This window comes from Bartonella taylorii (genome assembly GCF_023920105.1).
Classification (GTDB): Bacteria; Pseudomonadota; Alphaproteobacteria; order Rhizobiales; family Rhizobiaceae; genus Bartonella; species Bartonella taylorii.
This window is the reverse complement of record NZ_CP083693.1, coordinates 553,357-784,042: the sequence shown is the minus strand read 5'-3', so window position 1 is coordinate 784,042 and position 230,686 is coordinate 553,357. Positions and strand designations below refer to the sequence as shown.

General features: G+C 37.9%; 226 protein-coding genes, 9 tRNA genes and 6 pseudogenes (2 of these 241 running past the window's edge). 126 read left to right on the top strand and 115 right to left on the bottom strand.

Going from position 1 to position 230,686, the window contains the following annotated elements; translation table 11 throughout:
* The 3 genes from LBE40_RS03525 to LBE40_RS03515 all read right to left on the bottom strand — a co-directional run.
* Nucleotides 1–207, bottom strand: the start of a protein-coding gene (locus tag LBE40_RS03525; protein WP_004859958.1) for a D-alanyl-D-alanine carboxypeptidase family protein. It extends 957 nt beyond the left edge of the window; the window shows 207 of its 1,164 coding nt (coding positions 1–207); the start codon lies at nucleotides 205–207; its stop codon lies off the left edge, out of view.
* Nucleotides 208–578: 371 nt separating this feature from the next.
* Nucleotides 579–1,457, bottom strand: coding sequence for a septal ring lytic transglycosylase RlpA family protein (locus LBE40_RS03520; protein WP_004859955.1), 879 nt, complete (start codon nucleotides 1,455–1,457; stop codon nucleotides 579–581).
* Between the two features lie 395 nt (nucleotides 1,458–1,852).
* Nucleotides 1,853–1,928, bottom strand: a tRNA-Lys gene (locus LBE40_RS03515).
* A 489-nt stretch (nucleotides 1,929–2,417) separates the two neighbouring features.
* On the opposite strand from LBE40_RS03515, the gene lexA reads away from it, so the two are divergent.
* Nucleotides 2,418–3,131: a transcriptional repressor LexA gene (lexA, locus tag LBE40_RS03510; RefSeq protein WP_004859953.1), complete on the top strand. Its 714-nt coding sequence runs from the start codon at nucleotides 2,418–2,420 to the stop codon at nucleotides 3,129–3,131.
* Between the two features lie 182 nt (nucleotides 3,132–3,313).
* A complete protein-coding gene (gene rimO, locus LBE40_RS03505) occupies nucleotides 3,314–4,627 on the top strand; it encodes a 30S ribosomal protein S12 methylthiotransferase RimO (protein WP_004859951.1) in 1,314 nt (437 codons plus the stop codon).
* Between the two features lie 44 nt (nucleotides 4,628–4,671).
* Here the strand turns inward: rimO and ttcA are convergent, their stop codons facing one another.
* The 4 genes from ttcA to LBE40_RS03485 form a co-directional block, all read right to left on the bottom strand.
* Nucleotides 4,672–5,568 (bottom strand): tRNA 2-thiocytidine(32) synthetase TtcA, encoded by an 897-nt coding sequence (gene ttcA, locus LBE40_RS03500; RefSeq protein ID WP_004859948.1) that lies wholly within the window; start codon nucleotides 5,566–5,568, stop codon nucleotides 4,672–4,674.
* Nucleotides 5,569–5,824: 256 nt separating this feature from the next.
* Nucleotides 5,825–6,442: a 30S ribosomal protein S4 gene (gene rpsD, locus LBE40_RS03495; RefSeq protein ID WP_004859946.1), complete on the bottom strand. Its 618-nt coding sequence runs from the start codon at nucleotides 6,440–6,442 to the stop codon at nucleotides 5,825–5,827.
* 183 nt (nucleotides 6,443–6,625) lie between these two features.
* Nucleotides 6,626–7,438 (bottom strand): glutamate racemase, encoded by an 813-nt coding sequence (gene murI, locus LBE40_RS03490; protein WP_004859944.1) that lies wholly within the window; start codon nucleotides 7,436–7,438, stop codon nucleotides 6,626–6,628.
* Nucleotides 7,431–8,267 carry an RNA methyltransferase gene (locus tag LBE40_RS03485; RefSeq protein WP_078691700.1) on the bottom strand — a complete coding sequence of 279 codons (837 nt, stop codon included), beginning with the start codon at nucleotides 8,265–8,267 and terminating at the stop codon, nucleotides 7,431–7,433. Before LBE40_RS03485 ends, murI begins: the two co-directional genes overlap by 8 nt.
* 319 nt (nucleotides 8,268–8,586) lie before the next feature.
* Here LBE40_RS03485 and sfsA point away from each other — a divergent pair, with 319 nt between their 5' ends.
* The 3 genes from sfsA to radC are packed head-to-tail and all read left to right on the top strand — an operon-like array spanning nucleotide 8,587 to nucleotide 10,937.
* A complete protein-coding gene (gene sfsA / locus LBE40_RS03480) occupies nucleotides 8,587–9,303 on the top strand; it encodes a DNA/RNA nuclease SfsA (protein ID WP_004859940.1) in 717 nt (238 codons plus the stop codon).
* The gene (gene map, locus LBE40_RS03475; protein ID WP_004859937.1) at nucleotides 9,296–10,126 is read left to right on the top strand and encodes a type I methionyl aminopeptidase; all 831 of its coding nucleotides are present in this window, start codon (nucleotides 9,296–9,298) and stop codon (nucleotides 10,124–10,126) included. The genes sfsA and map overlap by 8 nt, the downstream gene beginning before the upstream one ends.
* Nucleotides 10,127–10,142: 16 nt before the next feature.
* Nucleotides 10,143–10,937 carry a RadC family protein gene (gene radC / locus LBE40_RS03470; RefSeq protein ID WP_004859936.1) on the top strand — a complete coding sequence of 265 codons (795 nt, stop codon included), beginning with the start codon at nucleotides 10,143–10,145 and terminating at the stop codon, nucleotides 10,935–10,937.
* A gap of 44 nt (nucleotides 10,938–10,981) precedes the next feature.
* Here radC and LBE40_RS03465 read toward each other — a convergent pair whose 3' ends face one another.
* The 4 genes from LBE40_RS03465 to LBE40_RS03450 all read right to left on the bottom strand — a co-directional run bounded on the left by LBE40_RS03465 (nucleotide 10,982) and on the right by LBE40_RS03450 (nucleotide 13,663).
* A complete protein-coding gene (locus tag LBE40_RS03465) occupies nucleotides 10,982–11,194 on the bottom strand; it encodes a DUF3126 family protein (RefSeq protein ID WP_040297034.1) in 213 nt (70 codons plus the stop codon).
* A gap of 387 nt (nucleotides 11,195–11,581) precedes the next feature.
* Nucleotides 11,582–12,355, bottom strand: a complete 774-nt coding sequence (locus LBE40_RS03460) for an alpha/beta fold hydrolase (protein ID WP_004859932.1) — start codon at nucleotides 12,353–12,355, stop codon at nucleotides 11,582–11,584.
* Nucleotides 12,345–12,869 (bottom strand): DUF192 domain-containing protein, encoded by a 525-nt coding sequence (locus LBE40_RS03455; protein WP_004859930.1) that lies wholly within the window; start codon nucleotides 12,867–12,869, stop codon nucleotides 12,345–12,347. Before LBE40_RS03455 ends, LBE40_RS03460 begins: the two co-directional genes overlap by 11 nt.
* A gap of 218 nt (nucleotides 12,870–13,087) precedes the next feature.
* Entirely contained in the window at nucleotides 13,088–13,663 is a 576-nt protein-coding gene (locus tag LBE40_RS03450) for a cold-shock protein (protein ID WP_004859928.1), read from the bottom strand.
* A 350-nt stretch (nucleotides 13,664–14,013) separates the two neighbouring features.
* On the opposite strand from LBE40_RS03450, the gene LBE40_RS03445 reads away from it, so the two are divergent.
* The 5 genes from LBE40_RS03445 to LBE40_RS03425 all read left to right on the top strand — a co-directional run bounded on the left by LBE40_RS03445 (nucleotide 14,014) and on the right by LBE40_RS03425 (nucleotide 18,878).
* Nucleotides 14,014–15,147 (top strand): ABC transporter substrate-binding protein, encoded by a 1,134-nt coding sequence (locus LBE40_RS03445; protein ID WP_004859926.1) that lies wholly within the window; start codon nucleotides 14,014–14,016, stop codon nucleotides 15,145–15,147.
* A 120-nt stretch (nucleotides 15,148–15,267) separates the two neighbouring features.
* Nucleotides 15,268–16,344 (top strand): branched-chain amino acid ABC transporter permease, encoded by a 1,077-nt coding sequence (locus tag LBE40_RS03440; RefSeq protein ID WP_004859925.1) that lies wholly within the window; start codon nucleotides 15,268–15,270, stop codon nucleotides 16,342–16,344.
* The gene (locus tag LBE40_RS03435) at nucleotides 16,344–17,402 is read left to right on the top strand and encodes a branched-chain amino acid ABC transporter permease (RefSeq protein ID WP_004859923.1); all 1,059 of its coding nucleotides are present in this window, start codon (nucleotides 16,344–16,346) and stop codon (nucleotides 17,400–17,402) included. Before LBE40_RS03440 ends, LBE40_RS03435 begins: the two co-directional genes overlap by 1 nt.
* Nucleotides 17,399–18,181: an ABC transporter ATP-binding protein gene (locus LBE40_RS03430; RefSeq protein ID WP_004859922.1), complete on the top strand. Its 783-nt coding sequence runs from the start codon at nucleotides 17,399–17,401 to the stop codon at nucleotides 18,179–18,181. Before LBE40_RS03435 ends, LBE40_RS03430 begins: the two co-directional genes overlap by 4 nt.
* A complete protein-coding gene (locus LBE40_RS03425) occupies nucleotides 18,168–18,878 on the top strand; it encodes an ABC transporter ATP-binding protein (protein WP_004859920.1) in 711 nt (236 codons plus the stop codon). Before LBE40_RS03430 ends, LBE40_RS03425 begins: the two co-directional genes overlap by 14 nt.
* Nucleotides 18,879–18,969: 91 nt before the next feature.
* Here LBE40_RS03425 and gatA read toward each other — a convergent pair whose 3' ends face one another.
* Together gatA and gatC are read right to left on the bottom strand one after the other, a co-directional pair.
* Entirely contained in the window at nucleotides 18,970–20,454 is a 1,485-nt protein-coding gene (gatA, locus tag LBE40_RS03420) for an Asp-tRNA(Asn)/Glu-tRNA(Gln) amidotransferase subunit GatA (RefSeq protein ID WP_004859918.1), read from the bottom strand.
* A gap of 31 nt (nucleotides 20,455–20,485) precedes the next feature.
* Complete coding sequence (gatC, locus tag LBE40_RS03415) at nucleotides 20,486–20,773, bottom strand: Asp-tRNA(Asn)/Glu-tRNA(Gln) amidotransferase subunit GatC (RefSeq protein ID WP_004859916.1); 288 nt, start codon at nucleotides 20,771–20,773, stop codon at nucleotides 20,486–20,488.
* Nucleotides 20,774–20,913: 140 nt separating this feature from the next.
* On the opposite strand from gatC, the gene ruvX reads away from it, so the two are divergent.
* Entirely contained in the window at nucleotides 20,914–21,393 is a 480-nt protein-coding gene (gene ruvX / locus LBE40_RS03410) for a Holliday junction resolvase RuvX (RefSeq protein WP_004859915.1), read from the top strand.
* On the opposite strand, the gene LBE40_RS03405 is transcribed toward ruvX, so the two are convergent.
* The gene (locus tag LBE40_RS03405; RefSeq protein ID WP_004859912.1) at nucleotides 21,378–23,006 is read right to left on the bottom strand and encodes an acyl-CoA dehydrogenase family protein; all 1,629 of its coding nucleotides are present in this window, start codon (nucleotides 23,004–23,006) and stop codon (nucleotides 21,378–21,380) included. The genes ruvX and LBE40_RS03405 overlap by 16 nt on opposite strands.
* A gap of 127 nt (nucleotides 23,007–23,133) precedes the next feature.
* On the opposite strand from LBE40_RS03405, the gene LBE40_RS03400 reads away from it, so the two are divergent.
* The 4 genes from LBE40_RS03400 to dprA are packed head-to-tail and all read left to right on the top strand — an operon-like array spanning nucleotide 23,134 to nucleotide 27,233.
* On the top strand, nucleotides 23,134–24,099 hold the full coding sequence (locus tag LBE40_RS03400) for an aspartate carbamoyltransferase catalytic subunit (RefSeq protein WP_004859911.1): 966 nt from the start codon (nucleotides 23,134–23,136) through the stop codon (nucleotides 24,097–24,099).
* Nucleotides 24,096–25,391, top strand: a complete 1,296-nt coding sequence (locus tag LBE40_RS03395; protein WP_004859907.1) for a dihydroorotase — start codon at nucleotides 24,096–24,098, stop codon at nucleotides 25,389–25,391. Before LBE40_RS03400 ends, LBE40_RS03395 begins: the two co-directional genes overlap by 4 nt.
* A 17-nt stretch (nucleotides 25,392–25,408) precedes the next feature.
* Entirely contained in the window at nucleotides 25,409–26,041 is a 633-nt protein-coding gene (gene plsY, locus LBE40_RS03390; RefSeq protein ID WP_004859905.1) for a glycerol-3-phosphate 1-O-acyltransferase PlsY, read from the top strand.
* The gene (gene dprA / locus LBE40_RS03385) at nucleotides 26,016–27,233 is read left to right on the top strand and encodes a DNA-processing protein DprA (protein WP_004859904.1); all 1,218 of its coding nucleotides are present in this window, start codon (nucleotides 26,016–26,018) and stop codon (nucleotides 27,231–27,233) included. The genes plsY and dprA overlap by 26 nt, the downstream gene beginning before the upstream one ends.
* Here dprA and LBE40_RS03380 read toward each other — a convergent pair.
* A complete protein-coding gene (locus tag LBE40_RS03380) occupies nucleotides 27,163–27,369 on the bottom strand; it encodes a hypothetical protein (protein ID WP_004859901.1) in 207 nt (68 codons plus the stop codon). The two genes, dprA and LBE40_RS03380, sit on opposite strands and share 71 nt — an antisense overlap.
* 265 nt (nucleotides 27,370–27,634) lie before the next feature.
* Here LBE40_RS03380 and topA point away from each other — a divergent pair, with 265 nt between their 5' ends.
* The 6 genes from topA (at nucleotide 27,635) to LBE40_RS03350 (ending at nucleotide 35,925) form a co-directional block, all read left to right on the top strand.
* Nucleotides 27,635–30,223: a type I DNA topoisomerase gene (gene topA / locus LBE40_RS03375; protein ID WP_004859900.1), complete on the top strand. Its 2,589-nt coding sequence runs from the start codon at nucleotides 27,635–27,637 to the stop codon at nucleotides 30,221–30,223.
* A 3-nt stretch (nucleotides 30,224–30,226) separates the two neighbouring features.
* Nucleotides 30,227–32,512: a ribonuclease R gene (gene rnr / locus LBE40_RS03370; RefSeq protein ID WP_004859897.1), complete on the top strand. Its 2,286-nt coding sequence runs from the start codon at nucleotides 30,227–30,229 to the stop codon at nucleotides 32,510–32,512.
* Between the two features lie 1,145 nt (nucleotides 32,513–33,657).
* Nucleotides 33,658–33,825, top strand: coding sequence for a 50S ribosomal protein L33 (rpmG, locus tag LBE40_RS03365; RefSeq protein ID WP_004859894.1), 168 nt, complete (start codon nucleotides 33,658–33,660; stop codon nucleotides 33,823–33,825).
* Between the two features lie 379 nt (nucleotides 33,826–34,204).
* Nucleotides 34,205–34,756 carry a thermonuclease family protein gene (locus LBE40_RS03360; protein WP_004859891.1) on the top strand — a complete coding sequence of 184 codons (552 nt, stop codon included), beginning with the start codon at nucleotides 34,205–34,207 and terminating at the stop codon, nucleotides 34,754–34,756.
* Nucleotides 34,757–34,786: 30 nt separating this feature from the next.
* Nucleotides 34,787–35,422, top strand: a complete 636-nt coding sequence (locus LBE40_RS03355) for a uracil-DNA glycosylase family protein (protein ID WP_004859889.1) — start codon at nucleotides 34,787–34,789, stop codon at nucleotides 35,420–35,422.
* A gap of 20 nt (nucleotides 35,423–35,442) precedes the next feature.
* Nucleotides 35,443–35,925, top strand: a complete 483-nt coding sequence (locus LBE40_RS03350) for an Lrp/AsnC family transcriptional regulator (RefSeq protein WP_004859887.1) — start codon at nucleotides 35,443–35,445, stop codon at nucleotides 35,923–35,925.
* Between the two features lie 44 nt (nucleotides 35,926–35,969).
* Here LBE40_RS03350 and cobT read toward each other — a convergent pair whose 3' ends face one another.
* The 3 genes from cobT to glpD all read right to left on the bottom strand — a co-directional run bounded on the left by cobT (nucleotide 35,970) and on the right by glpD (nucleotide 40,320).
* Nucleotides 35,970–36,980, bottom strand: a complete 1,011-nt coding sequence (gene cobT, locus LBE40_RS03345) for a nicotinate-nucleotide--dimethylbenzimidazole phosphoribosyltransferase (protein WP_004859884.1) — start codon at nucleotides 36,978–36,980, stop codon at nucleotides 35,970–35,972.
* Nucleotides 36,981–37,372: 392 nt separating this feature from the next.
* Nucleotides 37,373–38,353 carry a tRNA dihydrouridine(20/20a) synthase DusA gene (gene dusA, locus LBE40_RS03340; RefSeq protein WP_004859882.1) on the bottom strand — a complete coding sequence of 327 codons (981 nt, stop codon included), beginning with the start codon at nucleotides 38,351–38,353 and terminating at the stop codon, nucleotides 37,373–37,375.
* 425 nt (nucleotides 38,354–38,778) lie between these two features.
* Nucleotides 38,779–40,320 (bottom strand): glycerol-3-phosphate dehydrogenase, encoded by a 1,542-nt coding sequence (gene glpD, locus LBE40_RS03335; protein ID WP_004859880.1) that lies wholly within the window; start codon nucleotides 40,318–40,320, stop codon nucleotides 38,779–38,781.
* A 254-nt stretch (nucleotides 40,321–40,574) separates the two neighbouring features.
* Between glpD and LBE40_RS03330 the strand changes: the two genes are divergently transcribed.
* The 4 genes from LBE40_RS03330 (at nucleotide 40,575) to LBE40_RS03315 (ending at nucleotide 44,073) form a co-directional block, all read left to right on the top strand.
* Nucleotides 40,575–41,444, top strand: coding sequence for a DsbA family protein (locus LBE40_RS03330; RefSeq protein ID WP_004859878.1), 870 nt, complete (start codon nucleotides 40,575–40,577; stop codon nucleotides 41,442–41,444).
* Nucleotides 41,445–41,698: 254 nt separating this feature from the next.
* Nucleotides 41,699–42,190, top strand: a complete 492-nt coding sequence (accB, locus tag LBE40_RS03325) for an acetyl-CoA carboxylase biotin carboxyl carrier protein (RefSeq protein ID WP_004859876.1) — start codon at nucleotides 41,699–41,701, stop codon at nucleotides 42,188–42,190.
* Nucleotides 42,191–42,204: 14 nt separating this feature from the next.
* Nucleotides 42,205–43,563 carry an acetyl-CoA carboxylase biotin carboxylase subunit gene (gene accC / locus LBE40_RS03320; protein WP_004859874.1) on the top strand — a complete coding sequence of 453 codons (1,359 nt, stop codon included), beginning with the start codon at nucleotides 42,205–42,207 and terminating at the stop codon, nucleotides 43,561–43,563.
* Between the two features lie 434 nt (nucleotides 43,564–43,997).
* Nucleotides 43,998–44,073, top strand: a tRNA-Thr gene (locus tag LBE40_RS03315).
* Nucleotides 44,074–44,298: 225 nt separating this feature from the next.
* Here the strand turns inward: LBE40_RS03315 and LBE40_RS03310 are convergent.
* From LBE40_RS03310 to LBE40_RS03285, 6 genes and pseudogenes are all read right to left on the bottom strand, one after another.
* Nucleotides 44,299–44,833 (bottom strand): annotated as a pseudogene (locus LBE40_RS03310) (YqaJ viral recombinase family protein); the annotation flags it as partial.
* Nucleotides 44,834–45,181: 348 nt separating this feature from the next.
* Complete coding sequence (locus LBE40_RS03305) at nucleotides 45,182–45,481, bottom strand: hypothetical protein (RefSeq protein WP_004859871.1); 300 nt, start codon at nucleotides 45,479–45,481, stop codon at nucleotides 45,182–45,184.
* 582 nt (nucleotides 45,482–46,063) lie between these two features.
* The gene (locus tag LBE40_RS03300) at nucleotides 46,064–46,618 is read right to left on the bottom strand and encodes a biotin transporter BioY (RefSeq protein WP_004859869.1); all 555 of its coding nucleotides are present in this window, start codon (nucleotides 46,616–46,618) and stop codon (nucleotides 46,064–46,066) included.
* Nucleotides 46,618–47,271, bottom strand: a complete 654-nt coding sequence (locus LBE40_RS03295) for an energy-coupling factor transporter transmembrane component T family protein (protein WP_040296990.1) — start codon at nucleotides 47,269–47,271, stop codon at nucleotides 46,618–46,620. The genes LBE40_RS03300 and LBE40_RS03295 overlap by 1 nt, the downstream gene beginning before the upstream one ends.
* On the bottom strand, nucleotides 47,268–47,948 hold the full coding sequence (locus LBE40_RS03290) for an energy-coupling factor ABC transporter ATP-binding protein (RefSeq protein WP_004859866.1): 681 nt from the start codon (nucleotides 47,946–47,948) through the stop codon (nucleotides 47,268–47,270). The genes LBE40_RS03295 and LBE40_RS03290 overlap by 4 nt, the downstream gene beginning before the upstream one ends.
* A 12-nt stretch (nucleotides 47,949–47,960) precedes the next feature.
* Nucleotides 47,961–49,415, bottom strand: coding sequence for an amino acid permease (locus LBE40_RS03285; RefSeq protein WP_004859864.1), 1,455 nt, complete (start codon nucleotides 49,413–49,415; stop codon nucleotides 47,961–47,963).
* A gap of 181 nt (nucleotides 49,416–49,596) precedes the next feature.
* Between LBE40_RS03285 and LBE40_RS03280 the strand changes: the two genes are divergently transcribed.
* Nucleotides 49,597–49,929, top strand: a complete 333-nt coding sequence (locus tag LBE40_RS03280) for a hypothetical protein (protein WP_004859862.1) — start codon at nucleotides 49,597–49,599, stop codon at nucleotides 49,927–49,929.
* 297 nt (nucleotides 49,930–50,226) lie between these two features.
* Here the strand turns inward: LBE40_RS03280 and LBE40_RS03275 are convergent, their stop codons facing one another.
* A complete protein-coding gene (locus LBE40_RS03275) occupies nucleotides 50,227–50,403 on the bottom strand; it encodes a SlyX family protein (protein WP_004859861.1) in 177 nt (58 codons plus the stop codon).
* Nucleotides 50,404–50,814: 411 nt separating this feature from the next.
* On the opposite strand from LBE40_RS03275, the gene LBE40_RS03270 reads away from it, so the two are divergent.
* Nucleotides 50,815–50,890 (top strand) — tRNA-Thr (locus LBE40_RS03270).
* Nucleotides 50,891–51,004: 114 nt separating this feature from the next.
* Here LBE40_RS03270 and LBE40_RS03265 read toward each other — a convergent pair.
* The 9 genes from LBE40_RS03265 to LBE40_RS03225 form a co-directional block, all read right to left on the bottom strand.
* Entirely contained in the window at nucleotides 51,005–51,193 is a 189-nt protein-coding gene (locus LBE40_RS03265; RefSeq protein WP_004859858.1) for a helix-turn-helix transcriptional regulator, read from the bottom strand.
* Nucleotides 51,194–51,265: 72 nt separating this feature from the next.
* On the bottom strand, nucleotides 51,266–51,889 hold the full coding sequence (locus LBE40_RS03260; protein WP_004859856.1) for a lambda exonuclease family protein: 624 nt from the start codon (nucleotides 51,887–51,889) through the stop codon (nucleotides 51,266–51,268).
* 1 nt (nucleotide 51,890) lies between these two features.
* Nucleotides 51,891–52,685, bottom strand: coding sequence for an ERF family protein (locus LBE40_RS03255; protein ID WP_004859855.1), 795 nt, complete (start codon nucleotides 52,683–52,685; stop codon nucleotides 51,891–51,893).
* A gap of 74 nt (nucleotides 52,686–52,759) precedes the next feature.
* Complete coding sequence (locus LBE40_RS03250) at nucleotides 52,760–53,290, bottom strand: hypothetical protein (RefSeq protein ID WP_004859852.1); 531 nt, start codon at nucleotides 53,288–53,290, stop codon at nucleotides 52,760–52,762.
* The gene (locus LBE40_RS03245) at nucleotides 53,287–53,706 is read right to left on the bottom strand and encodes a hypothetical protein (protein WP_004859849.1); all 420 of its coding nucleotides are present in this window, start codon (nucleotides 53,704–53,706) and stop codon (nucleotides 53,287–53,289) included. Before LBE40_RS03245 ends, LBE40_RS03250 begins: the two co-directional genes overlap by 4 nt.
* 15 nt (nucleotides 53,707–53,721) lie before the next feature.
* Entirely contained in the window at nucleotides 53,722–54,480 is a 759-nt protein-coding gene (locus LBE40_RS03240; protein WP_004859848.1) for a phage antirepressor Ant, read from the bottom strand.
* A gap of 9 nt (nucleotides 54,481–54,489) precedes the next feature.
* The gene (locus LBE40_RS03235) at nucleotides 54,490–54,879 is read right to left on the bottom strand and encodes a Rha family transcriptional regulator (protein WP_004859845.1); all 390 of its coding nucleotides are present in this window, start codon (nucleotides 54,877–54,879) and stop codon (nucleotides 54,490–54,492) included.
* Between the two features lie 71 nt (nucleotides 54,880–54,950).
* Entirely contained in the window at nucleotides 54,951–55,325 is a 375-nt protein-coding gene (locus LBE40_RS03230) for a hypothetical protein (protein ID WP_004859843.1), read from the bottom strand.
* A 273-nt stretch (nucleotides 55,326–55,598) separates the two neighbouring features.
* Complete coding sequence (locus tag LBE40_RS03225) at nucleotides 55,599–55,952, bottom strand: helix-turn-helix domain-containing protein (RefSeq protein WP_004859838.1); 354 nt, start codon at nucleotides 55,950–55,952, stop codon at nucleotides 55,599–55,601.
* Between the two features lie 87 nt (nucleotides 55,953–56,039).
* On the opposite strand from LBE40_RS03225, the gene LBE40_RS03220 reads away from it, so the two are divergent.
* Both LBE40_RS03220 and LBE40_RS03215 read left to right on the top strand, forming a co-directional pair.
* Nucleotides 56,040–56,327 carry a helix-turn-helix domain-containing protein gene (locus tag LBE40_RS03220; protein ID WP_004859837.1) on the top strand — a complete coding sequence of 96 codons (288 nt, stop codon included), beginning with the start codon at nucleotides 56,040–56,042 and terminating at the stop codon, nucleotides 56,325–56,327.
* A gap of 72 nt (nucleotides 56,328–56,399) precedes the next feature.
* Nucleotides 56,400–56,792 (top strand): hypothetical protein, encoded by a 393-nt coding sequence (locus tag LBE40_RS03215; RefSeq protein WP_004859835.1) that lies wholly within the window; start codon nucleotides 56,400–56,402, stop codon nucleotides 56,790–56,792.
* 8 nt (nucleotides 56,793–56,800) lie between these two features.
* Here LBE40_RS03215 and LBE40_RS03210 read toward each other — a convergent pair whose 3' ends face one another.
* A complete protein-coding gene (locus LBE40_RS03210) occupies nucleotides 56,801–57,580 on the bottom strand; it encodes a hypothetical protein (RefSeq protein ID WP_245256408.1) in 780 nt (259 codons plus the stop codon).
* Between the two features lie 128 nt (nucleotides 57,581–57,708).
* Here LBE40_RS03210 and LBE40_RS03205 point away from each other — a divergent pair, with 128 nt between their 5' ends.
* The 7 genes from LBE40_RS03205 (at nucleotide 57,709) to LBE40_RS03175 (ending at nucleotide 62,089) form a co-directional block, all read left to right on the top strand.
* Nucleotides 57,709–58,035 carry a dATP/dGTP diphosphohydrolase domain-containing protein gene (locus LBE40_RS03205; protein WP_004859831.1) on the top strand — a complete coding sequence of 109 codons (327 nt, stop codon included), beginning with the start codon at nucleotides 57,709–57,711 and terminating at the stop codon, nucleotides 58,033–58,035.
* Complete coding sequence (locus LBE40_RS03200; RefSeq protein WP_004859830.1) at nucleotides 58,032–58,511, top strand: crossover junction endodeoxyribonuclease RuvC; 480 nt, start codon at nucleotides 58,032–58,034, stop codon at nucleotides 58,509–58,511. Before LBE40_RS03205 ends, LBE40_RS03200 begins: the two co-directional genes overlap by 4 nt.
* A complete protein-coding gene (locus tag LBE40_RS03195) occupies nucleotides 58,501–59,595 on the top strand; it encodes a DUF1376 domain-containing protein (protein ID WP_004859829.1) in 1,095 nt (364 codons plus the stop codon). The genes LBE40_RS03200 and LBE40_RS03195 overlap by 11 nt, the downstream gene beginning before the upstream one ends.
* Nucleotides 59,537–60,055, top strand: coding sequence for a hypothetical protein (locus tag LBE40_RS03190; RefSeq protein ID WP_051016693.1), 519 nt, complete (start codon nucleotides 59,537–59,539; stop codon nucleotides 60,053–60,055). Before LBE40_RS03195 ends, LBE40_RS03190 begins: the two co-directional genes overlap by 59 nt.
* Before the next feature lie 157 nt (nucleotides 60,056–60,212).
* Nucleotides 60,213–60,539: a hypothetical protein gene (locus tag LBE40_RS03185; protein ID WP_004859825.1), complete on the top strand. Its 327-nt coding sequence runs from the start codon at nucleotides 60,213–60,215 to the stop codon at nucleotides 60,537–60,539.
* Between the two features lie 543 nt (nucleotides 60,540–61,082).
* Nucleotides 61,083–61,814 (top strand): phage antirepressor Ant, encoded by a 732-nt coding sequence (locus LBE40_RS03180; protein ID WP_004859824.1) that lies wholly within the window; start codon nucleotides 61,083–61,085, stop codon nucleotides 61,812–61,814.
* Complete coding sequence (locus LBE40_RS03175) at nucleotides 61,811–62,089, top strand: hypothetical protein (RefSeq protein WP_040296986.1); 279 nt, start codon at nucleotides 61,811–61,813, stop codon at nucleotides 62,087–62,089. The genes LBE40_RS03180 and LBE40_RS03175 overlap by 4 nt, the downstream gene beginning before the upstream one ends.
* A 48-nt stretch (nucleotides 62,090–62,137) precedes the next feature.
* On the opposite strand, the gene LBE40_RS03170 is transcribed toward LBE40_RS03175, so the two are convergent.
* Both LBE40_RS03170 and LBE40_RS03165 read right to left on the bottom strand, forming a co-directional pair.
* Complete coding sequence (locus LBE40_RS03170; RefSeq protein ID WP_004859820.1) at nucleotides 62,138–62,566, bottom strand: type II toxin-antitoxin system HicB family antitoxin; 429 nt, start codon at nucleotides 62,564–62,566, stop codon at nucleotides 62,138–62,140.
* 67 nt (nucleotides 62,567–62,633) lie between these two features.
* On the bottom strand, nucleotides 62,634–62,825 hold the full coding sequence (locus tag LBE40_RS03165) for a hypothetical protein (protein ID WP_004859817.1): 192 nt from the start codon (nucleotides 62,823–62,825) through the stop codon (nucleotides 62,634–62,636).
* A gap of 290 nt (nucleotides 62,826–63,115) precedes the next feature.
* On the opposite strand from LBE40_RS03165, the gene ssb (LBE40_RS03160) reads away from it, so the two are divergent.
* Both ssb (LBE40_RS03160) and LBE40_RS03155 read left to right on the top strand, forming a co-directional pair.
* Nucleotides 63,116–63,568 carry a single-stranded DNA-binding protein gene (gene ssb, locus LBE40_RS03160; protein ID WP_004859815.1) on the top strand — a complete coding sequence of 151 codons (453 nt, stop codon included), beginning with the start codon at nucleotides 63,116–63,118 and terminating at the stop codon, nucleotides 63,566–63,568.
* A 10-nt stretch (nucleotides 63,569–63,578) separates the two neighbouring features.
* Nucleotides 63,579–64,121, top strand: a complete 543-nt coding sequence (locus tag LBE40_RS03155) for a hypothetical protein (protein ID WP_252615229.1) — start codon at nucleotides 63,579–63,581, stop codon at nucleotides 64,119–64,121.
* Between the two features lie 3 nt (nucleotides 64,122–64,124).
* Here the strand turns inward: LBE40_RS03155 and LBE40_RS03150 are convergent, their stop codons facing one another.
* Both LBE40_RS03150 and LBE40_RS03145 read right to left on the bottom strand, forming a co-directional pair.
* Nucleotides 64,125–64,547 (bottom strand): type II toxin-antitoxin system HicB family antitoxin, encoded by a 423-nt coding sequence (locus tag LBE40_RS03150; protein ID WP_004859811.1) that lies wholly within the window; start codon nucleotides 64,545–64,547, stop codon nucleotides 64,125–64,127.
* Between the two features lie 20 nt (nucleotides 64,548–64,567).
* Nucleotides 64,568–64,750, bottom strand: a complete 183-nt coding sequence (locus tag LBE40_RS03145; RefSeq protein WP_004859810.1) for a type II toxin-antitoxin system HicA family toxin — start codon at nucleotides 64,748–64,750, stop codon at nucleotides 64,568–64,570.
* Between the two features lie 345 nt (nucleotides 64,751–65,095).
* On the opposite strand from LBE40_RS03145, the gene LBE40_RS03140 reads away from it, so the two are divergent.
* The 4 genes from LBE40_RS03140 (at nucleotide 65,096) to LBE40_RS03125 (ending at nucleotide 68,467) form a co-directional block, all read left to right on the top strand.
* Nucleotides 65,096–65,416, top strand: a complete 321-nt coding sequence (locus tag LBE40_RS03140; protein WP_004859808.1) for a hypothetical protein — start codon at nucleotides 65,096–65,098, stop codon at nucleotides 65,414–65,416.
* Nucleotides 65,417–65,419: 3 nt separating this feature from the next.
* Nucleotides 65,420–66,004 carry a hypothetical protein gene (locus LBE40_RS03135; RefSeq protein WP_196792895.1) on the top strand — a complete coding sequence of 195 codons (585 nt, stop codon included), beginning with the start codon at nucleotides 65,420–65,422 and terminating at the stop codon, nucleotides 66,002–66,004.
* 537 nt (nucleotides 66,005–66,541) lie between these two features.
* The gene (locus LBE40_RS03130; RefSeq protein ID WP_004859804.1) at nucleotides 66,542–67,072 is read left to right on the top strand and encodes a phage antirepressor Ant; all 531 of its coding nucleotides are present in this window, start codon (nucleotides 66,542–66,544) and stop codon (nucleotides 67,070–67,072) included.
* Nucleotides 67,073–67,909: 837 nt separating this feature from the next.
* A complete protein-coding gene (locus tag LBE40_RS03125) occupies nucleotides 67,910–68,467 on the top strand; it encodes a phage antirepressor Ant (protein WP_004859803.1) in 558 nt (185 codons plus the stop codon).
* Here LBE40_RS03125 and LBE40_RS03120 read toward each other — a convergent pair.
* On the bottom strand, nucleotides 68,414–68,638 hold the full coding sequence (locus LBE40_RS03120) for an Arc family DNA-binding protein (RefSeq protein WP_004859800.1): 225 nt from the start codon (nucleotides 68,636–68,638) through the stop codon (nucleotides 68,414–68,416). The genes LBE40_RS03125 and LBE40_RS03120 overlap by 54 nt on opposite strands.
* A 75-nt stretch (nucleotides 68,639–68,713) precedes the next feature.
* Here LBE40_RS03120 and LBE40_RS03115 point away from each other — a divergent pair, with 75 nt between their 5' ends.
* The 3 genes from LBE40_RS03115 to LBE40_RS03105 are packed head-to-tail and all read left to right on the top strand — an operon-like array spanning nucleotide 68,714 to nucleotide 69,946.
* Nucleotides 68,714–68,917, top strand: coding sequence for an Arc family DNA-binding protein (locus LBE40_RS03115; RefSeq protein ID WP_004859798.1), 204 nt, complete (start codon nucleotides 68,714–68,716; stop codon nucleotides 68,915–68,917).
* Nucleotides 68,910–69,671 (top strand): phage antirepressor Ant, encoded by a 762-nt coding sequence (locus tag LBE40_RS03110; RefSeq protein WP_004859797.1) that lies wholly within the window; start codon nucleotides 68,910–68,912, stop codon nucleotides 69,669–69,671. Before LBE40_RS03115 ends, LBE40_RS03110 begins: the two co-directional genes overlap by 8 nt.
* Nucleotides 69,668–69,946 (top strand): hypothetical protein, encoded by a 279-nt coding sequence (locus LBE40_RS03105; protein ID WP_004859795.1) that lies wholly within the window; start codon nucleotides 69,668–69,670, stop codon nucleotides 69,944–69,946. The genes LBE40_RS03110 and LBE40_RS03105 overlap by 4 nt, the downstream gene beginning before the upstream one ends.
* Before the next feature lie 51 nt (nucleotides 69,947–69,997).
* On the opposite strand, the gene LBE40_RS03100 is transcribed toward LBE40_RS03105, so the two are convergent.
* Complete coding sequence (locus tag LBE40_RS03100) at nucleotides 69,998–70,303, bottom strand: BrnA antitoxin family protein (protein WP_004859794.1); 306 nt, start codon at nucleotides 70,301–70,303, stop codon at nucleotides 69,998–70,000.
* Nucleotides 70,281–70,547, bottom strand: a complete 267-nt coding sequence (locus LBE40_RS03095; protein ID WP_004859792.1) for a BrnT family toxin — start codon at nucleotides 70,545–70,547, stop codon at nucleotides 70,281–70,283. The genes LBE40_RS03100 and LBE40_RS03095 overlap by 23 nt, the downstream gene beginning before the upstream one ends.
* A gap of 84 nt (nucleotides 70,548–70,631) precedes the next feature.
* Between LBE40_RS03095 and LBE40_RS03090 the strand changes: the two genes are divergently transcribed.
* The 9 genes and pseudogenes from LBE40_RS03090 (at nucleotide 70,632) to LBE40_RS03050 (ending at nucleotide 78,098) form a co-directional block, all read left to right on the top strand.
* A complete protein-coding gene (locus LBE40_RS03090; protein ID WP_004859790.1) occupies nucleotides 70,632–71,213 on the top strand; it encodes a hypothetical protein in 582 nt (193 codons plus the stop codon).
* Nucleotides 71,206–73,134, top strand: a complete 1,929-nt coding sequence (locus LBE40_RS03085) for a phage terminase large subunit family protein (protein ID WP_252615228.1) — start codon at nucleotides 71,206–71,208, stop codon at nucleotides 73,132–73,134. Before LBE40_RS03090 ends, LBE40_RS03085 begins: the two co-directional genes overlap by 8 nt.
* A gap of 3 nt (nucleotides 73,135–73,137) precedes the next feature.
* Nucleotides 73,138–73,386 carry a phage head-tail joining protein gene (locus tag LBE40_RS03080; protein ID WP_004858786.1) on the top strand — a complete coding sequence of 83 codons (249 nt, stop codon included), beginning with the start codon at nucleotides 73,138–73,140 and terminating at the stop codon, nucleotides 73,384–73,386.
* Entirely contained in the window at nucleotides 73,386–74,942 is a 1,557-nt protein-coding gene (locus tag LBE40_RS03075; RefSeq protein WP_252615227.1) for a phage portal protein, read from the top strand. The genes LBE40_RS03080 and LBE40_RS03075 overlap by 1 nt, the downstream gene beginning before the upstream one ends.
* Nucleotides 74,899–75,720: pseudogene (locus LBE40_RS03070) on the top strand (S49 family peptidase); the annotation flags it as partial. The gene LBE40_RS03075 and the pseudogene LBE40_RS03070, both read left to right, overlap by 44 nt.
* A 284-nt stretch (nucleotides 75,721–76,004) precedes the next feature.
* Complete coding sequence (locus LBE40_RS03065) at nucleotides 76,005–76,271, top strand: hypothetical protein (RefSeq protein ID WP_040296893.1); 267 nt, start codon at nucleotides 76,005–76,007, stop codon at nucleotides 76,269–76,271.
* Nucleotides 76,268–76,636: a head decoration protein gene (locus LBE40_RS03060; RefSeq protein ID WP_004858792.1), complete on the top strand. Its 369-nt coding sequence runs from the start codon at nucleotides 76,268–76,270 to the stop codon at nucleotides 76,634–76,636. Before LBE40_RS03065 ends, LBE40_RS03060 begins: the two co-directional genes overlap by 4 nt.
* 12 nt (nucleotides 76,637–76,648) lie before the next feature.
* On the top strand, nucleotides 76,649–77,725 hold the full coding sequence (locus LBE40_RS03055) for a major capsid protein (protein WP_004858794.1): 1,077 nt from the start codon (nucleotides 76,649–76,651) through the stop codon (nucleotides 77,723–77,725).
* Nucleotide 77,726: 1 nt separating this feature from the next.
* On the top strand, nucleotides 77,727–78,098 hold the full coding sequence (locus LBE40_RS03050; RefSeq protein ID WP_004858797.1) for a head-tail joining protein: 372 nt from the start codon (nucleotides 77,727–77,729) through the stop codon (nucleotides 78,096–78,098).
* A gap of 355 nt (nucleotides 78,099–78,453) precedes the next feature.
* Here the strand turns inward: LBE40_RS03050 and LBE40_RS03045 are convergent, their stop codons facing one another.
* Together LBE40_RS03045 and LBE40_RS03040 are read right to left on the bottom strand one after the other, a co-directional pair.
* Complete coding sequence (locus LBE40_RS03045) at nucleotides 78,454–78,990, bottom strand: ImmA/IrrE family metallo-endopeptidase (RefSeq protein WP_004858798.1); 537 nt, start codon at nucleotides 78,988–78,990, stop codon at nucleotides 78,454–78,456.
* Between the two features lie 3 nt (nucleotides 78,991–78,993).
* A complete protein-coding gene (locus LBE40_RS03040; RefSeq protein ID WP_004858800.1) occupies nucleotides 78,994–79,359 on the bottom strand; it encodes a helix-turn-helix domain-containing protein in 366 nt (121 codons plus the stop codon).
* A gap of 411 nt (nucleotides 79,360–79,770) precedes the next feature.
* Between LBE40_RS03040 and LBE40_RS03035 the strand changes: the two genes are divergently transcribed.
* Nucleotides 79,771–80,511, top strand: a complete 741-nt coding sequence (locus LBE40_RS03035; RefSeq protein ID WP_252615226.1) for an antA/AntB antirepressor family protein — start codon at nucleotides 79,771–79,773, stop codon at nucleotides 80,509–80,511.
* Nucleotides 80,508–80,786, top strand: coding sequence for a hypothetical protein (locus LBE40_RS03030; RefSeq protein ID WP_004859795.1), 279 nt, complete (start codon nucleotides 80,508–80,510; stop codon nucleotides 80,784–80,786). Before LBE40_RS03035 ends, LBE40_RS03030 begins: the two co-directional genes overlap by 4 nt.
* Before the next feature lie 75 nt (nucleotides 80,787–80,861).
* Here LBE40_RS03030 and LBE40_RS03025 read toward each other — a convergent pair whose 3' ends face one another.
* Both LBE40_RS03025 and LBE40_RS03020 read right to left on the bottom strand, forming a co-directional pair.
* Nucleotides 80,862–81,179 (bottom strand): type II toxin-antitoxin system HicB family antitoxin, encoded by a 318-nt coding sequence (locus LBE40_RS03025; protein ID WP_004856761.1) that lies wholly within the window; start codon nucleotides 81,177–81,179, stop codon nucleotides 80,862–80,864.
* Nucleotides 81,169–81,441: a toxin HicA gene (locus LBE40_RS03020; protein WP_004856763.1), complete on the bottom strand. Its 273-nt coding sequence runs from the start codon at nucleotides 81,439–81,441 to the stop codon at nucleotides 81,169–81,171. The genes LBE40_RS03025 and LBE40_RS03020 overlap by 11 nt, the downstream gene beginning before the upstream one ends.
* A gap of 48 nt (nucleotides 81,442–81,489) precedes the next feature.
* On the opposite strand from LBE40_RS03020, the gene LBE40_RS03015 reads away from it, so the two are divergent.
* The 10 genes from LBE40_RS03015 (at nucleotide 81,490) to LBE40_RS02970 (ending at nucleotide 90,548) form a co-directional block, all read left to right on the top strand.
* Nucleotides 81,490–82,038 carry a hypothetical protein gene (locus LBE40_RS03015; RefSeq protein WP_004858805.1) on the top strand — a complete coding sequence of 183 codons (549 nt, stop codon included), beginning with the start codon at nucleotides 81,490–81,492 and terminating at the stop codon, nucleotides 82,036–82,038.
* Nucleotides 82,019–82,708: a phage baseplate assembly protein V gene (locus LBE40_RS03010; protein ID WP_004858806.1), complete on the top strand. Its 690-nt coding sequence runs from the start codon at nucleotides 82,019–82,021 to the stop codon at nucleotides 82,706–82,708. The genes LBE40_RS03015 and LBE40_RS03010 overlap by 20 nt, the downstream gene beginning before the upstream one ends.
* On the top strand, nucleotides 82,705–83,046 hold the full coding sequence (locus LBE40_RS03005; RefSeq protein ID WP_004858808.1) for a GPW/gp25 family protein: 342 nt from the start codon (nucleotides 82,705–82,707) through the stop codon (nucleotides 83,044–83,046). The genes LBE40_RS03010 and LBE40_RS03005 overlap by 4 nt, the downstream gene beginning before the upstream one ends.
* The gene (locus LBE40_RS03000) at nucleotides 83,043–83,870 is read left to right on the top strand and encodes a baseplate J/gp47 family protein (protein ID WP_004858809.1); all 828 of its coding nucleotides are present in this window, start codon (nucleotides 83,043–83,045) and stop codon (nucleotides 83,868–83,870) included. Before LBE40_RS03005 ends, LBE40_RS03000 begins: the two co-directional genes overlap by 4 nt.
* Entirely contained in the window at nucleotides 83,870–84,976 is a 1,107-nt protein-coding gene (locus LBE40_RS02995; protein ID WP_004858811.1) for a phage tail protein, read from the top strand. The genes LBE40_RS03000 and LBE40_RS02995 overlap by 1 nt, the downstream gene beginning before the upstream one ends.
* 1 nt (nucleotide 84,977) lies before the next feature.
* Nucleotides 84,978–88,121 carry a DUF4815 domain-containing protein gene (locus LBE40_RS02990; RefSeq protein ID WP_004858813.1) on the top strand — a complete coding sequence of 1,048 codons (3,144 nt, stop codon included), beginning with the start codon at nucleotides 84,978–84,980 and terminating at the stop codon, nucleotides 88,119–88,121.
* A 13-nt stretch (nucleotides 88,122–88,134) separates the two neighbouring features.
* On the top strand, nucleotides 88,135–89,505 hold the full coding sequence (locus LBE40_RS02985) for a Bgr_08870 family protein (RefSeq protein WP_004858814.1): 1,371 nt from the start codon (nucleotides 88,135–88,137) through the stop codon (nucleotides 89,503–89,505).
* 155 nt (nucleotides 89,506–89,660) lie between these two features.
* On the top strand, nucleotides 89,661–89,849 hold the full coding sequence (locus LBE40_RS02980) for a hypothetical protein (protein WP_004858816.1): 189 nt from the start codon (nucleotides 89,661–89,663) through the stop codon (nucleotides 89,847–89,849).
* A 101-nt stretch (nucleotides 89,850–89,950) separates the two neighbouring features.
* Nucleotides 89,951–90,229 (top strand): type II toxin-antitoxin system RelE/ParE family toxin, encoded by a 279-nt coding sequence (locus LBE40_RS02975; RefSeq protein ID WP_004858818.1) that lies wholly within the window; start codon nucleotides 89,951–89,953, stop codon nucleotides 90,227–90,229.
* Between the two features lie 10 nt (nucleotides 90,230–90,239).
* Complete coding sequence (locus tag LBE40_RS02970; RefSeq protein WP_004856867.1) at nucleotides 90,240–90,548, top strand: HigA family addiction module antitoxin; 309 nt, start codon at nucleotides 90,240–90,242, stop codon at nucleotides 90,546–90,548.
* Nucleotides 90,549–90,614: 66 nt separating this feature from the next.
* On the opposite strand, the gene LBE40_RS02965 is transcribed toward LBE40_RS02970, so the two are convergent.
* Both LBE40_RS02965 and LBE40_RS02960 read right to left on the bottom strand, forming a co-directional pair.
* Complete coding sequence (locus tag LBE40_RS02965) at nucleotides 90,615–90,866, bottom strand: type II toxin-antitoxin system prevent-host-death family antitoxin (RefSeq protein ID WP_004858821.1); 252 nt, start codon at nucleotides 90,864–90,866, stop codon at nucleotides 90,615–90,617.
* Nucleotides 90,867–90,988: 122 nt separating this feature from the next.
* Nucleotides 90,989–91,438 carry a Rha family transcriptional regulator gene (locus LBE40_RS02960; protein ID WP_004858823.1) on the bottom strand — a complete coding sequence of 150 codons (450 nt, stop codon included), beginning with the start codon at nucleotides 91,436–91,438 and terminating at the stop codon, nucleotides 90,989–90,991.
* Between the two features lie 38 nt (nucleotides 91,439–91,476).
* Between LBE40_RS02960 and LBE40_RS02955 the strand changes: the two genes are divergently transcribed.
* The 8 genes from LBE40_RS02955 to LBE40_RS02920 are packed head-to-tail and all read left to right on the top strand — an operon-like array spanning nucleotide 91,477 to nucleotide 97,562.
* Nucleotides 91,477–92,868, top strand: coding sequence for a phage tail sheath subtilisin-like domain-containing protein (locus LBE40_RS02955; RefSeq protein ID WP_004858824.1), 1,392 nt, complete (start codon nucleotides 91,477–91,479; stop codon nucleotides 92,866–92,868).
* Nucleotides 92,868–93,374, top strand: coding sequence for a phage major tail tube protein (locus tag LBE40_RS02950; protein WP_004858827.1), 507 nt, complete (start codon nucleotides 92,868–92,870; stop codon nucleotides 93,372–93,374). The genes LBE40_RS02955 and LBE40_RS02950 overlap by 1 nt, the downstream gene beginning before the upstream one ends.
* Before the next feature lie 2 nt (nucleotides 93,375–93,376).
* A complete protein-coding gene (locus tag LBE40_RS02945) occupies nucleotides 93,377–93,664 on the top strand; it encodes a phage tail assembly protein (RefSeq protein ID WP_004858829.1) in 288 nt (95 codons plus the stop codon).
* 38 nt (nucleotides 93,665–93,702) lie between these two features.
* Entirely contained in the window at nucleotides 93,703–93,774 is a 72-nt protein-coding gene (locus tag LBE40_RS02940) for a GpE family phage tail protein (protein ID WP_081485993.1), read from the top strand.
* Nucleotides 93,771–95,648 (top strand): phage tail tape measure protein, encoded by a 1,878-nt coding sequence (locus tag LBE40_RS02935; RefSeq protein ID WP_004858831.1) that lies wholly within the window; start codon nucleotides 93,771–93,773, stop codon nucleotides 95,646–95,648. The genes LBE40_RS02940 and LBE40_RS02935 overlap by 4 nt, the downstream gene beginning before the upstream one ends.
* 5 nt (nucleotides 95,649–95,653) lie before the next feature.
* On the top strand, nucleotides 95,654–96,034 hold the full coding sequence (locus LBE40_RS02930; RefSeq protein WP_004858833.1) for a phage tail protein: 381 nt from the start codon (nucleotides 95,654–95,656) through the stop codon (nucleotides 96,032–96,034).
* Nucleotides 96,031–96,255, top strand: coding sequence for a tail protein X (locus LBE40_RS02925; RefSeq protein WP_004858835.1), 225 nt, complete (start codon nucleotides 96,031–96,033; stop codon nucleotides 96,253–96,255). Before LBE40_RS02930 ends, LBE40_RS02925 begins: the two co-directional genes overlap by 4 nt.
* The gene (locus LBE40_RS02920) at nucleotides 96,252–97,562 is read left to right on the top strand and encodes a contractile injection system protein, VgrG/Pvc8 family (RefSeq protein ID WP_252615225.1); all 1,311 of its coding nucleotides are present in this window, start codon (nucleotides 96,252–96,254) and stop codon (nucleotides 97,560–97,562) included. Before LBE40_RS02925 ends, LBE40_RS02920 begins: the two co-directional genes overlap by 4 nt.
* A gap of 87 nt (nucleotides 97,563–97,649) precedes the next feature.
* On the opposite strand, the gene LBE40_RS02915 is transcribed toward LBE40_RS02920, so the two are convergent.
* Nucleotides 97,650–97,970, bottom strand: a complete 321-nt coding sequence (locus LBE40_RS02915) for an addiction module antidote protein (protein WP_252615224.1) — start codon at nucleotides 97,968–97,970, stop codon at nucleotides 97,650–97,652.
* Nucleotides 97,957–98,259 carry a type II toxin-antitoxin system RelE/ParE family toxin gene (locus tag LBE40_RS02910; protein ID WP_252615223.1) on the bottom strand — a complete coding sequence of 101 codons (303 nt, stop codon included), beginning with the start codon at nucleotides 98,257–98,259 and terminating at the stop codon, nucleotides 97,957–97,959. The genes LBE40_RS02915 and LBE40_RS02910 overlap by 14 nt, the downstream gene beginning before the upstream one ends.
* A 165-nt stretch (nucleotides 98,260–98,424) precedes the next feature.
* On the opposite strand from LBE40_RS02910, the gene LBE40_RS02905 reads away from it, so the two are divergent.
* From LBE40_RS02905 to LBE40_RS02885, 5 genes are all read left to right on the top strand, one after another.
* Nucleotides 98,425–99,087 (top strand): lysozyme, encoded by a 663-nt coding sequence (locus LBE40_RS02905; protein WP_252615222.1) that lies wholly within the window; start codon nucleotides 98,425–98,427, stop codon nucleotides 99,085–99,087.
* A complete protein-coding gene (locus LBE40_RS02900) occupies nucleotides 99,084–99,311 on the top strand; it encodes a hypothetical protein (protein ID WP_208433294.1) in 228 nt (75 codons plus the stop codon). The genes LBE40_RS02905 and LBE40_RS02900 overlap by 4 nt, the downstream gene beginning before the upstream one ends.
* On the top strand, nucleotides 99,244–99,450 hold the full coding sequence (locus LBE40_RS02895) for a hypothetical protein (protein WP_081485990.1): 207 nt from the start codon (nucleotides 99,244–99,246) through the stop codon (nucleotides 99,448–99,450). Before LBE40_RS02900 ends, LBE40_RS02895 begins: the two co-directional genes overlap by 68 nt.
* Entirely contained in the window at nucleotides 99,443–99,655 is a 213-nt protein-coding gene (locus LBE40_RS02890) for a hypothetical protein (RefSeq protein WP_004858851.1), read from the top strand. The genes LBE40_RS02895 and LBE40_RS02890 overlap by 8 nt, the downstream gene beginning before the upstream one ends.
* A 207-nt stretch (nucleotides 99,656–99,862) precedes the next feature.
* Nucleotides 99,863–101,905, top strand: a complete 2,043-nt coding sequence (locus LBE40_RS02885; protein WP_252615221.1) for an ATP-binding protein — start codon at nucleotides 99,863–99,865, stop codon at nucleotides 101,903–101,905.
* Nucleotides 101,906–102,017: 112 nt separating this feature from the next.
* On the opposite strand, the gene LBE40_RS02880 is transcribed toward LBE40_RS02885, so the two are convergent.
* The 6 genes from LBE40_RS02880 to folE form a co-directional block, all read right to left on the bottom strand.
* Nucleotides 102,018–102,551 carry an antA/AntB antirepressor family protein gene (locus tag LBE40_RS02880; protein ID WP_252615220.1) on the bottom strand — a complete coding sequence of 178 codons (534 nt, stop codon included), beginning with the start codon at nucleotides 102,549–102,551 and terminating at the stop codon, nucleotides 102,018–102,020.
* Between the two features lie 275 nt (nucleotides 102,552–102,826).
* Entirely contained in the window at nucleotides 102,827–103,984 is a 1,158-nt protein-coding gene (locus tag LBE40_RS02875) for a tyrosine-type recombinase/integrase (RefSeq protein WP_252615219.1), read from the bottom strand.
* Between the two features lie 535 nt (nucleotides 103,985–104,519).
* Nucleotides 104,520–105,014, bottom strand: a complete 495-nt coding sequence (locus LBE40_RS02870) for a hypothetical protein (RefSeq protein ID WP_004858854.1) — start codon at nucleotides 105,012–105,014, stop codon at nucleotides 104,520–104,522.
* A 143-nt stretch (nucleotides 105,015–105,157) separates the two neighbouring features.
* Nucleotides 105,158–106,342: an alpha/beta hydrolase gene (locus LBE40_RS02865; protein WP_004858856.1), complete on the bottom strand. Its 1,185-nt coding sequence runs from the start codon at nucleotides 106,340–106,342 to the stop codon at nucleotides 105,158–105,160.
* Between the two features lie 202 nt (nucleotides 106,343–106,544).
* Nucleotides 106,545–106,629 (bottom strand) — tRNA-Leu (locus tag LBE40_RS02860).
* A 135-nt stretch (nucleotides 106,630–106,764) separates the two neighbouring features.
* Nucleotides 106,765–107,385, bottom strand: a complete 621-nt coding sequence (gene folE / locus LBE40_RS02855) for a GTP cyclohydrolase I FolE (RefSeq protein WP_004858858.1) — start codon at nucleotides 107,383–107,385, stop codon at nucleotides 106,765–106,767.
* Nucleotides 107,386–107,510: 125 nt separating this feature from the next.
* On the opposite strand from folE, the gene LBE40_RS02850 reads away from it, so the two are divergent.
* From LBE40_RS02850 to thrS, 3 genes are all read left to right on the top strand, one after another.
* Entirely contained in the window at nucleotides 107,511–107,939 is a 429-nt protein-coding gene (locus LBE40_RS02850) for an iron-sulfur cluster assembly scaffold protein (protein WP_004858860.1), read from the top strand.
* On the top strand, nucleotides 107,940–108,293 hold the full coding sequence (gene yidD / locus LBE40_RS02845) for a membrane protein insertion efficiency factor YidD (RefSeq protein WP_004858862.1): 354 nt from the start codon (nucleotides 107,940–107,942) through the stop codon (nucleotides 108,291–108,293).
* Between the two features lie 119 nt (nucleotides 108,294–108,412).
* Nucleotides 108,413–110,389 (top strand): threonine--tRNA ligase, encoded by a 1,977-nt coding sequence (thrS, locus tag LBE40_RS02840; RefSeq protein ID WP_004858864.1) that lies wholly within the window; start codon nucleotides 108,413–108,415, stop codon nucleotides 110,387–110,389.
* Nucleotides 110,390–110,420: 31 nt separating this feature from the next.
* Here the strand turns inward: thrS and LBE40_RS02835 are convergent, their stop codons facing one another.
* From LBE40_RS02835 to LBE40_RS02815, 5 genes are all read right to left on the bottom strand, one after another.
* Nucleotides 110,421–110,924 carry a MerR family transcriptional regulator gene (locus LBE40_RS02835; protein ID WP_004858866.1) on the bottom strand — a complete coding sequence of 168 codons (504 nt, stop codon included), beginning with the start codon at nucleotides 110,922–110,924 and terminating at the stop codon, nucleotides 110,421–110,423.
* Between the two features lie 199 nt (nucleotides 110,925–111,123).
* Nucleotides 111,124–111,447 carry an integration host factor subunit alpha gene (locus LBE40_RS02830; RefSeq protein ID WP_004858867.1) on the bottom strand — a complete coding sequence of 108 codons (324 nt, stop codon included), beginning with the start codon at nucleotides 111,445–111,447 and terminating at the stop codon, nucleotides 111,124–111,126.
* A 77-nt stretch (nucleotides 111,448–111,524) separates the two neighbouring features.
* Entirely contained in the window at nucleotides 111,525–112,499 is a 975-nt protein-coding gene (locus LBE40_RS02825) for a beta-ketoacyl-ACP synthase III (protein WP_004858869.1), read from the bottom strand.
* A 49-nt stretch (nucleotides 112,500–112,548) separates the two neighbouring features.
* Entirely contained in the window at nucleotides 112,549–113,616 is a 1,068-nt protein-coding gene (gene plsX / locus LBE40_RS02820) for a phosphate acyltransferase PlsX (RefSeq protein WP_004858871.1), read from the bottom strand.
* Between the two features lie 146 nt (nucleotides 113,617–113,762).
* The gene (locus tag LBE40_RS02815) at nucleotides 113,763–114,326 is read right to left on the bottom strand and encodes a YceD family protein (protein WP_004858874.1); all 564 of its coding nucleotides are present in this window, start codon (nucleotides 114,324–114,326) and stop codon (nucleotides 113,763–113,765) included.
* A 221-nt stretch (nucleotides 114,327–114,547) separates the two neighbouring features.
* Between LBE40_RS02815 and LBE40_RS02810 the strand changes: the two genes are divergently transcribed.
* Nucleotides 114,548–115,027 (top strand): outer membrane protein assembly factor BamE, encoded by a 480-nt coding sequence (locus LBE40_RS02810; RefSeq protein ID WP_040296947.1) that lies wholly within the window; start codon nucleotides 114,548–114,550, stop codon nucleotides 115,025–115,027.
* A 72-nt stretch (nucleotides 115,028–115,099) separates the two neighbouring features.
* On the opposite strand, the gene nusB is transcribed toward LBE40_RS02810, so the two are convergent.
* The 6 genes from nusB to glyA form a co-directional block, all read right to left on the bottom strand.
* A complete protein-coding gene (gene nusB, locus LBE40_RS02805; protein ID WP_004858877.1) occupies nucleotides 115,100–115,570 on the bottom strand; it encodes a transcription antitermination factor NusB in 471 nt (156 codons plus the stop codon).
* A 2-nt stretch (nucleotides 115,571–115,572) separates the two neighbouring features.
* Nucleotides 115,573–116,028: a 6,7-dimethyl-8-ribityllumazine synthase gene (locus tag LBE40_RS02800; RefSeq protein WP_004858879.1), complete on the bottom strand. Its 456-nt coding sequence runs from the start codon at nucleotides 116,026–116,028 to the stop codon at nucleotides 115,573–115,575.
* An 83-nt stretch (nucleotides 116,029–116,111) separates the two neighbouring features.
* Nucleotides 116,112–116,729 carry a riboflavin synthase gene (locus tag LBE40_RS02795; RefSeq protein ID WP_004858882.1) on the bottom strand — a complete coding sequence of 206 codons (618 nt, stop codon included), beginning with the start codon at nucleotides 116,727–116,729 and terminating at the stop codon, nucleotides 116,112–116,114.
* Nucleotides 116,711–117,838, bottom strand: coding sequence for a bifunctional diaminohydroxyphosphoribosylaminopyrimidine deaminase/5-amino-6-(5-phosphoribosylamino)uracil reductase RibD (ribD, locus tag LBE40_RS02790; RefSeq protein WP_004858885.1), 1,128 nt, complete (start codon nucleotides 117,836–117,838; stop codon nucleotides 116,711–116,713). Before ribD ends, LBE40_RS02795 begins: the two co-directional genes overlap by 19 nt.
* Nucleotides 117,831–118,313 (bottom strand): transcriptional regulator NrdR, encoded by a 483-nt coding sequence (gene nrdR, locus LBE40_RS02785; protein ID WP_004858888.1) that lies wholly within the window; start codon nucleotides 118,311–118,313, stop codon nucleotides 117,831–117,833. Before nrdR ends, ribD begins: the two co-directional genes overlap by 8 nt.
* 13 nt (nucleotides 118,314–118,326) lie before the next feature.
* On the bottom strand, nucleotides 118,327–119,640 hold the full coding sequence (gene glyA, locus LBE40_RS02780) for a serine hydroxymethyltransferase (RefSeq protein ID WP_004858892.1): 1,314 nt from the start codon (nucleotides 119,638–119,640) through the stop codon (nucleotides 118,327–118,329).
* Nucleotides 119,641–119,985: 345 nt separating this feature from the next.
* On the opposite strand from glyA, the gene argC reads away from it, so the two are divergent.
* Nucleotides 119,986–120,921, top strand: coding sequence for an N-acetyl-gamma-glutamyl-phosphate reductase (gene argC / locus LBE40_RS02775; RefSeq protein WP_004858896.1), 936 nt, complete (start codon nucleotides 119,986–119,988; stop codon nucleotides 120,919–120,921).
* A gap of 23 nt (nucleotides 120,922–120,944) precedes the next feature.
* On the opposite strand, the gene LBE40_RS02770 is transcribed toward argC, so the two are convergent.
* From LBE40_RS02770 to hfq, 4 genes are all read right to left on the bottom strand, one after another.
* A complete protein-coding gene (locus LBE40_RS02770; protein WP_004858897.1) occupies nucleotides 120,945–122,033 on the bottom strand; it encodes a COX15/CtaA family protein in 1,089 nt (362 codons plus the stop codon).
* Nucleotides 122,034–122,160: 127 nt separating this feature from the next.
* A complete protein-coding gene (locus LBE40_RS02765) occupies nucleotides 122,161–123,927 on the bottom strand; it encodes a membrane protein (RefSeq protein ID WP_040296897.1) in 1,767 nt (588 codons plus the stop codon).
* A gap of 142 nt (nucleotides 123,928–124,069) precedes the next feature.
* A complete protein-coding gene (gene hflX / locus LBE40_RS02760) occupies nucleotides 124,070–125,413 on the bottom strand; it encodes a GTPase HflX (RefSeq protein WP_004858903.1) in 1,344 nt (447 codons plus the stop codon).
* A gap of 55 nt (nucleotides 125,414–125,468) precedes the next feature.
* Nucleotides 125,469–125,708 carry an RNA chaperone Hfq gene (hfq, locus tag LBE40_RS02755; RefSeq protein WP_040296949.1) on the bottom strand — a complete coding sequence of 80 codons (240 nt, stop codon included), beginning with the start codon at nucleotides 125,706–125,708 and terminating at the stop codon, nucleotides 125,469–125,471.
* 721 nt (nucleotides 125,709–126,429) lie between these two features.
* On the opposite strand from hfq, the gene LBE40_RS02750 reads away from it, so the two are divergent.
* From LBE40_RS02750 to mazG, 8 genes are all read left to right on the top strand, one after another.
* Entirely contained in the window at nucleotides 126,430–130,992 is a 4,563-nt protein-coding gene (locus LBE40_RS02750; RefSeq protein WP_004858908.1) for an apolipoprotein A-IV repeat region-like domain-containing protein, read from the top strand.
* 662 nt (nucleotides 130,993–131,654) lie between these two features.
* Nucleotides 131,655–133,973: an NADP-dependent malic enzyme gene (locus LBE40_RS02745; protein ID WP_004858911.1), complete on the top strand. Its 2,319-nt coding sequence runs from the start codon at nucleotides 131,655–131,657 to the stop codon at nucleotides 133,971–133,973.
* Nucleotides 133,974–134,161: 188 nt separating this feature from the next.
* On the top strand, nucleotides 134,162–134,446 hold the full coding sequence (locus LBE40_RS02740; protein WP_004858914.1) for an acyl carrier protein: 285 nt from the start codon (nucleotides 134,162–134,164) through the stop codon (nucleotides 134,444–134,446).
* Nucleotides 134,447–134,457: 11 nt separating this feature from the next.
* A complete protein-coding gene (locus tag LBE40_RS02735; RefSeq protein ID WP_004858919.1) occupies nucleotides 134,458–135,633 on the top strand; it encodes a beta-ketoacyl-ACP synthase in 1,176 nt (391 codons plus the stop codon).
* Nucleotides 135,634–135,648: 15 nt separating this feature from the next.
* Nucleotides 135,649–136,920, top strand: a complete 1,272-nt coding sequence (locus LBE40_RS02730) for a beta-ketoacyl-ACP synthase (RefSeq protein ID WP_004858922.1) — start codon at nucleotides 135,649–135,651, stop codon at nucleotides 136,918–136,920.
* 68 nt (nucleotides 136,921–136,988) lie between these two features.
* Nucleotides 136,989–138,017, top strand: coding sequence for a zinc-binding dehydrogenase (locus tag LBE40_RS02725; RefSeq protein WP_004858926.1), 1,029 nt, complete (start codon nucleotides 136,989–136,991; stop codon nucleotides 138,015–138,017).
* Between the two features lie 6 nt (nucleotides 138,018–138,023).
* Nucleotides 138,024–138,953: a lipid A biosynthesis lauroyl acyltransferase gene (locus tag LBE40_RS02720; protein WP_040296951.1), complete on the top strand. Its 930-nt coding sequence runs from the start codon at nucleotides 138,024–138,026 to the stop codon at nucleotides 138,951–138,953.
* A gap of 30 nt (nucleotides 138,954–138,983) precedes the next feature.
* Nucleotides 138,984–139,814 carry a nucleoside triphosphate pyrophosphohydrolase gene (mazG, locus tag LBE40_RS02715; protein WP_004858932.1) on the top strand — a complete coding sequence of 277 codons (831 nt, stop codon included), beginning with the start codon at nucleotides 138,984–138,986 and terminating at the stop codon, nucleotides 139,812–139,814.
* A gap of 65 nt (nucleotides 139,815–139,879) precedes the next feature.
* On the opposite strand, the gene LBE40_RS02710 is transcribed toward mazG, so the two are convergent.
* The gene (locus tag LBE40_RS02710) at nucleotides 139,880–140,239 is read right to left on the bottom strand and encodes an iron-sulfur cluster assembly accessory protein (protein ID WP_004858935.1); all 360 of its coding nucleotides are present in this window, start codon (nucleotides 140,237–140,239) and stop codon (nucleotides 139,880–139,882) included.
* A 557-nt stretch (nucleotides 140,240–140,796) separates the two neighbouring features.
* Between LBE40_RS02710 and LBE40_RS02705 the strand changes: the two genes are divergently transcribed.
* Nucleotides 140,797–140,873 (top strand) — tRNA-Pro (locus LBE40_RS02705).
* Nucleotides 140,874–141,113: 240 nt separating this feature from the next.
* On the opposite strand, the gene LBE40_RS02700 is transcribed toward LBE40_RS02705, so the two are convergent.
* Nucleotides 141,114–141,611 (bottom strand): Hsp20 family protein, encoded by a 498-nt coding sequence (locus LBE40_RS02700; protein ID WP_004858938.1) that lies wholly within the window; start codon nucleotides 141,609–141,611, stop codon nucleotides 141,114–141,116.
* Between the two features lie 269 nt (nucleotides 141,612–141,880).
* Here LBE40_RS02700 and LBE40_RS02695 point away from each other — a divergent pair, with 269 nt between their 5' ends.
* From LBE40_RS02695 to LBE40_RS02685, 3 genes are all read left to right on the top strand, one after another.
* A complete protein-coding gene (locus LBE40_RS02695; protein WP_004858941.1) occupies nucleotides 141,881–142,801 on the top strand; it encodes a serine aminopeptidase domain-containing protein in 921 nt (306 codons plus the stop codon).
* 495 nt (nucleotides 142,802–143,296) lie between these two features.
* Nucleotides 143,297–143,659, top strand: a complete 363-nt coding sequence (cpdR, locus tag LBE40_RS02690; protein WP_004858948.1) for a cell cycle two-component system response regulator CpdR — start codon at nucleotides 143,297–143,299, stop codon at nucleotides 143,657–143,659.
* 98 nt (nucleotides 143,660–143,757) lie between these two features.
* Nucleotides 143,758–143,832: transfer RNA gene (locus LBE40_RS02685), tRNA-Val, on the top strand.
* A gap of 114 nt (nucleotides 143,833–143,946) precedes the next feature.
* Here LBE40_RS02685 and LBE40_RS02680 read toward each other — a convergent pair.
* From LBE40_RS02680 to LBE40_RS08460, 5 genes and pseudogenes are all read right to left on the bottom strand, one after another.
* Nucleotides 143,947–144,279, bottom strand: a pseudogene (locus LBE40_RS02680) (XRE family transcriptional regulator); the annotation flags it as partial.
* 125 nt (nucleotides 144,280–144,404) lie between these two features.
* A complete protein-coding gene (locus LBE40_RS02675) occupies nucleotides 144,405–144,530 on the bottom strand; it encodes a type II toxin-antitoxin system mRNA interferase toxin, RelE/StbE family (protein ID WP_245256406.1) in 126 nt (41 codons plus the stop codon).
* A 180-nt stretch (nucleotides 144,531–144,710) separates the two neighbouring features.
* Entirely contained in the window at nucleotides 144,711–144,860 is a 150-nt protein-coding gene (locus tag LBE40_RS02670) for a hypothetical protein (RefSeq protein ID WP_004858952.1), read from the bottom strand.
* Nucleotides 144,861–145,026: 166 nt separating this feature from the next.
* Nucleotides 145,027–145,254: pseudogene (locus LBE40_RS02665) on the bottom strand (hypothetical protein).
* Between the two features lie 115 nt (nucleotides 145,255–145,369).
* A pseudogene (locus tag LBE40_RS08460) lies at nucleotides 145,370–145,597 on the bottom strand (hypothetical protein).
* A 42-nt stretch (nucleotides 145,598–145,639) separates the two neighbouring features.
* Here LBE40_RS08460 and LBE40_RS02655 point away from each other — a divergent pair.
* Nucleotides 145,640–145,994 (top strand): annotated as a pseudogene (locus LBE40_RS02655) (tyrosine-type recombinase/integrase); the annotation flags it as partial.
* A gap of 309 nt (nucleotides 145,995–146,303) precedes the next feature.
* Here the strand turns inward: LBE40_RS02655 and LBE40_RS02650 are convergent.
* The 5 genes from LBE40_RS02650 to LBE40_RS02630 form a co-directional block, all read right to left on the bottom strand.
* Nucleotides 146,304–146,380, bottom strand: a tRNA-Arg gene (locus tag LBE40_RS02650).
* 38 nt (nucleotides 146,381–146,418) lie between these two features.
* Entirely contained in the window at nucleotides 146,419–146,724 is a 306-nt protein-coding gene (locus tag LBE40_RS02645) for an ETC complex I subunit (RefSeq protein WP_004858954.1), read from the bottom strand.
* Nucleotides 146,725–146,816: 92 nt separating this feature from the next.
* Nucleotides 146,817–146,893: transfer RNA gene (locus LBE40_RS02640), tRNA-Pro, on the bottom strand.
* A 735-nt stretch (nucleotides 146,894–147,628) separates the two neighbouring features.
* Nucleotides 147,629–148,318, bottom strand: coding sequence for a DnaA regulatory inactivator HdaA (gene hdaA, locus LBE40_RS02635; RefSeq protein WP_004858956.1), 690 nt, complete (start codon nucleotides 148,316–148,318; stop codon nucleotides 147,629–147,631).
* Nucleotides 148,315–149,523 (bottom strand): AI-2E family transporter, encoded by a 1,209-nt coding sequence (locus LBE40_RS02630; RefSeq protein WP_004858958.1) that lies wholly within the window; start codon nucleotides 149,521–149,523, stop codon nucleotides 148,315–148,317. The genes hdaA and LBE40_RS02630 overlap by 4 nt, the downstream gene beginning before the upstream one ends.
* A 181-nt stretch (nucleotides 149,524–149,704) precedes the next feature.
* On the opposite strand from LBE40_RS02630, the gene purM reads away from it, so the two are divergent.
* Together purM and purN are read left to right on the top strand one after the other, a co-directional pair.
* The gene (gene purM, locus LBE40_RS02625) at nucleotides 149,705–150,790 is read left to right on the top strand and encodes a phosphoribosylformylglycinamidine cyclo-ligase (RefSeq protein ID WP_004858961.1); all 1,086 of its coding nucleotides are present in this window, start codon (nucleotides 149,705–149,707) and stop codon (nucleotides 150,788–150,790) included.
* Nucleotides 150,787–151,398 (top strand): phosphoribosylglycinamide formyltransferase, encoded by a 612-nt coding sequence (gene purN, locus LBE40_RS02620; protein WP_004858964.1) that lies wholly within the window; start codon nucleotides 150,787–150,789, stop codon nucleotides 151,396–151,398. The genes purM and purN overlap by 4 nt, the downstream gene beginning before the upstream one ends.
* Before the next feature lie 197 nt (nucleotides 151,399–151,595).
* Here purN and LBE40_RS02615 read toward each other — a convergent pair whose 3' ends face one another.
* Nucleotides 151,596–154,127, bottom strand: coding sequence for a response regulator (locus LBE40_RS02615; protein ID WP_004858968.1), 2,532 nt, complete (start codon nucleotides 154,125–154,127; stop codon nucleotides 151,596–151,598).
* Between the two features lie 189 nt (nucleotides 154,128–154,316).
* On the opposite strand from LBE40_RS02615, the gene LBE40_RS02610 reads away from it, so the two are divergent.
* Entirely contained in the window at nucleotides 154,317–154,832 is a 516-nt protein-coding gene (locus LBE40_RS02610) for a flagellar biosynthetic protein FliO (protein WP_004858971.1), read from the top strand.
* A gap of 52 nt (nucleotides 154,833–154,884) precedes the next feature.
* Here LBE40_RS02610 and dksA read toward each other — a convergent pair whose 3' ends face one another.
* Both dksA and LBE40_RS02600 read right to left on the bottom strand, forming a co-directional pair.
* Nucleotides 154,885–155,301, bottom strand: coding sequence for an RNA polymerase-binding protein DksA (dksA, locus tag LBE40_RS02605; protein WP_004858975.1), 417 nt, complete (start codon nucleotides 155,299–155,301; stop codon nucleotides 154,885–154,887).
* A gap of 322 nt (nucleotides 155,302–155,623) precedes the next feature.
* Nucleotides 155,624–156,157 (bottom strand): flavin reductase, encoded by a 534-nt coding sequence (locus tag LBE40_RS02600; RefSeq protein ID WP_004858978.1) that lies wholly within the window; start codon nucleotides 156,155–156,157, stop codon nucleotides 155,624–155,626.
* 131 nt (nucleotides 156,158–156,288) lie between these two features.
* Between LBE40_RS02600 and rpe the strand changes: the two genes are divergently transcribed.
* The 10 genes from rpe (at nucleotide 156,289) to LBE40_RS02550 (ending at nucleotide 165,421) form a co-directional block, all read left to right on the top strand.
* Nucleotides 156,289–156,963, top strand: a complete 675-nt coding sequence (gene rpe / locus LBE40_RS02595) for a ribulose-phosphate 3-epimerase (RefSeq protein ID WP_004858980.1) — start codon at nucleotides 156,289–156,291, stop codon at nucleotides 156,961–156,963.
* Nucleotides 156,964–156,972: 9 nt separating this feature from the next.
* Nucleotides 156,973–158,277, top strand: a complete 1,305-nt coding sequence (gene purB / locus LBE40_RS02590) for an adenylosuccinate lyase (protein WP_004858983.1) — start codon at nucleotides 156,973–156,975, stop codon at nucleotides 158,275–158,277.
* Between the two features lie 77 nt (nucleotides 158,278–158,354).
* Complete coding sequence (locus LBE40_RS02585) at nucleotides 158,355–158,903, top strand: RBBP9/YdeN family alpha/beta hydrolase (RefSeq protein WP_004858986.1); 549 nt, start codon at nucleotides 158,355–158,357, stop codon at nucleotides 158,901–158,903.
* Nucleotides 158,904–159,076: 173 nt separating this feature from the next.
* Nucleotides 159,077–159,841 carry a phosphoribosylaminoimidazolesuccinocarboxamide synthase gene (gene purC, locus LBE40_RS02580; protein WP_004858990.1) on the top strand — a complete coding sequence of 255 codons (765 nt, stop codon included), beginning with the start codon at nucleotides 159,077–159,079 and terminating at the stop codon, nucleotides 159,839–159,841.
* A gap of 86 nt (nucleotides 159,842–159,927) precedes the next feature.
* Complete coding sequence (gene purS, locus LBE40_RS02575; protein WP_004858994.1) at nucleotides 159,928–160,167, top strand: phosphoribosylformylglycinamidine synthase subunit PurS; 240 nt, start codon at nucleotides 159,928–159,930, stop codon at nucleotides 160,165–160,167.
* 12 nt (nucleotides 160,168–160,179) lie between these two features.
* Nucleotides 160,180–160,851: a phosphoribosylformylglycinamidine synthase subunit PurQ gene (gene purQ / locus LBE40_RS02570; protein WP_004858997.1), complete on the top strand. Its 672-nt coding sequence runs from the start codon at nucleotides 160,180–160,182 to the stop codon at nucleotides 160,849–160,851.
* 302 nt (nucleotides 160,852–161,153) lie between these two features.
* The gene (purL, locus tag LBE40_RS02565; protein ID WP_004858998.1) at nucleotides 161,154–163,367 is read left to right on the top strand and encodes a phosphoribosylformylglycinamidine synthase subunit PurL; all 2,214 of its coding nucleotides are present in this window, start codon (nucleotides 161,154–161,156) and stop codon (nucleotides 163,365–163,367) included.
* A 70-nt stretch (nucleotides 163,368–163,437) separates the two neighbouring features.
* Nucleotides 163,438–163,671 (top strand): BolA/IbaG family iron-sulfur metabolism protein, encoded by a 234-nt coding sequence (locus LBE40_RS02560; protein WP_004859001.1) that lies wholly within the window; start codon nucleotides 163,438–163,440, stop codon nucleotides 163,669–163,671.
* 98 nt (nucleotides 163,672–163,769) lie between these two features.
* A complete protein-coding gene (gene grxD, locus LBE40_RS02555) occupies nucleotides 163,770–164,102 on the top strand; it encodes a Grx4 family monothiol glutaredoxin (protein ID WP_004859004.1) in 333 nt (110 codons plus the stop codon).
* A 68-nt stretch (nucleotides 164,103–164,170) separates the two neighbouring features.
* Nucleotides 164,171–165,421 carry a multidrug effflux MFS transporter gene (locus LBE40_RS02550; protein WP_004859006.1) on the top strand — a complete coding sequence of 417 codons (1,251 nt, stop codon included), beginning with the start codon at nucleotides 164,171–164,173 and terminating at the stop codon, nucleotides 165,419–165,421.
* A 59-nt stretch (nucleotides 165,422–165,480) separates the two neighbouring features.
* Here LBE40_RS02550 and parC read toward each other — a convergent pair whose 3' ends face one another.
* Nucleotides 165,481–167,730, bottom strand: coding sequence for a DNA topoisomerase IV subunit A (gene parC / locus LBE40_RS02545; protein WP_040296901.1), 2,250 nt, complete (start codon nucleotides 167,728–167,730; stop codon nucleotides 165,481–165,483).
* Between the two features lie 656 nt (nucleotides 167,731–168,386).
* Nucleotides 168,387–170,180: an aspartate--tRNA ligase gene (aspS, locus tag LBE40_RS02540; protein WP_004859011.1), complete on the bottom strand. Its 1,794-nt coding sequence runs from the start codon at nucleotides 170,178–170,180 to the stop codon at nucleotides 168,387–168,389.
* A gap of 136 nt (nucleotides 170,181–170,316) precedes the next feature.
* Here aspS and rnd point away from each other — a divergent pair, with 136 nt between their 5' ends.
* Nucleotides 170,317–171,471, top strand: a complete 1,155-nt coding sequence (gene rnd, locus LBE40_RS02535; RefSeq protein ID WP_004859014.1) for a ribonuclease D — start codon at nucleotides 170,317–170,319, stop codon at nucleotides 171,469–171,471.
* Between the two features lie 235 nt (nucleotides 171,472–171,706).
* Here the strand turns inward: rnd and ppx are convergent, their stop codons facing one another.
* Nucleotides 171,707–173,218 (bottom strand): exopolyphosphatase, encoded by a 1,512-nt coding sequence (gene ppx, locus LBE40_RS02530; RefSeq protein ID WP_004859016.1) that lies wholly within the window; start codon nucleotides 173,216–173,218, stop codon nucleotides 171,707–171,709.
* A 6-nt stretch (nucleotides 173,219–173,224) separates the two neighbouring features.
* Entirely contained in the window at nucleotides 173,225–175,408 is a 2,184-nt protein-coding gene (locus tag LBE40_RS02525; protein ID WP_004859019.1) for an RNA degradosome polyphosphate kinase, read from the bottom strand.
* Between the two features lie 331 nt (nucleotides 175,409–175,739).
* Between LBE40_RS02525 and LBE40_RS02520 the strand changes: the two genes are divergently transcribed.
* Together LBE40_RS02520 and LBE40_RS02515 are read left to right on the top strand one after the other, a co-directional pair.
* Nucleotides 175,740–175,988 carry a zinc-finger domain-containing protein gene (locus tag LBE40_RS02520; protein WP_004859021.1) on the top strand — a complete coding sequence of 83 codons (249 nt, stop codon included), beginning with the start codon at nucleotides 175,740–175,742 and terminating at the stop codon, nucleotides 175,986–175,988.
* Nucleotides 175,989–176,021: 33 nt separating this feature from the next.
* Nucleotides 176,022–177,275 carry an FAD-binding protein gene (locus tag LBE40_RS02515; RefSeq protein ID WP_004859024.1) on the top strand — a complete coding sequence of 418 codons (1,254 nt, stop codon included), beginning with the start codon at nucleotides 176,022–176,024 and terminating at the stop codon, nucleotides 177,273–177,275.
* 204 nt (nucleotides 177,276–177,479) lie between these two features.
* On the opposite strand, the gene dnaE is transcribed toward LBE40_RS02515, so the two are convergent.
* On the bottom strand, nucleotides 177,480–180,968 hold the full coding sequence (gene dnaE, locus LBE40_RS02510) for a DNA polymerase III subunit alpha (RefSeq protein ID WP_004859032.1): 3,489 nt from the start codon (nucleotides 180,966–180,968) through the stop codon (nucleotides 177,480–177,482).
* A 402-nt stretch (nucleotides 180,969–181,370) separates the two neighbouring features.
* Between dnaE and recG the strand changes: the two genes are divergently transcribed.
* Complete coding sequence (gene recG / locus LBE40_RS02505) at nucleotides 181,371–183,479, top strand: ATP-dependent DNA helicase RecG (protein WP_004859035.1); 2,109 nt, start codon at nucleotides 181,371–181,373, stop codon at nucleotides 183,477–183,479.
* Nucleotides 183,480–183,585: 106 nt separating this feature from the next.
* Here recG and glmS read toward each other — a convergent pair whose 3' ends face one another.
* The 5 genes from glmS to LBE40_RS02480 form a co-directional block, all read right to left on the bottom strand.
* Complete coding sequence (gene glmS, locus LBE40_RS02500; protein WP_004859039.1) at nucleotides 183,586–185,409, bottom strand: glutamine--fructose-6-phosphate transaminase (isomerizing); 1,824 nt, start codon at nucleotides 185,407–185,409, stop codon at nucleotides 183,586–183,588.
* Between the two features lie 174 nt (nucleotides 185,410–185,583).
* The gene (glmU, locus tag LBE40_RS02495; protein WP_004859041.1) at nucleotides 185,584–186,933 is read right to left on the bottom strand and encodes a bifunctional UDP-N-acetylglucosamine diphosphorylase/glucosamine-1-phosphate N-acetyltransferase GlmU; all 1,350 of its coding nucleotides are present in this window, start codon (nucleotides 186,931–186,933) and stop codon (nucleotides 185,584–185,586) included.
* Between the two features lie 14 nt (nucleotides 186,934–186,947).
* Nucleotides 186,948–187,736 (bottom strand): cytochrome c biogenesis CcdA family protein, encoded by a 789-nt coding sequence (locus LBE40_RS02490; protein WP_004859043.1) that lies wholly within the window; start codon nucleotides 187,734–187,736, stop codon nucleotides 186,948–186,950.
* Between the two features lie 44 nt (nucleotides 187,737–187,780).
* Nucleotides 187,781–188,797 (bottom strand): hypothetical protein, encoded by a 1,017-nt coding sequence (locus LBE40_RS02485; protein ID WP_004859044.1) that lies wholly within the window; start codon nucleotides 188,795–188,797, stop codon nucleotides 187,781–187,783.
* Nucleotides 188,798–188,809: 12 nt separating this feature from the next.
* On the bottom strand, nucleotides 188,810–189,133 hold the full coding sequence (locus tag LBE40_RS02480; protein ID WP_004859047.1) for a HesB/IscA family protein: 324 nt from the start codon (nucleotides 189,131–189,133) through the stop codon (nucleotides 188,810–188,812).
* A 106-nt stretch (nucleotides 189,134–189,239) separates the two neighbouring features.
* Here LBE40_RS02480 and LBE40_RS02475 point away from each other — a divergent pair, with 106 nt between their 5' ends.
* From LBE40_RS02475 to LBE40_RS02465, 3 genes are all read left to right on the top strand, one after another.
* Nucleotides 189,240–190,442, top strand: a complete 1,203-nt coding sequence (locus LBE40_RS02475; RefSeq protein WP_004859048.1) for a deoxyguanosinetriphosphate triphosphohydrolase — start codon at nucleotides 189,240–189,242, stop codon at nucleotides 190,440–190,442.
* A 31-nt stretch (nucleotides 190,443–190,473) separates the two neighbouring features.
* Entirely contained in the window at nucleotides 190,474–192,231 is a 1,758-nt protein-coding gene (argS, locus tag LBE40_RS02470; protein WP_004859049.1) for an arginine--tRNA ligase, read from the top strand.
* Nucleotides 192,232–192,388: 157 nt separating this feature from the next.
* Nucleotides 192,389–194,881, top strand: a complete 2,493-nt coding sequence (locus LBE40_RS02465; RefSeq protein ID WP_252615218.1) for an SPOR domain-containing protein — start codon at nucleotides 192,389–192,391, stop codon at nucleotides 194,879–194,881.
* Nucleotides 194,882–195,038: 157 nt separating this feature from the next.
* On the opposite strand, the gene LBE40_RS02460 is transcribed toward LBE40_RS02465, so the two are convergent.
* Nucleotides 195,039–195,347: a hypothetical protein gene (locus LBE40_RS02460; RefSeq protein ID WP_004859056.1), complete on the bottom strand. Its 309-nt coding sequence runs from the start codon at nucleotides 195,345–195,347 to the stop codon at nucleotides 195,039–195,041.
* A 300-nt stretch (nucleotides 195,348–195,647) separates the two neighbouring features.
* Here LBE40_RS02460 and LBE40_RS02455 point away from each other — a divergent pair, with 300 nt between their 5' ends.
* Nucleotides 195,648–196,754, top strand: coding sequence for a branched-chain amino acid aminotransferase (locus LBE40_RS02455; RefSeq protein WP_004859067.1), 1,107 nt, complete (start codon nucleotides 195,648–195,650; stop codon nucleotides 196,752–196,754).
* Nucleotides 196,755–196,874: 120 nt separating this feature from the next.
* On the opposite strand, the gene glpX is transcribed toward LBE40_RS02455, so the two are convergent.
* Nucleotides 196,875–197,861, bottom strand: a complete 987-nt coding sequence (gene glpX / locus LBE40_RS02450; RefSeq protein ID WP_004859070.1) for a class II fructose-bisphosphatase — start codon at nucleotides 197,859–197,861, stop codon at nucleotides 196,875–196,877.
* A 149-nt stretch (nucleotides 197,862–198,010) separates the two neighbouring features.
* Entirely contained in the window at nucleotides 198,011–199,321 is a 1,311-nt protein-coding gene (locus tag LBE40_RS02445) for a homoserine dehydrogenase (protein WP_004859074.1), read from the bottom strand.
* Between the two features lie 1,531 nt (nucleotides 199,322–200,852).
* Here LBE40_RS02445 and LBE40_RS02440 point away from each other — a divergent pair.
* The 3 genes from LBE40_RS02440 to LBE40_RS02430 all read left to right on the top strand — a co-directional run bounded on the left by LBE40_RS02440 (nucleotide 200,853) and on the right by LBE40_RS02430 (nucleotide 204,471).
* A tRNA-Glu gene (locus LBE40_RS02440) sits at nucleotides 200,853–200,927 on the top strand.
* A gap of 780 nt (nucleotides 200,928–201,707) precedes the next feature.
* Nucleotides 201,708–202,922: an NADP-dependent isocitrate dehydrogenase gene (locus LBE40_RS02435; RefSeq protein ID WP_004859077.1), complete on the top strand. Its 1,215-nt coding sequence runs from the start codon at nucleotides 201,708–201,710 to the stop codon at nucleotides 202,920–202,922.
* 121 nt (nucleotides 202,923–203,043) lie between these two features.
* Nucleotides 203,044–204,471, top strand: coding sequence for an MFS transporter (locus tag LBE40_RS02430; protein ID WP_004859081.1), 1,428 nt, complete (start codon nucleotides 203,044–203,046; stop codon nucleotides 204,469–204,471).
* Between the two features lie 24 nt (nucleotides 204,472–204,495).
* Here the strand turns inward: LBE40_RS02430 and LBE40_RS02425 are convergent, their stop codons facing one another.
* The 7 genes from LBE40_RS02425 to ssb (LBE40_RS02395) form a co-directional block, all read right to left on the bottom strand.
* Nucleotides 204,496–205,722, bottom strand: coding sequence for an MFS transporter (locus tag LBE40_RS02425; protein ID WP_040296955.1), 1,227 nt, complete (start codon nucleotides 205,720–205,722; stop codon nucleotides 204,496–204,498).
* A 656-nt stretch (nucleotides 205,723–206,378) separates the two neighbouring features.
* Complete coding sequence (gene tgt / locus LBE40_RS02420; RefSeq protein ID WP_004859085.1) at nucleotides 206,379–207,497, bottom strand: tRNA guanosine(34) transglycosylase Tgt; 1,119 nt, start codon at nucleotides 207,495–207,497, stop codon at nucleotides 206,379–206,381.
* Nucleotides 207,498–208,455: 958 nt separating this feature from the next.
* Nucleotides 208,456–208,968 (bottom strand): peptidylprolyl isomerase, encoded by a 513-nt coding sequence (locus LBE40_RS02415; protein WP_004859088.1) that lies wholly within the window; start codon nucleotides 208,966–208,968, stop codon nucleotides 208,456–208,458.
* A gap of 19 nt (nucleotides 208,969–208,987) precedes the next feature.
* Nucleotides 208,988–209,581 (bottom strand): peptidylprolyl isomerase, encoded by a 594-nt coding sequence (locus LBE40_RS02410; RefSeq protein WP_004859091.1) that lies wholly within the window; start codon nucleotides 209,579–209,581, stop codon nucleotides 208,988–208,990.
* The gene (coaD, locus tag LBE40_RS02405; protein ID WP_040296957.1) at nucleotides 209,571–210,089 is read right to left on the bottom strand and encodes a pantetheine-phosphate adenylyltransferase; all 519 of its coding nucleotides are present in this window, start codon (nucleotides 210,087–210,089) and stop codon (nucleotides 209,571–209,573) included. The genes LBE40_RS02410 and coaD overlap by 11 nt, the downstream gene beginning before the upstream one ends.
* Nucleotides 210,090–210,112: 23 nt before the next feature.
* Entirely contained in the window at nucleotides 210,113–212,893 is a 2,781-nt protein-coding gene (gene gyrA, locus LBE40_RS02400; RefSeq protein ID WP_004859097.1) for a DNA gyrase subunit A, read from the bottom strand.
* Between the two features lie 228 nt (nucleotides 212,894–213,121).
* On the bottom strand, nucleotides 213,122–213,640 hold the full coding sequence (gene ssb / locus LBE40_RS02395) for a single-stranded DNA-binding protein (RefSeq protein WP_004859098.1): 519 nt from the start codon (nucleotides 213,638–213,640) through the stop codon (nucleotides 213,122–213,124).
* Nucleotides 213,641–213,972: 332 nt separating this feature from the next.
* Here ssb (LBE40_RS02395) and uvrA point away from each other — a divergent pair, with 332 nt between their 5' ends.
* The 4 genes from uvrA to LBE40_RS02375 all read left to right on the top strand — a co-directional run bounded on the left by uvrA (nucleotide 213,973) and on the right by LBE40_RS02375 (nucleotide 219,667).
* Complete coding sequence (uvrA, locus tag LBE40_RS02390; RefSeq protein ID WP_004859101.1) at nucleotides 213,973–216,888, top strand: excinuclease ABC subunit UvrA; 2,916 nt, start codon at nucleotides 213,973–213,975, stop codon at nucleotides 216,886–216,888.
* A 269-nt stretch (nucleotides 216,889–217,157) separates the two neighbouring features.
* Complete coding sequence (locus LBE40_RS02385; protein ID WP_004859103.1) at nucleotides 217,158–217,496, top strand: P-II family nitrogen regulator; 339 nt, start codon at nucleotides 217,158–217,160, stop codon at nucleotides 217,494–217,496.
* A gap of 62 nt (nucleotides 217,497–217,558) precedes the next feature.
* Nucleotides 217,559–218,968 carry a type I glutamate--ammonia ligase gene (gene glnA, locus LBE40_RS02380; RefSeq protein ID WP_004859106.1) on the top strand — a complete coding sequence of 470 codons (1,410 nt, stop codon included), beginning with the start codon at nucleotides 217,559–217,561 and terminating at the stop codon, nucleotides 218,966–218,968.
* A gap of 156 nt (nucleotides 218,969–219,124) precedes the next feature.
* Nucleotides 219,125–219,667: a hypothetical protein gene (locus LBE40_RS02375; protein ID WP_004859108.1), complete on the top strand. Its 543-nt coding sequence runs from the start codon at nucleotides 219,125–219,127 to the stop codon at nucleotides 219,665–219,667.
* Nucleotides 219,668–219,706: 39 nt separating this feature from the next.
* On the opposite strand, the gene LBE40_RS02370 is transcribed toward LBE40_RS02375, so the two are convergent.
* The 8 genes from LBE40_RS02370 to LBE40_RS02330 form a co-directional block, all read right to left on the bottom strand.
* The gene (locus tag LBE40_RS02370; RefSeq protein ID WP_004859111.1) at nucleotides 219,707–220,489 is read right to left on the bottom strand and encodes an ATP12 family chaperone protein; all 783 of its coding nucleotides are present in this window, start codon (nucleotides 220,487–220,489) and stop codon (nucleotides 219,707–219,709) included.
* Between the two features lie 387 nt (nucleotides 220,490–220,876).
* Nucleotides 220,877–222,142, bottom strand: coding sequence for an ATP-grasp domain-containing protein (locus tag LBE40_RS02365; protein WP_004859113.1), 1,266 nt, complete (start codon nucleotides 222,140–222,142; stop codon nucleotides 220,877–220,879).
* A gap of 13 nt (nucleotides 222,143–222,155) precedes the next feature.
* Nucleotides 222,156–223,028 carry a DMT family transporter gene (locus LBE40_RS02360; protein ID WP_420868181.1) on the bottom strand — a complete coding sequence of 291 codons (873 nt, stop codon included), beginning with the start codon at nucleotides 223,026–223,028 and terminating at the stop codon, nucleotides 222,156–222,158.
* Between the two features lie 56 nt (nucleotides 223,029–223,084).
* A complete protein-coding gene (locus tag LBE40_RS02355) occupies nucleotides 223,085–223,255 on the bottom strand; it encodes a hypothetical protein (RefSeq protein WP_245256399.1) in 171 nt (56 codons plus the stop codon).
* 5 nt (nucleotides 223,256–223,260) lie between these two features.
* Nucleotides 223,261–223,650 (bottom strand): hypothetical protein, encoded by a 390-nt coding sequence (locus LBE40_RS02350; protein WP_245256400.1) that lies wholly within the window; start codon nucleotides 223,648–223,650, stop codon nucleotides 223,261–223,263.
* Entirely contained in the window at nucleotides 223,647–224,288 is a 642-nt protein-coding gene (locus LBE40_RS02345; protein WP_004859121.1) for a hypothetical protein, read from the bottom strand. Before LBE40_RS02345 ends, LBE40_RS02350 begins: the two co-directional genes overlap by 4 nt.
* Nucleotides 224,275–224,829: a prephenate dehydratase domain-containing protein gene (locus LBE40_RS02340; RefSeq protein WP_004859123.1), complete on the bottom strand. Its 555-nt coding sequence runs from the start codon at nucleotides 224,827–224,829 to the stop codon at nucleotides 224,275–224,277. Before LBE40_RS02340 ends, LBE40_RS02345 begins: the two co-directional genes overlap by 14 nt.
* Before the next feature lie 690 nt (nucleotides 224,830–225,519).
* A complete protein-coding gene (locus LBE40_RS02330; RefSeq protein ID WP_004859126.1) occupies nucleotides 225,520–226,503 on the bottom strand; it encodes an RluA family pseudouridine synthase in 984 nt (327 codons plus the stop codon).
* A gap of 208 nt (nucleotides 226,504–226,711) precedes the next feature.
* Between LBE40_RS02330 and LBE40_RS02325 the strand changes: the two genes are divergently transcribed.
* Nucleotides 226,712–228,496, top strand: a complete 1,785-nt coding sequence (locus LBE40_RS02325; RefSeq protein WP_004859129.1) for a glucan ABC transporter ATP-binding protein/ permease — start codon at nucleotides 226,712–226,714, stop codon at nucleotides 228,494–228,496.
* A 60-nt stretch (nucleotides 228,497–228,556) separates the two neighbouring features.
* On the opposite strand, the gene alaS is transcribed toward LBE40_RS02325, so the two are convergent.
* On the bottom strand, nucleotides 228,557–230,686 hold the 3' portion of the coding sequence (alaS, locus tag LBE40_RS02320; RefSeq protein WP_004859132.1) for an alanine--tRNA ligase. It continues 534 nt past the right edge of the window; the window shows 2,130 of its 2,664 coding nt (coding positions 535–2,664); the start codon falls outside the window, past its right edge; it ends in the stop codon at nucleotides 228,557–228,559.

Here is a 230,686-nt window from a genome sequence, read left to right as displayed (position 1 = left end):
GTGAAATATAACTTCAGCCGTCATCAATTTTGCTAATGAAGCAGAGAAAAAAGCAATATCACTCTGTTTTTCAAAAAGTATTGTATCTGTATCATCATCTAGTAACAGCAACTGCGATACAGAGTTTTGAAAATTTTGTGCTCTCCCCCACCCGATCAGTGTAAACATCATAAACAAGGTAAATAAAATGCTTAATAGAGCACGCATAACCGATTCTCCCATATTTAAAGAATCAGCATAAAGACTCCTCTTATACAAGAAAAAATTTATTTATTTTTGCAAACTGAGAACCATCATAAATTTAAAATAAGTTTCTATACTTTTTCTCAAAAATACAAAAATGAATCACTATATCACACACTCTTTTTCATTTCTCAAATAGGAAGTATTTTTAATATGTTAAATGCATACAAAGCGCAAGAAAACTTTCAAGGAAACACATTATTTCATAATAATATATAACCTAACCTCCTCTCATTTAAAACGAGAATCCTACTACAATCAATAACTTTTGATCATCTGTAATTTGAAAACTATATACAAAAAACAAACATTGCTTTTTCTTAAAATAGCCGTAATCAATTAACTCTTATTTTCCTACTTGGTCTATTTATGAAAGCCACTTGATCAAATGACGTCGGCTTATCAATCAAAACTGGACCATTTTCTGGCAATCTTACTGAAAGAGTTTTATTGAACCGTTTTCGTTCAATTACAGCTCCATTTAATCGTTTTTGTCTATCGGAACCAAATCTTTCTAGCACGATATTTTCTTTTTCTTTCATAATACCTGCTAATGCTAGTGAGGAAGAAGTGTCATTCCCTGTTATGTAAGAAGCCATTAAATAGGCAGAATCATAATAACCAACAGGTGCTTCAGAAATATATTCCACTTTAACATTTGCCACACCTGCATCTGCATAACCAAGTATTTCCGCAGCTTGCTTTGATAAATCAATGATTCTATTTTTCATAAAAGGACCGCGATCATTCACCCTAACAATGAGTGAAGATCCATTTTTCAGATTAGTAACACGAGCATAACTGGGTAAAGGCATTGTAGGATGAGCAGCAGTCAAGAGATTCATGTCATAGATCTCACCATTTGCGGTTAAACGCCCATGAAAATCTGAGCCATACCAAGATGCTTCTCCAACACGTTGATAGGTTGGATCATTTTGTGGATAATACCACTTTCCTTTTATTTGGTAAGGTTTACCAATAATGGCCCGCCCGTATCTCTTTTCTTTTGATTGGTTTTGCCCACTTGAACTTTTTTGAGAAAGAACAGCAGTTTTCACGTCAGTCTCTTTATTATTGTAAAAACTTTTTATTACAAAATGTGCTGTTTTGCTTGCGCAGCAAGACACCAATAACTGGGATACAAGCACTACAGAAAGAAATTGAAATGTTGAATTAAGAATGGAAGTAAACTTTTCTTTGCTATTTAAAAGCATTTGTCAGCCCGCTTATTTCTAATTGAGTATTTACTGCAAAAAATCACATCGCACCTTCTGTATGCGATAGGGAAATTCACATTTTCGGATGATTCCCCTCGCGCGCCTATAATAGCCTGAAAATTTACCATTTATCAATATATTAATAAATTATTAATACTTTTATGATTACCGCAAGAAGAAATGCAATTTCATAAACGTGATGAATGAATTAAAAAACTAAATAAATCAATATCTTCGTGAAAAAGATGATTTCATAATATATAAATTGTGAACACGTAGGATGATTCTCATAATGAGTGGTAAATTATTCTTATTAATGTAAAAACAAATATAGCCTAATAGGAAAATCTAATGATTATACATTGTTTTCTTAGAATTTTTAAATTACCTATTGGTGAGCGCGCAGGGATTCGAACCCTGGACCTACTGATTAAAAGTCAGTTGCTCTACCAGCTGAGCTACGCGCTCCCACACAAGCCATTTTGCTTGCAGAAAGTGAGAGGAACATACGGTTGACTTTTCATTTGGTCAACACCTTTCGAAAAAAAATATTATTATTCGGTTCAGTTATCAATACTTTTCCGTCTTTTCTCTTTTTTGCTCCACGGTATATATAATCTTTTCCCTTTTCTGAGCTTGAATAAAAGGAACCATTTAAAGATACAAATGCCTGATAGCTTCTAAAACGTGAAAGAGTAGATATTTCAAAATTTATAGGAATAATTAGAGAATATACGTAAAAATTGTAAGTTTTATTTTAGAAAATAACCAACAGTAGCTACCACTGTTAATGGTTAATGAATAAAGAAAGATAAAATACAATATTTTTTATTATATAATTTAATATTAATATAAAATAAATCATATTATTTTGCTTTTTATCTAAAAAAAATTATAGATTAATTATAAATACATATTTTATATTTATCTTTTTTATTTTTTTGACTGGAATACTAAATGCTGACATGTAAACAATATGAGCTACTCTTGTTTATTCACAATCATATGATAGAAACTGGTATTCCCCCCTCTTTTGACGAAATGAAAATTGCATTGGAGCGCTCTTCAAAATCTGGAATTCATAAGCTAATTGTAGGATTGGAACAACGAGGTTTTATACGCCGTTTGCCAAATCGCGCTCGCGCAGTAGAGGTTATCCGACTCCCCAATAAGATAACATTTAATCTATCTTTAGCTCGTAAAATTTCTCCCAGTGTGATAAAAAAAAGTAAAAGAAAAATATCAAAAAATCTTGGCAATCTTGGTAATTTTGATGCACAAGAGAAAAAAAATATTACTATTCCCATTATGGGCCGTATTGCTACGGGCGTACCCATCTCTGCTATATTACAACAAACAGACACTCTTTTTTTACCACAAGCGATGTGTAATTCAGGTGAGCTCTATGCTTTAGAAGTCAAAGATGATTCTATGATTGAAGCCGGTATTCTTGATAAAGATACTATAATTGTTCAACGTCAAAGTACAGCAACATCAGGTGACATTGTTGTCGCATTCGTTGATAAAAAAGAAGCAACTTTAAAACGTTATCGACGCAAAGGAATCTCTATTGTATTAGAAGCTGCAAATCCTCACTATGAAACACATATATACACTTCTGAGCGTGTACAGATAGAAGCTAAACTTATTGGACTTATTCGCAAATATTAAAAAATAGAAAACTTGCCTAATTCACTCAATACATTTAGTGAGAAATTATTTAGTATCTTTTTCATATTGTGTCACACACATTAATAAAATATATGCATCCATAAAATAGAGCATTTTTTATTTTTAACGAAGTAAAAACAGCATAAAATTTATTTAATTATCATAAAGTTGCAGGATTTATCATGGCAGCACCTCGCATTAGTTTTGTCTCCCTCGGATGTCCAAAAGCACTGGTAGATTCTGAGCGAATTATTACTAGACTACGATCTGAAGGTTATGAAATCTCATATAAGCATCAAAGTGCTGATCTTGTCATTGTGAATACCTGTGGTTTTATTGATTCTGCCCGAAATGAATCATTAGCTAATATTGGTGAAGCCCTCAAAGAAAATGGAAAAGTTATTGTAACTGGATGTCTTGGTGCTGATCCTGATGTTATTCGTCAAGCACATCCTAATGTATTAGCTATTACAGGGCCACAAGCCTATGAAAGTGTTATACAAGCTGTTCATACAGCAATTCCTCCAATTCATGATCCCTTTATTGATTTAGTTCCCCCGCAAGGTATTCGCTTAACACCTCGCCATTATGCTTATTTAAAAATTTCTGAAGGATGTTCTAATCGATGTAGTTTTTGCATTATTCCTACTCTACGTGGTAACCTTACTTCACGTCCTATCAATGATGTTCTTCGCGAAGCTGAAAAACTCGTACAAGCTGGCGTAAAAGAACTTTTGGTTATTTCACAAGATACAGGTGCTTATGGTATTGATATTAAATATCGCGAAAGTCCTTGGAAAGATCGCACAGTAAAAACCAAATTTTTCGATCTTTGTTGCGAACTAGGCAACATGGGTATTTGGATACGCATGCATTATGTCTATCCTTATCCTCATGTTGATGAAGTTATTGAACTTATGGCGGAAAGAAAAATTCTCCCTTATCTGGATATTCCTTTTCAACACGCATCACCAACGGTTTTACGTAACATGAAGCGTCCTGCTCATATGGAAAAAACAAACCGTAGAATTGAAAGGTGGAGAAAAATTTGTCCAGACCTCACTTTACGATCAACATTTATTGTCGGTTTTCCAGGAGAAACGAATGAAGATTTTAACACACTTCTTGAATGGTTAGAGGAAACAAAAATTGAACGTGCCGGCTGTTTTAAATATGAAGAAGTAAAAGGTGCTGCTGCAAATGATTTGGATCTAGAAAATATTGCCGAAGAAGTAAAAGAAAGCCGCTGGCATCGCTTTATGGCAAAACAACAACAAATTTCAGCTCTTCTTTTAAAGAAAAAAATTGGAAAAAGATTCCAAGTTCTGATTGATGAAAGTCAAGGAAAAACCGCTAAAGGGCGTAGTCAGTATGATGCTCCAGAAATAGATGGTGTTGTACATATATCATCACGACGACCGTTACGTGTAGGTGAATTTGTTACCGTAAAAATAGAAAAATCTGATGCTTATGATCTTTATGGTATCGCAGTTTGAAGGTAAATCTCAAACTTATAGCGCTTAATAACTAATCGTCATAATTATAATAAAGTTGTAAAATCAAAGAAATTTTTATCAAGCAAATGGCTTGGACGAACATTTGTCAAAGCACGAATCATGGTATCTTTACGTCCCGGCATCCTTCTTTCAATATCTCTTAGCATTTCTTTCATTGCATTGCGTTGTAAACCATCTTGGCTACCACAAAGATTGCAAGGAATGATAGGAAATTGCATCGCTTGAGAAAACTTCTCCATATCTTCTTCAGCAGCGTAAACAAGAGGACGTAAAACAAAAAGATCTCCTTCATCGTTGATAAGCTTTCCAGGCATGGCTGCTAATCGTCCACCATGAAACAAATTCATAAAAAATGTTTCTAAAACATCATCACGATGATGTCCGAGAACTAATGCAGAACATCCCTCTTCACGAGCGATACGGTATAAATTACCACGTCGCAACCGAGAACAAAGCGAACAATATGTTTGCGTATGTGTCAATTTATCTGTAACAATGGAATAAGTATCCTGATACTCAATGCGATATGGAATTTGATAAGAGTTTAAAAAATCTGGAAGAATATGCTTTGGGAAGCCTGGCTGTCCTTGATCAAGGTTACAAGCTAGAATTTCAACAGGTAAAAGACCGCGCCATTTTAAATCTAAAAGAAGCGCTAGTAAGCCGTAAGAATCTTTTCCGCCCGATAAAGCAATAAGCCATTTATCTCCTGAAGAAAGCATAGAAAAATCATCCAGTGCTTGCCGCATATGGCGTAAAAGCCGTTTACGTAATTTATTAAATTCCACAGTCGAAGGAGCAATCCGAAATATTGGATGACAATCATCAACTTCGCTCAATAAAGAAGCAGTTTTCTCTACATTCTCTTCCATTACCTGATATTCAACTGAAATATTACCCACAATACCATAACTCTGCATAATAAATAGCAGATTCTACAAGAGTAATAGAAACAACAACGAATGTAGTGCGACCTAAACTTATCTTTTTCACCCTATAAGATGAGATATACAAAAAAGAAATGGGCTATACAAATCCTATTGCTATAAAATATAACAAAACAAACTCAATATAGCACCATTTTATAAAAGACACTTCGTTAATGGCTATAAAGCAATATAATAAGTTTGAGCATATAAAAAAGTATACAGAGTAATGACCTCTCTCATAGAAAACTCAACGAGAATAAAATTCAACAACTAAATTAGGCTCCATTTGCACAGCGTAAGGAACATCTGCAAAAGCAGGAATACGCGTAAATGTTGCTTTCATTTGATTATGATCTGCTTCAATATATTCAGGTACATCACGTTCTGCCAATTGCATAGATTCCAAAACTAAAACAAGTTGTTTTGATTTTTCACGAATCTCAATAACATCACCTGGTTTGCAACGATACGATTGAATATTCGTGCGCCGACCATTTACATTAACATGACCATGATTGATAAATTGGCGAGAAGCAAAAATTGTAGGTACAAATTTTGCACGGTAAACGACCGCATCCAAACGTGATTCTAAAAGGCCGATAAGATTTTCACCAGTATCACCACGTCGACGAGCAGCTTCTTCATAAGTTTTACGAAATTGTTTTTCTGAAATATCACCATAAAATCCTTTTAGCTTCTGCTTAGCACGCAATTGCACACCATAATCAGAAAGTTTCCCTTTACGGCGTTGTCCATGCTGGCCTGGACCATAATCACGACGATTCACAGGAGATTTTGGGCGCCCCCAAATATTTTCTCCCATACGGCGGTCAATTTTATATTTCGTTGTTTCACGTTTACTCATCGCATTTCCTTTAAAAATAGAACAAAAAATCTCACAGTAAGACCTTAAGGAAACGCACCCTCCTCTGCCTTCAAATTGAAAGACTGACAGGATACCTTAACATATAATATGCACAGTCATCCACGGGACACGTCAATTAATGCCATTTTCTCGAAAGAAAAAGCTGAAATAGCTTTATTGACCTCAGACTCCAAAGTCAACTCCTTTCATGATATTTAAGCTAAATCTTTTTAACAAATGCCTTGTTGAAGAAGTTACATTTTGCGATGTAAACAACGCAAAATCTTTATGTTTTTTTATGGTTTTTAGATTTATTCTTTTCGGTAATAATGATCTTGTATGTTTGGCTATAGCCTTTGCCGGATCGATCCATTCAACTGGCCATAAAGCTTGTTCACGAAAGAAGTTAATCAAAAAAGGATAATGTGTACAAGCTAAAACAACAATATCAGTATATTTGCCATTTTTCTCAACAAAACACGGAAAGATTTCGTGACGTAATTCTTCCAAATCTATAAGTTTACCACGTAAATAATCTTCAGCAAATCCAGCAAGTTTTTCACTTCCAACAAGCTGAACATGACACTGAGCAGCAAAAGAATTGATTAATTCATGTGTATAAGCACGTTTAACTGTCCCAGGAGTAGCTAATACTGAAATAAAGCCAGATTTTGTTTGTTCTGCCGCTGATTTAATTGCAGGAACTGTTCCTACAAAAAGAATATGGGGAAATTTTTGTCGTAAATCTGCCATCATCAGTGTAGAAACAGTATTGCAAGCGATTACACATAAAGCAGGGTTATAAAGTGTTAAAAGAATTTTAAAAATCTTTAAAATGCGGGTTTTCAGAACATTTTCTTCCCAACTTCCATAAGGAAATCCCGTATCGTCAGCAACATAAATAAATTGTCTTTCAGGGATAAGAACGCGGACTTCCCTCAACACCGTTAAACCGCCAATACCACTATCAAAAAAAAGAACAGGCCGTTCATCCATCAGTATTCACACTTGTTTTTAATTTTTTGCGATCACGATCTACAGGCGCACCACTTCCCCGTGGAAATTTAGGCGAAAAATGATCCAATGAAGATATAACTCCCCGTAGCAAGCGAATCTCAGATTCACTAAAATGAGCACGCGTGAAAACAGAGCGCAGATTTGCAACCATCACTTCTTTGCGCTCTCGGGGTCTAAAATATCCACGGATATCCAAAGCACCTTCTAACTGAGATAAAAAACCATGAAAGGTTGCTTTATTCGCTGGCTTCATCTCTATTGCACGAAAAGCTGTATCTCTCACATCTTCCAAACCTGATTTCATCCATTCGTAAGATATAAGCAAAACTGCTTGTGCAATATTAAGTGATGCAAAAGCAGGATTGACTGGAAAAGTGATAATTTCATCAACAAGACTGATTTCATCATTTTCTAGTCCCCATCTCTCTCTTCCAAATAAAATACCTGTTTTATGTCCAATATTCTCATACTGACGTAACATACACGCTGCTTCAACAGCACTTTTTACAGTTTTAAAACCACATCTTTCACGTGCCGTTGTAGCAAAAACATACTGTAAATCCGCAATAGCATCACGCAACGTATTAAAAATCATTGTATCATTAATGACATGATCTGCTTTACTCGCTGCAGCTCTGGCTTTTTCATTTGGAAATGCTTCTCGAGGTTTAACTAACCGGAGCTTAGAGAGCCCAAAATTTGCCATAGCCCTTGCTACCATACCAATATTTTCAGGCAACTGCGGTTCAACTAAAATAATAGTTGGACCACTTGTTAAATTTGTACGATTCTTATCAGTTCCAGCCATAAGTCTTACCTAATTCCAAACATTCTGCCCCTATAACTGTTTTTGAATACAACCTTTTAATAGAATATGCCCCAAAACAACCTTTTAAATAACAAATTACGGTGCATATTATCTTTTCATTAAGAGTTTATGAAATAATAATTTTAAAAGGATTAACAATGAATTGTGAAAAAAAAGAACTTTCATTTTAAGTCTTAGAGCGGTTATACGAATTACCTTAATGTTTTTTTGCATCCACAGCGCGTTATTTAATATTCTATAACACTTACAAATAGCAATCTGAGTTGAACTAAAAAATTATACATTCTAAAAAAGGTATATGCTCTTTATTCCCAAACTTTTTCCTGCAAAACTCATCCGTCGTTATAAACGTTTTCTTGCTGATGTTAAATGGGACGATCAACAAATCTTCACGGTATCAGTTCCTAACACAGGATCGATGCTTGGATTGACGACTCCAAACTCCAATATTTGGCTTTCACGTAACAACAATTCCAAGCGAAAATACACATATCGATTAGAAATTGTCGAGGCAAATAATACTTTGGTTGGTATCAATACAACTTTACCCAATAAACTTGCATTGGAAGCAATTCAAAATAGATTATTACCGGAATTAAGCGGGTACAAAACAATTTTGAAAGAACAAAACTATGGTACACAATCACGGATTGACTTTCTTCTGCGTGATGGCGTTCAACCTGACTGTTACCTAGAAGTCAAAAATGTCCACTTTATTCGCCAAAAAGGATTAGCAGAATTTCCTGATACCGTAACAAAACGCGGCACACGCCACCTTGAAGAGCTCATAAAAATTGTGCAACAAGGAAAACGAGCCGCTATGCTTTATATAATTCAACGGGAAGATTGTTCATCTTTCACAATTTGCCATGATCTTGATCCAACTTATGGACGTAAGTTTGATTTAGCATTAAAATCAGGGGTAGAATTTTATGCTGTAAAATGTCACGTAAATATAGAAGGTATTTTTCCGATTCATCGAGTAAAAATAGAAAACAGAAAAAGCAATGATTGAATATATTGACTATAACAAAGTACCCTTAAAATTTAATGGGCAAATCCGCATTTTTGATGAGCACGCTTTTGTTAAAATGCGTGAAGTTGGTCGCATTGCTGCAGAATGTCTCGATGCACTCACGGATATTATTAAGCCTGGTGTTACTACGCAAGAAATTGATGATTTCGTGTTTATTTTTGGTGCTAAGCAGGGAGCACTTCCTGCTGACCTGAATTATCATGGATACGGACATTCATGCTGTACATCCATCAATCACGTTGTTTGCCATGGGATTCCCAATAAAAGGCCTTTACAAGAAGGTGACATCGTTAATGTTGATGTAACTTTTATTCTCGATGGTTGGCATGGAGATTCAAGCCGCATGTACCCTGTGGGAAAAATCAGACGTGCTGCCGAACGTTTGCTAAAAATAACACATGAAAGTCTTATGAGAGGAATTGCTGCAGTCAAACCTGGAGCAACCACAGGTGATATTGGCGCTGCCATTCAACAGTATGCAGAATCTGAACGCTGCTCAATTGTAAAAGATTTTTGTGGTCATGGAATTGGTCAGCTTTTTCATGATGCACCCAATATTCTCCATTATGGAACCCCAGGAGAAGGAATCGAACTAAAACAGGGTATGATGTTTACAATTGAGCCCATGATCAATCTTGGAAAGCCACAGGTTAAGATTTTATCTGATGGCTGGACTGCCGTTACACGCGATCGATCTCTTACCGCACAGTACGAACATACAATTGGTGTAACAAATGAAGGATGCGAAATTTTTACACAATCTCCTAAAGATATTTTTTATATTCCCAATTTACATGCCTAAATAATGTAGAAACAACATGGCTAAAAAAATAAATAAAAAAGGGGACATCGAAAGCAACCATTTTGCTTTAACATCATGCTCTCCACTTACTCCAATATCAAAAACCAAAAATGAAAACCTACAGAAAAGCTTACAAACACATAAGCATTACCAAGGACATCGTGAACGACTCCGTAAACGCTATTTAAAGTCAAAAGGAAATGCAATTGAAGATTATGAATACCTTGAATTACTGCTTTTTCGCACTATCCCCCGAGCAAATACAAAACCAATAGCCAAGAGCTTGATAGCACGTTTTGGCTCATTAGCTGATGTATTGGGTGCTGATATTCATCGACTTCAAGAAATTCAAGGATGTGGGCCAGCAACTGCAACTGATTTGAAAATTATTTCAGACGTTGCTGGACGCATTGTTCGTGCCGAGTTATTTAAACGTGATATCTTTGCATCATGGGATAAAGTACTCGCTTATTGTAAAGCTGTCATGGCTCATGAAACACGCGAACAATTTCGCGTTTTATTTCTTGATAAGAAAAATGGTTTACTTGCTGATGAAGTACAACAAACTGGAACCATTGATCATACTCCTGTCTATCCACGTGAAGTAATTTCTCGAGCTTTGGAATTATCCGCATCAGGACTTATCTTAGTACACAATCACCCCTCTGGTGATGCGACACCTTCTAAAGCAGATATAACAATGACATATAGATTAAAAGATGCAGCAAACGCGTTAGGCATTGTTATTCATGACCACCTTATTATTGCACGAAACACGCATACAAGTTTTAAAGCATTAAAAATCATATAAATTTTATTGATGAAGAAAGATTTCATTCAATTATTTATAACGAATCAATTTTCTAAATCAATATCTAATATGGCCATTGAGAAATTATATGATAGTTCATTTTCATCTTCATCTCGATAGATAATACCTAAAAACTCATCCCCAATATAAACCTCACAAGAATCATCCTTTTTAGGCCGTGTTTTCACTTGCAATGCTGAATTTCGGAATATGTTTTTAAAATAACTATCAAGTTTTTTTATTTCATCAGCATCCACCATGCTCTCCTGTCTTTTGAGATTTTTAAATTAATTCTTGGGCAGCAAATAAGGTACTCCTATGATTCTGTAAAGAAGTAAAAAATCTTAGTTTCAATATTCATTTATATGTATTACCTATACCCAAAACAGAACTATCTTGACACATTTACTGAAGAACCTTCCTAACAGGGTCTATCATTGTTAAATATATTCGTATAGATTCAAAAACAAAAAAACGGTTAGAAAACCGTAAATTTTTAATGATTTCCACCTTATTCTCAATTTTAGTACCCGCACATATAAGCATATTTTGACGAAGCATTGATCATCTGAATAAACTTTCTGCCTTACTCGATATAAAACATATTAAATTATTCACAAACTCTCAAACTTATGAATAATTCATCATATGATAGGATAACGAGAAAGAAAATCGATAACTCCTTTTTTATAGACTTTATCTCCCACAGCAAACATATGATCTCGATTAGGAATTAGTAATGCTTCGCCATAGGGCAACAAAGCCGCTAATGGTTCTGCTTCACCACCAATTTCATCTAATGAACCAACAGCAACAAGTGCAGGTTGTTTAATTTTATAAACCTCAGATGCTGTTAATTCCTGTTTTGATGTGATAATACAAGCAGCCAGAGCACGCCTATCGCTTTTAGTTTGATCTGCAAATTTACGGAACATCAAACCACGTGGATTGGTAATGGTAGAAATATCTTCTGCTAAAAGAGCCTCAGCAACAGGTTCCCAATCCCCTGCTCCTGTTACCATACCAATACCTAAGCCACCAAAAATAACACTGTGTACATATGTTGGATACAAAAGAGCCATAAATGCACTAATTCGAGCTCCCATAGAATATCCCATGACATGCACTTTAGATAATTCCAAATGTTGCAACAATCTCACCGCATCGCTAGCCATAGCTTGAGGCGTATAAAAAGAAGGGTCGTAACTTTTAACTGAATCTCCATGTCCGCGATTATCAAGAGCAATAACACGATATCCCGCTTCAGTAAGGGTGCGAAACCAACCCGTTGAATACCAATTTACACGTGCGGAAGAACCAAAACCATGAATTAACAAAATAGGCGTTCCTTGCCCTTCTTCTCGGTATGCAAAGCGCAAAGCGTCATATTCAAAAAAACGAATATCTTCAGCCGTCATTATTTACGCCTTCGCACTTTCCACAAATAGCAGGATGAATAACACGTTGTCCCTTCTCTATTTGTTTTTCAGAAACTTCACCAGCGTTAACTTCAAGTGCAAAAGTTGCAGGAACTACTGATGAAATAATATCCGTTGAAAATGGAGAAGTTTTTTCGACAATAGATACAATAACTCCCTCAGCGTTTAAAAAAATCATATCTAAGGATAAAGGCGTATTTGCCATCCACATGAAAAATTTCTGCTTGTCCTTTAATTTCTTACTTTCCTGCTGCCTAAAGAGCATTGCGTGATTACGCGGAAAATCAGTACGATACATTAAACCAGCTGCCGCTTGAGATTGCGTAAAAGCAATCTCTACCCTATAAGAGACCGTCCCTTGCTTTGTCTGTATCCTTAAAGGAACAGGATGAAGAGGAAGCTCCATGGGTTTCTTTGCTAAAGCTACACTCAACTCTAACATACAAAACAGCGCTAATACAACAACGCACCCTCTTTTAAAAGGCTTTAACATTTTTATCACCACCACATATAATTCTTTAATTTTATTGTATAAAAAACATCAGAATTTACAAAATAAAAGAATAAGTTCGCAATGCACCTCATTTGATTTATGGCTTTACAGATATATTTTCTTTTGTACGTGTCAGCTTTATAGCTATTTACGTTCGCGCCACGGCATCTCTCGTAAAAAACAAAGGGACCGTCTATATAACTTCTAAGAGTGAAATATCAATGCGTAGCAAACGGAATCCCTATATCAGGATAAATTTCCGCTGTCATCAAACCCTTTTCACCTTTACCAAAACGCACAAGAACAACTTGTCCAGAGCGAAGCTCTGCTAGACCAAAACGGCGCAATGTTTCCATATGGATAAAAATATCTTCTGTTCCCTGCCCACGGCTTAAAAAACCAAATCCTTTATCGCGATTAAACCACTTGACAATTGCGCGCTCTAAACCACTTTCTGGAGTAACAACAACATGTGTACGAGCCGGAATTTCTGACGGATGAATCGCTGAGGAACAATCTATAGACTTCACCTGAACACACTTTAACCCTCGCTCAGTTTTTTCCACAGCACAGACAACTTTAGCACCCTCCAGAGCTGTTTGAAACCCATCCCTCCGCATCACCGTAACATGCAATAATATATCAGGAAAACCAGGTAAATCAGGTATAATAAACCCATACCCCTTACTACCATCAAACCACTTAATGACACCGCTAATTTCAATAATTTCACCACAAGCACCTAAACTGTCTTCAGACAGGGAATAATCCTTTAATGCATCCTTACTCGTCATAATAAAATGTGATCCTGTAGGTCTAATTATACGATATTGATTCTCTGCTTTTAAGTAAACATTGCTCTTGTATCAACACGCAAGCCCCAAGATAAGATTTCCCCATATTGTCGCATCTCTTATGTTAATATCACTCCATAAACCTGAATATTTACAAAAATGTTTTATCGTCTGTTTCAACTATCTCACAACACGCGTCTTACAAGAGGTAGTATAACTAAGGTTTTTCACATAGCGATATTTGCATAACCTATAGCTTACATGATGAAGCTTGCATGATGAGGAAGTTCAATATAAGAAGAACTGAGAGTTACGATAAAAATCCACAACTAAACTAAGGCAGGTGTACAATGCAATTAAGGAAAATACTTACTACACTCGCTGCTGTAACAGCGTTTGTAGCGAATGTTTGCGCGAGTGAGCCTATTAAAATTGGTGTTTACCTTCCGTTAAGTGGACAAAATGCATTTGGAGGTCAGCTTGAAATGAGAGGTATACAGCTGGCACATAAAAAAGTCCCAGAAATACTGGGACGTAAAGTAGAACTCATTATTATTGATAATAAATCCGATAAAGTAGAAGCAGCTAACGCTGTTATGCGCTTAACTGCTAGTGAAAAAGTTAGCGGAATCATTGGTAGTTATGGCTCTTCACTCTCGTTGGCTGGTGGAGAAATATCTGAAAAAGAAAAAACTCCAGCTATTGCAACTTCCTCAACAAGTCCACTTGTTACACAAGGAAAAAAATATTATTTTCGTGCTTGCTTTATTGACTCCTATCAAGGCATAGGAATTGCAACCTATATAACTCAAACTTTACATGCAAAAAAGGCAGCTATCCTCAAAGATATATCAAGCGATTACGCGATTGGCCTCGCAAGTTATTTTGCACGCGCTTTTAAAAAATTAGGTGGTGAAGTTATCTCAAACTTAAACTATAATTCCGGAGATCAGGATTTTTCAGCTGTTCTCACACAGATTATAGCGCAAAAACCAGATATTCTATTTATTCCCTCCTATTTTTCCGAAGGTGCTATCATCATGAAACAAGCGCGTGAGTTAGGTGCAAAGTTTCGGATTATGGGTGGAGATGCTATGGATAATCCAGAAACTACTACAATCGCAGGAAAGGCTGCAGAAGGTTTCTTACATACAACACTTCCCTACAGTGTAGATATGCCAAACATATCAGCAGCTGCACAAGAATTCACAAATGAGTGGTATGCAACCTATCCTGATAAGGAGCCAAATATCAATTCTGTTTTAGGATATACAAGTTATATGATGTTCATGAAAGCTATTGAAAATGCTGGTAGTGATGATCGTGAAAAGATCACTTTAGAACTTAGCAGATTAAAAGATTTTCAAACACCTTTTGGTGCTATGTCTATGGATGAAAACCATAATCCTAAAATTCCTATCGGTATAATTGAAATAAAGAGTGGGAAACGTGTCTATTTGGATGAAGTTAAACCTGCTTTTTAAAAAATTAGGAAGTTTTACTCATAAAAATGCAAAAAGTAATTGAGGATTTTTTTCTCAACTAAAAGTCTAAAGGCTTCATGTTTCATTTTGTATGAATTAACAAATGTGGAAGGACAAGAGATGAGCACTGAAATGTTCATCCAGTATTTTTTTAATGCACTGGCATTAGGGTCACTTTACGGGCTTATCGCTATTGGTTACACCATGGTTTATGGTATCCTGAGACTCATTAATTTTGCTCACGGTGATATTTTTATGCTGGGAGCGTATTTCGTTTTCTTTTCCACAATTAGCTTTATGCCTGCTTGGGGCGCTATCCTTCTTGTATTACTAGCCGTTCTTATTTATTATTTGGTATTTATAGGGTTTAAAAAACGGCCTCCAATTTATTGGATGGCTATTTTTTTAATTCTTGCTCTAGGGTTCATTTATTATTTTAAAGTTGCTCCACAAGATTTTACACCAATTTGGATTTTAGCTATTTGTTTTTCAGTTTTTATCACAAGTGCAGTAGGTGTTACTGTTGACCAATTTGCCTATAGACCTCTGCGTCATGCTCCACGTATCTCAGCACTTATTGGTGCAATAGGGGTTTCCTTTTTTATTGAAAATCTTGCTACCGTACTCTTTAGTGGTGTCCCCAAAGGGGTAAAGCAGCCAGATTTTCTTGTAAAGCCGATTCTATGGCATGTAGGACAAAACTCCGAAGGAATCATTAGAATTACTCCTATGTCCCTGATTGTTCCTACTGTGTCGTTTTTTCTGATTGTATTATTGCTATGGATTATCCATAAAACAAAGCCTGGTCTCGCTATGCGTGCAATTTCATATGATATTGAAACGACGCGTTTGATGGGTGTTTCCGTCAATAAAGTCATTGCACTCACATTTGGGATAGGCTCAGCACTTGCTGCTATTGCGGGCATCATGTGGTCTCTGCGCTACCCTCAAATTCAACCTTATATGGGCGTTCTTCCTGGACTCAAAGCATTTATTGCAGCCGTTATCGGAGGTATTGGCTCAATTCCAGGAGCGATGTTAGGTGGCTTATTACTAGGATTTATTGAAATTATGATTATTGCATTCTTTCCTGCTTTATCTGGATATCGAGATGCCTTCGCTTTTATTTTATTGATTCTGATTTTATTGGTAATGCCTACTGGTTTAATGGGCAAAAAAAGTCAGGAGAAAATTTAATGGCAAAATCAGCTACAACTTTTCTGTCATGTGCCAGTATCTTCATTTTTATTGGTTTTTTATTTTATGCAAACAACCATTTTAACGACTATACACTTCGTGTTATTAATCTTATTGCTATTAATGCGATATTAGCAATTTCGCTTAATTTAATTTATGGCTTCACAGGTATGTTTTCTCTTGGGCATGCTGGCTTCATAGCCATTGGTGCTTATGTATGTGCAATTTTACTTCTTTCCCCGGAACAAAAAGAAATGATGTGGATTCTCGAACCTATAATTGAGCCACTGCATTATTTGCAATTACCTTTTTTTGTGGCTGTTGTTATAAGTGGTCTGTGTGCTGCAATCGTAGGTTTATTGATTGCTCTTCCAGTGTTACGTCTTGGTGGTGATTATCTTGGAATTGCAACATTAGGTTTTGCAGAAATTATTCGAATTGTTATTACGAACACTACATCCCTAACAAATGGTTCTTTGGGGATCAAAGGAATACCTCAAAATGCGACATTATGGTGGAACTATGGTTGGTTAGCATTTACAGTCATCTTCATTATTCTCTTACTGCGAAGCAATACTGGTAACGTATTGCGTGCTATTCGTGATGATGAAATAGCCGCAAAAACGATGGGGATTAACGCTTTTTTTTACCGTAACTTTTCCTTTGCTGTTGGTGCATTTTTTGCCGGTATAGGAGGAGCATTGATGGCTGCTCTTATTTCAACGATTGATCCAAAAATGTTTAACTTTCTCCTAACCTTTAATATTTTGATGATTGTGGTTGCGGGTGGTCTTGGTTCAATTACAGGTAGTATTATTGGTAGCATTATTATTACAGTCATGCTTGAATGGCTTCGCATTATTGAAAGTCCGCTTGACTTAGGTTTTATACATATTCCAGGGATACCAGGACTCCGCATGGTTGTTTTTTCTCTTTTATTGTTAATGATTATCTTATTTTGGCGAAAAGGATTGTTGGGACAACGTGAATTCTCATGGAATGGGATTTATTGCTTTTTAACACGCAAGAAGTTCCCTAATAGTGAGGGAAAACTATGAACGACACCATCCTTTCACTCAATAATATCGTGATGCGTTTTGGTGGGTTGATTGCTGTAAATAACATTAATATGGCAATCAAACGTGGAACCATTACTGGATTAATTGGTCCAAATGGTGCTGGAAAAACAACTGTTTTTAACATGATTTCAGGATTTTATACCCCCACAAGTGGAACAATTCTTTTTGATGAGGAAAAAGTTTCTGGAGCTCCTCCTTACATTATCTGCAGGCGTCATATTGCACGAACATTTCAAAATATTCGCCTGTTTTCAGGATTAACGGTCTTGCAAAATGTTATGGTGGGAGCTCACGTCAGACAAAAATATCCATGGTTTTCTTCAGCTTTGTTTTTTCCAAAAGCACTGAAAGAAAAAAGAGAAATTCATAAAAATTCAATGGAACTTCTTGAACGGTTACAACTTGATCATATTGCTAATCAATCCGCAATGACTCTGCCCTATGGTGTACAACGTCGTCTGGAAATTGCGCGTGCTCTAGCAACAAAGCCCAAATTACTTCTTCTTGATGAACCTGCTGCTGGAATGAATCCACAGGAAAGTGAAGATCTTAGAAAATTCATAGCAAAAGTGCAAAAAGACTTCGATCTTACTATTCTGCTTATTGAACACGATATGAAAGTTGTTATGGGGCTTTGTCAATATATTTGGGTAATGGAGTATGGCTGTTGCATAGCCAATGGTACACCAGATGAAATTCGTAACAACCCTAAAGTTATTGAAGCTTATCTTGGCGGAGATGTCTATGGATATTCTTAAAATCAAAAATCTTCACGTTCATTATGGCGCCATTAAAGCTATCCAAAATCTTTCTATGTCTATAAAGAAGGGAAGTATAGTAACTTTAATTGGTGCCAATGGAGCAGGAAAAAGCAGCATTGTACGTTCCATTACAGGACTTAATCGATCTGTTTATGGAGAGATTATCTATAAAGGCGAATCAATTGTTAAAAAATCACCGGAAAAAATCTTGCGGTTGGGGATTGCTCTAAGTCCTGAAGGACGGCGCATTATGCCGCATTTTACTGTTTTAGAAAATTTACGTTTAGGTGCCTATATATGTCATGATAAACTAAGGATTGCCCGTGATATCGAATGGATATTCGATCTTTTTCCCCGCTTACGTGAAAGAGCAAAACAATTGGGAGGAACAATGTCAGGTGGTGAACAACAAATGCTTGCTGTAGGCCGTGCACTTATGAGTAATCCTGACATGATAATATTAGATGAACCCTCTCTGGGTTTAGCACCGCTTCTTGTAAAGGAACTTTTTTTGATTATCCGAAAAATTAATGATATGGGAAAAACTGTTCTTCTTATTGAACAAAATGCATTTGCTGCACTTTCTATTGCTGACTATGCTTATATTCTAGAAGTAGGGCATATTTTATTTCATGGTGAAGGTAAAGCTATGCTTTCTGATCCACGTGTTAAAGAAGCATATCTTGGTGGATAAAAACTACACAATGTTAAAAAAACAATAGGCTCATTCTCCTCTGAAGCATCTCTCTGTTAGAGAAATGCTTTTTTGATGAAGATTTTCTTTATTATACCCACCATTTTTCAGAGTTAAATGTCCCCGCTGCTTGTTCTATAATGTGTGCTATCTGAAAAATAACTTCTTCAGCAAAAGGTTTACCAATCAATTGCAATCCTAGTGGCAAACCATTTGATGAGAGACCAGCAGGAATAGATATTCCTGGTAAACCTGCCATATTAACTGGTACAGTAAAAATATCATTGAGATACATTGCTACAGTATCATGTTTTATTTTTTCATCAGCGATGCCAAAAGCTGGTGTTGGTGTTGCGGGTGTGAGGATAGCATCAACGCCAGAAGCAAAACACTGATCAAAATCATGCTTCACTAATGTTCGTACTTTCTGAGCTCTAAGATAATAAGCATCATAATAACCTGATGAGAGAACATAAGTACCAATCAAAATACGCCGTTTGACTTCATCTCCAAAACCAACTGAACGAGTTTTCTCATACATTTCAATGATATCTTTTCCCGGTTCACGGAGACCAAAACGAACACCATCATAGCGTGCTAAGTTAGAAGATGCTTCTGCAGGAGCAACAATATAATAAGCAGGCAAGGCATATTTTGTATGTGGTAACGAAATATCTTTAATTTCAGCACCTGCTTCTTTTAGCCAACTCATTCCTTTTTGCCAAAGTTCGACAATTTCAGGAGACATTCCTTCCAGATGGTATTCTTTCGGAATACCAATTTTCATTCCTTTGATTGATTGACCAAGATAACTTTCATAATCAGGAACGGGCAAATTCACGGAAGTAGAATCTTTTTCATCAAAAGAAGCCATTGATTGAAGTAAAATAGCACAATCACGAACATCTCGCCCGATAGGCCCAGCTTGATCAAGTGATGAGGCAAAAGCGATGGTTCCCCACCGTGAACAACGTCCATAAGTTGGTTTAATCCCTACCGTCCCAGTAAATGCCGCTGGTTGACGTATTGAACCACCTGTATCTGTTGCTGTTGCGCCAGCACAAATCCGTGCTGCAACAGCAGCTGCAGAACCACCTGAAGAACCACCAGGTACGAGCTTTTCATGAGAACCCTTTTTTCTCCATGGGCTAACAACTGGACCATAATATGACGTTTCATTGGAGGACCCCATAGCAAACTCATCCATATTAAGCTTACCTAACATAACGGCTCCATCTTGCCATAAATTAGCAGTTACGGTTGATTCATAATGCGGCTTAAAACCATCAAGGATGTGTGAACAGGCTTGTGTATGAACACCTTGTGTCGCAAAAAGATCCTTAATTCCCAAAGGGATTCCTTCTAAAATCCTCCCCTGCCCTCTAGCTAAACGGCTATCTGATTCAGTAGCCATTTTTCTTGCTTGTTCTGCTGTTATTACCACATAAGCGTTCAAAGTTGGATTCGCCAATTCAACCGCTTTTAAATAAGCTTCTGTTAATTCAGTTGCTTTGAACTCTTTCTTTATGAGAGCATCACGAGCTTGTGCAATTGTGAAAGTTGTTAAATCCGTCATATTGGTTCTCAAGTTTTTAAAATATAAAAAATTACTCAATGATTTTTGAGACAAGAAAGAAGTTTTCCTCCGTAACAGGTGCATTTGCTACGATATCTGCGACTTTATCACCATCTGTGATACTATCTTCACGCATTCGTAGTGTCATTGGCATCACTGAGGTTAATGGTTTAACACGACTGACATCGACTTCATTCAATTGTTCTACAAAACCTAAAATGACATTGAGTTCTTTTGTCATACGCTCTGCTTCATCGTCATGAACAGCAATACGTGCTAAATGTGCTATCCGCTTGACGGTTTCTTGATCAACAGACATACTATGCCTTTCTGCTTTTTATTTTGATATTCATTTATCGGCTATACAAGGCTGCATTTGCAAGCGCAAGAGTATTGATAACGCAAATAAAGAATATAACTATGAACCTGAAACACGAAAAGATCTAAATTATAAACCTCATGACCATTATTAACATAAATGAAGTTATTACACATCTCTTACCTAGGCAAACAATAGCAGGCTTAGATTTAGGCACAAAAACTGTCGGAATTGCGGTTTCTGATATGGGACTAACTTTTTCAAATCCGCGTCCTGTACTTCAACGAAAAAAATTTACGCTAGATGCTCATGCGCTTATACAGATTTTTAATCGTGAAAACGTTGGAGCTGTTATCATTGGCTTACCTCTTAACATGAATGGCAGCAGCGGTCCTCGTGCTCAAGCAACCAAAACTTTTGTGAGCAATATGGAAGCACATACAGAAATCCCATTTGTTTTTTGGGACGAACGTTTATCGACAATTGCCGCAGAACGTTTTCTTCTAGAAATGGATGTATCGCGTGCTAAAAGAGCAACCCGTATTGATTCGGCTGCCGCCGCTTTCATATTACAAGGCGCTCTTAACAGAATACAAAGCCTTCATCATATAGAAGGATAAAGAACATTTAACAAATGTCCAGCATTATATCGTGCAATGAGCATTCCATAAGAGGATCTCCATTGTCCTCCAAGGCGGCTTTCCATATAAGCATTTGCAACATGCTCTATGTCAGTAGAACGTAACGCTGCTGCTGCCGCTGCATAGGCCACTTGTTCAACAAAAAATCTTCCGGCTCCCTCGTTTGTCGATACCATCTCTACAGCAGACTTAATAATCTCAATGGCTCGTGGTCCTGCTGGACCAATATCAAGAGCAATTTTTTCTAACAGTTTTTGGAACAATCCTGGTGCTTTTTCAGCAATGAGAATTGCATCCTTTACCAATTGATTAGAAGAACTATTTCTCACAATTCGTGCAGGGCCATTACACAACATTTGCGATAATGGATTACCCTCTACAAAGCTTTCAATGCCAAGCTGTGCAATAATTTCACCAATAATAGGAATAACTAATTGGCTTACGTGATAAGAAATAATAGGCGTCATGATTCGCGCAAAAGCTGCTTCAGAGCGATCATTTGCAGCGTTATCAAATGCTCGCGCTAAACGTAAAACCAATGCTTGTGCAGCTGCAATATCCAGTGCAATATCTGCAAAAATACGTTCTGTCAGTGGTGGTAAAGCCTGATCTGGCATTTTTTGCCGAAAAAAATCTATACCAAATTGAAGGGCTGCCCGCAGAACACCTGCCGATACAACAGATTGATCAAAACGCATCATTGTTTCGATATCCTTAATGACTTTAATTCCCTCTCCAACATTTCCCAAAAGCCAACCATAACTACCTTGAAAACCGACAACTCCCTCTGGCGTTAAAGATTCTCCAGAACGCTGCACCAAATGACGCACTGATATGATACCATTTAATGCACCATTTTCTTGTATACGGGGAACGAAAAAGCAGCTTAAATGACCATCTAACTCTGCACTCACAAGATATCCATCAACTATAGGGTTAATAACATTGGTTTTTACAACATTTAAACGATACAGATCACGCCCTATTTTTTCATCAAAAGAAATTTTCTTAACACTTGGAAAATTGAAAGAATATTTTTCGCGTTGTTCAACATCATCAAAAGCAAAAGTAAGTGAAGCAGCCTTTTTACTATTAACCGGCTTAGATGATAAATCATATTGACGTGATAAGAGTACATTTTGCCATTTTTTGAAGAGCTCCATATCACTAATTAAGACTGCAATAGCAGCACTTGTTATAATAACCTCATTCAAATGTCCTGTTTCTAAACTAGCAGATAAAGCCAAGCGGATAGCACGCGCTTGATAGCGCACCCCATTTTCTGAAGAAGTATTTTCCCAAAGCGATGTGACAAGACCAGCTTGTCTAGAATACTGTTGAAGAGCTTGATAAGAGGAATGTATCTCTAATTTTTCTGTTGGCAGTCCCCATTCGTCATTATAGCGCAATACTGGCCGATAACGATTCGCCAAAAAGGAATGCTCCCACGCTTCACGACTCGCTACAAAATCTCCTATTTCTTCAAAACTTGTTAATAAAAACTTAGGCAAAGTAGAAGCAATACGAAACATAAGCGTATCACTAAGAAACGCATTTTTTCGGCGAACATTTTGCGTAGACACAGCACTCATAGGCATATTCCTATTATTCAAATCATTCATATCATAGACTATTTGTCGTTTTGCAGTTAAAAAAACATTTATTATATTCAAACAAATGCTTGTTTAATCTGTTTAGAGAGAGATAAAAAAGAATGCTATGACTCAAAACACTTTTTTCCCCCTTTTCCCCCACCAACATCTTTTAGGCATTAAAGGATTAAGTATACAAGACCTTACCACACTACTTGATCGTGCAGATGCGTATGTTACCTTTTCTCAAAAAATTGATAAAACAAAATCTCTGTTATTTGGGCGTACCCAAATTAATCTCTTCTTTGAAGCTTCTACGCGAACACGATCTTCTTTCGAATTAGCCGGAAAACGGTTAGGAGCAGATGTGATGAGTATGGCCATTGGCAATTCATCTGTAAAAAAAGGGGAAACATTGATTGATACTGCCACAACTCTCAATGCGATGAAACCAGATATACTCGTCATTCGCCATAGTAGTGCGGGAGCAGCCGCTTTGTTAGCACAAAAAGTGAATTGTTGTGTTATTAATGCAGGTGATGGTGCCCATGAACATCCAACACAGGCTTTATTAGATGCTTTGACCATAAAAAAAACAAAAGGTCATATTGAAGGATTAACCGTTGCAATTTGTGGAGATATTTTGCACTCACGTGTTGCGCGTTCCAATATCCTCAGTCTCAATGCTTTGGGAGCTCGAGTTCGTGCTGTCGCTCCTTCAACACTCTTGCCTACAGGAATCGCTGATATGAGCGTTGAGGTTTTTAACACAATGAAAGAAGGCCTTAAAGGTGCCGATGTCATTATGATGCTACGCTTACAACATGAACGTATGACAGGTTCCTTTATTCCCTCCATTCGTGAATATTTTCATTATTTTGGCTTACATAAAGAAAATTTAGCCTACGCTAAAAATGATTGCATTATTCTGCATCCTGGTCCAATAAACCGTGGTGTAGAGATCGCATCTGATATAGCCGATGGACCACAAAGTATGATTCATACACAAGTAGAAATGGGAATCGCTGTGCGTATGGCTGTCATGGAAGCTTTATTAGATTCACGCCTCAGAGCAAGTGGAGATAAAATATGACAAGGCCAATTGTCTTTCAAAACGCCCGCATTATTGATCCTTCACGCACAATCGACGAAATTGGCACAGTTATTGTTGAAAATGGACTAATTACAGTTGCTGGAAAAGAAGCCTTGAATCAGGGAATTCCCGATGGGGCAAAGATTATTAACGCACAAAATAAAGCAATTCTACCCGGACTTGTTGATGCTCTCGTTTTTGTTGGAGAACCAGGAAATGAACACCTTGAAACAATTGCATCAGCAAGTCAATCAGCAGCAGCAGGTGGTATTACTTCCTTCCTTATGATGCCGGACACAAATCCAGTCATTGATAATATAGCCCTTGTTGAATTCATTACGCGTACAGCACAAGAAATGTCATCGGTCAATATTTATCCCGTTGCTGCAATCACGCAAGGTTTCAACGGACAAGAAATAACCGAATTTGGCTTACTCAAAGAAGCAGGAGTGGTTGCTTTTAGTGAAGGGAAAAAAACACTTCAAAATTCATCTGTTATGCGTCGTGCAATGACTTACGCACGTGACTTCGATGTTCCATTGATGCATGAAACGCAAGATAAGGACCTTACAGGAAAAGGTGTTATCAATGAAAGTCTACTAGCGAGTTGGCTTGGTCTTTCTGGAATACCTCGCGAAGCAGAAGTCATCCCACTCGAAAGAGATTTGCGCCTAGCGGCATTAACACAAACACGTTATCATGCTGCACAAATATCGACAAAATTATCTGTTGACGCACTTCACTTAGCAAAGCAACGAAGTGAGAAGATTTCAGCCGGCGTATCTATTAATCACTTATCTCTTAATGAAAATGACATCGGTGAATACCGTACCTCTTTCCGTCTTATCCCCCCACTACGTACAGAAGAAGATCGTATGGCAATGATTGAAGCAATAAAAGATGGAACAGTAGACATTATCGTCTCTTCCCATGATCCCCAGAGTATTGACAAAAAACGTTTACCATTTCACGATGCGGCCGCAGGCGCCATTGGTATGGAAACCTTATTGAGTGCCGCTTTACGCCTTTACCATGATGAAAGTATATCCCTTCTACGATTAACGGAACTTTTATCAACCACACCTGCAAAACTCTTTGGACTTAATGCAGGAACACTCAAAAAAGGTGTTCATGCAGATCTTATTTTGGTTGATCTTGAGGAGCCATGGGTCGTTTCTACAGAGAGGCTGTATTCACGCTCAAAAAATACACCTTTTGAGAATGCACGCTTCCAAGGACGTGTTGTTCAAACTTTTGTTAAAGGACAATCAATTTTTAAACTTGATCAATAAACTTAATGAGATTTTTAATGAATGAAGGTGAGACACTTTTACAGTTCACTACATGGTTTATATTTCTAATGTCCTATCTTATGGGATCAATCCCTTTTGGTTTTCTTTTTACGCGATTAGCGAAACTTGGCGATGTCAGAACAATTGGTTCTGGAAATATTGGAGCTACCAATGTTCTACGAACAGGAAATAAAAAAGTTGCGGCTCTCACGCTTCTTTGCGATATGTTAAAGGGAACTGTTATTATTCTTATCATAAAATTTTTAAGTGCCCCAACAGAAAACAGCATCATTGTTTCTCTAGCTGGTTTTTTTGCCTTTTTGGGACATCTTTTTCCTATATGGTTGAAATTTAAAGGTGGCAAAGGCGTTGCTACCTATCTTGGTGTGTGTTTAGGGGTCTACTGGCCAGCAGCAATTGTTTTTATTGTTGTTTGGATGGCGATTTTTCTACTCACACGCTATTCTTCATTATCTGCACTCGTTGCTGTTGTTATAACTGCGATATTTGTTTTTTATTTTTGCAATCCTTATTTCTTTTTTATACTGATTGTGATGAGCATGTTTGTGTATATAAAGCATTACGCAAATATCGGTAGATTATTAGTTGGGAAAGAAAGTAAGATTGGGACTCAAAACGGGGATAAATAAAGGAATCCTGCTCACTGATCGTCAACGTTTAAATTGGTTACGGTTGTTGCGTAGTGAAAATATTGGAGCAGTGAGTTTTCGCAATCTTATTGATCATTATAAAACGGCAGAAAATGCTTTGGCAGCGCTTCCCGAGCTTAGTAGAAAAGGTGGTCTTTCTACATCTATTCGAATCACAACGATAGAAGATGCAGAGAAAGAAATGCGAGAAGCCGAAAGATTAGGTATTCGCTTTGTTGGTATAGGAGAACCAGATTATCCAGCTTTTCTTAAGGTAACAGAAGCATCTCCACCGCTTATTGCCATAAAAGGCAATATTTTGGTTTTTCAGAAACCTTCTGTTGGAATTGTTGGATCTCGAAATGCCTCAGCAGCCGGCAAAAAGCTCACCGCTCAATTTGCAAATTTTCTTGGGGAATCTGGCTTTACAACAATTTCTGGATTAGCGCGTGGCATTGATAGTATTGCACATCAAGCAAGTCTATTAACAGGCACAGTTGCAGTAATGGCTGGTGGAATTGATCACATCTATCCTCCTGAAAACAAAAAACTGCATGAAGATATTATCAGTAACGGTGGAGCAATTATCAGTGAAATGCCCATTGCTTGGAAACCGCGTGCTATCGACTTTCCGAGAAGAAACCGTATTATTGCAGGGCTATCACTTGGACTCTTGGTCGTAGAAGCCGCTCTACGGTCAGGCTCCTTAATTACCGCACGCCAAGCTGCTGAAATGGGACGTTTGACTTTCGCCATTCCCGGTTCTCCACTTGATCCAAGGTCTGTTGGTACAAACAATCTCATCAAGGAAGGTGCCCTGCTCACCACCCATCCTTCTGACATCATAGAAACGCTTACACCATTAGCTCCAACGCCCAAAAATTCCCAACTCAATTTTTTTGAAGAACCAGCCTCTTTACAATTTGAAAAGGAAGACCGTTTTAGCTCACCTGATGAAAAAAACAATAGCCTCTCTTCGGTTGGAAATGACGCAGAACGCGCAGCTGTACTCTCCGCTCTTTCAACAACTCCAATAGACTTAGACACACTCAGCGCCCATTCAGGTGTTTCACTTCCAAACCTCTACCTCTTGTTAGTGGAGCTCGAGCTTGCTGGAAAACTTACTCGACACTCTGGTGGTTATGTGTCATTGTCGCATTTGGATCTTCTCCAAGAGCCTCAGCACTATTAATAATACTTTGCCCTTCTTTGGCAACCATATCCAAAAGCAATGCTAAAAGTGGACTACGCGCCTGACGCGCCATCTGATTCATTTGTTTTGACATATCTGTAATATATTGGATAACTTTTAAATTATTTATAAACATAATCCTCTATCCTTGAGCATTTCCCCTCCTACCTCTCAATAGACGTTATCTTAGTATTTCGCCGTATGTTTTTGTATTAACAGTGGAAAATAAATCGTGTAATTCTATATAGGGTATCTTTTAATAATAACAATCACAAGTTGTACAATATTAATGTTTTTTATATGACTAATATTTTTTTATGTGCTCTTAACCAATTGCCATTAGCTATTCACGTGAAAGGAGTTTATAAGGAAAATTTTTATTTCAACATTCGGGTAAAATTATGAATATCGTTATCGTTGAATCTCCAGCAAAAGCAAAAACAATTAATAAATATCTTGGATCTCAATATAAAGTAGTGGCATCATTCGGACATGTTCGTGATTTGTCTGCAAAAGATGGTTCTGTTCTACCTGATCAAGATTTTTCTATGAAATGGGATATAGATTCTGCTGCTGCTAAGCGTTTGAATGAAATAGCAAAAGCAGTCAAAGAAGCCGATAGCCTCATCTTAGCAACGGACCCTGATCGTGAAGGGGAAGCTATTTCTTGGCACATTCTGGATATTCTTCGTCAAAAAAAAGTTTTAAAAGATAAACCTGTAAAACGCGTTGTGTTCAATGCCATCACCAAAAAATCTGTGCTTGATGCTATGAACAATCCACGTGATATTGATACATCACTTGTAGATGCCTACCTTGCACGTCGTGCTCTTGATTATCTTGTAGGTTTTACGCTCTCACCTGTTTTATGGCGTAAACTTCCCGGTGCACGTTCGGCTGGTCGTGTTCAATCGGTTGCTTTACGTATTATTTGTGATCGTGAATCAGAAATAGAGCATTTTGTCAAAGAAGATTATTGGTCCATTACAACAGACTTAAAAACCATCCGAAATGATAGTTTTCAAGCAAGATTAACAATGTTTAATCAAAAAAAGATTGGTAAACTCGACATTCAATCTCAAGAACAAGCAGATCAAATTCGCCTTATGTTGGAAGAAGCAAAATATCATACACTTAGTGTTGAAGCAAAACCCACAAAGAGAAATCCTTCTCCTCCGTTTACAACATCCACTTTACAGCAAGCAGCTTCTTCAAAACTAGGATTCTCAGCCTCTCGCACCATGCAAATTGCTCAAAAACTCTATGAAGGTATTGAAATTAATGGTGAAATGGCTGGACTTATTACCTATATGCGTACCGATGGTGTGCAAATAGCACCGGAAGCGATTGATTCAGCACGAAAAGTCATTCATGAATCCTTTGGTAGTGACTATGTTCCTGAAAAACCGCGTTTTTATTCAACAAAAGCAAAGAATGCACAGGAAGCACATGAAGCTATACGCCCAACAGATTTTCAACGCATTCCCAATCAAGTACGCAATTTTCTCGACAGTGATCAGGCAAAGCTTTATGAGTTGATATGGAAGCGTGCCATTGCCAGCCAAATGCGTTCTGCTGAAATTGAACGCACAACTGTTGAAATTAAAGCACAGCAAGGACAAAACTGCGCAAATCTACGTGCAACAGGTTCTATTATTCGTTTTGATGGTTTTATTTCTGTCTACACTGATCAACGAGAGGAAGAAAATAGTGAAGAAAATGAAGCAACACGTTTGCCACAAATAAACACTAGTGAAACACTTACAAAAGAAAAAGTTGAATCTGTACAACATACCACAGAACCACCTCCCCGTTATTCTGAAGCTTCCTTAATTAAAAAACTGGAAGAGCTAGGAATTGGACGTCCTTCAACCTATGCATCTACACTTTCCACACTTTGTGATCGTGGATATATTGTAATTGATAAACGAAAGCTTATTCCTGATGCTAAAGGACGTATTGTTACAGCCTTTCTTGAAAATTTTTTTAATCGCTATGTAGAATATGGTTTCACAGCTGATCTTGAGGAAAAACTGGATCTTATATCGGATGGAAAACTTTCTTGGAAAGATGTAATGCGCGATTTTTGGGATGGATTTAACACGTCTATTACCAGTATCAAAGAACTACGTATCACTAATGTCCTTGACGTTTTAAACGTGACATTAGCTCCTCTCGCTTTTCCTGTACGTGAAGACGGAAGTGATATACGTTCTTGTCCTCTCTGTAAAAACGGCCAATTGTCCTTAAAACTTGGGCGTTATGGTGCATTTGTTGGCTGTTCTAACTATCCAGAATGCAAATACACACACCAACTTGGAACAGATACAGGAGAAGAGAATGAAGCCATGCGTAATGATGAACCTGTTATACTTGGTGTAGAGCCTAAAACAGGAAAAGAAATCTCTCTTCGCAATGGTCGTTTTGGCCCCTATATTCAACTTGGTGAAAGCAAAGAAGTGAAGCGTGCAGGGCTACCAAAAGAATGGCAAACAGAAAATATAACTCTTGATAAAGCCTTGGCCCTACTATCACTACCGCGTGAAATTGGAACACATCCAGAAACAGGTAAAATAATTACAGCCACAATTGGACGCTATGGCCCTTACCTTAGTCATGATAGCAAATCAGCTCCCCTTCTTCATGCAGATGAAGTTTTTGATATTGGCATCAATCGCGCTGTTACAGTACTTGCCGAAAAACAAGAAAATAAAAAAACGCGAAATAGAACAGCATCCGCAACCCTTGCAACATTAGGAGATCACCCAGATGGAGGGACTGTAACTATACGCGATGGGCGTTATGGCCCGTATGTTAATTGGGGTAAAATTAATGCAACATTGCCAAAAGATAAAGAACCAATTAGTGTAACACTTTCAGAAGCATTAGAACTTATATCGGCTAAAGCATCTAGTAAAAAAATAACCGGTAAAGCTTCCAGTAAAAAAGTAACCACCAAAAGAGCTTATTCCAAAAGAAAAGAGACATAAATTTTGGCTAAAGGCGAAAAAAAAACAAAATATTTCCAATCAGTGAATATGGAACAACTGCCTAACAAAGCGGAAATACTTTCCTTTATTCATGAGAATCCTGACCAATCAAGTAAACGTGAAATCGCTAAAGCATTTAACTTAAAAGGCGATTCTCGTATCTGGTTAAGAGATATATTGCGTGAGCTAAAGGATCAAAACCTCATATCAAAACAGTGTAAAAAGGCAATCAAAAAAGCAAAATTATCACCGGTTGCTTTAGTCAAAATTAGTGGGCGCGATGAAGATGGAAATTTTATTGCACAACCTCTTGAATGGAAAGAGGATCCAAAACCAAATATTGAAATACGCCCTTTTCATCGCATAAAAGGGGCGAGCGTTGGTGTTGGAGATCATATTCTTGTAAAAATTTTTCGAAATAAAACGCCTCAAAACATTCCTTATACAGGACGAATTATTCGTAAAATTGATATATCTCCAAGGAGCACATTTGGAGTGGTACGAAAATTAAACACTGACCAATGGCGGCTGGAGCCTATAGATCGCAAAACAAATGAACTGATTCTTGATACCTCTGACGTATCTTCAAAAATGAAGATAGAATCTGGAAATCTTGTTGAAGTTGAAATTAAAAAAAATACTGGTTATGGACTAAAAAGCGCACAAATAAAGAATGTTTTAGGGCATATTGGAAGTGAAAAAACACTGTCAATGATTGCTCTTCTTTCAAAAGGGATTCCTTATACTTTTTCTGAAGATGTTTTGGAGCAAGTAAAAAACATAAAACCTGCTAGCATAGAAAATCGCGAAGATTGGCGGCAATTACCTCTAGTTACAATTGATCCACCAGATGCCAAAGATCATGATGATGCCGTTTATGCAGCAAAAGATAAAGATCCTGCAAACAGCGGTGGTTGGATTATTATCGTCGCAATTGCAGATGTTTCTTACTATATCAAAACGGGAAGTGCTTTAGATAAAGAAGCATTAAAACGGGGAAACTCTGTTTATTTTCCTGATCACGTTGTGCCAATGTTGCCAGAACGCATTTCTAATAATTTATGTTCTCTACGTGAAGGAAAAGAAAGACCTGCTTTGGCTGTTCGCATGATTTTTGATGCAAATGGCAAGAAACTAAAACATAGTTTTCATCGTATTATGATACGTGTAGTAGCTAAACTCTCTTATCAAGAAGTACAACAAGCCATTGAAGGAAAAATAAATGAAAAAAGTGCTCCTCTTATCAAGAGTGTCTTGCAGCCCTTATGGCAAGCTTATGGGTGTCTCAAAATTGCACGCAATCGTCGACAGCCGCTGGAATTAGAAATAGCAGAAAAAAAGATTATTCTTGATCAAAATGGGTGCATCAAAGATGTGGTAAGTGAACCACATCTAGAAGCACATCGTTTGATTGAAGAATTCATGATACAAGCAAATATTGCAGCTTCTGAAACATTAAAAGAACATCATCAACCCTTTATCTATCGTATCCATGACAAGCCTTCTCCTGCAAAACAAGAAGTCCTGCGAACTTTTCTTCAAAGTCTTGGGATAGCACTCTCTCGAAGTTCAGAGCTTACATCAGCACGCTTTAATGGCATTTTAGCAAAAGTCATGAATAGTCAGCAACAAGAATTGATCAATCAGGTTATTTTACGCGCACAATCTCAAGCAGAATATAATCCTAAAAATATCGGCCATTTTGGTTTGAACTTACGTAACTATACACATTTTACATCACCGATCCGTCGTTATGCGGATCTTATTATTCATCGCGCACTCATTAAAGCCCTAAAACTAGGGCATGACCAACTAACCGAGACACAAGAACAAAATCTTGCAGAAATAGCTACACAAATTTCTTTATATGAGCGCCGTGCAATGACAGCTGAAAGAGAAACCATTGATCGACTTGTCGCTCACTATTTAACGAATAAAATCGGACGTACTTTTACAGGGCGTATTTCCGGAGTAACAAAAGCAGGTCTTTTTATCTCTCTTGATAAACTCAACACAGATGGTTTTGTGCATATTTCTACACTTAAAAATGATTATTATTATTTTGATGAAGTTCAACATATTCTTGTAGGGAAACGCAGTCATAAAGGCTATCAACTGAGTGATATAGTAGAGGTAAAGCTTATAACAGTACAGCCTTTTGCTGGTGCTGTATGCTTTGAGCTGTTAACAGAACCTCGCCCAATACCCTTTCCATCTACATCCTACCATAAAAGTAAATTTATAACAAAAAAACGTAAACATGCTTTTTATGGAAAAAATATTAACTAAAAATACACAATAAGCGATAATTTAAAAGCAAGATATGACCTAAAATACACTTTATCTGTATTTTTCTATGTATAAAACTACCCTTCTTTATTACGTATGTTGTTATTATTATCAATAACAACCCTATAAAAATCTGGAAGAATTCTTTACATTACATGAATGAGAAAATCTGCAAAGGATAGATTTGTATTTCTTTCATTTTAAATCCACTTTTCCAAATGAACGAACGAAGGTACAACTCAGTCATCCTTGTGATAAAAAAGTTTTGAACCCTCAAAATAATGTTTTGTGATGCAATCATTGTAACCATCACAATTATTTATACCGTTGGAATAACATTAGGCATGGGTACAAAAAATTTATACCTTTTATCACGAACTACGTCCTTATTGTACTTGCTGCTATACCAATCTCGCGACTCGGAAATTAAGTCCAGAATTTGAAGATAACCAACATACATTATTTGTTCCCTATCTTTTCCATGTTCCAACAAGATCAAGGACCGACAGTACTCGTTTAACGGTGCTATCCAAATAGGAGCATTAACCCTTATAATACCCTTTAGTCTATCTATTATCATATATAATGAAAATGAGATTGCACACTTTATGGCAATTCTCGCATTTGGTCATATTTTTTTAATTCCTAGCAACGCTATAAGCAATTATGCAAAAGATCGACGTTATTTTCTTATAGGCTGTGCTATCTTAGGCTTTGTTAAAACTTTTATGATACCATAGATAACAAAACATCAATGGCTTTTGATATGGTTTGACTTCTTTCTCTTCAGAGGCGTATCTGCCAGTCTTTATATAATCAGTCTTTTACATCTAAGTGTGCGCCTCAAAGGGTATAAATTGGGCCCTGTTCATTCTTTTTTTATTTTTTGTTATGGAATGGAGATGCTCATTGGCTAATCATCATGAACAATCCATAGATATTTTAAAACCATTTGATTTTTCAGTAAAAATAGCTTGTTTTTTAGCTTATATATTATTTAGATGTTTGTACAACTCATGAGAAAATTAATCAGCTCTTGACTTTTCTTAGAACATCCGTAGTGTTGCCGTAAAATCTGGTTACATCGGAAATAGATTTTTATAGTAAGATGATATCGTTTTCAGTATAAATAGGATTCATAAATTATGGCCAAAGCAGCAACCATTAAGATCAAGCTTTTGTCAACAGCGGATACTGGTTTTTTCTATGTGACAAAGAAAAATAGCCGTACAATGACAGAAAAAATGAGCAAACGTAAATATGACCCTGTTGTAAAAAAACACGTTGAATTTAAAGAAACAAAAATTAAATGATGGGCTACAGCGTTTAACTGTTAGATTATGCAACCAAAGGTAAATGCGGTTTTATTACTCTTCAAAATTATTTTTTGTGGAGAGTTTTTTGTTATTTAAGTTAAAAAAATGGTGGATCTCTAATTCCTATGCCTTGTACGAAATTAAATGGGTTGATTTATTTTTTGGTTGCCTATTTGCGTCATAGTCATAAGTCTTGTCGTAATATTGTATTTGATCTATTTTGATAGGTAACTAAAATGCAAAACACATGAACTATAACAAAATTTTCTCATGAGAATGAGAGGATGTTTTTATCAAAGGAATAGAATTTTTTTACAACAATTAGTAAGTGATTTTCACTAAATAAAACATATATATAGTAGTAGTTTTTTATTTCATGAAAAAGAAGTTTTCCCATTTTAATCTAAGAAACCTTAACCTAAAGATTATAGGTTTTAGCATTCTTATTGCTGCTATCATCATTATGATAATTTACTTTAAATATGTACTCCCTCAAAAAGCAAGCTTTTCTTCTAAAACATCACTCGAAGGTCATGCATTTGTTATTGATGGCGATTCAATCATGATTTCTTCTGTCGTAATCCGGCTTGAAGGAATTGATGCTCCCGAACTCCAACAATTTTGTGGGAACAACGACGCACAATATCCCTGTGGACTTGAAGCAAAAAAATATTTAGAAAAACTCATAGCAAACCATCCTGTCATATGTCATTGGCACAAAAAAGATAAATATCACCGTGTTCTTGCAACATGTAAAACAAAACAAGTCAGCAATATCAACGCAACGCTTGTACGTAATGGTTGGGCAGTAAGTTACAATGCTTATCCTAAAGAAGAACAAGAAGCGAAAGAGAGAAAAAAAGGAATATGGCAATCAAATTTTCAACGACCGAGAGAATGGCGAAGAGCACATCCTCGAATAGAATAAGAAAAAATTTCTTTGATCTCCTATTTTCCAATGAATCAAGCTCACTCTAGCCAAATTATCGAACTTGAAAAGAGAATTTATTCTTGTCGCATTTGTACCCAACAACCATATTATCTTCCTCCTCTTCCTCACGAACCAAAACCTGTTGCTTATTTATCTGATACAGCTTTGATTGCAATCGCAGGGCAAGCACCAGGTCTACGTGTACATGAAAGTTCTATTCCTTTTAATGATCGCTCTGGCGAAAGATTGCGTAATTGGCTTAACGTAACAAAAGAGGAATTTTATAACAGATCTCTCTTTGCTATTATTCCTATGGGATTTTGTTTTCCAGGCTATGATCAAAATAAATCTGATTTACCACCAAGGCGTGAATGTCATGAAATATGGCATGATAAGGTCTTTCAGGCTATGCCACAAATAAAACTTGTCCTTGCTATTGGACATTATGCACAAAAGTGGCATATTACAGAGTTAAAATATAAAACTGTTTCAGAAACCGTCAGTGATTGGAGAAATATTCTTTCCATACGTCAACCTCGAGGCTATAATGTCATGCCTTTACCTCATCCATCATGGCGGAACACTTCTTGGTTACAGAAAAACTCTTGGTTTAACGATGAGCTTATCGTGTACCTGCGCAGTTTAGTGCGCAAATTTTTATAAACTGAATATTGAGAAAAAATATGGATCGTCTTGATCGAAAAATTCTACACCTTTTGCAAGAAAATGCGACCCTCTCTGTCGCTGATATCGCTAAAAAAGTTGGTCTTTCAACCACTCCTTGCTGGCGCAGAATTCAAAAACTTGAAGAAGATGGTGTTATTCAACGTCGTGTTGCTGTTCTTTCTCCAGAAAAAGTAAATGCACACGTTACTGTTTTTGTGTCTATTCGTACAAACACACACAGCCATGAATGGTTTAAGCGTTTTTCTAAAATTGTACAGGAATTTCGTGAAGTGATTGAATTTTATCGAATGAGTGGAGATATTGACTATTTATTACGTGTTGTTGTTCCCAATATTGAAGCTTATGATCTTTTTTATAAGAAATTAATTGCTAAGATTGATATCCGCGACGTCTCATCCTCTTTTGCAATGGAACAGATTAAATACACAACGGAACTTCCGCTCGATTATATAAAATTACACGAAAAAACCAACGAATAAAACTCTTAAAGGCTTACTTCAATCTTTAAAGACCTTATCACCCTTTAGGCAATCGAGCATTCTTTTTCCACAACTGCCATTTGTGTATGTGCCAAAACAGCAGCCTTGACAATACCAGCCGCCAAAGCCGCACCTGTCCCTTCGCCAAGACGCATCCCTAGATCTAAAAGCGGTTCTTTGCCAATTTTTTTTAAAAGTTTACGATGTACTGACTCAGAGGAAACATGTCCAACAAGAGCATGATCAAGAGTTCTTGGATTTATTTTATACAGTACTGCTGCTGCTGCTGTTGCTACAAAACCATCTAAAATAACTGGTACTTTTTCCATCCTTGCCGCTAAAATGGCACCAACCATAGCAGCAATTTCACGCCCTCCTAGACGGCGCATTATTTCAAAAGGATCTTTAAAATGCTTCTTATGTAAAGAAATAGCTGTCTTGACCGCTGCTATTTTACGTTGATGAAACTCCCCTTCAGATCCCATATCACCACTTCCTGTCCATTCCTCAACTTCTCCACCAAACAATGCTAAACACAAAGCTGAAGCTATCGTTGTGTTTCCAATACCCAATTCACCTATACACAAGAGATCCGTTCCACCAGCAATGGATTCCATTCCAAACGCCATAGTAGCAGCTGCACTACGCTCGTCCATTGCTGCATCTTTGGTAATATTCATTGTTGGATATTCCAGTGCTAAATCAAATATCTTCAGTCCAAGATCATAAGCTATGCATATTTGATTAATAGCAGCACCACCAACTGCAAAATTTTGTACCATCTTTTGTGTCATAGATTGTGGTAACGGTGTAACATTTTCTTCTGTAATCCCATGATTCCCAGAAAAAATCGCAACCAAGGGGCGCATTACAAGCGGTTTTTCTGTTCCTCTCCATCCTGCATACCAAACCGCAATATCTCCTAATTTTCCTAGCGCTCCTCGAGCGTTCGTTAATTTTTCTTGCCTTTTTTTTGCCAAAGTTATAGAAAATGCATCAGCAATAGGTAAATTTGTGAGTAAAGCACGAAAATCATCAAATGGACTAACGGTCATGAAGTTACCTTTTCAAATCTACAATCTTGAATGAGAATCTTTTCATATATACAGGATATGAATAATTTGTTGGTTTTTAAGCAGCATTTTAAAGTTAAATGTTATGAGAGAATTATCTTTGTATTCTATTTTCTAACAAAATAACTGTTTTAATAATTTACATATTACAAATATTATCAATATCTTATACTATATTTTTATATTACATTCTTAATTTTTCTATATTGAAGAATATTGATCCACATACTGTTTAACATGTGCTACCAACATTTCCTCCATAACAAAGATAATGACTTTCTGAAATTTACGAAACTTGTTTGTTCACAATCCACGTAAAAAAGTAAAGCTTTAAGGAATCTAAGCTCTAACATGGATTAATCTGTAAACTGTTGTTACATGAGAGCAGAAAAAGCTTCTTTCAAAACGTGCACGCCCGCATTAGCTTTTATTGCATCATTTGATAATATTTGCCGCCATCGACGTGCCCCGTCTCGACCATGAAATAAACCAATCATATGACGCGTTACATGAGAAAGCCGCCCTCCTAATGCAATATGCCGAGCAGCATAATCACACATGACCTCAATAAGCTCACTATCACTCAGTTCACTCTGCGGTTCACCATATATTTCAAAATCAATATGCTTTAACAAAGTTGGATCATGATACACTTGTCGACCAACCATAGTAGCATCACACAAAATTAAATGCTCTTTTATTTCATTAATAAATTTAATTCCACCATTTATCCCAATGAATTTATGAGAATATTTACGTTTTAATTTATAAACTCTTTCATAATTAAGTGGAGGAATATTACGATTTTCTTTCGGACTTAATCCTTTTAACCATGCTTTGCGTGCATGAACCCAGAATGCATCACAACCAGCATTCCAAACTTGATCAGCAAAAAGATCTAAAGTTAATTCTTCATCCTGCTCATCCACACCAACACGACATTTGACAGTGACAGGTATAGTAACGACTTCTTTCATCGCTTCCACAGCATTTGCTACAATGTCAGGATGTAACATCAAACAAGCACCAAATACACCCGCTTGAACACGATTTGATGGACAACCAACATTGAGATTTATTTCGTCATAACCAAATCCTTCAGCAATTCGTGCCGCCTCTGCCAGTTTTTGGGGATCTGCTCCCCCTAATTGCAACGCAATTGGATGTTCTGTATAGTTCAAAGCCAACAATTGTTTACGAACACCATGGATTACAGCATCGGCTACAATCATTTCTGTATAAAGGAGTGCCTTTTTTGTTAAAAGACGATAAAAAAACCTGCAATGCTTGTCTGTCCAGCCCAACATTGGTGCTACTGCAAATTTTACTGATGATGGAGAACCATAAAGTATCATAAAAAGTTTACTCTCTCATCTCTATTAAATGCGCCCTATTCGTCTATACAAAGCCACCACTTTTTCTACTCCATAGAAAACTTTATTCTCTTTACCACCACTTAAAGGTGTAGAAATACACTCTCTATCCTATTGTCTTCTTTAATTGACCAAAATTTTGCTAAAATCAAAAGAAAAAAGCAATATACCGTTTCTAACCGAACGACTTCCGGATATATAGAAATGTTTTTATTTGAATGCCTTTTCTCTCATATGAGTCTTTAAAGATTATATCTGCGTTATCCAATATCTAAAATATTGCTGTGTCTGATAAACAATAAAAAAGCATTATATATAATTCTCATCATTATGGCTTATCTCCCTTCAGTATTTTCAACTTATTGTGCGAATAGATGCCATAATAAGATGGCTATCGCAAAGCCAAATTATAACAAATCTTGTTTGCTCTCTTTTTGACTTTGCATATAAGCAGAAAGAACGCCAATCTCTTTATCATTAAATAGAAGTCCAAGTTTTGAACGGCGCCATAATACATCTTCACATGTTTTAGCCCATTCTTTTTCCATTAACCATTTGACCTCTACTTCATAGAGTCCATGTCCAAAATCTTTTCCTTTATTCGCCTTACCATTTGCAAATATCACCAGCGCCTCCGAACCATAAGACCGTGCAAGTCTGCGGTATGTAAAAACATCTAAATCTGGAATCAAAAGAGCGATTTTATTTTCAATCGTATCTAGCCCATTATACGGAAAATCACCTCCAGGAAGCGTTGAATTTGCTGTCCATGGCGCTCCCTTTGTTCCAAGCGCTTCTTCAACAAATTTCATTGCATCTTCAGCCAACTTGCGATACGTTGTAATTTTACCACCATAAAGATTAAGAATCCGTGGTAGACCTTCTGACCCCATTTCTTTCAGAATGTAGTCACGTGTGATTTCTTGTGCTTTTGAAGCTCCATCATCATAGAGCGGACGAACACCAGAGTAAGTCCAGACAATATTCTCACGCAATACAGGTTGTATGAAATATTCACTCGCTGCTGTACAGATATAATCAATCTCTGTATCCGTAATATGAACATCAGCAGGATCACCCTGATAATCACAATCGGTCGTTCCAAGCAATGTAAATTCTTCTTGATACGGAATAGAAAATATAATACGCCCATCACCGTTTTGAAAAATATAAGCACGATCATGGGTATAAAGCTTGGGAACCAGAATATGAGATCCCCTGACAAGTCGCACAGGCGGATTCTCTTTATCTTGACAGTTTAATACGTCTGCCAAAATATGATTAATCCAAGGACCCGTCATATTCGCAACATAAGAAGCACTAACACTATATTCTTTACCGCTTAATCTATTTCGAAGAATTATAAGCCATTTTTTTTCTTCTTTCTTTAAGGAGAGCACTTCTGTCCGCACTTTTATATCGGCGCCCTGCTTTTCTGCGTCACGCGCATTAGCAATGACTAGACGCGCATCATCTACTCTTGCATCAGAATATTCAAAACCTATACGATACTCTTCCTTAAGTGTAGAGCAAAAATTTTTTGAAAAATTAACTGTTTTACTGCGCCACAGTTTTTGATTCCAATTCCCTAGATAATCATAAATGAAAAGTCCAAAACGTAACATCCAAGCAGGACGCAAATTTTTATGATAAGGGAGAAGAAAACGCAAAGGACGCACAATGTGGGGAGCCATACGCCAAATGATTTCGCGTTCTTTTAACGCTTCTCGAACCAATCTGAATTCATAGTGTTCAAGATAACGAAGACCGCCATGAATAAGCTTTGTTGATGCACTTGATGTCCCTGAAGCCAAATCATTCATCTCCGCCAGTCCTACTTTAAACCCGCGTCCAGCTGCATCTCTCGCCAATCCACTCCCGTTTATTCCTCCACCAATAATAAACAGATCATAATGCGTTGTGGTTTTCATAATTTTACTTTTCATCATTCAATTTAATTTGTTCCACCGTGCTCAATAAAACAACAGTAAAAAGTCAAGACAAATGCCGTTAATTGGATTACTAACGAGTTTTATCCACAACAAATATGCACAATATAAAATCTTCTAAGAGAAAAAATTGATGTTTTCTCAATAAATTACTAAATTTACACTATAGTAAAATGCTTTATTGCGCGTAAGCAATAGATCTCATATAGTCTGCTCAACATGACAGTGAAAAATAGAAGTAAGAAGCCGTATAAATGACCCATAAGCCTCAATCCTCAAAGATAACGTTCATTGCAAAATTGTCAGCAACAATTATATTGAGTATTTTAATCTGCTCATCTTCATCGAACGCAACATCAAGCGAGAAAACAGTAAGTTATGTAAACGCAGAGAGCCTGAAAACACAGCTTTTGGAAGATCCTAATTTTTTATCCAAGCTCAAAGAAAAGATCACACCGCGTATTGATGATCACGATATTCGAAAAATTATAAGAGATTATTTGCTTACTCATCCAGAGATCATGATAGAAATGCAGCTTAGCCTCGAAGAAAAATTGGAAAAGAAAAGCGAGCAAAAAGCCAAAAAACAAGCTTCAATCATCAACTTATTGAAAAAAGAAATTTTTCAATCTCCTCATGATGCTTTTTTAGGAAACCCAAATGGGAAAAAGGTACTTGTTGACTTTTTTGATTACAATTGTGGCTATTGTAAGATCTCCTATTCGTACATAGAAAACTTAATAAAAGAACACCCAGACCTCCGAGTGATTATCAAAGATTTACCAATTTTGGGCACTGATTCTATGGCTGCGCATACTGTTGCCTATGTTTTCCGTAAACAATTCCCAGAGAAATATCCTCAATTTCATAAAGCACTTTTAACGAGTAAAAGTCGCGTAAATGAAGCTAAAGCTATAAAAATAGCAGTTTCATTAGGAGCAGATGAGAAAAAACTGCGCAATGCAATAAGAGATCCTAATCTCCAAAATTCTTTTAAAGAAAATATTCAAATTGCATCTACACTTAATATTACGGGAACACCTTCTTATATTATTGCTGATAAAGTATTTATCGGAGCCGTGGACCAAAATATTTTGAAAGAAGCCATAGAAAATATACAATGAATATCTTTTCCTTACCTTTTCAATTTTATGAAGAATCCCGTAAATGAAATAATTTTATGCTTTCTCTTTTTTGATAACAGCCTTATAAGTGCAATCTCGCATACCAGATACTAGTTTAAAATTGCAAAATATAATTCTAAAAAAGTAAAGAACTTTTAACAGAAACCTTAAAAAAGATCATCCGTAGTCCAGAGATATTCAGTCATAAGAATTAAGTAATGACGATCTTCATTGATCAAGGAGTTAGTGATAAAATGACAACAAAAAAAATGGATAAGGTAAAACATACCACAATTGACACGAAAATTATCCGTGACCTTGCTGAAATTTTAAATGATACCAATTTAACAAACATTGAACTCGAACAAGGTGAACTTCGTATTTGTGTATCACGTCAAAATACCTCAGCCATTCCTGAACAAACAATTTATGCTCCTGTTTCCTCCTCTACTGTTGCCGTAACTCCTCCTTCTGCCTCAATAACTGAAGCTGCTATACAAGAAGACAAATCAAAAAACGCAATAACATCTCCAATGGTTGGAACAGTTTATCTTGCACCTTCACCAGGCGCACAACCTTTTGTAGAAATAGGGCAAAATGTTTCTGAAGGACAAGCATTACTTATCATTGAAGCAATGAAAACGATGAATCAAATTCCATCACCACGCTCAGGTACAGTGACCTCTATTTTTGTTAAAGATGGTCAACCTGTTGAGTTTGGTGAACCACTTATTGTTATTGAATAAAGCGAGGGGCTACTATGATTCAAAAAATCCTCATTGCTAATCGGGGAGAAATTGCTCTTCGCGTTCTGCGAGCCTGCAAAGAACTTGGAATAAAAACTGTAGCCGTTCACTCCACTGCTGATGCCGATGCAATGCACGTTCGTCTTGCTGACGAAAGTGTCTGTATTGGTCCTCCTCCAGCGCGCGATTCTTATTTAAGCATTCATCAAATTATTGCGGCTTGTGAGATCACAGGGGCTGATGCTGTTCATCCGGGCTATGGCTTCCTTTCTGAGAATGCAAAATTTGCAGATGTTCTCGAAGCACATGATATTACATTCATCGGCCCAACAGCTGCGCACATTCGAACTATGGGCGATAAAATTGAAGCAAAAAAAACCGCTAAAAAACTTGGAATTCCTGTAGTCCCTGGTTCAGATGGAGCTGTCACTGAAGAAGCTGAAGCTTTACGCACAGCTCGCGAAATTGGTTATCCAGTTATTATTAAGGCTTCTGCAGGTGGTGGTGGACGCGGTATGAAAGTCGTCCATTCTGAACAAGAGTTTGCTATAGCTCTCAAAACGACTCGTTCAGAGGCAGCAGCCGCTTTTGGCGATGATGCAGTTTATATCGAAAAATATCTAGAAAAGCCGCGTCATATTGAAATTCAAGTGATAGGTGATGGAGTGGGGAATGCTATCCATTTAGGAGAACGTGATTGTTCACTTCAACGACGTCATCAAAAAATATGGGAAGAAGCCACATCACCAGCTCTTAATGAAACTGAACGGAAAAAGATTGGTGATATTGTTGCAAATGCTTGTGCACAACTTGAATATCGTGGTGCTGGTACCGTTGAGTTTCTTTATGAAAATGGTGAATTCTACTTCATTGAGATGAATACGCGTTTACAAGTCGAACATCCTGTAACAGAAGCGATTACAGGTATAGACTTAGTTCATGAGCAAATTCATATTGCATCAGGCGAAAAACTTTCCGTTACTCAAGACGATGTCTGCTTCTCTGGCCATGCTATTGAATGTCGTATCAATGCCGAAGATCCTATTAACTTTACGCCGTCACCAGGAACTATTACACACTTTCATACGCCTGGAGGTTTAGGAATTCGTGTTGATTCAGGTGCTTATTCAGGTTACCGTATCCCCCCTTATTATGATAGCATGATTGGAAAGTTGATTGTTCATGGGCGTACTCGTTTAGAATGCATGATGCGCTTACGACGTGCTTTAGATGAATTTGTGGTCGATGGAATAAAAACCACATTGCCCCTCTTTCGCGATCTCATTAACAATCAAGATATTGCAGAGGGTAATTATAATATTCACTGGCTAGAAAAATATCTTTCTAATCAATCTACTTCTTCAGATTCGTAGTCCAATAACAAAATGGTGAACTTGCATCAACGCTTATTCAGGATGATGCATTAATTTTATAATTAATCGTTTATCAACTTAAATAAAAGTATCAGATACAGGGAAATTCGCTCATTGCAAAGCTTTTTATGGTAAATCAATAAAGATCATTCGCTTGCAACCACAAAAGGAATCAACGTATGAATAAAAATTGTTTAAGAAAGGAGCAAAAATTCTTCTAAGGAAGCGTCTTAATGCAAAAGGAGCCAGAAACATTGGAAACTAGCAAGTAACATGATAGCGTCAGCTTATTACTTCGTAAATCTCAAGATGATAAAAAAACAAAAAATCTAATTATTTTATAACTTATGATACAAGCTTGTTAAAATATGCACCAAAACTGATAATTTTCTATTTTCCTTTTTATGAGTTTGTGCTACTCACTATATGATTATGCCCTTATAGCTCAGTTGGTAGAGCACCTGATTTGTAATCAGGGGGTCGGGAGTTCGAGTCTCTCTGGGGGCACCATTTTTTATCTTTAACGTATTAAAATATATAGATTTTTTCTTTAAAGAGCTGTTTTTCAGATTAGCCGCTATGGCTTACAAAACTTTACCTAAATTGTTCTTATTTTCTCTCTATTTTCCTTTACTGGAAATGCCAAGATCTCTTTTTTTATTACGTAAATGGATAGAGACGCTGGAAGAAGAGCGCGGGCCCATGGTATTTTAAGCAGATTTTTTAAGATCTACTTCATGTCTCGTTCATTTCTGTTAAAAATGCTGTAACAGCTTTATTGATCTGTTCAATTTGTTGATCATCACGGTGAACGCATTTAACTTTCATGCGCAAGTGCATTGATTGACTGGTAAACGCGAGTCATAGCTTACAAAATCATACCACTGGCAATTCTATACAAACCATTTGGAATTGTATTTGCGCGATATATTCAGACTTATATATTGTCATTCATAAAAAATATAGATGATTGATTAATTGTGGACATTCGATATTAACTAAACCGTCATCACCAATGAATCTATCAGGGACTAACCATTTTCATTGTGGGATGTTGGAGAAAACCACTTCTGATTATAGAGGTGTCATAAATGAACTCTTATTCTTTCAACGCACCTTCTTTATGTTCAATGCCCAAACGCATATCTTCGGTTTCATAAAGGAGGATGATTTCGCCTGTTAAATATTCTATAATGAGTTTGATTTTGTAGTCTTTATATTTGCTTGTAAGAAATTCTTTAGCTATCCTACTGATAACGCTGTAAACATTAAATCATCTCGATTTTCTCCGGCTGTCACTACTTCTGGTACATCTGGACAGGTCACTATAAAACCATCACCCAGATCAGATTCCAGTTTTTCTGGATAAGTGTATTCCATGTTTTAGCTTCGTTGTTTCGAGACATTACATCCCTTTTTATCACACACAACCTATTATTTTTATTAATATTTTTTAAAGTGATGTGGCGTAAATAAAAGCATGAGATTTTCATATTTGTCTCTACTGCCTATAACTAATGGACGAGGATTTCTTTTCGAAATCCTTTCGCACCATCCTGTAAATTATATTTCATGATTTTACTGCAAAAACTAAGATAAAATAATATACTCTCTCGCCTTACCAATTAAATATAGAGGTTATAGAAGCATATAAATATCCTCCTAAAGCAACATACACTTGCTTCACTTTCTGAAACATTAATGCTACACTTTTCCAAAATATACCATGTGTCCCTGGAGCAGCAGGTATAACAACTTCATTCAATAAAGAACCAACCTGTTTACTAGAAAACGAATCTGTAGCAGAAGCAGTAATAACAGCCTTTTCCCCTTGAATGGCCGTATGATCACATGCTTGTACTACAGAGGAAAAACATAAAACAACAATACATATAACAAAAAGATATCTTATATTCATAATTTTAATCTTACCTTCTTAAAGAGAATTAACATAACGAATTTAACATAACATCATTACGTGTGTCTATATTTTATTAATATAGTAATAAAAATATTTTATAATTTATTAAAAATATAATTATTAATCTAAAACATATTATATACTATACAATTACAAATAAACTATCACATCATTATTAAACTATTTTAATAAAATACGTTCAGAATGATAGTTGTTAATTTCTCTTATAAGAAAAACACAAAATTTTATAACATAAGAACAATAATTGTAACGATTTGTATTAAATCATACCGCATAAAATTTTAACGATAATATAATTATCAATAAAGAATATATAAAATTAATATATCTTATTAATGATAATTTTTAATTTTATAGCTCTTAATAATAAGATATATATAGACTTGTATAATAAATATTTTAGAAAAAATTGATTAGATAACATAATATAAGCATCTTTTATTATATATATTCCCTTCATTAAAGCAGCAAACAAATAAAACAGAGAGCATTATAATATTATCATTCCCTATTTTATCTTCAGAGGTATACAATACAAAGCCTCACTCAAAGTAAAAACTAACCTTTTTTTGACGTAATGAGAGGAACAGATTTTTTAATCGCAAGTGCAATAAAAGATGCAATAAATACTTTCACAAATCCACCAATCATAAAACTTGATGAAACTGTTAAAGCTTTTAATAAAGAGATTTTAGTAATATAAGCCATCCACGGTATGCCAAAAGCATAGACAATTCCTATACCGCCCACCGTGTTTATTACAAATAATTTTATAAAATTCAATCTACACCAAAATAGCTCAACCATAAAACCAATAAAAAATGCAGCAAATGGAAAACTAATCAGATAACCACTCGTAACTCCTGTAAAAACACTGATTCCACCGCGACCACCAGGCAAGAGAGGTAATCCAATCGCAACAAGAACAAGGAAAAGAAGCGATGCTAAAGCTCCCCTCTTCGCCCCGAGTATAGAGCCTGCTAACATCGGCCCCATAGATTGAGCTGTAATAGGAACTCCAAGAAGAAAAGGAAGAAAAATAGGAGGAAAAAGACCCAAAACAGCATAAATAGCCGCAAATAGGGCAATATAAGTTAAATCTTTTGTATTCATCAGATAATTCTTTCATTATGAGGATTTTTTTTATCGTTAGATACTTTATCAACAGCACCAACATTATAACAACGTGCCTCCAATGCTTCAGCAACTTCTGAAGCCATTCTTATGGTTTTTATAATTAAAGGTATTGCAAGAGCTGCAATATTGCTATTAAGTCCGCGTGCTCGCTGTGCTTCACGCACTTCATTAAACTTTTCACTCAAAAGAGGAATAAACCTGATCGCCATAGAGATAACCATAGTCACTTTTGATGGGTTTATACCAAAGCAACGAAAAGGCTGAAGCCCTGCTTGAATTGAGTCCACCATATCTGAAACTTTTGTCGTTAATGAAATAAGTGATGATAAAGAAAAAAGGATAATAAGACGTAACACAACTTCAACACCCTCAAGCCAATTAACAAAAATAACTTGAAACACAAATATAATGACTAAAAAGAAGCCTATTGATTTAAGCTGTTTTATCACAGTGCTAAAAGGAATTTTGGCAACTTTATAAAATAAAGCTGCTAACAATAAAAAAAATACTAGAAACGGTATGGATGAGACCATTAATAGAGTTGTTCCACATACTGCAAAAAATAACAACTTAATGCTTGGTTTTAGCTTATGAATAAACGTGTCCCTTGGAAGATATAAACCAATCACGACATTCTTCTTATATATTCTTTGATTGCAACAAAAGGCACATCATCAACAACTATCTCCCCCTTCTCAAAAACTAATATTCTATCAAACTTTTTCAGAAACTCCAAATCATGTGATACAACAATTACCGTTTGTGATAATTCTTCTATAACTTGTGTAACGCGACGCTTATTTCGCAAATCAAGTAATGTTGTGGGCTCATCAAAAACAATATAGTCTGGTCTCATTGCTACTACACTCGAAATAGCAATCAATTGTTTTTGTCCACCACTTAATAAATGAACTGCATGATTTTTAAAGGACTGAAGATCATAACGCTGTAAAATTTCATCCACACGTTTCTTGATTTCATCCTTACTAAGTTTTAAATTTTTGAGACCAAAAGATAAATCTTCTTCCACTAAGGGCAATACAATCTGATTATCAGGATTTTGGAAAACAAATCCTACTTTACGCATTACCGCTTTTACATCGCGTTTTGTATCAAGCCCATCAACACTCACAAAACCGTTTGATGGAAGTTGCAATCCATTAATAAGACGCACAAATGTACTCTTTCCAGAACCATTCGCACCAATAACTGCGATTCGTCTTTCAGTAAGCTGTATAGTAATATCTCTTAAAACACACAAATCACCAAAGACTTGTGTCACCTTATCAAAATTTATGATCCCCAAGATTTATTTCCATCAATCCCTTTTATTACCTTGTCTACCACTATCGCTGAGTTTATAGCCTAAAAGCAAAAGTAAGCACCATAGAGGAATGATAATAACTGCCAAACTCATATCAGGCATCTGCACTGGGATATATGGCTCAATAAAAGCCGCTCTGATTCCCATCATCGCAAAGATTTGAGCCATTAATCCATTTTGTCCAAAGCCACTTATGAACATAATACAAAATAATAAAGCAAGAAAGCAAAGGCAAAGATAATTGGCGTAAGGATATAAACCAAACGCATAAGTAAACGATCCTTTTTTGTCCTTATGTGCTTTGCGAAATTTTAAATGAACAATAACAATAATAGCCCAAGTTATAACCGCTGCTGCTGTTGCAAGAGCCATGATCCGCATAAAACTATTATCAGGAATAAGAAAATTCACGATGACGATTATCGCGGTACAGAGTGAAGAAAAAAGGATAGCAACATAAGGAACACGAGCAGCATTAAGTTTACTAAAAATATGTGGTGCATTTTTTTGTATAGCTAAACTATAAAGCATACGACTATTGGAATAAATGCCGCTGTTATAAACCGAAATAGCAGCCATAATAACCACAAAATTTAAAATATGACCTGCTGCAGGAATTCCTACGGTCTCAAAAATTGTAACAAAGGGACTACCACTTTTCCCAATCATGTTCCATGGGCTTATCATCATAATAACGCTGATAGAACCAATATAAAAAATTATAATCCTCCACATAACTTGACGAATAGCCGTTGGAATTGTTTTTTGTGGATTAGCTGCCTCTCCAGCAGCAATACCAACAAGTTCTGTCCCACCAAAAGAAAACATCACTACAGAAGTAGCCAAAATAACCCCTATTGCCCCATACGGAAAAAACCCGCCATGTTTCCAAAAATAGTGAATACTCGCTTGACTACCATTCATTCCAGTTACAATGAGAAAAATCCCAAAAACAATCATGCCAATAACAGCAGCAACTTTGATCAAAGCGCAACCAAATTCAAATTCTCCATAAAAACGCACATTAAACAAATTAATTAGCGTCATAACCAAAAGAACAATGACGGATGATTTCCAATGATCAAACAAAATCCAATGATCAAGATAAAATCCAATCACAGTAAGTTCAGTCATGCTCACAAGAACATAAAGAAACCAATAATTCCAGCCTGTTATAAAACCGGCAAAGCATCCCCAATATTTATATGCAAAAAAACTAAAAGCACCTGAAGTCGGTTCTTCTGCAGACATTTCACCAAGCATCCGCATAATAAAATAGATAATAAGCCCCCCAAAAAGATAAGCTAAAATGGTTGAAGGACCAGCTAATTGAATTGCCTCAGTTGATCCATAAAAAAGACCCGTCCCAATAACACCACCCAAAGCAATCATTTGAATATGGCGATTTTGAAGGCTACGCTTCAATTCATCGTTTTTGCCCTTAAGCATCTTCTCTTATTACTCTTGTTGAATTTAATCTAAATCTTTATCAAGAAAACCAACCATAATTTTTGTGCATCTTTTAAAAAAATCATAAAAAACAAACATAAACTTATTTTTCTTCTCATAATGCAACTCCTTATTCTTCTATGCGTTACGCAAATATCATGCAAAAATGATAGGAAGAAATATGCTCCGTCCTTTACTTAAATTAATGGCTTTCATTTTTGTTACGCTGACAATTATAGTATCGGTCATTGATAGCGCACACTCTGTAAGTACATCACATTGGACAACAATCCCCCTCAATAAAATATTGGTAAATCTCCTGCAAACAGATATCTATAGTTTTAACCAGTCTATACGCAACACCATACCATCTTTTCTATCCTCAACTTGCATTATTTTCACTTATTTACCAACATGGTCTATCTTTGGCGCTTTAGCAATAGTATTTTGTTTCTTGAATTGTGCAAAACAAAAGCCTTTTCCCAAAATCTCATATACTAAAAAATACATTTGATATTATGAGGATTCCTCTCAAGCCTATCCTGCCATACATATAAATCCCAGAGAACTTCATCCTACTATAGAGATAGCTGAAAGCCTTTTGGTTAATAAAAACAAATTAAAAGAATCTGATTATGAATAATACACCAGCTTATAGATCATAGTAAGCAATTACGGTAAAGAGGCTCCTTTCATCAATTAAAACCAACGAGCTACTAAAATTTTATCCATATTTTGCCTAAGAAAAAATCTGAGAGATTCGATAAAAGCATTAAATGCTCTATTGATGAGAGGACGATACAACAGCTTCTTAAGAGGAACTCCGTTCTTCTAAATTTGAAAATCTCTGCGTTAAAATATTAATTTTTTTAGATATTTCATCCAAGCTTTTCCATTGATCAGTTACCACACAAGAAAGTTCCTCAATGAGTCTTTCTTGATACGCTAGCTTCGTTTCCAGTTCTATTAACCGATTTTCGTCCGACATAGTTCTTACTCCATCTTACATTTACCAAACCACTCTTTTACTTCCATTCCCATAAAAAAATGAAAAGTCGTCTCTCTACCAATTTTACTGATCTTATCTTCATAAAGACCAATGATATTTTTATTCTTTGCTTGTCCAACAATTTTTTTCCCACAGAAACCGTAGATACTTTTATTTTTATAAGAATATCTGAACCAATTCCCATAGCAAAGATGCGTTTTTGTATCACTCCAAAGTTAAAACGCGATCACAAATTGAAAGAGACCTTATCAGCGCTTTATAACATCAAAAATAGCCTCCTCACTTCACCCTCCCCTTATTTCAATGATCGAACAAAATGCATATTGCTTTTATACATACTTTTGGCTATTACCCTCGCAATGACTTTTGTCTGCCTAATGGATAAGTTTTGCCGCATTAGCTCAGTTGGTAGAGCACATCATTCGTAATGATGGGGTCGCTGGTTCGAATCCGGCATGCGGCACCATTTTCTGTTTTTAATGTATTGAAATATATAGATTTTTTCTTTAAAGAACTGTTTTTAGACCACCTTTTAGACCACCCTTTACGGTTTATACAACTTTATCTAATTTACTCCTATTTACTCCTTATTTTTCTTTGGAGTGAATGCTAAGATCTCTTTCTTTCTCCACCTCACTGCTCTTCCTAGCTTATATGGCTCCGGAAACAACCCCTGAAGCACCCAATTGCGAATCGTTGTTGTGGATACACTAAAAAGCTGTGCACACTCACGTGTCGTTACATATCTATCGCCATCATCAAATATCATCTCATTACCTTTCTCTTTTTTATATTAATTAAATGGGCGGGGGTGCTGGGAGGAGAGAGCACCCCCATAGTGTTAAGCAGCTTTTGTCAAAATCTTTTGCATCTCTTGTTCTATTTCCCCTAAAAAGATTTCGACCGCTTTATTAATCTCTTCAATGTGTTCCTCGTCACGGTGGACGCGTTTGATTTTCATTCTCAAACCAATAGATCTACCTACAAAGTTTGGATTATAGCTAATGAAATGACACCATTTGCGTCCTGTACATGCCATTTGGAATTGCATTTGTGCGATATATTCAGGTTTGATTTTGCCATCCATAAAGAAGCGCAAATGCGTGGCCGATTGTGGACATTTAACTTCAACTAAACCGTCATCACCAACAAATCCATCAGGACTTGCTCCTGCCATTTTTATTGTGGGGTGTTGGATAAACCCGCACCTTGTGACCTCGGCATCATAAATGAATGCATATTCTTTCAAGGCATCATCCTCATGTTCAATACCCCATTGCATAGCTGGTGTTATATAAGATTGGCTTATTCCTTCTATTAGGCGCTCTGTAATGAGTTTGATTTTGTAGTCTTCATATTTGTTTGTAGGCAATCCTTTAGCTGTCTTACTGATTACGTTGTAAACATTAGAAGCGGTGACTTTACCCAAGCGTGCTTGAAACCATTCTGCTGTTCTTTGTTCCATCTCACACCGCCGTTCCCTGTTCGTGTGGCGTTGCTATATCGGCATCTTGTATAGTAGAATCTGTTTCTACCTTTTGCTTGTTTTGTTTATCTTTCAAAAGATGTAACACCGTTTGTGCTTGTCCTTCAGACATATCGTCAAGCTTTTTGACGTTGACATAAGCAAGTATTTTTTCTTCTTCTGTTTGGGTTTGTACTACGAGTCTTCTGATTTCATTGATCTGTTGTGGAAAAGCCTTTTTAATAGGTGTGTTCCCATCCGTATCATCATCTTCACTCACGACATTAAGAAGCATACCTAATAGATATCTGCGTGCGTATGTGATGGCAGAACCAACCGATTGTATATTTGATTTGCATCCTTTAGTGTCATAAGGGAACTTTCCTTCTGTTGAGATTTTATTCCCAGATGGATGCGTCAAAGTCATTTCTATAATTATATTGTCTGAACTCTGTTCTTTGATACGAGAAAACAAAGCAAAGCGGTGTTTTGCAAGAGTCTTCTTTACAGCATCAATGTACTGGTCAAGGGTTGCATATTGGCTGTTTGTATGGGTGTTTGTAGAGTTTTTTTGTATTTTTTGATATTCTATTTGCATATTCGAAAGATCACTGGCAAATCTTTCGTAGTTTTGTCGTTCTATTTCTTTTTCTCGTAAGGCAATGAGACGCTCGAGACGGTCCATATCGACGTCATTTTCTAAGGCTCTGTTTAAAATGCGTTCCATAGCAGTTGGCTTGACGGCTAAATGATGTGTTTCTTCAATTTCTATTAGATTATTATTTTGTTCACTCATCTTGATTTCCTCCTATTTGAGCGCAATTCCCCCGTGGCATGAATCACGCTTGTGTTTAAAAGTTGTTTGTGTGGTTAGAAACGGCTTATGTAGCTTGGATAGATTGTTGAATATTCACTTTTGGAGATGATTGAAGTTTCTCCACGAATTTCAAAATTACCAGAAATATCTATATTATCGAAAACATATACTTTATCTTGAATTCTAATATCTCCAGAAATGTGTGCATTTTCACATATAACGGCTTTTCCAAAAACACGAGCATTATCATAAACAAGACCATAAACATGTGCTTTGTCATAAATTTGTGCATTGCCGAAGATTTGCGCATTGTATTCAACACCAGCATTACCACAAACCTTGGCATTATCTCTAATTATTGATTTTTCGAATATCTGTGCATTACCAAAAACCTTAGCGTTATCACAAACCGCGGCATCATGCCAAACCCAACAGTCACCCTCATGACTTAAGTTATCTTCTTTTGCTATAAAGCCGCCTAGGTCACCTTTTTTAATATTTCTAAAGTCTCGTAATGCGCGAATGCGGTAAAGAGTTTTTCCGAAAAAATCATCTGTCTCATCAGTAAGTTCATATTTTTTCATCTGGTCTTTTCTCCAGTTGATATGGCGGTATAGCCGCCAACCTGTGCACCAAGATGAACTACCGCATCCCCGTAAACTTTTGCGTCACCATACACTTCTGCATTGTCATAAATTCCAGCATCACCGTAAATCCTTGCATTATCGTGCACAAGTACATAACCACCAACAAAAGCATTGTCATAAATCTCTGCACCATCATAAATCGAGGCATGCCCATAAACCCGTGCATTACCATAAACCTTGGCATTATGATAAACCCAACAAGAGTCCTCATGAGATAAATTGCCTTCATGCTCTATAAAACCGCCAAGATCACCTTTCTCGACATCAGAAAAGTCTCTCAGTGCACGGATGCGGTGAAGAGTTTTTCCATCAACTTCGATTGTTTCATCAGTAAATTCGTATTTCTTTTCCATTATTGCATTCCTTAATTAATGCATGCTTTGTTTTTTAATCTCTTGAGACAACACACCAATTCCTTTTGCTGTGATTTTTGCGCAAGGAATGACTTTTTCTATTCCATTTGCGGTTTGAAGTGTGATGGTTGGACAATCCATCAGTTTCTTTTGGATTTTGTCTTGATAAGGAAGCAAATTTCCACCTGCTGCTCGTCTGTAAACCCAACCTTTTTTCTGTAAGAAGAGAATGAATTGCTTTGGTTGCATCTCGAGTATTTTAGCGGATTCTGTAAGACCGAAGAGTCCATTATGACGCTGTAAGCTTTCAAGTGCCATTGCCTTTGGTTTTAAATCTTCAATGATGGTGTCTTTTTGATCTATTTGACCTTGTAGGTAATTCAAAAAGCCAATCATAGCCTTTGGACTTGAATAGTCGATTTGTGCTGTCACTGCTTGCTTTACACGCTTTTCACATTCGATAAAGTATAAACGGGCTTCTCTCCCTTTCTGATTGTTCTCAAGCATAGAAAGTTCTTTGGCTCTATCGAGTGTGAGATAGTAGTTAATCGCGATAACAGCCCTAGATTTTGCGCTCGCCAAATTTGGCGACCGCAAATCTTGTGTTTTTACAAAGTCTTGTCCTTCTATAAAATTGTATCTGGTAATACGGTCCTTAATCCAATTGGAAAAGTCACGTTTTGCCTCTAAGAATGCATGCAGATCACGTGCATTTACTGTCTGAACTATTTCCTGATCAATGGCTTGTTCTTTAATCTCTATGAGAGTGTTCATGATGAACTCCTACGCAGTCTGTTTAATTTTATTTTTAAGATGCATCATGATAGCTGCTCGTATTTCAGGGCTCGAAAAATCGATTTGAGGATTAGCTGCTTGCTCTTCTAATTTTTTCCAATAATCTATGATTTTTGCGCGCAATACAGTGTTGTAACCTAAAATAACAATAAGAGATTCACGTTTAGGAAGATGGTAACAAGGAAGAGTACGACCTGTTGAATCTTTGTATAATCCAGCAAAATTACTCGGGTCGATTTTAAGTTCGCTAAATAGTTTACGAATATCACGCATAACGTGTTTATGTTGTTTACTACACAATTCTGCAATTTCACGACTAGACATGGTTGGAATTGTTGTGTTTTGAAAATTGCTTTCAGATTTCATAAGACTATACATTATGAACCTCATATTAATTTGATGGGAGAATATTGAAGAGGAAGCGCTTAGTTTTAAGCGCTCTAAATCATTTAAATGACATCACAAAGGCGCAAGCGGTGTTGCTGTTCATAGGTACCGAACATCTCATCATTATATTTTTCGTCTGAAAGATCATTTAAAAGTCCTTCGTAGGCATCACTTTCGCGTATAAAAGGATGAACATAACGATCTTGATCAAGAAACCAGCCGTTTTCTTGTACGTATACTTCTGCAATTTCTTCAGAGATATCTTCGCAACTTTTCTCAGAAGGATTTACACGAAAGATTTTTACGGTATCATCTGCCTCATCAATAATCTCTAAAACTTGGCTTTCATCAAGTGGACCTGACTCTCCAATGTGTTGATCATCCCCGTAGACAACTAATAAAATTTCATCAGAATTAATAAGAATTGGCTTATCCATAATTTCCCCTCCCTAAAGCCTCTTGGCGATTGTTTGTGCGTGGTTTATGAGATATATATAATACGCATAATGCATACTTGTCAACAATAAAATATGCATTATGTGTATTTTATTTTTACCGGTATAAAGATCTTGTAAGAAGATTTTTTCTAAATGACGATTCTCATGAAAGGGGAAGGTGAATGGTTATGAAAACAATAAAAAATGATATAGAATTAGATAACAAAATAATGCATCTGGTTTCTACATTTAGTAATGAAAGAAAAAAAGCTTTTATTTTTTTTCTTCTGCATGCAGGCGATTTAAAAGGTGAAGAATTGTTTCTTTATCTGGTTGAGTTGTTTTTTGTAGTAGATTAATAATTTGCTCATCAACAGTTTGTTTTGTGGCAGGAATTGGAAAGGAGGGGCCTTCTCCCTCTCCAGTTAATAACCATCCTTCACTAATTCTAAATGCTTTTGCATATTTCGCAGATGCCCGTGATATTCCTCTTAATCCTTGTTCGTGCTGTATATAGCTAGAGTAGTTCCAGCCAAAATATCTAGCTGCTTCTTTAGCACTTCTAAAACCACGCGCTAAACGCGCTTTTATTAATCTAGCAGATTGGTCTATCGTGTTACTAAGCATTTTTATCTCCTTAATATATTCATATTGCATATAATCGGTATGCATTTCGACTTGACTTTTAAGTACTCATAATGCATATTATTTTTTATGGGAAAAATAGCAGTAAAACAGTTACGTAAAAATCTGAATTTAACTCTGAAAGAAATGGCAGCACGGTTAGGCGTCAACAAGTCAACAGTATGGCGTTGGGAAAAATATGGTGTTCCTTCAAGAGGAGCCGTTGCATATCTTCTCGAAGCGTTATGGAATGAACAATCTCCTCCAACGCTTTCTTTTGTCAACGGTTCCACTGTTTGCATGAAGCCATGTGAACAAAATGAAATGACGAAGCTTCAATATGAAGAAAAGAATGAACAGCACCCTTCACACTCTTAAAGAAGAAAGATCATGAGAAACGGAATATTGAAGAAACTCTACACACGGACCTGCAGATTAATAGGTTGCAATATGAAAATCGAGAATGGAGATAGATTGGTGAAAGAATTTAGACGGATACCGGATCGTGATTGTAGCGTAGAAGATCTTATAAAACGACATAGAACTCATACAAAAGTTCTTGCGAAACAAGAAGAATGGCATAAGTCAAAATTTGATAATTGGATGAGATGGCATGAAGCCACTCTTGCAGAGCGAGATAAGTCAATTGAGGAACAACAAGTAGCACTTGAAAACCTATCCTCTTTAATTAAGCAAAAAAATGAAACGCTATACAGCCAAAGGCTAAAGTTAGCTTCACAGATGAAAGTTATTGATGAATTAAATAATAAAATCATTGAGTTAATCAACAAAAAAGAAGAACCAAGATTGATCGATTTTATTTTTGCAGGAGAATGCTTTTAATTTTTGCATCAAAAAAACCACAAATGAGGATTATCAGCCAAAAAGGAATATTCAGGACCAAATTCATCATATGTATCTTTTGAGCGTGGATATGAGGCCCAAAAATGAACAGTGAATGTTTCCTCTGGGTTAACAATCGAAGTGTGGTCAAGTGTAAAATTTGCAATGTTGCGGGAATTAGGCTTACGGCAGCTAATTATGAAATCTAAAAAAGTGTAGCATTTAGCACGTATAATAAAAAAATTCAAAGCGAACTCTGATGAAGCATTTGATTTTATATTTTGGGGACATAAAGCAATGAGTTTTGGAGTTGTTCTTTTAATGACGAGGTGTTCACCTGAAGTTTTAGATGGCCATCTAACGAAAGGGCAAGCATTTTTAACAAACTTAAAGGGACTTTTTTTCGATATGCGTATATTCCTTATCATTATATCTTCTGTAGTAAGATTTTTAATGCACAATTTCACCCTAACGCGTGAAGTGCCTTCATATTTTTGTGGAAAGAATACTGCCTTCAATTTCAAATATGGTCCCAAATCCCGTGCTTTTTTATCTTCTAATAGAATAGCTGTCTGGGTTTCTGATGCTATAGTTTGTCGTTGGAAGATTTTAAGTTGTTTTTTTAAGCTTCGTTGTTGCACAAAAAGTGTCACCATTCCAGTAACTATCGTAGCAATGATAGGAGCAATCGTAAGATTATCACTTATCCAGTGCAGCAAAAATACAGCACTATCATTTATCCGGTGCAATAAAAATACAACCTTATCAACTACCCATTCTTGCATCATAACTCCCCCCAATTTTCTAGAATCGCTGGGAGGTTACTTTTTCACAAACATTTTTGCAAGACAGGCAATCACAACGCGCTCTGTCATAGCGCACATATAAATACGTAGAGCCTTAAGGGGGGATAATCATGGTTTTTAAAGCACATAAGAATGATATTGGGAAACCGCGTGTTGACCTTATTCCACCACTCACGTTGCTTGATATTGGTCGTGTTTTGGAGTTTGGAGCAAACAAATACGGTGCGAGCAATTGGCGTCATGGCATGAATTGGAGCCGTTTATATGGAGCTGCTTTACGTCATTTATTAGCATGGTTTGCTGGAGAAGATAAGGACCTTGAAAGCGGATTACCACACTTAGCGCATGCAACTTGCTGTCTTCTTTTCTTAATGGAATGCGAAACACAACAGATTGGTTGTGATAACCGTCCAAAAAGAAAGGCGGAAGTATCATGACCACTAACACACACACTATTCTCTGTCTTGATCTAGGCACCAAAACAGGCTGGGCGATTTGCGGTGCGGATGGTCACATAACAAGCGATACAGAAGATTTTCAATCACGCCGTTTTGAAGGCGGGGGGATGCGTTACTTGCGCTTTAAGAGATGGCTAACAGATATAAAGCAGACCGCAGATAGAATTGATGCGGTGTATTTTGAAGAGGTACGCCGGCATGTGGGTACGGATGCAGCGCATGTGTACGGTGGTTTATTAGGTCACTTAACGGCTTGGTGTGAACAGCATCAGATACCGTATGAGGGCATTCCTGTTGGCACAATTAAGAAGGCAGCAACAGGGAAAGGCAATGCCTCAAAAGAAGAAATGATTAAGGCAGTGCGTACAAAAGGACACAATCCGAAAGACGACAACGAAGCAGATGCTTTGGCAATTTTATATTTAATGAAAGAAGGGGGTATATATGTCCAGTAAAATACCATGGACGAGACTTAATACAGACCAGTGGCTATTTAAACTCTCTGATTTACCGCCTATGGAAGTCAATGTTTATGTGAAGTTGCGGATAAGAATGTTACACACGCGTGAGCCTCTTTTGAATGATTCACGAATATTATCTCATTTTACTTGTTGTTCAGTAAAAAGATTTCAAAAGGCATTAGAGTATTTATTTAGATCTGGACACATCATTTGTTTAGAAGATGGTCGTTTGTGGAGTTCAGATGTTGAGGAAGAACTCAATAACTCAAACGAAAATTTAAATAAATTTTCAGAGAGAGCACAGAAGGCAGCGCAAGCAAAATGGGCAAAACATCATAAAGCAAAAACAATTAGTGATGATCAAGATGCTAAGCATGATGCTAAAGCAATGCTTAAGGATGCTAAGCATGATGCTAAGCATGACGCTAGCAATGCACAAGCAATGCTTAATTATGCCATTAACAATAACAATAACATATATAATAAAAAAACTAATACTATCGTATTAGCAAAAAAAGAAATTGGTTCTGAAAATTTAGAAACAATCGATTTGGTTCAAGAGCCAACTGAGGTTCATGATCTCGAGAGCCAATCAGATCAAATCGAAGCCACATCAGAAAACCAACCATCCCTTCACGAGCAAGAGAACGTTCCCCAAAAAGCAAAGCGGGTTAGAAATGACCGGGGCTGTCGTATCCCTGCAGATTTTGAACCCGATTACGATTTTGCCATTGCAGAGGGCTTGCCTCCAGAGCGTGTGAAAGTCGAGATGGCAAAATTCCGAGATTACTGGACTGCCAAATCCGGAAAGGATGCAACCAAAATCGATTGGCAAGCAACATGGCGTAACTGGGTACGCAAGGCGATTGATGATTTAGAGAAAGGAAAAAACTATGGAAATCACTCTCAAAGGCAAAAAAGCGTTGGTGAACGCATCGCAGACAGTATCCTTGATATCGGAAATCAAGGGTATTTTGAAGCACATTCATGCGATGATACCTTCGAGCGGTCCGTTTGTTTTGAAGGATGGCAGCCAATTAACGAAACAGCAGGAAACGATAGCTTTAGAAGCTTATGATCAATTGCAAGAGCTCTTCGCAGTGAAAGCTGGGAAAGAGGATATAGCAAAGGCAATTCGCATGCTGTCGTGTGGTTTGAAAATAGCACAACAATCAGACCATGAGGGAATGGCGTTGACCTATGGAATGGTTTTGGAAAATGTCTCTGCATGGTCACTGATGACAGTGGTCAAACGGATTTTATGTGATGAAATAAATTGTTTATCGGATACGTTTTTTCCGAGCACACGAGAGTTTGTGAGGCTGTGTCGTGATTTAGAAAATAGTCTTTTGGGAAAAGCCAATCTTGTACGCAATGCTGTTTTGAGATTCCGTGCAAAGGAGTTGAAAGAAAAAACAGCGAAAGAGCATTCAAGCCCCCTTACGGTTATTCACAAGCAAAAACTTGAAGAGACTCTAAATGGCATTGGTGGGATAATGAAACGCTTTGGTCCACAGCAAAATAGTGAAAAGTGGTGATCGTTTTACGATTAGATACGCATTTAAATCGATAAAAAGGCACCGTAGGGATTGATTTAAAGATTTTATGATAACTCCTAACGTTAGGAATTAAAACGGCTCTGTACGGTAAAATTTGAGACAAATAGACCAGTTGGTAAAATTATGGACTAAAAGCATGAGAATATTAAAAGATCTATTCTTAAAAAACCGTAAACAGCCAATGCAAAAAAAGTTTGTTGCAACAGCTGTTGGTTATGTTCCTTGGGGGGATGGAGCAGAGGAGTATTTTTACAACCTCTACGAATATGAAGACGGCACAAGAGAGTGTGAAAAGTTTGATGGTGGTCAGTATTACAAAACACCTAAGAATGCAGATTTCAGCACCAAAGCGCAAGTGAAAGCGTGGGTTTACGGTGGTAATGTTCCGAAAAGCGTTCTCAATTACGAGCCCCTCATAGAGGAAATCAACAAAGAAATAAAAAAATTATCAGAAGCAACTTGACAATGTAGCGACAATATGAATAATCGAATCAGGTGCCTAAGAAACACCTTAAATCGATAGCGGATAGATTGCCGACACAATCTCTTCTCCGCACATTAAAGACTTTGACTCATTATATGCTACATGCATATAATAGATTTGTCGGGTGTAGTTACGCTATACAATACTCTTTATGGGAAAAGTGTAACGACGGACTTATCGCCGTGTTTTTCAGCGCCCGGCATCCAGAGATGAAATTAGCAAAAATATCAAAAAATTATCAGAAGCTACTTGACAATGTGGCAACAATATGAATAATCGAATCAGGTGCCTCAAAAACACCTTAAATACCAAGCGGGCGAGCTACCGAGATAGTTTATTTTCCGCACATTAAAGGCTTTGACTCATTGTATGTTACACGCATATAATGATATTGTCGGGTGTGGTTACGCTATACAATACCCTTGCGGGAAAAGCGTAACGACGGACTTGGTACCGTGTTTTTGAGCACCCGGCACTCTTTTCAGAGTGTCAATCAAAAACGTCTATTACCAAGGAGTTCTCATGAACACACTTATAGAAATATCAGAACAGGTCATTGATCAAGAGACTGTTCAAACTGTGAATGCACGTGAGTTACATGCATTTTTGGAAATTACATCAAAGTTTGCAGACTGGATTAAAAATCGCATTAAAGAATGTAAATTTCTGGAAAATATAAACTTTATAACGCTTTCTAAAAATTTAGAAAACGGTGGAAAGGTAAAGGAATACCACATTACATTAGACATGGCTAAACACCTTTCAATGATAGAGCGTAATGATAAAGGGCATGAAGCGCGTCAATACTTTATCAAATGCGAACGGCTTTTGAAACAAGTAACAACACCACAAGTTGACTATTCCAAACCGGAAGCATTGCTTGGTGTTTTGAATCACTTACAAAGCCAAATAGAGCAAAAAGATCATGTGATTGCAGAATTGACACCAAAAGCAAAAGCTTTGGATGGTTTAAAACGCTCTGATGGTTTGTTTGGTCTTATTGAAGCAGCAAAGATGTTAGAGGTACGACCAAAAGATTTAACGGATTACTTGCGTAAACATGATTGGGTGTATCGACGTGCTCCAGGGGCGCCTTTATTACCATATCAGGATAAGATAAAGAAAGGATTCATGGATTGCCCTGCGATTACCATTCAAAGACCGGATGGAACAGAAAAGGTGCTGCCTTCAACGAAAATCACATCCAGAGGATTGGCATGTTTGAGAGAGCAAATCTTTGGGGGTGTCCAATGAATAGCAGTGTCGATTTTTTGTGCGATTTGTGGATAGCGTTGTTTCGGTTTTCTAATGATGAAAATATTAACGACAAAGAATGTACTGCTTTGGTTGACATCATGAGTCTGGTAGAAAAGGTTTTGATTTTAAAACTTCAAGATGAAGTGCCGAATATACTTAAAATCTTGACAGTTCTAACAGATTTTGGAGATTCAGAACTACCGCATAGCATGGATTCTTTGTTGCGAGCCTATGCTCCTACTTTAGAGCTCCCCATTAAAAAGGTAGCTTAACTTAAAAAAATACAACTCCCCTTCCCGTTTTCAAAAATGGGGAGGTGGTTAAGCCGCGTTTTTGATTGTAATAACGACTTGCTTGCCAAGAACACTCAGAGCTTGCTCTAGTGTTTGAAGCTTAGTTGGATAATTGGGATCAAGAATGCGTCTTGCTTCTGTTTCTTTTTTACCCAAACGATTAGCCAATTCTGTTTTTGTGATATTCGCTTCATTAAAGGCGTCTACCACTGCAAGTTTAAGAGCATTCCACGCATCTACCGTAACCTCTACAAGCTCTTTATATTGCTGTGGTACTGGTAAAGGTAAACCGCGCATAGGATAGCTCCGTAATGCTAACCCTAAAGCTTCAACAGCATTCTCTAATGCCTCTGCTCTATTTTCTCCAGCTGTTATTGCTTCTGGTACATCTGGAAAGGTTACAATAAAACCACCATCTGGATCAGATTCCAGTTTTGCTTGATACGTGTACTCCATGTTTAGGTCTCCTCGCCATAATCAAAATGCTTTTGAAACGAAAAATTTAAGCCATTGAGAGAATAACTCATACCCCCAACTGCTTTTTTATTATTTTCACGTAAAGTGGGGTCAATTCACCAGATTTTATAACGGTTGTCTTGTCTCCAAAAGTTACCAAATAATGTGACCCTTTACCTGCATCAGGAGCTTCACTGTAATGAATGCCTCTTTTTCTGGCTTCTTTACGTAATTCTCTAAGCAGTGCTTCTCGTTTCATTTAGCCTCCCCTCTCTGCATAAAATGAATATCGCACAAAAAGGTTCGATAGTCAACAATAAATCGAACAAAAAAGTTTGATACAGACTCTTAATGAAAGGATATTTATTGAAAAGTTAAAAGCAGAAATAAGAAAGCCGTGACATGTTTTTTTGATGAATGATTTGTCAAATAATATTATAATTTAATACTTTAAAAAACTGTTATTAATTTACTGAAATAATTGAAAAAATATGCAAATTATGCTAAGATTTTGCATGTATAAATTGCTAATTTAATGGGGCTACAAATATGCTAAATAAAGTGACGTTAATCGGGCGCCTTGGTGCTGATCCCGAAAGCAAAACAATGCCATCTGGTGGTGAGGTGGTCAACTTTCGTATGGCAACTTCTGAGAGCTACACAGATAAAAATACCCATCAAAAAGTAGAGAAAACAGAATGGCATTCCATTGTGGTTTTTAATCCACATTTGGCAAAAATTGCTCTTCAATACCTAAGTAAAGGTTCAAAGGTTTATGTAGAGGGCAAATTACAGACACGTAAATGGAAAGATAAAAACGGTGGTGAACATCTTGCAACAGAGATTGTCTTACCACAATTCAAAGGTGAATTGTATTTGCTTGATGCTAAGAAAGAGCAATCTGCACCCCCTACCCCTTCACTCATTACTTCTCAAAGTTATGCTATCGCTTCAGGGGCTGCTGATCATAGCATATCTCTTAATGATCGCATACCATTCTGATTGATAAAATATGACAAAAAGAAAAAAACGTGCAAAACGTGGTCGTCCACGGATTAACGGATGTATCAGAGAACCAAATGGACGCATCTCACGAGCAAAAACACCGCATGACCCCATGGATAAATTGGCAATTGAAATGCGCGCTAAGCGCTTTGGTCTAACCATAGAAGACGCTAAAAATCCGCTTTCCGGTACCTATATCGGGCGACTTTATTTGCAAGGCGAACTCAATCGAGACCAATACGATACTGCACAAAAATATCTTGAAGTGAGAAACAATTATCTATGTGCAAAAGCCTTGCCTAGTGCTATTTATGATGAAATGCCTAAAACTTCTGATAACGGAGCAAGAGAGAAATGGGTACAGATAGCAACAGAACATCTTGTAGCTGTAAAAGGTGTTGTTCAAGAAGCGCAGTGTTTACACCGTCAATATAACCTTCATGCCGCATTACAGTATCTTGTTATAGAAGATCAATCACTACCACATCTTGTGCTTTCATTGCGTATTGCTCTTAATGTGCTTTATAAGCATTTTACGCAAAACCGGTAGTTTTCAAGCGGCATCTTGGATATTAATGGCAACCTCTTTTCCAAGAGCAATGAGAGTGGACTCTAAGGCATCTAATTTGCTTGAGTGGTTTAAATCCAACAATCGGTCAATTTGTATTGGATGAAGTTTTAAAAGACGTACGAGATCAGCTTTGCGTAAGTTTTTTTCAATCATAGCGTTATGTATTGCAATTTTTAAAGTCACCAATGAAGATACTTCAACAAAAGGATAGGCAATATCACGATGTCCAAAGGGAATAGGTTCACGATCTTGAAAACGCCCCATAATAACTGTTAAAAGCGCGTTTTTAGCGTGTTCCAAAGCTTCTTTTTCGTCGTTACCGTAGGTAATAAATTCCTGAAAATCTTTGGAGACAACAAGAAGAGTATCATTGTCATCTTTGATAAATTTAATTGCATATTTCATTTACACCTCCATATTCAGGCTTATTTTAGGTCAAGATCTTTAAGAATCTTCTGGACTAATCCTGTTCCTAATTCTTTTCGCGTACCATACATAGGTAAAACGGACTTTTTAGAACCACGCTTTACAAGCAAATGCCCTCCCTTCCCTGAAGTAAAACTGCAACCATGCTTTATAAGATATCTTTTCAATTCTTGGCTATTCATTATAATAATATAACATCTAAAATGTTTCAACACAACATAAATGTTGTACTAAAGAGAAATAAAGGATATCTTTTAAAATACCAAATTTTGATCAAAAAAATAAAAAAACACAATATATTGATTTTTTTGTTGACATGATGTGAAAAATCGTATTTAATGACACCACTGCATTGGTCGTATTGCGTCAAAAATTCAAAAATATCCCCTAAAATTCAGTAAAATGTGAACTTGAAACATGGCTTGAAAGCCCTGTTTTCTGGGTAATTCCGGCTAATCTATTTTTCACAGAATAAAAATCAATATTTGACTAATGATGTCATTAATTATGACTCGAAAGGAACAATGATGAAAGCTGTCATCACTAAACCAATGTGTGTGGTTGGCGACAATAAAAGCACTGTTCGCTTTGAACCATCAACACCCAATAATCCATTTGTTGAAATTTCTAATCAGGTCTACGCACGTCTCAAGCGCGCTAATGCTGCAAAACCTTTTGTTGACGTTAAAACAACAGCAAAACCTGAAAAAGCAGTTGAACAGATTAAGCAGATAGAACAAGAAGTCGTACAAACATCATCTGAATCAGCAATAGAAGAAATTTCACTCGAACAGCCCAAAGCATCTAAAGTTTCTAAGTCATCAACACCTACCCCAAAAAAGGCTTAGAAGTTGAAGTTAATCATCCACCAAAAATGGTATCTTCAACAGGTGAAGGATACCTTCACCAGTCTTCAAGCACCACGCCTTAATTGGGCTTTGCGTAATGCTGTAAACACCGCAGCAAAACAAGTCGAACGCTTTGCAGAAAAACAAATTGCCGATGTTACATCAGCCCAATCAAAGCGTGTCAAAAAAGGCGTTTATATTAAAGAAAAGGCTACAGCAAAGCTTCTCGAGACAGATATCATTGGTTCTGGAACACCGATACCTCTTAAATTTTTTCAAGCAGAAGAAACAAAACGCGGTGTGACTTACACAATGTTTGGAAAAAAAGAAATCTTACCCCATGCTTTTATCAAAGGTGGGAGTTTTCCAAAGCGTGTTGAATTAAAAAAGCTGAATGGTAATGTTTTTCAAAGAGCAGACGGAGATCAATTCCCTATTGCAAAACAAGAAGGACCGTCAATTGCTGGGGTGATGTCCAAGCCAGAAATTGCAAGTGCTATCGCACAATATGCCAGTGAACGATTAACCAAAAATATACAGTACCAACTTGCTCGTCAAGAATATGCCGCCAATAAAAAAGCTAAATAATGTTCTTAAGCTATCTATCTGCTACACAATGGGATTTTCTTTCTTGACAAGATTCATGGAAAAAGTATATCGTCAAGTTAGGTGCCTAGAAAACACCTTAGATGCATAGCGGATAGATTGCCGAAACAGTTTATTTTCCGCATATTAAAGACTTTGACTCATTATATGCTACATGCGTATAATAATATTGTCGGGTGTGGTTACGCTATACAATACCCTTTATGGGAAAAGCGTGACGACGGACTATGCACCGTGTTTTCTAGCACCCGGCATTCTTTGTGGAGTGTCATTACTTTTAGGACTTTTCAAAAAATAATTGACAGTTTCTGTGAACAGCTATAGTCTGACTGACAGGCTTAAAACACCTCGCAACTAATCGGTTCAACAGTATCCCGAAAGATCTGTTGCCCATCATAAGAAATTTTGTCCAGGGTCTTCGTGTGTATGTCCAAGGGTAACCTAAAGATACGAAGGGCTGTATTAGTTCGGTTGTTTTAGCCCTGGATACTTAAACTTTTAAAACAAAGGACTAATAAGATGAACACTCTAATTAAAATATCAGAACAAGCTGTTGGACAAGAAATTATTCAAACCGTTAATGCGCGTGAATTACATGTGTTTTTGGAAGTAAAACGAGACTTTTCCAATTGGATTAAAGACCGTATTAACAAATACAGCTTTCTCAAAAATCAGGATTATATAGTTTTCGCCAATTTTGGCGAAAACCTCCAAGGCGGTCGTCCAAGTACAGAATATCACATCACTTTAGACATGGCGAAAGAGCTCTCAATGGTGGAACGTAACGAGAAAGGACGTCAAGCACGCCGTTACTTTATTGAGTGTGAAAAGAAACTAAGAAACCAATCTACCGATTATGAAGATAAACGTTTTGACTTACCAAGTTATTGGGAAGGTATGAACGCTGGTGAAAAAGTTTTGTATCTTCTGGGTCCAATTCATGTTCGCCTTCTTGATGCCTTCAGAGTAGATGAAGAGAACAGAAAATATAAAGCCTTAATTAAAGAAGCAAAACAGGTTCTAGCAAGATCTGTCGTAAAAGCTGCTTAGATTTAAAATATGATCTCATCTTCCCTGCTTTCAGAGTGGGGAGGATATTAATTTAAAAAAGATTGCCAATTATGCCTTTCCTATTTCCAGAAAAAATACAATGAAATCAATGAAAAAGGTACTTCCCGGCGGGTTGGGTCTGTTGCGGGGCAGGCTAGCGCGAACTATCGCTAGCGACAGAATTTTCAAATTGACTGTACATTGTACACTTAACTCATTGATAAATAATGATTTTAGTGTGTACACTGTACAGTATGCAATTTTTTTAGATAAAAATTATTTTTATTCTTGACATTGTTGCGTCAATGTCTATTTTCGAATCAGGTGCCTAAGAAACACCTTAAAAAATACCAAGCGGACAAACTACCGAGATAGTTTATTTTCCGCACATTAAAGGCTTTGACTCATTGTATGTTACACGCATATAATGATATTGTCGGGTGTGGTTATGCCATAAAATACCCTTTGAGGAAAAGCGTAACGACGGACTTGGTACCGTGTTTCTTAGCGCCCGGCGTTCAGAGATGAAATTAGCAAAAATATCAAAAAATTATCAGAAGCTACTTGACAATGTGGCGACAATATGAATAATCGAATCAGGTGCTTGAAAAACACCTTAAACCAATAGCGGATGGATTGCCGATACAGTCTCTTTTCCGCACATTAAAGGCTTTGACTCATTGTATGTTACACGCATATAATGGCTTTGTCGGGTGTGGTTACGCTATACAATACCCTTACGGGAAAAGCGTAACGACGGACTATTGGCCGTGTTTTTCAGCACCCGGCACTCTTTTCAGAGTGTCAATGAAAAACATCTAACCAATAGGAGTTCACATGAACACTCTTATTCCGATATCGGAACAAACTGTTGGACAGGAAATTGTTCAAACAGTAAATGCACGTGAATTGCATAGTTTTTTAGAAGTAGGTAAAAAATTTGCGGACTGGATTACCGAACGTATCAACAAATATAATTTGGTAGAAAATCAAGACTTTGTTTGCTTCCCTATTTTGGGAAGCAAAGGCAGAGGTGGCCACAATCGTAAAGATTATCATCTAACTTTAAGTGTAGCAAAAGAGCTTTCTATGCTTGAGAATAATAAGAAAGGTAGAGAAGCTCGTTTATACTTTATCAAATGTGAACGGCTTTTAAAACAAGTAGCAACCCCACAGATAGCAACACCACAAGTTGACTACTCCAAACCCGAGGCATTACTTGGTGTTTTGAATCACTTACAAAATCAAATCGAACAGAAAGATCATGTTATTGCTGAATTAGCACCAAAAGCAAAAGCTTTGGATGGCTTAAAGCGCTCTGAGGGGGCTATGTGTGGCATCTTATTGTTTTTTATTCACGAGTGGTTGTTCAAGGAGCTTTTTGAGATCTTCTGAATTCATTGCCAGTAGGTGATTTAATGTAACGGTAGTGCGGACAGAATCTTCTAAACGAGCAAGAATTTCACCCGTAAGGCTACGATGATTTGCTTCAGCAAGCTCTTCCAATTGATTTTTCAGTTCAATTGGAATGAGAAATTTAAATTGCACACGATCTTTTTTTGTCATGCACCTAAAATATACCTAAAATACACTTGACACAAGGTACCTTTATGGTACTAAATATGTGCATATGGAGGTAAAATGAAAACGATCCAATATAAAATAAATATGCCACATACATTAAAGGAGTGGTTGTTTAATCGGGCGACTGAGAATGATCGCTCTCTTTCATCTGAAATAATTAACATTCTCAAAAAAGAAAAAGCGCTAGAGCATAAGTCCGCAAAAACTCTCTCTAACGCTTTACATCTAACTAACCTGAAAGAGGTCAATTACAATGAATAATAGCACATACTTACCTATCAATAAAGACAAATTAATCAAATTACGAGAAGTCGAAAACGAGCCTCGTGTTCGCGATGTGGACTTAGCAGAAAAATTAGGGTTTGTTCGTACACGTGACGTTAGAAAATTAATTACAAGAAATATGCAAGAAATAGAACGGTTTGGGAGGTGCGCCACTGTGGCGCACGTAATAAAGGGCAATAACGTAACGGAATATTGGCTTAACGAAGAGCAGGCGTTATTGATTGCGACATTATCGAATACAGAAAAATCTTCTCAAGTCCGTTATATGCTTATTAAGTTATTTGTTGCATGGCGTAGGGGCGAGATAAAGCAATCCTATGTTCAATCGATCGACTACTCCAGTCCAGCAGTAATGCTTGGTGTCTTAACGCATTTAAAAGATGAAAACGAGCGGAAAGACAATATCATTGCTAAATTAGCACCAAAAGCAAAAGCTTTGGATGGCTTAAAGCGCTCTGATGGTTTGTTTGGCTTAATTGAAGCAGCAAAGATGTTAGAGGTACGACCAAAGGACTTAACAGATTACTTGCGTAAACATGATTGGGTGTATCGACGGGCTCCAGGGGCGCCGCTGTTACCTTATCAGGAGAAGATCAAGAAAGGCTTTATGGATTGCCCTGCTATCACCATTCAAAGACCGGACGGAACAGAAAAGATACTCCCTTCAACAAAAATCACACCAAAAGGATTAGCTTGTTTGAGAGAACAAATCCACGGGGGTGTACAATGAAGGTAGATACTAACTTCTTATGCGATTTGTGGATAGCTTTGTTTCGGTTTTCTAATGATGAAAATATTAACGACAAAGAATGTACTGCTTTGGTTGACATCATGAGTCTGGTAGAAAAGGTTTTGATTTTAAAACTTCAAGATGAGGTGCCCAATATACTTAAAATCTTAACAGTTCTAACAGATTTTGGAGATTCAGAACTACCGCATAGCATGGATTCTTTGTTGCGAGCCTATGCTCCTACTTTGGAAAGCCCCATTAAAAAGGTTGCTTAACTCAAAAACACAACTCCCCTTCCCGTTTTCAAAAATGGGGAGGTGGTTGGTTTAGATACCGCTTACTTTTTTTAAAGCTTCACTCATACGTGTGCGCCAATCTTTTCCTTGTTTTTTAAAAGAGGCAATAACATTTGAGTCAAGGCGTAGAGTAACCGCTTGTTTGGGAGATTCAACTGGTGGACGCCCACGTTTACGGCGTTCTTCTGTTACATATTTAAAAAAGGAGGGTGGTAAAACATCTTTAGCTGGCTTTAGACGTGCAAGCTCTTCATCTGTTAGTGGTGGGGAATCCACAGCGTCCCAATCTTCTTTTGTGTAACCACATCCTTTTTTAAAGGTTTTTTTGATAGTCATTGAAAACCTCTCTTTCTTTCTTATTGGCTTGACGAAAACTGATAATGGATATCGCTTCATTGCCAAGCCTTGCAAAAACAATAACTGTTGTGCCATCAGCAAAATGCCCGATAGCTTTCATGCGGTTTGAATGTGTTGCATCAATAAGAGCATGTTCCCAGTCAAAGTAAATAACATCAGCAAAATCAAGCTTATGTTTATCAATGTTTAAAGCTCTTTTTGGTTCATCCCACACTATCTTCATATATTTTATGTACACGAAAAATAAAACCTTGTCAATAATTAAAGTGTACAATAATTCGTATATACCATTCAAAATGGAGCAACTATGAATAAGAAAACGCGTAAGGGTCTATCGGTTCGTGCGTTTGCGAAGAAGATGCGTGTTTCACCTAATGCGGTTGTTTCTCGGATAAAGACAGGTAAATTTGATGCGGCTCTTTTTGAAGATGGGTCTGTCAATGAAGCGCTTGCAACAGCTATCTGGAATGAGAATCCAACAAAACGCCCTGCCTCACTTTTAGCGCCTGATGGAAAGGTGCGGACAAAGATCAAACAAGCCTCCACAGATGGAGCCAATGAATACAAGATAAAACTGGAGCGAATGCAAGTTGCGCTTGAAAGCGAAAAGATTGCCCTTGAACGATTGCGCGAAACCACTGTTGATCGAGAAGAAATGAAAAAGGCGGCACGTGAGTTTGGAAGAGCGCACCGTGATGCTATGTTGAATTTTCCGCATCGTTTTGGTGCGAGCATTGCTGCACAAGTTGGATGTGATGCAGCCAGCCTTATTGGTGCTATTGATTATTACATGAGAACAGCTTTGCTTGAGGCGGTTAATATTCCAGTGCCTTTTCATGACCCTCATTCTCCAGAGTTAGAGCACTTGCAAGAAACGAATAATGGATGACAATGCAGTCGAAGAATTTTTCGCCAATGCCAATGACGCACGACAACCAGACCCACCGTACACGGTTTCGCAATGGGCGGATAAAAATCGATACCTTAGTACTGTAGCAAGTGCTGAGCCTGGGCTTTGGAGAACAAAGCGTACCCCTTATTTGCGCGAAATCATGGATAACCTTTCCTCTTACGTGCCAATTGAAACAACAATTGTCATGAAAGGGGCGCAGATCGGCATGTCTGAAGCAGGATTGAACTTCTGCGGTTATGCTATTCATTACAGTCCGGGACCTGCCCTTTATGTGATGCCAACGGTTGAGACAGCGAAGAAATTATCAAAGACGCGTCTTGATCCAATGATTATGGCAAGCCCTGCTTTAAGCGAACGCATTGCCCCAGCGCGGGCACGCGACAGCGGCAATACAATGTTTTCGAAAGAGTTTGATGGTGGTGCATTGATGCTTACAGGAGCCAACAGTGCTGCCGGTTTGCGTTCCATGCCTATTCGTTATCTGATTTTGGATGAGGTGGATGCCTATCCTCTCAGTGTGGATAACGAAGGTGATCCGGTGATGATAGCGGAAAAGCGGACCTCAACTTTTGTGCAGAGAAAGATTTTTAAATTGTCCACGCCAACACACCGTGACACAAGCCGTATCGCCAAAGATTTCGTGCTAGGAGACCAGCGATATTACAATGTCCCTTGTGATGCGTGTGGTGTTCTACAGCCCATTGTTTGGTCACAAATCAAGTGGCCAAAAGGTGCTCCTGAAAAAGCTGTTTTTGTTTGTGCGCATTGTGGTCATGAACATGCTGAGCACAGAAAAACAGATCTCATGTGTGAAGAAAGAGGAGCATGTTGGGTACCAACCAGTGAGTCAAGCAGACCGAATTTGCGTTCTTACCATATTTCGGCACTCTATTCACCTTGGCTTACTTGGGGGGAATGCGCCAGAGAGTTTTTAGATGCCAAGGATGATCCGGCACTTTTGCAGCCTTTTATCAACACAGTGCTTGGAGAGCCATGGGAGGATAGAACCGGCGAAGTTGTTGACCCTGATAGCCTCTATGCAAAACGTGAAGATTATCCCCTTGCACCAGAACAAGCCGTGTTGTTGACAGCGGGTATTGATGTGCAAAATGACCGCTTAGAACTGGAAGTTGTGGGATGGGGACGCAGTGAAGAAAGCTGGCATATCGATTATCACATCATTCCTGGCGACCCCTCTTCTTTTGAAGTATGGGACCAATTGGATGAATATCTTACAAGACGCTGGCCGCATCCAGGCTATAAAGATGGTATTAGGATAACGGCGGCTTGTATTGATACCGGTGGTGGACACACACAAGCGGTTTATAATTACGTGCGCCCGCGTGAGGGACGACGTATCTGGGGGATTAAGGGACAAGCGGGATGGCGTGCGGTATGGCCACGCCGCCCAAGCAGAAACAACAAAGGACAGATTAATCTCTATATTGTTGGTGTTGACGCAGCAAAAGATATTATCACGGCACGGTTTAAAAAATCCGGTCCTGAAGCATCGGGGGCTGGTGCAACACACTTTCACAAAAACCTTGATCGAGAATATTTTGACCAGCTGACCGCTGAAAGAAAAGTCATCAAATATTTTAAAGGCTTCAAGCGCATTGAATGGCAAAAAAGCGAAAAAGCAAGAAATGAAGCCTTGGACTGTAGGGTTTATGCTTATGCTGCTTTACAAGGTCTGATTTCGGCAGGAATAAACCTTAATCGAGAAGTCGATATCTTAGAAGAGCGTTTGGAAAAACTTAAAATTGAGGGCTCTTTAGAGCAGCCAACACCAAGACATGCCCCCTCTCCTGCTCCAAGAAGATCTCAGATAGCACAGCCTCAAAAGAAGCAATTCAGAACAATGATGAATCCTTATATGCAAGGGGATTGGAGGTAATTTGTGGATGAAACTTTAGAACCAATTAACAGCAAATTTTCGAGACTTGAAAGTTTAAAAAGGCGGCGTGAGCAAATTGAAGAGGCTCTTTATTCGGGAGCGCAATCGGTGCGCCATGGCGATAAGCAAGTAAGCAATCGTTCTGTTGAGGAACTTCGCAGAGCGCTTGAGATGCTGAACACACAAATAGCGGATCTTGAAGGACGCAAGCGTTCACGCGTTTTCTATTTTAATATATCACGAGGCTATTAATGGCTGGCTTTATCAATAAACTCACGGGCTTTTTTACAATTTCTCGTCAACACAATCCCCATTTTGAAGCGGCAAGTAAAAGCCGTCGCATGGGTGGTTTTGACCCCGCAAAAAAACATATCAATAAAGCCATTGAGGAATGCGGTGATACTATTGTTGCCCGTTCAAGATGGCTTTATGACAATGAAGCTCTTTATGGGTCTGCAACAGAAGAATGGGTCTCTGCGGCTGTAAGTGATGGGATTAAACCTTATCCTCGTATTGAAGGTTTTCAAGAAGAAAAGAAAAAGCTTTTAGACTTATGGTGGCAATGGGTTGATGAAGCGGACTATGATGAAGATGCCAATTTTTATGGTCTGCAAGCAACGATTGCCCGAGAGGTCTTTTTAACCGGCGAATGCTTTGTAAGACTACACTATGTCGACCTCTACGGGCGCTCTGGTGTGCCACTTCAGTTGCAAATTTATCCAACCGAAATGCTGGATTTGGCTTACAATGGACCTGCTGAGATTGAAGGCAATTACATTCGTATGGGAATTGAATTTAATGCCAGTGGTAAGCGCGTTGCTTATCATTTCTGGGAACATCACCCCTATGATGATGTCCCTGCAAATATGGCATTTGAGAGCCAAGAGCGCGTGCGTGTCCCTGCTGAAATGGTCCTTCACATCAAAGAGCGCCGTATTGCCGGACAATTGCGCGGTTCTCCCAAAATAACGCGCTGTATGACAAAGATCTTTCAACTCGAATCCTATGATGATGCAGAGCTTGATCGAAAAAGGACAGCAGCTCTTTTTGCGGTGTTTATTACAGGGAAGGAATCTCATGATGCGAAATTAGAGGAAAATCGTGAGCAAACGACGCCCCCAAAGAAGACCGAAGAGGCAGCTGACGTGGATAAAATTTACCCTGGATCGGTCAACATAGTGGATGGCGAAAAACAAATTACATTTTCCAGTCCTGTTGAGGTTGGTGGTTCTTATGAAGCCTTTCAATATCGTAATATTTTAAAAATTTGCTCGGCTCTCAATATGCCTTATGCCGTTGTGACTGGAGACGTTACGCGGGGGAATTTTTCCAATGTACGTACCTCTATCATTCAGTTTAGACGGCACGTCAAACAATGGCGCGAACATATCATTGCTTTTCAGTTCAATCGCATTGTTTGGGAGCGTTTTGTTGAAATGGCAGTGCTTTCTGGATGCGTCAATTTGCCAGGGTGGGAAGAAAATTCCTTGCCATGGCTTCAATGTGAAAGCTTTGCGCCCCCGCTTGAAATGATTGATCCAAACAAGGATATCTCAGCGGAAAAAGAAGAAATCCGTGCAGGCTTGAAAACACGACGCATGGCACTTGCCGAGCGCGGCTTTGATATCGACAGCATTCATGCCGAACTGCAAGAAGAGCACACAGACGCTCGTGCGCGCGGCTTATCTTTTGACACGGATATGGCAGCGCCCTCTGGTAGCAATCAAGTAATTGATACCGCAGATTCAGACCCTTCTGACACTTATGAAAGTAACCAAGGCAGCGAGGCACATGCAAATGGTGAATAATCTCGACATGCCGTTTTTGGTATCACGGCTTTTTGGTGTTCCTCATATGCTTGCATCGACAAAGCTTGATGTCATTTTGAATGCTCTTGCGCCGCGTCTTTTTGAGGGAGAAAAGTTTCCTATCGGGGCGTTTGGACAAGGGGATACAGCGTCTTTCAGACCCCCTGAAACTTATGTAGTGCAAAACAATGTTGCTATCCTACCGGTTCATGGCACGCTTGTGCGCCGCGGTGCATGGCTTGGAGCTCTCTCAGGGCTAACCTCTTATGAAGGTTTAAGGGCTTCTTTTCGTGAAGCCATTGCACAACCTGATGTTCGCGCTGTCTTACTGGATATTGACAGTGGTGGTGGAGAAGCCGGCGGTGTGTTTGATTTGGTTGAAGAGCTTCAAACACTCTCAAAAAAATACGACAAACCCATTTGGGCTCATGCCAATGAGTTTGCCTGTTCAGCAGCTTATGCCATTGCTTGTGCGGCTTCTCAAATATGGGTTGCACGCACGGGTGTTGTGGGCTCGATTGGTGTCGTTTGCGCCCATCTTGACCAATCCCGTGCGGATGAAAAACACGGACATAAATGGACCTTTGTCTTTGAAGGTGATCACAAAGTTCATGGCAATCCTCACGAACCCTTGGCCGATACAGCACAGATAAAAATGCAAGCCGATTGCGCCCTACTCTACGAGATGTTTGTCGATTTGGTGGCGCAAAACAGACCGCTAAATGCTGACGCAATTCGTGACACGAAGGCAGAAACTTTTATAGGCAGCCAAGCTCTCAAACTTGGATTAGCAGATACGCAAGGCACCCTTGCGCAAGCTTTGGAAGCCTTAACGGATTCCATATCACAAAACCCAACATCAACAGAAAAAGGACAAAACACATGGCACGTACACAATACCGCTCTGAAGAAGAGGATGACGAAAAGATCGTCGACATCATCAATGACGAGGAAGAGGACGAAAACGATAGTGACATCGACAAAAACGCAGAAGACTTCGACGAGGAAGAAAACGAAGATGAGGATGAAGACAATGAGGACAATGAAAACAAGCGCGAAGATATGAAAGCCGTGCTTGAAAAAGAAAGAAAGCGTGCCAAAGCACTGACCAACCTTGAAAAGCAAGCAAAGCACTTAGGCGTTTCTTTTGACGCAGCAAAAGCTATTCAAAACGGTATGAGTCTCGAAAAAGCACGCCAGTGTGTGTTGACGGCTGCTAGCTCTCAAAGCGCGTCTTTAAAACTCTCGCCTTATACCCCTCATAGTGATGGGACGAGCAAGGCAAAGATTCACGCAAAATGGGAAGCAGCTTGGAGGGCAGTGAAATGACAAATATTATTTATGACGACGTACGCAATGGCGCTTATCTTGGACCCTACGACCCCGATATGTCAAACGAAGAAGTGGTGTTTGCATCAGGAGCATTCATTGAAGCGGGAACTGTCATGGGAAAGATAACCGCAACGGAACACTATGTCCCCCTTAATCCAGCAGCAACAGATGGCAGCCAAACACCGGCAGGGATTTCTTTTGCCACTGTTGACGCAACAGGCGCCGATCAACGCGCCGTGATTACAGCACGCTTATGCGCTGTAAAAGCTTCTGAACTGCTATGGCCAGATGCCATCACGGATGAGCAAAAGAATGCGGCCATTCAGTCTTTAGAAGACCATAACAACATTCTATTGCGATAGGAGAATGCACACATGGATATGAATTTTTTTAAACATGATGCTTTCTCAAGCATCACAATGATGAAAGCCATCGAAAACTATGAGTTTCAACCTGGTCTTGTGAGCTCTCTTAATCTTTTTGAGGAAGTTGAAACCAGTACCACAGTGGTTGGTATTGAACGGCGTGATAATACATTTTCGCTTATTCAAACCAGTGAACGCGGGGCACCTTTGGCAGAAGGCGACAGAGAGGGGCGTAATCTTCGGTTTTTTAAAACAACACGTATTGCCAAAAGTGATACAGTGAAATCAGAAGAAATCCAGAACCGGCGTGAATTTGGCACAGAAGATCAGTTAGAGACGGCAATGAAATATATTGCCAGAAAACAAAAGAAACTGATTTCTGAAATCGAATTGACATGGGAAAATATGCAACTTGGCGCTGTTCAAGGCGTTGTCCTTGATGCTGATGGCTCCGTGATTGTCGATTGGTACAAAGAATGGGAAATCACACCACCAAAGCCCATTGACTTTAAACTAAATACAGAAACAACCAATGTTGCTGACCATGTTGACCAAGTCATTATGAGGATGATTGAGGCTTCAAAAGGAGCATTTTCTGATCGTTCGCGGATTATTGGGCTTTGTGGAAATGAATTCTTTTCCAAGTTGAAAAACCATAAAACAATTCGTGAGACCTATTTAAACACAGCCTTAGCACAGACACTCAATAGCGCAGGAGGTGTTGCAACACCAAGCGCAATTGGTTCTGGAAGTTTTGGCAGTTTTGACTTTGCAGGTGTCACTTTCATTAATTACCGGAGTATCCACAACTATAATGTGAGTGCGAAGGCTGGAACAAAGCGCGCCATAGGCATTAAGCCTGATGAATGTCAATTCTTCCCTGTTGATGCGCCTGGTGTATTCCAAAAAACCTTTGCTCCTGGTGAAAGCTTGGATTTTGCTAACACCGTTGGAAAACCTCTCTACACCATGCTGATCGTCGACCACGACCGTAATGCATGGGTAAAACCGGAAGTTTATAGCTATCCGCTTTACATCTGCACACGCCCAGAAATGCTGTTTAAAGCCGTGATTGGAGCGAAATAACATGCGATGGCACGGGCTGCTAAACCAAATGGTTAAAGATGTGCGCAACACCTTTGGGCAGCCCATCATCTACACGCGAAAGGACAACCAGCAATCTTTTCGTATCACAGCGATTTACACCATTAAGCATTCAGAATCGGATGCTGGTGGTAGAATCCCTACCACAATTGCAAGAAAGGAACTTGATCTTTGTATCAATGATATCGGAGGATTACCACCAAACCCTCAAGATAGTGTTGTAATCATTTCCCCTGAAAACAGCAAGGCTCCCTCTTCTCAAGAGCACTTCGTGATCACAGATGTCCAAGCCTCTGAATCCGGTATGTATAAGCTTATCTTGCGTAACGAATCTTCATCTAGCAAGCAGCTTTGATTACATTTCTGAGATACAGAAGGGGAATAAAATATCCCCCTTCTGCTTTTTTAACATTCACTCAATTGGAATGCGCCAAGCTTTTCGCCCATAGTGTTTCGCGTAAAGTCTTTGACCCGTATAAGGACATCTACGCCAAGTGCGAAAAACGTACGTTTTACTTTCTTTAAACTTCTGTGTATTATACATGGAAGTTCCTTTTTAGGTGAATGAGCCTAGACAAGAAACATTTACAATGATACAATTCCGCCTGTGCTTACAGGTTGCATCTTGTTGTTTCCTGTCTGGTTTTACGTTAGCGAACCATAACCTAACGTAAACTCTTTATGGGTTTGAGCTGCAACTCAAACCCTTTTTATTCTGATTTAATATTTAATGTTTTCATTCTAACCTTTGCTGCTTGTAATGAAACTTTATAGCACTTAGCGACCTCTTCTGGAGTCTTAAATTTGGGCATACCTGAACGTGGCATTAAAAGTTCAGCGGCAAACTGATCAGCTTGCCGTTCTGAACTGCGATAAGCAGGTATTTCATGAGAATCAATTACGCGTTGTAAGGGTAAATTTGTATGTAAAAAGAGGTGAGCAAATTCATGAGCAACTGTAAATCTTGCACGACCATTACCATCGTACGCATCTCTATAAATATCTTCTCTTAAAACGATGAACTTACCTTGTGGATCAGTTAAACCACCCACATTTCCAAGTTCTTTCTTATCTGCGATACGTAAATGAAAATCTAGCTTCATATTAGGCAAAATGTGTTCAATAAACTCCATTACTGGAAAATATTGGACATCTGACAATTGTAATTCCATTCGAAATAAACCAGCTAAATAACTAATTTTGTGCCAACTACGAGGAGGAACTTCATAATCAATGCTTTTATACACCTTCTATTTACCTTCTTTTTCTTTTATCTGTTTCAATAATTTTTTCATTTTTTCTATATTTTCTGGAGAAATGTTATCTATAACTCTAGCAAACATACCAACAAGTTCACCTGTGGATAAATTAGAAGACTTTATTGTAAAACTCTTACGGCAGGAATCAGCCTCTTTTCTTAAGAGAGAAGCCATATCTTGATCTAAATCGTATAATTCTATGATCTTTTCTTCCATACCAACAGGCACAGATTTTTTGCCAATCTCGACAGAAGATAAAAACGCTACAGATATACCTAATTTATCAGCCATATCTAAAAGGCGTTCTGCACGATCAATACGGAGTTTTCGTATGGTTTTACCAAATGGTGTAAGCATCAAATAGAACTCCAAAGGACGGATAATTAATCTTAATAGGTTGAATATATTTTATCTTAAGATATAAATCAACTCTTTTTTTTACAATAATTACAAATTGCCAATAGCAAAAATTTAAAAATTATCGAAAGTAGCTTGACATTATGACAGTAGTATGAATAATCGAATCAGGTGCCTAAGAAACACCTTAAATAGTAAGCGGATTTGGTTACGAAACAATCTCTTCTCCGCACGTTTAAAGGCTTTGACTCATTGTATGTTACACGCATATAATGATCTTGTCGGGTGTAGTTACGCTATACAATACCCTTATGGGGAAAGCATAACGACGGACTTACTACCGTGTTTCTTAGCACCCGGCACTCTTTAATTGAGTGTCATTAAGAAACGTCTAAATAGTAAGGAGTTCTCATGAACACTCTTATTCCGATATCGGAACAAACCATTGGACAGGAAATTGTTCAAACCGTTAATGCACGTGATTTACATACGTTTTTAGAAGTAGGTAAAGATTTCTCTACTTGGATTAAATATCGCATCAACAAATATAATTTATTAGAAAATCAGGATTATTTAGTTTTCACCAATTTTGGGGAAAACCTCCAAGGTGGCCGTCCCTCTAAAGATTATCATCTAACTTTAAGTGTAGCCAAAGAGCTCTCTATGCTTGAGAACAATAAGAAAGGTAGAGAAGCTCGTTTATACTTTATTGAGTGTGAAAAACTTGCAAAACAAGTAGCAACACCACAAGTTGACTACTCCAAACCCGAAGCATTACTTGGCGTCTTGAATCACTTACAAAATCAAATCGAACAGAAAGATCATGTTATTGCTGAATTAGCACCAAAAGCAAAAGCTTTGGATGGCTTAAAGCGCTCTGATGGTTTGTTTGGCTTAATTGAAGCAGCAAAGATGTTAGAGGTACGACCAAAGGACTTAACAGATTACTTGCGTAAACATGATTGGGTGTATCGACGGGCTCCAGGGGCGCCGCTGTTACCTTATCAGGAGAAGATCAAGAAAGGCTTTATGGATTGCCCTGCTATCACCATTCAAAGACCGGACGGAACAGAAAAGATACTCCCTTCAACAAAAATCACACCAAAAGGATTAGCTTGTTTGAGAGAACAAATCCACGGGGGTGTACAATGAAGGTAGATACTAACTTCTTATGCGATTTGTGGATAGCTTTGTTTCGGTTTTCTAATGATGAAAATATTAACGACAAAGAATGTACTGCTTTGGTTGACATCATGAGTCTGGTAGAAAAGGTTTTGATTTTAAAACTTCAAGATGAGGTGCCCAATATACTTAAAATCTTAACAGTTCTAACAGATTTTGGAGATTCAGAACTACCGCATAGCATGGATTCTTTGTTGCGAGCCTATGCTCCTACTTTGGAAAGCCCCATTAAAAAGGTTGCTTAACTCAAAAACACAACTCCCCTCCCTGTTCTCAAAAATGGGGAGGTGGTTAAAAACGAATGTTTATAAAGAGAAAAATTACAGTTTAGAAGAAATGTATCTGTTTAAACTCACACCATTTTCAGCGGCTTGTATTGCAAGTTTTCTATGGAGTTCTGGTGGTATTCTTAATTGAAACTTACCACTGTATTTACCATGTGACAAAGGCACAGGAACTTCTTCTCCATTATGTTGCATGTCCTCAACAACTTCTGAAACAAGGTCCATAATACCTTTTAAAGCTTTCTCTGCTTGAGCATCTAACCATGAAAGGGATGGGAATTCTGCACACAATCCGACATATTCCTCATCTTCTTGCGACCACAAAACACGATATGTATAATGATTATTGTTCATGTTTCATCCTTTCTATCGCTTGTAAGACTTGTTTGACTTGATAAGCTTTTGCTTTGTTACCAGAATCTTTTTGAATATTCACACGGGGATCACCAAGCCACGGTGTTTTAAAAACAAAATGACTTGAACCATTGTTCCGTGGTTCTCCAAAGAAATAGACACACACAGCCAACAAATCTGAAAACTTGATGTTCTTTGGTGATGCTTTCATCAAGCTGATTATTTTTTCAACTTTATTGCTCATAACCAATAATAGTATCATTATTAATCCTAGTCAATCTTTTATACACTTAATTGGACAGAAACACCCATGCATCCTAGAGAGACGATCAGGGAAAGCTTTGTTGCATTGATCAAAGCAGCAAAGACGGCTTCTGGTGACAATGTTTTCAATATGCGCGATTTCAACTTTTCCCCTGAGAACACGCCCGCAATTAATATCTCAACACAAAGTGAAACGATTGAAGATGGCTATGATTATGGAGTAAGGCGGCGCGTTTTAATAGTGGATGTTGAATGTTATGCGACATGTGAAGGTGGAGCACGTTTTGTTGATCAATTAGCATGGGAAGTTGAGGAGATTTTTTACGCTAATCCTAATCTTAACAACACAGTTGAGGCATGCCGCCTACAAAATATTGCTTTTGCCTTTGGCGATAATGGCGCCCTAGCGCTCCATGGTGCAATTTTAACCTTTGAAGTCATTTATGTAACAAATATCCCCAACATGGATGAAGAAGAAGGCAGTGTAACAGCAAGACTCGTTGAACCTTTCTTAAGCTTTGAACCAGAGACAGGCCTGAAAAACAAAGATAAATACCATAAAATCGAGGTTACTCATGTTAGAGCGGCGCGATAAAGAAATCACAGATTTAAAAAGACGTGTGGCAAATATGGTTGTGGTGGGTAAGATTAGCCATGTCGACCATAAAAACGCACGCTATCGGATAAAAAGTGGAAATCTTGTTAGTGACTGGATTCCAGATACACAAGCCCGCGCCGGTAAAACACGCTCTTATGAAGGGCGCGATGTTGGAGAGCAAGTGATTGTTGTTTCATCATCAGGGGATTTATCGCAAGGAGTGATTATTGGCTCCATTCATACAGATGCTAATCAAGCAGCCGATAAGGGCAGTATTCACCGAACGATATACCCTGATGGAACCAGCCTTGAATATGATGATGAACAAAACAGCTATGCACTCACTATCAAATCAGGCGGAAAATTTATCCTGACAATCGCTGATGGTGTGTCACTAAAAGGTGATGGTGGTAAGCTAGAGCTTACAGCACCAGAAGGCATAAAAATTGTTTCAGAAAAAGATATAAGTCTAAACGCAGATGGCAACATTTCTTTGAAAGCCGGTGGTGGCGTTTCACTCAATTCGGGTGATGGTCTCTCTCTTCACTCCGGTGATGATGTTTCCATCCATTCAGGTGGATTAAAGCACAACGGCAGCAATGTAGGAGCAACACATGTTCACGGCGGTGTTACTCCTGGTGGCTCCATGACAGGAGGTCCCAATTGAACAGTGGAATGGACCGTACAACAGGAAAGCCATTGACCGGCATTGATCATTTGCGTCAATCAATCCTTGATATTTTGTCAACACGCATTGGCTCGCGTGTGATGCGGCGTGATTATGGTTCACGTGTTGCGGAACTCATTGATGCACCGGTTAACAATGCTTTTGCTGTTGCTCTTTATGCTGCTGTTGCTGAGGCGTTAGACAAGTGGGAACCGCGTTTTAAATTGAAAAAAATTGATTTTAAAATGGTTGATGCTGGACAAGTTTCCTTATCCTTTGAAGGTATTTATTTGCCATCCGGCAAGCTCATCACCATGGAAGGATTACTAATAAAATGAATGACGTGCTTGCAAAACCAGAAATCATCACAGAACTTTCTTTTGAGGAAATACGTGCTGCTGCTCTTGCCCATTTAAAAGAACTTTTGCCTGAATATACCATTCTCGAAAGTGATCCGGCCGTAAAAGTCATTGAAGCTTTTAGCTATCGAGAGCTGCTTTTAAGGCAGCGTATTAACGAAGCGGCACGCAATAACATTCTTGATTTTGCAACTGGTGAATCTCTTGACGCTTTAGGAAATTGGCATGGTCTTGCCCGCATGGAGGGTGAAAGTGACGAGAGGTATCGTGAACGCATAAAGCTTCATACCCGTGGTGGCAATGGGAGCGGGACAGAGCCCTATTACAAGCTTATAGCCTTAACAGCAGATAGTCGTGTTAAGGATGCGATTGTTTATCGGAAAGGCAAAGACCCAACCATCTATGTTGCTCTTTTTGGCAACAATGAAGAAGGAACAGCATCCGAAGATCTCTTACAAACAGTCTCACAAGCTCTTAACAAAAAGAATATCATCATGACAAATGATACAATCATTGTTCACGCTGCTGTAAAAAAAGTAATAGATTTAGAAGCAGATGTTTGGCTGTTACCGGAAACATCGTTGAAAATTCTCACGACAATGGAAGCAAATTTAAGAGCAGCATGGAGACAAGAACAAGCCATTGGTCGTGAATTAAGCTTATCGTGGTGGATTTCGAAACTGATGATCCCTGGTGTTCAGAAAGTGATTGCCGTTGCACCAACACAAGACAGTGCGGTTTGTGATGAAGAAGTTTTAGCGATTGGAAAAATCACCTTAAACTTCAAAGGGCGTGTACGCTAATGGTTGGCTCCCTACTCCCCACAAACGCAACGGAATTTGAAAAGCGCCTTGCCGATGCTTGCGATTTTCATAAAGATGTTGACGGTTCTGTTTTGGGGATTTCACGCTCTAAACTGATCACACGCCCTCCCCGCTTCTTACCATGGTTGATTGAAGAATATGGACTTGGAGAGCTTACGCCTTATGTTCCAAATCTCTATGATTTGATTGATTCTGGTCTTCAATGGCAGCGCTTGCGCGGCTCCCTTGCGGCAATAGAGTTGGGGCTTGAATGGCTTCAGATTACAGCACGTTTTGTGCCCGCATGGACAGGGCGTGCATGGTGGAACTCCTTTCAACTCTACTTTGATCAGTTGCCTGAACGCAAAAGCCTTGAAGCCATTGAAGCAATCACCGACCTTTCCAAAAGTCTGCGCTCTGATTTTCGCCGTGGTGTTTATGGCTATGACGTTGAGGCATCGCAAGGCAATATGTCACGGCTTGATGACAGCATGTTGGAGTATGAGAGCGGTGTAAGCTTAACAGCTGGGAATGCTTTGTTTTCCTTTGGACGCACGACAGAGATAGAGCGCGTTCTCACAAGAGAAGAAGGCAAGCTTATTGGCAATTGGATAGATGATGGGGATGAGGAATTAAGCTGGGATCAAATCGATTATCCATGGGACATGGCAAATTTTCCGTGGTGTTCGGTCAAAAAACATGAACGCGATATACTCATGGCAGAATGGTTTAGCAACCGCACGCTTTATCTCGTGTTAAGAGACAGCCAAGATGGCGTGATTGGGTATCGAAGATGCTATGCTGTAGCGCCTGTCGAACAGGCTTTGGATGGTGTTTATAGCCATTGTGGTAACAAATTTAATCCTTCCACAACAGGCACTCTGTTGTTTCTTGCTGCCCGTACAGATTTTCACGATGTTAACGATAAACAAGCAGCATTTATTTCCATTCTCGTTCACGGCATTCCCAAACAAGATATCCCCTTTGGCAAGCTTTGGTGTGAGCCTGATGAACTAAGTGGCGGTGTGGAGATACTCAAAACGCCTATCACTATTCCTTTGCGCGCCGATGTTCGCGAACAATTCAAGATTTTATTGAGGTTTTAATATGAAGCATGAAAGTGGTTTGCCCTTTGCAATTGACAGATCTCGCGGCAAAGACGAACAACAAAGCGTTGTCTTTTATGGACAACGTCCCTTTATTCAAGCTGGTGAACTCAACGAGGTTCAAACCATCATAAGGGGACGCCATAACCGCTTGGGGCGCCTTGTGGCCAAAGAAGGTGACCGCGTTGAACGCGCCGATGCCTTTGTCAACAAAGAAACACAAACCGTCACCTTAACGGATGGCAAGATTTATATTGCCGGTGATATTTTCCCCGTTGCACCCGCTGTACTCAAAAATGTTTCCATGATTGGACGGTTGGAAATTGGTGTAAAGCTCCAGAAACAGTGGAGTACACATGAGGATGATCCAGAGCTGTTGGGACAAGTTCCAGGCACCTTGGCAGAAGGAGAACCTGGTGCCGCACGCGAAACAGCAAAACTTGTTTGGGCACTGAAAGATGATGCGCAAGACGGCACTTTCTTTCCGGTTTATATTTTGCAAGATGGTGTTCTGATTGACCAAAAATCCCCATCATTGCTTGAACCAGCCATGCAAGCTATTGCGACGTATGACCGTGCGCATGGGCATTATATCGTGAGTGGCTGCCGTGTGAGTGCATTGGGAGCCAATAACGGCTGCCAAGTCTTTAGCATTCAAGAGGGAGAAGCCAATATCAATGGCTTTAAACGCAAACGCTTAGCCGCCTTGCGCCATGAAGAGGTGGAAGATTTTTCGACAAGCGTTGTGCCAAGCGAAACCCATATCTTTGCGCCTCAAAAGGGCAAGACAAGTTTTACCTTTAAACCCTATTATTTTCCTATTGCTGATATTCATTCTCTTTTGCTTACAAAAGAAAAAACCGTGACAATCACCCGTGGTGCAGTTGCTTCAGGGCGTGATGGTGTTCCTGATAAAAGCATCACCTCTTTTATCAAAGTCGTTCAAGGAAGCAAGGAATTTAAAGAAGGCACAGATTTTAAAAAAACAGGAGACACCATTGATTGGGCACCCGTGGGAGACGAACCTTTAGTGGGAAGCACCTATCAGGTGACATATCGTTACCGTGCAAAAATCACTGCCGATAAGGTAACAGCACAGGAAATTACAGTATCAGGTGGTGCTGATGGTGGGGATATTATTATCAGTTATACTTACAAATTACCGCGCATTGACCGTATAGGTCTCAACACACAAGGCAATGTCGTTTACATCAAAGGGGTTTCATCAGACCAACCCATGGCACCAAGTGTTCCCGATGATGTGTTGTCCCTTGCAACCATCACCAACAATTGGCTTGATACTCCTCTTGTGATTAACGATGGCACACGGGTTGCCCCCTATGATGAGATGTGGCGCTATTTTCAACGGGTGCTCTCTCTTGACCGGTTGATGCAATTAGAGCGCATTAAAAGCAATGTGGACTCTAAAGAGCCTGTCGCTAAAAAGGGCATGTTTGCTGACCCTTTTCTTGATGATAGTTACAGAGATGAAGGCTTTCAACAAACGGGGGCTGTAGGCAGTGGCATTTTACAGCTCGCCATTGATCCAACATTTTACACTGCTCCTTTAAAAGCGCCTGTTACGCTTGACTGGACAAATGAAGTGATCATTGCACAAGAATTGACAACGGCTTGCGAAAAAATCAACCCCTATCAAAATTTTGCACCCCTGCCTGGTACAGTAACCGTTGACCCCGCAACAGATTTTTGGCACGAACAGCGCACCGATTGGCTCTCGAGTGTTACCAATCAACTGAATATGGGATGGAACCGTGGCAGAACTATCCGTAACACAGAAGTGCATGATGATCTCATCAATGAAACTCAAAAACAAATCGATTTCTTAAGACAAATTACCCTTCACTTTAAAATTGAAGGTTTTGGCAAGTTAGAACAATTAGAAAGTCTTACCTTTGATGGTGTGAATGTTTTGCCAAAAACAAAGCTTGTTGCTAACACCAAAGGCACCCTTGAAGGTACTTTTAAGATTCCTGAAAACATTCCTGCTGGCACAAAAAATGTTGTGGCACGGGGAAAAGGTGGAACCATTGCTACGGGTCTTTTTACTGGGCAAGGCGTGATTGATGTGAAAGTGATGCGGCGCACCACCACGGTGCGTATCTGGACACAATTTGACCCACAAGCGCAGGTCTTTACTCCTGATGAAACACGGCAAATCACAGGAATTGACTTTCATCTTTGCAAAATCGGTGATCAAAACCATGATCTGGTGATTGATTTGGTCACCACTGAAAACGGTTATCCGACCGCCGATATTCAAGCACAAAGCTTTTATTCTATGAAGGGCGCAAAAACAGGTTGGGCTGGAACACACTACGATGTACCACTCCTTGTCCCCGATGATCGTCTCACCGCCTTTGTCATTAAAACCGATGATGCTGATCATTCCGTCTCCTTGGCAAAGCTTGGAGATTTTGATGCAGAACACCAGAGATACGTCTCAAGCCACCCTTATGTAACGGGACCACGTTTTTCTTCAGTTAACGCGCAAAGCTGGACCGCCCATCAAGATGAGGCTTTAGCCTTTCGTGTGTTGGCGGCCCGCTACACACAAACAGAAAAGACTCTTGATCTTGGCACATTTGATCTTGTTGACTGCTCTGATTTACAAATACGCGCAGCCATTGAATTGCCTTCAAGCGAGTGTTCTGTCATCTTTGAAATTGAAAGAAACAATGGCACGGTTTATCAACTCCTGCCCTTTCAATTGCTGAGCCTTACCGAATATATCAGTGAAAAAGTCAAACTCCGTGCCATTCTCAAAGGCACGGAAAAGCTTTCACCCGTGTTATTTGCTCCTGTTCAATTGATTGCGGGAAAGATCCATAAAACAGCCACTTATGTCACCCGTGCTTTTGCCTTTGGGGAAAAGGCAAGGTTAACGAGCTATATCAAAACTTTTTTACCGGGCGGTGCAACCTTCACACTCGAGATGCAGCTGGATGATGGTGCTTTTGTTCCTCTCACATTAGACGAAACAGAACAACTCACTGAACCACTTTGGACAGAGCGCAAATTTGTGAGCAGCGACAAAACAGCCAAACAAGCACGCTTGAAACTCACGCTTACCGGTGGACCAGCAGCGCGCTCAATGGTGAGCGATTTTGGCGCCGGCATATTATGAGGGGATGAAAGACATGACAAAAACCAAAAAACTCGACATGGAGTTGCCTAAAGAAGGACGTTTTATCAGTTCTGAATTCCCAATCTTGCGCGAAAACTTGACGAAAATTGATCAAGCAATTTCTGATGTTGAGGAAAAGCTAGACGAAAAAGCCCCTTCAAAACACACGCACACAATAAGTGATGTCACAGATCTTGAAGCAGCTCTTAAGGCCAAGATGGCAGCAGATAAAACATTCACCTTTGCTGATTTAAGCGATATCGAGGGGGCAAAAGATGCAGCAAATAATTATGTTCTCTATAAATCAAGCAATAATAACTTCACCTTTGGCAGTGCTGTCTCCCTGTTAGGAACGCATCAACATAAAACCGAAGATATCGTGGGGCTTGATGATTTTAGGGCCAAGATCAATGAAGATCTCACAGCCTATGGGCGTCTCAAACAAGCCAATGAATGGCAAAATTACAACAAGTTTAACAGCAAAGTCACCATGAGTGGTGGCTTAGAGCTTTTGGGCAACGCATTATTGAACCTTACCCATAATGGTGAAGTGGTTACCAGTTTAAGCACAAATGGAAGCTTGCTTAAAGGACCTTTAAAAGTCGATGGAGATCTTGTTTATACGAAATCAGAAATAGATATTCTCAAGCAGGAAATTAAAAAAATCAAAAAAGATTTGATTAATAAACTCATTATTGCCGATGCTGAATTGCTCTATACACAGGATGGAAAAATTCAATGGCCCGATTGGGTAACGGATAAAACCAAAGTAGAAATCCAAGTATGGGGGGGTGGCGGTAGTGGGGGTGGTGCGGATACACCAGGATTAGGCGGCGGTGGCGGCGGTGGCGGTTGTAGCGTGTGGTATGGCTACAAAGCGAGTTTAAATGGACATGAGGATATCGTGATTGGTAAAGGAGGCGCTTGTGTTGCAAAGCGCTACGCAACAGGTAATTCTGGAGGAACCACAACTGTTGGAAAGAATTTTATTACCGCCACAGGAGGACATGGTGGTGGGTGTGCTTATTACGATAACTCTCGCGAAAGATTTGTTGGTGGTACTGCTTACTACTGTTCAGGCTCTGGTGGCGCTGGAGGTACAGGTGGAAAATTTGGCTTAGCAACAGATGATCTCCTAGGACTTGCCAAAGGCGGAAATGGTTATGCTGGAACAAGTGGAATTACGAGTAAAACAAGTGGTAATGGAGGTGATGCTGGGGGCGATACATCAAGAGGTGGCTCTGGAGGAATAGGACAAGGTTCCTATAGTTCAGGAAAGGCAGGTCGTGGTTTTGGTGGTGGCGGTGCCGGTGCTCACTCTGATTATTCTCCCAGCGGTGCAGGAGCTGATGGAGCTGTCCTTATAAGATTATGGAAAGATTAAATACAAAACCAAAAATAGCGCAAGTCAAATGGATAGCTATTCTATAAGCGAGCTTGTATGATTTTCTTTCTTTAAAACCATTTTTGACTGACAGTGTCAGGCTTATGAGAGAGTGTAGATGATTTTATGGTCTCTTCATTAATTTGGAGAGCAAGATGACAATAGAATTTAAACTTCGTATTCACTTTATTAAGAATGGCAAGGGATCTAAGTTTTTAGCAATATTTGATCAGACAGCCGTTGGTATGGTTGTAAAATCCTTGATGTTAACGTGCAAATTTATCCCCTCCATGCACCTATTCTTCTCTTTACGCATGGGGTGGAGAAAAGAAAAACAAGTCTAAGCTATTAGGCTTTCCAATGGGATATTAATGTTTTTTCCATTTTAGCACTTACAATGTAAGCTGTTTGTTGACATTAACAGTATTCTACGCTATATAAAAGAATGATTAAAACGTTTAAAAGCAAAACATTGGCGGAATTATTCAAAACGGGAAATTCATCCAAGATTGATAAGAAACTTGTAAAACGTATCATGGTTCGTCTTGATCGTTTAGATATTTCTGAAAGACCAGAAGATATGAATCTTCCAGGATTCAACTTTCATTCTTTGATTGGATATTCACCCACTCGTTACACCGTCCACGTTAACGGACCATGGTGTATTACCTTTGAATTTGACGCATGTAATGCTTACCGTGTTGATCTTGAACAATATCACTAAGGATACAGTTATGAATGACATTCCTGCACAAAGAGATAAAAACCGTTGTCCTACTCATCCGGGAGAAGTTTTAGCAGAGATTATTCCTGAAACAGGCAAAACAAAATCAGAAATTGCGCAGATGCTTGGTATATCACGCCAACATCTCTACGATATTCTGAACGCAAAAAAGCCTGTTTCTCCTGCTGTTTCGGCTTGTCTTGGCAAAATGTTTGGTGATGGAGCTGCTATATGGTTACGTATGCAAGCCAATTATGATGCTTGGCATGCGGAACGTGAAACAAATGTTAGCAAAGTTCCAACACTTCACGCTGTTTGACTTTGTGACTCAATCTCTAGAGACGATGTTTTATGAAATACTAGATAAATAATGACATCCCCTGCTTTAAGCATGTTCGTCACTATTCAAAATGTCATCTAAACCACGATCTAAATCGTCTAATATATTTTGCGATGCATCTGCATAAACAAAAGATTGTACACGAGAACGCGCTTTTATTAATTCATGATATAAATCAACAGGAAGCATAATGATTTTTTCACGCCCTCGCTTTGTTAAAGCTACAGGTGTAGACATAGCCTCGTCTAAAATATCGCCTGCCCCGCGGTTTACATCTGTAAAACTATATTTTTTCATAGGCACATCCTATCTTTAATGCATAATACATATTATACGTATAATGTGTATTATGTAAAGATATTTTACGGCATTAACCACCTCCCCGCCTAAAAGACGAGGAGATAAATCGTGTTTTTAAATTAAGCTACTTTTGCAACAGGGCTTACTAAAACTCGTTTGGCTTCTTCAACAAGCGTTTTATAGTGTTTGCTCTCTTCTGCTAATGTAAAGGCTTTAACAAGATGCATGTGAAGCGGTCCATAAATATAAACAGCTTTTTCAGTAGGTCCCATTTCATCCCAGTTGCTTGGAAAATCAAAGCGTGTATCACGGTCATTATCAATTAACTGGTTTTTTAAATCATAGAAAGCTTTAACGAGTGCTTTTTTGAATGCACGCACCGTATCATTGTTACGCATATAGGTCATGAGTAGAGTGGCTTGTGGTTCATTGAGGATAGCAACTTCTCTCTTTTGACCGCCTTTACCGTCTCTTTTACTCACTCGCATTTCAAATGCGAGTGAACCAAAATCCTTATGTTTTGCTGTTTTAAAGGGTGCGATTTCAAATCCAACCCTCATTTTTCCCATTCATTTTCATTCACCCCTCATTTAAAGGAGCATAAAGTATGGCAACAGGTTTTCTACACGGTGTTGAAGTCGTTGAGGTCGACGACGGTACACGCCCCCTTCGCGCGGTTCAATCCGCAGTTATCGGGATTGTTGGCACGGCGCCCGATGCTGATGAACAAGCCTTTCCTCTTAACACACCGGTTTTGGTTACCGGTTCTCTTTCACAAGCCGCTAAACTGGATAAAACAGGCAAGCGTCAAGGCACCCTACCCAATGCACTTGACCTGATTTTCAAACAAGTGGGTGCTATTGTTGTCGTCGTACGTGTGAACGAAGGTGATAATGAAAGCGCGACACTTACCAATATTCTAGGCGGTGTGAACGCAAATGGCGCTTATGAAGGTGTCCATGCTTTAATTGGCGCACAATCAATTCTTGGACAAACACCACGCATTCTTATTGCCCCAGGTTTTACACACAAACGCCCTATAAGTCTTAGCAAGATTGATGTAACGAACCAAGGCAGTGGTTACACACAAGCAAGCGTTAAAATCGAAGGCGGTGCACAAGCAGAAGCAATTCTTAGCGATGGAAAAGTGACTTCTGTTGTCATTAAGGACAGTGGCTTTGATTATCAAACCGCCCCAAATGTGACGATTGAAGGAGATGGCACTGGTGCGACAGCTAAAGCCGAGATCAGTACAACCTCTAATCCTGTAGCGGCAGAACTCATTGGCATTGCTGAACGCCTACGCGCTATTGTGGTGCTTGATGCACCAAACACAACAGACGAAGCAGCACTCAGCACAGCAAAGGATTTTGATTCAAAGCGCGCCATCATAGTTGACCCTTTTGTAAAGGTAAATCATGATGGAAAAATTGTAGAACAGCCAGCAAGTGCAGCAGTTGCAGGTGTCATTGCTAAAACTGATTTTACACACGGTTTTTGGCATTCTCCTTCAAACAAAGTGATCAATGGCATTGTTGGAATTGCGCGCCCCATTGATTTTTCCATTGGTGATAGATCAAGCCGCGCCAACCTTCTTAATGAACAAAACATCACAAGCATTATTCGTGAAAATGGTTATCGTCTTTGGGGTAATCGCACCCTTTCAAGCGATACAAAGTTTGCTTTCTTATCGGTGGTGAGAACCGCAGATATGATCAATGACGCCATTTTGCGCGGGCATCTATGGGCTGTCGACCGCAATATCAAAAAAACCTACATGAGTGACGTGAGTGAAAGCGTTAATGCCTATTTGCGTGATCTAAAAGCGCAAGGCGCCATTCTTGGGGGGCATTGTACTCCTGATCCAGAATTGAATACAGCAAGCGCTATTGAAAGCGGCAAAGTCTATTTCAATGTCGAATTCACACCAACAACACCAGCAGAACACATCACTTTCCGTTCACGCATTGTGAATGATTACTTAGAGGAGATCTTTTAATGACTGTACCAGTTTTACCAAGGGTTCTAAAATATTTTAACATTTTTGTCGACGGCATTCCCTATCAAGCAAAATGTGAAAGCGTAACACTACCAAATTTGAGTTTGGTCGTTGAAAGTTATCGTGGCGGAGGCATGGATAGCTCCATTGAGGTTGATCTTGGTCTTGAAACCCTCATCCTTACCATGACCATTTCTGATTGCTCTCCAGAGTTGATGTCCCTGTTGGGACGCTCTGATGTTGACATCTCATTGAGAAGTTCAATGCAAGCCCAAGGCACACCGGCAGAAGGTGTGGTCATTACTATGAGAGGGTTATGCAAAGGCTTTGAAATGGCAGAATGGCAACCGGGCAGCAAAGCAACATCAACAGCGACCTTCACATTGCAGTATTTCAAATATGTCCAGAAAGATATGGAAATTGTTGAGATAGATGTCCTTAACTTGGTGAGAAAATTCAATGGCGTTAATCAATTAGCAGAACATAAAAACTTTTTAGGAATGTAAGAATGACAGTACAAACAAGAATTACACATAAATTACTTATACCTGTTACATTTGAAGGAAAAGAACACACGACAATCACCTTACGGCGCCCCAAAACAAAAGATGTGCAAGCAATCGATAAGAAGGAAGGCGTTGAACAAACAATTGCTATGGTTTCGCGCCTTTCGGAATGGCCCCATGAGGCTGTTGGTGAACTCGATATTGATGACTTATCAAGCATTGGGGAGATTTTGGAGTCTTTTATCAAGCGGCGGGACACCTCGACTGGGAAACCGCCGCAAAACTCATAGCCGATATTGCCATTGTTTTTCATTGGTCCCTTTCAGAGATGATGGAAATGGAACCGCAAGAGTTAATATTCTGGCGAAAACAAGCCGCAGAAAGATATAAGACAAAATGAGTAAAACAACCAAAGTTGCCGATGCAAAGGTAAAATTGTCTCTTGAAGATAAACTCACCGCACCTCTCAAACGTGTACAAGAGCGTTTTCAGAAATTGTCGCATAGCTTGAGTATTCCGCGCTTTTCTGCTGCGGTAAAAAATATGACGGCAAGCCTTCATGGTGTTCAAAGTGCTCTTGGCACGGCAGCAAGCCGTGCTTCAGTCTTTACTGGTGCTTTAGGGCTTGCTGGTGGTGGTCTTGTAGCAAGTTTGACCGCCGTCACCATGAAAACCATGCATTTAGGAGATAGTCTTCACCATGCCTCTCGACATTTAGGCATGAGTGTCGCAGCGCTTCAATTATGGGGGGATGCAGCGGATAATTCAGGATATTCTGCCGAACTCTTTCAACAATCCTTAGCAACTTTAAATAGACGGTCTGCGCAAGCTTTTGCTGGGCAAAAAAGAGGCATTATGGGCTTTGAAGCGCTTGGTATTTCTGTCAAAAACGCCTCGGGAAAACTCAAATCAAACTCTGTCTTGTTGGAAGAAATTACCGACAAGATGAGTAAGATGAAAAATCAAGCGCAAAGACAACACATTGCTGCTCTGCTTTTTGGTGGAGATGGCAAGGAAATGGCAGCCATGCTTGCGCAAGGCATGGCGCCCATCAAAGAACTCTTTGCAAAGGCTAGGAAAGGAAAATGGCTGATAGGTGCTGATGTTGCACGTTATGCAGCAGATTTAAGTGATAAGCTTGGTGCCTTTAAGAAAAAAATAGGGGGCATTACCAGTTTTATTGGTGCACGTTTCATGCCCGTCATCAATGATATGATTGACGCTTTTTCAAAATTGATTGATGAAAACCGTGATCTCATTCAAACAACCGTTGCTGGATGGGCTAAAACCTTAAAAAAAGTCCTGAAGGATTTGTTTAATCCTACCTCTGATTTAAGAAGAGGCATTAGCGACCTCACGGAGAGAATTAAAAGCTGGTTTCGCTGGATGGAGCCATTGATTGGGGAAATAACCCTCTTTAAGGTGGGGATTGTAGCACTTGGTTCGTTTATTTTTGGTCCACTCATTGCCGCATTAACTGCTGCTGGAGCAGCGTTTGTCACACTGGGCTATACTATCATGACCACACCTATTGGGTGGCTCATTGGCGGTATTGCAGCACTTGTTGGAGCTGGATATCTGCTCTACAAAAATTGGGATACGGTAGTAAGCTTCATAAGCAACTTGTGGAATTCTTTTGCCAACTTATGCAGTAACATTTTCAGTAACCTCTTTACACTCTTTAAAAACTTTTCACCGCTCTCTTGGATTGCAAAAAAAATCAATGCATTAATTGATTGGCTGTTTGGGGTCAATCTCATGGAAGCAGGAGCCAATCTGATTAACGGGCTTTGGGAGGGGATCAAAAGCCAGTGGCAAGCCCTGTCCGAATGGTTTAGCGGCATGATAAGCACATTAACCAGTTGGATGCCCAATTGGGTGAAAGAAAAGTTAGGCTTTAATGTCTCGATCAACAAAACTTCAACCCAAACGATTAAAACCTTTACCGAGGAAACCAATGCACGCGCAAAAAGAATGGTTGATACAGCCGTTGTATCCAATCCCCCCTCTGGAAAAGGCAAGAGCGGTTTCAATACAGGAGCAGTCGAAACAAGATATATGGAGGCTCCAAATGCAAAAGTGGCTGCCTTTAAAGCTCCAAAGCCCATTACGGTTCATAAACCCGTTGAAGTAGACGCCCGTGTCACCATTACAAATCTCAATATTTCCGTACCAAATGGTCTCAAGGACGAAATCAGAGACGCTGTCAATCAAGCACTTGAACGCTATGCAAAACAGCAACGTTTAGCCATAGCCTCTAGCCTTTCGGATTAAACATCATGATGCTAGCTTTAGGCGGTTTTATTTTTTCCATTGAAACAGCAGCTTATCAAACACTCGATATGTCTTATGGTGTTCCATGGGTAGAGCAAGGGCGATTGGGGCGAAAGGCGGCTCTTCAATTGCCAGCTGTTGCAAATGCGGAATTTTCTTTAGCGGGCGTGATTTATCCAGATTTTAAAGGCGGTCACAGGCAGATCGAATATTTGCGGCAAATGGCACATGAGGGACCTCACATCCTTGTAACGGGTCAAGGCAGGATTTTAGGCAAATTTGTCATTCTTTCCGTGGAGGAAAAGCAAAGTGTTTTTCAATATAATGGCACCCCTAAAAAACAAGAATTTACGATAAAATTGAGAGAATATGGGGAAGACCAATGAGTGATCTTTACAGAACCAAAGAGGGCGATATGGTGGATGCCATTTGCTGGAGATATTATGCCAAAGGTCAACAAGCACTTGCTGTTGAACGCGTCTATGCAGCGAATTTGGGGCTTGCAGACTATGGACCCATTTTAAAAGCAGGTATCACAATTGTTTTGCCTTCTTTGCCTTATCCTAAAGCTACACCAGTAATCAGACTTTGGGGCAGCAAGAAATGAAACCTTTTTGCACGATTCTGGCAAATGGAAAAGACATCACCAAAACGCTCATGGACTATGTTTTATCGATTGAAATTACTGATGAGGCAGAAGACAAAAGCGACCGTATCACCATAGAACTTGATGACCGTGCACGTGACAGTGATAATGGCTTTTTAGACATTCCTCTTATCGGAACAGTCATTTCCATAACACTTGGCTATGAAGGCGGCAAAAACCGCGATATGGGAGCCTATTTGATTGATGAAATCTCTGTGAGCAGCCCACCACAAAGCTTAAACGTTACAGGGCGCGCCGCGTCAATGAATACATCCTACCGAACACCTAAAAGCCAATCCTATCACCAGCAAACCCTTGGCAGTATTGTTCAAGAGATAGCAGAGCGTAATGGCTATACCCCCAAAGTTGATCCTGCTCTTGCAAAAATTGTTGTGCGTCACATTGATCAAACTGCTGAAAGCGATATGGCTTTTGCCACACGTCTTGCAGGAGAATATGATGCGGTGGCAAAGCCTGTTGATGGCAACCTTGTACTTGCCAAACGGGGGGAAGGCAAAGCCATTACCGGCGAAACACTCCCCATTGTTGTAATCCATGAAAAACATTGTACCTCTTGGGATTTTAAATACAGCGCACGGGATGAAGCAGGTGCGGCAAATGGCTTAGAAACGGATGTGGGGGACGACCAAAAAGCCGCAGCTAATGCACGAGCACCAGAAGAAATGGATGATGATGAAAACTTTATCCATATGGATGACAGTGACAGAGCACCATCATCATCTGAAACGGAAAAAGCAGAAACAACACCTGAGAAAGAAGAAGACAAAGAGAAAAAAGGTGGTGTTCTTGCAACCTATTATGATGTACGCAGTAGTGAAAAAAAAGAAGTTAAAGTTGGTAAACCGCCGTTTCATGAACTCAAATACACTTATCACAATCAGGCAGAAGCTGTTGCGGCCATTGCCGCTTATCGCAATAAGTCATCACGCGGTAAATCTTCTTTCTCATGTGATATTGGTGGTGATCCCTTTGTGCAAGCAGAAGCAAAGCTTGTTCAGGAACCACCTTTCCGACCTTATATTCCAGCAGAATGGCGCATCAAAAGCGTCAAGCACAAACTTGATAAAACGAGCGGTTACACCACAAAAATAGAGTGCGAACTTTTTGATAAAGCGCAAGAAGATGCAGCTGGAAACGTTGCAAACACAACACCAGACAAAGATGATACCCTTGATCCAAACGCTCCACCCGATGCATTATACAATGAAGGCGATGACGTTATTCATATGGACGAGGAGGATACATGATAGGTTATAAACCAGATTTAGAGCTCCCATTAAAAAGGTTGCTTAAGTAAAAAGCCCCCTTCCCCGTCTTTAAAAGTGGGAAGCAGGTCAAGATGCTTCTTCTAAAGCTGCCTGTTCCTTACAATTATTTTGGATAGGCGCTAAGCTAATCTGTAAATTTAAAGCACTCAAAACGCTGAGAAAAGTAGAAAGCCGTGGATCGCCTTTATCACTTAAAGAACGATAGAGAGACTCGCGATTTAAACCTGTTTCTTGAGAAACAGCTGTCATTCCTTGTTTACGCGCAATAATGCCTAATACATGTGCAATATAGCCACTATTTTTAGTTTCTAAAGCATCTTGCAATAAGATCTTAAAGTCTTCAGGCGTTTTAAAATATTCACTTACATCAAATTTAGTAATTTCCATCTTTTATTTCCTTTACTAATTGAAGGGCTTTTTCGATATCTTTCTGTTGTGTGGATTTATCACCAGCATTTAACAGTAAAATGATTTGTTTTCCTTGTTTTACAAAATAAATCCTATAGCCTGGTCCATGATTTATTTTTAACTCACCGATACCACGGAAATATTTCACGTCCCCTAGAAGTCCATATTCAAGGCGGAAAATACGTGCAGCAATTTTCTTTTGCACTTGTTTATCTTTTAATGAGTCTAACCACTCTGTAAAATATAGTGTTTTTTTGACAATAAACATTTGTAGCTTATATGCTACAAAATTGATAATGTCAAAGACATTATTGTGTTCCAATGAAAAAGCTACATGAGTTTTAACAAGCCATCCTTTCGAATGGAAAAGGAGTTAATTTTTAGTCTGTCAGTCATCCCCGCCTTGTGTGGGGATTTTTTTATGGAGAAGCATATGCGAAAAATATCATCAGAAGGGCTAGCTCTTATCAAGCAATGGGAAGGCTTGCGTTTAAATGCCTACAAAGATGCTATTGGTGTGTGGACAATAGGTTATGGACATACAAACAGTGCTGGAAAGCCTTTTATTTACGAAGGCATGACAATCACTGAAAAGCAAGCAGAAGAACTTCTTCGCCAAGATTTGCAACAATTTGAAAATACTATTGAACGCGCGGTTACAGTTTCATTAACGAATGAACAATTCGCGGCGTTAGTGTCCTTTTGTTATAATGTAGGAACAACAGCCTTTTGTAACTCGACACTGTTAAAGAAGCTCAATCAAGGTGAATATGAAGCAGTCCCCTTCGAATTACAAAAATGGACCAAAGCAGGCGGTAAGTGTCTTGAAGGTCTTGCACACCGGCGTGCAGCAGAAGCAGGGCTATGGGCGAAAGGGGCTTATGTTTCTTCTAATTATCAAACAGTAGAAACAAAAGCACCAACAGGGGTTTTCAAAGCAGAAGCTCTTACACCGATTATTGGTTCTTTCTCAGGTCTTGGCGGTTTGTTAGCAGGCAACGGCCCCATCCAATGGGCTTTGGCAACCATTATGGTTTTAGCTGCATGTGCTGGTATTTTCTTTGTTGCTAAACGCTTTCAGGAGCACCGTCTATGATCTTATGGATAAAAAGAAATCTGATGCTAACAGGTGCGGTTTTAGCCGCTTTTTTTATTGCATTAGCAAGAGCCTTTACCCTTGGAAAAAAGGTTGAACAGAAAAAGCAAACAGAAAAGGCTTTAAAAGCAGCAACAACACGACTGGAGGTGGAAAATGAAATTAATCAAAAAAGTGATGCTGATGTGCGTGCTGCTCTCTCTGACTGGTTGCGCGACAAATAAATATGTTTCTTCTTGTGTTGGCTGGTTGCCAATTTATTTAAAACAGCAAGATCTGAACACCATCAGTTCAAACTTAGCAAGAGAGATCTTAAAGCACAATAAACAAGGTGAACACGTGTGTGGGTGGAAACATGGCTAGAAAAAGAACAAAAGACGATACAGAACTTACAGAAGCAGAAAAAGAAATCCTTCAGGAAATCATCATGACCTACAAAAGTGTAAAAGTGATGTCACGTTATACGAAATGGATTGTATTCATTATACTCTTATTAGCGCTTGATTTTTCACGTATTATGGATGCGTTTGTAAGTATTTTTACACAAAAACCAAATATCCGACTCTAAACATACTCTGAGACGCGCGAAGTTCTTTAGAAAATGGATTCTTAAATTTGCTCGTCTCATGGAGGTGATAGAGAATGCCTTCGCCCATTTAAAACAGTGGATTTCAAAGAATTAAAAATTTGTTCTATAATAATAACAAATTGTTAATATACGTGCGTTTAATAGGTATATTTCGTAATATTATCGGCTAAAAAGGTGGGAATAATTATGGAAAACGTCGCAGTTCAAAAACAAGAAAAGAATAAAACTGAAAAGTTTTCTATGAAAGAGAATCTTGCTGGAAGAGTTTATCGTTTTCCTAAACCGTCCACTGAAATGGAAGCTTTGCAGCCTGTTTTTGAAGCGGTAAGCAACGCTATTCACGCGCTTGAAGATTCTAAGCAAGAAGATTACAAAAGCGCGGGTAACATAGATATAGAAATCAAAGATATAGATAAAAATGAAACACTTGAAATTATAGTTAAAGACAATGGTGTAGGATTGGATGATGAACACTTTCAAGCTTTTCGCACTGTAGATACTAATTTTAAATTAGAAAAAGGAGGAAAAGGAGTTGGGCGGCTGCTATGGTTGGATACCTTTAAGAAAATACGAGTTAAAAGTATATTCCTTGAAGAAGATCAGCTTTACCAGAGAAGCTTTACATTTTGTTTGGAAGAGGAAAATCAGATTCTTGATCATTCAAAAATACCTCTTATTAATCAAGAAGTAACCGGAACAGAAATTATTTTTACCGGTTTAAGAGATGTAGCGTACCAAAAATATTTTCCACGCAAAACTGAAGCAATTATCGATCATATTGGAGCACATTTTTTTTCAGATTTAATTTTAGAACAACTTCCTCAAATAACTTTTCGTGATGATCAGATCTCTGTCAATTTAGCGCAGAAAGTTAAAAAATATTTAGTAGAAAATAGGGGAGAGATTACACTTGAAACCGCAGATTTTGGTTTATTAAAAATTCGTAATTTTATTTGCATGGCGGATGCTAACCTTAACTTTAAAGGGAAGAACCACTATCTACATCTTTTCGCACATGATCGTACTGTGACTACTGAAAGCATCGATAACCTTATTGGTTTTGGAAAATTTGGAACCCAAAAGCTGGTATATCATGGTTGCATAAGTGGCCAATATTTAGATGATAGAGTTAATCAAGAAAGAACGCATTTTTCTTTTAAAAATAGTATATTAAAAGATATTTTACGTGCCGTTGCCAACAACATTACACAGAGTGTTCTTGCTCCAGAAAATGAAGAGTATGAAAGAAAACGTTTAAATACATTAAAAAAGTTTTGTAAAACCCATCCCTCCTATCGCTTTGAGAGTTATGAAAAATTATTAGAAACACTTCCTAAAGCTGCAAAGAATACAGAGGGGTTTGTTAAAACACTGGCTATTCACAAACTTAGGAGAGAGAAAAAACAAAATAAGAGAATTGAAGAAATATACCGTGAAATTACTGAAGGAAATGCCAATACAGACAGCTTTTCTCAAAAAGTTTCTGAACTTGCAAGAGAAGTTAAAGATGAAGAAACAAGACAGTTAGCAGAGTATGTTATCCGTCGTAAAGTTATACTTAAAATTTTAGAAGGATTAATAATAGAACTTAAGAAAAATGTTAATGGTCAAGAAGTACCACATCTAGAGAAAACATTGCATAAACTTATTTGTCCAATGCGTGTTCGGGGGGATGATCCTGAATCTCAGGAAAATTTAACACATGATTTATGGATTATTGATGAGCGATTAACATTTACAAAATACTTTGCTTCGGATGTGCCTATCAATCAAATCATACAGGATAGTACAGAAAAAAGTCGTCCTGATTTATTATGTTATAATCAATTATATGCCCTAGGACTTGAAGGTCGTCTTGATGCAGATCTGGACAGGCTAATGTTGGTGGAGTTTAAAAGACCAGGTCAGAAAAAATATAAAGCGGGTTACACCCCCATGGAACAAATAAACAAATACCTTAATAAACTTAAAGGAAAAAGTATAAAGACATTTGATAATAAGAAAATAAAGATTTCAGAGCAGTGTGTTTTTTATTGTTATATTATTGCCGATATAGAAGGTGAACTTAAAACGCAAACGTCGACATGGCAGAAAACAGCTAATGGGCGAGGGAGAACTAATCTTCTACAAGGTGATTTTCGAGGATCCGTTGAAATAATAGAATGGAATGATTTATTGCAGGATGCAAAATTAAGGAATGAAGCATTTATTTCTAGATTAAAGGTTTAATTTTTAGATGCGATAGACAATATCTTCGCACATTTAAAACAGTAGCTAACCAAAAACTAAAAGCTTTATCCCCTCCCCACTTTTGAAATGGGGAGATGAATCGTGTTTTAAACTAAGCCGCTTTCACAACAGATCTTGCTAGAACGCGCTTAGCTTCTTTAATGATGGCTTTATATTTTCTATTCTCTTCATCTACTCTGAAGGCATCAATAAGACGAACATGTATTGGACCCAGAAGATACAAAACTTTTTCACCAGCGTTCATACCTTCCCAATAACTTGGCAAATCAAAGCGTGTATCACGGTCATAATCAACAGCTTGGGTTCTCAGTTTCTTTTCACATTCAATAAAGTAACGGCGTGCTTGACGTCCTTTCTCATTGCGTTCAACCATGGAAAGTTCTTTCGCCATGTCTAAGGTGAGGTGATATTCTATGCTTGGACGACCGCCTTTAGGTTTTACTCTTTTTTGAGTAAAACTCACAAAGTCTTGATTTTCTTGAAAAGAATATTCTTCAATCCGTCGTGAAATCCAATCGTTGAAGCGTATATTAACGTCTAAAAACGTATGTAACTCACGCGCGTTAACGGTTTGAACAGTTTCCTGATCAATGATTTGTTCCGTAATTTCTATAAGAGTGTTCATAGCGAACTCCTAGTTGTTAGATGTTTTTCATTGACACTTTTTATAAAAATGCCGGGTGCTGAAAAACACGGCAACTAGCCCGTCGTTATGCTTTCCCCGTAAAGGGTATTATATGGCATAACCACACCCGACAAAGCTATTATATGCGTCTAGCATACAATGAGTCAAAGCTTTTAAATTGCGGAAGATCAGTTATTTCGGCAACCAATCCGCTAGTTGTTTTAAGGTGTTTTTCAAGCACCTCATTCGACAATAGACACATTGTTATAATCCTGTCAAGCCTCTCCTGATATAAAAGACGCCCACTGCTCTAAAAGAACATGTCGCTGTTCTAAAAAATCCGTTCGCATGTAGGCTTTCGTCACTGAACTCCCAACTGTATGTGCAAGAACAGTTTCGGCAATCTCAAATGGTGTTGACGTTGTCTCTGCTATCCAATCCCGTAAGCTTGAACGAAAACCATGTGGACGATAAGTCAAACCGCAAAGTGTCATATATTTTGCCATGGTAGCATCCGAAATCGGTTTGCCTTTAAGACCAGAAAAGAGAAAACCATTCTTTTCAAAGGGGAGAGTTTTTTCAATAACTCTCAAAGCCTCATCACTTAGTGGCACGCGAAAGTCTGAAACTTTCCCTACAATACCTTTCATGTTTTCTTTTGGTATCGTCCATATATTTTTGTCAATTTGTTCAAGGCGCAAATAGCGCAATGGATATGACCGTGCTCCCGTCAAAATGAGTAACTTCAGTGCTAAATTTGAAAGGATCTTATCATCCAAGCTTTGATAAAAAACCGGCACTTCTTGCCATGGCATAGCAGGAATATTTGTTGATGTCGCATGTGGTTTTCCTAAAAGCGCGCGTGCCTTCATACAAGCCTGTAAATCAACATCTAAACCAAGAGCCGCAGCATATTTCAAGCAAATGTTGATACGGTTAAGTGCTTTTCGCGCTGTGTCTGCTTTTTCATGCCAAAGGGGTGAGAGAACATTGCGAATGATATTGGCTGTTAATTTTTCTATAGGTAAATTACCTATGTGTGGAATAACGTGCAACTCTAGTGGAGAAAACCAGCGGCCGTTTTTGCCTTCATTTTTCAACTCTGCTTTTTTGCTTTCAAAAGCCGCTTTTGCAATTTCTTGGAAGATATTGCTTTGCTGTTTTAAAATAGTCTGTTCTCGAAAAACAATAGGATCATTGCCTTCTTTGAGAATATCACTATAATGTCTAGCAAGTTCGCGCGCCTCTTTTAAAGAGAGTTTTGCAACAGGACCAAGTCCCATTTCACGGCGTTTATTGTGGTGCGTATAGCGAAAAAACCAAGAGCGTGTATTGTCTTTTCGAACATTCAACCATAGCCCTGCCCCGTCACAATATTTTCCTTGTGGAGACGACTTTACGAATGATGCTGATAACCGATGAATCGCCCTCACTTAACGTCCCCTCTCGTCCACCTTTTAGACCACCTTTAATTTCTGATTTGAGATTTTTTCTTTAATACTTAATTTTTTTATTGAATCATAAAAAGCTATAGACATCAATACATCCTTGCGCATCTTTACGTAATTTGATTCTTGCTAATAAAGCCTGCCTTGCCGGCATGCGGCACCATTCACTTTATGCTATAAATAATTCATTGATTTTATTTATCTTTTTCAAAGTGTGGAAGCACGTAAACGAAAATCTGGAAACAGAATTTTCAAGCGCGCGTTTATAAAGCGCATCCCTTTTTGCCGACTCTTTCTAAGAATTCTTTGAATTCTGATATATTGTGAAACATTATGCAATGTTCTAACAAACACACTAATAATTTCATAACTAAATGAGTCAGAAGACTTTATTACAAAAACTTCACGATAAGCATCAACATCTTTTATTAAAGAACTATAATCTTTTAACTATATTATTTTCTATGAAGTTAAAAATCTTTTTCCCAAGGCGCTCTGTTTAAATTTTTTATTTTTAGCTTTAATATTCTTTTTCAAAGAGATGTGGACTCTCAACAATAAGCTTTTCTCGCGCTTTTTGTAACTGTTTAATGACTTCATCAATTTTGGATGGAGAATAAAAGGATTCTTGGCTATCCAACAAATGTTGCCTCTCCCTCCCCTCATAAAAACACTGTATCTGAGATTGAAGTATCCTAATCTCTTGAAAAAAGAGGCGCCCAGTTTCTTTGAAACCATTATTCAGTGAAAAAAGTTGATCAGAAATTGATACCAAAATTTGTTTTAAAAAGCGCTCACTTTCTTGACGTTTACGATATTCTAAAATAAGAGCATAACTTATCTCATCCAGCTGTTTTTTTGTGGAATCAATTTGACGCAATAAACTTGGTTTTTCCCCCATATTACCTTCTCTCACCTTCAAAAGCATAGTATGAATATCTAATAACTGAACTGCGGAATGAGATAAATAATCAACTAATGTAGGCGTATAGGCATAGCGCTTTCGTGCAACCATCGTAAACTACTCACCTAATGACTGGTTTTTACATTCATCCCGCTATTTATCTTTTATTTTACAAAACCATTCTAAAGAAAGTGCTAAAAAATACTGTTTTTCATTCATTTATATTTGAAGAAAAAACTTTACTCTTTTCACACTTAACGTCGAGTTAATGGAGATAATAGACGTACAGGTGTATAAAGGATAAGATGCGTTGTTTTCTCCAACACACTGCTACTATCAGCAAGAAGTGCCTGACTAGGTGATAATTCTGTACCCTGCATAATTGTTGAAGCTAAAGAACCTTCTCGAGAAAGAGCCATCAATGTTGGCGAAGACGCAAAAACATTGTGCGCTCCACCATCAATATGAGAAAAATCAAGAACAGCGATACCATTTTTGCGCAACATTTCAATATCTGAACCATCACCAACACGATGATGACCACCTGTAAGACGCCCGGAAAAAGCAAGAGCTTTATCCGCTCGAGATACCAAAATGGCTGTTGGCTGAGGTAATCTCTTAATATCATTGAGTTGACGCTCAAACACATCAATATCAATATCTGGCGCGGCCATCAACAAACTTGTAATACGGCGAATAGGTTTATATTTTCCCTGTAATGCTAAAGTTCTAAATGCCTCCATTATGACAAAATTTCCCATAGAATGCGCAATAACAGAAATTTGATCAGCATCGGTTTGGCTGATGAGTGTCAAAAGCTCTATGAGTCCATCACGCGCAAAATTGGCACTGTCACGGTCATAAATATAAAGAGGTACTGATCCAGCAGAGGGCCATGAATAGTGTACAGCGACAACATTTAAAGAATAATCGTATGTAAACTGAGCTGTACGAAATGTACCATCTGCAAAATTATTATTATAACCATGAATAAAAAGGAAAATTTCTCTTTTTCCTTTTGGTTTTTTTGCCAAATCTGCATTTAATTGCTGCTTAAACTGCTCTTTGTTATCATATTTTTGCAATGCAACTGCTGCAAAATACTTATCATGAGTAGGTTTGTACGCGTTTATTTCAACAACACCTTTCACGTGCTGTTGAGGGATTCCTACGTCAACGCGATTATAATGTACTTTATTTGATCGCTCTGCTCCATAAGGTTGAGAATAGTTGTTTTGCATCATACGACTTGTTGCAACATACACCGGTACGATAGCTTTTGGAAGAATCGGTCTCCCTTCAACTTCCCTTTGCACTGCAACCATAGACGGTGTTGCATGTACCCCATGCCAAAGCACAGCACGCGATTTGCTACACGCCGTTAATAAAGTAACACAAATAAAGAATGCTAAACATTTTAAAAATATTGTAATTCTCACTACAACTCCACCCAACCCTATTGATAAAAATTCAATATTTCAAATCTCTACAAGGTAAAAGAATAAAATTCTACCAACCTGAAATAAATCATTACTAGGAATGCACACATAAAATAATACACAAAGAAAAACCCCTCTACAATGCACAAAACAGCATTCTTCTCAGATAATACAACTTACACCCACTACAGAGAATTTAAAATGGTGCGGTCGAGAAGACTCGAACTTCCACGGGTTGCCCCACAGCGACCTCAACGCTGCGCGTCTACCAATTCCGCCACGACCGCATGTGGTGAAGCAAAACATATAATTCGCTGGCTTTAACAAATCACAAAGCAAGGTACAAGCCTATTTTCGCTTTCCCATGATTTATTTTACTTGAATGGCCTATAACTTAATGTAAACCTCAAAATAAGGTTTTACTATAGCCTTTGAACCATCGTCATAAAATGAGCCTGTATACCTTGATCTTTTGCATAACAACCATGAAAACTCGTTGTAATCGTTGTAGCACCTTGCTTTTGGATTCCTCTCATAGCCATACACATGTGCTCAGCTTCAATCAATACCGCAACACCACGAGGTTCAAGATGTTCTTCTAAAGCACGGGCCACTTGAGCTGTCATAGCTTCTTGTGTCTGTAAACGACGAGAAAAAACGTCTACCACGCGCGCAATTTTTGAAAGGCCAACAACCTTTTTATCTGGAAGATACCCGATATGAGCTCTACCAACAATTGGAATCATATGATGCTCACAATGTGAATAAAAAGAGATATCTTTTACTATTATCGATTCATTATATCCTGAAACCTCTTCAAAAACTGTGCCCAAGATCTCTTCAACCGATTTGCTATAACCTATAAAAAGCTCACGATATGCTTTAGTTACACGTCTCGGAGTATCTAGAAGCCCTTCTCGATTTGGATTTTCCCCCACCCATAAAAGTAATGTACGAATCGCTGCTTCCACCTCTTCAGAGCTAGGACGCCTTTTCCCAGATAAAAACGGATCTATTGTAGCTCCTTTAATAACATTATGCATTTAAAAACTCCAAGCTTACCCTTTACAAAGCATTTGCAACATATCTACTTTATTTTGTATAATCTCTATATAAGTGAATTAAAAGCTTAAACAATCACGACTCTCGAAATTTCAGGCAATAGCTCATGATTGACGATATCTACAGTGATAAAATACTTGAATATGCCGCGCATATAAGCAGAATCGGACATCTTAATAATCCGGATGCAACTTCAAAAAAACATGCATACCTCTGCGGTTCAACAGTCACTGTAGATTTAAAAATAGAAGATTGCATCGTTACAGACTTCGCCCATGAAGTGCATGCATGTGTATTAGGACAAGCTGCGGCTTCACTTTTAGCATCTCATATCATAGGACAAACAACACAAAATCTTAAAATGTTACGTGAAGTTATCTATCATATGCTAACGAAAGATGGTCCTCCTCCTCAAGCTCCATTTGAAGCGTTTTCTTGCTTACAGCCCATTAAGAACTATAAAGCACGTCACCCATCAACAATGCTTCCCTTTGATGCAATCTTAGATTGTATTCAAAAAATTGAAGAAAAATAAATGCTCAAATCACAGCCTCAACGAAAAAAGAAAAAAACTCGAAATTATACGGGCCCTTGGCAAAAAACACCTGGACGATTACTTGGCATTTTCTTGATACGTTTTTACCAAATAACACTTTCTAGTTTTATAGGAAATCAATGTCGCCATGCTCCAACCTGTTCAGAGTACACTTATGAAGCGATCGCACGCCATGGACTATGGGCTGGAGCATGGATGGGGCTTTTTCGTATCATGCGTTGTGGTCCATTTGGAACATATGGATTTGATCCTGTCCCCACCTCTCTTGGAAACTCTTGTTGTTTTTATAAACCTTGGCGTTACTGGAAAATTTCTATAAAACATAACAAATAGTTCTTTTCTTTTTTCATATGTATTGATAAAAAATCAGACTATTGACCTTAACTGATTATTACTAAGTTTTTACAAAACCATCCGTAATCGTTGGCGGAATTGGATTAAAGGAGTGTTTTATGTCTTGCTCTGTTTCTCTTTCATTTCCCGATGGTTCAAAACGTGATTACCCCACCAAAATGACTGGTTTAGAATTAGCAGAATCAATTTCTAAATCGCTTGCAAAAAAAGCAATCGCCTATAACCTTAACGGAAGCGTTCGAGATCTCTCGGATCCTTTAGAACAATCTGGACAAATAGAAATTATTACACGAGAAGATCCACGTGCTCTTGAACTCATACGTCATGATTGTGCACATGTCCTAGCTGAAGCAGTACAAGAACTTTTTCCTGAAACGCAAGTAACAATAGGCCCTGTTATTGAAAATGGTTTTTATTATGATTTTGCACGTCAACAACCTTTTACATTGGATGATCTCACCATCATTGAAAAGAAAATGCATGAAATTATTCAACGCAATAAACCGTTCAAAAAAGAGATTTGGTCCCGTGAAAAAGCTAGAGAAATTTTTTCTGCAAAAGGTGAACTTTATAAAGTTAAGCTTATTGATAGCATCCCCGAAAATCAAGATGTAAAAATCTACTATCAAGGTGATTGGTTTGATCTTTGCCGCGGCCCACACATGCAATCTACTGGACAAATTGGAAATGCTTTCAAGCTAATGAAAGTTGCAGGGGCTTATTGGCGTGGCAATGCCAATAATCCAATGTTAACGAGGATTTATGGTACAGCATTTGCGAACGAAAATGACTTAAAAGCCTATCTACACATGCTAGAAGAAGCTGAAAAACGTGATCATCGCCGCTTGGGACGTGAAATGGATTTATTTCATTTTCAAGAAGAAGGACCAGGAATGGTTTTTTGGCATAAAAAAGGCTGGAAAATGTTCCAAAATTTGATCAACTATATGCGTAGACGTCTTGATGATCATCAATATGCTGAAGTTAATGCACCGCAAGTTCTCAACAGATCACTCTGGGAAATATCTGGCCATTGGGGGTGGTATAAGGAAAATATGTTCAAAGCAATTCCAGCAGCTGATGATTGGGATAATGAAAATGTTTACGCTCTTAAACCAATGAATTGCCCTGGTCATGTACAGATTTTTAAACATGGTTTAAAATCTTACCGCGATTTGCCTATAAGGCTTGCTGAATTTGGTCTTGTCCATCGTTATGAGCCTTCAGGCTCTCTCCATGGTCTGATGCGTGTACGTGGCTTTACACAAGATGATGCACATATTTTTTGTACAGATGAGCAGTTAGCCGATGAATGCCTCAGCATTAATGATTTGATCTTATCTACTTATGCTGATTTTGGATTTAAAGAAATTAGTCTTAAACTTTCAACACGCCCAGAAAAACGAGTTGGATCTGACGCATTATGGAACCATGCAGAAGATATTATGAAGACCGTCCTTAAGACTATTGAAAAAAAATTCTCAGGACAAATCAAAACAAGTATCCTTCTAGGTGAGGGTGCATTTTATGGTCCAAAATTTGAATACACATTAAAGGATGCTATCGGTCGTGAATGGCAATGTGGAACAACACAAATAGACTTTAATCTTCCTGAACGTTTTGGTGCATTTTATATTGATAAAGATTCAGAAAAACGTCAACCCGTTATGATTCATCGCGCTATTTTGGGATCAATGGAACGTTTTCTTGGTATATTAATCGAAAATTTTTCTGGACATATGCCGCTTTGGCTTGCGCCTGAACAAGTGGTTGTAGCAACAATTACATCAGAAGCCAATGAATATGCAAAAAAAATAACGGCAAAACTTAAAGCTGTTGGGCTTTCTGCAACATCAGATTTGCGTAATGAAAAAATTAACTATAAAATACGAGAACATTCTTTACAAAAAATTCCCATAATTTTGGTATGTGGCAAACGTGAAGCTGAGACAAATACTGTAAACATGCGCCGCTTAGGAAGTACGGATCAAGTCTTCTTGTCTATAGAAGAAACAATTAAACAACTCACAGATGAAGCAACAGCACCAGATCTGCGCCGTTTAATAAACGCCTAACATACACTAAAAAAAGAGAAGAGAGGTATTGTTATCGTGCTCTGTCAAGCACTCTTTTACATTCAATGAGTTCAAAAAGTGTTTCCTGCAACAATGCTTTATCAGTCTTGTCTTTGTAAACATTAACAGAACCGATAGATGCTTCCCCTTCACTTCTCATGAAACTCAAAAGCCCAAAAGAAGACTTTCTAGGCTTACTGCTAGTAGATTCAGAAGTTTGTTCTGCATATTTCTTTTCTATCACGACATTCATGGCATCAAGATCACCATTACCAAATGCAGTAACAAAAGCAACACCATTCTCTTTCAAAAGACGCTGCACACCTTTTATTGTATAACCCTGCTCGTATAGTAACTGTTTAATACCATTGAGCAAATCAACATCAACTGGACGATAATAGCGCCTCCCACCACCACGCTTCATTGGTTTAATCTGCCTAAAACGCGTTTCCCAAAATCTTAAGACATGCTGTGGAAGCTCCAATAACTCGGCTACTTCGCTAATTGTGCGAAAAGCATCAGAGCTCTTATCCATTTTGCAACACCTTATCTAAAACACTACAAATGATTCTATAATGATCCATCAAGTTTCAATTTCTCAACAAGATTAGTCAAAAATAGGACCATATTTTATTACATTTTAACTAAAAAGCTTTTTACTTAAAACAAGATTCCAAATTCTCATCTTATCTAAATCTCTTTAACAAATACTAGACACAGTAACAGCACTTAATTTATACAACATTATTCTTTTGTCTTGCACGATGCGAATCTAAAATTCTTTGTTTAAGTAAATTTGCAGCCTTAAATGTTACGACACGTCGCGGTGGGATAGGTGCTTCAATACCGGTTTTAGGATTACGTCCAACGCGCTCACTTTTATTACGGACTTGAAAAGTTGCAAAAGAAGACAACTTAACTGCTTCACCTCTCACCAGTGAATTGCAAATTTCGTCCAAAATCATCTCAACCAAAGCTGCTGATTCAGTGTGTGACAAGCCCACTCTCTTACAAACTACGCTCGCCAAATCTGCACGCGTTACTGTTTTACTTGTCATTATAACCACCTATTTAAATATTTAAAATTACAAAATGACTTATACGTTTTATTCAAATATGGTCAAGCGACTATAATCTACCAACGAATAAGAATTGCCCCCCATGTAAATCCACCTCCCATAGCTTCTAGCATAATGAGATCGCCTTTTTTAATTTTTCCATCACAAAGAGCCGTTGTTAAAGCCAATGGCACCGAAGCTGCAGATGTATTACCGTGTTGATCAACGGTAATCACAACTTTATCTAAAGAAATTCCCAATTTTTTAGCTGATGCTTCAATAATACGTTTATTAGCCTGATGAGGTACAAACCAATCTAATTGTGAAGAATCTATACCAGCAGCTGCAAAACAATCATCAACCACATCTGTTATCATACCAACTGCATATTTGAAAACTTCTCGTCCTTCCATACGTAAATAGCCCGTTGTTTGCGTTGTTGAAGGGCCTCCATCTACATACAGCTTATCAATATACGCACCATTAGAGCGCAATTTCGTAGACAATATGCCACAATCAAAGGCAACATTCCCTTCATTTTCCTGTGCCTCCAAAACAGCAGCCCCCGCACCATCACCAAATAAAACACATGTCGTACGATCTTGCCAATCCAAAATTCGAGAGAATGTATCAGATCCAATAACTAAAACTCTTTTTGCTACTCCGCAGCGTAAATAGCTATCTCCTATTGTTAAAGCAAAAATAAAACCTGAGCAAACAGCTTGAATATCAAAAGCAAATCCATGGCTCATTCCCAAAGCATGCTGAATTTCAACCGCAGAAGCAGGAAAAGTACGATTTGGTGTTGATGTTGCTAAAATAATACAATCAATATCTTTTATTGTAAGTCCAGCATTTATAAGTGCCGCTTGTGCTGCTTCAACTCCTAAAGAAACAGTTGTTTCATTTTCATTGGCAATATAACGTTGGCGTATTCCTGTACGCTGAACAATCCATGAATCAGATGTTTCAACAAACTCCGCAATTTCATCATTCGATAAGCTTTTTTTTGGCAAGGCACTTCCTACACCACGCATAACGGATCGAATCATTCGTCCCCAACCTTTTCTTCATATTTCTTACTTATATTATAAAAGCTTATCATAAGGACTCTCCATTTATCGACACTTCTTCTTGATCAAGAAGTGTTTCTTTATTCTCATGGAAGCGTCGTAAATCAGCTGTTATTTTTTTCAAAAGTCCATTATTAACCATCTCATAACCAACGCGGATAGCAGAAGCAAAGCCGTTAGCATTAGCACTACCATGACTTTTTATGACAACGCCATTCAAACCTAAAAGCACTCCACCATTCACCCTATCAGGATCCATTTTGCGTTTTAGCGTACGAAAAGCACTCCGCGATAAAAAATATCCAAGAGATGTTAAAAAAGAACTGCGCAATGCGGAGTTTAAGATTTCTGCTATCTGCCTCGCGGTCCCCTCTGCGGTTTTTAAAGCAATATTACCAGCAAATCCTTCTGTTACAACAACATCCACTGTTCCCTTTCCAATATCATTACCTTCAACAAATCCTTTATACTCTAATCCTTCTAATTGCACTTCACGCAATATCATTCCAGCTTTTTTAATTTCATGAAGGCCTTTAACCTCTTCAACACCCACATTTAAAAGCCCAACACTTGGTCTTTCAGTATGATATAAAGCGCGAAACATACCTGCCCCCATAACCGCCAAATCAACCAACTGGCTAGCAGATGCCCCAATCGTTGCTCCAATATCCAAAACAATACTCTCACTGCGAAGCGTTGGCCAAATACCAGCAATCCCAGGACGTTCAGCCTCTGCCATCATTTTTAAACAAAAATAAGACATTGCCATAAGTGCACCAGTATTGCCCGCAGAAATGCAAGCATCAGCCTCGCCATTTTTTACCGCTTCAATTGCATACCACATTGATGATTTACCGCGCCCATTACGAAGTGCTTGGCTTGGCTTCTCATCCATACGTGTATAACTCTCTGTGGGATAGAAGCGCGATACAGAAGCCAAACAAGGGTATTTTTTTAAAACTGGCTTAACAATTTCTTCTACACCATAAAATAGAAAATAAACATTGGACAAATATTTTTGTACAATTGCTGCTCCTGCAATAGTTTCTTCCGGACCATAATCACCGCCCATTACATCCACAGAAATTCTAATCACGTTCGCATATCCCACATCTTTTTACGCTTTTAAATACATATTACAATTTTTTACTATTAAACAACTACAAAGCACACCGTGCGAAAATAGCTCCGCAGAAAATACCGTTTTTATAATGCTATACAATAGATAATTTTTTTATGTTTTTACAACCGCTTCCAACTTCTCAAAACAGAAAATGGCGATAATTTTTGCTCAGTTTCTTCCAAATTTTCCGGCACACACATTTTTACCCCCTCCTTACGCGGATAATGATTAATGGACAACTCAAAAAATTCTTCCATAACTGCACCAATATCAATTTTATCACCATAAAACACTTCTGGCGTATCTAATCCTTCCACATCTAAAAACAATTCTCCTGTATTTTCCGACATTTTTGGCTTCATTAAATTTGAATCTTCAGGAACAAAAACAACCTCAATATTTTCACGGAGAACATTTTCTAGTGGTTCTAAGGTGACAACACATAACTGCATTATACGCGCCCGCAATAGACCTTTTATACGTACCCCGCGCTTTTTCCACGGGAAAATATGGAATTTTCCCTCACAAGACTTCACCTTAACTAAATCATGATTCTTAGCTAAATGAGCACATTCTCGCTGGTTTGCACAAATATGAACCCTTATACCTTTGGCAGGAAGGGAGCGTACTGATATTGGATAAGCCAAAGCAAATGTTATTTGAGAAACATTTTGAACATTCATTGACAACTCCCAAATACAAAAGGGTGTAATACACTGCACTTTTATTTAGCCAAAGTACATATCATTCATTTTTCTCTTTTCTAAAGAAATTCTGTATGGCATAATCCATTTTATAACAGGGAAACTCAATGTAAGCTATGGCAGATTAAGTTAAAATGAGAAAAAATTGAGGTTGCCTTCTTGTCATATATCTAATTATAAGGGAGATATCATTGTTTCAGGTGCCCCACATAGTGACCTTAATCAAACAAAAGTTATTGATTGGTCTATTAATAGCCAGCATGGTAGCAATCGGCGGTTGTAGTATTTTTGATTCTTCAGGTACAAGCCAAATCTACCAAGAAGGTTACATCCTTGATAAAAATGCTCTTAGTTCTATTTCTGTTGGATCAAGTCAGGAGCAAGTCATTTTAACTTTAGGGACCCCCTCCCTAAAAACAAAATATGATAATGAGGTCTTCTATTATATCTCACAAACTCGCTACCGTGCGATGCAGTTTATGAAAACTAAAATTATTGATCGTAAAGTTTTGGCTATCTACTTCAATAAAAACAATCAGGTCAGTAAAATAGCTAACTATGGTCTACAAAATGGCCAAATATTTGATTTCATCGCACAAACAACACCAACTGCTACAAGAGAGCAACCTTTCTTAATCCAGATTATTAAAGGTCCTGCGAATTTACCAACTTATAACTAACTTAAGGTGTGACGATTTGCATACAATCCTGATAATGTCAGAACTGATAATATTGGGATTGTAGCATTGCTTTTAGGAGCGAACTTTTTTTGCCATACTGTCAAGAATTGCATTGACGAGCTTTGGTTCGTCACCTTCAAAAAATGCCTTTGCTATATCTACATATTCATTCATAACAACAGCAACAGGGACATCATGGCGGTTGATCAACTCCCATAGACCTGCACGCAAAATTGCACGTAGTATAGAATCAAGACGTGAGAGTGACCACTCTGCAGAAAGTTGTTGATGAAGCATCGGATCAAGCTGTTTTTGATTCTTTACAACACCTGTGATAATAGCCAAAAACCATTGAAAATCAGCATCAAGATACTGATCTCCATCAATATTTTTTCCTAAACGATAAGCTTCATATTCAGCCGCCGTTTCCATCACACCAGAACCAACTATATCCATTTGATAGAGTGCTTGAACTGCAGCGAGTCTTGCTGCTCCACGTTTATTGGCTGAACACGGAGAATGTCTTCCTTTTATATCAGACATATTTAATGATTATCTCCAAATCTCTTTTTCAGAGCGATCATACATAAAGCAGCTTTAGCAGCAAAACCACCTTTATTTTTTTCATCCTGTTTTGCACGCGCCCATGCTTGATCTTCATTTTCAACAGTCAAAATACCATTTCCAATAGCCAAATGTTGATGAACAGTTAAATCCATTAATGCGCGACAAGAATTATTCGCAACAATTTCAAAATGATAGGTTTCACCTCGAACGACACAGCCAAGTGCTACATAACCATCGTAAGGTACCTTACTTTTTTCGGCAAAAACTATTGCACTTGGTATTTCTAATGCACCAGAAACTGTTACAATATCATAACTTGCTTCGGCTTTTTGCAGAACATTCACTGCACCTGTAAGAAGTGCATCAGAAATCCCATCATAAAAACGCGCTTCAACAATCAGTACATACAACTTTTGATGTATCTCTTTTATCATAACGGAATCTCACAAGAAAAAAGAGGAAAAGAATCTGAAATCATAGAGCACAAAATTCTAAAAACTAATAATAAAATTTTTGCTTATTCATCTTTTATTTTTAAGCCTGAAAATTTTGCAGCATAACGAGCAAACTGATCGATTTCTAAGTTGACCTTATCTCCAATCTGAGCTTGCCCCCAAGTCGTCATTTCAAGTGTATGACGAATAATCAGAACATCAAAAATACAATCTTCAACACAATTAACGGTCAAAGATGTCCCATTAAGTGCAATAGAACCTTTGTTTACAATAAAGGACGTAAATCGTGTTGGAATTTGTAGGAAAAAACGAACTGCATCACCTTCATTTTTCTGATCAATAATCTCAGCCAAACCATCAATATGACCAAAAACCAAATGTCCACCTACTTCATCACCCAGTCTAAGGGAACGTTCTAAATTAATAGAAGTTCCTTTTGTCCATTGTGCAAGATTAGTCAAACGCAATGCTTCTTCCCACGCCTCCACAGCAAACCAACTGGTATCTGCTTGCGTTGATCCTCTCTCAACAATTGTCAGACAAATTCCTGAACATGCAATTGATGCACCAATTTCCAAACTTTCTATAGCATAGCGCGTAGCAATATTTAAACGCACTCCTTGCTTTAAAGGTTGAACATCTTCCACACAACCGATATCCGTTATAATCCCTGTGAACATAACGTTTTACGCCTCCATTTATAAAAACGGTCATTTCCAAACATTCTTGACTCAACTTCATGAAATTGCGAGAGATAATTTCCAAAATAAGGGGCTTCAATACGGTTTTTTCCTAAGATAACGGGTGCATAAAAACATATCAAATGATCCACACAACCAGCATTTAAAAATTTTTCCCCTGTCTTTACGCCTCCCTCAAGTAAAATACTATTGACACCACGTTGATAAAGCAGCTGTAAAATGGCAAAGGGTTGTATGCAACCATTGCTCATTTCTACCGAATACACAGACACACCACACTGCTCCAGCGCATTTTTTTTGCTTTTCTTTGAAGGATTTGTATCACAAATAACCCATGTAGGAATTTTTGTTGCTGTTTGGACAACTTTTGCATCAAGTGGAATGCATAAATCAGCATCCAAAATGATACGTATCGGCGAACGCATCTCCATCCCTGGCAAACGGCAATTTAATTGTGGGTCATCCGCTAATATAGTACCAATACCAACAAGAATAGCATTATTTTGAGCTCGTAAAATATGAGTATGAGCGTGAGAAATAATTCCACTAATTTTTATTCCACCCTGCCCTTTTTTTCCTACACCATTATCAGCAGAAATTGCCATTTTTAAAGTAACGGCACAGCGTTGCAACTTCCTTATACACCAATGCGTACACAACGCTTCAAAAGCTTCTTCAGCCAGAACACCCTCAACCACTTCAATACCAGCCGCGCGTAAAAGAGCAATACCACGACCATCAACCCGCTTATCTAAATCAGTAAGAGCAATAACAACTCGTGAAATACCTGAATCAATGAGTGCATTCACACAAGGGGAAGTTTTGCCATAATGCGAACAGGGCTCTAAAGTCACATAAGCAGTAGCACCCTGAGCTAAAGCACCCGCCATGTGTAAAGCTTGCACTTCAGCATGAGGCCTTCCGTGAACAGCTGTTACACCATAGCCCACAATGGATGTTCCTGCACCGTCATCGTTTCGCACAATCAATGTGCCAACGGAAGGATTCTCACCCGTAAGACCAACATGACGTTCCGCTAAACGGATAGCTGCAGCCATAAACCGTTCATCTTGCACTTTTTTATTCATCAAAACGAGATTCTGTATCGGTTATACTCTTTGACAACTCGTCTATAACATCGTGAAAATCACTTGCATTACGAAAATCTCGATAAACAGAAGCAAAACGAATATAGGCAATATCATCAATACTTTTCAATGCTTCCATCACAAGAAGCCCAATTTTTTCCGAAGAAATCTCTGATTCCCCCAAACTCTCGAGTTGACGTACAATGCCAGAGATTGCTCGCTCAATATAGTCTGGATCAATATTGCGTTTACGCACAGCTATATCAACTGATCGCATCAACTTATCACGATCAAATAGCTCACATCGACCACTTTTTTTACAGACCAAGAGCTCACGTAATTGAACACGTTCAAAAGTTGTAAAACGACCACCACAAACAGAACACACACGTCGACGACGAATGACTGCTCCCTCCTCTGCAGGACGCGAGTCTTTTACCTGTGTATCCTCATATTGACAGTAAGGACAGCGCATCTCTTTTATGCCTTTAACAAGTGCTGAGACAAGAGTAAAGAGGAAATTTATTCGTTATATCCTCCACCTTTTTCTTAACAGCCATCTCAACGGCATGGTTCTCCTCATCGTTTTTTACCATCCTAAGGCCATCAAGAACTTCTGAAATCAACTCACCAATTTGAATAAACTCTTTTTCTGCAAAACCACGTGTCGTCACAGCAGGTGAACCTAAACGAATTCCTGATGTTATAGATGGTGTTTCAGGATCAAAAGGAATACCATTCTTATTACAGGTAATATGCGCCCGTCCCAAAGCCAATTCAGCACGTTTTCCTGTCAAATTTTTGGAACGCAAATCAACCAACAATAAATGGTTGTCTGTACCACCAGAAACAATATTAAAACCATTACTCTGTAATGTTTTTACTAAGGTTTTCGCATTGGCAACAACATTAGCACTGTAACTCTTAAAAGAAGGTTGTAAAGCCTCTTGAAACGCAACAGCCTTAGCCGCAATCACATGCATTAAAGGACCACCTTGTAGACCGGGGAAAATCGCCGAATTAATCTTTTTGGCTAAAGCTTCATCATTAGTCAATATCAAGCCACCACGAGGACCTCGCAATGATTTATGCGTGGTAGTTGTTACAATATGTGCATGTGGAACAGGTGAAGGATGAACACCACCAGCAACTAGACCCGCAATATGAGACATATCAACAAGGAAATAAGCACCGACCTCATCTGCAATTTCACGGAACCGTTTCCAATCCCATAAACGAGGATAAGATGATCCGCCTGCTATAATAAGTTTAGGCTTACGTTCCTTTGCAAGCCGCTCAACTTCCTCCATATCAAGAATCTGATCTTCTTGACGTACACCATAGGAAACAACGTCAAACCATTTTCCTGACATATTGACGGATGAACCGTGCGTAAGATGACCACCAGCATTTAAGTCCAATCCCATAAATGTATCACCAGGCTGAAGTAAAGCTAGAAATACAGCCTGATTCATTTGACTACCAGAATGAGACTGAACATTCGCAAAAGCAGCACCAAAAAGCTGTTTTGCCCTTTCAATTGCTAAATCTTCAACGACATCAACAAATTGACAACCTCCATAGTAGCGCTTTGTTGGATAACCTTCTGCATATTTATTGGTTAAAACAGAACCCTGTGCTTCAAGAACAGCTCTTGAAACAATATTCTCTGAAGCAATCAGCTCAATTTCATGCTGTTGACGCTCAAACTCCCTCCTCATTGCATCAAAGATTGCAATATCAACAGTTTGCAAAGTATCATTAAAAAAGCGCTTTTGTGTGTCATTTTGTTGCTGAGTCATAAAACACATTCCTAACATTAAAAAAATAAAGTCATTGAACGATAACACAGCAAATCACGCAAACCAAATATTTAAAACCACTTTCACTCAAAAATGGTATAAACATTTATCTTACCCTTTGTAACATAAACAACGAAACTCTTCTCCCCACACAAATATGATGCAAAATGGGTATTAAGTTTTCTCTCATATACTCTTACTTGTCACACTTTTTAAAAGCAAAAAGATATATAATCTCAAGAAATTCAATAATTTAATGACTATCATTTAAATTGGTAATAGTTTAAAATAATTGATAATGTGATAAGCTGAATATGGCAGAAAAATGAGTTCAAGGCTGGCAGAATGACAACGAAGGTTTTTATTGATGGTGAACATGGAACAACCGGATTACAGATACAAAAACGACTAGCAGAACGTTCGGATTTTAAATTACTCTCTCTTGCTCATACAGATCGACATAACATTGATATTCGACGGGACTATCTTAATCAAACCGACATTGCTATTTTGTGTCTTCCAGATGATGCTGCACGCGAAACAGTTAGCTGGCTTAAAAATAACAAAAACATTAGAATTATTGATAGTTCAACAGCTCACCGCGTTGCCTCAGACTGGGTTTACGGTTTTCCTGAAATGACTGCAGGACAAAAAAAGCGTATCCAAGCAGCACACTACGTGACCAATCCAGGATGTTATCCTACCGGTGCAATTAGTTTGATTCGTCCACTCCGTGAAGCAGGCCTGCTAGATGCTTATTATCCGATATCAATTAACGCAATCTCCGGCTATACTGGTGGCGGAAAACAATTGATTGCACAAATGGAAAACCAATCTCACCAAAATGATATTCAGGAAAATTATTTTATCTATGGTCTCAATCTTGCACACAAACATATCCCAGAAATCAAAATCTATGGACAGATCCACAAAACACCCATTTTTGTACCAAGCGTTGGTCGTTTTCCCCAAGGAATAATTGTAAATCTTCCACTACATCGCCACTTATTTACAAAATCAGCTAATTGTTCTAATCTACGCGAAATTCTTGAGAACCATTACGATGGGCAGAACCTCATATCAGTTGCATCACAAGAAGAAACTGATGCACTCACAAAACTCAATCCAGAATACTTAGCACATAAAGATGGGATGAAATTATTTGTGTTCGGCAATGAGCGTGAAGGAATTTTCAATCTTTGCGCCATATTCGATAATTTGGGGAAAGGTGCATCCGCAGCTGCTGTCCAAAATCTCGACTTAATGCTTTTAGGGAGCTAAACTTCTCTGAGTGCAAATTTTACTCAACAGCACGGATACGCTCCTTTTGTTGCTCGCCAATGTGCAACTGAAAAACATAAGATTGCTAACGCAACAGTTTGATGAATGAGCCCCAAACTTATGGGAACTTCATGTAACAACGTAAGAATACCCAAGAGTGCTTGAATAATGATCATAATGCATATAATGAATGCACGATGAGAATGAGTTGAATGTGGAACGTTTTTTTGTACATACAAAGCATGAATGACTGCTACAACAAACAAAAAATAAGCAAAAAAACGATGAACAAATTGAACCGTTAAAGAATTTTCAAATAAATTGAGCCAAACAGGATTATGCTGCAACAATCCATCAGGAATAATCTGCCCATCCATAAGTGGCCACGTATTATAAACTTTTCCAGCATGGAGCCCTGCAACTAAACCACCGAAATAAATCTCAATCAAAATAAGAATAACAAGCCAACCGGCGAAAGATTGAATCCCTTGATTGGTTGGTTTTTCTGAATATTCTGTGAAGCCTCGAGATAAATAAGTAACAAAAATAATAACAAAACACGCTGTTATAAGATGAAATGCTAAACGATATTGACTCACACTTGTTAAATCACTTTGACCAATACCCGAAGCCACCATCCACCAACCAATAAAACCTTGAAATGCAATAAGAATCGGCACGATAGTAAGTTGGAGAAAAGTATTTTTTTCAATACGCTTGGTCGCCCAAAACCAAATTAAACCCAATAAGGCCACAAGACCAACAAGGCGCCCGAGAATGCGATGCGCCCATTCCCACCAGAAAATTACCTTAAACGCACTTAACGTCATATCACGATTAAGCAGCTTATATTGCGCTATCTGCTGATATTTTAAAAATTCCTCCTGCCATTGCTCCACACCAATCGGTGGAATAACACCATGAATTGGCTTCCATTCGGTTATCGATAACCCTGATCCCGTCAGACGGGTAGCTCCCCCCACTAAAACAATTGCCAAACAAAGAAATAAAATAAAATAAAGCCACACTTGAATTTGTTTTCGATATTTCTTTTGCAACGGTGTCAAAACACCATCATTCAATTTTTTTACAGCCATCTCTAATTGCCCCACGCCTTTCTCCAACCATAACTTATTTCAAAATCTAAATATTAAGTCTTAGCCATTTTTTAATATGTATAACAATCTTAGCGCAAAACAAGCGTACAACTTATAACATGCGATTAGCATTCTGCGACATTTATGATGCAACCACACGGTAAACAGTTTTGGGAAATCTACTCACCATTTGCATCATCCAATCCTGTTCGCTAAGAGAAATACTACAAATGTAATGGTCTGTTAATTCTGCAAATTGCTCAAATCCATATTTGGGCTCGCTTGCCATTTCTAAAATGATAAAATCATAATCTTTTTTAAATTCTTGTATTAGATTAGAGATATCATTTGAAAAATCTTGTGCACAAACAGCACTCGTTAACCCCTGAGGAAGAATATCAACCCCTGTGTCATAATCACGATAAATCACATCCTGCAACTGGGCATTCCCTGTTAAAATATCGCTCAATCCACGATGTGGACCAATAACTTTTTCTATTTGTTGACCAGAAATATCTACCAATAGAATTGTTTTGCGCTCTTTTACAAGATGGAGAGAAAGCTTTGCTGCCGTCCGTGCAGCCTCTAACCCAATGATTGAAACAACCGTTGAAGTACGATATTTCAAAAAATCGGATAATCCCTCCATTGTAATAAAAGACTCAAGATTTTTTATTCTCTTAGATACTAAAACGCTTTCATCGTTTTTTGAACCATTTTCTTCTAGTTTATCTTTTCCTGTTCCAAAGCATTGATAAAACAACAACACGCCTCCAAAAAGAGTGATTAAGCTTGCAAACACACCGACAATAATGTTTTTTCCGTAAAGAGCCATAAAAGAGATTGGCGCTAATGTTGTTGGCATAACCACATGAATCTTTGTATTTTGCAATAGAGAAGAACCCTTGCTCATCTCTTTGTTTTGGGCATCTACCACGGCTTTTATTTTATTTTCGAGCTCATTAAATAATTGATTCAAAGATAGGGATTGATCTCTTACAAAAAAGCCAATCCTTTTTTTGAGCTGGTTCTCAAATTCCGTTGCAATAACCTCATCTGCATGAACTTGATGAACAATCTGCAATATTTTATTTTCCAATTGAAGAGAAACCGCCTCTAATTCCGCAGTCATTGCCTTAATTTGAGGATGTGTCCAACCTAATTGTGCAACCATATGCGCTCTTTGCGTCTCCAAAAGATCACGTTTAGATTCTAATGCAGAGATCATTGAATTACTTGCAATGAATGATAAAGACAGTAAAGACTGTCCATTTTCACGCATCATGTTGATAGTTGAGTTCAAACTCGTTAAATGAATACGCTTTAAAGTTGCTTGCGTTAATTGCACAGAAAGATCTTTAAGCTCTGTTTGTTTTACATTGCGGTAAATAAAAGAATCAACAGATGAACGAAAGGCCTGCACTATATTTTGTACCGTAGTCTTATCATATTGCTGATCCGCTTGCTGTTCCGTTAACAATAATTTTTGTTTTTGTTTTACAATTGCTTGTGAAAATGCCGAGAACCAAGTCTCCAACCCACGTTGAGCAGCTTCAACAGTTCCAGCTTCAAAAGTAAGATCAATGAAATCACCATTACGAGATAAACCAATATTTTCACGCAAACCTTTCTTCTGATAAACATCTAAAGAAAAATTCTGTAAATTTGAATCATTTAAAAGTATAGACTGTGAAAATAAGAATGCGAGAACATTGTTTTGTTTATCAACTGGCAATGGCTTTCCAACAGAATCAGATAACGAAAATGTCAAGGTTGCTCGATATATCCGTGGTTGAATAAAGTAATACAACCAAATCAAAAATGCACACAGCACCACTAACAGCAAAATGGCCAAAACATTTCGCGGTTTCATGCATACAAACAGTCTTTTATTATTCTTAAGACTCATCTTTATTTAAACCAGTAAAATACTTCATATTTTTTTATTAAGAGAAAGTAGTAACTATCCCCTTAACTTTAAGTCATATTATTCTGCGATAAGAAAAGCTTAAAAATGAAGAAAAAATGTACAGAAATATCTCAAAAAAACTTTAATTCATATTCTGTTTGATATGATCTAGTCGTTTTTTTGCTTCAGAGGTAAGCACTGCTCTAATGGTAACAGAACCATCATCATGTCCTTCCTGCATTATTTCACAAGAGTTTTCATAAAACCAATCAATAAGCGACATTTCATGAGGTCTTAATAGACATTCAACGTTTTGCATTTTTCCAAAAATTTTCTTTTCAATTACTGTTAATAGTTGATCTAGACCATCACTCATAAGCGCTGACACCATTGCTGCAGGATTTAACCGTGTTTTTGCGCTTGTTTGCAAAACATTCAATGCGTGCTCATCCAATAGATCAATCTTATTCCAAACTTCTATGATATGCTCTGTATCATCAACATTGATACCAAGACTTGAAAGCACTTCTAAAACATCTTTGGCATGCGCATAATGATCAACATCTGCCATATCTCTCACGTGAAGAATGAGATCAGCTTCAACTACTTCTTCAAGGGTTGCTCTAAAAGCTGCAATCAAATGCGTTGGTAAGTTAGAGATAAAACCTACCGTATCAAATAAAAGAATAGTTTTTCCATGAGGAAGAATAACTTTGCGCAAAGTTGGATCAAGCGTTGCAAACAACATATCCTTTGCTAAGACATCTGCACCACTTAACTGATTAAAAAGAGTTGATTTTCCCGTATTTGTGTATCCTACTAAAGCTACAACAGGATGGGATGCTTTTTTTCTTTTAGCTCTATGAAGAGCACGTGTTTTAATAACTGTTTCCAATTCACGGCGGATACGAATAATTTTCTCTTGCAAAATACGCCTATCCGCTTCAATCTGAGTTTCACCAGGGCCACCTAAAAAACCACGACCACCACGTTGCCTTTCTAGGTGTGTCCAACTGCGCACAAGCCTGCTTTTTTGATAAGACAAATGCGCTAATTCGACTTGCAAAACCCCTTCTTTTGTTTGCGCACGATCCCCAAAAATTTCAAGAATCAAAGCCGTTCTATCGATAACTTTGCAATTCCATAATTTTTCTAAATTACGCTGTTGCACTGGTGTTAAAAAATAATCTACAACCGCAAGCTCAATATAATATTCACTTATATAATGGGCAAGCGCATCTACTTTCCCCTTTCCCAATAAAGTTGCAGGACGAGGCGCAGCAATATTAACCGCTTCATAATGAACGACTTCCAACCTTATAGCACGCGCCAACCCCAACGCTTCTTTAACCCGAGAAGATACTGAACATCTACTGGAAGCACCTTCACCTTTATTTTCTTGGAAAATCGGTACCACAACAAGTGCGCGCACCTGTTTTGCAACCTGTGAAGAAAATCCCCAAAATCTCTCATTTTCATTTATCACGGCAATCTAAGCACTTTATAAAATGGAGTAAGAAGACTAAAGTAAATTAATTTTCTTATTCAGAATTTTCACTTTCAAACATCTGCACAGGTTGTCCCGGCATAATTGTAGAAATAGCATGCTTATAGACCAATTGTGCATGTCCATCACGACGTAAAAGGACACAAAAATTATCAAACGAGGTTACAATACCCGTCAGTTTAACGCCATTTACAAGAAAAATTGTAAGAGAAATTTTTTGCTTGCGCACCGTATTTAAAAATACATCTTGCAGGTGTTGTGATCGTTCTGCCATTATTCTTACACCTTCATCTCGAATTGCATGAAATATTCGTGCACGCATATCGACTGAAAAATATCCAATTGTCAACGTAGTAGCTTCAAAAATTAGCAAAAGAAAACTTAATATCGAGAAAAAACTACCCTTTTTAAAGCAGTGAGCACCACAACCCTAAAAATCTATCATAAAATATGATTTTCCCTACGTTGATTTTTTATGAATGAAAGTCAATATAACCTTTTATTTTATGTCTCAAAACGTTGCTCATACTATAATTTCACCATGCGCACCTTCAAATGATATAATGGCTGATTTCTCTCATTTAAAATCAATGGAAATGAGGCAATAAATAATAGCATGCTTTATTAATTTACCATCAACACAAGAAAAGATAGACTACTGCACATACACAAACGCATCTGCACACCACAGATTTTTTTACACCGTGCTTAACTGTCAAATTGTTCTCACTCAGATATAAAAGGCGTATAATTTTTAACCTATACGCGAAAGTTGTAAACAGTATTTTTATTTTTATTATGCTCAAGTACTACGTTGTTTTTATTATATTTTATACTATTTTTGAACATGACAAAGGAAACGCGTTAACTTTATCTTGATAAGTTTTCAAAATTTTTCCCTGAACATATTCCTTTCTAAATAATTAACAGCTAGTATATTGGAGTATCTGGAGGAGGACGTATCCCTTTTCCGTCTGTAAGAGTACGAGGCGAGTATGGCACGCAGAACCAAATTACAAACATTTGAAGTTGAAGTTGAAGAAGCTCTCACGAAAGCTATGGACTTTGATTTTGATAATGCTACAATTGAAACGATATCATTCAATAATTCTGAAAATGTCATTAATGTAGATGATTTGATTCAAAAGATTGCAATGGCAGAAGAAGAAATTTTTGCTGAAAATGGTACTTCAACTCTCGTCTCAGATATTCATGACAACGCTGTTATTGATGAATCCGTTGTTGAGCAGCTTTTCGCTCCAAAACCTGCACCTGAACTTTCAGGAGGAACTGTTAATAACACGTTATTGTCGACAAAACTTCTTCCTGCTAACGATGATATAACAACTCCTTTAAATTTTGAATCATTAAAAGAGCGTTCTACCTCCAGAATATATTGGTGTACAACAGCACTCAGTGCTTTATGGGCAACAGGAGGTGCTTTTATAGCTCATAAGTTAGCTCCCACTAGCCTCAATTCCTTATCGAATATCACTACCTTTGTTTCATCTTCAACAGGTCTAGCTGTAGCAGCAGGAACAGCAATCCCTATCCTTATATCTTGGGGATTCGCTCAATTAACAAAACGTTCAAACGAATTGCATAATATAGCTCTTCTTATGACAAATGCTGCACAGCGCCTCAGTGAACCACAACATATATCTGAAAAACAAGCTATCGCTATAGGGCAAACCATTCGTGAAGAAGTAGCAGCAATGAACGAGGGAATTGAACGTACCCTTGGACGTGCTGTTGAACTTGAAGCTATCATACAAGGTGAAGTTCATAATCTGGAACAAGCCTATGCTGAAAATGAATCGCGTATTCATACATTAATCAAAGAATTAAGCAATGAACGTATAGCCATTTTGAATCATGCTGATCGCGTGCAATCAACAATTAAAGGCACACAGGAACAGCTAAGTGATGAATTTGGTTTAGTTACCTCCAAAATTGTAACCAATGTTGAAAAACTGGTGCAGACTCTTTCCCAGACTTTACAAAAACAGGGAGAAGATCTTGTTGCAAAACTGTCCTATGCCGGTGATGGCGTAACAAATCAGCTCGTTAAAAAATTTAATGAAACCACAACACAAATTCAGCAAAAAAACACAGAGTTTTTCCATGAATTAGGAAAAAACTTTGATGGTTTCTCAGAACGTTTTGATAATAATGAAAAACAAATAGAAAAAACCTTTAATGAAACAGCTGCTAAAGCTGAAATGCACATCGCTAAAATTGCGACACATATACAAACAGCAACAGAGCAGACCCTCCATAATGTTGACGAAAAATTTAAAGCACTAGATGAATCCATTATTGATCGCAATAATCAATTTCTGCAGGGTTTTGATGAAAAAATCATACAACTCGATGAAAAAGCATACAAACTCTCTTCTAAATTTGACAATGTCACTTCTGAAGCAATTGGAGCCTTTGAAAACCGTTTAGCAACTGTTGATCTCTCTCTTAAAGAGCACAGCGATTCTATAATCGAATCCTTCATAGCTCGCAGCAAAACTCTAGAAGACAATGCTGAAAAACTTAGTAATTTCTTGGAAGATCATATCTTGCAAATTAATACAAATCTCCAAGAAAGAACGGCTGATATTACCGAAGCGTTTACAAATGGACATGAAACTATTCTTTCCACAATCGACAAAAGCAAAGAAATACTAAGAGAGGAAGTTCGACATGTCGATAATGCGATTGTTGATATCATACAAGAGCGTTCGCAAGACTTTAAATTACAACTTTCTGATCAAAGAGCTCTAATAGCAGACATGCTCGATAACGAAAAGAATAAAATCGCTGATACATTAAAAAATCAGATTGATATTTTAGCTCAAAACACTTCAAGTCTTGAAAAAGTTTTGATTGATAATGTTCAAATCGTTGATCAGCACGCTGAAAATCATCTCGCAAATATAGTTCAATGTACAGATAAACTACAAGAAGTCATTGTACAAAGCTGCAATACAACAAAAGATGCTTTAGAAGCACAAGCTAGAAATATTGATATACGTGCCGACGCTCTGCGTGATTCGTTAGCGATTAATAGTTTTTCTCTTAATGAAGTTCTTGCAGATCAAGCACGCACACTCGAGCAACGGATGGAAACGATCCATAATCTCATCACCAAAAGTGATATACATGTTGATACCGCATTAAAACAGCAAATAGACTTAGTTGAAAGTGCAATTATTGCCAACAATAAGAATATTACTGAGACTGTACAAGGTCATATCAAAGACCTCGAAAACCAAGCTGAAATTCTAAAGAATACTCTCTCTCAATCTAGTGGTACATTCTTTGAAACCCTTGAAACACGCATAGAATCTTTTGACGCAAATTTAGAAAATCGTGCACACAAAATTTTTGAACGTGCAAGCACACTAGAAGAAACATTGTCAGAAAAACTTGGACAAGTATGTGAAACCATAGAGATGCAAACATCTGCTTTTGACGAGCGCTCTGACACATTAAAAACATCTATCATGCTTAGTAATGAACAAAGCCAGATAATGCAACAAACACTTGAAACAAGCGTTGATAATATACGAATCACATTAGAAGATTCGGTTAACACTGTTACAGGCAGCTTACGTGATAAAGTTTTAGAAGCCTCTGATATTCTTTCGTCTACAGGTGAACAAATTCTTTCATCTGTAGCTGATGTTGCTATGAAAGCGGAAAATGTTCTCTCAGCATCTGGTAATCGCATTGTATCAAACGTTAAACAAACAGTTTACGATACCAGTGAAAAAGTTCTGTCTGTGTTATCTGAACAAACGGCTCATACTGTCGAAGCCTTCACCACGGCCAGTCATAATGCGCAAGCATTGTTAAATGAGACAATTCACACTTCAACAACAGCAATTGAACAAGTCCTTAGCGAACGTTGCAATGTTCTGCATCACTCCATGCAGAATCTTAAAAATAATTTAGGATATCAGCTTTCTGATGTGAGTAGCCGTTTGGAAGAAGCAAACAATCAAACAGCCACTCAAATTTCAGAACATGTTGGAAAGATCACAGAACTGACAAACCACTTAAATCAAGCTGCGCAAAGTACAACAGAGTCAATTGGTTATTTAACACAGCATATCGGTGAACAACTCTCCCTTTCAACACAAGATGCTGAACAGAGGATTTATGCCCATAATGAATCTTTAGTAAATAGCTTGGCACAAACCAACTCTGAAACACTTCAAACAGTAAATGCTATGAAGGAAGATCTCGTCAATAATGTCTCATCCATCGTTGCGCAATTAAACCAATCAATTTACAGATTCCATGAAAATAGTGATGTTTTATTATCAGCAGTTCAAAATATTGATGGTAAATTTAGTGAAACAGCGAGTAATTTTTTCCGCAGCACTAACCAAGTAGCAGAGAATTTATCAGCCTCAAATCAAGCGCTCAATAATAACGTTGAAGTTCTGCAAGGAATATCACAAAATACATTTGAGCAAATTAGCCATATAACAAGCAGTTTTGGTGAGCATGCTAAAACACTTTCTGAAACTATTCGCGTTCTCGAGCAATCTGAAAACTCACTCAGTATAACACTTGAAGAAAAACACAACACACTTTCTGCATTAAGCAATGCTCTTATTTCAAAATCTAATCAAATCAATCAACTGATTGAGCATTATGAAAATATTCTCAACTCAGCACTTGAACGCACTGACGAAAATGCGCGTAAATCCACATATTCACTCCAACAATCACTTAATCAGCTTATTAATGAAGCCTCAACGCGTTTTTCAGGAGCAGCAGAAGATATACGTCGTTCAGCTGATGAAGTTCGTTTAGAACTTTCAAAAATTAATAAAGATATTAATGAGAATGTTCAAAAGCTGCCTGCAAAGACGAAAGAAACAACACAAACAATTCGCACTGCTCTAAATGAACAAATTACAGCATTAAAGGACTTGGTAAGCGTTATACAAAAAAACAATAAACAGAATGCGAATGAGCCAATAATATCGATAATTCCTACATCATCAACGCCCAAAAGGAGCGATAGTATTTCCCCTGAAGTCATTAAGAAGATAGTGCCGCCTAAACCTATTTTGCAGCAAAATCAAAGCAAAAAAAGGCAAAATAAATGGGTATCGAACCTCCTAGAAAGAGCTTCACGTGAAGAATCATGGTATGATGAAATGCCTAGTAATGCTGTTTTTACACCAATACAAACAAAACCGCGTCCTGCAAGTGAATCTCTTAATGCATTAGCAGCAGGTATAGTACGAGCTATTAACCATAATGCTGTCGTTGAACTATGGGATCATTATCAGCGTGGACAAAAAAATATTGTAACAGAACGCCTTTATACTTTGAATGGGAAAACAATATTTGAGATGATTAAGAAAAAATATATGAGCGATATTGATTTTAAACGCTCGGTTAATCAGTATATTGTAGATTTTGAAAAATTATTACGTGATGTATCTGGCAGTTCTAGTTCTTCTAACTCAGTTCGAAAATATTTGACATCTGATACTGGAAAAGTCTACACTATGCTTGCTCATGCAAGTGGTCGCATTCAATAGATACAAATAGAAGGGGAAAAATATTTTTTCCCCTTTTTCCTTTTTGAGTTTAGTTATCCCTCATCATCATGTAATGTACTGAGTGCAAATGTAGTGTTATGTATAAAAGTGATGATTGGCATGAAATTTTTTGTGATATTTTAAGCAATACCTCTATTTTTTAAATACGCATGATCAATTAGCAGACAGCATATAAATAGAATAAGCATAGCTCCCTCTACTTCCCCCCCCTAGCCCCTTCACTTCTCTTATAAAAACAAATATGGTATACGAGTTCTATACTCACTTATAGAAATGTAAAGAAAGCATATGTTGATGAAAATCAGGCTCAATGAATAAACAGCCCCCTTCTTTCCTTTCTCACCAGCATTGCAAAAAAAATAACTGCTTGGTAATGTAACCGCTAGTAATATTTTACTTGTTTTTTAAAATGACGAGCTTCTGCGAATTTTGTTAAGGAGAGAAGATTAATTGCGCTAATACCGATGAAGTTTTTTAATAAGCGCAAACACAAAGGAACATCGAACTGATTAAAGATCCAGGAAGATTTTCTTATGCTCACGTATTTTTATATTCAGAGAAATGAGGATCTATCAGTGAAAACAATCTTATAGTAGATGGAACATCTCACATAAACATACACAAACCTGGATATCATAAAAATGTCTACAGAACAAAATAGTGATTTCAGTTTACAAAAAGCTGAACTTGATAGTGCCGCACTTTTTTATCACCAGCATCCAAAACCTGGAAAGTTGGAAATACAAGCGACAACACCTCTTGATAATCAACGTGATCTAGCTCTCGCTTATTCTCCGGGTGTCGCTGCACCGTGTCTTGCAATTCATAGAGATCCAAATCTTGCTGCTCAATATACTTCCCGTTCTAATTTAGTTGCCGTCATATCGAATGGAACTGCTGTTCTTGGATTAGGAAACATTGGTCCCCTCGCCTCAAAACCGGTTATGGAAGGAAAAGCTGTTTTATTTAAAAAATTTGCGAATATTGATGTTTTTGATATTGAAATTGATGCACCCAATATTGAACAAATGGTACAAACGGTATCTGCCTTAGAACCCACATTTGGTGGTATTAATCTTGAAGATATAAAAGCTCCTGAATGTTTTGAAATCGAAGAAAAACTCCGTGCTAAAATGAATATTCCAGTTTTCCATGATGACCAACATGGAACTGCCATTATTGTTTCTGCAGCCGTATTAAATGCGTTAAATCTTTCAGGAAAAAAAATTGAAAATGCAAAAATAGTTGCTTCGGGCGCAGGTGCAGCAGCTCTAGCTTGTATTAACCTTTTAGTCCGCCTTGGAGCAAAAGTTAAAAATATTTGGATTAGTGATTTAGAGGGGGTTGTTTATGAAGGTCGCAAAACACTTATGGATCGCTGGAAAATCAATTATGCACAAAAAACTGATGCGCGAACTTTATCCGAAATTATTGATAATGCGGATATTTTTCTAGGCGTTTCAGCAGGAGGTGTTTTGAAATCTGAATATCTAAAAAAAATGGCTCCAAATCCATTAATTTTAGCACTCGCTAATCCAATACCAGAAATTATGCCAGAAGAAGCGCGTTCTGTGCGACCTGATGCAATGATCTGTACAGGGCGTTCTGATTATCCCAATCAAGTCAATAATGTTCTTTGTTTTCCCTATATCTTCCGCGGTGCATTAGATGTCGGTGCTACAGCAATCAATGAAGAAATGAAAATGGCTGCAGTTCATGCAATTGCTGCTCTCGCTCGTGAAGAAACTTCAGATGTTGCAGCACGTGCATATTCAAAAAAACCACCCAGTTTTGGTCCAGACTATCTCATTCCCTCTCCCTTCGATCCGCGCTTAATACTACGCATTGCTCCTGCCGTTGCTAAAGCAGCAATGAAAACGGGGGTCGCGATTCGACCAATTGAAAGCATGGAAGCTTATTATGATACCCTTAATCGATTTGTATTTCGTTCTGGACTAACAATGAAGCCTGTTTTTGCTGCCGCAAAAACAGCAAAACGTAAACGCATCATTTATGCCAATGGTGAAGATGAACGCGTGCTTCGAGCTGCACAAATTGTGCTTGAAGAACAAACTGCGATTCCTCTCCTCATTGGTCGTCCACATGTTATAGAAGCGAGATTAAAACGTTTTGGTCTAAGAATTCGCCCCGGCATAGATTTTGAACTTACAAATCCAGAAAATGACCCACGTTTTCGTGATTATGTTAATTTATTTCTTCATTACACAGGAAGACGTGGTGTTTCACCCGAAGTTGCAAAAACAATCGTCAGAACATCAACAACAGCGATTGCAGCTCTCGCTGTAATGCGTGAAGAAGCTGATGCAATGATTTGTGGCTTAGAAGGGCGTTTTGAACGCCATCTTGAATTGATTGAACAAGTTATAGGACTTGATTCAAATGTTCGTCATTTTTCTGCTGTGAGTTTGCTTATTTCTCCACGTCGTACTCTTTTTCTAACAGATACTTACGTCAATGAAGATCCTTCTGCAGAAGAATTGGCAGAAATGACAGTACTGGCAGCACAAGAAATTGAAGCATTTGGTATAACACCAAAAGCAGCATTATTATCACACTCAAACTTCGGCTCAAAAAATACAGAAAGTGCGCGTAAAATGCGCCGCGCAACTGAAATTCTTGCTGAATTATATCCAAATTTAGAAGCCGATGGAGAAATGCACGGTGATGCTGCACTTTCTAAAGTTTTTCGTGATCGCGTTTTTCCTGATTCACGTCTCAAAGGCGAAGCTAATTTACTTGTCTTTCCAACACTTGATGCAGCTAATATAACACTCAATCTCGTAAAAAATCTAACCAACGCCCTCCATGTAGGACCGATTTTGATCGGAGCTTCACGTCCAGTCCATATCCTTACACCTTCAGTAACTTCAAGAGGAGTTGTTAATATGACAGCTCTTGCAGTCCTCGCCGCAAATAGAAAAAACTCCAAAACGAAGTAAATGAAAATAAGCAAACTCACAATAAAATTTCAAAGTTTTGAAATGTAGCATTTCATGCACTGCAAATGCGTTTGCCTATAGAAAAGATAGCTATATTCTTGATTAAGTCTTTTTTTTGAAGAGAAAAAAGGCTAGAAGAAAGGTATGTGTATTTTGAATTTATCAACTCTATAATAAGGAACCGGACATTGCCCTCTACGTTTGATAAAGTCGCTGATATTATAGCAGAAATCAGTGAAATTGATCGCAGCACAATTGCACCTGAAAGCCATACAATTGACGATTTGGGAATCGATAGCCTTGATTTTCTTGATATTGTTTTCGCTATTGATAAAGCTTTCGGAATTAAAATTCCACTAGAACAATGGACGCAAGAAGTCAACGAAGGTGCAGCTGCAACGGAAGAATATTTTGTTCTGAAAAATCTTTGTGCAAAAATTGATGAACTCGTTGCCTTAAAACAGGCGGAGTAATTTTTTTTACCATGCATGATCAAGCTGTACTCATTACTGGGATAGGAATCATAAGCTCTCTGGGTGAAGGGATTGATAATCATTGGGATCTCTTGAACAATTCCCCAGTTACACCAAACCTTGATTGTACAACTTTTCCACCTTACACTGTCCATCAATTGCCCGAAGTTGATTGGAGTTTACAAATTCCCAAAAAAAGTGATCAACGGCAAATGGGTACATGGCAACGCCTTGGTACCTATGCAGCTGGTCTTGCTCTTGATGATGCAGGAATGAAAAATAATGAGCAATTAACATCAACAATGGATATGATCGTTGCAGCAAGTGGAGGAGAACGTGATATTGTTGTTGATACACAAATTCTCTCACAAGCACGTAAAGTACCTGATCATGCATTCATGTTAAATTCGGTTCTTTCGACTGAACTTCGTCCAACTTTGTTTTTGGCACAACTCTCAAATCTTTTAGCTGGAAATATTTCAATTGTTCACAAAGTAACAGGATCTTCTCGTACGTTTATGGGAGAAGAAGGCAGCGGACTTTCTGCACTTCAAATTGCTGTAGCTCGTATTCGCTCAGGCCAGAGTACACATGCACTGGTGGGAAGCTCTTATAACGCACAAAGCTATGATATGTTGTTGTCCCATGAACTTGGAGGACTCTTAACACGCAGTGGATGGGCACCAGTATGGGAACGTCAAAATTATCCTGGCGGTGGTGTTATAACTGGTTCTGGTGGTGTCTTTCTAGTCCTTGAAAGTAGAAAACACGCAAGAAAACGTAATGCACATGCTTATGCTGAAATTAGCCAGATCATCACGGATCAAACAGACAGAAAAAAAATCCCGCTTGAAAAATCAATTGTATCAATGTTGAAAACAATAGAGGCTAAATCTGCTTTAACCATTTCAGCTGCTTCAGGATTTCACGAAGCAACAGAAGCAGAAAAAAGTGCTCTTGAGGCTGCTGATATATCTTACCGCGGAGTTACAACATTATTTGGTTATATGCGGGAAGCGCAATTTCCTTTAGCCGTTGCGCTTGCCGCACTTGCTGTCAAAAAAAAACACAGTTTTCCAGCGTTAAGTGCTCATGAAAAGCCTTTTTCTAAAGAAGTACGTCAAGCGTTTGTGACAACTATTGGTATAAAAAGAGCTGAAGGTATAGCCCACCTAACTGCTGTTTGAAGGAGATTTCTATTAGTGGCATATAATGATCATTCTGGACGTCCACTTGTCGCAATAACTGGAGCAGGAGTTGTAACATCACTAGGACAAGGAAAACACGAAAATTGGCAAAAATTAACAAGTGGTATAAGTGGTATTCATAAAATAACACGTTTTCCCGTCGAAGGATTAAATACATGTATCGCTGGAACAGTTGATTTCCTTGAAGAAAGCACACTTGGTGCTGCAGCTCTTTCTGAAAAACTTGCGAATCTTGCAGCAGAAGAAGCTATAGAGCAAGCAGCTCTTGATAAGAAAATTTTTGATGGACCACTTTTTTTAGCTGCTCCTCCTGTTGAGCTTGAGTGGAAAGCGCGTTTTACTCTTGATCAAAAGGGGTCTAATAATGAACCTTCCTATACAAATCTTCTTGAAGTCTGCCGCCATAAGCTCCATGAAGCACTCTTTGAAACCACACAATTTGGGGCAATTGCAGAAAAACTTCAGAAAAAATTTGGGACAAAAGGACTTCCTGTTACACTTTCAACCGCTTGCGCATCCGGTGCAACAGCGATTCAATTAGGTGTCGAAGCTATTCGACGGGAAGAGACGAATCGTGCACTCACGATTGCTACAGATGGTTCAGTTTCAGCAGAATCTCTTGTCCGTTTTTCATTATTGTCTGCTCTTTCCACCCATAATGATCCTGCAGAAAAAGCTGCAAAACCCTTTAGCCGTGATCGAGATGGTTTTGTTATGGCAGAAGGATCAGGCGCTCTTGTTCTCGAATCTCTCAAAAGCGCATTAGAGCGTAATGCGACAATTTTAGGAATTTTAGCTGGCTGTGGAGAAACAGCAGATGATTTTCACCGTACACGTTCAAAACCTGATGCATCCCCAGCAATTGAATCAGTTCGCAAAGCCTTAGATGATGCAAAAATAACCATCAATGAAATTGACTATATTAATGCACACGGAACCTCAACACCCGAAAATGAAAAGATGGAGTATCTCGCATTATCAACAGTCTTCGGTGATATTTTAGAAAATATTCCTGTCTCTTCTAATAAATCAATGATTGGCCACACATTAACTGCTGCCGGTGCTATAGAAGCTGTTTTCTCGCTTTTAACTATTCAATCTGGGATACTTCCCCCTACAATCAATTATGATGATCCTGATCCTACTATCCCTTTAGATGTTGTTCCTAACCATAGCCGTAAAGCCTGTGTCAATGCGGTTTTGTCAAACTCATTCGGATTTGGAGGTCAAAATACAAGTCTTGTTATCACTGCATATAAAAAATAATCCTTTTAATATTGATTAAATTTTGTAACACTTAACTTAACAGCCATATATATTAAAGGGGGATGATAATGCGTGCACTGCAACTATTGAATGAACGCCGACTTGAAATCACCGATATCGCCACACCACCACCACCTACCCCCGATGAAGTAACAGTGCATATAAAAGCTGTTGCTCTTAATCATATTGATGTATGGGGCTGGCGTGGTATGGCCTTTGCAAAAAGAAAAATGCCACTCGTAATTGGTGCAGAAGCTTCCGGCGTAGTTACCAAACTAGGGAGTAATGTTAAAAATTTACAACTTGGACAGATAGTCTCAATTTATGGTGCACAAACTTGTGGAATATGCCAAGCTTGCCGTGAAGGACGTGATAATCTTTGCAATCATGTAAAGGGCGTCTACGGTTTTCATCTTGATGGATTTGCCCGTGAATTTGTTAATTTGCCGGCACGTCTATTGGTCCCAGCCCCTTCAGAATGTGACGAACTTCAAGCAGCTGTCGCTCCAATTACTTTTGGCACTGTAGAACATATGCTTTTCGATAATGCAAAACTACAAGCAGGAGAAACAGTTCTGATACAAGCAGGCGGTTCTGGTATAGGCTCTGCAGCTATTCAACTCGCAAAACATATGGAATGTACAGTTATTACAACTGTAGGTTCAGATGAAAAAATAGCAAAAGCGCAATCTCTTGGAGCAGATCATGTTATTAATTACCGTAAAGATCGTTTTGAAGGCGTTGTCCGAAAATTAACTCAAAAAAAAGGTGTTGATGTTGTTTTTGAGCATGTAGGAGCCGATACATGGAGCGGTTCTTTGTTGTGTATGAAACGAGGAGCACGCTTAGTAACTTGTGGTTCTACTTCTGGAGTTACAGCTCCACTAAATCTCATGCAGTTATTTCAGCAACAACTTAAAATATTCGGTTCATTTGGCTGTCGTATAGAAAATATGCAAAACGCCATGCAGAAAATGGCACAAGGGGTTGTACACCCTATCATTGATACAATTGTTGGATTTGATGAAATTGACACGGCTTTAAAACGAATGGAAAGTCGAGATGTTTTTGGTAAAATTATTCTTAAAATTGATTGAATTATGATGAAGATTTATATTAAAAATCTTGTATACCGTATTAAAGTTATAGCAAAAAAATCATTTTATTTGTTGTGGGGATATCTGCTCATCGGTTCCTTATTTATTTTAAAATATTTTCCTACCAACATTGGATTTTCTTTTTTTTCTTGGTTAGCAAAAAAACTCGGTCCCCTCACACATCGCCACCAAATCGCGCTCACAAACCTTAGAGCTGCATATCCAGAAAAAACAGAAGAAGAGATTCAAGTAATTGCGATAGAAATGTGGCAAAATATAGGACAATTTCTAGCGGAATATATTTTTCTTGATAAAATTTTTGATTTTGATCCTCATGCGGAGAAGCCAGGTCTTATTGAGGTTAAAGGTGCTGAAATATTTAAGCGATTAAAAAATGAAAAGAAACCGCATATTTTTTTCACAGCGCATACCGGAAATTTCGAACTTCTTCCTATATGCGCACAAAGTTTTGGCCTAAATGTTACAATACTCTTTAGGCCCCCTAATAATCCTTATATTGCAAAGCGAGTCCTTAAAGCCCGGAAAACTTCCATGGGACATCTCGTCCCATCTAAAGCCGGTGCGGCTTGGGCATTAGCAGCCAAGTTAGCAGAAGGTGAAAATGTTGGTATGCTCGTCGACCAAAAATTTCACCGTGGTGTTTTAGGAATATTTTTTAACAGACCTCTTAAAACAAATCCCTTAATTGTAAAACTTGCACGACAATATAATTGTGATATTTATCCAGCACGTTGTATCCGTCTAGCCGGAGGACGCCATCGTTTAGAGCTATATGAGCGTGTAAAGCTTCCACTTGACGAAAAAAATGAGATTGATATAGCCGCTTCTACACAAAAATTAAATGATATTATTGAAAGTTGGGTACGTGAATATCCTGGGCAATGGGCGTGGTTACACAGACGTTGGGATAGCTAATATATCATAGCATTTATAGGAGAAATATAAGTGTTAGCGTCAAAAGATATCAATGATCTTATCGCAATTGTTACAGCATTACGAAACCGTGATAGCGGATGTATCTGGAATATAAAACAAACATTTGAATCCCTCATACCCTATATGCTTGAAGAAGTTTATGAGGTTATTGATGCCATTGAACGAAAAAATCGAATGGATCTTTGCGAAGAACTTGGTGATCTTCTTCTACAGGTCGTCTATCATACTACAATTGCACAAGAAGAAAGTTACTTTACTTTCGAAGATGTTGTTTACGCAATCACTGCAAAAATGATTCGTCGCCATCCTCACGTTTTTGGAAATGCAGAGCAAAAAAAACGTGGTTTTGTAGCAGAAGAATGGGAAGATATAAAAAAAAGAGAACAGGCTGAACAAAAAAAGTGCTCCGAAGAAGAAAATTTATTAAACAGTTCTACAACAAGCATTCTTACAAAAGTAAAAAAGATTCAACCAGCAGACCAAGAAGCACTCGCTTTACAAAAAGCCGCAGCTAAGGTAGGTTTTGATTGGCGTGAAAATCATAAATTTTTTGCAAAAATAGAAGAAGAACTCAATGAACTCAAAGAAGCAATCAAAGATGCGAAAACATCAGATATAGAAGAAGAGTTCGGTGATCTTTACTTTACCCTACTTAATCTCGCACGCCACTTGGATATTAATTCACAAAAAGCATTAAAAAAAACAAATACAAAGTTTCGAAATCATTTTACTTATATTGAAGAAAATCTATCTGCTCAATCTAAAACATTGGCCGATGCATCCTTAAATGAAATGGAAGATCTCTGGAATAAAGCTAAAAATGAAAGACAAAAAATATAAGATTTCATCAACCTAAAATCCGAGAAAATCCCTCAACTCATTAAATTCAATTGACTTTATACATTTCAATTAATTGATTTTGCAAGAGCTGGACGAAGTTCTACTGATTCGCCACACCCACATGCGGAAACTTGATTAGGGTTTTTAAATACAAAACCGGAACGAAGTGTTGTCACTTCATAATCTACCTGCGTTCCTAATAAAAATAATACTGCATCATGTGCTATAAAAACACGAGCGCCATTCACTTCAACAACATCTGCATCCAGCCCCTCTTCCTTTACAAGAGTAATTGTATACTCCATCCCCGCACAACCACCTTTCTTGATACCAATAAGAATACCACGCGCATCTTTGGCATCCATAATCGCTTTAACACGATCTACTGCAGCTTCTGTTAAATTTATTACCGAAAAACGGCTCATCATTTACCCTTTTCTTTCTAAACAAAAACTTTGAAAGTGTTTCATCTACAACATTTTATTTACCTGGTATATCTGATACAAAACAACAAGATATAAGTTGAAATGTTTTAACCTTTTCTTATCGGGATAAAAGCCTCATATCCAACTATTTAGATTTACAATTGTGCAATCTAAAAATTATATTTTACTATCCTTGCATCTCATGAAAAATGCTTTTTTTACAAAAAAAAACAGAAACATTTAAGAGGTATCATTTTTTTATAAGACCTCTTAAATATCAGAAAAAATGAATGCGTTTAAAAGCATACAAATCTTATCCTATATCCTCACAATTTACATAAAATAAATATGTGCATATAATAGCCATAAAATATCAACAAAATCAATTACTTAACAGTTTAAGTATTTATCTTAATGAACAAAAAAATATCAAAACAAAAAATTTCATTTTCACTCTCGAAAGCTCTCTTTAAAAGTGCAACAGCATTTTAGATTTTAATCTATTTATTTTTTCTCTTGCCTTTAAAGAAACAGTCATTTAAGCGTTTTACACAGTTCGGAGCGTAGCGCAGCCTGGTAGCGCACTTGACTGGGGGTCAAGGGGTCGTGGGTTCGAATCCCGCCGCTCCGACCACTTTTCCCGAAGAATATATCAGTAAATACAGAATGTGCTTTTTTGAATGAAACTATTATCTTTTTGCATGATGAAGTTTTAAAAATCTATTCCATTTTCTCAATATACAGCGATACGCGGTAGAATAATTGCCATAAACTAGAAATAGGTAATTTTACTTAAATAGCATTCTTTTTAAGATAAAACACATAAAACGCGAGACCTTTGTCTCGCGTCACTTCCCTATCTCAATGATAATAATCATTTAGTTTTCTCAACTTCTAAATTCGCTTTACGCATAGTATGATTATTATCATTTTTCACAGCAGATGTTGATGTCTGCACAGCTATCTTCTTTGGTTTTAATTCAGCCGGCATTTCTCTTTTAAGCTGAATATGAAGAAGGCCATCACCAAGCTCTGCTCCAATAACCTTAACATGATCAGCCAAATGGAAACGCCGCTCAAAAGCACGTGACGCAATGCCTCGATAAAGGAATTCTCGTTCTTCATCATCATTTTCAGGCCTTCTCTCACCCTTAACGATCAGCTGATTGCAATGCGTTTCGATATCGATTTCATCTTTAGAAAAACCAGCAACAGCCATAGAAATTCTATAAGAATCTTCAGTTAAACGCTCGATGTTATAGGGTGGATAAGAAGAAACATCATCAGGTTGTGTCCTAGAATCAAACCAGTTAAAAAGATGATCAAAACCTACTGTTGAACGATAAAATGGTGAAAAGTCTACTTGACGCATAATATTGCCCTCCTTTAGAGCGACTATAATTAATTGACTCACAAAGTTCCCGAATGGCAAACTATCCGTGAACCAGCGGCCCAGAGTAGCGACCGCATCATTTATCTGGTAACTGTTTTATCCTATTTCAACTCTTTTATGCTTGAATTTATAAAAATATACAAAACAACATAACTGTTTCTTAATCCTTCTTTATCATTACATAAATGTAAGTCCTCTCGTTATCTCACTTTGCACTAAGTTGCAAAATACACTGTAAAGGATATCAATTGGAAACATCTCTTTATCACACAGTTTGCGATTCCACTCCTTCCAATATCCGTAATAGCTATCTTAAAATAGCCACGGATCGCGAAATCCGTTTTTCTATAACGTGTCCTGATATGGAAAAATCCGAGGGAACAATTGTTATTCTCCAAAACTATGCAAATGCTTTAGAAGAATATTTTTTACCAATAAATGAAATTTCTAAACGTGGTTTTCATACAGCAATATTTGACTGGTTTGATCGAGAAAAATCACCATTCAATATAAAAAAACAGAGTCGATATCATTATTTTGATATTAATAATGATATTAATGACTTGAATGAATTTCTTATAAATGTCGTTTATCCTATTTGTCCACCACCTTACTATATGCTAACCTATGGCATGGGAGGGTTGATAGCACTTAGCGGACTGGATCTCCTTAATCATCAGTTTAAGAAAATGCTCTGCGTTTCTCCCCTTTTTGCACCGTTTAGCAATAAAACAAATGGCTTCCAACATAAATTAACACAATTTCTTTCTGATATAGGCTTAGGATTCTTGCCAGCTAGAGGTGGAACAAAACTCAAAGAAACAAAACAAAACAAAATGCAACCTGGTTATACTAATAGAACACCTTTCCTCTCTATGAAATCGCCAACATCCCGATGGATGGCATCGGTACTAAATGCAATTTCCTCTATGAAGGAAAATATATTTCATGGACATTTACGAATCCCAACACTGTTTATTCTCGCCAATCAAAACAATATTGCGAATAACATTGAGGTGCGGCAATTATGCCAACACACACGTCTGACAGACAGCATCACCATTACAGGTGCGGAACTTGATACAATCATGCATGAAGAAAGTTACAAAAAACAATTTTGGGCTGCATTTGATGCATTTATTCTCGATGAGAATTTATCTATAAAGTAATAATTATAATAAAAATATATTTTAAATTTAAAAATACAGATACTTTAATACATTTCTTGTTTATTATTAATTTTATTATGTTATATCATAGTATAATTTATACAAGTATACAGAAAACAAATAGCTATAAAAACTCAGCTTTGTCGTAGTCGTATAGGTTTTCTGACTTCTCCAATATAAAATAAAAACACAGTTTCTGAAATGAATGTTCCCATAACCCCTTCAACGAAGCGCTTACCAAAATGAAAAAATTAAAAAGAAACAGAAATCGCGCTTAAAATATTCAAATACGGCTTTCTTCTTTCAACATCACATACATTTCGAATTTAACTAACTTACAACGAATATGCTGTATCCTTGACAAGAATGTAAGAATTAACCATTTTGCCATTCATTCCAATTATGAGTATTTTATCATCTTTTTTATAAATACTCTATATTGTATAATTGATGTGGCAAAAAAACTCTGACGAATGGAGCCATTGGAATATAATCATGAAACGAATCCTGCTCGCAGAAGATGATAACGATATGCGCCGCTTTCTAGCGAAAGCCTTAGAACGTGCAGGCTACGAAGTCGCAGATTTCGATAACGGTGCTAGCGCATATGAGCGTTTACAAGAAGAACCATTTTCCCTTCTACTTACTGATATTGTAATGCCAGAAATGGATGGTATTGAACTGGCACGACGCGCTACTGAAATTGATCCTGATTTACGCGTGATGTTTATTACAGGCTTTGCAGCAGTTGCACTCAATTCAAATAGCGATGCCCCTCCTGATGCAAAAGTGCTTTCTAAACCGTTTCACTTGCGTGAACTCGTTAATGAGGTTGAAAAAATACTTATAGCTGCTTAAAAGGCTATTTTTCCAAGTTATTCGTGACTGATTAAACAGAAAACTAAATTAGACATTGACGTTTGTAATTCTATGTGCTGTATGCAACGTCATTAAATGGGCGTGTAGCTCAGCGGGAGAGCACTACGTTGACATCGTAGGGGTCACAGGTTCAATCCCTGTCACGCCCACCATGTAGCTTTATATCTCTATTAAGTTATTGATTTTCCATATATTTTTAAGATTTTGGATGTGTAGATAAAAGTTCGAGAATAGGATTTTTTTAACACGCCTCTATAACAGTAGCATTTTCTTTTTGCTTCGTTAAGTGCTTCTAAATCTTCTTGTGAACAAACACTTAAAATTCTAATAAACATGCCAACAGTTTTACGACTCAACGGTTTAGAAGGCTTTATTGTAAAACTTGTGCAAGAAACATCTGATTCTTTTCTTACGAGAAGCAGTATCTTCATCTAAATCGTATGTTCTATGATCTTTTCTTCCATGCCAACTGGCCCAGGTCTTTTGCCAATTTCTACAAGAGATAAAAATGGTACAGATATGTCTAATTTCTCAGCCATATCTGAAAGGCGCTCTGAATGATCAATGAGAAGCTTGCGTAAGGTTTTACCAAATGGTATTAGCGTCTAAAAAAATCCTTTAGAAAAAATAATTATTTAATTCTGATTCTAACAACAATTTTTAGATTTTTCTCTCTAATTATTACGAATCAAAATTTCTTTTTGAAGAGGTTAGAATCAGCTTCTTACCTAAATAAATCTGAATACGTATCTGTCCTATCAAAATGGACGCGCTTTTCATCAACTATATAAATTAATAACCAATCGGATTCTATATGAAGATCTCGACGAGACTTCCAATTTCTTTGCAATGTATGATCATTTAAAATAGATGGCAATTACTTCTTATGAATCAGAAATCATAACTTCTGTAAGCTTTTGCGTATTTTTTCCACGCTTTTCTGCCCGTTTTGCATCCTTTTAAACTTTCCCTAATAACTCACTGAACACATAATTAGATATCCAGTTGCTTAATCAAATCAGCAATATTTTCAGCATAAAAAAACTTCTTCATTACTATCGGTTTTATGAAAAGTTTCAAGCATTTCCTTATTAGATATCTTGTTATTTTCAACATAAACACGAATAAGATCACGTAAAATTTGTGAGGCTGGACGGTATTTTCTTTTAGCTATAGCCATAAACGCGCTTTTTAGATTTATATCTAATTTAAGCTGCTATAAGTTCACTTTTTACACTCATCATATTTCCTCTTTAAGAACTTTAATGATTATACATTATTTAACTTAGTTAAACATAGTTTAACCTATCATTAATATCGATTTTTTTCTTTAAAGAAGAAATTTTTCAACTCTTGGTTAGCCATTTTTGAGGTGTGAAAAGATATTGTCTAGTGCGTCCATGAGAGGTGCAAAATCAATAATAAACATAAAGATAAAAAACGCACTCTACTTCATGAAGCATGCCATCATCTTCAAACCTTGATAGGTGTTGATCATCTCATGAAGCAGCTGTTGTTCTTTTTGTGAGATCTTTATCTTTGTTGCTTCGTTTCTTGACCGTCTTTCCAATCACATAAATGTGCTCTCTGCTGTTACGCTTCAAAATATCTCTTGCAAGGTAGTAACGGGTAACCTCAACATCTTGCATATCCAAATAAATGAGCAACCAGCCACCACAAGAAACAGACCTATTTGCCACGCACCCAGCGAGAAAATTCAGTGCACACACCAGCATCACTTTTTCGATTAACTTCAATTTTCAACCTCAAAACGTGTTGTTACCATTTTTAACGCATTCTCTGTTTGCTTATGCCGTTCACTTTTCTTGCAAAGGTGAAAGGCTTTCGCTAAAGCCATAAAAAAACGGCTAAAGCCGCTGTAAACATGAGGGAATATTTCCTGAGCCCAAAAATCATAAGCGTTGCTCCCGAAAACGCTTGGCTACAAACACTATGCCAGCCAGTGTTGAACGGCGGAAAAAACGCCAGCAATGGCTAGAAACTTTCTTAAAACACTTAATGGACTTTTGAATTGGGCAATTGAACAAGGGCTTTTAGAAAACAATCCAACAGCAGGAGAAAAAAGACGTTGAGAAATATTATCAAAAACGATCTATCGGTACACATAAACGCGTATGGATTGATGTTCTTCTGTATACGGGCTTGCGTCGTAGTGATGCGGTTCGTATTGGCTGGAAAGACGTTAAAGATAATATTATTCATGATCAAAACAAAAAAAATTAAAATAGGAACCTTCCTCTTGATTTTTCCTGAAATAGAATCAATCCTTAAAACGAGTTTTATTAACGATAAGGATGTTAACTTGTAGTAAAATCAAATAAGCCCATTAAGAAAATTTTGCCAACCTAGTTCGTGAGATACTAAAGCAGTAAAAATAAAAAAACAGCCAAAGGATTAAGAAAATAAGTAACAGCCCAGAGTGCTAACGCAGACGCTATATACTTCAAAAATGAAAGAATATTTTTTAGCAAATGATAAACAGTAAGCGTAGCTCTATATCAAAACGACTGATATAAAAACTCACATAAGAAAACAAACCAATAGAATTAAAAGAAATCAAAATTTTTGAACTTTTACATAACCCAGTGATGTTAATCAAACATGGTGATCCCGACAGGATTCGAACCTGTGACCCACGGCTTAGAAGGCCGTTGCTCTATCCAGCTGAGCTACGGGACCAACTGATCATTTTCTCAATTCCAAAAAGTGTCTTTAACTCAATGCGTCCAAGGTTGTTGCCTATCACTGCGAAAATTATCAGAATAAGAAACAGCACGCCGAATCGATCTATGTGTTTTTTCTACACGATAAGGAATAGCATTCTTGCGGGCAAAAGCAACTGCCTCTTCTTTCCTATTGAACTGGATTTTTATTTGATTATTCATATCAGATGTCGCCGTATATCCCATAAGAGGCTCAAGCATTTTTGCCTGTAACGGCTCATATTGCAAAATCCAAACACCAGTACTCCTCCTACCTGACTGCATCGCTGTCTTCGCAGGATTATAAATACGTGCGATCATGGTTACTTTCCTTTAGACGATACATAAACATTTAAATGATAATTTCTCGCCACACACCCCTACTTGAACTATCTTCCACATCCTATCAAATATGGTCGGAGCGATAGGATTCGAACCTACGACCCCCTGATCCCAAATCAGGTGCGCTACCAAGCTGCGCTACGCTCCGTCATTCACATTTATTTGATGCACCTTCCCTAAAATTTTCACAACAGAAGTGCAAGAGAAAAACACACTTTTTTTAATTTTATTGCTTTTCTTTACAGAAAAAAAACTTTTTTAAAATTCTTTTTGCTAAATAACACATTCATTGACAGAAATAAGCAAACGATACTAAAAAATCCACTTTACATTAACAGACAACTAATTTTTTCATAAGCACACAATTTTTATATTACTTTCAAAAATCTTTCATGACAACAAAACATATAACGAACATAATTTTAATAACAAAATAACTTGAACATCACAAAAAAATTCCAAATAGTATAAACCTCCAACATTCTCACCTGATTCGTATAAAATCCAATATACAACATGAAGAAAACTGATTAAGTTCCCCTGCTATTCTATCTTCCCCATCACTTTTATTTTTTAATTCTATACTCACCTACAATGCAAATGCATAAACTAAAGAACAAACACTATTCTCAATAGAGAAAAAACCTTCTTTTCAAAAATCACTTTCAAACGCTTAAATGTGCTTGGATAAGTCATGAAAACAATCGTCATAAATTAAAAACTGCAAAGTCATTCAAAAAACGTATTAAGCAAATTACAAAAAAATAAAAATGCCATTATACCAAAAAGGAAAAAACTTAAAAAAACCATTCTATCTGAGCATTATAACAACAATAGAACACAAGCACTTTCTATTGAGAAATTTGGGCCATATAAAAAATATTTACTGTATTTGCATATTAAGGACTTCAGCAATAACAGCCCGCGTTATTTTGCTTTTTCTTTGTAACGCTAACTGATCAACGGAATCAATAACACGCTTTAATGAAAATAAAGAACGCTCACAACGGCTTACAAGATACGCAATAGTATCCGGATGAACAATAATCTGCTTATCAGAAAAAAGTTTAAAAGCAACAGCTGTTAACAATGCATCATCAGGCTGATTAATCGCAACTAACATAACCGAATTAAGGCGACTTTTGAGATCATTTAACTTTAAATTCCACGCTGAAGGTACTGTACGTGCCGTTATCAACAAAGTAGCATGATGTACATCAAGATTCGCTTGCTTAACGCTGTTAATTAAGTGAAAAAGCTCTGTTTCTCTAATTTCATCCGCATCAATATCCTCAATTAAAAGTGATCTTCCTGAAGAAGCCACAGCAATAGCCTGATCAACTTCATTGCGATGAAAACTTAAAGCATCAGCTTTCTGCACCCATACGCTAGAAAAATGCGTTTTCCCAGATCCTTCTTTTCCAACCAAAACTGCAATAGGTAAGACCCAATTTGGCCAATGATCAATAAGCTGAAAAGCCATACGATTGCTTTCCGTTACTACCAAGTCATCAAATTGGAAAGCTGGATTATAAAAAAAGTTTAAGGGTAATTGCGTTTCACGCCCCTTCATTCTAGCAACTCCGAATTTCCACTTCGTGAATACATCTGAGAATTAAGGTAAGTATGAAGAGCAAAACGAACCAAAACACCAACAGCCGCCGCAGCAGGAACCGCAACAAGCATACCAGTGAAACCAAAGAGTGAAGAAAAAGCAAAAAGTGCAAACATCAGCCACACCGGATGCAATCCCACTGATGACCCCACAAGTTTTGGTTGAAGAATATAACCTTCAATAAACTGACCAATTAAAAAGAGAACCATAACAACGACGATCCAACCCCAATTATTGGGGTAAAACTGAACCCATGCAACACCAACAGAAAGCACAAAACCACTCATTGTACCAATATAAGGAACAAAGCTTATAAGACCAATAAACATACCAATCAAAAGACCAAAATTAAGTCCCGTGATAGTTAAACCAATAGCATAATACCCTCCCAATATTAAACAAACTGTTCCTTGTCCACGAACAAAGCCAGCAATAGCTCTATCCATTTCATAAAAAATACTGCGAACAGTCTCAAGATGATCCCTTGGTATTAACGAATCAACTGCTGCAACCATACGCGGCCAATCTAATAACATGTAAAATGCCACCACAGGTGCCACAACAAATAGGCTCACAAGATTAACGATAGATTTTCCTGACTTCAAAAGTGAATTCAAAAGAGATGTAATAAAATCAGAACTTTTTCCCAAAAGCCCTTTAATATTACTCTGTAATTCATTTGGATCACTACCAAAATAGCGCCTAACCCAATCAAAATCATGCTCAACAAAAAAAGTTTGAATACGATTAATATAGATAGGTAAACCATCACTCATAAACTGCTGTATTTGCCAACTGATAATAGGAATTAAAATAACTAAAGCAGCAACAAAAATAACAACAATAAACAAACTAATGAGGATAGTACCAAAAACACGACGAATACCAAATTTTTCAAACAATTGAACAATGGGGTTAAGAAAGTAAGCCAACACAATTCCTGCTACGAAAGGAAGCAAAACGGATCCAAAAACAAACATAAAAAGAATGAAAAAAATCAGCGTACCAAGCCAGAAAAAAATTTGTTTTTTCATATTGTTCGGTAACGGTACTTGAGTATAAGCTGGTACATAAGTCTTATAACGGTCACGAGACCCACTCTGACTCACCTTCTTGTTCACAAGCTGCGAAGCAAAATGATCGTGATTATCTACCTTGCTCATAAAATATCCTAAAAAATTCTTCACAAAAGATTATAAACTTCTTTTACATGGGTCAAGAAAATACATAGGTCAAGCAAAATGGCTTATTTATTAAATACTAAATATCAATATCTCTTGCAGAGGTAACTTTATCATGGCATTGCATAACACCAAAATCTGATTTTCCATAAGGAAGACTCCAATGAGCAATCAAGATCTCATAAATAATAAATCCAAGTGTGCTCTTACCTACGCAGAAGCCGGTGTAAACATCGATATGGGTAATGCCATGGTAAAAAAAATTAAACCCTTTATACGCTCAACAAAACGAGCAGGAACAAATGCAGAAATTGGCGGCTTTGGTGGCCTCTTTGATTTAAAAGCAGCCGGCTTCACAGATCCTATTCTTGTAGCGGCCAATGATGGCGTAGGAACAAAATTAAAAATTGCCATTGAAGTAGGTATACATGACACTGTGGGTATTGACCTCGTAGCCATGTGCGTTAATGATTTACTCGTACAAGGTGCTGAACCTCTCTTTTTTCTTGATTACTTTGCAACTGGTAAGCTGAACCCTGAACAGGGTGCTACAATCGTTTCTGGTATAGCAAAAGGATGTAAACAAGCAGGCGCGGCTCTTATTGGAGGAGAAACTGCAGAAATGCCAGGCATGTATGCAGAAGGAGATTATGATTTAGCAGGTTTTGCTGTAGGAGCATGTGAACGCAGCGCATTACTCCCTTCAAAAAATCTTACAGAAGGCGATATTATTTTAGGACTTAACGCTTCCGGAGTCCATTCCAACGGCTTTTCTCTTATAAGACAAATCATACAACAAAATAACCTAAAATGGGAAAATCCTGCTCCATTTAATCCTCAAATCAGCCTTGGTACAGCGTTGCTCACACCAACACGTATTTATGTAAAATCGCTTCTATCTATTATGCGAAATTATGAAGGAATTAAAGCTCTTGCCCATATCACAGGTGGAGGCTTTTCTGAAAACATTCCACGAGTACTTCCATCTTCTCTGTGCGCTGAAATTAATCTTTCTGCCATTCATGTTCCATCAGTTTTTTCATGGATTGCCAAGCAAGGTAAAATAGAAGAAACAGAAATGCTGCGAACATTTAATTGCGGCATTGGCATGGTTATTATCGTAGCGCAACACGCAGTTAAAAAAATTACGCAATCACTTGAAATACAAGGAGAAACCGTTACCCCCCTCGGCATTTTAACAAAACGCCAAGATAAAGAAATACTCTATAAAGGTGTACTGCACTTATGAAAAAACAAATTGTTATTTTTATTTCTGGCAACGGATCTAATATGGTTGCCCTTGCCAAAGCAAGTAAACAAAAAGAATATCCGGCTGAAATCATCGCAGTTATTTGCGATAATCCTTATGCTGCGGGCATTGAAAAAGCGCGTAACAATAACTTGCCTACGCACATTATTGATCGCAAAAACTATCCAACGAAAGAAGCACACGAAGAAGCTATCTTTACGGTTTTAGCTCAATATAGGCCAGATCTTCTCTGCTTTGCTGGCTATATGCGCCTTATCTCATCGCGTTTTGTAAAACTTTATGAAGGCCGAATTTTAAATATTCACCCTTCTCTTTTACCTTCATTTAAAGGTTTAAAAACACATGAAAGAGTTTTACAAGCAGGCGTTAAAATCACTGGTTGCACTGTTCATCTTGTTACAGAAGATATGGATGCAGGAAAAATTCTTGCCCAAGCAGCTGTTCCAGTGTGTCCAAATGATACCGCTGAGTGCTTAGCAGAGAGAGTCCTTAAAGCGGAACATAAACTCTACCCCGAAGCCTTAAAAGCCTTCATTGATGGAAACAAAAAAATGATAGATGCTCAACAACAGCTTTTATCCTTTTGAATATATCAACCAGCACTTTCCAACCTTGTAAAAAAATTTCCTGTACCCTCCTCTCTTATAAAGTTTGAATAGGATAAAGTCACATTATCTTCATGAATATTTTTATAGAAAATGTGCAATGCTTATCTTTTCAAGATACTCATTTTCGTCTAAAAAATTTTAAAATAAACAATATTTCTATTACACAATTTTTCATTTCATTGTGCAAGTGTTTCTTTAACTATTAGTGCTAACTGTTTGAGTGTAAATGGTTTAGATAAAAAACCAAAAACAGCATCTTGTGGAAGGTTTTTAGCAAAAGCATCTTTTGCGTATCCAGAAACAAAAATAAATTTGATATCAGGATATTTTTTACGTGCTTCCTTAAGCAAAGTAGGCCCATCCATTTCTGGCATCACCACATCAGAAACAATAATATCAATAGCCCCCTTATTTTCCTCAAGAATGGTAAGTGCTTCTACCCCGCTTGCTGCCTCTAAAACAGTATATCCTCTCATTTGAAGCGCTCTTACCCCACCCATTCTGACAGCATCTTCATCTTCAACCAACAAAACAGTCGCCGATCCTGTTAAATCTGTATTTTTTTCTTGCTCTTCACCTTTTTCAATCAGCGGAAAAATTTTTCCCTTATTATGAGGAATATAACGGGGGAGAAAAATATGAAATGTTGCTCCCTCTCCCTCTCTGCTATCACAGTAAATGTAACCACCTGTTTGTTTAATAATTCCATAAACCATGGACAACCCAAGCCCAGTTCCTTGTCCAACTTCCTTTGTTGTAAAAAATGGTTCAAACATCTTTTCTTGTATAGCAGCTGATATACCAGTCCCTGTATCTGAAACAGTCAATTGCACATACTCACCAATTGCAAAACCAACATGATCAAATGCAGCACTCTGTTGTTTTGTAATATTATTTGTTGCAATCGTTACAACCCCTCCATCAGGCATAGCATCACGCGCATTAATAACCAAATTCATAATAACACGCTGAAAAGATGCTTGATCAACTTCAACGCTCCACAAATCTCTTCCATGAATAATTTTTAACTGAACATTATTGCCTAAAAGGGGTAAAATAAGATTGCGAATATCTGATAAAACCTCTGTAAAATCTACCTCTTCAGGACGGAGTGTTTGCTTCCGAGAAAAAGCTAGTAATTGTTGTACAAGCGCAGCTGCACGATTAGCATTATTTTTGATATTGATAAGATCAGCATAGGCAGGATCAGAACTACGATGTGTATTTAAAAGAAGATCGCATGACATCAAAATTGCTGTTAAAACATTATTAAAATCATGAGCAATACCGCCAGCTAATTGCCCAACAGCTTGCATTTTCTGGCTTTGCATCATTTTATCTTCAAGCGCTTTTTGTTCTGTTGTTTCTATAACAGAGATAATGACCAAATCTCGCAATGCTTCGCCGTGATAGGACAATATAGGCATAATATGGAGACGTAAATGGCGTTCTTCATTATTTTCTAAAACTGTTTCTAGAGAGACTGAATAATTTTTATTTGTCATGATTTTCTGAAAGGCACGCTCTAACTGTGCACGATCATGGTGAAATATAACATCATAAAGATTGATAGTTTTTCCCGTACATCCCGTGAGTAATGAAAAGACATTATTCATGTGAATCAAATATCCTTTCTGATCCGCCACTGCTATTGCAAAAGGGCTTGCATCAAAATACGCTACCAGTGCACTAGGTAATTTTGATTGATCACCGTCCTCTTCCTTTTGTACCTGCTGTGGAATTACGACAATACGATAAATAGCTTCACCTTCTAAGAGAGAAGAAACACACATAAAACAATTCAATATTTTCTTAATACCGGTCTCTGAATTTAAACATAACGAAAACATATAAGGTAAAGAGTACCCTGAACTTTGATGTTTGTCGTATTGCAAACAAATATCACGCCACGCGCTATTAACTCCAACACTACCAAATAATTGATCAAAACTATATTGCCCAATAGTAAAGTTAGCCAAGTCAATTGAAAACCATTCAGCAAAAACTGTATTTGCATAAAGAACATTCCCTTGGGTATTAATGGATAGAAAACCAACAGGAGCTTGATCTAAATGATTGATAGCTTCTTGGAGATTCGAGAAAAAAACTTCACGACATTCTTGCAGATGCGAAATATCGGCAATACGCCAAAATAAAAGTTTTTTTCTCCTCCTTGTAATTGGTTGAACAGAAATATTATACCAAGCAGATTTTTTTTGTGTAGAATGGGCAAAAATCGGTTGCTCTACCCTTAATTCTTCTTGCGCTGCAAGATGACTACGTGCCGCAACCTTTAAGCGATACGCAAGTGCACCAGCCCCTGGAAGATCAGCAATAACCACATAACAAGTGGATTCAGGCTTATAGGTAAGAATTTTTTGGTAATTTTGATTAGAGTAATAAACAAAACCAGACAAATCGGAGACTATAATTGCATCATCGCTACTATTAAAGATGCTAAGATCAAAATCTTCATGAAACTGTAATACATTACATTTTAAAACCCCCATTCCAATAAGAACGAGTGAAGCAACCCCTATAATCGCTAAAGCCCAAAAAGAAATCAATCCAATCTTTTGCAAATAGCTTTGCGGATAAAAAAAATCTAGAATACCTACAATGAAGAGAAAAGCTATTACAAAAACAACACCTCCTCGATTTACAGAAGAAGACGATGATTTCCCACTATTCTCAAAACTTTTATCCATCTCACTTTGCCTTGATTAGAGCTGTTACCACAAATTACCTCCATAATCATTGTTATAAAGTATATACCATGATAATATCTCCTTAAGAAAAATCACTCATCTTATGTTATAAGCAAACCTTTTAAGGGTATATTTACAAACTTATCTCAATAAAAAATAATATTTCCATTTCAAAATGAGAGAAACTCCATGTATATCTGGTTATCAAACCAAATAGGCACATCTGCCGCGAACATAACCACAAGCGTTGTGTTTTTTATAATAACAATCACAGCTCTTGCTACAATCATCCTATTTGTGCGTCGTTTAAATACAGGAAGATTCAGTATCAACAAAAAAAAGCATCTATCACGATTAACTTTATGTGATACACTTTCTATCGATCGCGCACGTCGTCTTATTTTGGTACGTTGTGATGATAAAGAGCATTTGCTTCTTATTGGCGGACTGACAGATGTTGTTGTAGAATCGAATATTACCACTACATCCATGATACAAAAGAACGAAACACAGCCAACATTAACAACAACAGAAATCAATCCAGATCTCACAGAAAAAATATCTTTTTCCAGAAATGAAAGAAAACATACACAAAACACTTCCCCTAGCTCTTTTATGAAGCAAAACGTAGAAGATTCAGCAATTACTGCTGAAATTGAAGGACGGCAGGAGCCATCCTTATTTATCCCTGCCGCAAAAAAATAAAATACGCGACTCTAGCGCCGTACATCTCATTTGCTCATCATCTCAATCGACTTTAATCGTCACGATAAACTTTTTCCCGTCGTTCGTGGCGTTCCTGTGCTTCCAACGATAAAACTGCAATCGGTCGAGCTTCAAGACGCTTTATGCTAATAGGCTCACCAGTTTCCTCACAAAAACCGTAAGTTCCATTATCGATGCGCTCCAAAGCAGCATCTATCTTTGAAATGAGTTTTCTCTGACGATCACGAGCACGTAATTCGATTGTACGATCAGTTTCGCAGGATGCTCTATCAGTTAAATCGGGTTGACCAACATTCTCTTCTTGCAAATTTTCCAAAGTCCCACGCGCTTCTCTTAATATATCATTCTTCCAAGAAACTAATTTAGCACGAAAATACGCCTTTTGTCGCTCATTCATAAAAGGCTCATCTTCACTAGGGCGATACTGATCATCAATCTCTTCGCTCATGCCATAAAAACCTCCACATATGGTATGTGCGGTCTATATATTGTCCAACACTGATCAACACAAGTATAAAATATTTTTTTATACACCCTATAATATGTTTAAAATCACTGTTTAAGTCTTCAGCTATTCTTTCTGCACAGCACATTATTCCCTTGACATAATAACTAAAATCAAGGCTTATCCATAAATCCCCTTTCTAATCTATCTAAAAGCATAAAAAATGCAGACATTCATCATCATACGCAACAACCTTACTGAATTATTGAGCAAGACTCAAATCTACTAACAACAAATCATCTCAATATGCAAAAAATAAAAATTTTCACAAAAGCAGAGTGTGATATTCACGATTCAAATACATCAAAGCGTCTTTTTCTTGATTACGGTTGATTGCAACAACTTCACCAATCAAAACAAAATGGGTTGCATGTTCATGCCAACAAATTAAACGACAATCAAAAGACGCTAAGGCGCTTGAAAGACTAGGTGCACCAGTCTGCAAAGTTCTCCATTGTGCTATACTAAAATGTTCATTTTGTGTATAATTACAAGACCTAGAAAAAATATCTGCTAATGAACGATGTTTTCCTGCTAAACTATTAACACAAAAATTTCCATTTTCCATAAACAAATGATTCTTGAGGTTATGCCGCATGAGGCAAACAAGAAGTGTTGGGGGATCATCAGATAAAGAACAACACGCTGAAACTGTCACCCCGCGCCTTCCTTTAATGCCATTTGTTGTCACAATATGCACAGCTCCTGCAAAATGACTCATAGCATCTCGATATTCTTGCGAAGAAACAGTAATATTATGTTGAAGTTCAGGCATTAAATGTGTTGTATGGTTTGACATATCTCTCACTTATACAGTTTTAAAATTCCAAGTGATCTTTCCATAAAAAGATCTATTCATATACTCTACAATACAAATGATGTTTTAGTATACAAAACTACATGCTAAAAAGGCCAACCTAGGAGATTTTAATGCCTCATTCTCATCTCATTTCACCTTCACTCTTGGCTTCTGATTTTTCCAAACTTGGCAAAGAAGTATTAGATGTTGTTGATGCAGGTGCAGATTGGTTGCATCTTGATATAATGGATGGCCATTTTGTCCCTAATATCACTTTTGGTCCTGATGTCGTCAAGACACTTCGTCCATTAACCAAAGCAATATTTGACGTTCATCTGATGATCGCACCTGTAGATCCTTATCTTGAAGCTTTTGCACAAGCTGGTTCAGATATTATAACTATTCATGCTGAAGCAAGTCCCCATCTTCATCGTTCACTACAAATAATCAAAGCAACAGGAAAAAAAGCAGGAATTGCAATCAATCCAAGTACATCAGAACATGTGCTTGAATATTTGCTTGATCAATTAGATCTTATCCTCATCATGACAGTCAATCCTGGTTTTGGTGGACAAAATTTCATTCCAGAAATGAAAGATAAAATCAAACGCGTTAAAAGTATGATCGCTAACAGGCCTATTGATCTTGAAGTAGATGGTGGTATCACAGTTGATACAATTGGAATAGCTGCAAAAGCTGGTGCAAATGTATTTGTTGCAGGTTCTGCAATTTATAAAGATGGAAACAAAGAACTTTACAAAACACGTATTAACGCACTGCGCCAAGCAGCAGCTCTCTCACAATAAGGAAAAATCATGATAGCACGTTATTCCCGATCTGAAATGGTAACAATTTGGTCAGCAAAAACGAAATATCGTATTTGGTTTGAAATTGAAGCACATGCCTGTGATGCACTTGCTGAACTAGGAATTATTCCAAAAGAAGCAGCAAAGATTATATGGGAAAAAGGGGACGCAGCCGAATTTGATGTTAATCGCATTAATGAAATTGAGGCAATCACCAAGCATGATGTTATCGCATTCCTAACCCACTTAGCTGAATTTGTTGGACCAGAAGCACGCTTCATCCACCAAGGTATGACATCATCAGATGTTCTAGATACAACGCTAAATATTCAGTTGATGCGTGCCAGTGATATTTTGCTAAAAGACATAGACCAACTTCTTGAAGCGTTAAAAAAACGTGCCTTTGAACATAAAGAAACAATCACCATTGGGCGAAGTCACGGCATTCATGCTGAACCGACAACATTTGGAGTCAAATTCGCCCTTGCATATGCTGAATTTTCCCGTTGCCGCAAACGCCTTCTTGCAGCACGTGAAGAAATTTCTACTTGTGCTATTTCAGGAGCCGTAGGAACTTTTGCTAACATTGATCCACGCGTTGAAGAACATGTAGCAAAAGCATTGGGTATGCGTTTTGAACCCGTTTCTACCCAAGTTATACCACGTGATCGTCATGCTATGTTCTTTGCAACGCTTGGTGTTATTGCTTCATCTATTGAACGGCTAGCTATAGAAATACGTCATCTACAGCGAACAGAAGTACTTGAAGTAGAAGAGCATTTCTCACCTGGGCAAAAAGGCTCATCTGCTATGCCCCATAAACGTAATCCAGTTTTAACAGAAAATTTAACTGGGTTAGCGCGTATGGTACGTGCATACGCAATACCTGCCATGGAAAATGTAGCACTTTGGCATGAACGAGATATTTCTCATTCATCTGTTGAGCGTTATATTGGCCCTGACGCTACCATTACACTTGATTTTGCTCTTGCCAGACTCACATCTGTCATTGAAAACCTAATTGTCTATCCCCAAAATATGCAAAAAAATCTTAATAAATTCCGCGGGCTTGTTCATTCACAACGAGTGCTTTTAGCACTCACGCAAGCTGGGATTAGTCGTGAAGATTCTTATCGGATTGTACAACGAAATGCGATGAAGGTTTGGGAACAAGGAAAAGATTTTTTAGAAGAACTGCTCAATGACGGCGATATTACAAAAGTCTTAAGTGAAGCGGAACTTCGCGAAAAATTCGACCTTTCTTACCACACCAAACATATCAACACGATTTTTAAACGCGTTTTTGGGGAATGACGAAGATTGCATATCAGGAACAGAGTTATTGTCTTCCACCTATGAGACAAAACCTATTGTAATGAAAGAAATAGTTCATGAAAGCAAATCAACTCGATATTCTTATTGTTCCTGGCTACAAAGGATCTGGTCCTGATCATTGGCAAACACGATGGGAAAAAAAATTGTCTACAGCCCGCCGCGTTAAACAAGCCCATTGGTCAAAACCTGTTTGTGAAGAATGGGTTAATGAGGTTGAAATCGCCATTGCACAAGCTCAAAAACCCGTTATGATTATTGCCCATTCATTAGGAGTTCCAACGGCTATTCAAGCAACGCTACAAAACGCAGAAAAAATTTGTGGTGCCTTTTTTGTTGCACCTCCAGATGTAAGTAATAAAAAAATACGCCCCAAACATTTAATGACATTTGGCCCCTATTATTGCAAAAAGTTATCCTTTCCTTCTGTAGTTGTAGCCAGCCGAAACGATGAATTTTGTCAATTCTCAGTAGCAGAGAATCTTGCCAATGATTGGGGAGCTCTCTTTGTTGACGCTGGTCAGTCAGGCCATATTAATGCAGAATCTGGATATGGACCTTGGCCTGAAGGGCTTATGGTTCTCTCCCATTTCCTTGCAAAAATCTGATCCAAAAAAGATAATCGTCTTTACCCTATCTACGCAGTTCCATTTTTCTTTTGCAGCCCCACAATGACAAAAGTTATAAGAAGTGTTATAGCAATCATTGAGAATTTCTGCCAATTAGGATAGTATCACTTATCAACGCTATTTAAAACCTCTCAAACCAATAGAGAACTATAATGAATCGTCGCCACCGTATATATGAAGGCAAGGCCAAAATTTTATATGAAGGACCTGAACCAGGGACCTATATTCAATTTTTTAAAGATGACGCAACTGCCTTTAATGCAAAAAAGCATGAAGTTATCGACGGAAAAGGGGTTTTAAATAACCGTATTTCGGAACATATCTTCAGCCATCTTAGCCGTTTGGGTATCCCAACACATTTTATCAAGCGTATAAATATGCGCGAACAACTCATTAAAGCCGTTGAAATTATTCCGTTGGAGGTTGTTGTTCGAAACATTGCCGCTGGCTCTCTTTCTAAACGTTTGGGATTGGAAGAAGGAACCGCTCTTTCGCAATCCATCATTGAATTTTATTATAAAAATGATTCTCTTGATGACCCAATGGTAACTGAAGAACATATCACTGCCTTTGGATGGGCTGTTCCACAAGAGATAGAAGACATTATGCAACTTGCGATTCGTATTAATGATTTTCTTTCTGGACTTTTTGCAGGTGTTAATATTCAATTAGTTGATTTTAAAATGGAATTTGGTCGTTTGTGGGAAGATGAAACGATGCGCATTGTTCTTGCTGATGAAATCTCACCTGATTCTGCCCGACTATGGGATATGCAAACACGAGAAAAAATGGATAAAGATCGTTTTCGGCATGATATGGGAGGACTTATTAACGCTTATCAAGAAGTTGCCAAACGTCTCGGAATCATCAATGAAAATGAGCCTCCACGACCAAGTGGTCCCGTTTTAGTAAAATAAACAATAAGATGACGTTATATCACCTTCCTTGACATTGGTAAGTAGATCTCCTCAAAGAGAGAGATTTTAGCAACAGGAAATAAGAAATGAAAGCACGCGTTACAGTTACCCTAAAAAGCAGCGTTCTTGATCCACAAGGAGAAGCGATTGTTAATGCTTTAAAAAGTTTAGCTTTCAAAGGCATTCACTCTATTCGCCAAGGGAAGGTTTTTGATGTTGTGCTTGATGATCAACCTGCTGAAACGGCAAAGCAAAAACTCGAAAAGATGTGTGAAGAGTTACTTGCAAATACTGTTATTGAAAATTACACTATAGAACTCCTTTAAATGGAACTTTCCATGAAAACTGCCATCATTCAATTGCCTGGACTAAATCGCGATCGAGATATGGTCGCAGCATTACATCATATAACAGGCGTTGAACCATTCAAAATTTGGCAAACAGATTCAACAATTCCAGATGTAGATGTCATTGTTATTCCTGGTGGTTTTTCTTATGGGGATTACTTAAGATGTGGCGCTATTGGCGCACGAACACCAGTTTTACAAGCCGTTCGTGAGAAAGCAGAAAAAGGTATTACAATAATCGGTATATGTAATGGATTTCAAATTCTATTGGAAGCTGGATTATTACCCGGTGCTTTAATGCGTAATGCTTCATTGAAATTTGTTTGTCGTGAAATAAAGCTTGAAGTAACCAATACCAATACAAAATTTTCTCGATATTATTCTAAAGGACAAATCATTCGTTGTCCTGTTGCACATCATGATGGAAATTATTTTGTTAACAGTGAAATATTAAAACAAATGGAAGATAATGAGCAAATTGTTTTCCGCTACGCAGAAAATACAAACCCTAATGGTTCACTTAATAATATTGCTGGTATTACCAATAAAGCTGGTAATATTCTTGGTATGATGCCTCACCCTGAAAATTTCATTGAACCAGCACATGGTGGTACTGATGGCCGCTTACTTTTCCAAAGTGCTTTAGAATTTGCAAATGGGTAATAATAAAAGAGAAATTATGTTATTTAACTTTTTTAAAGTCAAAAATCTCTATCATCTCCTATGCAGTAAATTTACGAATCAAAGACTTTACAGACCCAGTGGATGGTATTTCTCTAAAAACACACAAAGATTTATTCAAAAGCCGTTTCTGGTCTTTGAATCACCGAATAAATCACTAGAGTCTCAGTTAATGGTTTGTGCACTTCTGCCTTATCAAACAATACAACCATTTATGATCTAAGCTGCTAGATTTAAAAGAATAAAAATGCTAAATTTTGATTAATTTTACGGATAAACTACTCATGAATCCTTGCAATAATAATATCGCCATTACACCAGAATTAATTGCACAACACGGCTTAAAAGATGATGAGTATCAACATATCCTAACCTTAATTGGGAGAGAGCCAACATTTACTGAGCTGGGAATTTTTTCTGCAATGTGGAACGAACATTGTTCTTATAAATCATCTAAAAAGTGGCTTAAAACTCTCCCAACAAAAGGAAAGTGTGTTATTCAAGGACCTGGTGAAAATGCTGGTGTTGTGGATATTGGTGAAGGTCAATGCGTAGTTTTCAAAATGGAGAGTCATAACCATCCCTCCTACATTGAGCCTTATCAAGGTGCGGCGACAGGTGTTGGTGGCATTTTACGAGATGTCTTTACAATGGGTGCCCGCCCTATCGCAACCATGAATGCATTGCGATTTGGTTCTCCTGATCATCCTCGAACACGCCATCTTGTTGCTGGTGTCGTTTCTGGAATTGGTGGCTATGGAAATTCTTTTGGTGTTCCAACCATTGGAGGAGAAGTGAATTTTGATAAGCGTTACAATGGCAATATCCTTGTCAACGCTTTTGCCGCTGGTATTGCAAAAACAAACTCTCTTTTTTACTCTAAAGCGCAAGGAGTAGGGCTTCCTGTCGTTTATCTTGGTGCCAAAACAGGACGTGATGGTGTCGGTGGAGCAACAATGGCTTCTGCCGAATTTGATGATTCAATCAGTGAAAAACGCCCAACCGTTCAAGTGGGTGATCCTTTTACGGAAAAATGCCTTTTTGAAGCTTGCTTAGAACTCATGGAGCTAGGAGCTGTCATTGCTATCCAAGATATGGGAGCAGCAGGCTTAACATCTTCTGCAGTTGAAATGGGAGCAAAAGGAAATTTGGGTATAGAGCTTAACCTCGATAAAGTTCCTGTTCGTGAAGAAAACATGACAGCCTACGAAATGATGCTTTCTGAAAGCCAAGAGCGTATGCTCATGGTTCTGAAACCAGAAATGGAACAACAAGCAGCTAAAATTTTTCATAAATGGGGACTTCATTTTTCCATTATTGGCAAAACAACAGATGATTTACGTTTTCGCGTAAAGCATCAAGGGGAAGAAGTTGTTAATCTTCCTATAAAAGAACTGGGGAATGAAGCACCTGTTTATGATCGTCCTTGGAGTGAGCCTGCTAAAAAAACACTTCTTAAAGCAGAAGACGTTGAGAAAGTCGAAAATCTTGGTGATGCACTCCTTACACTGCTAAACTCTGCCAATCAAAGTTCACGGCGATGGATTTATGAACAATATGACACTTTTATACAAGGTAATACGCTTGTTCGCCCAGGAGGCGATGCAGGAGTCGTCCGTGTAAGCAATAACGACAAACGTGCTCTTGCCTTTTCTTCTGATGTGACACCTCGATATTGTGAAGCTGATCCCTACGAAGGAGGAAAACAAGCCGTTGCAGAATGCTGGAGAAATATTAGCACTACGGGCGCAAAACCACTAGCCGCTACAGATAATCTCAATTTTGGTAACCCTGAAAAGCCTGAAATTATGGGACAGTTCGTTTTTGCTATTAAAGGCATAGGTGAAGCTTGTAAAGCTCTCGATTTTCCTATCGTTTCAGGCAATGTCTCTCTTTATAATGAAACCAATGGAGAAGCAATTCCTCCTACCCCCACAATCGCTGGTATTGGTCTTCTTGACGACTGGTCTAAAATGGTGACAATCAGCGGTATGCAACATGGAGATAATATTGTTCTGATTGGAGCTTGCGGCTCTCATCTAGGACAATCAATCTACGCACGGGACATTTTAAATATTGATACAGGTGCACCACCTCATGTCGATTTACAACTTGAAAAAAAGCATGGACAATTTGTTCGAGATGTCATTCATCGTGGTTTTGTTCATGCCGCGCATGACATTTCTGATGGAGGATTAGCTATTGCACTTGCAGAAATGGTCATGAAAGCAGGTAAAGGAATCAAAGCAAAATTAAGCAATCAATCACCAGAGCATGCAGAACTTTTCGGAGAAGACCAAGGGCGTTATCTCTTAGCAATCAAACCTGAAGCACTGAATAGCCTTAAAGAACTTGCACAAATAAGTGCAATTTCCTTAACAAAGCTTGGTATAGTTGAAGGCACTTTGCTTAATATAGATGGGATATTAAAACTTTCTGTAGATGAGCTCATACAAGCCTATGAAAGCTGGTTTCCAGAATTTATGGGCGAAAAATAAAGATTTTTTTCATTTCTCTTGGACCTTATGCTAATCTTACTAACAAATTAACAAACACAGGAGAACAATCATGGCAATGAGTGCCAGTGCAATTGAAGCACTTATTCGCGAAGGCATTCCCGATGCAACTGTAACAATTCATGATCTTGCTGGCGATGGAGAACATTACGCTGCAGAAGTTATTTCCGAAAGTTTTCGCGGTAAAAGCCGTGTTCAGCAACATAAAATGGTCTATGATGCTCTTAAAGGCAATATGGGAAACGACCTCCATGCTTTAGCACTACAAACCAATATTCCCAAATAATTTAAAAATTTCTTCTTGCATTCATTCACTCAATACGATTAGAAAATAGTACGAACATAAATGCACACTTATAAAATCTGCAATATCGAGGAATAGAGATGACTACTGTTCATAATTTTATTGACAACGAAATTAAAACAAATGATGTCATTTTATTCATGAAAGGAACACCTGATGCTCCACAATGCGGATTCTCAGGTCAAGTTGTTCAAATCCTTGACTATTTAGGGTTAAATTATAAAGGAATTAATATTTTAACTTCTAATGAATTGCGTCAAGGAATCAAAGACTATTCAAATTGGCCAACAATTCCGCAACTTTATATAAAAGGTGAATTTGTTGGAGGCTGTGATATTGTTAAAGAAATGTTTCAAAACAATGAATTGCAAGAACTGCTAAAAGAAAAAGACATTCCCTGCAATAAATCATAAGCATCTCTTATTTTATCCAGTCTTTTATAGAACCGTGTTCAGTCGAAACTTTTATTTCAAGGACGCATATGTCACATTCAATCGACGAACAAACGCATAGTGATACGATTAGAAAAAAAATCGGCTATAAAGAATTTGTTGTCCTCATTGGTTCGCTTATGGCCATCAATTCTATAGCCGTTGACATTATGCTGCCGGCTATGCCTGATATTTTAAACAGCTTACATGTCATTAATGAAAATGATCAGCATTATATCATTTCTTGTTATCTTATTAGCTATGGTATCACACAAATATTTTTTGGTCCAATAAGTGATCGTTATGGGCGACGTAAGATCCTTCTCATTGGTCTTGCTTTTTATTCATTTACGGCGATTGGTTGTGCTTTTATATCCAATTTTTCTTTATTGCTTATTTTACGTATCTTGCAAGGCATGGGAGGTGCCGCTATGCGTGTACTCACTGTTTCCATTGTACGTGATCTTTATAGTGGTCGAAAAATGGCAGAAGTCATGTCTATCGTCATGATGGTTTTTCTTATCGCACCAATGATTGGACCCGCAACAGGACAAGTTATTCTACTATTCGGGCACTGGCAATTTATTTTTATATTCATGGCAATGATCGGTTTTGGTCTCATGATTTGGATTCAATTGCGCTTGCCTGAAACTCTTTATGCACAACGCTCTCTTTCTTTTTCTTCGATCAGACATAATCTATGGATCGTTATAACCAATCGCACAACACTTTGCTACACACTGGCAACTTCTATCATTCTAGGTTGCATTTTTACCGCCGTTAATACATCACAACAAACATATGAGGGGATTTATAACCTAGGTCTCTGGTTTCCCCTTGCATTTGCTCTTGGTGCTGCGTTTCAAGCTCTATCCTCATTCTTTAATTCTCAACTTGTCGGACGTCTCGGAATGCGCCGTATCGCACACACAATGCTTTTACTCTTTTGTGCCACTTCATTCATCTGGTTTGTCGGATCCATCTTAGCAGATGGCGTTATCCCTTTTCCTTTTTTCATGCTGTTGTTCTGCATACTAATGTTTGCATGCGGCGGTATTATGGCAAATTTCAATACACTTGCTCTCGAATCTGTAGGAAAAATCGCAGGAACAGCATCTTCTGTATCTGGCTTTCTTCAAACATCTATCGGAACAGGCCTTAGCTTTTTTATTGCGCAACAATTTAATGAAACAACCATCCCTAATTCGGCAGGTTTTTTCTTTCTTAGTCTCATTGCCATAGTTCTAGTTTTATGGGCCGAACGTGGGCATTTCTTTAGGCAAAAAAATAATCCTGAATAAATATCGTGATAAAGAAGGTTAAAAGCCACCTTTACCAAAGATTAAATATGCAGTACAATTTAATTGGTAAATTTTCCTGATTTAGGAAAACCTTTTGGAACCAAACGCCCTCCCCCAGCACGCGTTCCCATCCATTCAATGAGATCATTAACTTGACGATTAAAGCAGCGTTCAGCTGTATCTTGCCAAGTTAAACCTTCTGATAAATTAAAAGTTTTGGCATCGAGAATACCACCCTCTTTATAACGTTGCAAACGAACACCTTTACCACGATTCATTTCTGGGATTTGTTCAATGGCAAAAATAAGCATTTTACGATTTTCACCAACCACTGCAACATGATCACCTTTTACCGGAACACAAAGCTTTACTTTATCAGGGGACTTCACATTCATAATCTGCTTGCCTTTTCGTGTATTAGCAATTACTTCAGCTGCAGGTACAATAAAACCATTTCCATGAAATGAAACCAAGAGAAGTTTTTCCTCTGCATTGTGCACAAAAGCTGTAAGAACATCATGTTCATCATCCATATCAACTAAAATACGAATTGGTTCACCATGTCCACGCCCTCCAGGCAAGCTATTTGCACCAATAGCAAAAAATTTTCCGCCAGTACTTACCACCACAATCTTATCTGTAGTGAAAGCCGGAAATGCTAACTTTAAGCAATCCCCTTCTTTGAAAGAAAGTGCTTTGTAATCACTTAAATGTCCTTTTAAAGCACGCATCCACCCCTTTTCAGAAATAACAATCGTGACTGGTTCTTTTTCGATCATTGCTTGATGAATATCACTAATATCATGTCTTGGTGCTTCTTCAAATGTTGTACGCCTTTTCCCTAAGAAAGTATCAGGACCAAAAATTTTACGAACCTTTATGATTTCTTCTGAAATTATTTCCCATTGCTTTGTATGAGAAGCTAACAGACTCTGCAATTTTTCTTTTTCAGCCTTCAGAGTTTCAAATTCTTTACGAATTTCAAATTCTTCAAGCTTACGGAGAGACCGTAACCGCATATTAAGAATCGCTTCAGCTTGATTTTCCGTTAATTCAAAACGGTCGATCAGTTCTTTTTTGGGTTCATCCTCTTCTCGAATAATCTGAATCACTTCATCAAGATTTAAATATGCGATAAGATATCCGTGAAGAATTTCTAATCGACGATCAATTTCATCAAGACGATAATGAGAGCGACGAATAAGTACTTCTTGACGATGTTCAAGCCATTGCTGCAAACTTTTGCGCAAAGAAAGAACGTTCGGTATCTTTCCCAAAGACAAAACATTGAGATTTAGAGGGAATCTTACTTCAAAATCAGTCAATTTAAAAAGGGATTCCATGAGGAGTTCAGGATCAATTGTACGATTTTTAGGAACAAGTACGATACGAATATCTTCTGCCGATTCATCACGAATATCTTCAAGCATTGGTAATCGCCGAGCAAGCAATAATTCTGCTGTTTTTTCAATAAGTCGTGACTTTTGAACTTGATAGGGAATTTCAGTAACAATAATCACATAAGAACCACGACTGCCGGCTTCCTGATGCCAACGTGAACGCAACCGAAAAAAACCACGCCCTGTCCGATAAGATTCCTCAATACTCTTTTTAGGCTCAACTAAAATGCCACCTGTTGGAAAATCAGGTCCAAGCACAAATTGATTTAATTCCTCATCATGTGCATCAGGATGTGTAATTAAATGTAGTGCCGCATCACAAAGCTCAGCAACATTATGGGGTGGAATAGATGTTGCCATACCAACAGCAATACCTGATGAACCATTTGCTAAAAGATTAGGAAAAGCCCCAGGCAAAACAACAGGCTCTTCATCTTCCTCATTATAGGTTAAACGAAAATCAATGGCGTTTTCATTAATACCCTCAAGCAGCAACGCTGCCACTTCAGTCATACGTGCTTCCGTATAACGCATAGCAGCAGCATTATCACCATCAATATTACCAAAATTACCTTGTCCATCAATCAATGGATAGCGAACAGCAAAATTCTGCGCCAAACGCACTAATGCATCATAAATAGATGCATCACCGTGCGGATGAAACTTTCCCATCACATCACCAATAATCCGTGCACATTTTGCATAGGACTGTCCTGGATTAAGTTTGAGCAAACGCATTGCATGGACAATACGCCGATGCACAGGTTTCAAACCATCACGTACATCAGGTAACGCACGGTGTGTAATAGTAGAAAGCGCATAAGCCAAATAACGCTCTTGTAAAGCAGACCGTAATTCTATTGGCTCAATATGTTCTTTATCAAAAGGTAAATTCATTTTATCAGACACAATATTAGAATAACAATTCTCAAAATAATGAGAAATTATTTCATAAGCTTTCTTCAGTACAATCTTTTATGAGTCGAATATTTTTATCAAAAATCGACTATATAAAAATAAACGTTATGATTAAAACATGAACAGAAAATTATATCAATTTGAAAAATTTATATGCGCATTTAAAACAATACATGGAAATGCTTAACGAATTAATTCAAAAGCTTTTGAAGGAATGATAAAACATCGTCTTTAAAAACTTAACGCAAAAAATAAATAGATAAAAGGAAGTGAAAAACACATCCATCGTTATACTTAGAAATGAACACTTTCAGGATAAACGGAAAATCTAACGATAAATAAGTTATCTAACCTCATAACTCTTTAAAAAGCAACCATATTGCATAACAACTACATCCAGTTTTTATGTGATGAGCTTTACAGAGCATTTAAAGATTATAAAATTCAAACTTTCTAGAATATCTCAACCTTTAGCAACACTACCTTATTCTCATAAACACTAAGACACGTGTTATTTTCTACATCGTTGAAAATCTAAAAAGCATAGCCCTAAGCCTGTTATCAACAGTATATACTCTCATATCATTGAAAACATTAAAATTTTATAACACAGTAAACGTGTCATCAACGTTCAAAATCCACCAACTTTATGAACTCTTTTTGTCAGCAGGAGCAATTCGGATTCCTAAATCACGTAATTGTACAGCTGCGACATCAGACGGAGCACTCATCAAAAGATCAAGCGCTTGCTGATTCATAGGAAATAAAGCAACCTCACGTAAATTTTTGACACCTTGTAAAAGCATAATAATACGATCAACACCCGCCGCCATACCACCATGCGGTGGTGCCCCATAATGGAATGCACGATAAAGAGCACCAAAGCGATTTTCTACAACTTCCTTAGTAAGACCAGCAAGATTAAAAACTTTAAGCATCATTTCTGGTGAATGATTACGGATTCCACCCGAAGCAATCTCATAACCATTGCATACAAGATCATATTGAAAAGCTTTAAGAGTAAGAGGATCTTGGCATTCAAGCGCATCCTGCCCCCCCTGAGGAAGAGAAAAAGGATTATGAGCGAAATCAAGTTTTTTTTCATCTTCATTCCATTCAAAAAATGGAAAATCAACAATCCATGCTAAAGAGAAACATTCCCGATCGATAAGGTTTAATTCTTCGCCTACCCGCGTACGTGCTGATCCTGCAAAAGATGCAAATTTCTTTGGATCTCCTGCCACGAAAAAACAAGCATCACCATTTTCAAGTCCAAGCTGTATACGAAGTGCTTCGGTCCTCTGCTCACCAATATTCTTAGCAATAGGCCCTGCTCCTTCAAACTTTCCTCCTTCTTCACGCCAGAAAATATAACCAAGCCCTGGTTGTCCTTCACCTTGTGCCCATACGTTCATACGATCACAAAAAGCGCGGCTTCCACCAGTTTTAGCTGGAATAGCCCATACCTGTGCTTTCTCATTATTTGCTAAAATTTGAGCAAAAACTTTAAAACCAGAATCATAAAAATGCTGAGAGACATCTTCCATAATGATCGGGTTACGTAAATCAGGCTTATCAGAGCCATATTTTCGCATTGCTTCATCATAAGAAATACGAGGAAAGTTTTGTGTTACAGGCTTTCCATTTGCAAACTCTTCAAAAAGAGAGCGCATAATGGGTTCCATTGTTATAAAAACATCTTCCTGTTCAACAAAACTCATTTCAACATCTAATTGATAAAATTCTCCTGGAAGACGATCAGCCCGTGGATCTTCATCTCTAAAACATGGAGCAATCTGAAAATAACGATCAAAACCTGACATCATCAACAACTGTTTGTATTGTTGTGGTGCTTGTGGCAACGCGTAAAATTTTCCTTGATGAATACGACTTGGAACCAAAAAATCACGCGCCCCTTCCGGTGATGACGCTGTCAAAAGCGGCGTGGTAAATTCCGTAAAACCATTATCTTGCATAAAGCGTCTGATAGCAGCAATAATCTCAGAACGACGCATTATATTTCTGTGCATAGTTTCACGACGTAAATCAAGAAAGCGATACTTCAACCGAATATCTTCTGGATAATCAGGTTCGCCAAAAACAGGTAAAGGAAGCTCATCAGACTTCGAAAGAATCTCCACCTCTTTTGCAAAAATTTCAATCTCGCCTGTTGGAAGAGATGTATTAATAACTTCATCAGAACGTGCGCATACTTCGCCATCTACACGAATAACCCATTCAGAACGCACTTTTTCGATAATTTTAAAAGCTGGCGAAGCAGGATCAGCAACAATCTGTGTAATTCCAAAATGATCACGCAAGTCTACAAAAAGGATTCCTCCATGATCACGGACACGATGAACCCATCCCGAAAGACGAACGTTTGTCCCTACATCACATTTACGAAGAGCAGCGCAATGATGACTGCGATAACGGTGCATAGCTTTTGCCTTTAATTATAACATTCTATATGCGCTACAAACGCTTTTTAACAACCATTTGTCAAGATATGAGGATAAAGACTCAAAAAAAAAGTCAATAAAAGACAAATTTAATTTATCTGGTTATAATAAAATAATGATGAATCCTATTACACAAACTACAGATCTTGAAATTGCACTTGCCACTTTACGTACATCAGATTTTATAACAGTCGATACTGAATTTATCCGCGAGACAACTTTTTGGCCGCAACTGTGTTTAATCCAGCTTGCATCACCAGACACTACCGTTCTAATTGACCCAATGTCACAAGATATTGATTTACAAGCATTTTTTGATCTAATGGTAGATAACAAAATTGTCAAAGTTTTCCACGCTGCACGCCAAGATATCGAAACGATTTATCATCTCGGAGGAATTATTCCCTCCCCTCTCTTCGACACGCAAATAGCAGGATCAATCTGTGGATTTGGTGATTCTATCTCCTATGATCAAATTGTACAACGCTGCACAGGGCATCAACTTGATAAATCATCTCGTTTTACAGATTGGAGCTGCAGACCTCTTTCTGAAAAACAACTGCTTTATGCACTTGCCGATGTAACCTATCTGAGAGATATTTACCTCTTATTGAAAAAACAGTTAGAAAAAAACAAACGCATACACTGGATGGATGATGAAATAGCAATCTTATTATCACCAAAAACTTATGATATGCCAGAAGATGAAGCATGGAAAAAAGTGAAAGGAAAAGTCAAAAAACCTCGTGAGCTTGCTGTATTACAAAAAATAGCGGCTTGGCGTGAACGTAAAGCACGAAAATATAATATTCCACGTCGCCATATTATGAAAGATGAGTGCCTTATCGAAATCGCAACGCAACAACCAAAAGATGAAACTGCACTAAAACGTTTGCGCAGTCTTAACAAAAACTGGGATAAATTCTCAATCACGCAAACATTAATCACAGCTGTTCACGAAGGCTTAGCAGTCGATCTTGCGACTTTACCTGCCCTGCCTAAGCATAAACCACTTAATGATACGACAACCGCTGCTGTCGATCTTCTCAAAGTACTCTTAAAACTTGTTGCTAATGAAAATAATATTGCACCAAAAATTATTGCAACTTCCAGTGATTTAGAAAAAATTGCAAATGGATGTGTAAAGAAAAATATCCCTGCTATGAATGGTTGGCGTTATGAAATATTCGGGCAGAAAGCCGAAAAAATGCTAAAAGGTCAAATAGGGTTTTATTTTAGCAACGGAGAAATAAGCATAAAACAGTTCTAATATACAAAGAAAAATTTAACCATTTGTATACTAAGCATTTCGCAACAAAATTTTCTAAAGAAGAAAACTACCCATTTTTGTTGTTGCAAAAACTGATCGAAAATCAAAAGACCAAAACTTTTCAACCTCATTATGTCTCAATATAAATGGAAATAACCTCTATATGATAATACAGTATCTAAAATACACAGCAATATAATATATGAATAGATTTTTATAACCCAGGAGGAAAAAATCAGAAAGTTTCAAAAGCAAGGGGTATTTTTATTATTTTTGATAATTTTTTCAACCGCCCGAGAGGCCGTTCTCCCATTAAATCAGCGTAACGCCTTGGGATATACAATACAACGTGATCTGTTTTTTTACGCCATGATAAATGAGGCAAAATACCAGTAGTAGAAGCACTAAAAAGATAAGCAATACGCATAGTTGCACCAAGAATGCGTGCTTTTTCAATTATATTTTTGGTAGCCAATTGAAAAATGGGCAAGGATTCTTCATCAATGAGCAAACTCGTGTTGCGAAAAAAAACAGCCAGCGCAGCATAAAGACGCCCTTCATGAGAAATTCCCGGATAAGATCCTAATGCTATCTGATGAGCCGCCTCATTGCCTCGATAATCTGGATGTATACGCCAACCAATATCAGCAAGAAGACAGGCAGCTTTACGGTAACGACATTCATTTTCTGTTTCTGAAATTCCAAAAGTTTCAAAAGCATTGGACGTGAAATCAATGAGTTCCTCTGCTTGCTTTGGTGAACGTGCCCGTAAAATAGCCACTTCCGTGCACGCAGCAATTAAAGGATCTGAAAGACGAATCTTTTGTGATAAACGTGAATAAAGAAAGCCTTCACGGACTCCAGCTCCAGAAAAGATTATTTTTTCAAAACCCATACAGCGAATAAGTTCAATAAGAATGATTGCCCCATAAGGCAAAAGCTGACGGCGATTTTTTGAAACAGCTGAAATCCCTTTCATATCATCAATACTGCCACTCACGACAAAACGCAAAAAATCCTCCATCTCAACTGCATCAACTTCATAGCCATGCATCACAGGTAGCCGATAGTGTTTTGTTGCCATATGAAGCTTTGCCAAATTACGCCAAGTTCCTCCTACTGCATAAAAATAACGTGCCATGCCTTTACGAAGGACAGAAGATTTACAAAACTGCTCATGTGCAATTTTTTCAGCGACAGCAATATCATTATTGGACATATACTGTAACCGCAAACCACCTAATGGAAGAGTTATCCCTTCACCTACATCAGAATCATCAACATCAATAAGCTCGAGACTCCCTCCCCCAAGATCACCAGAAATACCTTTTGGCCGGTAAAAGGTAGAAACAACTCCATACGCTGAATAAAAAGCCTCTTCATTTCCTGAAAGAAGATATATTTTATCTTGCAAAATATTTTCAGCATTTTGAATAAATGTTAACCCATTTTTTGCGTCCCGCGCTGCTGCTGTTGCTAGAGTATAAACCTCATCTGCTCCAATTTGTCGACAAAGTGCACGAAACCGTTTCAGTGTTCGCAATGCCATTTCCATTGATTTTTCTTCTAAAAATCCAGTTTTTGCAACTCCTTGACCAAGACCACAGAGAACTTTTTCATTAAATAAAACTGTTGGTGAACGAAGAAGACCTTCGTAAACAACAAGCCTAACAGAATTTGAGCCAATATCGATAACAGCGATAGGCTTGCACCCTTTTAGCCGACCTTGAGCATTTATATATGTCATTGGATTTCAGTCTTTATGCACTTCAGCTTGTTGCCGATGCAACATAATTAAACGCGAAGCAGAAGACACAAAAGATTTTTCCCCACTCAAAAGACCTGCATTTGCCATAAAATACTCCTGTGCATTAAACGGTCTCTCACCTCTTTGCGGCGTTATACGTTTTGATGTCCCGTCATCTAGTATATCAAAGCTTTGCTGATTATCAATGATATTAGCTAACATAATTTGTAAAAGAATCTGCTGACGAACCGTTTTATTAAAAACTGGAACCAATATTTCAATACGATAATCTAGATTACGCGGCATCATATCAGCGGACCCTAAATAAACAAGTGCATTCTCATTAGGCAAATCTTTACCATTACCAAAGCAAAAAATGCGACTATGTTCAAGAAAACGTCCTACTATTGATTTTGCACGAATATTATCTGAAATCCCTACAATACCAGGACGTAAACAACAGATACCACGTACAACTAAATCAATCTGCACTCCTACTTGGCTAGCGCGGTATAAAGCATCAATAATTTCAGGATCAACCAATGCATTGACTTTCATCCAAATAGCAGCAAGCCGCCCTTTTTGTGCATTAGTAATTTCTCCTTCAATATGCTTAAGAATACGACTGCGCAATGTTAAGGGTGAAAAAGCAACTTTCATTACTTCATTTGGACGCGCATACTGCGCAATATAATCAAACAATAAAGTAACATCATGCGCAATATCATCATCCGTAGTAAAAAAAGAAAGATCAGTATAAACTTTAGCATTAATTGGATGGTAATTTCCAGTTCCAAGATGCACGTAAGAGCAACGGCGTTTTCCTTCATGCCTCACGATAAGTGACATCTTAGCATGTGTTTTTAATGCAATAAAACCAAAAACAACTTGAACACCTGCACGCTCAAGATCGCGCGCCCAACGAATATTCGCTTCCTCATCAAAACGCGCTTTAAGTTCCACCAAAGCGGTCACCGACTTACCTTGTTCAGCAGCTTCAATCAAAGCGCTAACAATTGGACTATCATTCGATGTACGATAAAGAGTTTGTTTGATTTCAACAACATCAGGGTCCCTAGCAGCCTGACGTAAAAACTGTACCACAACATCAAATGACTCATAAGGATGATGAAGCACGATATCATTTTCACGAATAGCTGCAAAACAATCACCATTATGCTTACGAATACATTCAGGAAAACGAGGATTATAAGGAACAAATTTTAGGTCATCGCGTGGAACAGAAACAATCTCTGATATCATATTAAGCGCCAAAAATCCATTGAGAACACTGATACAATTATCAGGAACAGCAAGTCCATTCGCTATAAATTGGCGTAAATTCTTTGGCATCTTCGCATCAAATTCAATTCGAATAACCTGCCCGCGACGACGCCTTTTAAGCGCTGCTTCAAAAAAATGAACAAGATCTTCAGCCTCTTCTTCTACTTCAATATCACTATCGCGAATAACCCTAAATGTACCAATTCCATCAACTTTATAAGTAGGGAATACATGACTTATAAAAAGGCTAACAATATCTTCAGACGCGATAAAACGAAAACAATTGCCCTCTTCTCGAGGAAGCAGAATAAAACGTCTTAAAACAATTGGAATAGGCAACAACACTATGAGTGATTGTTGATCAGTACACCGAGACAACTGAAGAGCAAGTGAAAGCCCTAAATTAGGAATAAATGGAAAAGAATGAACAGAATCAACAGGTAAAGGTGTTAAAACAGGAAAAATCGTATCAAGAAAATATTTTTCGAGCCATAATTTTTCAATTTTTGAAAGCCTACTAGGACAAACAATTTCAATATCATTCTGTTTTAACTCATAACGTAAAAGACTCAATTCTTGTAGTTGATTAACCTGCAAATGTGAAATCTCAGCTAACACAAAATCAAGTTGTTCTTGTGGTGTACGTCCATCTGCACTACACGATGTAACTCCAGCACGAATTTGTGCAACAAGGCCAGCAACACGAACCATAAAAAACTCATCAAGATTTGTTGCTGAAATCGAAAGAAATTTTAGCCGCTCCAATAAAGGATGCTTCGGATTAGCAGCTTCCATCAATACACGATTATTAAATTGTAGCCATGAAAATTCTCGATTAATAAACCGTGCCGGATTTTTCATCATTATATCCGACAACAAACTCTGATCTGCCACCATTTGTTCCATATATTCTAGCTAATCTTCTTATACTTTCTGAAACCCTTATTGGATAGATATTTCACAAAACGTTTTACGATATGTTACCGTATAATAATATATAATGGTCAGTTTTTCTTATGTTATTTACATTTAATATTTCAACACACTTGAAACTTTTTCTATGCACGAAATGCTAAGAAAACGCAAAAAAACCAGCATAACATAAAAGACAATTAAGTTTTCTTAAAAAGCACCTTGCATTATTATAAGCTTTATTACAAAATTATAAACTGATACATATAGAATAGAGGATCAAAATCATACCTGATTAAGGTAATTTATCGGGAGTTTTTATACCATGGCTGATAACAACATTCCCCATTTCCAAAATGACCTTGGATATAGCACAATCGAAATTGGTGTGAAGGAATTTATGTGTGTAGGTGCTACACAACCATTCGATCATCCTCATATTTTTATCGACATGGGATCAGCTGATGAAAAAATTTGCCCTTATTGTTCAACACTTTATCGCTATGTTCCCTCACTATCCTACAATCAAACAAACCCCACAGGATGTCTCTATTATCCAAGCAATTCACTATAGTGTATTCTCGGCTTTTTCAATATGAAGTAACTTATGGATCAATCGCCAATAATAGTTGGAGCAGGTATTGCTGGATTAAGCACTGCTTTAGCACTTGCCCATAAAGGAATTGCAAGTACCATTTTTGAAAAGCGTAAACAGCTTAATGCTATAGGCGCTGGTATTCAGCTCACCCCAAATGCAACCTGTATACTTGCTCATTGGGGAATTCTTAGTAAGCTTACTAAAGTAGGTACAACACCGCACTTTCTTGAATTAAGAGAAGGAGTATCTTTAAAAACGCGACTGCGTGCTGAGCTTATCAATTTATCAGAAAAAAACTGGAAAGCTCCTTATATTACGATCCATCGTGCCGACTTACAAAAAATTTTATACAATGCTGTTATTGAAAATCCTTTTATTAAATATAAAACAGGAGAAACTGTTGTAGCAGCCACCCAAACGACAACAAACAACATTCATATAAAAACAATAAAAGCAGATGTACCAACTGAAACACAACAACACCAATTTTATTCAACGCCGCTCCTTATCGGATGTGATGGAGTTTGGTCCACATTACGGAAATTGTCTCCTTTGCATGAAACGGCAGATTTTAGTGGCTTTATTGCTTGGCGCGCAACAACAGAATTCGAACATCTCCCTAAAGGCTTTCGTTCATTATTGCAAAATGTGAAGACAATTACTACTTGGATGGGCCCCAAAAATCATCTTGTTGTCTATCCCATTCAATCATCCGAAAAAATTTTTAATTTTGTAGCCATTACCCATGGCGAAAATTCAAAAGAAGGGTGGGCACATAAAGGAAATAAAGAAAATTTGAAATCTCTTTTTAAAGATTGGAATCTGCAAATTTTGCAAATCTTTGACCATATTGACGAATGGAGCTATTGGCCAGTATTTCAAATGAAACAGAACCGTTTTTTAGGGTTAGAAAGACAAGTATTTGTTGGTGATTGTGCGCACGCTGCCCTGCCTTTCGCTGCACAAGGTGCTGCTATGGCAATAGAAGACGCTGCCACATTAGCAGAAACACTCTCTATGGAAGATCTTTCATTCACTGAAGCCCTTTCATTTTACGAAAAAATACGCAAGCCCCGCATTACTGCGGTAAAAAAACGTGGAGATTTTAATAAAATAGCTTATCATGCAACTGGCCCCATAGCAATCGCACGCAATTTCGTAATGAAAATTCGCACACCAGAAACTATTATGTCGAGCCTTGATTGGCTTTATAGTTATAATGCTATAAACTTAGCAAAAATGATACGAAGCGCTATGCTATAAAAACTTATAAAATCCTTAATCCCCAAATCACTTTGAATATTCATAAACGAAATAGGCTCATTTTTTTAATTTTGTTACATGAGAAATGCAGCATATCTGAAAAGAAAATCTTTCAGAATGTCAAGCTCGATTCAAATCACCAATTTAAATCGCTAATAAAAACAATACTTCCACTCAAAACAAAAAGCCTCTGTAGATACCTATTCAAGTCAACTCCACATCAACAACACCCTGTATCGATTTCATAGCATTCGCCACATGTGAATTAACCTTGTACCGCTTTGGAAGGGTAATTTCGACTTCCCGTAATCCATCCTCTTGAATGAGAATAAGCCCTACTTCTCCATTGCCACTAGGAATTAAATTTTGCTCAATTTGAGGAAGCATATCAACTGTTTTTATAAAGAGACGCATCATTTTATGATGCTGTAACGCCTCCTGTTCCAAAGATTGAACCGTTTCAAGTCGCAAACTAACGCCCTCAGAGCGATTTTCTGCACTCACGGTAATGATAAAAGATTTTCCAAGTTCTAGTATATCCTCATAATCCGCAAGTACCTCAGAAAAGAGAATTGTTTCATACTGCCCACTCATATCAGAAAAATGAATAATCCCCATTTTTTTACCAGATTTTGTTTTGCGCACTTGTTTTGCCACAACAGTTCCAGCAAGCCTAGCAGCAGTTGCTCCTCCTTTAACGGCATTGGCAAAATTAACCCAAGTCTGTACACGCTTTTTCTCCAGCATAGCCCGATACTCATCCAGAGGATGAGCAGAAAAATAAAAACCTATTGCTTGAAATTCTCGATAAAGTTTTTCATCCAGTAACCAAGGAGATGTTTGCGATAAAATCAAGGGGGCTTTTAACCCACCCGTCATCCTAAATATATCAATCTGCCCACTAGAGTTATTATCAAGAATACGAAGTGCATACGCATGAAGAGTTCCAAGATTCGCCAATAAAATCTCACGTGCAATATTAAAACAATCAAACGCACCAGCACAAACCAAACTTTCCATCGCACGCTTATTAACAATACGAGGATCAATACGCTCACAAAAATCTTCCAGATCCTTAAAAAGTTTATTTCCACGACAAGCTACAATATGATCAACCACCGCTTCTCCAACACCCTTAATGGCAGCAAGAGAATAATAAATACAATTATCACCAACCTCAAAAACACGATGTGATGTTTGCACACAAGGTGCAACAACTTTAATACCCAATCTTAATGCTTCACGCCGAAAATCATTTAACTTATCCGTATTTGCCATGTCATATGTCATTGAAGCAGCTAAAAACTCAACGGGATGATGTGCTTTCATATAAGCTGTTTGGTAAGAAACAATCGCATAAGCAGCGGCGTGCGACTTATTAAAACCGTAATCTGCAAATTTTGCTAAAAGATCAAAAATAATATCGGCCTGACCCTTATCAACGCCGCCAGCAACAGCTCCATTCACAAAGCGTGTACGCTGTTCTTGCATTTCTTTGTGAATCTTTTTACCCATAGCGCGACGTAATAAATCCGCTTCCCCAAGCGAATAACCAGCAAGCACCTGAGCAATCTGCATCACCTGCTCCTGATAGACAATAACACCTTGTGTTTCTTTAATCAGATAATCTATTTTAGGATGAATAGAAGCGATTTCCTCTTCTCCATGTTTGCGTGCATTATACGTCGGAATATTCTCCATCGGTCCAGGACGATAAAGCGCGACAAGAGCAATAATATCTTCAATACGATCTGGCTTCATCCCAATCAGCGCCTTACGCATCCCAGAACTTTCAACTTGAAATACTCCAACCGTTTCACCACGTGCCATCATAGCATAGGTTTCTTCATCATTCAGGGGGATATTCGACAAATCTATTTTGATACCCTTTCGCGCAACAAAATCTACTGCCATTTTCAAAACAGTAAGCGTTTTCAACCCAAGGAAATCAAACTTTACCAACCCAGCTTGTTCAACATATTTCATATTAAATTGTGTAACAGGCATATTGGAACGAGGATCACGATACATCGGGACAAGCTCTGAAAGTGGTCGATCACCAATAACAATCCCTGCTGCATGGGTTGATGCATGACGATAAAGCCCCTCCAACTGAAGCGCTATATCTAATGTACGTGCAACAGCGGGATCTTTTTTCTTTTCTTCTTCAAATTTTGGTTCATTCTTGATAGCATCAGCTAATTCAACCTGACTTCCAGGCGTAGCAGGAACTAATTTCGTAAGATAATCCACCTGACGATAAGGTACTTCTAAAACACGCCCAACATCACGCAACACCGCACGTGCTTGTAATTTACCAAACGTAATAATTTGGGCAACTTGATCACGTCCATATTTTTTTTGAACATAATGAATAACTTCTTCGCGTCGCTCCTGACAAAAATCGATATCAAAATCCGGCATAGAAACACGATCTGGATTAAGGAAACGTTCAAAGAGAAGAGAAAAACGCAATGGATCAATATCAGTGATAGTCAATGCATAAGCAACAAGCGAACCAGCACCAGAACCACGCCCTGGACCAACAGAGATACCATGGGACTTCGCCCATTTTATGAAATCTGAAACGATAAGAAAATAACCAGAAAATTGCATACGCGTAATAACTGAAATTTCATAATCAAGTCGTTGCTCGTAATCTGCAATCGTATATCCTTCAGCCAATCCAATTGTTTCAAGCCTCTTCTTTAAACCAGCTTTAGCTTGATTCAACAATTCACTATCTTCTACTTCTAAAGTAAAATTTGAATCAACAGATTGCTCTATAAAACGAGGTAAAATTGGTTTGTGAGTCGGAGTAGCAGCATGACAACGTAATGCAATTTCAACACTGTTTTCCAAAGCTTCTGGCAAATCAGAAAACAACGCAACCATTTCATCTTGTGACTTTAAATAATGATCTGGCGTCACACGTGTGCGTTCTGGATTAGAGACAATTTGTCCCTCCGCAACCGCCATCAACGCATCATGTGCTTCATATCCCTGCCTATTCAGAAAAAAGGCCTCATTGGTTGCAACAAGAGGAATTTCATGTGCATAAGCCAACTCAATAAGTGCAGCCTCTATTTTCCGGTCATAGGTACCATGCCGCTGTAGTTCTACATAAAGACGATCTCCAAAAATTTTTTTTAAATAAGTTAACCGCTCAACAGCACGTTCTTTTCTACCTTCTGCCAAAGAAAAATTAATAGGTCCTCCCTTGCCACCCGTCAAAGCAATTATTCCTTCACTGTGTGACAACAGCCAATCGACTTTGATATGAGGAGGATCAGTATCACACTTATCAAGATAAGCACGACTAACGAGACGAACCAAATGCGCATAACCACTCTCGCTAGCAGCTAAGAAAACAAGAGAGCAAAAATCAGAAGAAGAGCGCGCTTTAACAAAAGGCAGGTTATCATTTCCATCACCAAAATCAACTGTAAGCTGACAACCAATAATAGGTTGGATCCCATGCAAAAAACAATATTGCGAAAACTCCAAAGCACCAAATAAATTATTCGTATCAGTAATAGCAACTGCTGGTGTATGATCTGAAATTGCATGTTGAATAATTTGTGAGATTTTTAAAGCTCCTTCAAGTAGTGAGTAAGCAGAATGTACCCTTAAATGAATAAAGCGAGGGAGAGATTTTTTTTCATCTCGTATTTTAATTTTATCTTCCGCCACTCTCACAATTTCCCACTACAAAATAAATACTAAATCGCCACCTTTAACTGTATTATAATAAAAAAATCTATAATTTATTGTACCTTTCAATCTATAAATTTATTATCCTCCGCATATCGATGGCATTCCAGTTCTATTGTTATTCATAAAAGACTTCCATCAAGAAACTATCTCTATTCACAGCAAATAAACATACAAAAACAAAAAGGAAAAAATCATATAGAGTATTACACATATTAACACTCTATTTTTGCACTATTTTTATTTTACACATGATCGAAATATTTATTTTTCTATCTAAAACTCAAAGCGTAAATAAAGCAACTTTCTCTTCTATAACTTATCCCCAAAAAGCTCTTTTGAAGCACTAGAAAAAACAAAAAGAGCAAGCTAGATTTCCTTATGCATCCAAGCCTTATTGCCCCTCTTTTTAATTCTATCCATACCCTTTCTGGGGTAACACCTAAAGTATATAGCTTACTAGCCAAAGTCTTAAACATTAACCCTACACAACGTGAGCCTACCCTTATTGATCTTCTTCAATTAATGCCCTATTCCGTTATAGACCGGAGAATACGTCCCAACATTGCTTGTGCACAAGAAGGAGTCACCATTACCCTCGAAATTATTATCGATCAGCATCAACCACCCCCAATTGGCCGTAGCCGATTACCCTATAAGGTCGTTGCACATGATCCAACAGGAAAAATAAATTTAGTCTTTTTTCACGCACAACCTTCTTGGCTAAAAAAACAACTACCGGAAGGAAAAAAAGTCATCATATCAGGTAAAGCTGAACGGTTTAATGGGCAACTTTCAATGGTGCATCCAGATCATATCACACCAAGCGAACAATCAAATCAGATACCGCTGATCGAACCCGTTTACCCCTCTACTGCGGGGTTATCAGCAAAAACACTAAGGCATGCAATACAAAACGCCCTCGATTATATTCCTCTCTTGCCAGAATGGATAGAGGAAAGCGTTAAAAAACAACAAAACTTTTCTTCTTTTTCTGTTGCTTTACGTCGCATCCATACTCCCATAAATCCCGATGATCTAACCTTAGAAAGTCTAGCACGTAAACGTCTTGCATATGATGAACTTCTCGCTAGCCAATTAGCTCTTGGACTTGTACGCTTAAAGACTAAATCTTTTTCAGGAGCTTCTCGCCCACCAACAGAAATATACACTAAAAAATTGCTGCAAGCCCTACCCTTTCAACTTACAAATGGACAAAGGGAGGCAATAAAAGATATTGCCAACGATCTCGCTTCGCCAGAACCAATGCTAAGACTTCTCCAAGGTGATGTAGGAGCAGGAAAAACTGTTGTTGCACTAATAGCTATGGCACAAATTGCTGAAAATGCAGGACAGTCAGCATTAATGGCTCCAACAGAAGTTCTTGCCCGCCAGCATTTTGCGACAATTGCACCTCTTGCCGAAAAGGTTGGATTACAAACAGTTCTCTTAACAGGGCGAGAAAAAGGAAAATTGCGCACAAATATTTTGAACGATATTTTATCAGGCCAAGCTTCTATTATTATCGGAACACATGCTCTTATACAAGATAACGTCATTTACAATAATCTTGCTTTAGCCATTATAGATGAACAACATCGTTTTGGCGTGCATCAACGTCTTGCCCTTACAGCAAAAGGCCATAAACCTGATATGCTGGTCATGACAGCCACTCCGATTCCACGTACGTTAGTCCTGACAGCATTTGGTGATATGGATGTTTCCAAAATTACCGAAAAACCAATGGGACGCCAACCAATTACAACAGCAACGCTTTCTTTGAAACGTATTGATGAACTCATAGAACGAATTGCCATTGCATTAGAAAAAGGAGAGAAACTCTATTGGATCTGCCCTTTAGTGGAAGAATCTAAAATTCTTGAGCTCACTTCAATTGAAACTCGTTTTGCTATTCTCCAAGAGCATTTTGGAACACGTGTTGGTATGATACATGGGAAAATGTCAACAGATGAAAAAGAAGCAGCTATGGCATCCTTTAAATGCGGAAATATAGGTATTTTAGTTGCAACTACAGTCATTGAAGTAGGAGTCGATATTCCAGATGCTTCGATCATCGTTATCGAACATGCCGAACATTTTGGCCTTTCACAACTACACCAATTGCGTGGGCGTGTTGGACGAGGAGAAAAAAAATCTTCCTGTATTTTGCTTTACAAAGACCCACTAACAAAAATGGCTGCAACACGCCTTAATATTATACGCAATACAGAAGATGGTTTTAAAATTGCTGAAGAAGACTGGCGCCTGCGAGGAGAAGGAGAGCTTTTAGGAACCAAACAATCCGGTATGCCCGAGTTCCACATAGCAAACCTTGCAGTCCATAGTGATCTTTTATCAATGGCAAGAAGAGATGCACGTTTATTTTTGCAACATGATCCTAACCTTTCTTCAGAACAAGGACAAGCTTTACGTTTGCTCCTTTACCTTTTTGGACGCGACGACGCTACACGTCTGTTACGAGCAGGATAACAATAAAAAAGCAATCAAATAAAAATTAAAAGCCTTACTGTTGATTGCACATTCTATTATGAATTTATACCTCTCATTATTTTTCGACAAAACCTTAGATAAATTTTTATTCCACAGTGACTGATTTTGCTAAATTACGAGGCTGATCAACATCTGTTCCTAATAAAACAGCTGTATGGTAAGCGATTAACTGAATAGGTAAAGCATAAATAATAGGCGCAATAAATTCTGTAACATCTGGTAAAACAATAATTGACAAGGTATCAAAACGTACTGCTTCTGCCCCTCTTTTATCGGTTATCAAAACGATACGACCATTGCGCGCCGCCACTTCTTGCATATTAGAAAAAGTCTTTTCAAACCACCGATCATAAGGTGCCACAACAATCACTGGTATTGTCTCATCCACCAGTGCAATCGGCCCATGTTTTAACTCACCCGCCGCATAACCCTCAGCATGAATATAAGAAAGCTCCTTCAGTTTAAGTGCTCCCTCCAATGCAATTGGATAAGAAGTCCCTCGCCCGAGATAAAGAACACCTTTTACATTTACTAAATTACGACAAATCCGTTCAATCTTGTCATCTAGTTTTAAAACCTCATTTAAAATCCGAGGAATTTCTGCCAATTGTTGGACAAACTGATGCTCTTCTTTCTCAGAAAGATACCCACGTTGCTTAGCAGCATTAAGCGCCATTGCAGCAAGCGTTGCCAATTGGCAGGTAAAAGCTTTTGTCGAGGCAACACCTATTTCCGGCCCAGCAAGTGTTGGTAAAACAAAATCAGCTTCCCTTGCCATTGTCGATTGCTCAACATTCACAACTGTTGCTGTTTTCACACCACGTTCGCGACAATAACGCAAAGAAGCCAATGTATCAGCTGTTTCACCAGATTGAGAAACAAACATTGATAGCACATCGGATGTCATGGGTGGTTCACGATAACGAAACTCCGAAGCGACATCATTATCAACACTTAAAGCAGCCAATCTCTCAAACCAATAGCGTGCAACTAAAGCCGAATAATAAGCCGTTCCACAACTTGCAAAGAGTATTCGATTAATACTTTTCCAATCAATCAAATTTTCAAGTGGGCGAACTGTATAATTTCCAAGATCAAGATAATGCGCTAAATTATGAGAGATCACTTCAGGTTGTTCAAACATTTCCTTTTGCATAAAATGACGATGATTCCCCTTAGAAACCAACAAAGTTTCTTCAAACAATGTTGTAAGAGGACGTTTTACCCGTTGATTTTTGGCATCGTAAATTGTTACACCTTCCCGTGTCAGAACAGCCCAATCCCCATCTTCCATATAGCTAATACGATCTGTAAATGGAGCTAAAGCAATTGCATCCGATCCGACAAAAAATTCATCTTTTCCATAGCCAATTGCCAGCGGTGGACCAGAGCGAGCAGCAATCATAAGATTGTCTTCACCTTCGAAAATAAGAGCAATAGCAAAAGCACCTTGCAACCTTTTCCAACTTGTATGCACTGCTTCTTGGGGAGAAAGACCATTTTTTAATGCGCGCGTAATTAAATGGGCAATGACCTCCGTATCCGTTTCTGTTTCAAAGATATAACCATCTTCAATGAGTTCTCGTTGCAATTCTACAAAGTTTTCAATAATACCATTATGAACAATTGCAAGCCGTTCAGTTACATGAGGATGAGCATTCCGTTCTACCGCAGCTCCATGTGTAGCCCAACGCGTATGACCAATCCCTAAATTTCCTTGCAGAGGTGTTTTTTTTAATTTTTCTTCTAAATGAGTGAGCTTCCCCTCAGCACGCATACGATAAAGACGCCCCTCATGCACTGTCGCGATACCAGATGAATCATACCCCCTATACTCAAGGCGCTTCAAACCATCAATCAAAGAAGATGTAACACATCTATTTCCAAGAATTCCGATAATTCCGCACATTAAAAAGCTCCAATTCACATCCCAGATTTATATATCCCATAAAATAATTCAATAACTCTTCATTCAAAACATTAAGGTATCAGATAAACCAAATATAGAGTAAGGCAATACTTAAGAAGTAGCCGCCTACACAATTATTAGGTCAACATAAAGCAAAGAAATGAACAAAAATAATCACTTTTTCTTTTTATTTGCTGATAAGCGTGCGCGCAACTTTGTTGCATAATTCTCTTTTATCACTTGTCGCGCACGTCCTAAAGCCAGACTATTTTTAGGAACATTTTCAGTGATAACACTTCCTGAAGCAATATAAGAACCACTCCCTATCACCAATGGAGAAACAAGTGCTGAATTAGAGCCAATGAAAGCATGGTCACCAATTGTAATTTTATATTTGTGAAATCCATCATAATTACAAGTAATAGTACCGGCCCCAATATTGGTATGTACACCAATTTCTGTATCACCAATATAACTCAAATGATTAATTTTAGAAGCCTCTCCTATCTTCGCCTTTTTGACTTCACAAAAATTTCCAATCTTTACTGAGGATGCCAACTCTGTTCCAGGACGCAAACGCGCATAAGGTCCAATCCGCGCATTCACACCAACAACAGCGCCCTCCAAATAACTAAAGGCATGAATAACTGCACCAGATTGTACTTTTACTCCAAGCCCAAAATAAACATTTGGCTCAATCACCACTCCCGGTTCAATCTCAGTATCATAAGAAAAATAAACACTATCCGGTTTAAGAATGGTAACACCAGACAACATTAAATCGCGCGCTTTGCGTTTTTGCCACAAAGAATCAGCCTCAAAAAGCTCAAAACAATTATTAATTCCTACAATATTATCAACAGGCACTTCAACAATACGAATATCTAACCCTTCCCGCGCTGCAATAGATACAATATCTGTCAGATAATATTCTTTCTTCATATTATTATTACTAACTTTCTCTAAAAGAGAAAGTGCATGTTTTCCGTTAAGAGCAAATATGCCACCATTACAAAAAGAGATCTTTTTTTCTTCATCGCTAGCATCTTTTTCTTCTACAATCGCGATAAGTTTCCCATTTCTTTCAAGAAGACGACCATAACCCTTTGGATCTGGAGCATGAAAACCAGCAACAACAACATCTGCTCCTTTAGCAAGTTGCGCGCGAATTTGTAGCAATGAGTCTTGCTCAATTAAAGGAGTATCACCAAAAACAATGAGCACATCATCAACCTCTTTTTGCAAAGCTAAACGCCCAGAAAGAACCGCATGCGCAGTTCCAAAACGTTCTTTTTGTTCAAAAATCATCGCATTTTTTACAAATGACTGAACAGTTTCCGTAACATCTTTAGCACCAAATCCTACAACGACTGCTAATTGTGAAACGCCTACCAATTCTATTTGTTTTATGACGTGTCCTATAAGGGGCAAACCAGCAATTTTATGAAGCACTTTAGGAAGAGACGACTTCATACGCGTCCCTTCACCTGCTGCAAGAATAATAGAAAGACAATTTCTAACCATAAAACCACATAAAACTAACGAGAAAATCCAAAAAAATGCACAATATCATGCCAACGAATGCCTTCAATATCATTCAACGAAGGATAATGTTCCAAAAGCCAAAATGAAAGATCCTGCATAGAACCTGTCAAAAACAAAATACCCGTGACAACCAAAAAAATTCCAATAACTTTTTCAACTTTTCCTAAATGAATACGAAAAGCTCCCAAAAATTTCATAAAACTGCTTGAAAATAAAGCCGCCAGCACGAAAGGCACGCCAAGACCTAACGCATAAATCCCTAAAAGGACAGCACCCTCGCCTACAGTTTCTTTTGTTCCAGCAAGAGTTATGACAGGTCCTAAAATCGGACCAATACACGGTGTCCAACCAAATGCAAAAGCTAAACCAATAATGTAAGCTCCTAAAGGTCCAGCAGGCGTATTGCGTGTTTGAAAACGCGCTTCACGAAACAAAAAAGCAATCTTAAAAAAACCCAAAAAATTTAAACCAAAAATAATAATGATAACACCAGCAGCAAGAGCAAACCAATCACGATAATAACCAATGAACTTACCGATTGTGCTTGCACTAGCACCTAAAGCAACAAAAACGGTTGTAAAACCTAGCACAAAAGCAATAACAGAAGATAAAAGCGCCCGCCGTATAAATACTTTCTCATTCTGCTTTTCTGAACGAAAATCGTTAATACCAATCCCTGCCATATAGCACAAATAAGGAGGAACTAACGGCAAGACACATGGTGATAAAAAAGATAATGCACCAGCAAAAAATACACCAACTGTTGAAATTTCTACAACCAAATCTCTATCCGCTTCCCATTACCAGTCATATCCACGCACAATTATCAATCCATTTCTTCATCAATTTTTTGCATATTTTGCGCATCCGCCACAACACTTATGTCTTCATCATGGCCAGAAACAACTGAAAAAACCCTTTGATAAATTTTATCTTTATTTTTAGCAATCGCAATATACTCCCCCTCCACTAACACGAGCGAAACATAAGCACCAACTGTTTCGTAAATGATATCACCAGAATCATTTGTAATAGACCAACTTGTATCTGCAAGCGCTTCCCCTCCTTCTTGCCGTACCAACTTTAAAACAATTTGAGCCGCTTGATGTTCAAGAATAACTTCTGTAATTTTACCCGCATCCACTTGGATATCCGAACGAACAATAGCATTAATAGAACCATAATGCGAAGCAACATGATAGTGCCCAGCTTTCAAACGCACAATTGACTGAGGTTTAACATTTGATAAAATTACGCCAGTATCATCATTTTCTTTTTCATCTTCATAGATAGTGAAATGGAGCTCCTTTTCATTGATTGTGCCATTCAACAGTGTAGCATTTAAAATAACCCCCCCAGCATCAAGATTAAAATTTTTAACAAGACTTTGCCCACTTTCTAAATTTACATGATCTACCGCACCAACGTGACCAAATGAGAGATGAATAAGATAACTCCCTGGTTCTAAATCAAAACGCGCGCTCCCTCCTTCATAAGTTGCAATCAATGGTAATTTATTATCAACCCCTAAGATAGGGGCATAAATCCGCCATACGAGCCCCTTCACAATATCTTCATTGCTGTTTTTTAAGCGAGCATGCAATATGAGTCTAGACTGAGAAACTAAATCCTCTTTTTCGTGATCTTGAGATTTTAAAATAATATTTGTTGATTGTTTTTGTGAATAATATTGCTCTCTCCCCTCTTCTGAAAACGCACAATCATTAAAAAATAATAGGATAAGCGCCACACATAACCACACACACCGGCCTAATATTTTCGTAATAGTTCCCATTTTTGCATTGTTGACCAAAGTAATAATCTTTTCAAGAAGCAATATCACAAAACCACTATTCTAAATTGAAAAACTTACACCGCAACCGCATGATGAAACAGCATTAGGATTATGAATTTGAAAAGACTGTCCCATAAGATCATCAACAAAATCAATTTCAGCTCCTTCCATGAAGGGAAGTGATAGTGAATCAATAAAGACAATCGCCCCATCTTTTTTAAGAATGAGGTCATCTTCGCTCATTTCAGAAACCAAATTATATTTATAAGAAAAACCCGAACACCCACCACCTTCAACAGAAATACGTAATCCTATTTTATCGGGTTCATTCAAAAGTATCTGTGCAATCCGTTTGGCAGCAACATCTGAAATATTCACACCCATCTTATATATCCTTGCATTAAACTATCAAGAAAGAGTATCCCCAACTCAAGAAAAGTTTATTAATTATAAACCAATCCTAATTTAGGATGAGAATGGACAGCTTGCAATGGATATAAACAATATCAATTTCAATTACCAATCTCGAGCGGTCTATAGTGCTAACCCGCAAACAAGCCGTGGTAGATTATTCCATGAAGCTGTGAATACTATGCGATCACCTTTTCAACGAGACAGAGATCGTATTATTCATTCTAATGCATTTCGGCGCCTTAAACATAAAACTCAAGTGTTTATTGCTGATGAAAGCGATCATTATCGTACGCGACTGACACACTCAATAGAGGTTTCTCAAATTGCACGAACATTAGCCCGTGCACTCTGTCTTGATGAAGACCTTGCCGAAGCCATTGCTCTTGTTCACGATTTTGGGCATACGCCTTTCGGCCACGCAGGAGAAGATGCCCTTAATGAAGCAATGAAACCTTATGGCGGTTTTGACCATAATGTACAAGCGTTACGCATTGTCACAAAGCTGGAACAGCGTTATGCAAATTTTGATGGACTTAACCTTACTTGGGAAACACTCGAAGGACTTGTAAAGCATAATGGTCCCCTTTTAGGTCCCTATGCAAACAGCAAAGATGTTCCAATCGATATTCTACAATACAATGCAAAGCAGGATCTTGAGCTAGACTGTTTTGCTGGTCTAGAAGCACAATGTGCTGCTATTGCTGATGATATTGCTTACAATGCGCATGATATCGATGATGGTTTACGTTCGCAATTTTTAACACTCGATCAGTTCGAACATATTTCACTGACAGCAACATTATTAAAAGATATAACAGATGAACATCCACAACTCGATCAAGATCGGCGCGGTTACACACTTGTACGAAGACAGATAACAACCATGGTTGAAGATGTTATCAAACAATCACAAGAAAACTTAACTCGTCTCAAACCAACAAGCATAAAGGATGTTCACCAAGCAAAACAAACCATTATTACCTTTTCGCCCACAATGAGCGTTTATGAAAAAGAACTAAAAGACTTTCTGTTTAAAAATCTTTATTACCATGATCAAGTCCTCAGCCGTCGCAATGCAGCAAAATGCATTGTACAAAAATTATTCGACTGTTATTATGAAAATCCAAATACAATGCCTGAAAGCTGGTGCAGCAAAACAGCTCACTTGACGAATCAAGAGTTAGCACGTCTTATTGCTGACTTTCTATCAGGTATGACCGATCACTATGCTCTACGCGAATATCACCGTTTATTTGACCATACAGGTAATTTCATTTAATTGCTTTTGAATACCATGATGGAAGTTGAATATGAATGTCTTTAAAAACTTCGAAAAAAAAATTAAAAAATCACTTGAACTATCTGATATAAAAGGAAAAAATGGAGAATATTTAGATTTATCAAAAATCACCGTTGACCCCCCACGTGATTCTTCACACGGCCATTTATCAACCAATGCTGCTATGGTGCTTGCAAAGTCTATTGGACTGAGCCCCCGTGCACTTGCAGAAAAGATCGTAGAACTTCTCAAAAATGATCCCTCTATCGATTGTATTGATGTAGCCGGTCCTGGTTTTATCAATATCAAGCTTACAAAATCATTTTGGCAAGATGCAATAAAATCCATGCTTGAATTAGGAATCTCTTACGGTCGTATACCAATAGGACAGGGAAAACGCATCAATGTTGAATATGTATCAGCAAATCCGACAGGACCGATGCACGTAGGACATTGCCGAGGTGCCGTTGTTGGGGATGTTCTCTGCAATTTGCTACAATTTGTCGGCTATAACATTACAAAAGAGTATTACATCAATGATGCTGGTAAACAAATTGAAGTTCTCGCCCACTCCGTACTGTTGCGTTATCGCGAAGCTCTTGGACAAAAAACTAATGAAATTCCAGAAGGACTCTATCCTGGTGAATATTTGATTCCATTGGGACAATCGCTTGTTCAAGAATTTGGCGATAAATTACTAACTATGGATAAAAATGAAGCTTTAGCTATCGTGAAAGAGCGTGCAATTCATGCAATGATGTCAATGATTCGCGAAGATTTGGCTGCTCTTAATATTTATCACGATATCTTTTTTTCTGAACGTATGCTTTATGCAGATAATGCGCGTGCTATTCGTAACACAATTAATGACCTTACTTTAAATGGTTATATTTACAAGGGCAAGCTCCCTCCTCCAAAAGGACAGAACACAGAAGACTGGGAACCAAGCGAACAAACTTTGTTCCGTTCAACAGATGTTGGAGATGATCAAGACCGTGTTTTAGTCAAATCTGACGGTTCTTACACTTATTTTGCTGCTGATGTTGCTTATTTCCGTGATAAATTCAATCGTCATTTTGATGAAATGATTTATATTTTAGGTGCAGATCATGCTGGTTATGTAAAGCGGCTAGAAGCGATGGCAAAAGCGATTTCTGACGATAAAGCCAAATTGAGTGTTTTCTTATGTCAATTAGTAAGGCTCTTTCGCAACGATCAGCCTGTGCGCATGTCAAAAAGAGCAGGATCATTTGTCACCTTGCGTGATGTTGTGGAAGAAGTAGGTCGTGACCCTGTGCGTTTTATGATGCTATACCGTAAATGTGAAGCACCTCTTGATTTTGATTTTGCGAAAGTAACAGAACAATCAAAAGATAATCCCATCTTTTACGTACAATATGCAAGTGCACGTTGTCATTCAGTCTTTCGTCAAGCGCAAGAAACCCTTCATATTAAAAATTTCTCAAAAGACACAATGATCCTCCACCTTAATAGATTAACAGATGATAATGAAATATCCCTAATACGCAAACTTACTGAATATCCACGCATCATTGAACAAGCTGTAATTCATAAAGAACCACATCGATTGGCGTTTTATCTCTATGACCTTGCTTCCAATTTCCATGCTCATTGGAATAAAGGGAGTAACAATCCCCATTTACGCTTTATTCAGCCCGGTGACAAGGAACTATCACTTGCCAGACTGGGATTAATACAAGCTATCATGAATATTTTATCATCAGGGCTTACAATTGTAGGAGTAGAAGCATCAACAGAAATGCGTTGAAAAAGTTCTCTAAATACATAAAATAAGTACTTTATTGATAAACTTTTTCATATATCCTTGTCATAGGAGGGGGAAATTTTATAATTTCAAAATATAATACATTAAAATTAACCATTTTTTATTGCACGCGAATGCAAATCATCATGTGAGAAAAGCTATGAGCGATAACGATCGCAAAAATCCGCACGAAATGAAAAAAGTTCATGAACACCATGATCCTTTAGAGAGGCTTACACGAATTTTTCATCCGTACAAACAAAACGAAAACCAAAACGATCAATCTTCTTTACAAACTGATCGATCAGTACCTCATCCCCCTAAAACTTCATCTCATGATGACGACTTTGATTTATCCTTTCTAGAAACAGAGCTTGAAAATAGTTTAACGCATGACTTGCCATTTGATGATCAAAAAAAGCAACAGAATTTACGCACAGTCACCAATGAGCAAATTTCAAACGTTACACCAACTACTTCTTTTAACTATCGAGAAAAAAGTGGTTTTTTGTCTGAAGAAGCACATTCTTTACCTATAAGTCATGATGAGGAAAAAATTTTAGACTCACTTTCCCCATTACCTATTCAAAAGAATCAATCACCTCAAAATAGTGCTACACCAATCAGTAGCGATCCTTTTTTTGAAGAAAGCGATTTTAGTATACAATCAGAAAAATTCTTTTTTGATGAAACTGATAAACGCAATAATAAAGGTGTCACTACAGAACCGGCTGAACAATCCGACCGTTTTTCACAAACAGCCTCACAACAAGCAGATACTCCTAATATACAACGAAATTATGACGATAATCAAAGCTTCCACGACACTCCTGTAAACCCTCCATCTAAAGTTTCAAATGATCAACAAAATTGGGTTAAAGAATATTATACTGATGTTCCTCTCCCTTCTACGGATACAAACATATTTTTCTCACCTTCTGATATTATTTCAGAGAGAAAGAACACCGCAAGAAATGAACCAGCAAGTAATTTCCCATTATCTTTAGATTCAACATACATCGACAAACAATCTGATTTAAAAAGCTTTTCGCAAAAAAGCCATACTACCGATTATCCGCAGTCTTACGAAGAAAAATTCTTAGAACAAGAAGTTTATGCTGCAGAAATTCCAGAATATCGTGAAGCACAAGCCCAATACATCAATAATGCTCAAAATATCTCTGATCAAAACAATTTAAATAGTATACGTCCTTCCTCAGAAATCCCTCGTACAATACAAAAGGATAGTTTTTTTTCTCATAACTACACACACAGGGATACCCCCCCTCCAAATGTCGATACTTATAGATTTGCAGAGGAAATCGTAGAAAAAACTGGACCAATTATGGTTCCTGAAGTCCCGTATGAAGCCCCAGAATATGATGTACCAACAGATAATTTAAAAGAAGAGTTTGCTGATGTATTCAATGTAGGAAATATTACAGAAGCGGATTTTTCGCAACAACAACAGCAAAATGAAGTCCTCAATGAAATCTTTCATCAAACCATGCAAAATCCAAAAGACGATGCATATACAAATTCTCAAGATCAAAATGCTAACTATTTTCCCGCCGACAATATGAGATATGACTCCTCCTCTTTTCCCGAGGATTCTTTATACAAAGCTGCAAATAAAATCCCTACCCATATATCAGCCACTCCTCCTTTAAAAAGTTTTATTGTTGGCAAAACTCTTACAAAAAGTGTTGTTCTTCTTATCTTAATAGCAATTGGCTTTGCCGGTTATTCCTACTTTTTTATGCCATCAAAAAATGAAAACACACCCATTATCCATGCTGATAATACGCCCTTCAAATTCAAACACGAAACAACTGAAACGAAGAATGATGTTGGACATAATTTAGATATTTATAAACAAACAACTGAAGAAAATGAAAAACAAGAAAACATGCAACAATCTCTTATTGATAATTCTGAACAACCTGAAAAGTTAGCAGAATTAAACCAACAGGAATCTACGAGTTTTTCATCCTCTTCTCTTAATGAATCTGACGTTGAAGATGCCGTGACAGAAGCCATCAATCACACCATTCCAACGCGAGAAGTACAGACTGTTATTGTAAACCAAGATGGCACAGTTGTACTGGCGCCAATGCATCACACAGAGAAAAAAAATTCTTATGAAACAGAAGAAACAACTGATCAAACTATTGTAGAGAAATTTCAAGACTCTCCCCCTGTTTCTTCGCACGATTCCGATATAAATAACAAAGCAACAGAAGATAATCTCATGAGGGATATTGATAAAATAATAGCTGAGAATACTTCTACCTCTAGTATTAAAGGAAAAGTTATACCACTTCCTTCGCATGCAGAGAGAAGTTTAGAACCACAAACACATGCTGCTTCTCACCCAACATCATCAAGCCAAGTAGCCACACAAAATTCAGAAAGTTATTACGTACAACTTGCATCCCAACCAACCCAAGCACTAGCTAGAGATTCTTTGAAAAACATGAAGTCCAGATTTGGATTCCTTATCGGCACTCGTCCTTTAAATATTCAGTCTGCTCTCATACCAGGAAAAGGAATCTATTATCGTGTTCGTATTCAAACGCAAAATCGCAATGACGCCATAAACCTTTGTGAAAACATAAAAAATTCTGGAGGAAGTTGTTTCATTACACGCTAAATAAATAATGCGACGGCTTTTAAAACCGCTGCACTATTTATTGTGTTGCCATTTAATTAACTTATTGATTAACTTCAGGAGTTAAAATCCTATTATATTTTTCTATCTCATACACGTGAAGTAATTTTATTCCTTAATCCATACTAGATTAGATTCTTTACTCTGAAGAGTTTTGTTCATGAGTTAAAGGTGAACCCGTACCCTTATAGGTATAAGGTACTGGAGATGTTGGATTTAAATCTTTCCTCGGACTTGTTATCATTTGATTTGATTCTGTACTATTATAGTGAGAGATACGCTCAGGAGATTTTTCAAAAAAAGATCCTAAAAAACCAAAAATAAACCAGATAATAAAAAGTCCAAGAAGAATAGCAAGAATACCTTTACCAATCGAATTACGCTGTTCACGATCTTTCTTTTCTGCAGCTATACGTTCCTCGTATGTGTGGTAATTTCTATCAATCATAGTAAGTTCCTTTTCTCAATCCCCCTGCCTTTAAGCTATAAGATATGCGTTTTAAATTATTCAGACACTTATTTTGAAAAACGATAACTATGTATAAAGGTTCCAGATTACATGATAAAATTGAAAAGAAGGATTATAAAACAGAAACAAAAATATCTCTTAAGAGCCCTTCCTTTTAATTCTATAATAAGGTCATTGACATAAATGACTCACTAGTAATAAAGTTGTAATAAATGTATCTCATTATTTTTATAATAAAAAAACACGTAGAAATAGAGCACATCCCAAAAGGTTTTACTTATGAAATCTCCTACATCACCGCTTCCGTTTACAATAGAAAAGCACCCATCACCTCTGTCAGACGGGAACCGTGAAGAAATTCTAAAAAGTCCTGGTTTTGGTCAATTTTTTACAGATCACATGTGTACCATCCAATGGTCTAAACCCAAAGGTTGGCATAACGCCGTTATTTCTCCATACAAACCTTTAGAGATTAACCCAGCAAGTACCGTTTTGCATTATGGGCAGGAAATTTTTGAGGGGTTAAAAGCATATCGTGCAAAAGATAGACGCATTTTGTTATTCCGCCCTGATGCCAATGCACAACGCTTTATAGAATCGGCGAAGCGTTTAGCTATGCCGGAATTACCACAGGATATCTTTTTGAATGCAGTCCATCAATTGGTAAAAATCGATCAAAAATGGGTTTCTGATCTTCCAAATGCAAGCCTTTACATACGCCCATTCATGTTTGGCAATGAAAGCTTTTTGGGAGTTCGCCCTTCTGAAGAATATATTTTCTGTATCATAGCATCTCCTGTTGGATCATATTTTAAAGGAGAAGAAAAATCTGTTAGCGTATGGATCGAAACAGATTATAGCCGTGCTGGTCCAGGGGGTACAGGCGCTGCCAAATGTGGGGGCAACTATGCAGCAAGCTTACTTGCACAAAACAGTGCAACACAAAATAATTGTAGCCAAGTACTTTTTCTTGATATGCTTGAACATAAGTGGATTGAAGAACTCGGCGGCATGAATGTTTGCTTTATTATGGCAAATAATACACTTGTAACACCTGCACTTAATGGCACTATCCTTCCAGGAATAACACGTCATTCAATTTTACAGTTAGCACAACAAATGGGATTAACAATAGAAGAGCGTGCTTATTCTTTTGAAGCGCTCAAGGAAGATGCACGAAGTGGTCACCTTAAAGAAGTCTTTGCCTGTGGTACAGCAGCCGTTATTACATCAATTGGCCGTTTCAAATACAAAGGTGGCGAGTTCGTTATTGGAAATGAAATGATTGGTGAGATCACAAAACAACTTCGCACCCAACTGGTTGACCTTCAAAGAGGCAATATAGAAGATAAAAATGGCTGGGTGCATGCTGTCCAGCTCTCATAACAATAAAAGATATTTCTAAACTATCATCAATGCTTCCATAAAGTCCTCTTAAAGTTTTTATGGAAGCACACTTTCAACGATATTCTTTTATTTCTTAAGTAACTACGACAGAAAAAAGCATTAATCAAATTTTGAATAATCCCTATGCTGTGCTTTAATATTACGGATTGTACCGGTATGTGAACGCATCACAAGAGTTTCCGTCTGGATATAACGAGGAGTAAATTTAACACCAGAAAGCATATTGCCATCCGTTACACCCGTTGCAGAAAACAACACATCACCCTTTGCCAGTTCTTCCATTGTATAAACTTTATTGGGATTATCGATTCCCATTTTGGCCGCACGTACAATTTTTTCTTCTGTATCAAGCTGCAAACGTCCTTGCATCTGCCCACCAATACAGCGTAAAGCTGCAGCCGCTAGCACGCCCTCTGGTGCTCCCCCAATCCCCATGTAGATATCAATACCCGTTTCATCTGGATGAGTTGTATCAATAACGGCAGCAACATCTCCATCACCAATTAAACGAATTGACGCCCCCGTTGTTCGCACTTCATTAATTAGTTTTTCATGGCGAAGACGATCCATAATACAAACAGTTACCTGATTAACCGCAACTCCCTTAGCCTTTGCAAGAGCGTGAATATTATCCGTAGGAGAGGCATCTATATCAACAATCCCCTTTGGATAACCAGGACCAATAGCAATTTTTTCCATATAAACATCAGGGGCATAAAGTAAATTACCTTTTTTAGCAATTGCAACCACCGCTAGGGAATTAGCAAGATTTTTAGCACAAATCGTTGTGCCCTCAAGTGGATCAAGTGCAATATCAATTGCCAACCCATTTTGAAGACCTACTTTCTCTCCAATATAAAGCATAGGAGCTTCATCACGTTCACCTTCGCCAATCACCACTGTACCATCAATAGGCAACCGATTAAGTTCGCGACGCATCGCATCTACAGCAGCTTGATCAGCAGCCTTTTCATCACCACGCCCGCGCCAGCGTGCAGCTGCAACAGCAGCACGTTCAGTTACACGGACCAATTCAAGTGTTAAAATACGATCAAGTCCATTTAAAATTTTCTGGGTTGTGGGCATATGAAAAATCCTACCGAATGAGTGCTAGCAGAAACTAGCATTTATTGCTAAGTATTAAGAAGAAAGCTTTTGACAAAGATAAGAACTTTCCACAAGAGAAAAAAGTATTCAAGCTTCTCCCCTTACTATTATAAATCAAATTATCAATTCTACGCCATAGGTTCGATACGAATAAATTGAGATTTTGCAACAAGATGACCATCTTTTTCAATTGCTGCAAGTGCTTGTCGTACATTCACTTCCGTTGTTTCATGCGTTATTAAAATGATTGTTTTTATAATCTGACTCTCTATAAAAGACCTTTGAACAATTGACTCTAATGAAATGTGATTATCAGCCATATGCCTTGCAACTGCCGCAAAAACACCAGCACGATCATGAACATTCAAACGAATAAAATAACCACCTGCATGTTGAGAAATACGTGCTTTTTTATGAGGAGAAAGCCCCAATGCAGGACTTCTTAAAACAGGTGCATACTGAAAACCAGGACGCGCTTTCGCTATGTCAGCCAAATCGCCAATAACCGCTGATGCTGTTGCCGCTCCTCCAGCACCAGGACCAGAAAACAATAATTCACCTAATAAATCACTTTGGATAGAAAGAGCATTCGTTACACCGTGAATCTGCGCAATCATTGATGATGTTGGTACCATTGTTGGATGAACACGTTGTTCGATTCCAGAATCGGTTTCTAATGCAACTCCTAAAAGCTTAATCCGATAACCCAACTCATCCGCTGCACAGATATCAATTTGCGAAATATTGCTAATTCCCTCAACATAAACGTCATCTAACGAAACCGCAGTTCCAAATGCCAAACTTGTCAATAAAGCTAATTTATGAGCGGTATCATGGCCTCCAATATCAAAAGTGGGATTAGCTTCAGCATAACCAAGTTTCTGCGCATCTGCCAAACAATCTTTAAAGGAAAGACCTTCAGTAAACATGCGTGTTAATATATAATTGCAAGTTCCATTGAGAATGCCATAAATCCGCGATATACGATTAGCGACAAGCGATTCCCTCATCGCTTTGATGATAGGAATCCCCCCTCCAATGGCAGCTTCAAAATGAAGAAAAATACCTTTTTTTTCTGCAGTTACAGCAAATTCCACCCCATGTCGAGCAAGAAGCGCCTTATTGGCAGTAACAACATGATGTCCCACTTCAAGCGCCTTTTTAACAGCTTCATATACAACATTTAATTCACCACCAATTAATTCAATAAAAACATCAATCTCATTAGAAGCAGCCATATCCACAGGTGAATCGAACCATTTCACATCACTCAGATCAATGCCACGATTACGCCCCTTATCACGCGCACTAACAGCAACAATTTTGATTGGTCGTCCACATTGGCAAGCCAAATCACTAGCTTTTTCACGTAGAATTCTAATAACTGAAGTACCAACCGTACCAAGACCGGCAATGCCAACTTTTAAAGCTTCTGCCATTATCTAACTACTTATCCCTATCTTCTGAAAAATACTTAAAAGACGCGTAACCCAACGTAAATAATACTTACAAATAAATACAATCTAGAGAAATCCCCAACTCTCTTCAACCCAATTTTTCCCTTAATACAACAACAGCACGCGTTCAATACCCCTCTAAGAACATAAATATTTATCTCTTTCAAAAAATAATAGCCTTCATAAAAGCTACTTCTGCAGATACTAAAGATTAGTAATAAGCACACGAAAAACTTTCAATTACAAACGTCATATTGCTTTTTATACACCTTTCAAAAAATAGCACCATAAAGAGACATTATTTTGTATCATTCGTAATGATAACTTTTATGAAAATAGAAGTGTGCCATAACCCTTAACAAAACTTTATATATATCAAAAACTATAAACCATCGATTTCCAATAGAAAAACTTATCTGCTTTCCTAACATTAAAGATGTTTTACATATAAACTAAATTATTGCAGAATCTCTCGATGGAAACATCCAAAACTTATAGGTGCAGATTATCATCAACAAATTATACAAAAGGATAGTTTTATTTTTAGCAAAAACAAAAGCCTTTTCATAAAGGAAAAACTCAATAAATAAAGCATAGAAACAAAAAATTCCAAAGAACAATCAACAACTGGCTATTGAAGATTTGGTAAAGTGCACGGAAAAATGTTTCCTCTAACAACGCATATTGAGGAAACAACATTCTTACACATGATGAATTAAGAGAACAAAATAAAAAAAACTAGATTAGAAAATAAAATCATATCTCTTGCTAGCGTTTCACTCCTTGAGAGATATTAGGAATACCCTCTCTTTAATTCAGCCTTAACACTCTATATATCTAAATGAAACCTTAAACAAAGCAGAGGTCACAAAATTTGGTTTGTACCACAACCCAATTCTAAAGTATTGCGCACTATAGCGTAACGACAACATTTACTAACTCAAACGCTTCATATCACCTTATCATCAACACTTTAAAATGCTGACGCATTACGATTAAACACACCTACATCGTTTCTCATAAACATAACAGTTTTTAAAAAGAAATTGTTTCAGATATGTAAAAAAACAAGCAGTAAACTTTCATTTTTTCCAAAATTTTCTTATTCAACCACGTAAAAATGAAAATGAGAAAAAGCGATAATTAACTTCCCTTTTTCTTTGGATATGATGCAATATTGTTCTCATTTTTACGGTGTGGACTTTCTTTCATTCTATCAAATGAAATAAGTCTACATTGTAAAGGCAATTTTTAGGTGATTCGAATCATTTTTTAGCTTATCAATGAGTATTTATCGTTCTATTTCCACAAACTGCTCTGTAGTAGCTTGTAGTTTTACCGAAAATCTAGATAACCTCTCTCTTTCATAGAAGATCTTTGAGAAAGTAAAGTACCAAACAGACCTTTCAGAAAAACAAGTAAATAATTCAATAAAACACGTTTTTTTTCAAAAAAATTACGCAGAGGGCTTGCGAAGTAAAAAGATCCTCTCTATAAGCCTCATCATTGGTTTGCGCCCATCGTCTAGCGGTTAGGACGCCGCCCTTTCACGGCGGAAACAGGGGTTCGATTCCCCTTGGGCGTACCATGTTATTTTTTATTACAAGTAATGTATTGATTATTATACCCTTTTTTAACGTGTAAAGCATATAGATGAATGTTTTCAAAATTGCACCTGAATACAGAGAATTATCGAAGTTGTTATGTTATTGATTTTCCTTTCTAAGAAGATTGCTTTAGCACACAAAAATGGAGATCCATTAGATATAAAATCTCTCAAAAATATTATTTCGTAATAAGTTAGAATTTGTAAGCCATGCCAGCGCATATGCCATTATTTTTTAGTCAAACGTAACCCCAACCTTTATGAGTTTCTTTAAACCCAAAAGAATTTTAAGAATTTCCAATAAATCCTGAAAAACTCATCCAAAAATCAGCTTACATGCTCCCTCCCTGATTACAGCTTCTTATCTATTAACATTTGGTTTTTATCTAGACAAACAGGATGCAAGCCTAGAACTAAAATAACAACACAAAGATTTATAGTTTCATTTACCACTTTATTCCCCCCCAATACGATATCTCAAGAAGCCAGAATTAAAATAAAATCTCTGAGAAACAATAAATCCTGCCTATATCCTCGATAAATTTCACTTAATCCTTTTGTTGCATAGGATTTTCATTCAACTACACGATAATATATATTGGTTTTTCAATGAGTCCGTTTCTCAATAAATTTTTTACATCTTGTAATGATATATCATCGATATCTTATTCAGATACCCCTCTATCATCCCTGTTTTTACTTTTCATAATAAACTTGAAAGTGTTATAAAAAATAATATCACTTAAACAAAAAGGACTTCTAATGATAAAGATAAAAGTGGAAAACCCCGTTGTTGAAATCGATGGGGATGAAATGACCCGTATCATCTGGAAATATATCAAAGATAAATTGATCCACCCCTATCTCGACATTGATCTCAAATATTATGATCTTTCTGTCGAAAATCGAAATGCAACAAAGGATCAGATAACTGTCGATTCTGCTCATGCTATTAAAGAATATGGTGTTGGTATAAAATGTGCAACTATCACGCCGGATGAAGCACGGGTTAAAGAATTTAATCTAAAAAAAATGTGGAAATCACCCAATGGTACGATTCGCAATATTTTAGGAGGGGTCATTTTTCGTGAACCTATTATCTGCAAAAATGTTCCACGCCTCGTTCCTAACTGGACAAAACCAATTGTTATTGGACGTCACGCTTTTGGTGATCAATATAAAGCAACAGATTTTAAATTTCCTAGCAAAGGAAAGTTAAGTATTAAATTTGTCGGCGATGACGATCAAGTTATCGAGCATGACGTTTTTGACGCCCCAAGCTCAGGCGTTGCCATGGCTATGTATAACCTTGATGAATCAATTCGTGACTTTGCCCGAGCATCCTTTAATTACGGATTACAGCGGAATCTACCAGTTTATCTTTCAACAAAAAACACAATACTGAAAGCTTACGATGGCCGTTTTAAAGACATTTTTCAAGAAATATTTGATGCAGAATTTAAAGCTGAATTTGAAAATCGTAAATTATATTACGAACATCGCTTAATTGATGATATGGTTGCTTCTGCGCTTAAGTGGTCAGGTGGCTACGTATGGGCATGTAAAAACTATGACGGTGATGTTCAGTCTGATATCATTGCTCAAGGCTTTGGTTCTCTTGGTCTAATGACTTCTGTTCTCATGACACCAGACGGTAAAATTGTTGAAGCAGAAGCTGCACATGGTACAGTAACACGCCATTACCGTCAGCATCAAAGAGGCGAAGAAACATCAACAAATTCTATTGCCTCTATTTTCGCATGGACACGTGGACTGGCGCACCGTGCTAAACTAGATAACAACGAGAAATTAAAAAACTTCACCAAAACATTAGAAGAAGTTTGTATTGAAACCGTTGAAGAAGGTTTTATGACCAAAGATCTTGCACTTTTGATTGGACCTAAACAAAAATGGCTTTCTACAACAGGGTTCCTTGATAAAATTGATGAAAATCTCAAAAAAGCAATGGGCTACTAAGTTATAACTTAATTTAAATTCCAAAGCTCTGCGAAAGGAGAGCTTTGAATCTTCTCTTGGCAAATTCAAATAACTGCCTTATAAGTAAAAGAGGTCAACTCTTTACTAAATAGCAAAAACCGTGAAAAAACAAAGCTGGTCTGCGCTTTTATTGGATAAGAATAGTATCCGCTTTTTAACGTTTATAGGCGGTGTTGTATTGCATGCCACCAACGTTTACATTGTTGTTACTATTTTGCCTTCTCTTATGAGTGATCTTGGCGGTGAATTTTATTACTCTTGGGTAGCGACTGTTTTTATTACAGCATCACTTCTAGGTACTTCACTTGCAACAAAAGTATTAGGAAAAATAGGTCCTCGCAGAGCTTATGCTATCTCTGGACTTATCTTTACCGTTGGAACCTTTATGTGCAGCATAGCTTCAACTATGCCGTTATTTTTAATAGGACGCTTTGTTCAAGGATTCGGAAGCGGTTCCTTACTATCCCTATCTTATTCTATGGTACGTATTGTTTTCAGCCCATCTATTTGGTCGCACGCATTGAGCATTATCTCTGGAATGTGGGGAATATCAACCCTGTTAGGGCCAGCTATCGGTGGCATTTCTGTGTACTATGGCGTATGGAGAGCATCCTTTTGGATCATTGGCGCATTAGCAATAATTTTTTCGCTCATAGCCCTGAAAACTTTACCAAAAGAAAATGAAAGTTTTGTTCCAACACCCCCACTCCCCCTCGCACAACTCCTCACACTCATTTTATTAATTTTTATCATTTCTGCTGGGGGGGCTATGGATACTACAGTTGCAAAAATCTGCGGGCTATTTATCGGATTTAGTCTTCTCTTTGTTCTAGCAAAGATCGAATCATCTGCATTTTATCCTATGTTACCACGCAACTCCTTTTCCTTCTCCTCTGAGTTTTTTCCTCTTTACGCATTGATACTCGTTATGACAACAGTAGTGTACAGTATAGAGCTTTATTTTCCACTTTTTCTTCAAGAGCTTCATGGACAAACCCCACTTATTGCCGGTTATATAGCATCACTTATGAGCTTGGGATGGACATGTGGTTCCCTATCCAGTGCTGGTGTATCCAAAAAAAAAGTTCGCAGTGTTATTGTGTATTCTCCTATATTAAGCCTTTTCGGCATAAGCGGTCTTTTATGGCTCATTCCAACAAAAGATTCCACATCTGAACATATTTTTATTATTTGCTTAGCATTGTTTGCTATAGGGATTAGCGCTGGCATAGCATGGCCACATTTACTAACACGAATCTTGCAATGTGCAAACAATGAGGACGCTCTACGTGCCAGCGAATCTCTTACCTCTGTACAACTATTTTCAGCTGCATTAAGCGCAACACTTGCAGGAACAGTCACCAATTTAGCTGGAATCTTTAATCCTGGAGGGATAGTAGGAATGATTTTAGCAGCAAAAACTCTTCTTATAACACTCATCGGTCTTTTATTTTGTCTTGGTATTCCATTTGCTCTACGTGTTTCCTATAGCATATTTAAAAATCCAACAGGACAATCAAATAACTAAACAAACGAAAAAATGTTTTTTCTCTCAATAACGAAAAAAAGGTTGAGCACGCTTTTCCACATACCACGAAAAGCAAAAAATCAATAATCCACATAGAGTTAAAATACCTCCAAGAACAGCAGTATATTCATAACTATATCCCAAATTCAAAACCCATGCTCCAGATTCTGCTCCAAGAGCGTTGGCAATATTAAAAGCAGATTGCATTAACGCTCCTGCCAAAATTTGTCCATGAAGAGCAACATCCATGATTTTCGTCTGTATAGACGGCATAGCTGCAAAAGAAGTACCAACAAGAAAGCATCCTAATGCTGCCGTTAATGGAGTATAGGATAAAAAGAAAAAGAGAAAAAAAACAGACGCGCTCCAAAACATAGAAAAAAATATCATCGGTGAAGTACCAATTTTAACTGCAAATTTAGGTCCAAAAATATTACCTACCACCATCCCCAATCCAACTAACGGCATAATAAATGGCACCCAATCAAGTGGAACACCAGAAATATGCATTAATGTTGACTTAATATAAGTAAAAACAGAAAATAATCCCGATGCTCCAACTGCAACCATCGTCAAGAGAAACCACACCTGCTTTTGCTTCAATGCACCCAGTTCGCGTAGAGGGCTTGTTTTTGAAATATTCAAACCTGAAGGCAAAAACTTCCAAACAAGCAAACAACATAATAAAGCAATAGCACCTACAAGAATAAAAGCAGTCTGCCAACCAACAAGCTGACCAATCCAAGTTGCACCTGGAGCTCCCAAAACCGTTGCAATTGTTAAACCCAGCATGACATAACCAACAGCTTGGGAACGTTCATTCATTTCTACCATTGAAGATGCAACCAACGTTGCAAGCCCGAAATAGATACCATGCGGTAAACCACTGATAAACCGTAGCGCTACTAATATGCTAAAATCAGAAAAAAAGGCACTGGCAATATTTGCCAGCGCATAAAAAAACATCAATCCTATGAGAACAATTTTGCGTGATAATTTAGCTGTTGCAACAGCTAAAAGAGGTGCTCCAATCACAACTCCCAATGCATAAGCAGAAATATATTTACTAGCTGTAGGAATATCAATAGATGAACTCCATGCCATCTCTGGCTGTAAACCCATTGCAGCGAACTCTGCAGTACCAATAGCAAAACTTCCCACTGCAAGAGCTAAAATTGCCAAACGCCGTGTGCTAGAATTAATTCCTGATGCAAGAATATTTTTCCTATGAGAATTCTTCATTGTCATCATTTCTGTATAGTGCACTATAATCATAAATATCCGTGATATAGCATAAATGAACGCGAATCCTTCTTACATCTATGCCTAAAAACTTCCAATGAAGCATTAAAATATTTTCCACAATGAAAAGAACAACATCTTCCGTTTTTTCATAGTAGTATAATAGAATTTATTTTTTTAACTGCATAGCAGTTGCAATATTCTGTAACTTAAATGGAACTTCAGTTAATAGAATGTCTTTACTAGAAAAAATAAGCTTAGCACTTTACAATATTAACAGTTTGCATTTTCTAGAATTTAATTTAGACCCACTCTCCTTCACATCCACTCCTAAATGAAACATCTTTTGTTAAAACTTCATTTTCAAATGAAAAAAGCACAAAGCACCCTATAAAAATGCAGTTTTCATACTTCTTTAAGAGTTCGCTAACCCCTCATTAACATTGTTGATCTAAACAATCATCAGAAACAGAAGTAAACTGTTCATCTCCGGGTCAGGTAGCGCGTACCGGAGTAACAGTTTCTGTTTACTATTAAAATATATAACCGTTAAAATTATGCATTCATCTTTCAAATCAGTACAATTTTATGCTTTTAAAAAACATTTCTAATTTGATTTTAGCAAAAGCTCTTGACCAAAAATAAATTAAGCTACAACCAATGTCTTATCGCCCTTGCATCCATAAAGCACGTGTTTCAGCACAAAAATCAGCATAACATCCTTCTTCAATCGCATCACGAATTCCTTGCATAAGCTGCTGATAATAAAAGAGATTGTTCCAAGTCAACAACATACCACCAAGAGATTCACCAGATTTGATCAAATGGTGCAAATAAGCGCAACTATAATCATTTGCCGCAGGACAAAGCGACTGTGAATCAAGAGGATATGGATCCTCTGTATAACGTGCATTACGCAAATTAATTCTACCAAAGCGTGTAAAAGCTAAACCATGACGCCCTGCACGAGTCGGCATAACACAATCAAACATATCAATACCACGAGCAACACTTTGTAAAATATCATCAGGCGTCCCTACTCCCATAAGATAACGTGGCTTATCCTCTGGCAAAATCGGACACGTAGCATCCAACACAGAAGTCATAACGCTCTGTGGTTCACCAACAGCAAGCCCTCCAATAGCATAACCTTTCAAATCCATCTCTTTTAATGCTTGGGCAGAACGTTCACGCAGTTTCATATTATCACCGCCTTGAACAATACCAAACAGTGCTTTGCCTGGATGATCGCCAAAAGCTGTTTTACAACGCTGTGCCCACCGTAATGAAAGTTCCATAGCAGCTTCTATTTCTTTTTCACTTGCAGGTAATGCAATACACTGATCTAGCTGCATCTGGATATCAGCATTAAGAAGCTCTTGAATTTCGATGGAACGCTCTGGACTCATTTCATAGTACGCTCCATTAACATAAGAGCGAAAAATTACACCCTGTTCTGTAATTTTACGAATTCCCGCCAGTGACATAACCTGAAATCCACCAGAATCGGTTAAAATAGGCCCAGACCAGCGTGAAAATTCATGTAAGCCTCCTAAACGCGCAACGCGTTCAGCCCCCGGACGCAACATTAAATGATAAGTATTGCCCAAAATAATATCTGCACCAAGAGCACGTATCTGATCCATATACATAGCTTTAACGGTTCCTGCCGTCCCAACTGGCATAAATGCGGGTGTACGAATACACCCACGATCCGTTATAATTTCGCCACGACGCGCACATCCATCTTGAGCAATTTTTCTATAATGAAACGTCTTTATCATCACTTTCGTCTTTTTGATTCCATAAACTCATATGGCTATAGAAAGAAAAGCTATGCCTCTCTTGCCAGATTCGTCATAAACTTTACGGATTGATTTTCGATTCGCTGAATATTGTAATTAGCATAAAAAAATTAAACGAGATAAATAAAGTTTTGCTCTTAGGTAATTACCATAGTAAAAATGATAATCTCATTTCATAAAAATACTGAAATATCTGATAACACAAAATCTTAAGATACCTACGCTCATTGACTATAATTTTAATAACCGCAAAACTGTTTTTTTCAACAGAAACGCTCTTATTTCCACTCACCTTCAACCTTCACTACCAATAATACCTAGAGAATTTAGCATTTATAAAAAAATCTCTAAATATACTATATAACCTCGGATACGGATTACTTTCACAGATAAAAATTACAGGGAATCTGAATATTTTCTAAAGCTGCCTAGTAACTTCCCTGTAAAATGTAAACCAGTAGTGGAGTCTCCTGACCACTTTTTACAAGTGAAAAGAGCTACACATTCTTATCTTCAATATCTTAAACATGCTTTGACAGCAGCATAACAGAAAAATATACATGTTAAAAAAATACATCATCGCCAATATCAATACACCTGAAATACTACTATAGCCCAATAATCTTATATCATTCAAATTGAGACCTCCCCTTCATCAGAAATCTCCTCATATCTGCTTTTGAGAAACACAAAGCAAAATAATTCTTTCATCCAGATCAACAAGGTTTTATGCAAACTGTTGTACTCAACAATTGAAATCTCTAAATTCTACTTGCATAAAAATAAGGTGACAAAGCTTAATGTGGAGAATGAATACATAACCGTAGAATCCTTTTACAGATCCAATCCGCATCAATCATCCTTCATCAACGTAAAACAACAATCAGACAGAATACCTTCACTTGGCGATCTTATAGCTGAAATCAATATAACTATACTATTTTATATCGGCAGCAACTGCAGCTTTAATAATTGCATCAGGCTCTACAACAGGCTCACCGCGTTTAATTTTATCGATATTTTCCATACCTTCAACAACATGCCCCCATATGGAATACTGACGATCAAGCCAAGGAGCATCGGCAAAGCAAATAAAAAACTGTGAATTAGCAGAATTCGGATTCTGGCTGCGTGCCATAGAAACTGTACCACGCTTATGAGAAAGATTTGAAAACTCTGCTGTCAAATTTGGCTTCTCTGAACCACCCATACCTGCACGCGATAAATTAAACTTGTCACCATCCTTTTTACCAAATTCTACATCACCAGTTTGTGCCATAAAGCCATCAATAACACGATGAAAAATAACATTATCATAAGCACCTTCACGCACGAGCTCTTTAATACGTGCAACATGGCTAGGTGCTAAATCAGCAAAAAAATCAATAACAACTCTCCCCTTCGTTGTTTCAAGGATTAAGGTGTTTTCTAAATCTTTAATCTCGGCCATACGGCTAAACTCCTCGCACTCATCTATCAACTTGCAAAGTGGCAGCATTAATAACATCAGGATTTGTTACAGAGCCATTATTATTTGTGGTACCTTTTTTAATTTTATCAACAGCATCCATTCCCTCTATAACCTCTCCAACAACAGTATACTGACCATTTAAAAAAGCAGCATCATTAAAACAAATGAAGAATTGAGAATTAGCAGAATTTGGATCTTGTGCACGTGCCATCCCAACTGTACCGCGCTTAAATGGCTGCTTTGAAAACTCCGCCGATATATTAGGATACTTCGATCCACCCGTGCCAACGCGTTTAGGATCAAAATTCACACTGCCCTTTTTACCAAATTCTACATCACCAGTTTGTGCCATAAAGCCTGGAATAACACGATGAAATACCACATTGTTGTAAGCACCATCCTTTGTTAACCTCTTAATTTGTGCAACATGTTTTGGTGCCAGATCAGGGCGAAGACGAATAACCACATCACCATTTTCGAGAGATAAAACAAGAACATTAGAATTATCAGCTGTATTAGAATCATCCGCTACAGCACTCAATGAAAAAAAACAAAAAATAGATGTCAAAACAATAAAAATTCTAAGGTACACGATTATTCTCTCCTGAAGATTGAAATTTTAAACGCAAAGCTCTAGCAACATTTTCAGGGACAAAGGGTGTTACATCACCTCCCATAGAGGCAATCTGGCGGACCAATGTGGAAGTTATTGCGCGTCCGGAAACACTCGCTGGCAAAAAAACAGTCTGCAATTCAGGAGCCATGATACCATTCATCCCCGCCATTTGCATTTCATAATCAAGGTCCGTGCCATCACGTAATCCACGAATAAGAAATGAAGCACCAATTTCACGAGCCTTATCAATTAAAAGAGTATCAAACGAAATAACCTGTAACCGATCTGAACCTACACTTAATAAATCTTTTCCTACCTGAGTAATTAACTCAACACGCTCTTCAAAATTAAAAAGTGGAATTTTTTTAGCCTGTATGCCTATAGCCACAACAACCCTATCAGCCAAGACAAGACTGCCCCGCAAAACATCAAGATGACCATTTGTAAGAGGATCGAAGGAACCTGCATAAAGAGCAATTTTCATCATTTCACTCCGCTCCTTCAGAACTATTTCTCTTCGCTCACATCAACCGTACCAGAATGTTCTCCAGCTTCATCAATTAATTGGCTATCATCTTCTTCAGATTCAGAAATACGCTCAACAGACACAACTTTTTCACCTTCGGCTATATTGAAAATTGTCACCCCCTTAGTCGAACGACCAGCTATACGAATACCATCAACAGGGACGCGAATAAGCTGCCCACCATCTGACACTAACATAATTTGATCTTGCGCCTTTACTGGAAAAGCCGCCACTAATTTACCAATTTCAGCCGTCTTAGTTGGATCTGTTGCACGAATCCCTTTTCCACCACGACCAGAAATCCGGAACTCATACGAGGAAGACCGCTTTCCATAACCAAACTCGCTCACTGTCAAAAGCATTTGTTCACATGCATTCAGTTTTGCATAACGCTCATCTGACAACTCTGTTTCAGCTCCCGTATCTTCTTCATCAAGAGCTACAATATCTTCAGCATCGCCACTAGCAGCACGCCGTTCACTCATCACACGTTTGACGTAAGCAGAACGCTCAACCGACGTAGCTTCAACATGCTCTAAGAGTGTCATCGAAATGACTTTATCACCCTCAGCCAAATTGATACCACGTACCCCCACTGAATTACGCCCTGCAAAAACACGAACATCAACAACTGGAAAACGAATACATTGCCCATTAGCCGTTGTGAGAACGACATCATCATGTTCTGTACAGGTTTCAACAGAAAGAATTTCATCTCCTTCTTCATCAAGTTTCATTGCAATTTTACCATTACGATTAACCTGAACAAAATCTGATAATTTATTACGACGCACAGTCCCACGCGTCGTTGCAAACATAACATCCAATGCACTCCAACGCGCTTCATCTTCTGGTAAGGGCATAATAGTTGTTATGCGCTCACCTTGCTGTAAGGGAAGCAAATTAATCAGAGCTCGCCCACGCGACTGCGGCGTACCAAGAGGCAAACGCCAAACTTTTTCCTTGTAAACAATTCCACGCGACGAAAAGAAAAGAACAGGCGTATGCGTATTAACCACAAACAATCGAGTTACAAAATCCTCATCCTTCGTAGACATACCAGAACGCCCTTTACCACCGCGACGCTGCGCACGGTATGTATTGAGAGGAACACGCTTAATATAACCACTATGACTAACCGTTACCACCATATCTTCCGGTGCGATCAAATCTTCGCTATCCATCTCAGCGCTACCAAACCCAAATACAGTGCGTCTGGGCGTTGCAAACTCCTCACGAAGAACTTTTAATTCATCCTTAACAATACCCATGATCCGTGAACGCGAAGCCAAAATATGAAGATAATCGGCAATATCCACTCCAATTTTATTCAATTCATCAGCAATTTCATCACGCCCAAGTGCCGTCAACCTTTGCAAACGCAATTCCAAAATAGCACGCGCCTGTTCTTCAGATAAATTATAAGTACTATCCCCATGAATAATATGACGAGGATCATCAATAAGTTTAATCAAAGGCGCCACATCAGTAGCGGGCCAGCGGCGTTCCATTAATTGTGCACGCGCTGTCTGAGGATCAGGAGCTTTACGAATGAGCGCTATAATTTCATCAATATTAGCAACCGCAAGTGCAAGACCAACCAAAACATGTGCACGCTCACGCGCTTTACGTAAAAGATATTTTGTTCGCCGACTTACAACCTCTTCTCGGAAAGAAACAAACGCACGAAGCATATCAAGCAACGTCATCTGTTCAGGCTTTCCCCCATTCAATGCAACCATATTACAACCAAAGGAAGTTTGCAGTGGTGTATAACGGTATAATTGATTTAAAATGACTTCCGCAACAACATCTTTCTTAAGCTCAATAACAACGCGATACCCATCACGATCAGATTCGTCACGCAAATCAGAGATTCCTTCGATACGTTTATCGCGCACCAATTCGGCCATTTTCTCAATCATCGTTGCTTTATTAACTTGATAAGGTATTTCACTCACAATAATTGCCTGTCGACCATTGCGAATTTCTTCAATATCAACCTTAGCACGCATAATAATTGAACCACGCCCTGTTTCATAAGCCGAACGGACACCAGAATGACCAAGAATAATACCACCAGTGGGAAAATCAGGACCAGGAATGATTTCAATTATCTTATCAAGTGTTATATCGGGATTATCAATTAAGGCGATACAACCATCAACGACTTCACCAAGATTATGGGGAGGAATATTGGTTGCCATCCCTACAGCAATACCACCTGACCCATTGACCAAAAGATTAGGGAAACGCGCTGGTAAGACAACCGGTTCACGTTCACGCCCATCATAATTATCCTGAAAATCAACAGTATCTTTATCAATATCAGCCAAAAGCTCTTGCGAAACTTTTTCCAAACGACATTCTGTATAACGCATTGCCGCAGGTGGATCACCATCAACAGAACCAAAATTTCCTTGACCATCAATCAGCGGATTTCTTAAAGAAAAGTCCTGTGCCATACGCACTAAAGCATCGTAAATTGACGCATCACCATGAGGATGAAATTTTCCCATAACTTCACCAACAACACCAGCAGACTTACGATAAGACTTATTAAAAGAAAGCCCCATTTCATTCATGGCATGAAGAATACGCCGATGAACAGGTTTCAGACCATCACGTACATCCGGAAGTGCACGCGAAACAATCACGCTCATCGCATAATCGAGATAGGAGCGTTGCATTTCATCAATAATGCTGATTGGCTCAATACCAGTCAGCACATCACGTTCTGGTAGTGGAGTAAGATCGGTCACTGCTTCAAGACTTTCAATAAAGAATCACTTCATTTTGTTTATATCGAAAAACACATCAAAATGCCAATTTCTCTGCCATGACAGAAAAGAAATTTAACAATAATTTTCAACATGTTATTTATTTTATTAAAAAGCACAAATAAAATGAATAGGACTTAATTTTGCTAAACTTTAAAAAACTGAAACAAACACCCAAAAAATGATAATAATACCACACTTTAAGGATTCTTAAAAAGGTACATCATCATCCAATTTGTGTGAAAAACTTTCTCCCGATTGGCTATTGCTTTGATCAAAAGCATTTCTCTTATTTGAGCCATTATCACCAAAACCACCACTAGTATAACCACCACTCGCCTGATTCGCTCCTTGGATTTGCTCCCCACCAGCAGCTCCACGCCCATCAAGCATTTGTAATTCACCACGGTATTTTTGCAAGACAACCTCTGTTGTATAACGGTCATTCCCATTTTGATCTTGCCATTTTCGTGTCTGCAACTGACCTTCAATGTAGATTTTACTGCCTTTTTTTAAATATTGCTCTACAACTTTAACAAGATTTTCATTAAAAATAACTATACTATGCCACTCCGTACGTTCTTTTCGCTCATTTGTATTACGATCTCGCCAGCTTTCTGAAGTAGCAATACGTAAGTTTGCCACTTGATCACCAGAGTTCAAACGGCGGATCTCAGGATCCGCACCAAGATTACCAATCAAAATAACTTTATTAAGGCTACCAGCCATCGCATAAACTCCAAAATCTTAATTCGCAAAACGATCTTTGCCGTATAACGGTTACCATCTTGACCTTGCCATTTGCATATTTACAATTGACCTTCAATATGGATTTTGCTACCCTTTTCAAGATATCGTATCGTGCAATTATAACAAAAAATGATAACAACGCATAGTTTATTCCATCATCACCGAATAAAAAGCTGCTCTTTACATTTTTCTTTCCACGAAACTTGCATTTTTTTTCCTCGTTAAAGCAATTAAACGCGTTGTAATTTTAAAAAACAGTTTTATTCTATTTTACGATGCTTAATTTTTGTCACATATGCCAAGGATAAAATATGGCTCATCAAAAATACATCTCCATTCGCGGCGCACGTGAACATAACCTTAAAAATATTGATCTCGATCTTCCTCGTGACAAACTGATCGTGATCACGGGGCTTTCTGGGTCAGGTAAATCATCCTTAGCTTTTGATACAATTTACGCAGAAGGCCAACGCCGCTACGTTGAAAGTCTTTCTGCCTACGCACGCCAATTTCTAGAAGTGATGCAAAAACCAGATGTGGACAGAATAGACGGTCTTTCTCCAGCGATCTCCATTGAACAAAAAACAACCAGCCGCAACCCTCGTTCAACAGTAGGAACCGTCACTGAAATCCACGACTATATGCGCCTTCTCTTTGCACGTATCGGTGTTCCTCATTCCCCTGCTACAGGACTTCCTATTGAAAGCCAAACCGTAAGCCAAATGGTTGATCAAATTATGTCCTTACAAGAAGGTACGCGGGTTTTCATTATGGCACCTCTCGTCCGAGGACGAAAGGGAGAATATAAAAAAGAGCTGACAGAGCTTTTAAAAAAAGGATTCCAGCGCGCTAAAGTTGATGGAAAATTCTATGAAATCCCTGACATTCCTCTTCTTGATAAAAAGTATAAACATGACATAGATGTAGTGGTAGACCGCATTGTTGTAAGCAATGATATTTCCTCTCGCTTAGCGGACAGTATAGAAACCTGTTTACAGCTAGCAAATGGGCTTGCAGTTGCTGAAATGGCAGATCAGCCTTTGGCACAAAAAAAAACCACAAAGGAGTCTGCTTATAAATCAAAAAATGAAACCCACAAACGACTTATTTTTTCAGAAAAGTTTTCCTGCCCCATCTCTGGATTTTCTATCCCTGAAATTGAGCCACGCCTTTTTTCATTTAATAATCCTTTTGGCGCTTGTCCTCTTTGCGACGGACTTGGCCTTAAAAAGGCAATAGACCCCAAAAGAATTGTACCAAATGAAAATCTTACCTTAAAGGAGGGAGCAATTGCCCCTTGGTCTAAATCATCTTCACTCTATTATAGTCAAACTTTAGAAGCATTAGGCAAAGTTTACGGATTTAAACTTACGGATAAATGGTGCACGCTCTCAGATGAAGCACAACAAGCTATTCTCTATGGTACAAAAAGAAAAGAAATCTCCTTTATTTATAAAAATGACTTAAGTTCGCATAAAACGACCCAACATTTTGAAGGAATTATCCCTAATATGGAGCGGCGATGGAAAGAAACCGATTCTACGTGGTCACGTGAAGAAATCGAGCGTTATATGTCTTCTTCACTCTGTCCAGCTTGTCATGGTTATCGTTTAAAACCAGAGGCGTTAGCTGTCAAGATTCACGGGATGCATATTGGGCAAATATCAGAACTTTCTATCCTAAAAGCAGATGATTGGTTTGCCAATCTTCCTCAATATTTAACGGAAAAACAACACAGTATTGCAACACGTATTTTAAAAGAAATTCGTGAACGCTTAACTTTTTTAAATCATGTAGGACTAGAATATCTTACCTTATCTCGAAGCTCAGGCACCCTTTCAGGTGGAGAAAGTCAACGTATCCGATTAGCATCCCAAATTGGTTCTGGCCTTACAGGTGTCCTTTATATTTTAGATGAACCCTCCATTGGTTTACACCAACGCGATAATGAACGCCTTCTAAAAATGCTGCGCCATCTACGTGATCTTAGCAACACGGTTATTGTTGTTGAACATGACGAGGATGCTATTCTTACTGCAGACCATGTAGTTGATATGGGCCCTGCTGCTGGTGTTCATGGTGGAGAAATAATAGCACAAGGCACACCGCAAGAAATTATAGAAAATCCATCCTCTCTTACAGGTCAATACCTTTCAGGAAAAATGGCTGTTAAAGTACCTGCTCAACGACGAAAGATATTAAAATCGAAAACACTTAAAATCATAGGAGCCCGTGGAAATAACCTCAAAAATATCAGTGCGGATATCCCTCTTGGAACCTTTACGTGCGTAACTGGCGTTTCAGGAGGAGGAAAATCAACATTTCTCATTGAAACTCTTTTCAAAGCTGCTTCACGCCATATCATGGGAAGCCATCACAGCCCCGCAATCTATGACAAAATTGAAGGATTAGAATTTCTCGATAAAGTCATTGATATAAACCAATCACCTATTGGACGCACCCCACGCTCTAATCCAGCAACCTATACAGGCGCATTTACCCCGATCCGTGAATGGTTTGCCGAACTCCCAGAATCGAAAACCCGCGGTTATCAAGCAGGACGTTTTTCATTTAATGTTAAAGGAGGGCGCTGCGAAGCATGTCAAGGTGATGGAGTTATCAAAATTGAAATGCACTTTTTACCTGATGTTTATGTTACTTGCGATATTTGTCAAGGAAAACGCTATAATCGAGAAACGTTAGAAGTAAAATTTAAAGGACAGTCCATAGCCGATATTTTAGATATGACAATCGAAAAGGCTGAAGAATTTTTTCAAGCTATTCCTACCATTCACAACAAAATGAAGACCCTTATCAAAGTTGGTCTCGGCTATATCAAAGTAGGACAACAAGCCACAACGCTTTCTGGTGGTGAAGCTCAACGTGTAAAACTTGCTAAAGAACTTTCACGCAAAACAACAGGTCGTACACTCTACATTTTGGACGAACCAACAACAGGTCTGCATTTCCATGATATTTCTAAACTACTTGAAGTTTTGCATGAACTCGTTGAACAAGGCAATACAGTCGTGGTTATTGAACATAATCTTGAAGTCATAAAGACAGCCGACTGGATTATTGATTTAGGACCAGAAGGTGGAGATCGTGGTGGTGAAATTGTTGCCGTTGGCCGTCCTGAAGATATTGTTAATGTTCCCACTTCTTATACAGGAAAATTTCTGAAAGAAATTTTGCTGCGCCGACCTTTATATAATTCCAATTTTTAAAGCGATTCCTATCATAAAATCAGTGTGCTACAATAAATAAAGCAAAATATCTCTTAGTTATATCACTGTTATTTTTTACCAACCTTGTAGATTTTTTTCAACGGATAACAACATTTCACTTTATGCTACAAGAAAGGCTTTCTTCCCAAAATATCTAGTAACACAATTTTTGACTTTTTGTGTAAAAAGTATCTGTTGGACATCTCACAGTTGCCAATATAATGTGGTGCAGTCTAAAAAGACAAATTAACGTTGGAGATAATTTCAGCATGAAAAAAATTGAAGCCATTATAAAACCTTTCAAACTTGATGAAGTAAAAGAAGCGCTTCAAAAAATTGGTTTAGATGGCATCACAGTAACAGAAGCAAAAGGTTTTGGTCGTCAAAAAGAACATACAGAGCTTTATCGTGGTGCTCAATATGTTGTTGATTTTCTACCTAAAGTAAAGATTGAAATTGTTGTTGCCGATGAAAAGTTGGAACAAGCTGTTAACACAATACGTAAAGCAGCTCAAACAAAACATATTGGAGATGGAAAAATATTTGTTTTTTCTATTGATGATGCCATTCGTATTGGCACTGACGAATCTGGAATCGATGCCCTTTAATAAATAACAACAAAATTTTTCACCTTTTTTATCTACATCAATCCCACATAAGGAAATTGAATATGACAACCGCATCAGATATTATAAAACAGATTGCAGACAACGAAATCCGTTTTGTTGATTTACGTTTTACTGATCCACGAGGAAAGTTGCACCACGTCACAATGGATATCACAGAAATTAGTGAAGATACATTTAACGATGGTATTATGTTTGATGGTTCTTCAATTGCCGGATGGAAAACGATTCATGAATCTGACATGGCATTGATGCCAGATCCAGAAACAGCGCATATTGATCCTTTTTTTGCACAATCTACTTTAATTCTATTTTGTGACGTGCTCGATCCTGTCTCGGGAGAATTTTATCGTAGAGATCCTCGTTCTATCGCCAAGAGGGCTGAAGTTTATATGAAATCTTTAGGAATAGGAGATACAATCAATGTAGGTCCAGAAGCAGAATTTTTCATCTTTGATGATGTCCGCTATAAAACTGATCCTTACAACACAGGATTTAAGCTCGATTCAAGTGAACTTCCATCCAATAACGATACGGAATATGAGATGGGCAATCTAGGTCATCGCCCACGCATGAAGGGCGGTTATCTTCCTGTTCCCCCCATCGATTCCTGCCAAGATATGCGCTCTGAAATGCTCACCGCACTCAAAGATATGGGTGTCCAAGTTGAGAAACATCATCACGAAGTGGCAGCAAGCCAGCATGAATTAGGTATTCGCTTTGATACTCTTGTTCGTGAAGCTGATAAAATGCAAATTTTTAAATATGTCGTGCATCAAATAGCAAACAGCTATGGGAAAACAGCAACTTTCATGCCAAAACCAATTTTTGGTGACAACGGCTCAGGTATGCATGTTCATATATCCATTTGGAAAGATGGAAAACCAATGTTTGCGGGAAATGAATATGCAGGGCTATCGGAAACTTGCTTGTTCTTTATCGGCGGTATCATTAAGCACGCAAAAGCACTCAACGCCTTTACCAATCCATCCACCAATTCCTATAAGCGTTTGGTTCCTGGTTATGAAGCTCCTGTACTTCTTGCTTACTCCGCACGCAACCGTTCTGCATCTTGCCGTATTCCCATGAGTGCTTCACCAAATTCAAAACGTGTAGAAGTTCGTTTCCCAGACCCAACAGCAAATCCATATTTGGCGTTTGCAGCACTCTTAATGGCTGGTCTTGATGGCATCAAAAACAAAATTCATCCTGGACACGCTATGGATAAAGATCTTTACGACCTCCCCTTAAAAGAACGCAAAGAAATCCCTACAGTCTCAAGAAGTCTGCGCGAAGCACTCGAAGTACTTGATAAAGATCGTGGTTTTCTTAAAGCCGGCGATGTTTTTGATGATGATCAAATTAATTCCTTTATTCAAGTAAAAATGCAGGAAGTTTTACGTTACGAAACAACTCCTCATCCTATCGAATTTGATATGTACTATTCTGTTTAAAGAATAAAAAGTCATTCCTTTTGATTTAAAATGGAGGTTAGAATCTCCATTTTTGTGGATATTCCTCTTTTCAAAGGGCACCGATAGCTTTCTCCCAATATGCTTTTCCTTTATAAATCTAGTTGAGTCCACTCAAATCAATTATCAAGGTTTCCAATGCTGCGAATTCGTTACCTTTTTCCCATTCTTTTATGCATTGCTTTTATTATATCAGCAGTTCAAGCCTATACCATTACCAATCAAGAACTTACAACACTTGAAAAAGCGACATCTGCTTACAGTGAAGCAATTCAAAATGCCGATACCGATGCCATTTTAAATGCTATCCCTCCCCAAATTATCGATAGTCTAGCTGCCAAAAAAAATATCAGTAAATCACAGTTTCAACAAATCATGAAAAGTCAAATAGAGCAGTTGGCAGAGAGTTATAAAATTGAAAGTATCCATATAGATCCAAAACAAAAACGTGAAGGCAAACTTGATAATGGTATTCCCTATTTCGTTATACCTGTGGAGTTTGTAACCGTAACGAATGCTGGAAAATGTTGCATCCAAACTGAAATTATTGCCCTTCTTTACAACAGCCAATGGTATTTTATCCGTGGTAATGACAAAGCTATCTTAAATATAAGCAATGAAGCATTTCCTGGACTTGAAAAAATAAAAATCAGCCCTCAAAAAATTACAAAAATACTATGACTTAAAAAAGCGCACGCATGAACAAAAGAAAAGCTGAATTTACAAACAAGTTGTAATGATTATAGCAGCAGCATTAAATTCAGCCTTCTTATGAGCACGGCGCGTCATTGCTTCTTCATCAACACCCCACTGTTCCATCAACCAGTCTTCATCTAAATGAGCAATATCAAAAGCATGATCGGCATCAAAATTTCCTGCAGCAACAGCCAGAGAAATAAGAGCTGATCCTGTTAAGGTTGTCATTGTATGAAGTGCAGCAAGCGTATAAGGAGACTCAACTTGACGTAAATAATTACTCACTGCTTGGATAGATTCCCGTGATTGTTCGACATGCATAAGCCCTTCTGTCACCTGAAACCGTGCTCCAAGTTTTTCTTCTGCCCAATCCAATAAAGGATCCCACTGTTCACGTTGTCGCTCCACCAACTCTTGCGGGGTTTGTGCCCGATAAAAGATCATATCACATGCAACAAAACGTAATAGATCTTCAAAAACAACCTGCATATCATCAGCTATACCATCAATAACAGTGTTAACCAAACGCGTAATCGGCATTTTCGATGGATCAATAACTTGCTTTTGGCTCTCAAATTCCTGTGCTACTAATGTAGCAAATGCTGCTGTAGGTACAAGAAAATGGCGTCTTGCTGGTGTTTTAACTGGACATCCATCCAACAATATAGAAAAGCCTTCTTCTTCACACAAAGTTTTCACTTCTTTATAGAATCGTTTTGGTAGCGACTGACATGAAAATTTTTGCATCTTTTGAACGAGGTTATTTTTATTCAATGGCATATCAAACTGATTCAAAATTTCACGCATATTATTTATTATTTACCTCTGATATTTTCAAAAAACATTATTTTTTCTAAGTTCTATGTATCTCAATGAGGTTTAATTTGCCCTCCTTCCCCACCCTAAAGAAGGAACAATCTTACCAGCATCAATCTGAGTTAAGACTATATTTCATGTCTATTTTACAAACAAGACAATGGTGAATGCCTTGTTTATATTCAGCAACAACTGTCAGAACAATTTTTTTAAAGTATTGGACTTAATCTAAAGACTAGATGTGTTGAATTTAAAAAAATTCCATTCCACCATTACTGCCCACAGTGTTTGCGAAATTTTAGAAAACCGCATTGGGCTCTGTCTGTATCGATGAGACTTATATCAAAGTTAAAAGCAAGGGAAAATATCTCTATTGAGCTATTGATAAACGTGGTCTTTCCATATGATGCTCAAGGTGTCATCAAGCCATTTATGGTAATCGCGAGCTTCTTCGTTTGAGGCATGAACAGAGAAAATAAAACCAGGATATCCACCGAATGCTGGTGGAGGTGGTGAAATATGATCAATTTCAAAGAAAATGATAGTTCTAGTAGTTAGTGGATGCTGTACAACCTTATCTAAACCTGAAAATCCAGAAAACCGTCCATGACCACGAAGAGGAATAATGTAATTTGCTGCCACTTTTTCAGCTGGGAGTACATCGGGAAGATCTAAGTTTTGTTTAGCTAAAGCAGCATTCATGCATAGTTTTCCAAATGAAATCCCTGTACCTTGCTCCACAATAAAATGGGAAACACCTGACCCACCTATACGAGCGCCGATCTCAATTACATAAGGTAAGTCATTGGCATCTAAGCGTAGCTCTACATGAGCAGCTCCCATATTTATACCAAGAGCTTTAACCCCAGAGCATGCAGCCTTACATAAAGAAATAATTAAAGGATCGTCTATATCACGGCGTTGACGATAAATTGTTTCTTCGAACCATGGTCCTTCAGGTTGTCCCTTGTCTCCAACGGCCAAAACGTGCACACCTGCTGTATCGACAAAGCATTCCACAACAAACTCTTTTCCTGGTAAATACTGTTCTACTACTAAACCTACAGATTTATTTTTATAGTTGAAACGTGCCATATCTTTATGCTGAACATTCCATACCGCTTTGATGAGATCAGGAAATTCTTCAGAATTTTTAGCTAACATTACGCCTATACTACCAGCTCCAGAAACGGGTTTAATGACTAGCGGCCAACCCAAAGCATGGGCTTGTGATAGATCTTCTGGATTATCTATATAAAAAAATCTTGGTGTTCTAAGCCCTGCTTTAACAAAAGCTTGACGCATTAGATATTTGTTCCGAGTTAATGCCGCTACTTCTGGTTCAATACTGGGAGTATTGATTTTTTTTGCAGCTAAAGCTGTCCATATGATGGCTTTTTCGCAAAGAGTCATAACCCCACCAATATTGCGTTCTTTCACTCCGGCTGCAAAAGCGTCTAGAGCTAAGTCTGGATTATCAAAAACAGGAAGTTGCCAACTTGAAGTTACTGCCGCAGGTGGCTGAATAGGTACACTTTCAGCGATATCATAAATCATTACTAATTCGATGTTAGCTGCTTTCGCAGCTTCAAATATAAAGGGTAGTTTTGCATTACGCTGACAAACTAACGCCAGTTTTTTCATTTTATTTTTTTCCTTATACCTTAGAATTTTTGGAACGGTTTTTCAGTTGCCATCCAGATATTTTTGATGCATCTATAAATAAGAGTATCATCCCTATAACAACTATAATCATAGCAATTATTCTGATAGCACGTAGAGAAGTTCTAGAACCGATTATCCATTCACATGCCACTACTGCAAAAGAAGCTAATACGCCGATAGTATTGGCGTATAATACGCCTCCTTCGGCTAAAACTTTTTGGTACAATACGTAACCTGGTGCAGATAAAAAGGCTCCTAAAATCAATATCTTAAATATATCTTCTAACTTAAGATGTAATAGTGGAGCAGAATCAAAAATGAATAATGGCATAAATGATGCTGCAGAAATTGTAGTAATCCAAGCCAGTGCGGATAGCAAAGGTAAATTTTTAAGATAACGTTTAGACAACAAGCCATAAATAGAGTAAGAAAGTGCTGCTATTAAAGCAAGACCTATCCCTATCAAGCTATAATATCCATCCTCTACACTGTTTATATTGAATGCTACAGCTGCTACACTAACAATTATCACCCCGCCAAGCTTCAGCCATGAGAACTCAAGGCCATGAGTCAGTGCACCCAATATATAGGTAATACCTGGAATAGTGGCGAGCACCATAGTTAAATCACTAGCTTTGAGCGATTTTAAAGCGCCAAAGCTGCATACAAAATACAGCGAGAATCCTAATACTGATAGAATTAAAAAAGAAGGCATCATTGCAAGCAACGGTAATGATCTTAAAACGGCTTTCTCACGAAATACTACGATCAACCACAAAGCTGCAGCAGTAGCACATAACCTAAGTCCAACTGCATGCATTACCGGTATACTGTTAACCAAATTCTTAGATAATAACCAACTTATGGAAAACAACGCTAGAATAGTAAAAGTAAAGAATAATAACCGTCCTTTTAAAAAACTCAATGATTTAATCCTCCAATCACTCGCCGTGCATAATATGATGTTGAAAAATCAAATCGTGACTTTGGAGTTTTCGGCTTCCCAAGGTTATTTTGGATATAATCTTTAGCACCTGCTAAATAAGCGTCATCATCCAATGCTTCAAGTGCTTCTATATCTACGATTATCAATGGTATTACTTCTTTAAGACGCTCCAAATCAAATTGAAGATAACCTCACCCCGTTTAATCAATGCTTTGTTACGCATCAATATTTCAAAAAGTAAGATACCTGTACCAGCATCGAACGTCATATGGTGGTCATAACCTTTTGGATAACGAAATATGCGTTCTAATAGGACAAACTCAGATATTTCTTTCCAAAACTTTGGACGATTTTGTAGCATAATACGCACTGTAATTAAGTCCACTTTAATTTCTTCTAGAAGACCTGCAAACCAATTTAATTTTATATACAGATTCTTATCTAATGGCCTCGGTCCAGTATGGTGTGCATAGTCATGATAATAGCCCCACAAACAACGAACATCATAAACGTCATCTTTAGATAAGCTACGACTACTCAATTGGCCAAATAGGAATTTACTATCTCGACCGAGTAAACGTTCAGCTTCCACGATTGTCTGCTCATTGTAAATATCAAAGAATTTGCTGAAAAAAACAAAGCAAATGCTTTCTTATCAATTTTCTTAGCAGTAGCCACAGATTCTGGGAATAGAACAATACAATTTCCCTCTAAAAATCCCCTTGACGCTATTCCCATTTTTATACATTGAAACGGTGATACATAATTCTTTGTATATTCTAAGGCCTCTGCAAGATAGGGTGTTTCATGACGGTAGCCTGTAACTAATTCTAGCCGAAATCCTTCTGGATCAGGCCCATTCGTAGCACGCATTGGAGCTAAAAAAAATAGAGGGGAATCTGGTAATGGCGCTTTGAATGCAGCCAAAGTGTTATCAAATTTTGGGGGAGTATTTAAACCGCTGAGCATCCACTGATTAAAATCATCACAAGTGGTAGCTAAAAGCTCCGGAGATAATCCGTCAATAATATCTACATGACGGTTCAACAGAGTGATCAATTCATTGATCATATCACCATCTGCTGAAATTGGTTCTTTAATACTACCATCTAGTTCTTGGCGTACACGAAGTTTGTCAACCAGGTCAACAATAGAAAGAAGTGTTTCAAATTGCTTCATGATGAGCTGACTTTAGCGAGTGGAGCAAGAAGGCCATTGGCACTTGCCCAAAATTTTTGACAATATTCAGCTCGTAGCGCTTTGCAGCAACCAACGTCGTGATACAAGCATCTGCTCTTTCAGCTTTACAAAGAACCGCTGCGTCAGCATTGCTGTTGGCAAATATTTTGTCATATTGATGTGCCACCAGAGATTGTGGGGCAGGATGAGTAGCTACAGTTTTAATTTCATCAGAGTTATTGCGTTTAGCCAAGACCATAGGATGAGTAGGCATGATAAAGCTATCAAATAATTGCATATCACCTAAACGTGTGAATATAAGTGTATGCAAATCGGGGTAAGCAGCACAACTCAGGAGATAACCATCTTTTTTCTGAGCAAGTTCACTAAAGGCTTCTTCAAGAGTTGCGTATAAGATAATACGCGATTTTGAATCAGTGGGAGAGATATTTAAATTATGATTGTCAAACCACCATTGAGCCGCAGCCGCACAGTTAGTATCCGCAGGGCCAAGTGTATAGATACAAGTGTATAGATACAAGTATTATTTTCAGGTTGCATGATCTCTATTCTTTCAATTATGTGACTAAATTACTAAAATATGTAGAATAGAATCAACCACAATGAATCGAGCTTTCATTAGCCATAATACTTCAAATTAATATTTTAAACAATATATATAAATGCAAATTTAAAGTATAATCCGTCCTTAACAAAAAATATAAAAAATTAAGGCTATGTTTTCCTATTTTGAGGAAGTATTTATTTCCATTGGCTTATTATATTGATCAAATTAAATACCCACCTAAATTAGCAATATCTGCACGCGTCAATAGTTTAAAAGATGTTTCTAGCAGAACGCTAAAGCAGAAAAAATGCTTATCACTCAAAAAAGTTACGGAGCAATACCCTTTGGTCATCATCCTGCTTTTCTAGTAGCTGTGGTGGTGCACCAATTGACATTATTCGTCAACTATATCAACAACAACAGAACGTACCTGATATGTAAAATTTATATGCCTTATATCCCCTTAAACAACGGTATTTTTCAGCATAATAGGATAAAGAAACTGTAGAAAAAATTATAAATGATATGTGCCAGATTTATCACTAAAAATACAACTCTTTAACAATAATTACTTATCAAGAGATCTCTGTAACACTTTATCAAATCTACAAAAATTGCACAAATAAAAACGAAAAAAAGAAAAAAATCCTTCTGTGATTCTATCTATTCTGTCTCACCATCATTTTCATTAAAAGCCAAAAGATTAAAACTTTGTACCATATGAGGTGGTAAAGGTGCGATAATATCCAAAACCCCTCCTGAAGGATGAGGAATACGAATACGGCGCGCATGAAGGTGAAGACGGTTTTGAATTCCCCCTGGTAATGCCCAATTACTATCAGAAAAAAAATATTTTGAATCACCAATGATAGGATGATCCATATGGGCGGCATGCACACGTAGCTGATGTGTTCTCCCCGTATAGGGTTCCATTTCAAGCCACGAAAGAGCCCTCCCCCTAGTATCTAAAACGCGATAGTAAGAAACCGCATGGTTAGAATCTGGCTCTCCATGTTCACAAACACGCATTTTATCACCTTGTGCAGTGATATCCTTCACCATCCATGTTGAAATTTTATCCTGCTTTTTTTTAGGCACTCCCCGAACCAATGCCCAATAAGTCTTTTTCGTTTCCCGCTCTCTAAAAGCAGCCGTTAAAGCCTGTGCAGCACTCCTAGACCGTGCAACAATGAGCACACCAGATGTTTCACGATCAAGACGGTGCACTAAACGTGGTTTTTCGCCTTTCTTATTGCGCCATACCTCAAGCATGCTATCCACGTGGCGCGCCAAACCAGAACCACCTTGTACAGCTAACCCCGCAGGCTTATTAAAAACAAAAATCTTTGGATCTTCATAGAGAAGCATTTTTTTTAAAACGGTTCCATCATCCTGTCCACGAAGTGTTTTATCCGTTATAGGAAAGCTTTCTTTATCATCAATAGGGAAAGGTGGCACGCGCACAACTTGCCCCCTGAGAAGACGCGTATCGGTTTTAACACGCCCACCATCAACCCGTATCTGGCCAGAACGGAGCAACTTTTGTAAATATCCAAATCCAACTCTTGGATAATGCAATTTAAACCAGCGATCCAAGCGCATTCCGTTTTCATCTACCTCAACCTGTTTTATTTCGACGCCTACCATAATACTTCCCTTACCAGATAATTTTCTTGACCCGTTTTATGCCTTAAACGCAAAAATACATATCTTATAGAACTGGCTTTATCACACCATATTACAGTCAGTATCTAAAATTGCATTTTCTTACTGATAAAATTTTATTAACTCAAAACCTAATGATTATCAGAACTATAACCTTTATACTTGTGATAACTATTGGAGATAATGCTCTGTGTCCTTATTCAAAACCTATACACGTGTTCTCAGCTACCTAAACAGAGAAAAAAATACATCTCTTTTAATCTGTTCAGCAAATATTATATTGGCTATTATCACCATTGCAGAACCTATTTTATTTGGGCGTGTCATTGATGCTATCGCAGAAAAATCAGGTATTGTTTTAACTCTCACCATTTGGGTCTGTTTTGGGCTTTCACATATTATTGCTTATGTCCTTGTTGCTCGCGGTGCTGATCGTTTAGCACATAGACGTCGCTTAGCTGTTTTAACGGAATCCTTTGAGCGCATCATTGCTATGCCTTTAATCTGGCATCAACAACGTGGAACTTCTAACACTCTCCATACACTCTTACGCGCCGTAGACTCTATGTCAACCATATGGCTTGATTTTATGCGTCAGCATCTCTCAACGCTTGTCGCCTTATTCGTTCTTATCCCCATAGCCTTTAACATGAATTGGCGTCTTTCAACAGTCTTGGTTGTACTCGCCATCATTTATGTACTGATTGCACGTTTAGTGATGCGAAAAACAAAAGACGGGCAAGCCGCTGTAGAAAGTTACCATCATAACCTTTTTAAACATGTCAGCGATTCAATCTCTAACGTTTCCATTGTACAAAGCTATAACCGAATAAAGGAAGAAAGTTCCACATTGCATCAACATACAAACAATCTTCTTAAAGCACAAAACCCTGTTCTCAATTGGTGGGCTCTTGCAAGTGGCTTAAACCGAATGGCCTCAGCTATTTCAATAGTTTGTGTTCTTCTGCTTGGAGCTTTTTTTGTAGCAAAAAACCAATTACGTGTAGGTGAGGTGGTCGCATTCGTCGGATTTGCACAATTAATGATTTGTCGTTTGGATCAAATGAGCAATTTCTTTAATTTAACCATATCCTTACAAGCAAAATTACAAGAATTTTTTGCAATGGAAGACTCAACCTTTCATATCAAAGAACCTGTAAATCTACCTTCCCTCCAAAATGTTAAAGGTGCCATACAATTTCATCACGTTACTTATAAATTCCCAAATTCTTCTCAAGGTGTTTTTGACATTTCCTTTGAAGTTAAAACAGGACAAACTGTTGCAATTGTAGGACCAACAGGGGCTGGAAAAACAACATTAATCAATTTGTTGCAACGCGTGTACGACCCTACATTTGGACATATCTCTATTGACGGAATAAATATACGCTCTGTTAATCGCGAATCCTTACGCAAATCTTTAGCAACAGTATTTCAAGACGCTGGCCTTTTTAATCGGACTATTCACGACAACATCTCGATAGGAAAAGCAACCGCAACGGATGAAGAACTTTATGAAGCGGCAAAAATAGCAGCTGCCCATGATTTTATTCTAACAAAAACCAATCGTTATGAAACAATGGTGGGCGAGCGAGGTTCTCAATTGTCAGGTGGAGAAAGACAACGTTTAGCAATTGCGCGCGCTGTTTTAAAAAATTCCCCCATCCTCATTCTAGACGAAGCAACAAGTGCCCTTGATGTTGAAACGGAAGCGCGCGTTAAAGATGCTCTCGATTGCATAAGTCACAATCGTACCACTTTTATTATAGCACATCGCCTTTCAACAATACGCAATGCTGATATTGTGCTATTTCTAGAAAATGGTCACTTAATTGAAAAAGGAAGCTTTCAAGAACTGATCAATAAAGGCGGGCGCTTTTATAAACTACTAAAAGCCAGCGGTTTAACAATCGAGCAACCAGCGATAGGAGAAGATGAAAACGTGTTCCCATTGCACAAAGCCATGGCATCATAGAATAAGCGCTCCCTCTTAAAAAAATCTCGAAGCGAAGCAACACAAATAACCAATCAGAAATTATCTTTCAAGAAAAGCTTTTAGTGCCGCGAGTGCCTCAGCAGCCTTATTCCCATCAGACCCACCAGCCTGCGCCATATCAGAACGGCCACCACCACCTTTGCCCCCAAGGATACCTGAAACAATGCGCACCAAATCAACAGCATTTAACTTATCAATCAAATCATCCGTAACACCAACAACAGCACTCCCCTTACCATCCTCTGAAACACCTATGAAAGCAACAACACCAGATCCAATTTGCTTCTTTCCAGAATCCACTAATGCTTTAAGATCTCGTGGTAAAATATTTTCAACAACACGCCCCATAAAAGAAATGCCATTGATGATGGTAATATCTGCTTGACCACTCTTCATGTCCCCACAATTTAAAGCAATTTTCTTGCGCGCATCATTCAACTCTTTTTCAAGTCTACGACGATCATCAAGCAAAATCCGAACACGTTCTTCTACATCAGCAGAAGAAGTCTTTAAAAGATCAGCAATTTCACGGATATGCTCCTCTTGGCGGTTCAGGTATAGGCGTGCCGCTGTACCTGTTAAAGCTTCAATACGACGAACTCCAGCTGCTACAGAACTTTCAGAAACAATATGAATAAAACCGATATCTCCTGTTCTCTTCACATGTGTGCCACCACAAAGCTCGATTGACCAATTCTTCTTTAATTCTCCTTGTTCACATTGGTTCCCCATAGAAACAACACGAACTTCATCACCATATTTTTCACCAAATAACGCCATAGCCCCTTCAGAAATTGCATCATCCACGAGCATAAGGCGAGTTGTTACCTCACTATTTTGCAAAACAATATCGTTTGCTAAATCTTCTATTTTTTTCAGTTCTTCTAAAGAAACAGGTTTTGGATGAGAAAAATCAAATCGTAACCGATCTGGCAATACAAGAGATCCCTTCTGTGTAACATGAGCTCCCAATATTTGGCGTAAAGCTTCGTGTAATAAATGGGTAGCAGAATGATTCGCACGAATTTTCTTACGACGAACAACATCAACAGTTAATTCTACACAATCAAACGTCTTTGCCCGACCAGATTTCACTTCACCAATATGGATAAAAACACCATCACCTTTTTTCTGGGTATCATGCACCTCAAAAATAAAATTTTCATGAGAAATGATACCGCTATCACCAATCTGCCCACCAGATTCACCATAAAAAGGTGTCTGATTTACAACAAGAACGGCTTTCTGCCCTGAAGAAATATGATCAACAATTTTACCGTCATACACAAGAGCTGTAAGAATACCTTTAGCTGTGTCAGTCTCATAACCTAAAAATTCTGTGGCCCCCATTTTTTCACGAAGAGAAAACCAGATCTTTTCCGTAACGGCTTCTCCGGAACCAGTCCAATTGGCACGTGCTTCCTCTTTCTGACGTTCCATCGCCTTATCAAAAGCGTCAACGTCAACAAATATTCCGCGACGACGCAGAACATCTTGCGTCAAATCAAGCGGAAAACCATAGGTATCATAAAGCTTGAAAGCAACTTCACCACTCAAAGATTCTCCTTCTTTAAGAGTAGTACTTGCTTCATTCAACAAACCGAGTCCCCGTTCAAGTGTTTTACGAAAACGCGTTTCTTCTAACTTCAAAGTTTCTGAAATCAAAGATACAGCACGCACCAACTCAGGATACGCTTGTCCCATTTCGTGAATTAAAGCAGGCAAAAGCCGCCACATTAAAGGTTCTTTAGCACCAAGGAGGTGCGCATGACGCATAGCACGACGCATAATACGGCGTAAAACATATCCCCTTCCTTCATTGGAAGGAAGAACACCATCAGCAATCAAAAACGCACATGAGCGAAGATGATCAGCAATCACGCGATGGCTCGCAACAAATTCACCCGTCGCCTCAACCCCTGTTATCTCTTGGGATACAGCAATTAATGCACGAAAAAGATCAATGTCATAATTATCATGAACACCCTGTAAAACAGCTGCAATGCGCTCTAATCCCATGCCTGTGTCAATAGAAGGATGAGGCAACTCAACACGCTCTTCTTTGCTTATCTGCTCATACTGCATAAAAACAAGATTCCAAATTTCAATAAAGCGATCACCATCTTCATCTGCACTTCCAGGTGGTCCTCCAAAAATTCCATCACCATG

Coding starts and splice junctions, on each gene's coding strand:
- LBE40_RS03520 (WP_004859955.1), bottom strand. CDS start 1,457: ATGCTTTTAAATAGCAAAGAAAAGTTTACTTCCATTCTTAATTCAACA.
- lexA (WP_004859953.1), top strand. CDS start 2,418: ATGCTGACATGTAAACAATATGAGCTACTCTTGTTTATTCACAATCAT.
- rimO (WP_004859951.1), top strand. CDS start 3,314: ATGGCAGCACCTCGCATTAGTTTTGTCTCCCTCGGATGTCCAAAAGCA.
- ttcA (WP_004859948.1), bottom strand. CDS start 5,568: ATGCAGAGTTATGGTATTGTGGGTAATATTTCAGTTGAATATCAGGTA.
- rpsD (WP_004859946.1), bottom strand. CDS start 6,442: ATGAGTAAACGTGAAACAACGAAATATAAAATTGACCGCCGTATGGGA.
- murI (WP_004859944.1), bottom strand. CDS start 7,438: ATGGATGAACGGCCTGTTCTTTTTTTTGATAGTGGTATTGGCGGTTTA.
- LBE40_RS03485 (WP_078691700.1), bottom strand. CDS start 8,267: ATGGCTGGAACTGATAAGAATCGTACAAATTTAACAAGTGGTCCAACT.
- sfsA (WP_004859940.1), top strand. CDS start 8,587: ATGCTCTTTATTCCCAAACTTTTTCCTGCAAAACTCATCCGTCGTTAT.
- map (WP_004859937.1), top strand. CDS start 9,296: ATGATTGAATATATTGACTATAACAAAGTACCCTTAAAATTTAATGGG.
- radC (WP_004859936.1), top strand. CDS start 10,143: ATGGCTAAAAAAATAAATAAAAAAGGGGACATCGAAAGCAACCATTTT.
- LBE40_RS03460 (WP_004859932.1), bottom strand. CDS start 12,355: ATGACGGCTGAAGATATTCGTTTTTTTGAATATGACGCTTTGCGCTTT.
- LBE40_RS03455 (WP_004859930.1), bottom strand. CDS start 12,869: ATGTTAAAGCCTTTTAAAAGAGGGTGCGTTGTTGTATTAGCGCTGTTT.
- LBE40_RS03450 (WP_004859928.1), bottom strand. CDS start 13,663: ATGACGAGTAAGGATGCATTAAAGGATTATTCCCTGTCTGAAGACAGT.
- LBE40_RS03445 (WP_004859926.1), top strand. CDS start 14,014: ATGCAATTAAGGAAAATACTTACTACACTCGCTGCTGTAACAGCGTTT.
- LBE40_RS03440 (WP_004859925.1), top strand. CDS start 15,268: ATGAGCACTGAAATGTTCATCCAGTATTTTTTTAATGCACTGGCATTA.
- LBE40_RS03435 (WP_004859923.1), top strand. CDS start 16,344: ATGGCAAAATCAGCTACAACTTTTCTGTCATGTGCCAGTATCTTCATT.
- LBE40_RS03430 (WP_004859922.1), top strand. CDS start 17,399: ATGAACGACACCATCCTTTCACTCAATAATATCGTGATGCGTTTTGGT.
- LBE40_RS03425 (WP_004859920.1), top strand. CDS start 18,168: ATGGATATTCTTAAAATCAAAAATCTTCACGTTCATTATGGCGCCATT.
- gatA (WP_004859918.1), bottom strand. CDS start 20,454: ATGACGGATTTAACAACTTTCACAATTGCACAAGCTCGTGATGCTCTC.
- gatC (WP_004859916.1), bottom strand. CDS start 20,773: ATGTCTGTTGATCAAGAAACCGTCAAGCGGATAGCACATTTAGCACGT.
- ruvX (WP_004859915.1), top strand. CDS start 20,914: ATGACCATTATTAACATAAATGAAGTTATTACACATCTCTTACCTAGG.
- LBE40_RS03405 (WP_004859912.1), bottom strand. CDS start 23,006: ATGAGTGCTGTGTCTACGCAAAATGTTCGCCGAAAAAATGCGTTTCTT.
- LBE40_RS03400 (WP_004859911.1), top strand. CDS start 23,134: ATGACTCAAAACACTTTTTTCCCCCTTTTCCCCCACCAACATCTTTTA.
- LBE40_RS03395 (WP_004859907.1), top strand. CDS start 24,096: ATGACAAGGCCAATTGTCTTTCAAAACGCCCGCATTATTGATCCTTCA.
- plsY (WP_004859905.1), top strand. CDS start 25,409: ATGAATGAAGGTGAGACACTTTTACAGTTCACTACATGGTTTATATTT.
- LBE40_RS03380 (WP_004859901.1), bottom strand. CDS start 27,369: ATGTTTATAAATAATTTAAAAGTTATCCAATATATTACAGATATGTCA.
- topA (WP_004859900.1), top strand. CDS start 27,635: ATGAATATCGTTATCGTTGAATCTCCAGCAAAAGCAAAAACAATTAAT.
- rpmG (WP_004859894.1), top strand. CDS start 33,658: ATGGCCAAAGCAGCAACCATTAAGATCAAGCTTTTGTCAACAGCGGAT.
- LBE40_RS03360 (WP_004859891.1), top strand. CDS start 34,205: ATGAAAAAGAAGTTTTCCCATTTTAATCTAAGAAACCTTAACCTAAAG.
- LBE40_RS03355 (WP_004859889.1), top strand. CDS start 34,787: ATGAATCAAGCTCACTCTAGCCAAATTATCGAACTTGAAAAGAGAATT.
- LBE40_RS03350 (WP_004859887.1), top strand. CDS start 35,443: ATGGATCGTCTTGATCGAAAAATTCTACACCTTTTGCAAGAAAATGCG.
- cobT (WP_004859884.1), bottom strand. CDS start 36,980: ATGACCGTTAGTCCATTTGATGATTTTCGTGCTTTACTCACAAATTTA.
- dusA (WP_004859882.1), bottom strand. CDS start 38,353: ATGATACTTTATGGTTCTCCATCATCAGTAAAATTTGCAGTAGCACCA.
- glpD (WP_004859880.1), bottom strand. CDS start 40,320: ATGATGAAAAGTAAAATTATGAAAACCACAACGCATTATGATCTGTTT.
- LBE40_RS03330 (WP_004859878.1), top strand. CDS start 40,575: ATGACCCATAAGCCTCAATCCTCAAAGATAACGTTCATTGCAAAATTG.
- accB (WP_004859876.1), top strand. CDS start 41,699: ATGACAACAAAAAAAATGGATAAGGTAAAACATACCACAATTGACACG.
- accC (WP_004859874.1), top strand. CDS start 42,205: ATGATTCAAAAAATCCTCATTGCTAATCGGGGAGAAATTGCTCTTCGC.
- LBE40_RS03305 (WP_004859871.1), bottom strand. CDS start 45,481: ATGAATATAAGATATCTTTTTGTTATATGTATTGTTGTTTTATGTTTT.
- LBE40_RS03300 (WP_004859869.1), bottom strand. CDS start 46,618: ATGAATACAAAAGATTTAACTTATATTGCCCTATTTGCGGCTATTTAT.
- LBE40_RS03285 (WP_004859864.1), bottom strand. CDS start 49,415: ATGCTTAAGGGCAAAAACGATGAATTGAAGCGTAGCCTTCAAAATCGC.
- LBE40_RS03280 (WP_004859862.1), top strand. CDS start 49,597: ATGCTCCGTCCTTTACTTAAATTAATGGCTTTCATTTTTGTTACGCTG.
- LBE40_RS03275 (WP_004859861.1), bottom strand. CDS start 50,403: ATGTCGGACGAAAATCGGTTAATAGAACTGGAAACGAAGCTAGCGTAT.
- LBE40_RS03265 (WP_004859858.1), bottom strand. CDS start 51,193: ATGATATTTGATGATGGCGATAGATATGTAACGACACGTGAGTGTGCA.
- LBE40_RS03260 (WP_004859856.1), bottom strand. CDS start 51,889: ATGGAACAAAGAACAGCAGAATGGTTTCAAGCACGCTTGGGTAAAGTC.
- LBE40_RS03255 (WP_004859855.1), bottom strand. CDS start 52,685: ATGAGTGAACAAAATAATAATCTAATAGAAATTGAAGAAACACATCAT.
- LBE40_RS03250 (WP_004859852.1), bottom strand. CDS start 53,290: ATGAAAAAATATGAACTTACTGATGAGACAGATGATTTTTTCGGAAAA.
- LBE40_RS03245 (WP_004859849.1), bottom strand. CDS start 53,706: ATGGAAAAGAAATACGAATTTACTGATGAAACAATCGAAGTTGATGGA.
- LBE40_RS03240 (WP_004859848.1), bottom strand. CDS start 54,480: ATGAACACTCTCATAGAGATTAAAGAACAAGCCATTGATCAGGAAATA.
- LBE40_RS03235 (WP_004859845.1), bottom strand. CDS start 54,879: ATGTATAGTCTTATGAAATCTGAAAGCAATTTTCAAAACACAACAATT.
- LBE40_RS03230 (WP_004859843.1), bottom strand. CDS start 55,325: ATGGATAAGCCAATTCTTATTAATTCTGATGAAATTTTATTAGTTGTC.
- LBE40_RS03225 (WP_004859838.1), bottom strand. CDS start 55,952: ATGCTTAGTAACACGATAGACCAATCTGCTAGATTAATAAAAGCGCGT.
- LBE40_RS03220 (WP_004859837.1), top strand. CDS start 56,040: ATGGGAAAAATAGCAGTAAAACAGTTACGTAAAAATCTGAATTTAACT.
- LBE40_RS03215 (WP_004859835.1), top strand. CDS start 56,400: ATGAAAATCGAGAATGGAGATAGATTGGTGAAAGAATTTAGACGGATA.
- LBE40_RS03210 (WP_245256408.1), bottom strand. CDS start 57,580: ATGATGCAAGAATGGGTAGTTGATAAGGTTGTATTTTTATTGCACCGG.
- LBE40_RS03205 (WP_004859831.1), top strand. CDS start 57,709: ATGGTTTTTAAAGCACATAAGAATGATATTGGGAAACCGCGTGTTGAC.
- LBE40_RS03200 (WP_004859830.1), top strand. CDS start 58,032: ATGACCACTAACACACACACTATTCTCTGTCTTGATCTAGGCACCAAA.
- LBE40_RS03195 (WP_004859829.1), top strand. CDS start 58,501: ATGTCCAGTAAAATACCATGGACGAGACTTAATACAGACCAGTGGCTA.
- LBE40_RS03185 (WP_004859825.1), top strand. CDS start 60,213: ATGAGAATATTAAAAGATCTATTCTTAAAAAACCGTAAACAGCCAATG.
- LBE40_RS03180 (WP_004859824.1), top strand. CDS start 61,083: ATGAACACACTTATAGAAATATCAGAACAGGTCATTGATCAAGAGACT.
- LBE40_RS03175 (WP_040296986.1), top strand. CDS start 61,811: ATGAATAGCAGTGTCGATTTTTTGTGCGATTTGTGGATAGCGTTGTTT.
- LBE40_RS03170 (WP_004859820.1), bottom strand. CDS start 62,566: ATGGAGTACACGTATCAAGCAAAACTGGAATCTGATCCAGATGGTGGT.
- LBE40_RS03165 (WP_004859817.1), bottom strand. CDS start 62,825: ATGAAACGAGAAGCACTGCTTAGAGAATTACGTAAAGAAGCCAGAAAA.
- ssb (WP_004859815.1), top strand. CDS start 63,116: ATGCTAAATAAAGTGACGTTAATCGGGCGCCTTGGTGCTGATCCCGAA.
- LBE40_RS03155 (WP_252615229.1), top strand. CDS start 63,579: ATGACAAAAAGAAAAAAACGTGCAAAACGTGGTCGTCCACGGATTAAC.
- LBE40_RS03150 (WP_004859811.1), bottom strand. CDS start 64,547: ATGAAATATGCAATTAAATTTATCAAAGATGACAATGATACTCTTCTT.
- LBE40_RS03145 (WP_004859810.1), bottom strand. CDS start 64,750: ATGAATAGCCAAGAATTGAAAAGATATCTTATAAAGCATGGTTGCAGT.
- LBE40_RS03140 (WP_004859808.1), top strand. CDS start 65,096: ATGAAAGCTGTCATCACTAAACCAATGTGTGTGGTTGGCGACAATAAA.
- LBE40_RS03130 (WP_004859804.1), top strand. CDS start 66,542: ATGAACACTCTAATTAAAATATCAGAACAAGCTGTTGGACAAGAAATT.
- LBE40_RS03125 (WP_004859803.1), top strand. CDS start 67,910: ATGAACACTCTTATTCCGATATCGGAACAAACTGTTGGACAGGAAATT.
- LBE40_RS03120 (WP_004859800.1), bottom strand. CDS start 68,638: ATGACAAAAAAAGATCGTGTGCAATTTAAATTTCTCATTCCAATTGAA.
- LBE40_RS03115 (WP_004859798.1), top strand. CDS start 68,714: ATGAAAACGATCCAATATAAAATAAATATGCCACATACATTAAAGGAG.
- LBE40_RS03110 (WP_004859797.1), top strand. CDS start 68,910: ATGAATAATAGCACATACTTACCTATCAATAAAGACAAATTAATCAAA.
- LBE40_RS03105 (WP_004859795.1), top strand. CDS start 69,668: ATGAAGGTAGATACTAACTTCTTATGCGATTTGTGGATAGCTTTGTTT.
- LBE40_RS03100 (WP_004859794.1), bottom strand. CDS start 70,303: ATGACTATCAAAAAAACCTTTAAAAAAGGATGTGGTTACACAAAAGAA.
- LBE40_RS03095 (WP_004859792.1), bottom strand. CDS start 70,547: ATGAAGATAGTGTGGGATGAACCAAAAAGAGCTTTAAACATTGATAAA.
- LBE40_RS03090 (WP_004859790.1), top strand. CDS start 70,632: ATGAATAAGAAAACGCGTAAGGGTCTATCGGTTCGTGCGTTTGCGAAG.
- LBE40_RS03085 (WP_252615228.1), top strand. CDS start 71,206: ATGGATGACAATGCAGTCGAAGAATTTTTCGCCAATGCCAATGACGCA.
- LBE40_RS03075 (WP_252615227.1), top strand. CDS start 73,386: ATGGCTGGCTTTATCAATAAACTCACGGGCTTTTTTACAATTTCTCGT.
- LBE40_RS03065 (WP_040296893.1), top strand. CDS start 76,005: ATGAAAGCCGTGCTTGAAAAAGAAAGAAAGCGTGCCAAAGCACTGACC.
- LBE40_RS03060 (WP_004858792.1), top strand. CDS start 76,268: ATGACAAATATTATTTATGACGACGTACGCAATGGCGCTTATCTTGGA.
- LBE40_RS03055 (WP_004858794.1), top strand. CDS start 76,649: ATGGATATGAATTTTTTTAAACATGATGCTTTCTCAAGCATCACAATG.
- LBE40_RS03050 (WP_004858797.1), top strand. CDS start 77,727: ATGCGATGGCACGGGCTGCTAAACCAAATGGTTAAAGATGTGCGCAAC.
- LBE40_RS03040 (WP_004858800.1), bottom strand. CDS start 79,359: ATGCTTACACCATTTGGTAAAACCATACGAAAACTCCGTATTGATCGT.
- LBE40_RS03035 (WP_252615226.1), top strand. CDS start 79,771: ATGAACACTCTTATTCCGATATCGGAACAAACCATTGGACAGGAAATT.
- LBE40_RS03030 (WP_004859795.1), top strand. CDS start 80,508: ATGAAGGTAGATACTAACTTCTTATGCGATTTGTGGATAGCTTTGTTT.
- LBE40_RS03025 (WP_004856761.1), bottom strand. CDS start 81,179: ATGAACAATAATCATTATACATATCGTGTTTTGTGGTCGCAAGAAGAT.
- LBE40_RS03020 (WP_004856763.1), bottom strand. CDS start 81,441: ATGATACTATTATTGGTTATGAGCAATAAAGTTGAAAAAATAATCAGC.
- LBE40_RS03015 (WP_004858805.1), top strand. CDS start 81,490: ATGCATCCTAGAGAGACGATCAGGGAAAGCTTTGTTGCATTGATCAAA.
- LBE40_RS03010 (WP_004858806.1), top strand. CDS start 82,019: ATGTTAGAGCGGCGCGATAAAGAAATCACAGATTTAAAAAGACGTGTG.
- LBE40_RS03000 (WP_004858809.1), top strand. CDS start 83,043: ATGAATGACGTGCTTGCAAAACCAGAAATCATCACAGAACTTTCTTTT.
- LBE40_RS02995 (WP_004858811.1), top strand. CDS start 83,870: ATGGTTGGCTCCCTACTCCCCACAAACGCAACGGAATTTGAAAAGCGC.
- LBE40_RS02990 (WP_004858813.1), top strand. CDS start 84,978: ATGAAGCATGAAAGTGGTTTGCCCTTTGCAATTGACAGATCTCGCGGC.
- LBE40_RS02985 (WP_004858814.1), top strand. CDS start 88,135: ATGACAAAAACCAAAAAACTCGACATGGAGTTGCCTAAAGAAGGACGT.
- LBE40_RS02980 (WP_004858816.1), top strand. CDS start 89,661: ATGACAATAGAATTTAAACTTCGTATTCACTTTATTAAGAATGGCAAG.
- LBE40_RS02975 (WP_004858818.1), top strand. CDS start 89,951: ATGATTAAAACGTTTAAAAGCAAAACATTGGCGGAATTATTCAAAACG.
- LBE40_RS02970 (WP_004856867.1), top strand. CDS start 90,240: ATGAATGACATTCCTGCACAAAGAGATAAAAACCGTTGTCCTACTCAT.
- LBE40_RS02965 (WP_004858821.1), bottom strand. CDS start 90,866: ATGAAAAAATATAGTTTTACAGATGTAAACCGCGGGGCAGGCGATATT.
- LBE40_RS02960 (WP_004858823.1), bottom strand. CDS start 91,438: ATGGGAAAAATGAGGGTTGGATTTGAAATCGCACCCTTTAAAACAGCA.
- LBE40_RS02955 (WP_004858824.1), top strand. CDS start 91,477: ATGGCAACAGGTTTTCTACACGGTGTTGAAGTCGTTGAGGTCGACGAC.
- LBE40_RS02950 (WP_004858827.1), top strand. CDS start 92,868: ATGACTGTACCAGTTTTACCAAGGGTTCTAAAATATTTTAACATTTTT.
- LBE40_RS02945 (WP_004858829.1), top strand. CDS start 93,377: ATGACAGTACAAACAAGAATTACACATAAATTACTTATACCTGTTACA.
- LBE40_RS02935 (WP_004858831.1), top strand. CDS start 93,771: ATGAGTAAAACAACCAAAGTTGCCGATGCAAAGGTAAAATTGTCTCTT.
- LBE40_RS02930 (WP_004858833.1), top strand. CDS start 95,654: ATGATGCTAGCTTTAGGCGGTTTTATTTTTTCCATTGAAACAGCAGCT.
- LBE40_RS02925 (WP_004858835.1), top strand. CDS start 96,031: ATGAGTGATCTTTACAGAACCAAAGAGGGCGATATGGTGGATGCCATT.
- LBE40_RS02920 (WP_252615225.1), top strand. CDS start 96,252: ATGAAACCTTTTTGCACGATTCTGGCAAATGGAAAAGACATCACCAAA.
- LBE40_RS02915 (WP_252615224.1), bottom strand. CDS start 97,970: ATGGAAATTACTAAATTTGATGTAAGTGAATATTTTAAAACGCCTGAA.
- LBE40_RS02910 (WP_252615223.1), bottom strand. CDS start 98,259: ATGTTTATTGTCAAAAAAACACTATATTTTACAGAGTGGTTAGACTCA.
- LBE40_RS02905 (WP_252615222.1), top strand. CDS start 98,425: ATGCGAAAAATATCATCAGAAGGGCTAGCTCTTATCAAGCAATGGGAA.
- LBE40_RS02900 (WP_208433294.1), top strand. CDS start 99,084: ATGATCTTATGGATAAAAAGAAATCTGATGCTAACAGGTGCGGTTTTA.
- LBE40_RS02895 (WP_081485990.1), top strand. CDS start 99,244: ATGAAATTAATCAAAAAAGTGATGCTGATGTGCGTGCTGCTCTCTCTG.
- LBE40_RS02890 (WP_004858851.1), top strand. CDS start 99,443: ATGGCTAGAAAAAGAACAAAAGACGATACAGAACTTACAGAAGCAGAA.
- LBE40_RS02885 (WP_252615221.1), top strand. CDS start 99,863: ATGGAAAACGTCGCAGTTCAAAAACAAGAAAAGAATAAAACTGAAAAG.
- LBE40_RS02880 (WP_252615220.1), bottom strand. CDS start 102,551: ATGAACACTCTTATAGAAATTACGGAACAAATCATTGATCAGGAAACT.
- LBE40_RS02870 (WP_004858854.1), bottom strand. CDS start 105,014: ATGGTTGCACGAAAGCGCTATGCCTATACGCCTACATTAGTTGATTAT.
- folE (WP_004858858.1), bottom strand. CDS start 107,385: ATGCATAATGTTATTAAAGGAGCTACAATAGATCCGTTTTTATCTGGG.
- LBE40_RS02850 (WP_004858860.1), top strand. CDS start 107,511: ATGATTGACGATATCTACAGTGATAAAATACTTGAATATGCCGCGCAT.
- yidD (WP_004858862.1), top strand. CDS start 107,940: ATGCTCAAATCACAGCCTCAACGAAAAAAGAAAAAAACTCGAAATTAT.
- thrS (WP_004858864.1), top strand. CDS start 108,413: ATGTCTTGCTCTGTTTCTCTTTCATTTCCCGATGGTTCAAAACGTGAT.
- LBE40_RS02835 (WP_004858866.1), bottom strand. CDS start 110,924: ATGGATAAGAGCTCTGATGCTTTTCGCACAATTAGCGAAGTAGCCGAG.
- LBE40_RS02830 (WP_004858867.1), bottom strand. CDS start 111,447: ATGACAAGTAAAACAGTAACGCGTGCAGATTTGGCGAGCGTAGTTTGT.
- LBE40_RS02825 (WP_004858869.1), bottom strand. CDS start 112,499: ATGATTCGATCCGTTATGCGTGGTGTAGGAAGTGCCTTGCCAAAAAAA.
- LBE40_RS02815 (WP_004858874.1), bottom strand. CDS start 114,326: ATGAATGTTCAAAATGTTTCTCAAATAACATTTGCTTTGGCTTATCCA.
- nusB (WP_004858877.1), bottom strand. CDS start 115,570: ATGTCTGATATAAAAGGAAGACATTCTCCGTGTTCAGCCAATAAACGT.
- LBE40_RS02800 (WP_004858879.1), bottom strand. CDS start 116,028: ATGATAAAAGAGATACATCAAAAGTTGTATGTACTGATTGTTGAAGCG.
- LBE40_RS02795 (WP_004858882.1), bottom strand. CDS start 116,729: ATGTTCACAGGGATTATAACGGATATCGGTTGTGTGGAAGATGTTCAA.
- ribD (WP_004858885.1), bottom strand. CDS start 117,838: ATGAATAAAAAAGTGCAAGATGAACGGTTTATGGCTGCAGCTATCCGT.
- nrdR (WP_004858888.1), bottom strand. CDS start 118,313: ATGCGCTGTCCTTACTGTCAATATGAGGATACACAGGTAAAAGACTCG.
- glyA (WP_004858892.1), bottom strand. CDS start 119,640: ATGACTCAGCAACAAAATGACACACAAAAGCGCTTTTTTAATGATACT.
- argC (WP_004858896.1), top strand. CDS start 119,986: ATGACAACGAAGGTTTTTATTGATGGTGAACATGGAACAACCGGATTA.
- LBE40_RS02765 (WP_040296897.1), bottom strand. CDS start 123,927: ATGAGTCTTAAGAATAATAAAAGACTGTTTGTATGCATGAAACCGCGA.
- hfq (WP_040296949.1), bottom strand. CDS start 125,708: ATGGCAGAACGATCACAACACCTGCAAGATGTATTTTTAAATACGGTG.
- LBE40_RS02750 (WP_004858908.1), top strand. CDS start 126,430: ATGGCACGCAGAACCAAATTACAAACATTTGAAGTTGAAGTTGAAGAA.
- LBE40_RS02745 (WP_004858911.1), top strand. CDS start 131,655: ATGTCTACAGAACAAAATAGTGATTTCAGTTTACAAAAAGCTGAACTT.
- LBE40_RS02735 (WP_004858919.1), top strand. CDS start 134,458: ATGCATGATCAAGCTGTACTCATTACTGGGATAGGAATCATAAGCTCT.
- LBE40_RS02725 (WP_004858926.1), top strand. CDS start 136,989: ATGCGTGCACTGCAACTATTGAATGAACGCCGACTTGAAATCACCGAT.
- LBE40_RS02720 (WP_040296951.1), top strand. CDS start 138,024: ATGAAGATTTATATTAAAAATCTTGTATACCGTATTAAAGTTATAGCA.
- LBE40_RS02710 (WP_004858935.1), bottom strand. CDS start 140,239: ATGAGCCGTTTTTCGGTAATAAATTTAACAGAAGCTGCAGTAGATCGT.
- LBE40_RS02700 (WP_004858938.1), bottom strand. CDS start 141,611: ATGCGTCAAGTAGACTTTTCACCATTTTATCGTTCAACAGTAGGTTTT.
- cpdR (WP_004858948.1), top strand. CDS start 143,297: ATGAAACGAATCCTGCTCGCAGAAGATGATAACGATATGCGCCGCTTT.
- LBE40_RS02670 (WP_004858952.1), bottom strand. CDS start 144,860: ATGGCTATAGCTAAAAGAAAATACCGTCCAGCCTCACAAATTTTACGT.
- LBE40_RS02645 (WP_004858954.1), bottom strand. CDS start 146,724: ATGATCGCACGTATTTATAATCCTGCGAAGACAGCGATGCAGTCAGGT.
- hdaA (WP_004858956.1), bottom strand. CDS start 148,318: ATGAAGGGGCGTGAAACGCAATTACCCTTAAACTTTTTTTATAATCCA.
- LBE40_RS02630 (WP_004858958.1), bottom strand. CDS start 149,523: ATGAGCAAGGTAGATAATCACGATCATTTTGCTTCGCAGCTTGTGAAC.
- purM (WP_004858961.1), top strand. CDS start 149,705: ATGAGCAATCAAGATCTCATAAATAATAAATCCAAGTGTGCTCTTACC.
- purN (WP_004858964.1), top strand. CDS start 150,787: ATGAAAAAACAAATTGTTATTTTTATTTCTGGCAACGGATCTAATATG.
- LBE40_RS02615 (WP_004858968.1), bottom strand. CDS start 154,127: ATGGATAAAAGTTTTGAGAATAGTGGGAAATCATCGTCTTCTTCTGTA.
- LBE40_RS02610 (WP_004858971.1), top strand. CDS start 154,317: ATGTATATCTGGTTATCAAACCAAATAGGCACATCTGCCGCGAACATA.
- dksA (WP_004858975.1), bottom strand. CDS start 155,301: ATGAGCGAAGAGATTGATGATCAGTATCGCCCTAGTGAAGATGAGCCT.
- LBE40_RS02600 (WP_004858978.1), bottom strand. CDS start 156,157: ATGTCAAACCATACAACACATTTAATGCCTGAACTTCAACATAATATT.
- rpe (WP_004858980.1), top strand. CDS start 156,289: ATGCCTCATTCTCATCTCATTTCACCTTCACTCTTGGCTTCTGATTTT.
- purB (WP_004858983.1), top strand. CDS start 156,973: ATGATAGCACGTTATTCCCGATCTGAAATGGTAACAATTTGGTCAGCA.
- LBE40_RS02585 (WP_004858986.1), top strand. CDS start 158,355: ATGAAAGCAAATCAACTCGATATTCTTATTGTTCCTGGCTACAAAGGA.
- purC (WP_004858990.1), top strand. CDS start 159,077: ATGAATCGTCGCCACCGTATATATGAAGGCAAGGCCAAAATTTTATAT.
- purS (WP_004858994.1), top strand. CDS start 159,928: ATGAAAGCACGCGTTACAGTTACCCTAAAAAGCAGCGTTCTTGATCCA.
- purQ (WP_004858997.1), top strand. CDS start 160,180: ATGAAAACTGCCATCATTCAATTGCCTGGACTAAATCGCGATCGAGAT.
- purL (WP_004858998.1), top strand. CDS start 161,154: ATGAATCCTTGCAATAATAATATCGCCATTACACCAGAATTAATTGCA.
- LBE40_RS02560 (WP_004859001.1), top strand. CDS start 163,438: ATGGCAATGAGTGCCAGTGCAATTGAAGCACTTATTCGCGAAGGCATT.
- grxD (WP_004859004.1), top strand. CDS start 163,770: ATGACTACTGTTCATAATTTTATTGACAACGAAATTAAAACAAATGAT.
- LBE40_RS02550 (WP_004859006.1), top strand. CDS start 164,171: ATGTCACATTCAATCGACGAACAAACGCATAGTGATACGATTAGAAAA.
- aspS (WP_004859011.1), bottom strand. CDS start 170,180: ATGCACCGTTATCGCAGTCATCATTGCGCTGCTCTTCGTAAATGTGAT.
- rnd (WP_004859014.1), top strand. CDS start 170,317: ATGATGAATCCTATTACACAAACTACAGATCTTGAAATTGCACTTGCC.
- ppx (WP_004859016.1), bottom strand. CDS start 173,218: ATGACATATATAAATGCTCAAGGTCGGCTAAAAGGGTGCAAGCCTATC.
- LBE40_RS02525 (WP_004859019.1), bottom strand. CDS start 175,408: ATGGAACAAATGGTGGCAGATCAGAGTTTGTTGTCGGATATAATGATG.
- LBE40_RS02520 (WP_004859021.1), top strand. CDS start 175,740: ATGGCTGATAACAACATTCCCCATTTCCAAAATGACCTTGGATATAGC.
- LBE40_RS02515 (WP_004859024.1), top strand. CDS start 176,022: ATGGATCAATCGCCAATAATAGTTGGAGCAGGTATTGCTGGATTAAGC.
- recG (WP_004859035.1), top strand. CDS start 181,371: ATGCATCCAAGCCTTATTGCCCCTCTTTTTAATTCTATCCATACCCTT.
- glmS (WP_004859039.1), bottom strand. CDS start 185,409: ATGTGCGGAATTATCGGAATTCTTGGAAATAGATGTGTTACATCTTCT.
- glmU (WP_004859041.1), bottom strand. CDS start 186,933: ATGGTTAGAAATTGTCTTTCTATTATTCTTGCAGCAGGTGAAGGGACG.
- LBE40_RS02480 (WP_004859047.1), bottom strand. CDS start 189,133: ATGGGTGTGAATATTTCAGATGTTGCTGCCAAACGGATTGCACAGATA.
- LBE40_RS02475 (WP_004859048.1), top strand. CDS start 189,240: ATGGATATAAACAATATCAATTTCAATTACCAATCTCGAGCGGTCTAT.
- argS (WP_004859049.1), top strand. CDS start 190,474: ATGAATGTCTTTAAAAACTTCGAAAAAAAAATTAAAAAATCACTTGAA.
- LBE40_RS02465 (WP_252615218.1), top strand. CDS start 192,389: ATGAGCGATAACGATCGCAAAAATCCGCACGAAATGAAAAAAGTTCAT.
- LBE40_RS02460 (WP_004859056.1), bottom strand. CDS start 195,347: ATGATTGATAGAAATTACCACACATACGAGGAACGTATAGCTGCAGAA.
- LBE40_RS02455 (WP_004859067.1), top strand. CDS start 195,648: ATGAAATCTCCTACATCACCGCTTCCGTTTACAATAGAAAAGCACCCA.
- glpX (WP_004859070.1), bottom strand. CDS start 197,861: ATGCCCACAACCCAGAAAATTTTAAATGGACTTGATCGTATTTTAACA.
- LBE40_RS02445 (WP_004859074.1), bottom strand. CDS start 199,321: ATGGCAGAAGCTTTAAAAGTTGGCATTGCCGGTCTTGGTACGGTTGGT.
- LBE40_RS02435 (WP_004859077.1), top strand. CDS start 201,708: ATGATAAAGATAAAAGTGGAAAACCCCGTTGTTGAAATCGATGGGGAT.
- LBE40_RS02425 (WP_040296955.1), bottom strand. CDS start 205,722: ATGATGACAATGAAGAATTCTCATAGGAAAAATATTCTTGCATCAGGA.
- tgt (WP_004859085.1), bottom strand. CDS start 207,497: ATGATAAAGACGTTTCATTATAGAAAAATTGCTCAAGATGGATGTGCG.
- LBE40_RS02415 (WP_004859088.1), bottom strand. CDS start 208,968: ATGGCCGAGATTAAAGATTTAGAAAACACCTTAATCCTTGAAACAACG.
- coaD (WP_040296957.1), bottom strand. CDS start 210,089: ATGAAAATTGCTCTTTATGCAGGTTCCTTCGATCCTCTTACAAATGGT.
- ssb (WP_004859098.1), bottom strand. CDS start 213,640: ATGGCTGGTAGCCTTAATAAAGTTATTTTGATTGGTAATCTTGGTGCG.
- uvrA (WP_004859101.1), top strand. CDS start 213,973: ATGGCTCATCAAAAATACATCTCCATTCGCGGCGCACGTGAACATAAC.
- LBE40_RS02385 (WP_004859103.1), top strand. CDS start 217,158: ATGAAAAAAATTGAAGCCATTATAAAACCTTTCAAACTTGATGAAGTA.
- glnA (WP_004859106.1), top strand. CDS start 217,559: ATGACAACCGCATCAGATATTATAAAACAGATTGCAGACAACGAAATC.
- LBE40_RS02375 (WP_004859108.1), top strand. CDS start 219,125: ATGCTGCGAATTCGTTACCTTTTTCCCATTCTTTTATGCATTGCTTTT.
- LBE40_RS02370 (WP_004859111.1), bottom strand. CDS start 220,489: ATGCGTGAAATTTTGAATCAGTTTGATATGCCATTGAATAAAAATAAC.
- LBE40_RS02365 (WP_004859113.1), bottom strand. CDS start 222,142: ATGAAAAAACTGGCGTTAGTTTGTCAGCGTAATGCAAAACTACCCTTT.
- LBE40_RS02345 (WP_004859121.1), bottom strand. CDS start 224,288: ATGAAGCAATTTGAAACACTTCTTTCTATTGTTGACCTGGTTGACAAA.
- LBE40_RS02330 (WP_004859126.1), bottom strand. CDS start 226,503: ATGGTAGGCGTCGAAATAAAACAGGTTGAGGTAGATGAAAACGGAATG.